The organism is Caballeronia sp. GAFFF1, from assembly GCF_023630705.1.
Lineage (GTDB): Bacteria > Pseudomonadota > Gammaproteobacteria > Burkholderiales > Burkholderiaceae > Caballeronia.
Window position 1 is genome coordinate 1 of sequence record NZ_JALQEM010000041.1, and the last position, 230,686, is coordinate 230,686.

Genomic DNA, 230,686 nt, shown 5'->3' on the forward strand with positions numbered 1-230,686 from the left:
CGGCGGCTCGGGCCGCGCGGCCAGCCCCGAGACGAGCGCCGCCTGCGTGCGGCGCGCGCGCCATGCCGCCCACGCGTGCCTCAGCACCAGCAACAACGCGACGCCGCCGATCGCGATGAAGCGCGCCTCGCGCGATTCCAGCGGATAACTGCCCGCGAACGACAGAAGCGGTCCGGCGATCCAGATCGCGCCGCTCACGAGCAGCAGGCCGACCGCGAGCAGCACCAGCGGATGGAAAATGATCGAAAAGAGCTTTTTCATGTCAGAACCCGGGCTTCGCGAACAACGTCACCTCGACGCGCCGGTTGCGCGCGCGGCCGGCCGGCGAATCGTTGGGCGCGACGGGATCGGCGTCGCCTTTGCCTTCGGCCTTGAGTCGCGCGGCGGGCACGGTGGCCGCGAGCAGGTCGCGGACGTTCGCGGCGCGCTCCTGCGAAAGCTCCCAGTTCGACGGATAGCGCGCCGAGCGGATGGGGCGGTCGTCCGTGTGGCCCGTGACGAGCACGTTGCCCGGCACGGCGTTGAGCGCCGCCGCGATGCGTCCGATGAGCGGCCGCACCTGCGCCGACACTTCCGCGCTGCCGGGCTGGAAGACGTGGTCGCCGCGCAGCGTCACCACCGAACGATCGACGCGGTCATTCACGGAAACGAGTCCGTCGCGAATTTCCGGCGCGAGCAGTTCGGCGAGACGCGGCTTGGCGGCCTGCGTGACCACGAGCGGCCGCTGCACGCCCGCCCGGATCGACGAGATGGTGTCGAACGCGGGATCGGAGAGGCGGCCCAGGCGGAAGCTCATCGCCAGATACGCGGCCGCGAGCACCAGCAGCGCGAACGCGCCGACCACCCACACCGGCAGCACGTCGGTGGCGCGCCGCCGCGCGGTCGGCACGCCTTGCCAGTGCGGCGAGAGCGCGCGCTCCGGCTCCCCGCGCTCCTTGCGAATGAGCTGGTAGAGCCGCGCGCGGATCGCATCGAGCGTCTGCCTGCCTTGCGCCGCCACGCGGTAGCGGCCCTCGAAGCCGAGCGCGAGGACCATGCTCGCCAGTTCCAGCAGATGCAAATGCTGCGCGGGTTTCTGCGCGAGCCGGCCGAGCAGCTGGAAGACTTTCTCGCCGCCCCACGCCTCGTTATGGAATGTCACGAGCAGGCTCTGGCGCGCCCATACGCCGGCGCCCCACGGCGTGCCCGACGCGGCTTCGTCGAGCATCGTGCAGACCATGTAGCGCGCCGCCGTCACTTGTTCGGTCGTGACGCCGTTGGCGCGGGCCTCTGCCTCGAAGCGCCGCACGCCCGCCGCGAGCGAATCGCGCAGCGCGGCCGGATCGGCGCACGCGCTCATCGTGCGGATGCGGGGCGCGAGTTGCAGCAGCGGCGCGCATGCGGCGACCAGCGGATTGACCGCGCCGCCCTGCGTGAACGCGGCATCGAAGGCATGCGTGCCCGCCTCGGGCGCGGCGCTCGCCGCGAACGGCCCTTGCGTGCTCCCGCTCGTTCCCGCGCGACGGCGCGCGCCGGGATTGGGCTTGATCTTCGTCTGGTCGGACTCGAATCCGGCGAAGGGGTCGTCGTCGTTCGTCATGTCGTTCGTCATGTCGCTCGATGGCCTGCGTGATCGCGTTGACTTCGGCTACGTCAGTGGCGGATGGCCCAGCACTCCAGCTCGAGCGCCGGAAACTCGCCGGCGATGTACATCGCCAGATTGCCGGTCTGCTCCAGCTCCTTCCACAGCTCGCCGCCGCGATCCAGTTCGAAGTACGAATAGCCCGCGTGAAACGGAATCTGGCGAGGCGCGACCGGCATCGCGCGCAGTCCGATGCCGGGCAGCGCCAGATTCACGAGATCGCGCAGCTTTTCTGCGGGCGCGACCTTGACCTGCGTCGGGAACCGCGTGCGCAGCGCCTCGCCCGGCATCTGCGCGCTGGCGGCGAGCACGAAGCCCGCCGTGCGCACCAGATCGAGGTCGTTGATGACCGCGACTCGCACCCCCGGCTTGCGGCTCTGCAACTCGATCGCGATGGCGTTCGGCTCGGGCACTTGCGCGAGCAGCTGGCGCAGGTCGCGCATGAGCGGCTCGAAGGAACTGGCGAGATCGTCGTGGCGGTACGGCGGATAGGCGAGCACGCGGCGGCGCTCGTCGAACGCGGCGAGATCGCCCGCCAGCGCGAGCATCGTCTGATACAGCCGTTCGGGATGCAGCAGCGGCACCTGAAGCAGATGCGCGAACTGCGGCTCGAAGCGGTTCAGCGTCTGCAAGAGCAGGAAGTCGGCGATTTCGGAGACGCCGCCGCGCCCCGGATTGGCGATGTGCCGCGCGAGCCGGTCCGCATGCTGATGCAGCAGCCCCGCGATTTCCTGCGCGTAGCCGAGCAGGCGCGCATCGGCGAGCGCGTGCAGCATCGGCGGGATATAGCCCGCGTCGAGCATCACGCGGTTGTCCGCGCGCCGCTCAAGCACGCGCGCAAGGCCGATGTTCACGAAGGCGTCGGTGCGGTCGCGCGCGAGCATGAGCCGCACGTTCGGCGCGCCGACGCGGATCTGCGCCACGCGGTCGGTGCTGGTCGTGACGTCGGCGACGGACGTGTCGGTCGTGCGGTAGCGCAGCGCGTCGGCGTGGCCGTTCACGAGCGAGGCCGTCCCGTCGGGGTCGAACTCCTTCGCGCCGGCGCGCGCCACCGGCAGCGCGAGCAGCACCGTTTCGTCGCGCGCGCCGGCCGGGATGTCGAGCGGCAGAGGCGCGCTCGCATCGTCGGGGAACGAGAACGCCGTGCCGTCGGGCAGCACGCCGAACGCGGAAGCAAGCGCGATCTTGCCGAGCCCGAGCGCCACTTCATCGAGCATCATCGACGCCCAGCCCCACGACCACGCTTCGGTCGCGCGCGCGTGCGAGCGAATGAGATGCTCGACGAAGCGGTCGTGCTGCTGAAAATGCTGAGGTTCGAGGAACAGCCCCTCGGACCAGATCGTGCGTTGATGCCAGGTCATGGTGGCTCGTGTCCGCTTCGCTGGTTTCGGTGCCGGGCCGCCCGCCGCCGTCAGTCCCGAACACGCGGCGGCCGGCGCAGGCGCGACAGCTCTTTTCGGAGAACGATCGAGCGGTGCGGATTTGCAAGTCGGCGCGCGGCCAGAGTCATTTGCCGGGCTTGGGGGCAGGAGCGCTCGCTTGCTGCGCGGCGACCGACACATCGGCGCGGTCCACGCGCACGCTGACCACCGTTGTCTGGTTCGGCGGCACCGGAACCGTCGCCCGCCAGCGCGAGTGCTCGATATCGCGATAGGCCGACATCACCGCCACGAACTTCGTGCCCGGCTGCACCGCCTGTTCGACGCTCTGGCTCTCGCCGGGCTTGAGCAGAAATTCGTTCTTCGCGTTGAGGTCGGCGCCGAGCGTCGCCTGATCCTTGCCGTAGAGCGTGAAGAAGTCGGCGCTGTCGAAGGCGGCCGTCGCCTTGAGTTCGTAGACGCGTACCAGCACCGGCGATGGCCGCCCCGTGTGGTCCGGGTTGACCTGGTCGAGGGCATGCACGTCGACGCGCACGACTGTCGGCGGCGGGGGAGCAGGCGGTGGCGACTTGCACGCCGCGACGCCGAGCGCGCACAGCGCGGCGATGCCAAGTGCGAGCATGCCGCGCGCGCCGACTCGCCGCAGAATTCGCGCGAAGCCGCGCGTGCTCGCGAGGATGGTCAGGCGCGCGTATCGGTCCCGGCCTTCGTCGCGCGAGCTCGGATCGACGTTTCGCATGAGTCGCTCTGTGTGCCTGCAAACACAGCTCAGACGAACCATGTCGCCGCTTTTTTCAAATCGGGCGCGGTGGTTCGTCTAGTCGTGGCATCGCGGCGGCTGCCTGCCGCTTCTCGCCGGTGCCACGTCAGGGTCACGGAGGACGCATTCGTGATAGCGATCGATCGAAACGCGTCGGCCCGTGTCGAGGCCGATGCAGGCGCGCCCGCGCGCGGCGCGCCACAGCGGGCTTGCGTCGCGCTGGCGCTCTTCGCGGCGCTCGCGCTTGCATCGCTCGCCGCCCACGCTCAACGCGCGCCGGGCGCTCGGGAGTCTGGCTGCGCGCCTGATGCAACGGGCATGCAACTCGCCTTCAACGATTTGCGCGAGCCGGGCGTGCAGATCGCACAGAGCATCTCGACGCAAACGGACGCGCCGGGCGCGCCGGCGTCGGTCTTCGCACGCGAAACCGCCGCGAGCCGCGCGGGCGATGCGCTCAGTACAGCGAATCAGGCGCCCGACGCGCCGCTCACGCCCGCCGCCCGCGCGGCCGAGGCCCGCGTGCGCGACGCCGAAACCATCGCGACGCTCTCGCAGGAAGGGCAACTGCTGCTCGCGCGCGATCAGGTGAAACTCGACGGCTATGCGTACTGCAGCATGTCGGTCGCGGCCGCCGAGCGCGGCGACTTCCGCGAGAGCATCGAGGCGGCTTCGCGGGCGCTCGTCGTCGCGCGGCAGACGGACAACGCCGATCTCGCCGCGCTGTCGCGCCGCGATCTGGCTATCGCCTACAGCTACGCGGGCGATCTCGACGATGCCGGGCGCTACGCGAAGGAAGCGATCGCTGCCGGCGCGAACAATCCCGAACAGGTGCTCGCGCCCGCTCACAAGGTGCTCGGCGACATCGCGGCGCGGCGCGGCGATCCGCAAGCCGCGCTCGTGGAGTATCGCGCGGCGCTTGCGACGGCATCGCCCCGTTATCGGCCGATGGTGCTGCTCTCGATCACCAACGGGCAGATCGCCGCGGGCGATCCGAAAGGCGCGCGGGCGACGTTCGAACAGACGGCCGCGGTCAGCGGCACCTTGCTCGGACCGTTGCAGAAGCGCATCGAAGGCAATCTGCTGCTGGCCGAAAACAAGCCCGAGGCGGCGCTCGCCGCATTTGCCGCGAGCGCGACGAAGACCGGCACCGACGCGAACTACGACAACCTGTGGGCGCACGAAGGCATGGGCCGGGCGTATCTCGCGCTCGGCCAGCGAAAAGAGGCGCGCGCCGCGTGGCTTGCCGCGCTCGACGATTCGGAATCGATCCGCGCGCGTTTTCGCAGCGACGAGTTCAAGACCGGACTCTTCTCCGACACGCAGACGGTGTTCGAGGAAACCATCGCGCTCGTGGTCGACGACGGCGACTATCCGCTCGCGTGGACGCTCTCGGAAAGGAGCCGCGGGCGGGCGCTGCTCGATGTCGTTCGCAACCGGCTCGCCAGCCAGGTCGACGAGACGCAGCTGAACGGCCGCACGCTCTCGCTCGACGAGGTGCGCGGCGCGCTGCATCCGGGCGAGGCCATCGTCGAATATCACGGCCTGCCGGACCGGCTGATCGCATGGGTCGTGCGCGCGGACGGCATACAGGGTTTCACGCTGCCGATTCCGCGCAACGACATGACGCTCGCCGTCGGCGACTTCCGCAGCGCGATCATCCGCGGGCGGCCGCAAGCGATCACCTACGGCACGAAGCTCGACGCGCTGCTCATCCGGCCGCTGGGCCTGCGCGCGGGGGAGCGGCTCGTCATCGTGCCCAACGGCGCGCTGCACTACATGCCGTTTCAGGCGCTGAAAAACGACCAGGGCTTTCTGATCCAGCGTCACGCGATGGCGCTCGCGCCGTCGGCGAGCATCGCGGTGCAGCTTGTGCGGCGCCAGCAGCGCGTCGCGAGCAACCTCGTCGCGTTTGGCAATCCGCGCATCTCGCCGCAATTCGACCTGCCGGGCGCCGAGGCCGAAGTCCGCGCGATCGGGCCGCTTTTCGCGCAGCGCGACACCTTCCTGCAAAGCGACGTGACGCGCAAGACGTTCAGCGACAACGCGCCGGCAGGCCGCATCGTCCATGTGGCGACGCACGCCCAGGCCGACACCATTGATCCGCTGCATTCGCGGGTGCTGCTCGCGCCCTCGACGCAGCCCGCCGACGGCCCCGACCCGCTGCTCGCCGCCGACATTTACAACCTCAAGTTCGATTCGGTCGCGCTCGTCACGCTGTCCGCGTGCGAGACGGCGCTCGGGCGCATCGAGCGCGGCGACGAGATCATGGGCTTCACGCGGGCGTTTTTCTATGCGGGCGCGTCTGCGCTGCTGGTCTCGATGTGGCCGGTCGCAGACGAATCGACGGCGCTCACGATGAGCACGTTCTACGGCGCCCTCACGAAAGGCGAGCAGGCCATCGACGCGATGCGCGCCGCGCAACTCGCGGTGCTGGCCGACAGCCGGTTCGCCCATCCGTTCTATTGGGCGCCCTTCGACCTGATGGGCGACTGGCGGCTTTCGGTCGCCCGCTGACCTGCCGTTCGCGGGCAAAAACATGCCGGCGCCGCGCACGGTGCCGGTCCGGAGAGACTGCTGCATTGAACGACGCCATGAAAAACGAACTTCTCGCATCGCGCCATGGCTACCGGCCGCGCCTGCATTCGCCGCATGTACGCGCACTCGCTCGCGCGGCCAGCGTGGGTTTCGCCTGCGCGAGCGCAGTTTCAGCATGGGCGCAGCAAGTGCCGCTGCCGGGCACGGGACAGGTGCCCAGCGCGGGCACGCTGCTCAACGAGCAGCCGCGTCCGCCGGTGGCCGCTCCCGCGCCCGGCGGCGCGAGCGCGTTGCCCGCGCCGATCACGGCGCCGCCCGGCGTGCCCGAGGGCAGAAAGTTCGTGCTCGCGAGCATCCGGCTCGCAGGCAACGAAACGCTGCCCTCGGACCTGCTGCTCCCGCTCGTGTCCGACAAGATCGGCCAGGAAGTGTCGATCAACGACCTGAACGCGATGGCCGCGCGCATCGCGCAGGCCTACCGCGATCGCGGTTATCCGCTCGCGCAGGTGGTGATTCCGCCGCAGGACGTGACCAATGGCGATGTCACCTTCACCGTGCTCGAAGGCAAGATCGGGCGCGTGCGGCTCAACATCGCGCCCGGCGCGCCGATCAAGGAATCGCTCGTGCGCGCCCGGCTCGCCGCGATCGAGCCCGGCAAGCCGCTCCGGCAAGGCGAACTCGAACGCACGATGCTGCTGCTGTCGGACGTGCCCGGCATTCGCGTGAGCTCGGCGCTGGAGTCGGGCAGCGCGCCGGGCACCGTCGATCTGGCTGTGAACGTCGAGGCCGCGCGCCGCTGGGACTTCGCGCTCGCCACGGACAACTACGGCGCCGCGCCCGCCGGACGCTGGCGGCTGGGCGCAGTGGGGCGGCTCGCGTCGCCGTTCGGCATCGGCGACAACCTCGACGTGAACCTGCTCGCCGCCGAGCGCGCCGACACGCTGTACGGGCGCATCGGCTATGACGCGCCGGTCAACGCTTACGGCACGCGGGCGGGGATCGCGTATTCGCATCTGTACTATTACCTCGGGCAGAACTTTTCGTCGCTTCAGGCGCACGGCGATGCCGATGTCGTCACCGCGTCGGTTTCGCATCCGCTCATTCGCTCGCGAGACCAGAACCTGCTGCTGCGCGGCGCGCTGGAGTACCGGTCGCTCACGGACAAGATCGACACGGTGAGCTTCGACAATCCGCAAAAGCTGTATATCGCGAGTCTCGGACTGTCGTACGAGAGCCGCGACAGTTTTCTCGGCGGCGGCTTCAACAGCGCCGATGTCCAGCTTGCATTCGGACACCTGAACATCGACTCGGCGCTCGCCAGGAGCATCGATCAGGGGCCGACGGGCCGCAACACGCAGGGCAACAGCCTGCGCCTGACGTTTCAGGCCAACCGCCTCAACGCGATTACCGAGAAGACGAGCGTGTTCGTCGGCATGTCGGGGCAGTGGGCCAATCAGAACCTCGACAGTTCCTCGCGCATCACGCTCGGGGGACCGCGCGCGGTGCGCGCCTATTCGCCGTCGGAGGCGGTTGTCGACGAAGGGCTGATCGCGACGGCTTCGTTGCGCTACGCGGTCATCCCGAAGCTGACGGTCTCCGCGTTCTTCGATATCGGCGTCGGACGTTACAACGCCCGCTCGATTCCCGGACAGGGCGCGAACACGGTGACGCGCAGCGGCGCGGGGCTCGGCGTGTTCTGGAGCGGGCCGTATGGCATCACGGTGGACGGCAGCATCGCGTGGCGCACGACCGGCCCCGACACCACTGGCGACGACAAGGTGCCGCGCGTGTACGTGCAGGTCTCGAAGTCGTTCTAGCGTGGGCCGCATCCGGGCAGTGAAAAGGAGTTCCAAATGAGCGACATCACCAGCTTTCGCACCCGCAGGCATCGCCGGGCATGGGAGCGTGCGATCAGGCGGCTCGCGAAGCGCGCCGCTCGGCATGCCGGCATTGAGCTTACGCCGGTCGCGCTGCTGCCGCTGCTGGCGCTCGTCGTCGCGCCGGGCGCGCTCGCCCTGCCGGCGGGCGGGCAGGTCGTCAACGGCAACGTGAGCATCAACACGCCCGCGCCGAAGACGATGTCGATCAACCAGGGTTCGCAGAAAGGCATCGTCAACTGGAACTCGTTTTCGATCGGCGCGGGCGAGGCGGTCAACATCTCGCAGCCGTCGGCGCAGGCGGTGCTGCTTAATCGCGTGGTGGGCAGCCAGGCGAGCACCATCGCCGGGCAGATCAATGCCAACGGACAGGTGTTTTTGGTGAACCCGGCGGGCGTGCTGTTCGCGCGCGGCGCGTCGGTGAACGTGGGGTCGCTCGTCGCGTCGACGCTCGGCATCTCCGATGCGGATTTTCTGGCCGGCAAATATCACTTCATGAGCGCTGCGCCGAATGCGGGCGGGCGGGTCGTCAATCAAGGCGCGATCACGGCGGGCGAGCGCGGCACGGTCGCGCTGCTCGGCGCGCAGGTCGACAACAGCGGCACGGTGAGCGCCAAGCTCGGCACGGTGGCGATGGGCGCGGGCAGCGACATCACGCTCGATTTCGCGGGCGACGGCCTCACGATGATCAAGGTCGACGGCGCGGCGGCGCAGGCGCTCGCGAGCAATTCGGGCGCGCTGGCGGCGGACGGCGGGCAGGTGCTGATGTCGGTGCAGACGGCCGACGCGCTCGCCGGCACCGTGCTCAATCAGACCGGCACCGTGCGGGCGCAGAGCGTGGTGGAGCGCAACGGGCGCATCGTGCTGGATGGCGGCGCGGCGGGCGTCACGTCCGTCACCGGAAACGTCGATGTGACCGGCGGCGCGGGTCTCGCGGGCGGGCAGGCGGATGTGACCGGCTATCACATCGCGATGAATGACGGCGCGCGCATCGACGCGAGCGGCGCGACAGGCGGCGGGCGGGTGCGCGTGGGCGGCGGCGCGGCCGGCCGGGAGACCGACATCCATAACGCCGATGCCGTCTGGATGGGCCCGGCCGCCCAGGCGCGCGCGGATGCGCTCGTGAACGGTGACGGCGGCCATGTCGTGATCTATGGCGCCAACGCGGCGCACGTGCACGGCACGCTGACGGCGAAGGGCGGCAAGAACTCGGGCAACGGCGGGCTCATCGAGACGTCGGCGCGCTTCCTGGATGTGGCGGGCGCGAATATCGATGCGTCGGCGCTGCACGGAGTGGGAGGCACGTGGGTGCTGGATCCGTTCAATGTGACGATCACGAACAGCACGAGCGTCGACAGCGTCGGCGGGCCGAACTTCGTCGCCTCGACGGACAATTCGGTCATCTCGGCGGGCACGATCAACGACCGGCTGAACGCGGGCACCTCGGTCCTGGTCGATACCGGCACGGGCGGCACGCAGGACGGCGACATCAGCCTGCAAGGCCAGATCAGCAAGACCGGCGGCGCGGCAACGACGCTTACGCTGCAAGCCGCGCGCTCGATCGTCGCCGACAGGACGCTCGACGGCGGCGGCGCGGCGGCGATCGTCGCGTCGCAGTTGACCGGCGCTCCGGCCAGTCCGCTCTCCGTGGTGCTGATCGCGAACACGGCCGGACATACTGACGGCACCGCCGAAATCCGGCTGCGCGGATCGACGGGAAACGCGCCGATGCCATTCTTCACCAATGGCGGCGACGTCAGGATCGGCGCGCCTGCGAACGGCGTCGCGCCACGCGTGGTCATCGACAGCGTGAACATGGATACGCGCACGCGCACCGGCGCGGCGGGAACGGTCCCGACCTTCGACGCGAGCGCGCCAAGCGGCGCAATCACGATCAACGGCCACGGGCCGGTCGACGTGATCGGCGGCGTCGCAGGCTTGGGCTTTGGCGTCAACATCGAGAACGGCTCTGTCCTGCAAACGACCACCGGCGCGATCTCGATAACCGGCGACGGCGTGACGGGCGGCGTGCGCATCGGCGGCGGAGGTGGCGTGGGCGCGAGCAGCGTTTCCTCGACTTCGGGCGGGATTACGCTCAACGGCACATCGTCGGGGGGAACCGGCCTCGGCATCGCCGGCGCGACGATCAGCACGACCGCCGGCGCGCTGTCGCTGACGGGCGACGGCGGGCAGGGCGGCGTGGCAGCCGTCGGCGCAAGCCTGAGCACCGCGTCCGGCAATATGTCGCTCAGCGGCACGTCTTCAGGCGGAGTCGGCCTCTCGCTCAGCACGAGCGCGCTGCGCTCGGACAGCGGTTCGCTGGCGTTGACCGGCGAAGGCGGAGGCGGCGGCGTGTCGTTGGATTTCGGCAGCATCACGGCGGGCACCGGCAACATCAGCGTCGACGGCACCGCGCGCGCGCCCGGCTCCGGCTCGCGCGCCGACGGCGTCGCGATCACCGCGACGCCTTTCACCACCGCGGGCGGCATCACCATTCGAGGCCAGGCCGCATTGAACGGCGTGCAAGGCGGCGGCGTGACCATCGCGGCAGCGGGCGAGGGCACGGTCACGCTGACTGCGGGCCTGCCCGGCATCCGGGTCTACGGCAGCGGCAACGGCTACGAAGGCGTGCTGACCACGTCGATTGCATCGGATACCGGACGGCGCGTGTCCTTCGTCGCTTCCGACGAAGCCGGGTCCGGCCCGATCGAGATTCTCGGCGTGACCAACGGCGCACCCGTTACCGCATCGGGTTCCGATACGGGCTTCCATTCCGGCCTGAAGCTCGGCAACGCGAGTCTCGACGGCTCGAACCTCACGCTCGCCGGCTCCATTGCGGGCGGCGGCACGGTGGAGCAGCCCGGGTTGCAGATCACCGATTCGACCGTGACGGCGTCCCCGGGCAGCACGCTCACGCTGCGCGCGTCGAACACCAGCGCCAACACATCGTCCATTGCGCTCGACGCGGGATCTACCTCGCTCGACACACGCTCGGCGCTGAACGCGTCGGGCGGGGCGCTCGTGCTTGCGCCGGGCATCGTCACGCCGGGCACTTCATTCACAGTCGCAGCCGATGATCCCGCGCCGATCAGCATCGGCGTGACCGGCGCGACCGGTCCCGGCTTTGTGCTCGACAGCACCTTCGGGCAACGGTTCACGTCGAGCATCGACACGGTCTATATCGGCTCGGAGACGCACGCCGGCCCGATCACCCTCGGTCCGATGACATGCCTCGCCGCGCCCTGCGCGGGCCTGCCTTTCTTCCGCAACCTGAGCGCAGCCAACGGCGGCCCGAATAGCAAAGGCATCGCGCTGACATCCGACATCTCCACGGTCGGCCAGATCACGCTCGATTCCGCCGGACCCGTGACGCAGGGCGCTGCCAGCCTGTTCGCGGGGAACCTGCTTCTGGCTGGTCCCGGCGCCTTCACGCTCACGAACCCGGCGAACGACTTCGGCGCTGTGTCGCTGGCGGGCATCGGCAACAGCGCGCTCACTGCGCAGTCGCTGCCGATCACCTCATTCGGCGGCCGCGTGTTCGATACCGCGAGCAACGCGCTCGTGACGATCGGCGGCGACGGCAACGGCACGCTCGCGGGCAATCTGACGCTGACGACCACGGACGGAAACGTGTCCAGCAGCGTGCCGATCGTCAACACATCGGGCCACGACATCACGCTCGGCATGCACGCGGCGGGCAGCATCCGCATCGGGGCGGACGTGAGCTCTCCGACCGGGGCCATGAACGTCGACGGCGACGCGACGAGCCAGGTCATCGTCGGCGGCGTCGCAAATCAGACCGATAATCCGCGCATCGCGGTCACGACCAACGGCGGCAGCGTGAACTTCAGCGCGGCGGGGCGCGACGTGTTCGGCTCGTCAGAATCGACCGGGGTGACCGGCCCGGCAGTCTCGATCGACGCCGCCGACATCGATACGCGCGGGCGCGCGCCGAACGGCGCGTTGTCGGGCACGGACGGCGCCGTCGCGCTTCAGGGGCTCACGCCCGCCACGACGAGCTTTTCTGAGACGGGCACGGGAAGGCCCGTCGCCATCGAGGTGAACAGCGCGACGATTTCCACCGGAAGCGGCGCCATCACGCTCGTCGGGCAGAGCCTGGATCCAGTGGCGAATCCAGGCAACGGCGTCATCCTGCGCGGCACGCCGGCGAACCCGACGCAACTCACGACCACCACCGGGCCCGTGCGCATCCACGGCACGGGCAGCGGCTTCGGCGCATACGGCGTGGCGCTCGTCGACGGCTCGCACATCACCACTTTCGGCGGCGCGATCGAATTGCTCGGCGCCATCGCCGGCACGGGAACAGGCGCGCCGTCGCCGACATACGGTCTGCTGCTCTTGAGCGGCGCCATCAACGCAAGTGCGCCGGGCGGCGCGGTGTCGCTCGCCGGCTCGACGACTACGGCCGATGCCGGCATCGCCTACGGCGCCGTGCCGCTGCCCGCGAACCCGGAGTTCGCAGCCGGGCCGCTTGCGGTCAGTACCGGCGCGGGCGGCTTCGTCAAGATCAACGCGTCGAACAACGGCGCGGCCACGAGCCTGCTCGGACGCAGCGCGCCGAATTCGATCTCGCCGGGCGGCGGCTCGCTCTACGTCTTCCCCGGATCGGTCGATCCGACGACTTTCGCCGTCACCGCGCAGAACTCCGTGCCGATCACGCTCTTCGGCACGAGCGCGACGCCGGGCCTCTCCATCGACAGCGCGACCTACGCGACGTTCGCGACGAGCCTGCATACGCTCGTGCTCGGGTCATCGACGCAGACGGGCAAGATCACTGTCGACGGGCCGTGCGCGGGCGGTGCGAACTGCGCGTCGCGGCCCAATGCGGCGACCAGTCTCACGCTGGAGAACACCGGCGCGGGCAGTCAGGGCATCGACCTGCCTTCGGGCATTGCGATGCCGGCCAACGCCACGCTCGCGCTCGACTCCGCCGGGACCGTGACCGACCCGGGCGGCATCCAGACGGGCGCGCTGCTGTTGGCCGGCGGCGGCGACTTCGCCCTGACCGATCCCAACAACGACGTGACGACGCTCGCCATCGCCGGGGCGCGCGACGTGAACTTCGCCAACGCGCACGGCTTCACCATCGGCCCGGTCTCCGCGACCGCCTACGATTCGTCGAGCGGAGCAAGCGCCGCCATCGACGGCTCGCAGTCGACCCTGAGCGGCAAGCTCGTCGCCGTCGCGCTGACCGGCGGCGTCACGTTGGGCGCGGCAGGCGCGCCGACCGGCGTGAGCGCGGGCGGCAGCATCGATCTCGCGATGGACAACGGCGTGTTCACCAACGCGGGCGGCGGCAGGCTGAACACGAACGATGTCTGGCGCGTGTGGGCATCGACGTGGCAGGGCGAGAACCGCAATGGCATCGATCCGGGCAACAAGTGGCCGAACTTCTATGGCTGCGCCTTTGGCGGTCTCTGTAGCTGGAACGGCCAGTCGTCGATGCAGACGGTGTCGGACAGCGGCAATCACTTCGTCTACGCGCAGCAGCCGACGCTCAGGGTGACCCTGGGCAGTCACAAGCGTCCCGTCGGCACCGGAAACGGGCCGCTCGACCCCACGGTGACCGGCCTGCAAAACGGCGATCAGCGCGGCAACGTGCTCGCCGGGACGGTGAGCACGCCGGCCGGGCCGGACTCGCCGCCCGGGACCTATCCGCTCACGGGCAGCTTCACGTCGTTGGTGGGCTACCGAGTCGAGGTGGTTCCGGGAACGATCACGGTCACGCCGCCGGACCTCGCGTCGGTGCAAGGCGCCGTCTTCAACCGCAGCGGCCTGCAGCCGCTCTTCACCGCGCAGGAAGAGAGCTTCGTGTACGAAAGCAACCTCGGCGGCATCAACGTCTGCGTGGGCACGAACGAGCCGATCCTCGCGTTGCAACAGTCCGAGGGCCCGGCAGGCCAGCTCGCGTCCGAGTGGAAACGCGTGCGCTCGCGGCCGAACCTGAACAACTGTCTCGTGGTGAACGGCCAGCATGGCTGCGGCGAGTTCTAAGGAGGCGCGATGATCGACGTCGAACCGCTGCTGGAGCCGACGCGTACGATGCCGCCCGCCGGCGTCGATCTCGAATACGACCCGGCGTTCCTCGCATTCGAGGCGCTCTCGCGCGGCAATCCGGAGCGCCAGTTCGATTCGCTCTCGGAGCCGACGGCGTGGCCCGAGGTGCTCGAAGAGGCGCAGGCGCTGCTCGCGACGTCGAAAGACCTGCGCATCGCCGTGGTCTACACGCGCGCGTCGGCGCGGGTGCACGGGCTCGCGGGGTTTCATGCGGGCTTGCGTCTGCTCGCGGGGCTGTTCGAGCGCTATTGGGACACGCTCTACCCGCCGCTCGACGCCGACGATGACAACGATCCCGCGCTGCGCGTCAACGCGCTCGCCCCGCTCGCCGATGCCTATACGCCGTTCGCCGAGGCCGACACGCTGTTGCACGATCTGCGCGAATCCGAAGTGTGCCGCGCGCGCGGCGAACGTCTCACGGTGCGCGACATCCTGATCGCGCAGGGCAGGCTGACGGCGCCCGAGGGCGAGAGCGCCGCGACGCCCGCGCGCGTCGAAGGCATGCTCCGCGATGCGCTCGCCGAGAGCCCCGATGTTCTCGCCGAAGGCCTCGATCTGCCGCACGCCGTGCAGGCGCTCGGCGAAGCGATGATCGCGAGGCTCGGCGCAGAGCGGGCGCCGGTCATCGACAAGATGATGGAAACCGCGCGCTTCGTGGCCGCGCAATTCCGTGCGGCGATGCCGTCCCCGCCGGTGGCGCAGACATCGGCGGAGGCGCCTGCACAGGCGCTCGCGGCCGTGTCCGTCGCGCAGCGCGTGGCCGCGCGCCCCGGCGAGATCGCGACGCGCGAAGACGCCATCGCCTTGCTCGACGCCGTCTGCGCGTTCCTCGAACGCACCGAGCCGGCTCATCCCGCGCCGCTCCTGATACGCCGCGCCCGCGGGCTGCTGGGCAAGGACTTCCTGGCTGTAATGCAGGACCTCGCGCCCGACAGCCTCGCGCAGATTCATCTGATCGCCGGAACGAAGCCGCAGTGAGGCGTTGAAAACGCTGTCGCGTCGTTCGATTCTGGACCTCAGGCTGGCGAGGGCGCGTCGAGCTTCGACCGGCGCGAACGCGTCGCCAGCAAGCGATGGCGCACGTCCGCTCGTCGTCTATCTCCGTCTCACGGCCCGCGTGGCGTCAGCAGCGTCTGCTCGTCGCGATGTCCTGAGCCGCTTTCAATTCCCGCGCGCCTCGATCGTCTTTCAAGCGTGGCTCATGCTCCCGGAAGGAGGCGTCATGGCAACCAGCAGTCAGAAGTTCATCGGCCGCAATCGCGCGCCGCGCGTGCAGATCGAATACGACGTCGAAACCTACGGCAGCGAAAAGAAGATCCAGCTTCCGTTCGTGATGGGCGTCATGGCCGACCTTTCCGGCAAGCCCGCCGAACCGCTCCCGCCCGTCGATCAGCGCAAGTTTCAGGAGATCGACATCGACAATTTCGACAGCCGCATGAAGGCGATGCATCCGCGCGTCGCGTTTCAGGTGCCCAACAAGCTGACGGGCGAAGGCAACTTAAGCGTCGACATCACGTTCGATAACATGAGCGATTTCTCGCCCGCCGCCGTCGCGCGCAAGGTCGACGCCCTCGCCAGGCTGCTCGAAGCGCGCATGCAGCTCGCCAACCTCGTCATCTTCATGGACGGCAAGACGGGCGCCGAGGAACTGATCGCCCGCGTGCTCGACGATCCCGCGCTGCTCAAGACGCTCGCCACCGCCACAACCGAACGGCCCGCGGCCGCCGTCGACGGCGCCGCCGCCGCGCCTGCCGCCGAATGAACGCCGAATAAACGCCGGATGAGCGCCGCGCACGAGCCACAGCGAAAGAGCCCTGAAAGGAAACGACCATGTCCGATATTCAATCGTCCGAAGCGAAACCCGAGATGCAGGGCGCGATCTTCGAAGGCAGCGACCTCGCATCGCTGCTGAACAAGGAGTTCCGCCCGAAAAGCGACGAGGCCAAGACCGCCGTGCAGACGGCAGTGCAGACGCTCGCCCAGCAGGCGCTCTCGCAGACGAAGATCATCTCCGGCGACGCCATCCGCTCGATTCAGGCGATGATCGCCGAGATCGACGCGAAGCTCACCGAGCAGGTGAACGAGATCATGCATCACCCGGATTTTCAGAAGCTGGAGGGCTCGTGGCGCGGGTTGCACTATCTCATCAACAACACCGAAACCGACGAGATGCTCAAGATCCGCGTGGTGAACGTCTCGAAGAAGGAGCTCGGCAAGACGCTCAAGCGCTTCAAGGGCGTCGCGTGGGACCAAAGTCCACTCTTCAAGCAGATTTACGAACACGAGTACGGGCAACTCGGCGGCGAGCCCTTCGGTTGTCTGATCGGCGATTACTATTTCAACCAGACACCGCCCGATGTCGAGTTGCTCGGCGAGATGTCGAAGATCGCCGCGGCTGCGCACGCGCCGTTCATCGCCGCCGCCGACCCGAGCCTTCTGCAGATGGACTCGTGGCAGGAACTCGCCAATCCGCGCGATCTCACCAAGATCTTCGGCACGCCGGAATATGCAAGCTGGCGCTCGCTGCGTGAATCGGAGGATGCGCGCTATCTGGCTCTCGCGATGCCGCGCTTTCTCGCGCGCGTGCCTTACGGCGCCCGCACGGAGCCGGTCGACGAGTTCGACTTCGAGGAAGACACGGGCTCTGCCGATCATTCCAAATACACGTGGGCCAACTCCGCGTACGCGATGGCCGTGAACATCAACCGCTCGTTCAAGCTGTATAGCTGGTGCTCGCGCATTCGCGGCGTGGAGTCGGGCGGCGCGGTCGAAGGCTTGCCCGTGCACAGCTTCCCGACCGACGACGGCGGCGTCGACATGAAGTGCCCGACGGAGATCGCCATCTCGGACCGCCGCGAGGCCGAACTGGCGAAGAACGGCTTCATGCCGCTGATTCATCGCAAGAACTCGGATTTCGCGGCGTTCATCGGCGCGCAGTCTCTGCAAAAGCCCTTCGAATACGAAGACCCCGACGCCACGGCCAATGCGGCGCTCGCCGCGCGCCTGCCTTATCTCTTCGCGTGCAACCGCTTCGCGCATTATCTGAAGTGCATCGTGCGCGACAAGGTAGGCAGCTTCAAGGAACGCACCGACATGGAGACGTGGCTCAACAAGTGGATCACGCAATATGTAGACGGCGACCCGGCCAATTCATCCGAGTACACGAAAGCGCAGAAGCCGCTCGCTGCCGCCGAGGTGAAGGTGCAGGAAGTGCCGGGCGCGCCGGGCTACTACACGTCGACGTTCTATCTGCGTCCGCACTATCAATTGGAAGGCTTGACCGTCTCGCTGCGGCTCGTGTCCAGATTGCCGTCGGCGAAGCAGGCGGCGTGAGCGTTCCCGCGCAATTCGTTCGCGTGACGGATGCCCGCATCAGGGCGCGGGCATCCGGAGCACCGTCGCCTGCGAGGCGTCCCCGATCCATACCGCGCTCGCCGTGAAGTTGTCCTGATTGTCCTGATTGGGCCGCGCCGCCTCCCGCAAGTGCGCCACCATGAGATCGAGCCAGGCGGCGGGCGTCGGCGCGCGGCCAATGGCCTCGATCATCAAGCATTCGTCGAGATGCTCCCAAAAGCCGTCGGTGCAGAGCAGGAACGCATCGCCGTCGGCGATCGGGAACGGCTCGGTGGACGCCGCGATCGCCAGATCCTCTGCCGTGCCGAGCGCCGAGAAGAGAATGTTGCGGCGCGGATAGCTGCGCACATCGCGTGCTTCGAGCAGGTTTGCATCGATCATGCTCTGGACGAGGCTGTGATCCTGCGTCTGCACGACCGTCGCGCCGCGCCGGAAACAGTAAAGGCGCGTGTCGCCGCAATGCGCCCACGCCGCGAGCCCCGTGGCTTCGTCGATGCCCAGCACCACGGCCGTCGAGCGCATTTGCGCAAGTTCGCGGTCGTGCTCCTGCGCATCGATGATGGCGTCGTTGGCGCACAGAAGCACGCGCAGCAGGTTCGGCCCGGTCAGCGCGACACCCGCTTGCGCCACCCGCGACAACTCCGCGAGCACGGTATCGACCGCGATGCGCGATGCGATATCGCCGCCGCCGTGCCCGCCCGCGCCGTCCGCGACCACGCTCGCGAAAAGCGAGGCCTGCCGCCATTCGCCGAGCGAATCCTCGTTGCGCGAGCGGCCGCCGATCTCACTCACGCTTGCGGTTTGCAGTTGCATGTCGTGTCTCCGGCGCGGCTCAGGTGCGGCGGCTGCGCTTCAGTGCGTCGACCTGCGCTTCGTAGGCGGCGACGAACGCGCGGCCGAACAGCATGTGGAAGTCCTCCGCCGCCTCGCTGGATAGCTGGCCGTAGATCTCGTTGAAGAGGTCCCAGCAGCGCGCGCGCCGGTTTCCCGCCATAAGGCCGTCGAGCAAGGAGCGCCCGGACAGGCGCGCCTCGATGCGGCGTGGCTCGAAGCGCTCGAACACGCCATCGAGCGCCGCGCGCATGCCCGCGACCATTCCGACCTGATGCGCGCGCAGGTCGGCATAGGCGTCGGCGAGGGCGGCGGCCGGCGGCATGAAGCCGCGCACCGGCGGACTCAGCAGGTGTGCGAGCGCCGCGTCCACGTTCGGCGAGAACTTCAGCGGATTGTTGTCCGCCGCCGCGATGATCGTCGCATCCGTGCGCATCTCGCGCTTGAATGCGGCGCGCGCCGCGAGCAGATCGAGCGTGCCTTGCGTGGCTTCGCGCAGCAGTTCGCCGAGAAGCTGCATCAGCGCGGGCGTGAGCGCGTCGAGCCGCACGCCGGACGCGGCGAGTCCGCGCAGGAAGGCGTCGATCAGCGCGCGGTCGTCGCTCGCGGGCGCGGCCGGCGCGGGCTCGGCAGCGGACGGAGGCGTTGGCGCGGCGCGCGGCTTCGGCGGCGTGAAGGCGCTGTGCAGTTCCGATCCGGCGTCAGAGAGCGTGGCGGGCGGCGCGGCGGACCGCGCGTTGCCGGTCAGGCTCGCGAACGGATCGGCGTCCTGGGCGGTGTTGGGCTGCGTGAGAGGATCAAAAAGGGGATCAATAAGAGGATCGATGAGCGGATCGATGCGCGGACCCATCGGCGGATTCGCCGAAGGCCCAGCGCCCGGCGCGAGATCGAACAGCTCGTCGATGGAGCGCCTCGCGGCCGGATCGTCGAAGCCGAAGCCGAAGTCGAAGTCGTCGCGCGGCGCGGCGGTCGTCGCGGACGCCGGCGGCCGCGCGCCGAGAAGGTCGTCGAAGCGCGCGTCGGAACCGGACGCATGCGGCGCGGGTGTGTCGAAGAGGCCGGCGAACGGATCGCCGGGGGCCGCCAAGGCCGCGCGGTCCGGCGTCAGGGTGTCGTCTTCGGCGGATAGTTCGCCGGATACTTCGGCGCGCAGCTGATACCCGCCGATCTGCACTTCGTCGCCGTTTCCGAGCGGCACTTCCTGACCCGGATCGAGCGGCGCGCCGTTGACGAGCGCGGGATTGCTGCCGCGGTCGATCAACCAGTACGTGCCGTCGCGCCAGACGATCTGCGCATGCAGCCGCGACACGGTGCGCTCGGCATCGTCGAGCACGAGCCGGTTCGTGACCGCGCGCCCGATGGTGCCGCCCTCGGCGTCGAAGTTCGCCGCGAGCGGCACGCGCGGCGGCTCTCCGTTGTGACATGTCACCGTGAGTTTCAGCATCGGCTGCGGCTCCGCTCTCGCGCGTGCGTTCAGTCGAACGCGTAGATGAAGTCGTCTGCGCTCGCCGACAGACGAATACGCCCGAGCGCGCCGCCTTCGGTGAGCCGCGTCAGATATTCCGTGGAAATGCGCGGCAGCACGGTGTTGGTGAGGAGCGCGTCGATCACGCGCCCGCCCGACTCCGCCTCCGTGCAGCGCGACACGATCAGCCGCACGGCGTCGTCGTCGTAATCGAAGGGAATGCCGTGATTGTCCGCGACGCGCCTCTGAATGCGTTCGAGTTGAAGGCGCACGATGTCGGCCATCATCGCGTCGGAGAGCGGGTAATACGGCACCGTGACGAGCCGTCCGAGCAGCGCGGCGGGAAAGACGTCGAGCAGCGGCCCGCGCAGCGCGGAAGTAAGCGCTTCGGGCGACGGCGCCGCCGCGGGGTCGCGGCACATCGACATGATGACATCCGAGCCGACGTTCGAAGTCAGCAGAATGATCGTGTTCTTGAAGTCGATGTAGCGTCCCTCGCCGTCCTCCATCCAGCCCTTGTCGAAGACCTGGAAGAAGATCTCGTGCACGTCGGGATGCGCCTTCTCCACTTCGTCGAGCAGCACGACGCTGTATGGCCGGCGGCGCACCGCCTCTGTCAGGATGCCGCCCTCGCCGTAGCCCACATAGCCGGGCGGTGCGCCCTTGAGCGTGGAGACGGTATGCGCTTCCTGGAACTCGCTCATGTTGATGGTGATGACGTTCTGCTCGCCGCCATAGAGCGTCTCGGCGAGCGCAAGCGCGGTTTCCGTCTTGCCGACGCCCGAGGTGCCCGCGAGCAGGAACACGCCGATCGGCTTGTCGGGATTGTCGAGGCGCGCGCGTGAAGTCTGGATGCGCTTCGCGATCATGTCGAGCGCATGGCGCTGGCCGATCACGCGGCGCTCGAGCGAGTCGGCGAGACCCAGCACGGCGGCCAGTTCGTTCCGCATCATCTTGCCGACGGGAATGCCGGTCCAGTCCGCGACCACGCCGGCGACCACGCCCGCATCGACGCTCGGCAGAATGAGCGGCGCGTCGCCTTGCAGTTCGGCGAGACGCGCGCTGAGTTGCGAAAGACGCGCGAGGCGATCGTTGCGTGTCGACGGCGGCGTATCGACGGCTTCGCCTTCTTCGCGCAACGACGCCCGCAGCGCGAGCAGTTCATCGACGACGCGCTTTTCTTCGTTCCAGCGCGCTTCCAGCCCGCCTAGCGAATCGCGTTCGCGGGCGAGCGCCGCCGCGACATCCGCCGCGCGCGTGCCGACATCCACGCCGACAGTCGCCTCGCGCGCGATGATCTGCGCCTCCACTTCGAGCGATTCGATGCGGCGGCGGCAATCGTCCACTTGCGGCGGCGTCGCGTGCTGGCTGACCGCGACGCGCGCGCACGCGGTGTCGAGCAGCGACACGGCCTTGTCGGGCAACTGGCGCGCCGGAATATAGCGATGCGACAGCCGCACGGCCGCCTCGATGGCCTCGTCCAGCAACTGCACGCGATGATGTCCTTCCAGCACGGCCGCCACGCCGCGCAGCATGCGCACGGCTTTGCGCTCGTCGGGTTCGAGCACCTGCACGACCTGAAAGCGCCGCGTGAGCGCCGGATCTTTCTCGATGTGCTTCTTGTACTCCGCCCACGTCGTCGCGCCGATGGTGCGCAAGTCGCCGCGCGCGAGCGCCGGCTTGAGCAGATTGGCCGCGTCGCCGGTGCCGGCCGCGCCGCCCGCGCCGACAATGGTATGCACTTCGTCGATGAAGAGAATCACCGGCTTTGCACTGGCCTGCACGTCCTCCACGACCTGGCGCAACCGCTGCTCGAACTCGCCCCTCATGCTCGCGCCCGCCTGCAAGAGACCGAGATCGAGCGACCAGAGCGCGACCTCGCGCAAGGGCGGCGGCACGTCGCCGCGCGCGAGGCGTTGCGCGAAGCCTTCCACCACGGCGGTCTTGCCGACGCCGGCCTCGCCGGTGAGGAGCGGATTGTTCTGCCGCCGCCGCATCAGGATATCGACGAGCTGGCGGATTTCCTCGTCGCGGCCGGTGACCGGATCGAGGTCGCCCTGACGCGCCTTCGCGGTGAGATCGGTGGCGTACTTGCGCAAGGCTTCCTGGCGGCCCATGCTCGCGGGCGCGGCCTCGTCGCCGGCTGCGGGCGCCTGCGCATGCGGCTCGTCTTCCGCTTCCTCGACAGAATCCGCGACGATGCGCGCGAAGTTGTCCGACAGATCTTCCGGCTTGATGCGCTCGAACTGCCGGGAGATGCCGATGAGCACATTGCGCAACCGCTGCGTCTTGAGCATGCCGACGAGCAGATGGCCGGTGCGCACTTTCGTCGCGCCGTAGAGCAGCGTGCCGTACACCCAGCCGCGTTCGATCGCGTCGGTGATGTGCTCGGAGAGATCGGAGATCGCGGTGGCGCCGCGCGGCAGGCGATCGAGCGACGCGGTGAGATCGCGCGCCAGCGTGGCCGCGTCCACGCCGTAGTGGGCGACGATGCGCTCCATGTCCGAGCGCGGCGTTTCCAGTATCTGCATGAGCCAGTGCGAAAGCTCGACGTAGGGATTGCCGCGCATCTTGCAGTAGACCGTCGCGCTTTCGACGGTCTTGTAGCCGAGCCTGTCCAGCTTGCCGAACAGCGCCACACGACTGATTTCCGCCATCGTCCGACTCCCTCTTCAACGGGCGCGCGTGGACCGCAGGCGCGTCTTCATGCTCATTCAGTAAGACGGCGCTCGCGCGAGGTTTTTTCAAAGCGCTTGCTCGAAGAGAGCTCACGCGCAATGCGTGTCCGCGTCGAGCGCGAGGTCGGCGCGATCGGCGCAGTCGGCGCAATCGGCGGCGAGACCCAGCCACGCCGAATAGCCGAGACGTCCGTAGCGGCCGGGTTGCGCGGTCGGCACTTCGCCGGCGAGGAGCACGAGCTGCGCATCCCAGGCAAGCTCGCCGTTCAGATGCTGGCGCACCAGCGCGACGAGCATCGGCAGCGCGGCGCCGCCCGGCAGCAGCGCTTCGTATTGCGCGAGCGTGAGCGGCCCGATCACGAGCCGGAACGCGTGCTGGCGGTCCCACACGCGCGGGCCGAGCAGCGCGCCGCGTCCGAGTTGCGCCGCGCCCGCGGCGCGCGCGGAAAATCGCGCCGACAGCGAACGTAGCGCGGTGCGCTCCTCTGGCGGCAGCGTCATCCAGTGGCCGCGAAACGGTTCGAGCCGCACCGGCACGCGCAAGAGCGCCGACGCAATGCTTTCGAGCACGTCCGCAGGGCGCGTCTGCATGTTCCAGAGGCCCGCGAAATGCAGCTTGGCGTGACCGGAGACGGCATCGCGCGCGCGGCTCGTCCGGTCGGCGAGACCCATCAGCGCGCCGGTATAGAACGCGAAACGGTCGTCGTCCGGCCGGTCGAGCGCGTTGACCGGCCGCCCCTGCGCCCACGCCCGATAGAACAGCAGAACGAAGCGATGCAGCAACGCATCGAGCAAGCGCGCGAAGCACGCGTCGCCATGATGCAGCGCGCGCTGTCGGGCGAAGTCGGTCAGATGCAGCGGCATCGGGCCGTTCGGACCGAGAAAGCCGAAGAAGCGTTGTTCGAGACGCGGCGCATGGCCGCCGGGTTCGCGCGTGAGCGCGGCGAGCGGCGCGGGCGCGAAGGCGAGCGAGATGTCCTGCGCGAGCCGCACGGCTTCGTCCGCGGGGCGCGCGCCTGTGCCGAGACGCGGCAGGTCGGGCGTGAGCGCCTCGATGCGCCGCATCACCTGATAGAAGTCGAAGCGATGCGGCTCGGCGGCGAGGGCGTCGAACAGTTCGATGAGCGCGTGCGTCGGCTCGGCCGGCGCTTGCTCGACGCGAGCGGCCACCGGCGCTCGCCGCGCCGCGCCTAAAAGATCGCTCTCGTGCCGCATCGCGGTTCGAGGCGCAGGATTTCGCCGCGCGCGCTGGTGCGAAGCGTCGTCTGCACGAAAGAATTGATCGACACGTAGCGCGCGAAGAAGCGGTCCAGCACGCAGCCGAAGAGCCACGCGCTGCCGCCCTGAAACGCAAGGTCATCGACGAGGACGTCGATGGCGAGACCGCGTCCGAAAGCGATTGGGCCGGGCATCGGCAGGCGTCGCGCGACGGGTCGCGCATCGACGGAAACGACCCCCGCGACTTGCGCCCGGCCGGCGTGATCCGCGGGCGCGACGTGCAACATCAGCAGCGCGCGCAACGCAGCGGCAGCCTCGCGCGGGCCGTTGCACAGCGACAGATAATGCAGCGATAGCTGGTCGATGAGCCGCCAGCCCTGCGCGGCGTCGAGCGTCGCGGGCGCGGGCCGCGACGGGCCGCTCACGCATCGCGCAGTGGCAACGGGCGCGGCGATGTCGAGCGAGAAGTCGCTGCCCGTCGCGTCTCGCGCCATCATCAGCGGCAAGTCGCGGTTGCTGCACAGCGTGGCGAAGGACAACTGCCGCAGCGAGCCGCGATAGGGCGCGGCACGCGGATCGACGATCGAGACGTAGGTTTCGCTGCCGATGTATTCGGTGCGCGCGCCGCTCTTGCGCCGGGCAGCGGGCACGAGGCGCGGCTCGCGCTCCGTGGTGAAGAACGCGGCGTCGCCGGGGCGGTCGGCAAGGAAGTCGGCGTAGAACGGATGAAACACCTGCTCGCTGTCGTCGTTCGCGCCGTAGCCCGCCACGCCCGTGACCGAATGGACCTCGAAATCGAGTGGACGCGTGCGGTCGGGCACGACATGAAAGCGCGCGGCGGCGTCGGTGACCAGCGCGCGGTCGGCCTGCTTCGGAAAGAGATTGATTGCGGGCACGCAGTCGAGCTGGACGTGTTCCTTCGTGACGATGCGCTCGAGCGATGCATCGCCCGCCGCGAGCAGGAAGGTCAGTTCGATCTCGCGCGCGGCGAATGCGGGCAGCACGCTCGCGAGTCCTTCGACCCGCGCGAAGCGAAAGCGCTCGGGCAACGCGAAATACTCACGCAGCACGCGATAGCCCTGGAACGCGTTGGGCGTGACTGGCAGCAGCGCTTCGTCGTCGTTGAAGCCGGCGGGCGAAACCGCATCGCCGGGCAAGGCGGCGAGCGCGCGGCTCGGGCGATCGGGCGTCGACACGACGATCGCGAGCGTGCCGCCCAGCACGAGTTCGAATAGCCGGTACGCCGTTTCGTCGCCGCCCGCGAAGAAGAGGCTTAGGGCGTCGAGCCGCAATGCGTCGAAGGAAAGGCCTTCCGGCGTCGCGAGCCGGATACGCAGCGCGCCGTTTACGAGATTCGCGAGCGTCCGCGTTTCGGGCAGCGCGGCGAGCGGCAGGTCCGGCGCCTGCGCGAGATAGCGCGCCTCGGTCAGTTCGATGGGCCAGAGCGTGAGCGCCGCGCTTGTGCGGAATTCGCAGGGCGTCGTCTGCGCGGGCGCGCGCGTCGAGAAAAGCGCGGTGTGGCGCGGGACCGTGAAGCCGTCGGCGAGATTCGGATTGGCGAGGTCGGGCGCGAGACGCGCGATCAGCATGGCCGGCGTCGGGCAGGCGGACTGCGGCAGCACGACGTGCGCGAGCTGCTGCGTGAAGCGCGGAAACTCTTCTTCGAGCTTCAGCTGAACACGCGCGGCGAGAAACGCCGTGCCTTCGAGCAGCCGCTCGACGTACGGGTCGGCCACGTCGATGCCGCTCATCCCGAGACGCGCCGCGATCTTCGGGAACTGCTCTGCGAACTCCGCGCCCATCTCGCGAAGATGGCCGAGCTCGGTGTTGTAGTGGCGAAGCAGGCGCGGGTCCATGATTGTCCGTATGCGATGTCAGCGCGGCAGTTCCATGACCGTGATGCCGCCTTCCTCCAGATCGATCTGTGTGCGCAGCGCGAATTCGAGCGGCACCGGCTGCGCCCACAACAGGCCACGGATCACGAGCGCGATCTGGTTGTGCATGTCGAGCACCGCGCGGTCGAGCACGGGCTCGATCTCGAGCGTCGACGGATCGATGCGCGGCTCGAAGCGCTCCACCGCCTGGCGGATCGCCTGTTCCAGCAGCACGGTGTCGATGGTCGATGCGAAGCGCCCCGAGAGGCATGGCAGGCCGTAGTTGAGCACCGACGTGAAGGCGTGGGCGAAGCGTTCCTCGGAGATCGCATCGCCGAGGTTCGTCGTGTTGAAGAGCCACGACAGATCGCGCAGGACCGCGGCGCGCAGGCTGCGATGCGACATGAAGCGCTCGCCGGCAGCTTCGGCGCGCGACGCGGGTTCGTCGTCGATCAGGCGATCGAGCAAGGAAGGCTGCAGACGGTCGCTGGCGCTGGGTTCGTTCATCGCTTCCTTCGAAGGTCAACCGCCGCGCCGCGCGGACACGTCGAGCGCGAAGGTCACTTCCGCGCCGCGGCTGCCCGTCGCGGATTGCGGCGCGCAGGTCATCGTGAATTGCTGCGCCGACAGCTCGAAGATTTCGCACGGCCGCGCGAGACGCGGGCTCGTGTAGATCTGATAGTTGCGGATATAAGCCTGCTCCAGTTTCATGGACAGGAATTCGATCTGCACGCCGTGATCGCTGCCGGCCGACTTGTAGCAGCGAATGTGCGCGAGCGTGAGGAGTTCCGCCTGCGCGCACAGCTTCGCGAGCACGGGCGACGCCGAATCGACCGATTTGATGACGCCGAGCGCCGTCACGCGCATGTCGTTGGCGTTGAGCGCGGCGGCGAGCGGCGCGGCGTCGTAGCCTTGCGCCCAGCGCCAGCCGTAAATCTGCATCGGCGTGTCCCAGTCGCCGCGCTTCGCGGCTTCCCCTTTCACGGGCGCGTTGCTGCGCTTCGGCACCACTTGCAGGAACATGTCGCCGGCATCGGTGAGCGCGAGCGAATCGAACTGGCGCGCGGCGTCGATCGTGAGCGTGTTTTCCGGGCGCGAATCGCGCAAATCGTGAGTGGGCATCGGGCTGATCCGTTCAACGGCCTATCGGATGTAAGACGGCGCGTGCCGCGCGATTTTGAAGTTCAAAAACTCGCGGCCTGGTTCGTTTAACCGGTGGATTGCATTGCGCGGGGCGCGCGCAACGATGCAACGAATGCCGATCACGACGGAGGATCACATGGCTACGACCGACTGCTATCTGAAGATCGACGGAATCGACGGCGAGTCGAAGCACAAAGGGGCGGAAGGACAGATCGAAGTAATGAGCTTCAACTGGGGCGTGACCAACGCCAGCAATCCGACGACGGGAAGCGGCAGCGGCATCGGCAAGGCGTGCCCGGGCGTGTTCCAGTTCGTGCATCAATACGACAAGTCGGCGCCCACGCTGAAGAAGAGTTGCGCGAGCGGCAAGCATATCCCGACCGCGAAGCTCACCGTCAGCAAGGCGGGCGAGGGGCAAAAGGAATTCCTTACCGTGACGATGAAACAGGTGACGGTGACGAAGGTTTCGCTGGTGTGCGAGCCGGGCGGCCATCCCGAGCAGACCGTCGATCTGAGCTACGCGGACATCGAGTTCGAATACAAGCCGCAGGACGACAAAGGCGCGCTTGGCGGCGCGGTGAAATTCGGCTGGGACGTGCGCAGCACCGAAGTTCGCTGATCGACGACACGGTGCGCCCATGTCAAACGTCGCCGCCGCGCAAAGTCCGCTCGTCACCGTCGATACACCGCTCGGCGACGACTTGCGCATACTGGCCGTGCGCGCGAACGCGGAACTCGGGCGCATGCCGCGCGTCGAGTTGACGCTGGTATCGAAGCGCGCGGATATCGACTTCGGGCGCATTCTCGGCAAGCGCGCGAGCGTATCGCTCGCGGTGCCCGGAGCGAAGCCGCGCGTCTTTGGCGGCTATGTCGTCGGCTTCCGGCAGACGGGCATGCGCGGACGTCTGCACGTCTATGAAGCCGCGGTGCGGCCGTGGCTCTGGCTGCTTGCGCGGCGCAGCAACTGCCGCATCTTTCAAAACAAGACGGTCGAAGAGATCGTTAAAACGGTATTTGCCGATCCGCTCTACAAAGGTCTGGAAACCGGCGAGATCAAGTGGAAGGCCAGTGCGCGCGCGCATCCGCCGCGCGTATATTGCGTGCAGTATCGCGAATCGGATTTCAACTTCGTGAGCCGCCTGCTGGAAGACGAAGGCATCTACTACTGGTTCCAGGACAGGGACGGTAAGGAATCGCTGATTCTGACCGATACGCTCGCCGCGCACGAAAGCGTCGCGGGCTGCGAGTCGCTGCCGTATGGCGCGGTCATGGCCGCCGGGGGGAGCATCGAATATGTCAGCGAATGGCGCACGAATCACGCGATTGAAACGCGCAACTGGCTGCTCACCGATTACGACTTCAAGCATCCATCGCGGCCGCTGCAGAAGCAGGCCGTGAAGCACATGCAAGGCTTCGATGCGTTCACTGCGCTCGAAAACTTCGATTATCCCGGCGGCTATGTCGACGGCGATCACGGCGAGAGCCGCGCGAAAGCGCGCGCGGCCGAGTGGCGCGTGGAAGGCAGCGTGCCCGAGGATTTCGACATCAACTGGCACCAGGTCGACGCGCGCACCAACAGCCGCGGCGTGCGCGCGGGGGCGCTCATCAAGCTGACTCGTCATCCGCGCGCCGACCAGAACGCGCAGTATCTCGTCACGCGCACGCGCTATGAAATCGATATTGCGGACTACGAAGCGTTAGATGGCGCGCAGGAGAATCGCTGCGAATGCTGGTTCTCCGCCATCGAGGCGAAACAGGCCTTCGCGCCCGCGCGCAGCGCGCGCAAGCCCTTCGTGCAAGGGCCGCAGACGGCGGTCGTCGTCGGTCCGGGCGGCGACGAGATCTACACGGACCAATACGGCCGCGTCAAAGTGCAGTTTTTCTGGGACCGGCAAGGCAAGCGCGACGAAAACAGCTCGTGCTGGATGCGCGTGTCGCAGCCGTGGGCGGGCAAGGGCTGGGGCGCGATTGCGATACCGCGCGTGGGGCAGGAAGTGATCGTCGACTTTCTGGAAGGCGATCCGGACCGGCCGATCATCACGGGTCGCGTGTACAACGCCGAGCAGATGCCGCCTTACGACCTGCCGGCGAACATGACGCAGACCGGCATCAAGAGCCGCTCGACCAAGGGCGGCAGCGGCGCGAACTGCAACGAACTGCGCTTCGAGGACAAGAAGGGCGCGGAGCAGGTGCTGATTCACGCCGAGCGGAATCAGGATATCGAGGTCGAAAACGACGAGTCGCATTCGGTCGGGCACGATCGCACCAAGACCGTCAGTCACGACGAGACGACGACTGTGAAGCACGATCGCACCGAGCATGTCGGCAACAACGAAAGCATTTCGATCGGCGTCGATCGGAAGGAAACAGTCGGCAACAACGAAACCATTGCGATCGTCGCGAACCGCACGGAGACGGTCGGCAAGAACGAGACGATCACGATCGGCGCGAACCGGACGATCCACGTCGAAGCCAGCGAGACGGCGAGCGTGAAGTTGCAGCGCACGCACGCGGTGGGCATCAACGAGACGATTGCGATCGGCGCGGCGCAGGAGGTCGCGATCGGCGCCTATCAGGCGGTTTCGGTGGGCGGGTATCAGAACATCGACGTGCGTTTGAGCCAGACCGTTTCGGTGGGCGCCAACCGCACGACCAGCATCGGCAAGAATTGCAAGCTCAGCATAGACGGCGACCGCACGGTCGATGTCAAGGGCAACGTACAGGAGACGATCGGCAAGGCGCTCGCCATCAAGATCACGAAGGGGCGCTCGGTCAATGTGGGGGAAAGCGACGAGCTGAAAGTGGCCAAGACGGTCATCGTCGACGCGGGGGAGACGCTCACGCTCACATGCGGCAACGCCTCCGTCAGCCTCAAGAAGGACGGCACCATCGCAATCTGCGGCAAGAGCATTACGGTCGATGGCAGCAGCGAGATCGCCATCAAGGGCGGCAGCGCCATCACCCTGAAGGCGTCTGATATTTCGCTTAACTAATGGTCTAGTCGACTTGTCATCGCCGGGAGAGAACCGTGTCCAATCTGTCCGAGATTCTATTGTCGATCAATCCGCCTGCGTCGATCGGCGCGGCGCGCGTGCTTGGCGCCGAGGACGGCGGCGTCGTCACTGTGCGGGTCGGCGGGACGGACCGCATGGCCGAATGCCACGTGCTCGCGACGGGCGGCGAGCCGGTCGCGCTATGCGCCGGCGACGACGTGCTCGTGTGGCTCGCGGATGCGTCTGCGAGCGGCGGCGTGGTGATCGGCAAGATCGTCGCTTATGCGCAGCCGAACGCAATCTCCGCGGCCGCCGAACTCGCCGCCAGGCCGCCGAAGCTGTTGTTCGAAGCGCAGGGCGACATCGTGCTGCGCAACGGCGGCGCGCGGCTCACGCTCGGCCGCGACGGCGACGTGGACCTCGTCTGCAAGCGGTTCACGGCGCGTGGGCACCGGCTGCTCGAGTTGCTGGCGCCCATGATCAAGCTCAACTGAAGCCGGCCATCATGCGCACGACGCTCGCGCTGACTGACGTTCCCGCCTGCCTCGGGCTCGAGGCGAGCTGGGTCGGGCCGCCGCGCCGACGCCCAGGTGACACGCGCGCGCCGATCAGCGTGCGGCGGCTCACGGGCGACGTGGACGATACCCTTAGCTTCCGGCAGCACGCGGTGCGCGAATGCTTCGATACGGCGGCGGCGTTGCGCGTGCACCGCGAGCCGCTCGCGGGCGAGCCGTGGACACTTCCGGCCCGCGCCGAGAAGCGCCTGCTCGCTCAGGTCAACGCCATCGTCGCGCTCGGGCCCAATGCGCTCGCGCAGGTGATCCGACTCGCGCTCGATCCTGATCTCGATGACCCCGGGCGCGTCTTCGCGGCGCTTCTCACGCTCGGCATGGTCGACGATCAGGCGCTGCACATGGAAGCCCTGCGCATTCTTAGGAGCGCGGTCATGCGCAGCGCCTCGGAGGCGAGGGCGGCGGTGGAGGCGCTCGGACTCAGTCCGCATCCCGGGTTCGACGAGACGCTGGCGCTGCTGCTGCGCGACCCGCAAGCGCGCATTCGGGAGGCATGCGTCCGCGTGCTGGCGTTCAGGGGCACGCTTTCGGAAGACGCATGGCACACCGCCGTGCGCGACGCGGACCTTGGCGTCAGCACGGCCGCCCTCGGCGCGCCGCTGGCGGGCTATGAGCCGGTTGCGTGCGAAGAAGCGCTCGAGCCATGCTTCGACATGCGTAATGCGGAAACGCGCGTGCGCCTGGCGTTGCGCGCGGGGGTGAGCATCGGCTCGGCGCGCGCGCACGATTTCGCGTCGTGGTGCATGCGCGGCGAAGCGCCCGGTTGGGCCGATGCGGCGCATTGCGTCGCGCTCTTCGGACGTGCGTCGGATGCACCCGCGATCGCCCGGCTATTGCAAGGAGCCGATCCGCGGGTGGGTGTCCGAGCGGCGGCGCGGCTCGGCGTCGTCGATCTCGTGCCGCATCTGCTGTCGGTGCTGGCGCGGCACGCAGCCGATTCCGAGGCGGCCGTCGCCGCGCGGCGCGCCTTGCAGGCCATCACGGGCATTGCGTTCGAGACGTCCGATTCACGCGACGCGAAAGCCGGCGCGCGCGATGCCGCGTTGCGCTGGGAGCGGCACGCGTCGTCTTTCTATCCGGGCACGCGCTATCGCGGCGGCCATGCGCTGTCGCTCGCGCTGCTCCTCGAACTGCTGCGCGACGGCCCCGGCTCGCGCGAGGAACGCGACACGCTGTATCTGGAGATGCGCTCGGCGACTGCATCGCGCGTGCCGCGCTTCAGCGTGCACGATTTCGTCGGCGTGCAGCAGCGCGCGCTCCGGCGCATCGGCGCATGGCTGCGCGAACGGGACTAAACGCCATGGACGAGCCCGCGCTCCACAATCACAGCGACCTGCTTGCGAACGTGCTGCCGATCATCGATCGGGAGGGCGCCGACGCGCGCATCGTGATCGTCAAGGCGGCGTACGACATCTGTCCCGGCGAGGAGTTGAAGCCGAGTCAAAGCCCCTGCGAAGTGCGCATGGGCGATGTGATGTGGGGACCACCGGAAATTCCGGATATCCGGCTGCCGGCCGACTATGGCTTGCTCAAGCGCGGGACGGACTTCGTGCTCGCCGGCCACGCGATGCCGCCGTTGCTGCGTGCGCAAGCGAGCGCGGAAGTCGTTCTCATGGTGGCGGGGCGCGTGAAGCGCCTGCGCGTCTGGGGCCCTCGGCTTTGGCACCGTGCGCCGCGCGGCGTCGTGCCGGGCGCGAGCCTCGCGCTGACTGCGACGCCGCTTGCATGGTCGCGCGCATACGGCGGGCTGGATCTGAGCGATCCTGCCCGGCCGCTCGAAGAGGCGCGCAATCCGGTCGGAAGCGGCATAGCGCGGGATCACGCGATGCTGGTCGGCAAGCCCGCGCCGCAGATCGAAGCGCTGGGCGTGCCCATCGGCGTGGCGGGGGGCCGCTACGAGCCCGCCGGATGCGCGCCCATCGGCCGCAGTTACGCGCCGCGCCGCCTGACGATGGGCACCTACGACGCCGGCTGGCTCAAGTCGGTGTATCCCGCGCGACCGGCCGATTATCGTGAAGAGCACGAGAACTGCGCCCCGCCGGACCTTATCTTCGATCCGCCACTGCAGGGCGGCGAGCGTATCACGGCCGCGGGCGTGCATGCCTCGGCCGAACTCGGCTTCCGGTTGCCGAGGTGGCGCATCGCGATCGACGCGCTCATCGACGGCGCGCTGGTGCAGCGGCGTCCCGCGCTCGATACGGTCGTCATGGACAGCGACGCGCTCGTCGTGGAAATGGTGTGGCGCGCGATCTTCCGCTGTCCGCCGAAGATGCGCGACCGCTTCACTGCGATTCGCGTGCAGGCGAAGGAGTATCGGCCATGAGCACGCTGAGCGCTCAGGCGGCGCTGGCACGGTGCGTCGCGTGGGATGCAGTGACGAGCCTCGGCGAGAGCGCCGCCGAAACGCTGCTGCTGCTGCGCGCCGGGCTGTGCAACGTGACAGAGTCACGCTTCGTCGATGCCGCCGGAAAGCGCGTCATGCTGTGTCGCGCGCCTACTGTGCCGCCGGAGATCGCGGGCGTCGAGCGCATTGAAATGCTCGGACACGACGCGCTCGACGGACTCTGCATGCGCCTGCGCGATGCGGGGCGCGACGTCCGCGACGCCATAAAGGGCCGCCGGCCGGCGTTGCTCTGTCTGTGCTTGTCGGCGCACTTTGCGGGCGATGAGGTAATTCGCCGTCTGCGCGAGTGCTTCGGCGCCGTGTTCAGCGGCATCGAGCTCGAAGTCTTTCCGTTCGGGCGCGCGGCCGGAGCTCCAGCGCTCGCGCGCGCGGTGCAACGGCTCGACGAAGGACGACTGGTGATTTGGGGCGGCGTCGATTCGCTGCACGACTGGCGCGTGCTCGATGCGCTCGAACGGTCGCATCGTTTGCTGACGGACGACAACATCGACGGCGTGCGGCCCGGCGAAGCGGCGGCGTTCGTCGCGCTCGAAGCGGCCCGTGGGCGGACGGATGTCGGCGTCTACGGCATCGGCGCGGGACGCGAGCCGTATCCGGTGGGAACCGAGGCGACGTCGAGGGCCGCGGGGTTGAATGGCGCGCTGGATCGCGCGTTGCGGGCGCTGCGGGCGGCGGGCGAGCGCAGCAATGCCTGGCTGCTCGATGCGTCGCACGAGGACTACGCGACGCATGAGCTGCAAAACGTGATTCCGCGTCTCGCGGATGTGCTGGGCCTGCGCGCCGGGTTGAACATGCCTTTGAAGGAACTCGGCGATCCGGGCGCCGCCGCGATGCCGCTCCTCGCCGTGCTGGCGGCGGAAGGTTGGCGTCTGGGCATCGCCGAGGACGACACAGCAGTCCTCACCGGCTGTTCCGATGATGGCGCGCGTGGCGCCGTGCTGCTCGGCGCCACTGAAGCAGGGGAGGGACGCGCGACATGATCACTGCCAACAGCAAGGAGATTGCGGCCGAGACGAGCGGCCATCAGGTCGTCTACATGAATCCGAGCGTGTGCATTACGCCAGCGGCGCCGAGTCCGCTACCCGTGCCGTATCCTATCTTGACGGCCGACGGCACTGCGCGGCTTGACGATGACACGCGCCACGTGAAGATCGGCGGCAAGGCGGTGTTCACCCTCAAGTCCGTTGTGAGCGCCTGCAACGGAAATGAGCCGGGTACCCAAAAGGAGGTGGTAAGCCTCAAGACGGGATCGAGCTGTTACATCCTGACCGGCAGCACGAACGTGAAGGCGGAAGGCGCCTATGTCGCGTTCACGGGCAGCTCCGGCATGGGCAATCAGATGTAAGCGGCCATGGCGGAAACTCAGGCAATGGTCCAGGCGAAGCTGGTGAAGGCTGGCAAGACTGACAGCATGAATTGCGCGCAGATATTCGCGCAGTTCGATCCGCCGATCGAGATGGGGACGCACGAAGAGATGCAGGGCACGCAGAAGGGCTATCAGGCCGAACATATTCTTCCTTGTTCCGCGATGCATGAGTCCGGGCGGTCAGGCCCGAAGTTCGGCGAGTGCGGCGACTACAGAACAAGCGCCGCATTGACCTGGATGGCGAGCGATGGACAGTCTGCGGGTCAGGAGCACAAGCTACTGACCGATCCCATGAGGGAGTTCTCGCAGAAAAACGCACTGGCCGGCCGCAATGCGACGCGTGACGAATGGATGGACGAGTACGAGAAGGCAACGAAGAAGGCCCTCAGAAATGGCGAGAAGAGGCGCAAGCTCAAGGACCCTTCGCTGGACCGTGACAGCCTAATCGACAAGGCGGCCAAGTGCATTCGCATTCTTGCCGAGCAGTCGTTCGACGAAATCGGTATCACGGCGAAGACGAAACTGCGTAATTCCTGGGACCCGACGAAGGAGCAAGCCGCAGCACACAAAGCTGCAGAAGCGGCGAAGCAAGCGGCAGCCAAGGCGGCAAAGAAGGCTGCATCCGGAAAACTCGCTTAGGAGCTGAATCGTGAGTCAAGAGGAAATGAGCTCGGAAGTTCTTGCCGCAGCCGGAGCGGGCGACGAACTGTACTTGCTTTTCATTGATTACGACGAAGGCAACATCGCGAGCGCCACAGGCGACGTGTTCACGTTGCCCGCGCATCAGACCACAGGAACCGCTCCGCGAAGGGTTCTCGAGACGAGCGATTCATTGCGTTGCATGTGGGCCTCGCCGCAAGGATCCGTCTGGACCGGCAGCGCCGATGGCACCGTTGCGACCACTGCGCGCGTCGCGTGGCCGCCGCCCACGGGCGCGGTGCGTTATCGGACCGAAGCCGGTTCGCGGCCATGGTCGGCCACCGATCTTCCCGTGCTTCGGTCCACCCGATTGCCACCGAATATCACGGTCCTGTGGGGACTCTCGGACGACGATGTCTACGCCGGTACTTACGGAGGCCACATCTATCATTGGGACGGCAGCGCGTGGATACAGCAATACGAAGGACCCGGCGACGGCGATCGGACCATTCGAGCGTTCGCCGGCGGTCCTGGCGATGTATATGCGGTTGGCGAGATGCAGACGTTGCTCCATTTCGATGGCACTGGGTGGAGAGCGTTGAGCGTGCCCGCCCCAGTCGACCTGAGCGAAAATCTGACCGGCATCTGCCGCGGCGAAGGGAAGGACATGCTGATCGCGGCATCCGGTGCACTGAGTCGTCTTCTTCAGGGGTCGGCTTCGGCTGGCTTCGTCGAATTCGGCCGATATGAAGTTCCGCTGCTGGGCATGGATAAATTGAACGACCGCATCCTCTTTGCTGCCGACGAGGGCGCGGCGGAATTGATCGGCCGGGATGTGCAGATGATCCGGACGAGCTTTCAGGCTGTGACAATCTGGATAGCGGGAGACCGCGTGTATTTTGTTCCCCCGGATCAGCCTCCCCCGTCCGTCATCGAGTATGCGCCGTATTCGGACGGTTGGCCCTGGACGATACTCGAATTCTGAATCGACGAAGCGCCCCATGGCCGACTCATTTCCATCCATCCAACCGATCAAACGCGCAACCGCCGAGGTCGTGCCGCGCCTTGCGTTCGTCGTGTTCGTTCGCGGGCGGCTGGCGGCGCATGCCGCCGCGTTGCGAACGTTGCTGAACGAGCTGCAGGGAGGATGGCTCGATCAACGCCTGATCCGTTATCGGTCAGGAGCCCAGATCGAATGGAGCGATCTCGCGGATGTGCATACCAAGACATCTCTCGCCGACCTTTGCGAGACGTGGCCGCACGCGAGCGGCACGCACTATCTGCAACTCGCAAGCGGCGTTGAGCAGACGCCACAGGCGAACACCTGGGAATTCGTCGATGTCTCGCCGCTGCCCGATACCGAGCGCGCCAGCCACATCTTCGTGCGCTTCGCCGACGGTACGCCGCCGAAGGTTTTGTCCGAGCTGACCGCATGGCTCATCAATACGCTGCCGCTTTGGTGGGCGACGGGCGGTTATATCTTCGAACACCGAAGCGGTGCCGTCCTTACCGCGCACATGCGCATGGCCACCCTCGCGAAACGGTACTGGGCCGTGCAGATCATCGATCGGGCTTCGTTGCAGTGGGATGCAATACGCGGAATGCCGGGGGGAAACTGGCTGACGCTGATTGGCCGCGACTATGCGCGCAAAATGAAGCTGGACATCGAGAGAGTGGCAAACGAAGACAGAGCGCTTGCGGCGCAAGGCGTCTATCGTCTCGCCGGGCAGCACGCGCTTGCCATCGCAGCCGGGAGCACTCCATTGCTGGGCGATATCAACCTTTACGAAGACTTCGATGCATATGTCCATGTAGCACGGCTGATCGCTCCGCTACTGTTACAGAGTCCGACGCCCTTACTGGGCCCGCTCGCCCGGCCCGAGGTACTCGAGGCGTGGCTGCGGCGCTTCGACAAGCAGGAAGAATGGCTCGCGTGCGACATCGGAATGGGCAGATGATACGGGGGTTGCCCTTATAGGCGGTGTTGGCGAGTGATGCGTGACTTGCTTTCACCGAGGCTGAAGCAGTACGTATTGCGACAGCATGGAGGCAGAACGGAAGATTCGCCGGCCGCTGACGGCACGCACGACAAGTTGGCCGAGCTTCACCTGCTGAGGTCGGTCGTCGAGACGCTGGGGGCACGCGCCACGCTGCATGTGGTGGACGACGCGGATCATTCGTTCCACGTGCGCGCGTCCTCCGGCCTGACCGACGCGGAGGTCGTGCTCGAGTTAGCACGGACGATGTCCGCGTGGTTCTTCGCCGAAGGAGAGTTCGTGCGCGTTACCCGAGCAAGCGCAGGAATGCTTGTAGCGGAGCCAGGAGGGCAGCCGGCGCACTCGCCGTCCTGCGCTCGCCCGCTCAATCCCTTCGCCTATCGGCAGAGGTCTGTTGCATAGCGACGAAAGCAGCCGCAACGACAAACAACCTGTCCGACGGCCGCGACCTTTTTGATCTCCGTTCGGTCGAGGATTTATAGCGCGTCGTCGACCTCTCTGCCGAGGTATCGAACGGTGCTTTTGAGCTTGCTAAGTCCAAGCAGAAGTTGAACCGCTCTGAGGTTCGTCGTCCGTTTGTAGATCAATGTCGCCTTCGTCCGACGCATCGAGTGTGCGCGGTAAGCAGTCGGATCAAGGCCGAGCGCGGCGACCCATCGATGTACCTTCCGTTGAGATATGCGGCGACCGATAAAAGCGGCTTGGGAAGAGGTACAACTCGGACCTCAGCTTAACTTTCTCGACCCATGCAGCGACCGCCGCGAGAGCGGGCTCCGTGACTTCGGATTGCACGGGTCGTTTGGTTTTGCGCTGCATTATCATCGCGCGCGGCAGATCTGATTGTCGTGGGTTACTTCGCGGACATGCAGATTGACGAGATCGCACCTGCGCAGCTTGCTGTCGATCGCACGATTGAGCAGCGCCAGATCACGAACCGCGTGCGCGTTCTGAAGGTAAATCCGGATTTCGCAGACGTCTTTCGGCTTGAGCGGCGGCTTTTATAAATCAACCCGCTTCGTTCCAGACTCACGGCTTAGATTGCTTCCCATCACAGACTCCCATTGAGTTGATGGGAGTTTCATTGTCTTCCTCCATTCTCTTTCGCCGTTACCGTCGGAGCAGGCTCTTGCCCAAGTCGGCCATAGCCGTGGCTCGCACCGGGACCAACGACCGGCTGTGATACGCGCATTGCTGCCTTTCGATGAGATGCGGTCGAACGCTACTGCGTCCTTCTGCGCTCACAAGAGCTGGTAGGGTGCATCGTTACGTACGAAATCGCGAGCGCCCGAGGTGGAGATCGTCTGCGGCTCCGATCTCTCCGTGGAGCGCTTACTCGTGAACGTCCAGTCTCTGGCGGGCTAGCGGTGCAAGTTTGCCAGCCGGTTAAGCCGACCAGCGCTCAGGCAAAGTCGCTGAGTAATACGAAGGCGGTACTGTGGGTATGCAATCTGCTCCTTGCCGCTAACGCTTCTAAGGAACGCCCATGCTGACCTCAGTGGTTTTGAAAGGTATTCGCCTCTACCAGCGCTACGTTTCTCCTCGCAAGGGCTTCGCATGTGCGTATCGCATCCACACCGGTGGACAGAGTTGTTCAAGCTTTGGGTTCCGGGCGATTGAACGCCACGGGCTGACGCGGGGCCTCAAGCTCCTGCGGCGGCGCCTTGATCTCTGTGCGTGGCATCACCACCGAGCGCGCAACGCCGGACTCGCCCGTCCACCGGCCGTTGCACGCCAAGCTGGATTCATCTACATCGGTGGCGATGACGGCTGCGCGCCTGGCTGTTCGCTCGGCGAATGCGGCTTGGCCGAGAATTGTGCATGTGACGTCTGCGAAATTGGTGCGTGCTGGGTCGCGCTTAGTACATGCTCCGGCGGAGCCTGCGGGGGCGGCCGGCAGCGCGAAGCTTGGCGGAGAGACGCACGCGCCCAGCGCCGCAGCCGCTACGGGCCAGGTCGGCACTGGTGATTCAGCAGCCGTTCGACTGACAAAATCGAAACTTCGTAAGGGCGGGTCAGCCGGCCAGGGTGCAGGGCGGCTAGGCAGCGGCGGTTCGAGGGGCGGACATCAAGGCTGGTCCCACATCTGTCACCGCCGATTTGCGAGTCCCAAACTGGTCGCGGGGTTCGCGGCTTTGTTGAGCCGGACACTTTACGAGTTCGCCAGTTCATCCTTCCGGGCGCGAGATACTGCCGATGATGACATATGCCCGTACGACAGCCGCCTTGATTCCTCTTTCTCCTTACCATAAAGTAAGGAAAGGGAGGATCATATGACAGCAGCGACCGTGACGTCGAAGGGGCAGGTCACGATTCCGGTGGATGTACGCAATCGGCTCGGCTTGGAATCCGGAGACCGCATCGAATTCAGCTTCAACGAGACGACCGGAAGGTACGAGGTTTTTCCGGCAACGCGCTCGATTTCTTCCCTCAAGGGCATCGTCAAGAAGCCCGACAGCCCGGTATCCATTGAGGATATGAACCGGGCTATCGCGGAGAAGGGGGCATCCGCGCGATGACCGGACTGGACACGAACGTGCTTGTCCGCTACTTCGCACAAGACGATGCGGCGCAATCCAAAAAGTCGACAGCGCTCATGGAGTCGCTTTCGTCGGATCGACCGGGCTTCGTGTCGCAAGTTGCGCTTATCGAGCTTGTCTGGGTGCTCGCAGGCTGCTACAACGTCGGCCGCGCGGAGATGAGAAACATCGTTGAGTCGATGCTCGACACGAAGGAACTCGTGGTCGAAGCAGCCGATACGATGCGAAAGGCACTTCGCGTTTTCGCGGCATCAAGCAAGGCAAATTTCGCGGACTGCGTGATCGAGCGGTCGGGACACGTGGCGGAGTGCGAGTACACGGCCACCTTCGATGTCGCGGCTTCAAAGCTTGCGGGCATGCATCTGCTGAAGTAAGACGACCGACAATAGGGATGGATGAACACGGGAGTGAAGATGATCGGACGTATCGTGGTTTTGGTGTCGGTGGCAGCGGCGCTACTTGGCCTAGCGGCGTGCAACACGGTGGCAGGTGCCGGACGGGATATCACCGATTCGGCGCAAGCCGTCAAGCGCGCGCTTTGATCGGGAAGCCATCACCCATTCGTCATTCGATGGAGGGAAGCTCCTATGATTCGTTTCGTCTCGGGCGGCGCAATCTTGATCGCTAACTGCTCTTGTCGGGTCCTCGGCATACATTCGTGACGCGCGCCGCAGTACAGTGAAGCGCCGACAGGATGCGAGTAAGGAAACATCATGAACAAGCGACCTGTATGTGCGACTCGTTTAAGACTTGGACAGCTTGTCGTGGACCATATTGAGCAGCGTTGCCGGGAGCCTGTCGGTTCACCGCCATTTAGGCGTTAGGTGCGGCAGCGAAAGCCGCTCGCAATGATTTACGGCCCGTTCATCGGCCGGCTTCGCGGAAAACGTCGATGTGACAGCGCAGCGCCCCGCGAAGGACGAAGGACTGCATGGCGACATCTGACGCAATCCTTGCGTCTGCCAGATAGGAAGCGTTGCCTAGTGCAGGTTGAAAAAAACGGCTTCACGAAAGCCCAGTGGGAGGCGATCGCAGTCTACAACGAGGCTCGTAAGCGCACGATGCGGTTCTACATGAGGGCCGGCGCGGCGGCCGTCCTCGGATGCAGCGCAGCATTGATGCCGCGTTGAATGATGCAAGACGGCACGCTCCACGTTCCTGCGTATCTCCAATGGGTGGAGCTTGGTCTGCTTATCGTGTTGCTCATTGTGCTCACAATCGGAGCCGCCGCCGTCAATGGGGCGGTAGCGGCAAGCCGAACGGACCGTATCCGCAGCGGCGTGCCAAAGAACTTGTTGCAGAATTCGAGAAGTACCCCACGAGCAGGTTGTAGCGATGCCGAGTGGCGCACTCAGCTGCACGTCACCTAACGTTGTCTCGTTTCATTCAGGAACAGCACCGCCTCCGGACGCTGACATGGGTGACGCCATGCCGCCTCCGGCTCTTCCGCTCCATTTTTCCCCGGACCGCATTTAGTAAAGTAACTAGTCCCGACGGCCGATAACTGTAGCGAACGGAAGCGCCCTAAGGCATGCACGAACCGCAAGGAGCGTTAACGGGACTTCATCGACATCCACTAAACAAGGAACATGGGAAATGGCCGCACGACTTCTAACTTTGCTGATCATTGTCTCTGCGCTGGTCGGTCTCTCCGCTTGTAACACGGTCGCTGGTTTCGGGCGGGACATCACTGATTCCGCAAATGCCGTTAAGCGTGTCGTTTTTTGAATCGCTTGGGCATTACGTCCGGCGTCGGCGCTTCGCCGTTACAGGCAGCAGGGGTGCGGGAGTAATATGGTCTGCGTCGGTGAGCCACTGGAGACGACCATGGAAAGAAACTTTCATCGCGCGCAGCTTCGCGCCGCGCTTGTCGCGACAATCTGCGTTGGCGCGGCGTGTTTCGCTACGGCAGCTACTGCGGAGAGTCAGGCGGTCAAGAAGTTCGGCCAGATAACCGTCATCAACCAAACGCTTCAGCCGAAACCGGTGAAGACGGCGCCTCCCCCGACGCCAGCGGCACCTGCAAACAATTATTCGAATCCGTCGAGCCTCGCCACGCCGAACGCGAATGTCAGCTTAAACGGCGGCGCAGCCCCGTCCTACAACTGGAACGCCATTAAGGCGGCGAATGCCGCGAACGCGGCGGCTGCCGCGCGCGTCAACGCGATCCCCGGAGCGCCGCCGCCCGCATCCAAGAGGTAAGGTACCTGGCACCTCTCAATGTGAGCTGCACGCCTACGGACTCATTTCAGTCCCAGGCTAGAGCGCTAGCTCGGTGGAACCCGTCATCGTCCACTGCGGGCGCCGCTACTCAGCGGTATCGGCGCTCGATCTTTTGCGACTGGCCGAACGCCTGGTAGAAGGGGGTCTCACTGGCGCCCCCGCCGCACAACACACCCGGCTGCCGGCCAACTTCTCGCGCACCGACAATGATGCGAACTAGTTCTGTCGTTCCTGTAGCGAGTTTCTGCAGCAGTCGTCTCTCGGCCAGGAACGGTCATTCGCTCGCATTGGCGACCCGGACTTTCGGACGTCAGTTATACGCCACACACCGGCCAGCCGGCGCTCGAAGGTTGCAGGTGCTCTCGCTTTCTGGGAGCCAGGTCGAGTCGCTCGCTAAACGCGCTGCGCTAGATCATTGATTATCTCTGGCGCACGTCATCTGGACCGCCTTGTGACTGAACTAAGAATGCTTGACCACCTCTACAACGATGCTTCGGAAGCCGGCTCGCGTTACCGGCGAATGCCATTCAATAGCTGAAAGCATGATGCCGGTGCTGCACCCTGAAGCTCGCGCATGATAACGCTGGCCTATGGTTAGCCGTTGGAAAGACGGAACCAAGGTTCGAAGTGTGCGAAGCGTCTGGCAGCCGCCGCACGCACCGGAAAATGCGAGCGGCGGCACGCTGCAAGCAAGGGCTGGCGACGGACGGTTAGATCGACGTCGCGTCCTTGTATTCGACAAGCACTTCGCGATACGGCCGATTGCCGTCATTGCGTGCCTTATGAGTCGCGGGTACGCGTGCGCCCTTGCCGATCTCCGACAGCACTTCGAGATAGCCGTCCTCGCATTTGAGCGAATACACCGCGCCCGTCGGTACCTCGAAGATGCCCAGGTCGACGCCGTCCTTGTCGTAGATATGCAGCGGCGCGCCTTCTATCGCGTACCACATGTACGAATGCTCGTGCGTATGAACGGGCGTCTCTTCGCCCGGTTCGAGCACGAAGTTCCATACGATCACCTTGTCGTTCTCGAATACCTTTTCGCTTCCTACGCCAGCCATGGTTGTCTCCTGATATATGCACCTGTTATGTGCACCTGTTTGGACGACGCATGTCAGGCCTGCATGACCGTGCTAGGCCAGCAGGCCCTCCATCGGAATCGCCGGCGATTTCCCGGCGACAAGATCGGCTGTGATGCGGGCCGATCCGTGAGACATGGTCCAGCCGATATGACCATGCCCGGTATTCAGGTAGAGGTTGCGGTACTTCTTGCGTCCGAAGAACGGCAGGTTGGTCGGCGTCATCGGACGCAAGCCCGCCCACATCTGCGCGTGCTCGTAGTCCCCGCCATCCGGATAAAGCTCCTCTGTGACACGTTTCATGAAAGCGAAGTCGGACGGTTTGTGCGAAGTGTCGTACCCGGCGAATTCAGCGGTCGCCGTCACGCGAATGCGATCTCCGAAGCGTGAGATGGCGACGAGGTTGTGCTCGTCCACGGCCGCGACTTCCGGCGGCGCCTTGTGATCGCCGATGGGTATCGTCAACGAATATCCTTTGATCGGATAGATCGGCAAGTGGATGCCGATCTGTCCCGCCACCTTTGGGCTCCATGTCCCGAGCGCGAGCACATAGGCGTCGCCGCTGACCGTTCCGCGGCTCGTCGCGACACCAGTAATGTCGCTGCCCGCGGTCTGAAAGCCGTCCACCAGCGTGTCGGTCATGAACGTGCCGCCGCGCGCCGCGACCCTCTCGGCGAGCGAGCGCGTGAACTTCGCCGGATCGCCCGTCTCATCCGTCGGGCAGTGAATCGCGCCTGCGATCTTCTCCTTCACACTGGCAAGCGACGGATCGACGGCCACCACTTCGTCGCGGTTCAGCACGCGTATGGTTTGCCCGTCAGATTCCAGCAGCTTCATTTGTGCGATGCCGCGATCGAGCGATTCCTGGCTGCGATGAAAGTAGAGAATGCCCCGATCGTTGCGGTCATAGTCGATGCTTTCCTCGCCGAGCATCTGATGCAGCACGCTTTGCGAGTACGCAGCGAGCCGATGCTTGAGCAGTGTATTGCGCCGCGCTTTCTCCACGGTGCACTCGAGCAGAAAGCGCCACGACCATGCATAAAGCCGTGGGTCGGACGAGAACTTGAAACGCAGTGCCTGATCCTTCATGACGATGGACTTGAGGAGTGTCATCGGTGCCTTGGGGGACGACCACACGAACGAATGACCGGGCGCGACCATGCCCGCGTTGCCCCAGCTCGTCTCCGCGGCCACCACCGGCTGCCGCTCGATCACGACCACATCATGGCCGTCTTTCTGCAACTGGTACGCAGTGGTGACCCCGACCACGCCCGCCCCGAGCACGATTACCTTCACGATGTTTCCCCATGTGCCGACGTTTCCCGCTTCGAACTGTCGACACTAATGTAGAAAGAAAAAAAGACGGCAGCAAGCCTGTTGCAGACTATAGCCCTTGAATACAGCGAAAATCAGCAAATTTCAGCGTTTTGCAGGTCCGAGCAAACGAGTACTTGCTTCCGCGAATTTTATTCTGATAGTGTCGACACTGTTGTCGAGACTAAAACTGGTTCCGAACCTTCGCGAGGCGCGTCGCGCTTCGTCGCTACAGGAGAAGTCATGCAGATGCAGCGTTTCGAAAGCGGCAAGCGGATGAGCCAGGCGGTCGTGCACAACGGTTTCGGCTTTCTCGCCGGACAGGTGGCCGACGATACGAGCGCCGACGTCAAAGGTCAGACCACACAGATTCTCGCGAAGATCGACCGGTTGCTCGAACAGATCGGCTCCGACAAGACGCGCATTCTGTCCGCGAACATCTGGCTCGCCGACTACAACACGTTCGCGCAGATGAACGAAATCTGGGACGCGTGGGTGCCCGAAGGCAATGCGCCGGCGCGCGCGTGCGTCGAGTCGAAGCTCGCGTTTCCGCAGTACACCGTGGAAATCGCGGTCATCGTCGCGATCTAGTGCGGGCAATCGACATGAACGCTCCAGATGCGCTGTCCCAGTACCAGCGGCTCGGCTTCTCGCTCGATGACGGCATCGCGCGGCGCGCCGCGATCGGCCTCGTCGTGCTCGCGACCGACCACACGATCGAATATGAGTGGCGCAAGCTGCTCGCAGCTGATGGCGTCGCCTTTTATGAAAGCCGCATCGCCAATTCGGCCGACATTTCGCCGGAAACGCTCGCGCAGATGGACTGTCTCATTGCGCCGGGCGTCGCGCTGATTCGGCCCGGCCAGCGCCTCGACGTGGTCGCGTTCGGCTGCACGTCGGCCTCGATGGTGCTCGGCGAGGAACGCGTGTTCGAACGCATCCGCGAAGCCCGGCCGGGCGTTGCCTCCACGACGCCGATCACCGCTGCACGCGTCGGCATACACGCGCTCGGCGCCCAGCGTGTCGCGCTGCTCACGCCCTATGTGCGCCGCATCAACGAGTCGATGCGTGCGTATCTCGGTGCGCGCGGCGTCGATGTCGTGAGAATGGGCTCGTTCGAGCATGCTGACGACAACGAGGTCGCGCGCATCGATGCGGCTTCGGTGCGCAACGCGGTGCTCGAACTCGGCCGCCACGACGACGTGGACGCAGTGTTCGTGTCCTGCACGTCGTTGCGTCTCGTCGATGATGTCGTCGCCATCGAAGCGAAACTCGGCAAGCCCGTGCTGTCGAGTAATCACGCGATGGCGTGGCACGCGTTGCGTCTCGCAGGCGTCGCTGACGTGATGCCGCAATTCGGCCGCCTCTACACGGTTCAGCCTACCCGCTCGCATTGATCGCGCAGTCCCACGTCTGGAGATGCCACTATGAAAAGAGCAAAAGTCCTCGGTGCCGGCCTCGCGGTGAGCGTGTTGCTGACGGCGGCGGGCGCGGCCTTCGCGCAAACGGTGTCCATCGGCGCCATCCTGCCGTTGACGGGCGCGAGCGCGTCAGTGGGTGAGGATCAGCGGCGCGGCGCCGAACTCGCCGTCGAACAGGTGAACGCGCACGGCGGCGTGCTCGGCGGCAAACTGAAGGTGATCGTCGAAGATTCCGGCGGCAGCGCGCCGACGGCGTTGAGCGCCGCGCGCAAGCTTGTGTCGGTCAACAAGGTGCCTGTCGTGCTCGGCGAATTCTCTTCGGGCATCACGATTCCGATTGCGCAATACGTCGTGCAGCAAGGCGATGTGCATCTGAACATCGGTTCGTCGAGTCCGCAGATTCGCAAGATCGGCGATGGATCGTTCAGCGTGATCGGCCTCGACGATCTCTCCGCGCGCTTCGCCGCCGACGATCTCTACGCACAGAATCTGCGCAATGTCGCGTTCATCGCGCCGAACAATTCGTATGGACAGGGCGTTGCGCCGGAGTTCAAGAAGCGCTTCGAATCGCTCGGCGGCAAGGTGACGTCTATTGTTATGTACACCGAAGGACAATCAACCTATCGTCGGGAATTGCAGCAGATGTCGAAGACGCAGCCGCAGGCGTACGTCTACAGCGCATACGGTCAGGAAGCCGCGACCATCAATCGGGAAGCCTACGAGCTCGGGCTCAACAAGGCGAAGTGGTACGGCATCTATCTGACCATGTGCACGAGCGATACCGTCGCGCAAGCCGCACACGGGCAGGAAGGGCTGGAAGTCGCGTCCATTGGTGACGCGGGCAAGTCGTATCAGCAGGCGTATCAGCAGAAATACAAGGAAGCGCCGAAGTCCGCGTTCGGCGCCTACGTGTATGACGGCGTGATGGTGGCGGCTTCGGCCATCAACAAGGCGGGCGCGGCGGACCCCGCGAAGATTCGCGCCGCGCTGCATCAGATGGGCAATTATCAGGGCGCAACAGGCACCATCGCGTTCGACGCCGAGGGGCAGCGCAAAGAGCAGCCCTACGACAAGGTGAAATTCGAAACGACGGTCGTCGCACGCTGACGCGCGCCATTGCCGGGAGACCTTGATGCTGCAGTTCGTCATCGATCTTCTCATTCGCGCGTCGGACATCGTGCTCGTCGCGGTCGGCCTGTCCGTCGTGTATTCGCTCGTGCGCTTCCCGAATGTGGCGCACGTGCAGTATGCGATGACAGGGGCGTTCGTCACGCTCGGCATGACGAGGGCGGGCGTGACGTTCGCGGCTGCACTGGCGGTGTCGTGCGTCGCGACGGGATGTCTCGCCGTCGCGCTCAACGTGTTCGTCTTCCGGCGGCTGTTGCGCTCGGGCAGTTCCATTGCAATGGTCGGCTCCCTTGCCGTATCGATGATTCTTATCGCCGTGGTGCTCGGCACCGCGGGCTCGAGGCCGCTGCGTTACAGGACCGCGCTCTCGACGCCGCTGCAAGTAGGCTCAACGATGATCTCCGTCGATCAAATCACGTCGATTGCGTGCGGCTTCGGGTGCGTCGCCTTGCTCGCGCTTCTGCTGTTCAAAACCGGCGTGGGCCGTTCGATGCGCGCGATGGCGAGCAACCCGGCGCTCGCGGCGGCAACGGGCGTGGACGGCGCGCGCGTGCTGAACGGCATCTCGTTCCTGAGCGGCGCGCTAGCGGCGCTCGGCGGCACCATGCTCGGGCTGACCGAAAACGTGCACGTGGACCTGGGCACGAACCTGCTGCTGCCCGTGTTCGCAGCAGCCATTGTCGGCGGGCTCGGCAATCCGCTGGGCGCGGCAGCGGGGGCGGTCCTCATCGCACTTGCGGAAACGCTTGCAACGAATATCGACTTCGGCTGGATGGTCGGACGCTCGGGCGTGTATCTTCCGGTCAGCTACGTGGGCGCGGCGTCGTTCGTGATCCTGCTCGCCGCGCTGCTTCTGCGGCCCTATGGACTCTTCGACCGGGAGGTGCGCCGTGTCTAGTTTCCTGCTGCACGTCGCGACACTCGCTTGCATCTACGCGTTGATGGCGCTCGGCCTCAACCTTCAGGCGGGCATCGCGGGCTTGCTCAATTTCGGCTTCGTCGCGTTCGTCGGGATCGGTGCTTATGCGACCGGCATCGCCTCTTCCGCAGGATGGCCGTGTATCGTCGGCATCGTCGGGGGCATGGCGGGCGCGATGCTCGTCGGCTTCGTGATGGCGCGACTGGGGCGCAATCTCGCATCCGATTACTGGGCCATCGCGACGCTCGCCATTGCCGAACTGATTCGCACAGTTGCGCTGAATGAAGGCTGGCTCACGGGCGGCGCGCAAGGCATTAGCGGCATTGCGCCGCTTGTTTCGCGGCTCACCGGCGCGCGAAGCGACATTGCATTCTTTCTTCTCGCGGTGGCGCTGCTTGCAGCCGCGTTCGTGGTCTGCGCGCGTCTCGCGTGCGGACGCTACGGGCGCGCGCTGCGTTTGATGCGCGAAGAGCCCGGGTTGGCGCAAAGTCTCGGCTACCGGCTCGTGCCGATGAAAACCACGGCGACGATGACGGCCGCCGCCATTGCCGCCACAGGCGGTTCGCTGCTCGCGCTATACATGAGCTTCGTCGGGCCGGACTTCATGTCCGCGTCGGAGACGTTCGCCATCTGGACTATGGTGATGATCGGCGGCCTCGGCAACAACGCGGGTGTAATGTTCGGCGCGCTGCTCGTCGAAGCGATTTATAGCGCGGTGCCCTTCGCCAAGGACTACATCGACATCGGCACCGATGTGGCGGGTGCCGTGCGGCTCGGCGCAATTGGCTGCATCCTGCTTGCCTGTCTGCTACTGCGGCCGGGCGGCCTGCTGCCCGAGCGGATCCGGAGAACCGTATGAGCGTCGTGTTGAAGCTGCGGGACGTGTACAAGTCATTCGGCGGCAATCACGTGCTCACGGGATTATCGTTCGACATCTCAAGCGGTGATTTCGTCGGCTTGCTGGGACCCAACGGATGCGGCAAGAGCACGGTGCTCAACGCCATTACCGGCTATTGTCCGATCGAGCGCGGCAGCATCGAAGTGAACGGCCAGCGCGTGGAAAGTCTTCCGCCGCACGAAGTCGCCGCGCGCGCGGTCCGGCGCACGTTCCAGCTTCCGTCGATGCCTGCGCGCATGACCGTCGGCGAAGTACTGATGGCCGCTTCCACGCAACGTCATGGACTCTTCGCGACGCTCTTGCCGTCCGCGCGCACGAAGCGCATCGAAGCGCAAACGCGTGAACGCGCGCGGCAGTTGCTCGATGAACTGCTGCTCGCGAAAGTCGCGCATCTTCCCGCTGCATCCTTATCGGGCGGACAGAAGAAGCTGCTCGGTATTGCGTGTGCGCTGATGGGGGAACCGTCGCTGCTGTTGCTCGATGAACCGATGGCGGGCGTGCATCCGAATCTGCGCGCGGAACTGAGGCGCGTGCTGCGAAGCATCAACGAGCGGGGCGTCACGCTGGTCGTGGTGGAACACGACATGCATTTTATCGCCGAGACGTGCGTGCGCTGCATCGTGCTCGATCGCGGGCGTACCGTCGCGGACTGCAGGCCGTCGGAACTGGAGCATCACGAAGGTGTGGTCGAAGCGTATCTCGGGCGCACGACGAAGACCGCCGCGCCGCTGAGCACGATCGGAGCAACGGCATGATCACGGTCAGCAACGTCGTCGCAGGCTACTCGCGCGATGTCGACATTCTGCGCGGCGTGTCGCTCGCGGCGAAGGAACTGGAGATCGTGACGATTCTCGGGCCGAACGGCTGCGGCAAGTCGACCTTACTCAAGACCGTCGCGGGCTTTCTGATGCCGAGGAAGGGCGCGGTGCATCTGGACGGCATCGACGTGGGGCAGGTGAGTGTGCACCGCAAGATCCGCGCGCATCGCATCGGCTTCGTGCCGCAGACCGACAACGTGTTCGGCGCGCTCACCGTGTGGGAAAACCTCGCGCTCGGCGGACAGTTCATGCCCGAGCGTGAGCGCAACGCGCGGCTCGATGAACTGTACGCGAGCTATCCGATATTGAAGACCAAACGCAGGGCGCGCGCCGCGAGTCTCTCCGGCGGCGAGCGGCAGATTCTGTCGCTTGCGCGCGCTTTGATGCCGCGCCCGCGCTTTCTCTTGCTCGACGAGCCGTCGGCGGGACTTTCGCCCCGGATGCTGGCCGAAGTCTTCGATGCCATCGTGCGCCTGCGCGATACGGAGCACGTCGGCGTGCTGATGGTCGAGCAGAACGCGGCGCAGGCGTTGCGCATTTCCAATCGCGCGTATGTGCTGTCGATGGGTCAGGTCGCGCTGGAAGGTCATGCCGCCGACTTGCTCGCCAGCGACGAGATGCGGCGGCTCTATCTCGGCGGCAGCGTGCAATGACGACGAACCAAAAGAACGAGGAACGCGACGTGGCTTTGCGCAAGGTGACACTGGAGGACAAGTACACGCTCGACCAGGGGCGCGTGTTCATGACGGGCGTGCAGGCACTCGTGCGGCTGCCGCTGATGCAGCGCCGTCGCGACGATGCCGCAGGTCTTCGTACCGCCGGCTATATATCGGGTTACCGCGGCTCCCCGCTCGGCACATACGACGCCGAGCTGCAAAAGGCGAAGACGCATCTGGATGCCGCGCATGTCGTGTTCGTGCCGGGCGTCAACGAGGATCTCGCTGCAACCGCCGTATGGGGTTCGCAGCAAGCGGAGGCGGGCGGCGAAGGCAAGTACGACGGCGTGTTCTCGATCTGGTACGGCAAAGGCCCTGGCGTCGATCGAAGCGGCGACGCGTTTCGTCACGCGAATCTGGCGGGATCGTCGAAGCATGGCGGCGTGCTCTTGCTGATGGGCGACGACCACACATGCGAGTCGTCGACCACGTGCCATCAATCGGAGTTCGCGCTCATCGACGCATCCATTCCGGTACTGAGTCCGAGCGGCGTGCAGGAGATACTCGATTTCGGCTTATATGGCTGGGCGATGTCGCGCTATTCGGGCTGCTGGGTCGGACTCAAGTGCGTGAAGGATACCGCGGATGCATCGGCCGTGATCGACGTCGATGCATCGCGCGTCGATGTGGTTCTGCCCTGCGACGTCGCCATGCCGCCCGATGGCCTCAATCTGCGGCAACCCGATACGCCGCATGCACAGGAATATCGCCTGCATAACTACAAACTGGACGCCGTGCGCGCGTTCGTGCGCGCAAACCGGCTGGACCATACGGTGCTCGGACGCGAGGGCGCGCGCGTCGGCATCGTCACGCATGGCAAGAGCTATCTCGACCTTCTTCAAGCCATCGACGACCTGGGCCTCGATGAAACGCGGCTTGAGACGATGGGCGTCGCGATCTACAAGGTCGGTTGCGTGTGGCCGCTCGAACCAGAGGGCGTGCAGGCGTTCGCGCAAGGCAAGGAAGTCCTGATGGTGGTCGAGGAGAAGCGCAGCCTGCTGGAAGCGCAGATCAAGGAGATTCTCTATGGCAAGCCGCGCGCGCCGGCCATCATCGGAAAGAAAGACGAAAGCGGCGGCAAGCTCTTTCAGGCGGAACTCGCGCTCGACTCCGTGCAGATCGCCATTGCGCTCGGCGAACGGCTTGCGTGTCTCACGAACGATATCGGGCTGGGCGAACGCGTCGCGTTCCTGCGCGCATTGCGGCGCATGACATTCGCGCCGGAGCCGCTGTCGCGCAGCTTTTACTTTTGCAGTGGCTGCCCGCATAGCTCATCGACGGTCGTGCCCGAGGGCAGCAAGGCCTACGCGGGCATCGGTTGCAGCTGGATGGCGCAGACCATGGACCGCAGCACGCTCGGCTATACGCAAATGGGCGGCGAAGGCATGACATGGGTGGGCGAGGCGCCGTTCTCGAAGCGCGCGCACATGTTTCAGAACATGGGCGATGGCACGTACTTCCACTCGGGCCTGCTCTCGGTGCGTGCCGCGATTGCAGCGCGCACGCGCATCACTTTTAAGATTCTTTTCAACGATGCCGTCGCTATGACGGGCGGTCAGCGTCACGACGGACCACTCAATCCGCTCACGATCGCGCAGCAGGTTCGCGCGGAAGGCGTGACGCGCATCGCCGTGGTGTCCGACGATTCGTCGAAATATCCGCATGATCTGGCATGGCCGCAAGGCGTCACGATTCATCATCGCTCGGCGTTGCAAGATGTCCAGAGCGAGTTGCGTAATGTCGATGGCGTGAGCGTGCTGATCTACGACCAGACGTGCGCGGCCGAGAAGCGACGCCGTCGCAAGCGCGGACAACTGGCGGACCCGCCGAAGCGCCTCTTCATCCACGACCTCGTCTGTGAAGGCTGCGGCGATTGCGGCGTCAAGTCGAACTGCGTGTCGCTCACGCCGCTCGAAACCGAGTTCGGCCGCAAGCGCGCCATCGACCAAAGTGCCTGCAATAAGGACTATTCGTGCAACGAGGGCTTCTGCCCAAGTTTCGTGACCGTGCATGGCGGCACGTTGCGACGCGTGCAGCGCAAGCCCGATACGAGCTTGTTTCCCGCGTTGCCGGAACCCGCGTTGCCGTCGCTGGATGCGCGCGTGTTCTCCATCGTCGTGACGGGCGTGGGCGGCACGGGCGTCGTGACGATCGGCGCGATCCTCGGCATGGCGGCGCATCTGGAAGGCAAGGGCTGCGGCATTCTCGACATGGCCGGGCTCGCGCAGAAGGGCGGCTCCGTGTGGTCGCATGTGCGCTTTGGCGCGAGTCCGTCCGCGATCAAGGCGATTCGTATTGCGACTGGCGGCGCGGACGTGGTGATTGGTTGCGATATGGTCGTCGCGGCAAGCCACAAGACGCTTGCGATGACACGCCGCGCCGCCACGCGAATGCTCGTCAATTCGCATGAAGCGATGACCGGGGATTTCACACGCCAGCCCGATCTTGCTTTCCCGTCGGCCGAACTGCGCGCGACGCTGACCGAAGCAGTGGGCGAGCGTCATGTCGAATTCGTCGATGCCACAGCGACTAGCCGCCGTCTCTTCGGCGACACCTTAGCGAGCAACATGTTCATGCTCGGCTTCGCGTATCAGCGTGGATGCATACCACTCCGCGCCGATGCAATCGCGGCGGCCATCGAACTGAACGGGGCATCCGTCGCGCTCAATCTCGACGCTTTCACATGGGGACGGCGCTTTGCTGCAGAGCCCACGCTTGCCGCGCGTCTGTCCGAAACCGCCGATGCAGCGCCGTCGTCGCGACGCTCGACGACGCTGGATGAAATGATCGAACGCCGCGTGCTATATCTGACCGCTTACCAGGATGCGGCGTATGCGGCGCATTATCGTGAACTTGTGGGCCGCGTGCGACGCTGGGAAGGCGCGGTGTCGGCGCGCAGCGAAGGCGTTTCGCGCGCGGTCGCGCAGAACCTGTTTCGCTTGCTCGCGTACAAGGACGAATATGAAGTTGCCCGATTATTGACCGCACCAGAATTCATCGATGGCTTGCACGCGCAGTTCGACGGACCGGTGCGCGTTGCGTTCAATCTCGCGCCGCCCGGCATCGCGCGACGTAATCCACGCACGGGCGAGCCCGCGAAGCGCGAATTCGGTTCGTGGATGTTGCCGGTCTTGCGCATGCTCGCGCGAGGCAAGGCGCTGCGCGGCACGCCTTTCGATCCTTTCGGGTACACCGCCGAACGGCGCATGGAACGCGAACTGGTGCAGCGTTATCAGGAGACCATTGCGACGATCATCGAACACGGCACCGCGCGCAATCTTGCGGCGGCATTGCGCGCGGCGTCCATCGTCGAGACGATTCGCGGCTATGGCCATGTGAAGGCGCGCAATGTCAATGCGATAGACGCGCAGTGGCGCGAGGCCGTGAAGCAATTGAGCGCGCCCGTGGTGATTCCGTTGCAACGCGTGGCGTGAGACGTCGGCGAACGTGCAGCGAAGCAACGCGGGCGTTCAGCGCGAGAAGAGCCGCACGACGCCTGCATCCACCACCCGCGCGATTTCTTCCATGCGCCAGGTGATGTGCGATTCCGTCAGCGCACGGCATCGCTCGATATCGCGTGCTTCGATGGCATCGAGAATTTCGAGGTGCTCCGCGAAGGCATCGTGGCCGCGCTGTTCCAGATCCATCCAGCGCACGAAATGAATGCGCGCGTTGATGCCGTATAGCGCGCGAACCATTTCGTTATTGCCCGCGAGCGCGACGAGCCGAACGTGGAACTCTTCGTCCTTGATGGTGAGTTCGGCGGCGCTGGTCTGAGCCTTAGTCTTCAAGACTTCCTTCCAGAACTTGCGCAGCGCGCGCAAATCCTTGATGCTGGCACGCTCGGCCGCCAGCAGCACGGCGGACGATTCGATGCTGCGCCGTAGCTCGAAGAGATCGAAGATATCTTGCCGATGCAGTTCGCGCGCGAAAAAGCCGCGATTCGGCACGAAGTGCAGCAGACTTTCGGCGACGAGGCGGTTGAGGGCTTCGCGCAGTGGCGTGCGGCTCACGTCGAAACGCTGCGCGAGTTCCAGTTCGTTCACGCGCTCGCCGGGGCGGATAGTGTAGACCACCGCCATTTCCTTCAATTGCTCGTAGAGCTCGTTGACGGTCAGGCCCGGGCGCTTCGGCGGCGTCGTCTCGCGAACGTTCGGACGCGTCTCCCGCAAGAGAGATGAATACCTGGGCATGTCTCGTCAGTTCCTTTGCTTGCTTAGGCGGCTTGACGGCAGCGCGGCTTCATGCGCTGACGGGAGGTTCCGACACAGATAATACAACAGTGCCCACAGCTTCACCCACAATGTACAGAGGCGCCCCATCGATCGGCGGGAGCAGAAATCCGGAAGTGCGCTCGCTGTCGCACTCTGTTGGTCACGCAATGCGGGATCAAGGGTTGCGTGAAACCGCACGACCGCCGCATACGTGTCAACGCGCGAAAGCTTGCAGTTGCGGTTTAGGATTGGCTGGAGTTCGGCGAGCGTCCGTGAACGAGCTTCGCGATGCCATCCGCACTGCGTAGTGGATTTCTCCGTAGACATCGCGGGAACGGTGGAGAGTCATCGAGCACGCATCCAGCAGCTCCTGTCAGACCTTCTGACCAATGCGCTTAGCCACGGTGCCAAGGCGGATCCGTCACTTTGATGAACAGCTGGCTGACGGATGACTCCAACTCACAGTTCGAAACAGCGACGCAGAGATTGCCGAAGACGTACAAAGCGAAGTGTCCAAGCCTTACTATCGGCCCGCGAATAGCGCTGCTGGTGCCGGTCTGGGGCTTGGTCTCGCCATTTGCAAGCAGATTGTGTCCGTTCATGACGGCACCCTTCACGTCGTCTCAACGGATGCGGAGGGCACGAGCTTTACGATCCGCAATCGTCAGAGCCCCTCAGTCAGCGACGCGGCATGACGGTTGCGAATACAGGTAAAGCATCTTTTATTGGTGACCATGAAGCGTGTCCTGCTAGTAGACGACAGATAGGGATCTGTTGCAAGCCCTAGACACTCTGTTCCAGCTTCATGGCTTTGAGGTTGTCTGTGCGACTGACGGCGTAACGGCGCTCGCGCAGGCGCAAAGGACGTCGCCTGACCTCATCATCACCGACTGGAAGATGCCACGGCTCGACGGTATCAGGCTTTGCCGATCTCTGCGGGCGCTAGGCCGATTCGCGAACGTACCAGTCGTGCTTACTTCCAGAAGGAGGCTCCTGACGGGGCCCGAGTTTGGGACCTGTTTCTTCGCAAGCCCATCGATTTCCTACTGCTTAGGCCCGTCATCCGGCGCGCCATCGGGAGTGCCTAACGCTTGGCATAGCTCGTCGACGTCAACCGGCTTGGTAAAGTGCACGTCGAACCCGGCGTCGAACGCCTTTGTCTTGTCTTCCTGCTGACCCCAGCCGGTCAGAGCGATAAGGGTCAGCCGAGCCCCGCCCATCTTGCTCCGTATTCGCCGCGCGAGTTCATAGCCCGACATATCTGGTAAGCCGATGTCGAGCACTGCGGCGTCGAAGTAGCCATTGTCGAGTACCGTCAACGCCGCAGCGGCGTCAGACGCGACGGAGACCGTATTACCCTGCACTTCGAGCACTGCGGCCAAGCTCTCCGCCGCATCCCGGTTGTCGTCCACGACCAGGATTCGGCGCGGCATCGGTGCCGCTCCCGGCTCGACTGTTGCTTGCTCTGAAGTCTCCGACTCGCACATGGGCAGGCTGACGGTGAAGCGGCTACCCTTGCCAGGACCCTCGCTATGCGCCTCAACCTTGCCGCCGTGCAGATCGACAAGCATCTTGACGAGCGCGAGCCCGACGCCGAGCCCATCGTCCGAGTATCCCTTCGGGCGCCCCAGCTGAACGAACATACCGAACACCGACCCAATGTTCTCGGGCGAAATGCCGATACCAGAGTCGCGCACGGTGAAGACGGCCTCATCACCGTCTCTGTAACCCGCGATCATCACGTCGCCACCGGGCGGCGTATATTTGACTGCGTTGTTGAGCAGATTCTGCATGATCTGCAGCAGACGGGTCGGATCGGCATCGACGGTCAAGCTTGACGGGAGTTCGACGGTCAAACGATGCGAAGCGGCTTCGATCCGTGGACCGGATGCTTCGACGGCTGCACGCATCATGTCGGCGAGATCCAGCGGACGCTTGCGAAGTTCGATCTTTCCCTCGTTGAAGCGGGCGACGTCCAGCAAGTCATCCACCAAGTGGGAAAGCTGAGCCAATTGCCGTTGTAGGACTTCTCTAGCCCAGCGCAGGCGCTCAGTATCGACGACGTCGTCTTGCAGTAACGCAAGTACGTTAGACATTGGTGCGAGCGGATTGCGAAGCTCGTGCGCCAACGTCGCCAGAAACTGATCTTTCAAGTCGCTTGCCTTCTTCAGCTCGGACTCCGCCTGGCGCTTGGCCTCGAGCGCACGCTCCGCATTTGTTTTGGCCTGAAGGAGCTCAATTTCAAACTTGTGGCGGTCGTTCACCACCATGAAGGCGAATCGGTCAATGTCGCCGCCTGCGCTTTCGCTGCGGGATGCATTGACCAGCATTGGCAACCTCGCTCCATCGCAGCGGACCAACTCAAGCTTTAGCTCGGCCACCGATCGTTGCAGCTGCAACAGCGGTCCCCAGTGCGTCTGCTGAAAGAGCCGCGCACCGATGGTTAGAAGGTCTGCTACCTTTCGCCGTCCGACAAGCTGGTCGCGCTCGTAGCCCAACCACCGGCAGAATGTGTCATTCGCGTAGAGAATCGATCCGTCGGCCGACGCTGTCAGAAGCCCACAGGGGGCCTGCATGAAAGCATCGTTGTTTGACGGACCGCTCATCGGCTAAAGATTCCGCTCGCGCAGGAAGCCCACCATGGCATCGATGCTCGCGTCCGGTGAACTGAGATGCGGGCAGTGCCCGATGTTGCGCACGATCGACAGAGCACTCCCCGGTATCATTTCGCTCATGTATCTGCCGACACCAACGGGGGCTAGAAAATCGTCATCCGACTGGACGATTAGCGTAGGGGTGGTTACTCGGGAAAGATCCGCGCGATGGTCCGCTAGGAACGTGACCCGCGCAAAATGCTTGGCGATCTCCGGATCGGTTCTGCAGAAACTGTTCGTTAGCTCGTCGCGCAGTTCGGGCTTATCAGGCACACCCATGATCGCGGGCGCCATTGTGCTAGCCCAGCCAAGATAATTATGCTCGAGCGTTTCTAGCAGTCCTTCGATATCTTCGCGGGTGAACCCACCGACGTAGTCGCCGTCGTTGATGAATGACGGCGACGGACCGATCATCACGTTCGCCGAGAAGCGGTCCGGCCGCTCAATGGCGGCAAGCATGCCGATCGTAGCACTGACCGAGTGTCCGACAAAGATGGCCTCGGGGCAGTTGAGTTCGTCAAGTATCTCGATGACATCGGCGGCATGCCCCCTCAGGGACGCATACCTATCACGGTCGTAGGCGCTTAGCTCCGACTTTCCGCTACCGACGAGATCAAACAGGATGGTCGTATAGCGTTGCGCGAGGGTAGGGGCGAGGAATCGCCACATAGTTTGGTCGCAGCCGAACCCATGAGCGAAGATCATTGCAGGACCTCGACCTTCAATTCGGACGTTATTACGTGTCAGGGGGTTCATTGAGCTGCTGGCTTCGTGAAATTAACGCCGTTTTGTGATGGCATCGTTCGGGCGGTAGGCGGCAGGGTACCAGTTTTGTCCAAAGACTGTACAAGTACATCGGCGTGACGTCGACGCATTTGCTTTCTCGTTGGCCCCGCTTAGAACCGACCATTACGCGAACTTCACGGTTGAAACGCCACGACGCGACGTGGCGATGTGGCGTCTGAGACCAGATGAAGTCGTCGATTCAGCTCAAGGCGGCGGTCCTGCGCAACGTCGCCCTCGCTGACCGGTTTCGAGCCTAGGCGCTCGGCGTTAGCCTACCTATTTTCATTGTATCGCCTGCGTTCCCCGCTGAGACCGACGGCGGATCCACGCGCTCGCTCGGCTCATGCGTGGGTCGCCCCGGTGAGATTTTCGCATTGCTGCTAGCAGATGCGCGAAGCCTCGAAGGCCAGGGTGCGTCGTTTGTTCCGATCCAACTTCGGTAATCTTTCCTCGAGCATGCACAGCGACTGATTATATGCGCCCGCTCTTGGACTCCATTGGAGGAGAAATGAAATCGATGCATCCGTGCCGTGCACCGGACCGCTTCCGCGCCCAGACGATGGTTTGATGAAGATTGGCCTGCCATGACGAGACAACCGGCTCCACGCCGTGTCGCTGCAGCGGTCCTGGACCGCGGCTTGAATCCCCATCCGAGAAGAGGTTGGTAGCAGGCCGCTGATGCCATAAGTGGGGCCACAGAGGCGGGCTCGCCGCTTGCGTAGGTGTTGCTCGGTCTTGCGGTTGCTAGATGCGGCCCGCCAATGAGACGCATGAGATGAGCAAGGCGCAGGACTTAGAACAGAGCAAAAAAACGGCGACGAACGCGCCAAGGCGCTTTGATCCCTTCTTTTTAGCCTTTTGCTGCTTTCTTGTCCTGGTGGACGGGGCTTCGATCGCCCGTCTTTTGCGCTCCGGCGTGGCCGTTTGCTTCGTCTCCAACCTGCGCATCATGTTGGATGCGCACTCGATACGCGTAGGGAGACGTCAATGAATTTCTTCGCCCCGCTTTTTCTGGCGCATAACACTTTCTGGTCGTATGCAATGCCGGGCGCTTCCATATCCGGAGATTTCGTTTCCTGTCGCGACAATGCGGCCCTCGACCGCGTAGCGCAGGATTCGTCGCTGGCGCAGGGCGGCAATGCGCACGAACAGGTGAGCGAACGCGGTGTGCAGGGCAGTGACCATTTGACTTTGGCGGTACCCGCACAAACGCCCGCCGCTTCTCCTGTCTCATCGGCTGAAGACCGCGCGCTGCCGGCGACCAGGGGGGCGCAATGGTTGACTCACACGGTTGAGCGCAGCGGGGACACTCACCGCGCGAAGGTCTACATTCCAAGTGGCTACGACGGTCGGCCCTTACCGATGATGCTGATGCTTCACGGCGCCCAGCAGCATCCCGATGACTTCGCGGCGGGAACACAGATGAACGTGGCCGCAGAAGACGCCGGGTTCATTGTTGTGTATCCGGAGCAACCGGAAAGCGCCAATCTGCTGCGTTGCTGGAACTGGTTCATACCGTTGAATCAGGCGCGCGATACCGGTGAAACCGCGGCGCTTGCCGCCTTGACGAATGACCTTATCGCCCGGTTCAACGTCGATCGGGCTCGGGTATACGTGGCGGGCCTGTCCGCGGGTGGCGCCATGGCGATCAATCTGGCCGTAACTCACCCGGACCTTTACGCGGCTGCCGCTATCCATTCAGGCTTGGCATTCGGGGTCGCCAACGAGCACCTCTCCGCACTATGCGCGATGAACGACGGGCGAGGCACGATCTGCTTGCCGAAACGAAAAGAGGGCGGAGCTTCGATGGGCCCTGTGCCGCTGATTGTTTTCCACGGTGACGCGGATGACACCGTCCACCCGTTTAACAGCGAGCAGGTCATGGAGATGAGCCAGTTGTTGGACAGCCAAGCGGCCGACGCAAGGGTGTGCACAACGACGCAGGTCGAGCATGAACCGGGGCGCCATGGCTACACTCGGGACGTTTGGCGCGACCAAGGCGGATCGCTGCTTGCCGAGCGATGGGTGGTGCACGGTCTTGGTCATGCTTGGTCGGGCGGCCATGCTGACGGCAGTTATACCGACCATCGTGGGCCTGATGCCACCGCGGAGATCGTTCGATTTGTAAGCGAATTTTCGCTTGAGAATACGAGAAATGGCTCGTTGATGTAATTCAACACGAGCGGTTTCGAACCTAAGCCTAGCCGCTACTGTATCAAGTCACGTCGCTCGCTCTCGAGCGCCGGGCTCTCGTTGAGAAAGAATAACGTGACGCAGATTCCAAACGCCATCCCGGTAATGATCACTTCGGGCCATGCTAACCAGTAGCGATTTGCCGCCGGCGGAAGGTAAGCCTGGCGGCGATCTGGCGATTGACGTAATGCTATCTTAGCCGTTGTCGCTGGTGGTTCGGTGTACTGCACATCGCGACGCCTGCATCGACCATTGATGCTAGTACTCCTAGTGCGAATCATCAGGATTACGCGGGAGCAAGGATTCAAACCCAAGCCTGATCATACGGATTACAGGCATGAAAGTTCCGGAAAGGATGTTCGCCGCTCGGGACGAGCGGCGCGTAGCATGAACCGAGTGCAGTGAGCGACGGCATCCATCGGAAATTGGCGTAACAGGGAAGGAGTGCACTTCCATAAACACCGACCTTTCGACGCTCCCCGAAAGTGGAGGCGCCGCCCCACGCTAATGTAAGCGTTTCCGGGAGGGACGAAAGGCATTAAACGTTGCGAAATTCAAAAAGGACGGCCGGCCGTTCATCGGCATGTGGCTCTCGCTTGTCTGTACGACGATGCTCGCGCAACCAGCTGTGCAGTTCCCGACGAAGAGGGCGATGAGCCCATTATCGTTTAGGTTTGTTCGACGCTTGCCCTCGACCAAAGGCGTACGAGCCGACGACCACGCGTGTGGGCAGGCGTTGAGTAAACCTAAACGGAGAACAAGCCGAAACGGGAACGGCCTCCCTAGTGAGGCGGCCCGTCCCATCCGTCGCTGACTGCCGCCTGCCCGATGCGGCGTGGCGTTCATAGGGCGCGAAACGCACGGAAAAGCAGCCAGGGCAGGAATGCCTTGACAGTGAGAGCACATGCTCCTATCTTTAGAAAAGAGAGCATATGCTCTTAAACTTCGAACGGAGCGAAGCGATGAGCCAGGCTGAGATTCTTGTGAGCGGTGCAACGGGACGGACGGGAGGTACCGCTATCGACGAACTGCTCAAGATGGGCAGACGAGTGCGGGCGTATGTGCGCACAGATGATGATCGGGCAGCCGCGTTAAGGCAGCGCGGAGTCGAAATTGCCGTCGGAGACTTCACCGACATCGATGACATCCGGGCAGCGATGGAAGGAATTCGATCGGCCTATTTTCTTCATCCAATCGCGCCGGGAATCATCGGGGCCGCGGCCTACTTCGCGCAGGCGGCAAAGGAAGCGGGCGTCAAGGCGATCGTCAACATGTCGCAGATTTCGGCACGCCGCGAGTCGACGAGCCATGCGGCACAGGATCACTGGGTTTCCGAGCGGGTCTTTGATTGGTCAGGTGTGGCAACCACCCACTTGCGTCCTACCTTCTTTGCCGATTGGCTCGTCTATCCGCATTTTGCGAAGGAAATCTGGGCCAAGAAGGCGATCGAATTTCCCTTTGGCAACGGTCGGCACGCGCCCATCGCCACCGATGATCAAGGACGGGTCATCGCCCATCTCCTCGCCAACCCCGAAGGCCACGAGGGCAAGACGTACGCGCTCCATGGCCCCGTCGAGATGAACCATACCGAGATCGCCGACGCGATGAGCGAGGCTCTCGGCGCCCGGATCGAATACGCCCCGACCTCCATCGAGGAATTCCGGATCAAGATGGAGACCCTTTACAAGTTTCCGCCGTTCCTCACGCAGCATCTGGTCGAAGTCGCGCAGAACTACCGCGACGGTATCTTTTCTGGCACAAACGATGCCATCGAGCGGATCACCGGAAAGCCACCGCTTTCGGTCCAGGAGTTCATTGCCAAGAATCGGACGGCATTCGCGTGATCACATCCTTAAGCCTATCGAGGTTTAAATATCGCACACTCAATGAGCGTCACCCGTTTCTGGAGGGCAGTGTTGCGCGAACCCTTATCGGGCGCGATGAAATCTGACTCACCGTAAGCTGGCCCCGTCGCCACCGGCTTTCAACGAGAGGTGCCGCCGTACGTTCGCGCGGCGCGCGCGTAATATTCGGGCGATTAATGGAAATCAGGAGTGGAACAGATGTTGCCGGTGAACCAGCCGCTCGGAATCGATCAATGCAACTGCTTCGCCGCGAGGAAGGCGAGCAGGCAGATCTCCCGCCTCTACGATAGCCATCTTGAGCCCGCTGGTTTGCGTATCACGCAGTTCCTCACTTTGGCCGCCTTAAACGAGGTGGGAAGTACGCCGGTCAATGCGCTTGCCGAACGGCTCGATATTGAGCGAACTGCGATGGGGAAAATGGTTGGCTTCCTGGAACGCGACGGCTACGTCACGATCAAGCCGTCGCCCACGGACGGCCGAAGCCGTCTTATCGAGCTCACCGAGGAAGGACGAAGCCTGCACGAAAGGGCGGCCCCTCTCTGGCAGGAAGCGCAACGGAAGTTCGAGCAACTGAACGGCGTAGACAATGTCACGGCGTTACGGGAGGGATTGAGAGGGGTGGTCGTGGGCGACGTGTCGACGCGTTCGTCGGAAGACTAAGCCCTCCAGACGCATTTGCAACCCACAACGCGATTCATGAAGCCAGTAACCATTCGAGGGAGGGCATGAATCCCTCTGTCACTATTCCCAACGTGTGTGACCTTCTCCTTGGGGCGAGTTTCGAAAGCTGAGCCCACTTGGCGATGCTGGTATCTATGGCCGTCGATGAAGGCGAGAGTCCGACCCGATTATGACGGTTTCGAGGTGCGTTTGAGTCAGTCAGCTTGACTGCCGCAAACGGCTCTTGATAGTCGGGTATCGCAATCGCCGTCGGCCAAGGCCGGCCATCGAGCATGAACAACTGAGCGCAGTTGCTCAACGTCTCTTGGCCACAGTCAACCCGCAACAGTGCAGACGAACTGCTTGACCTCGTCGAGAACGGGTTGCTGATTGCCCGCGAAGGGCCAGTGATCCGCGCCGTCGAGCTCGACGAACCGCGCATGCGGGATGTGGCTGGCGAGATGCCGGCCAGCGCCGACGCGTACGGCCCGGTCGCCGGTTCGATGCAGCACCAGGGTCGGCACCGAGATCTGGTCGAGCAGATGCCGCACATCCACGTCGCGCAACGCCGCGAGCACTCCCTTGATGGCTCCCGGGCTCGACGCTGCGCGAAGCAGGCCTGCCCACCACGCTCTCGCCTGAGCATCGCCTGACAAACTCGGCGCGAATGTTTCAATGCCAGCGGGCCCGCCCCAGCCTGCGACGAGCTGCTGTAGCCACACGTCGTACTGACTCGCCTGAAGTGTGTGGGGATAGTCGTGCGTCGCGCTCCCCTTCGCCAAAGACGCGAACAGGATGAGACCCGCAAGGCGGTCGGGTTGATCGACGGCGAACTTGATGCATGCCGGTCCGCCTTCCGAGGCGCCAAACAGCACGGCGCGTCGGCTCCCGGCGGCGTCCAGCACAGTTCCGATGTCCTGCGCGGTCGCGTCGACGTCGGGTTCGTAACCGACTCTGTCCGAGAGCCCGACACCGCGACGATCGAGCAGGATGAGACGACCCATGCCGGCGATAGAAGACAGGAACGCCCGGCAGTGGGGCTGTTCCCACACCCGTTCGACGTGAGACACGAAACCGGGCAGCACCAGAATGTCGATGCCGCCGACGCCGTAAGTCTGAAAAGCGAGATGGACGCCGTCACTGCTGGCGTAGCGTGTCAATGGCGGGTCCTCGACAGGCGACGTTGCGCCGTGATCAAGTAGCGCGCAGGTCTCAGAGCCGGGAGCCACATTCAACTCGTCACGAAGGCGCTTCGTCAGAGCCTCGAGGTGCCGCTGGGCCGTGACTCGCTCTCCCGCGAGCAGAAGGTTACGGACGAGATGCCGGCCGTACACTTCGCTCAACGGATCGAACTCGATCAGGCGGCCGGCGTACTGAGCCGCGGCGGCGTAGTCGCCCGCCGCGTGCCTGCGGTGCACCACCCGCTCGAGTGCTTGCATGGCCCGGCCGCGCAGGGCCTCCCGGCGAAAGAAAGCCCACTCGTCGAATTGTGGGCAGTCGCCGGGCGAAAACCCGTCGAGAAAATCGCCGGAATACTGGCGGCACGCTCGTTCAAATTCCCCGCGGTCGCAGGCTTGCTCGAACAGCTGCGAATCCACCTGCAAAGTGATCGCTGCGGACCATCTGACCGCAGACCGGTCAATAGAAAGCGTCTCGTCGCCTAGCTCATGCTGAAGGCGATGCAACAGACGCCGCAGCCGCGCTCGTACAACCTCTTCAGACACTTCTGGCCACAACATGGTCGCAAGGACGTCGCGCCCGACGGGGCCCCCCGCTTCAGCCAGAAAGACCAGCAGAGCCAGGCCCTTGCGCAAGGGCAGCCGGCATACCCGATCATCCCGGCGGATTTCCGGGAATCCAAGCATTCGCACGCTGACAAGAGCCATAGCGAGGCGACCCTCGATGACGGCGTCCAAGGGACGCTCAGGGGACGAGCCGATCCTACCATCCCCTGCAATCGAGTCGCTGCGCTAATTGCGACCGATCTACTGGAGGATTGCCATGAACAAACTCGGTGAACATGCGGTCGTTATCGGCGCGAGCATGAGCGGGTTGCTTGCTACCCGCGTACTGTCGGATTTCTATACGAAAGTCACTGTGCTCGAACGCGACGCGTTCCCGAGCGCAGACGTGCCACGCAAGGGCGTGCCGCAAGGCCGTCATGCCCATGGGCTCCTCGCGCGCGGCAGCGCGGTACTCGAGGATCTGTTTCCCGGCTATAGCGGCGAGGTCGTCGCGCAAAGCGGCGGTCTAATCGGCGATGTCGCCAACGATGTCATCTGGATAGGCCACAACGCCAGGCTTGCTAACAGCGCCAGCGATCTGACCGGCCTGCTTGCAAGCCGTCCCGTGCTCGAAGGCCATTTGCGCCGGCGCCTCACGAGCTTGCCGAACATACGCGCGATCGGACATTGCGCGGTCCGTGGTCTCGCGACTGATTCCCTTTGCCGGCGCGTGACCGGTGTCCGCACGAATGCCGAGGGCAAGGCAGGCGAGATCATCGACGCCGACCTTGTCGTCGATGCGACCGGCCGTGGCTCCGCCAGTGCTGCGTGGCTTCAAGCGTTGAACTATCCATCTCCCGCCGAAGAGAGGGTCGAGATCGGCATCAGCTATACGACCCGTACGTATCGACGTCGCCCCAGCGATCTCGATGGCAAGCACGGTATCGTCATCGCCGGTAGTGGGCCGAACTGGCGCAACGGCGTCATGCTCGCGCAGGAATGCGACAGCTGGATCGTCAGTACCGGTGGTTATCTGGGCGACGATGCGCCCGACAACGACGAGGGCTTTCTCCGGTACCTTGCGACGTTGCCGGCCATGGAGATTCACGACGTTGTCGCCAGAGCGGAGCCTCTGTCGGATTTCAGGCGCTATCGCTACGTCGCCAACCTGCGTCGGCGGTACGAGAAGCTCGCCCGTTTCCCGGAACGTTACCTGGTTTTCGGTGATGCCATCTGCAGCTTCAATCCTGTCTACGGGCAGGGCATCACGGTAGCGGCAGAGGAAGCGCTAGCGCTTCAGCGGTGCTTGCAGGCGGGCCCCGACGCGCTTGCACGTCGATTCTATGGGGCGGCTGCCAGGATTGTCGATATTCCGTGGGACATCGCAGTTGGCAACGACCTCCGCCATCCGCGAGTCAAAGGCGCCCGCCCGCTGATGCGGCGTTTCGTCAACTGGTACATCGGCAAGCTGCACTGTGCCGCGACGCGCGATAGTGCGCTGGCGACAGCTTTTCTTCAGGTCGTGAACCTCATGATGCCGCCGTCGTCGCTGCTCGCGCCGGAAATCGCGAGGCGGGTCTGGCAGGGCAACTGGCGGTCCATGCTATCGGTCCCATCGCCTGCAAACGAGGCAGCGCGACGTAGCAGCGTATCGCCATGACCGGGCATCGGCTGCTCAGATACCCGCGCGAGCCTCCACCTTGCCCTTACACCAACACGTTATGGCATCCGCTTCGAACCGGACGTATGTGCCAGTGCGGCGAAGCAAAGCTCAGAAAACGGCTTCTTGTCGCCTTGACCCGGTACTTCTCGACCGCTCGCCGACGTGACGAAACGGCCGTTGGCCATCGAGAACGGGCTGCCAGCTGGCAGGGGACGCAACTGCAAACCTGTCGCAGGAAAGCCGGAGAAATGCGGTCTTTCTCATTTCGACGTCGCGATCGACGAACGTGGCCCAGAAAGTGCGCCTTTCTGCCACCGGCGGAAAGTCTTCGCCAAGCGCGGCTGGACGGCGTGAGAGCAGGCAAGAATGTGCCAACTCGTCGGGAAGTCGTGCATCAATCACGGGGCACGTAGAAACCTTTCGCCCACAGCCGGCACCGAATCCATGGTGTCGGGCATCCTCAAACGCTTCCGGAGAATGATCTATGACCAAGGTGACCTGCTCAGCCGCGGAAATTCAAAAAGCAATTAACATGAAACTCGAAGAGGCTGGCTTGGGCCCGACTTACCGTGTCGGCCTGCCCGTGCGTTTGACACCGCCAACCCATGACGGGCAAAACTGGCACTTCCTCGATGTCCTGACCGGCACGGTGGAAGAAATCACCATAGTGACTGCGGTGCTCAGCGACGCACGCCGCAGATACGTCTTGGCCGACGAGTGAAATGGTCCCTTAGTTCAGCACCGCTAGCCACGGGCCGTCCCTCTTTTCGGCTTTCCGCGGTGCGACGAGGGGCGACAGTCAGCCATGAAGGGACATTCGTTTTGCACGTCGCCATGACGCCCGCATGGCTGGTATTCGGCATCAAGCCGCCCTTCAAGCCGCTTTACTAAGTGACCGTCTGAGCCAATAAGCGGAACTGCCCCGTCAACCAAGTGAGCGACGAAGCGGCTGGCGGCGCCTGAGTCGTCAAGCGGCTTGGTGGTGCCAGCCATCAAGCGTGCGCCACGGAAAGGCGGTCAGTGGGCGAATGGAATGAGGGCTACCGTATAGAATGACGGGCCTTCTCGCGCCCTTCGTCGAGCGGGCTCTCAAATGCCACGACGACAGACACTACAGGGTTCCCAAGAAGAGACCGACCTAATCGCCAGGTCTCATTTTCGCCTCACGCGCAAGGTGTTGATGTCTGCACTCGCGTTGACTGTCATTGGTCCATGGTTTTTCCTCGCTGTTGTTGGGTGGGAAGACTGGCAGGATCGCTTGCTCGCTGCGCGCGATACGACTGAGCGTTCCACGTACATTGCCGAGGAACACGCGCAAAAGGTATTCGACATAGACAGTGCCCTGGCCGCGCGAGTCCTCGACACGCTGCAGGAGGACAGCCGCGACGCCTTCGTTCGTGACGAGCGTAACCGAGGTCTCTACGATTACCTCAGGCGCCTAGTGAACGGCTATTCGCAGGTCGACGCATTGTCGGTCTGGACGGCCGAAGGACGACTAGCTGCGACGAGTATTGCCTATCCGACGCCCGATCTAAGCATTGTCGATCGCGCTGACTTCCGTGACGCAAGCGCGAACCCGACCAAGCTGTATGTATCCGGCCCGTTGAAGGGGCGAGTGACCGGCAATGCAACGTTCAACGTCATGAAAGGTGACGTCCGGGCCGACGGAACGTTCGCCGGAGTTGTGTCGATCTCCATGTCAGCGGCGTACTTCGAGAATTTCTATAGTCAGCTAGCGGATGACAACCCAATCACCTTTGGCTTGATCCGTGGCGACGGTGCGGTGCTTGGCTGGGCGCCCCGTGCGGCTGCCCGACCAGAACGGATTTCGAGGGATACTCCCTTCTACCGGCTGCTTGCCAGTGGTCGCGATGCTGGCATGGTAAGGATGGTGTCGAGCGTTGACGGCGAGGAAAAGGTTTTGGCGTTCAGGCGCGTGGGGAATTACGACGCCTTCGTCACCGCGGGTATCGCGATCAGTTCGCTTCGATCAGCGTGGTTCGCACAGTTTTTGAGGGTGGCCCTAGCCACGGCCGTGCCGTCAGCGGCGCTGCTCTTGTTGTTGATCTTCTCACTCAGACGACTCGGACGTGAGGAACGACTGTGGCGGCTGGCGGAAGAACAATCGGCCATGCGTTCGTCGGTTGAATCGGCCGCAAGGGAAAGTCAACGACTTGAGACGCTTGGCAACATGGTTGCCCTCGTGGCGCACGACTTCAATAACCTCCTTATGGCGATCCTGGGGTACGCCCATGCTGAGGCCCGGACTAATCCCAAAGGCGGCAGCAGCGCAACGAAGGGAATCGTCGATACGGTGCAACGAGGACAACGCCTTACCAGACGGTTACTGTCGGTCTCGCGCAAGCAACCGGTACGGCCTGAGACGGTCGACCTCGCTGACTCATCTAGCACTATTGCGCTACTGCGCTCGGCACTTGGAGAAGGAGTCGTGGTCGTACTCCAAGTCGAACAGGGACTTTGGAACATCCACGTTGACCGGGCAGAGTTCGAGCTAGCGCTTCTTAATATCGCAATTAACGCCCGCGATGCCATGGCAGGACGGGGTCGGCTGCTTCTCGAAATGGCGAATGTCGGCCAATCGGAGAACGAGCTCGGCTCGCCGTCAGGAACAGGGTTCGTGAGAATTGCGTTGACCGACAACGGCAAGGGCATTGATCCCTCAACGGCGAAACGGGCGTTCGAGCCTTTCTTTTCGACCAAGCCGCCAGGGCAAGGTACCGGGCTAGGGCTGTCTCAGGTACAGGCATTCTGTGAGTTGTCGGGGGGACATTGCAGTATCGCTGCCGCTGCTGGAGGCGGCACAGTCGTTAGCTTGTTTCTGCCTCGTGCCCGATGTCGCAGCACCCAAGAAGAAAGTCGTTCCGCCGACAGTCCGATGCCCGACAAGCCGTTCGAAAGCATCAACCTGCTCGTTGTTGAAGACGACGAAATGGTCGCCGACGCGCAGGCAGCGATGTTTTCTGCGCTCGGATACGAAGTATCGCTTGCATCGACTGCGGATGAAGCGTACGGGCTGCTGCAGCCTCCGCACGCCTTCGACGCAGTGATCTCGGACGTACAAATGCCTGGCCATATGACCGGGATCGATCTCGCCGAATATCTTCAGCAGAGCCAGCCCGAGTTGCCGCTGTTGATGCTGACCGGCTTTGTTGACCAGGCTGAACGTCTGCGCGAACTGGGCGTGACTGCGTTCCTTAAGCCAGTCGTAGACATAGGCGCTCTCGACGAGTGGCTTCGACGAAGAGTCAACGCAGCATTGCGAGGGACGAGTGCAGGACCCGGAGTCGCCGCGTCGAGCGGACGCTTGGTTCATGCCGACGCAGACGCCGCTCGCCGTCGATAGCGGGAGCGGCCCCGGCGCAACGAAGGCGACGACGAAACGGCTGCCGGACCAGCAGGAACGCACCGGGGAATTCATCGTTCTGACGCGTATCGCCCACGCGCCGGAGGGCGTCGTTATCGCGGAGTTCCCGTGTACCGACGCCGCGCGTACGTGGTATGAAAGCCCGGCCTAACAAGAGGTTGCACAGCACCGGTTCCGGTGCGCTAGATCGCGCCGTTCTTGTCGAAGGCGTGTGACGCAAGCCGTCAACGTCAAGAGTCGACTGGTCGTTGGATGAGGCGATATCGGCCAATAGCAGTCTCTGCGCAAGTTGGGTGACGGAGCACTCAACCGTCCGCTCGACCTTAAGCTTCGGTCAACGGTCGGCAGATGTGCCAGGCGAGGTCCAAACGTCTCTTCCAAGTCACTTTTGAATCGAATCGATCCGCGAAAGAAATAGCTCGACGATCGGCGAACGATTGGTCCTGTTGTAGCCGACGACGAGATCGATCGTCGGCGCTTCGCCCTTCAACGGCCGGCTCGTGACCGACCAGGGAAGGAAATTCTCCGCGTAGGACGGCAACAACGCGACGCCGCGCGTCGATGCGATCAGCGACAACGCCATCGTCAGGTTGTGAACGCGATGCGCCGGTTCGATATCGAGGCCGTTATCGGCGAGATATTGCTCGATGGCCCTACGCATGGGACCGGCGACTTCCGATCCGCCGATGAAAAGCTCGCCAGCAAGTTCACGAACGTCTACCTTCTTGTGCGCCGTAAGACGATGGTCGCTCGGCATCACGACGATGAACGGCTCGCGCGCGACGGTCACATACTCCAGCGCCGGCTGGCCGGGCTCGGCACGCATGAAGGCAATATCCAGCCGTCCCATCGACAATCCCTCCGCGAGATCGGGCGAGTGCTCGCTCGATACCGTCAAGTCAATGTTCTGCAGATCGCCCGCCAGCGCGCGAGTCGCTTCCGCGAGCCAGACGACTTCCTGCCCGCTCAGGAACCCGACCGCGAAGACCGGTTTGGTGGGCCGCGCCGCGCGGCGCGCGGCCTCGCGTGCTGCGTTCACTTGCGCCAGCGCGAGCCTCGCGTGGTCGAGGAATGCCCGGCCGGCATCGGTCAGTTCGACGCCACGCGCGCTGCGCACCAGCAGTTGAACGCCGACCTCATATTCGAGGTCGCGAATCTGTCTGCTCAGTGAAGGCTGCGATGTATGGAGCCGTTTTTCGGCCGCCACCGTCAGGCTGCCCTCTTCTGCTACGCCGATGAAGTACCGCAAGTGGCGAAGTTCCATGTGCGTGTCCATGCCCGTGAGGTATGGGGGCCAGCTTATAAAGTCTTTCTCGCGGCGGCAAGCCCCGATTATCTTTCGTTTCCATCAGGGGCGCGATCCTGTGCGTCTCCATCGGAAAGGCAGGCCGAAAAGGAAACGACATGAATGCCCTCGCAGGAAAGACCGCCGTCGTCACGGGCGCTTCGCGCGGCAGCGGCCGGGCTGCCGCGCTGGCGTTGGCGCGAGCCGGGGCGCAGGTCATCGTTCACGACGGTCGCGGCGCAAGCGAAACCGAGAGCGTCGTGCGCGAGATCCGCGGCATCGGGAGCCGATGCGGCGCGATCGCCGCCGACCTGTCAACGCGCGAAGGCCCATACCGGCTCGCACGGCAGATCCGCGCGATTGTGGGCGAGCGGCTCGACATCCTTGTCGCGAACGCCGGCATGTCGGTGAGCGACGTCGCCGACGAACTGTCCGTCGAGGAATTCGATCAGCGGCTCGCGCTCGACATCCGCGCTACGTTATTTCTCATTCAGCAGTTGCTTCCCATCATGTGCATGAGGAGCAACGTCACGTTTCTTTTGCTGCCGGCGCATGAGGCTGGGAGCGGACTTCACGCAGTCGACGCGGCGATCCGCGGCGCGATGGAAACCCTGGTCAGGCACTTCGCCTTCGCTCTCGGCGGACGCGGCATTCGCGTCAACGGCGTGGCGGAAGGTTACGCTCACGCGAGGACGACGACGCCAGCGTTGGCGGACCACGCGCGTGAGAGCAGGGGCGATGACGTCGGCAGCATCATCAGCTTTTTGGCATCGGACGCGGCGCGCTGGATCACGGGCGAGATCGTGCGCGTAAGCGAACGTGAACGCGCCGGGCGCTGAGAGGAACCGTCAATATCCGTCCCACCCAAAAGGATAAGAATCATGAATCGAAACGAAAACAGTCGATCCACGCAGGCACCAGCGTGGCTCGCCGTCCTTTCGGTTGCGTTGAGCGCGACCGTCTTCTGCACGACTGAATTTCTTCCGGTCGGGCTCCTGCGATATATCAGCCACGGACTTGCCGTCAATGAAGGCGCGGCGGGCATGATGGTCAGCGCGCCCGGCCTGCTGGCGGCCATTGCCGCGCCGGCGGTGACGGTCGCGGTGCGGCGCGTCGATCGCCGCCGCGTGCTGCAGGGTTTGGGAATGATTCTCGTGGCATCGAACCTGGTCGCCATGCTTGCGCCGAATTTCCTCGTGCTTGTTCTTGCGCGAGCATTGTTCGGTATCGGTATCGGCGGATTCTGGGCCATCGGCGCGGGCCTCGGCGCGCGGCTCGTGGCCGAGCGGCATGTCGGGCGCGCAACCTCGTTGATTTTCGCAGGCGTGTCGCTCGGCATGCTGATCGGAGGTCCTGCGGGCGCGCTGATCGGCGAACTGGCCGGCTGGCGAGCCGCATTCGGAGCCGCGCTGGCGATGTCCGTCGTCGCGCTGCTTATCCAGTTCGCGGCGCTTCCCGAGCTTCGCGTGGTACAGCGCATCAGAGGTCGCGACTTGCTGGGCATTCTGGCGACGCGCTTTGGACGCGCCGGCCTCGCGGCGATGACGCTCGCCCTCTGCGGCCAGTTCGCCACGTACACGTATGTGACGCCGTTCCTCGCAACGGTCTCGGGCTTCGACGGCAAGACAATCTCTTCGCTGCTGCTCGGCTACACGCTGATCGGCCTGTTCGGCAACTTCTTCGGCGGCGCGGGCGCACAGCGCGACGTGCGCACGACGCTGCTCGCCACGATCCTCTTCATCGCGCTCCCGGTCGCGGCGCTGCCCGCGATTGGCATCCATCGGATATCGGCCATCGCGGCGCTCGCGCTGTGGGGCGTGTCCTATGGTGCAATGCCGGTCGCGTTGCAGATGTGGATGGCGCGAGCCACGCCCGACATGCGTGAGGGCGGCATGGCGCTGTTCGTCGCGGTCTTTCAGATATCGATCGCGCTCGGCTCCCTCGCGGGCGGCCTGATCGTCGATCACTATGGCCTGTTCGATGCGATGTACTCCGGCTCTGCATTAGGCGTGCTCGCGATGCTGAGCATCATGTTGTTCGGCCGGCCCGCGCGCGCCGCTACTGAAGCCGCTGCTGGCAGTTGAATGCGCGTGCCCCCCGGAACCAAACCGACTACCCGAAGGCTCACTTGTAAAAGGAGTACCGTCATGTCCAGAACCATCAAAGTCCCGGATGCCAGCCATCCCATCACCATCGAACGTAACGCCTCGCAAGTGGTGATCACGGCAGGCGGCGCGGTCATCGCCGATACGAGCGACGCCTTGACGTTGCGCGAAGCTCGCTATCCCGCCGTGCTGTACATCCCAAGGAAGGACGTCGACATGACGCGGCTCGAACGCACCAGCCACGCGACGTATTGCCCGTACAAAGGCGACTGCGCCTACTACTCGATCCCCTCCGCAGGCGAGCAAGCGACGAACGCCGCCTGGACGTACGAGGACCCGTATGAAGCTGTGGAAGCGATACGGGATCATCTCGCGTTCTATCCGGAACGCGTGGACTCGATTGCGGAAGTACCCGCTGCCGCTCCTATTCAATCAGGACACTGAAAAGAATAACGTTCGCGCGGTTCTCGTAACCGGCGCGCTGTCCGGTATCGGTCGCGCGACGGCCATTGCATTTTGCGAGGGAAAAAGCCCGCGTAATGGTTTCCGGCCGCCGTACCGATGCCGGGGTGCAACTCGCCGGTGACCTCCGTTCGCTCGGCGCCGAAGCCGAATTGCAGGACGAGGCCGCCGCGTCACAGTCCGTCAGCTGACTGCCGATTTTCGGCGACAAGTTTTCGAATCGACGGCGCGCGCCGCGGCGTTCGCGCGGGCCATGCCTGTAGTGCATGGCGTACTGCCCAGAAAGTCGTTCTCAAGCGAGGCAGAGGCGCATACCTTGATCGTCAGCAGGCAATGCATCGACGAATGGCCCTACGTCACAGATATGAGCCCCGCACTTTCCCTCCGAACTTCAAGGATCACAGCCATGACTCGCCATACTCACCAGAGCGCACCAACGCAATACGTGGAAGCGAACGGCATCCGTTTTGCGTACCGTCGTTTCGGCGATCCGCAAGGCGTGCCGCTTGTCATGAACATTCACTTCAACGGCACAATGGATCACTGGGACCCGGCCGTCACCGATGGTCTCGCCCAGAGCCGGGAAGTGATCCTGTTCAATAACGCGGGCGTTTCCAGCACTTCCGGCGCGGTGCCTGAATCGATCGAGGAAATGGCGGCGAATGCGGCGGCCTTCATAGATGCGCTCGAACTGAAACAAGTCGATGTGCTCGGTTTTTCGATGGGCGGTCTCATCGCGCAGCAACTCGCGATTACAAGACCGCGACTCGTGCGCCGGCTGATTCTCGTCGGCACCGGTCCGCGCAGCGGCGAAGGCATGGCGTCGCTCACGCCGGAGGCACAGGAAATTTTCAGCTTGAGCTACGACGAGCCCGACCATCTCTGGCTGCGCGTGCACTTCGCGCCGTCCGCCGCGAGTCAGGCTGCGGGGCGAGCGTTCCTTGAACGGTTTCGTCTGCGCCGGGAAAATCGCGATCCGGAATCGAACGACAAGGTCGCGCCCGCGCAACTCGCCGCGCTCGCCAAATGGGGTGCCGCGCGCGAGAACCCGTATGCGTATCTGAAGGACATTGCGCAACCGACGCTCGTCGTAAACGGCGACAACGACGTGATCATCTATTCCATCAATTCGTGGATTCTTCAGCAGCACATCCCCGATGCCCAACTGATTATCTATCCCGATGCCAATCACGGCTCGCTGTATCAGTATCCCGAGCGTTTCGTCGCACACGTCGCGCAATTTCTCTCGGAACCGGCGCACGCCTGAACCCACTCGCTGGCGCCTTTCCTCGCATAGTCTCAGGAGAATGACATGACCACTCTCACCGGAAAAACCGCGCTCGTCACAGGCGCTTCTCGCGGTATCGGCCGGGCGATCGCGCTGGCGTTGGCAAAGGCCGGCGCGCGCGTGCTCGTTCATTTCGGCCGTGCCGAAGACGCCGCCGACGCGGTCGTCGAAGCTATTCGCGCCACGGGCGGCCGGGCCGACAAGGTGTCGGCCGATCTGCGCGCCGCGGATGGCCCGCACGCGCTTGCGAAACGGGTTCGCGCGCTGGCCGGCGACCGGCTGGACGTGCTCGTCGTGAACGCGGGCATCTCGAAAGCGGCGAGCATCGAAGAGACGAGCGTCGAAGATTTCGATGACCTTTTCGCGGTCAACGTACGCGCGCCGTACTTCCTCGTGCAGCAACTGCTGCCGATGTTCGGCGAAGGCAGCAGCGTCGTCTTGCTGTCGTCGCTCGCGGCACGCAGCGCCGTCGACAACCTCTCGGCCTACGCGGCGACCAAGGGCGCGATCGATACGCTCGTGCGGCACTTCGCGTCCACGCTCGGTGAGCGCGGCATTCGCGTCAACGCCATCGCGCCGGGCGTCGTCGAAACCGATATGTCGAATTTCGCGAAGACCGCTACGGGCCGCGACTTCACGCTCGGCATTCAGGCGCTCAAGCGGGTCGCCCAGCCCGACGACATCGCCGGAGCTGCGGTTTTCCTCGCATCCGATGCAGCCCGCTGGGTGACGGGCGATACACTGCGCGTCGATGGCGGATCGAAACTGTGAGGGTTGCGGCGTGCGGTCTTCCACGCGCTGAAACTAGCTTAAACGTGCTGACGCAAGCCGATGCCCGCCGCGCTAATAGTAGCCGGCAAATGCCGGTGGCATCGCGCGCGGCTGGACTACTAGCCACGGTGTGGTGCTTGTACGGAGGTAGCAGGCGCCATCGTTCCGTCGCGGGCCGGCGCTACAATCGGATGCGCGCTGAGCCGGTCACCCCGCTCGCTCTTTTCTGCCGCTAAATGCCATCGCAGGCGTACCGGTTTCAAGGTCGACCCCGGTTGTTTTGCCTTGTCACGAGGAGGCCCGAATGGACGGGTTCACGCAGCATCACGATGACTCCGCCTTCGGGTCGACCTTGGTCGCGCCACGCCGCCGGGAGGTGGTGCGCCGAGGAATCAGAGTCGCGATCGGCGACCGCGCGTTCGACCTGCTCCTGCTTTTGGTGGAATCGCGCGGCTCCGTTCTGAGCAAGGGCGATTTCTCGCAAGCGCGTGGCACGACCGAGTCGTCGAAGACAAGACCGTCGAAGCTCAGGTTTCCGCGCTTCGCCGGGCGCGGAGACGATGGGGCGGCCATACGCACGGTGACGAAGCGCGGCTACCAGTTCACCGCGGAACTGCTCCCCGAGGCGGCGAAACCGGATGAGCCGTCTGCTACGAGAGCGGCCCGGCCGGCTCTTCCTGGCTCGCAGCTGCCTGCATCGATTACCCCTGTCACTGGCCGGGAAGCGGCCGTGCGCGGAATTTGCCGCGAAAGCCGCGCTAGAAGCCATCTTTCCCGCGACGCGGCAGTGCGGAGAAGGCGGTCGCATTGTGGACGTGGACGCGGCGCTCACCTGCACCGGGGCAATCACCGAAGCCGCGCGCGCGGACAATGAGCGCGCGGCATCTATCGTATTGCTACGACGGCCTCTTGCTCATGCCTTGGACGATGGGCGGGCCGAGACCTTGTCATACCACGCCTGTAGCGCATCGAATCCCGCGGGAATGCCGAGCTTCATGCCGCCAGCGGCGAAGTCGATCGTTACGAGCGTCGTGACGTCCGCAACCGAGAATGCATCGCCCGCGACGAACGGCACTGTCTTGAGGCGGTCGTTGAAATCCGCAAAGAAGTTCGCGACGCGCAACTTGCTGCGCTCCACGATCTCAGGAATCTGCTCATATGCATGCGGACCGGACAGCGCCCGGCCTTTCAGCCCGGCAACGGCATTGCGGACGCCCTCCATGACGGCGGAAAAGCCATCCAGTTCGGCACGGCGTTCCCACATCGTGACGAGCGCCTTCGTCGTTGGCGTCGTGCCTAGCAACGTGGGCGTTTCGGGGCAGGCTTCTTCGATGTAGCGCCAGATTGCAGGAACTTCGCCGATCGCGGTACCGTCTCGCAGCACGAGCGTGGGGACCTGCCGGCGAGGATTGATCGCGACGTAGGCCTCAGAGAACTGCTCCTTCGCGCCGAGGTCCACCGCTTTCGTTGGAAATTCGATGCCTTTCTCGGCAAGAAAGATACGCACCCTGCGAGAGTTGGGAGAGGCCTTGGATTCAAAAAGCGTGAGATCGGTGTTCATTGGTGGTGTGTCCATAACATGCATTTCGCCGGCAAAGCCGGAGTGCGAATATGTGCCGAGCGTTCAACCCGCTGTCTTCCCACCATCGACGGTGAGAATCTGCCCGGTGACGAACGCCGCACTGTCATTTGCCAGGTAGAGCACTGCTGCTGCGATGTCGCCAGGCTTGCCGATTCGCGCGAGCGGAACCGTTGCGGCAAGCGCGGCCTTGTTCTCCGGCGTGCGCGTGAAGCGGTCCAGCATGCCCGTGTCGGTGGGGCCGGGCGCGACGGCATTGACTCGCACGCCCGCCGATGCAGCCTCGAGCGCGGCGGATTTCGTAATGCCTTCCACGGCGTGCTTGCTGCCCGCATACACGGAAGCGAACGCCGCGCCTTCGTGACCATAGGTCGAAGAGATATTGATGATGCTGCCGCGTTGCTGCGCGCTCATCACGCGCAATTCGTGCTTGAGACTCAGCAGGGTTCCAAGAACGTTGGTATCGAAAGTATCGGCGTAGCTCTCGGCGGTCTGCTCGACCACCGGCCCAGGCCGGCCTTCCGTGCCCGCGTTGTTGACCGCGACGTCGAGCCGGCCGAAGCGGGCAACGGTTTCATCGACCAGGCGACGCACGTCTTCGTCGCGGCGTACGTCAGCCTGTACGAAGAATGCTTCCGCGCCGAGTTCGCGCAGTTCGGCCTCGAGTGCCTCACCTTGTGCAGAGCGACGGCCCGACACGACAAGGCGAGCGCCCGCACGGGCGAACGCAAAAGCGGTTGCGCGTCCAATACCCGTGAGGGCGCCAGTGATAAGGACTACGGATTGGTTCATTTGCAGCTCCGATAAAGTTGATTGATGCGAGATACACCGTCCCCAGAGTTTCGCTTCCCGTTGTGCGTGAGCTTCATCGCTCAATGCGCAGCGAATAGGAAAGTGCGTGGAAGACCTGAGCGTCTTCCAGTAGGCAAGACGCTCTATCTCCTGCAGTCAGGTTAGCGGTTTAGCATATCGACGAGAACGACTTTCTGGGCTTGGCTTCATGCTTGCCAAGCATGGCTGCACGACGTTAGACGCTGGACGAATACGGGATTTTGGGGAGGTTCGTATACGTAGCTGTCACATGGTCGAGACATACGCTCGCATTCGTGGTGGGATACACGGTGGACTTTGGCAGTACATCGGTCGACATGCGTGCGACCGTTTCAATCGACGCCTGACTGCGTATTGCGACGCGTATGCAGTTTGTGGAGCACTCGGATCAGCAATTCGCCGTCCAGTGCATTTCGATAGTCGAAATCGACATGCGCGAACACGACCACGCCGGCTTCGTTGATAAGATAGGTCGCTGGAACCGGCACTAGAAAGCGGTCTGACTCTCCGAGCTTTGGAGGCGTATACCCAAGGTCAAGATAGCGGCTTCGCAGTGCCTCGGGCAGATCGAACGTCAGACCAAAAGCGCGGGTCGTTCGCAAATTCCGGTCGACAAGCTCCGTGACAGGCAGTCGGCTGGCCTCGCGCGGCGAAGCATCCGGCGGGGCGATCGCGACGGCCTTCGCTCCCGTCAAAGCAATATGCGCGTGCATCGCGGCAAAATGCGCAAGGCTCTCCTCGCCAAATGTGCACCATGATCCGCGCAAGAAGTGGATCACAACGGGCGCCGAACTCAGCAAGTGATCGAGTGCGACCTTGTTGCCTTGCTTGTCGGGCAACACGAACGACGGCGCCTGGGCGCCCGCATGCAACGCTCGAGTCACGGCGTTCGAAGCGGCGGTCATCGCGAGCTCCGCCGCCGCGTCAGCGTCAGCGTCAGCGTCAGCTTGCAGTATTTCGAGGTCGTGTCCCATCGTCGATATTCCTCCTGTCCAGCAACCCTGCGGCGATGACGGCGCTTGCGTTCGCCAGACGGCCCCGGCGGCGCTTGCGCGACATCGGGGGCCTGAGATGGCGCGACCGGCTCGTCTCGAGCCGTGGCGCCTCGATCGCGTCACGCTGGCCTCCAAGGTCTGGTGGTCAAACAGCCTCGGCGCTTTCTTCATCTTCAGCGTTGCGAAGCGCCGCTTGTTGCGCGTCATACGTCAGGAAGTCCGAGTACTGGGCTTCGCCGCCACCCCAGAAAGCGGCGCGGACATATGGCGTCAGTGGCAGATCGTGTGCGAGGCGTTGCGGCAAGTCCGGGTTCGACGAGAAGTGGCGTCCAAAGGCGACGAGGTCGGCGACGCCCGAGTTCACAGCGTCAACGGCACTCGCGCGATCAAAGCCCCCTGCAGCGATGATCGGACCCGAGAAGTGCGGGCGCAGATACGCAGCCGCCACCACCGGTTGGCCGTGATGCAAAGTGTCATCGCCCTTGATACGTGGTTCGATCACATGAAGGTATGCGATCTTGTACGCGTCGAGCACCTTCGCCACATGGCTGAAGGTCGCGACCGGGTCGCTGTCCGAGATGCCGCCCCATTCGCCCGACGGCGAGATCCGCACCCCGACGCGGTCTGCGCCATAGACCGAGATCAGTGCTTCGAGCGCTTCGCGCAAGAAGCGCACGCGGTTCTCGACCGGACCGCCGTATTCGTCGGTGCGTTGATTCGTGCCGTCCTGGATGAACTGGTCGACGAGATAGCCGTTTGCGCCGTGCAGCTCGACGCCGCCAAAGCCGGCTCGCTTTGCGCGCCGCGCAGCCTGACGGAAGTCTTCTACGATGCCCGCAATTTCTTCCACTTCGAGGGCGCGATGCGGCGACACCGGCACAAAGCCGTCCCGGGTCAATGCGACGCCTTCGAACGGCACGGCTGAAGGCGCGACTGGGGCGCTGCCGCCGTTGACTTCTACGTGGCTCTGACGACCGCCGTGAATCAGCTGCAGGAATGCGAGACCGCCCTTGGCGTGGACCGCATCTGCAATGGCCTTCCAACCGGCATCCTGACCGTCATGGAAAATGCTCGCAGCGCCAAGATAGGAACGTGCGTGTTCAGAGATGCTTGCGGCTTCGATGATTACAAGTCCGCCTTCGGAAGCACGCTGGCCATAGAAGTCGGCCATCATCGGGCTTGGAATGTCGCCCGGCTGGATGGTGCGCAGGCGGGTCATTGGAGCGAGAACGACGCGATGGTTGAGGTCATAGGCACCGACCTTTGTGGATGTGAACAGCTTAGCCATGACGATTCCTTTGAGAGTGGGTTGCGCACCGAAGGGACCGGTGCGTCACGCGTTGCGTTGAGATCGAATGTAGAGATTCCGGCCCGCACGAAATAGGCCCCTATGGGAATAGGGCCTATGCCCGATCTGGATAAGTCAGCTCGAATCCGAGAAGAGGCGAGCATCGCGCCCGTCGATCCGGCCGCTGACCCAGGTCAAACACAAGGCGCACAGTACGGCGAGCGATGCGATCCAGCGCGCATGCATGAGCCCAGATGGCTGACGATCGCGCCGCCTGTCCATGCACCACCGGCCACGCCGAGATTGAACGCGGCGATGTTCATTCCCGATGCGACGTTGACAGAATGGGGTGCGAAACGCCTGGCTTGCTTGACGACATAGACTTGCAAGGCGGGTACATTGCCGAAGGCGACGGCACCCAGCCGAGCACGACGATAAACAGCGTCTTGCTGGTCGCAGTCACGTCGGGCAGCAGCAGGACGCCGGCCACCAATGCAAGAATCACCGTTCGCCGGTTTCAATCAGTGGCTTTCGCAAGGGCGGAGCAGGGCCGTCCATGCATAGGCATACTCTCAGATTGGGATAAATGGCGCCTTCGGGATGCTTCGCGTCGGAGCCGAATCGAAGTTCGAATCGAATGAGCGCAAGCGCGATGCTTGCGGTTCGTGGAATCCCGCCGTTGACCGTTGTGTCGTTGCTGCAGTCCAGCGCGCCCCAGGTGCCGCTTCGTCAAACGGCTGTACGTGAACTGATCTGACCTGATCGAAGCCTCGATTTTCCTGCGCAGGGGTGCTTTGAGGCGAAGGGTCAGTCCAGACGCGCGCCGACGTGTAAGGTACGCTGTCAGCACTTAATCTGCTGTCAGACTCAGGAGCATCCCCATGGACCGCCTTGCGGCGTTTGAAATCTATGTCCGCGTCGTCGACACCGGCTCTTTTTCCGCGGCGGCAAGACATTTCAATATCGGCCAGCCCGCCGTGTCCAAGGCCGTTGCGCAACTCGAAGAGTGGCTCGGCGTCAAATTGCTGCTGCGTTCCACGCGCGCACTGACACCGACGGAGGCCGGGCAAAACTTCTACGCGCGCGCGAAACGTGCAGTCGAAGAATCAGGTGAGGCCGTGCTGGCTGCTCGCGGAACGGCCGCAGGGCTCACGGGCCGGCTTCGCGTTTCGGCGGCCGTTTGTTTTGCACGCCTGCACGTCGTGCCGAGGTTGCCTGAGTTTCTGACTCAGCATCCCGATCTCGAGATCGACCTCGTACTCGATGACCGCAATATCGATCTGATCGAAGAAGGCATTGATCTCGCGCTCCGGATGGGTGACCTCGCCGATTCGAATATGACTGCGCGGCGCATCGGTGTAGCGCGACGCCGTGTGCTTGCAACTGCGGCGTACTTCGCGAAGCACGGCACGCCGTCGACGCCCGCGGACCTAATCGGGCATCGCGCCGTCGTCTATACGCGCGATCTTGAGGGTGGCGAAGACTGGACCTTCCGAAAGGAGACGGTCGAGCAATCGATCAAACTGCAAAGCCGCGTCAAGATCTCCGCGACGGAAGGGCTGCGCGCCGCGGTGTTTTCGGACCTTGGATTGGCAGTCGCGTCAGAATGGGCGTTCTCGCCGGAACTGAAGTCGGGTGCGGTCGTGGCCGTCATGGACGACTGGAAACTGCCCACGATCGCTTTGTCCGCGCTCTACCCGACCGGGCGCATGGCAAGCAGCAAGGCACGTCAGTTTGCCGCGTTCGTCGAGGGATGCCTTGCGACCGAGTTCGCGCCCGCCTTGCTATCCGCCTGAGTGGAAGAGGATATAAATGGCGAGCGCCTGACGCTGGTGCGCAAGTGGCCGGAATTATCCCAATACCAACCCTCCCGCTTGCGGGGTACCGAACGACTGCGGCGGGTCGATGAGACTCAGTCACGGTTCAGCCAAACTGACGCTCATCGTAGCTCATCGCGACCGGCCCAAACGGACGTTCTGCCGCCGCGGGATGGGCGAGCAGCGAGCGTCGAAGGTTGCGGACGATGGATCTACGATAACAGCGCATGAATGACCGGTTGCGTTGCGTGACCAAGAGATGCTTGACGCATGGTACCCACCATTTAGATGTCGAACCATAGGGGAGGAGCACAGCAGCCGAATGACTCACGTAAATCAGGCGGTGGTGGGCGCAGGCGGTGATCAGGATCGGTGCCAGGTCGAGGCGCTGGCCGGCCAGCGGGCGCAACGGGCGATGAACTCGGCCACTCGCAGTATGGCGGCTCCACGTACGGCTCGCCTTCAGGCAGGACGCGGTCGAATTTCGCGCCGCAACTGGCGTTCAACGTGATCACGCGCCCACCCAGGTCAAGGCCCACCTGTGCACCGCGCGATAAGCGTCGCCTCTGGAGAGGTGTGCCGCGCGTCCAATGACCCTCGCGGCGCGCCGTTCAATGATGCACAAGGTGATGCTCGCGCGCCGGCATGAAAGCCCGGATCAACGAATACACCGCTGCAAGTCCACGAGTATGTAAACGATGCGTGCGCCCGGAGATTCCGCGCCGAAAATGGCCGCGACGAGGTCCAGTTTCATGAGCCCGACGAGGCCCCAATTCAGCGCGCCGATGATCACGAGTGCGCCCGCCAGCCAGTCTACTGGGCGGCGACGAACACTGACGGTTCCTTCTGAGATGACAGTTGGCATGACTAAACTCCATGTTGAGAAAAGTGCTTCAGTGAATGCGCCGTCCTCGAACGGCGTTCACCTCTCGCCAGCGCTGCCACTCTATTGGCCGCGCAGGCGGCCCGCAAAACGCCTGGGCAATACGAGCCATGCGCCTGGTAGTTAATCTGCTTGACCGTCAGGTAAAGGCTGCTTCCCCACGAGAGTTTTCGATCACTCGCCTGCAAATTGATTGGTATCGCGAAGAGTCATGATTGTGAATTCGGCCGTGCGCTTGCAATTCATTCGTCTCTCCGGATCCCCGTTCCGCGATAGGCGATCTCGCCGTTCTGAACCGTGTTATGTCTCCGACACCCGGCAATCGAAACGACTGTCTCAACGCACTGCGCAGGAGCGTAAGCGCATGACCATCTTTCTGGTCAACGGCAGCAAGCTGCCCGGGCATAAGCAATCGTTCGACGCGTACGTCGTGTACATCGCATTGAGCACCGGTTCGCAGGCCGTCTTCATGCATGCGATCGCGACTATTGGCGAGGATCGAGGTTGGGTCGGCGGTTCTTTTGGGAATGCGGCTCCATCTTGTAGTCCCCGATGCTCTTATCGTTGCAACACAAGGCCGTTCCGGCCCCTCGCTTGCATCGAAGGAGCCGGCGAGAATCCTTGCCTTCTTAGCCGACCGCCCGATGGCCGTCGCCTGCGCACCGAGCGCCACCGCCTTCTTGATATTGAGTCGACGCCGAATGCTCCAGTCGATGGTCGACTGCGTGCCAAGACTCATCGCCTCGCAGCGAACTCAGGCTTGAGTGCGCGCCGCCAAGCTAGGGCCCGCCCGACTGGTAGTGCGATCACGTCGCGTGCCGAGGCCGTAGAGTCACGCTGCGTCCGCCGGATGCGATTGGTCTGGCACGCGCGCGAGCAAGTCAGAGGTAACGGCGGGTTCGAGCATCTTGCCCGCCTTGCGTCAATCGTCACTTCCAACCTTCGCCGGATCAATCTCTCGCACGTTGTCGAGGTTTGGCGCCGCTTCTTGCGAGCGGCTTCGTCTTCAAGCGCATCATTCTCATTTCCGAGCCCCTTCAGCCCATACCGCAACGGCCGGAATGCAGCCCTTGCGGTCGTTCCTTTTTCGCTTGCCGTTTGACCCCGAGAACCGGGCTCGCGTCTCGACGGTTAAAGCTTCATGGGCACATGCGGGGGAGCGGGCTCGGGCTCGTCCTCCAAAGAAGTCATTGAGTGAATGACACCCCATAGCTCGACAAGTGCCTTTTCCTTCTCCACGTCATGCCCTCCGATTACCCGTGCCATCTCGGTCGCGGAAAGCTCCTCCTCGTGGCGGAGGTCGACAATGTTCAGAGCGCTCATTTTGATCACCTATTTCAGTAAGGCCCGAAGGCCGGGAGAATTGAGCGCGTACCGCGACGCTCGCCCCCTTCATCACAGGTTCCGTGCCACGCAGTCCGCGACACAGCGGTCCGGAGCCTAACTCACTGAAGTTAAAAGAAACGTCCCCGCCGGCACTCGCTGTCCACATGGCTCGTCGGGGCGAACTGTCGGTTTGCCCACGACACATTGGGGCACTATTGTTGGTCGTCGCAGACTGGCGAGTTGCCGCGTAACACGTGGGCGCCAGCGCGCGTCAAGACACGGCGCGTCTATCCGTTGCCGTCAGCCATTGCGGCCTGCTCGCGTATGCAAGCGTAAGTCTTTCAGACGGACCGGACACGATAGGTTCAAGGCGAGGAAGCCGGGAGATGCTGCTAGCATCCGATCTTCCGTTCGCGCGCTCATATCACCCATGTTTCGCGGCGCTGGACCTTTCTGCCGAACCTGCCCGTCTGCCTGGCCGTCCCGGCCGCGGTGCTTGCGTGAGTGCCGAACCCGCGCCGCGACGAGCGGCGACCCGTTCGATCTCGGCGGGCTTATTTTCAGCGGAATAGCGCTGAAACGCCGGTGCGGCTCGGGACGAGCAGACCAGCTACGGACGTCGCTGACGCCTGGTCGACTTCGGGTAGCCCGGCACACACCGGCAACGGCATTGCACCTGCCTATTCCGGCCACTCTTTTCGGCCGCGACAGACGGTCGGTTTGCTATTCGACACCTCCCACCGGCGAAGCCGATGGCTTGCCCAGCGCCGATGGTCCTGGGCTTTCTTGCGCCCACGGTATCAGAGAGCCTGAACCAGCGAGCCAACGAAGTGCCCGACTCCACGGCGGGTTGCGGAGACTTGGATATGATCTACTATCCTCCTCGACAAGAGGCGCAGTCGGGAAGTTAAAGCGACGTGCTGGAAAGGGTAGCCGCGGGAATAGGCCGCAGCGATGCTGCAAGTCACGGCTCAACGCGCTCGGCTGCGGCTGGGCACCCGACGAGGCCATTGAGCCGGATGCGAACGGAAAGTGAGCGCTCTGGAGGCGATCGTGCACGCGAGCGAATATTGGTTCATTACCGTCTGGAAGATCGGGGCGCCGATTCAGGCGGTATGGGACGCCGTTCACGATCCGGCTGCGTGGCCGCAATGGTGGACCTGCGTCGAGCGTGTGAGCGAAGTGGAAAGCGGCGCGGCCGATGGCGTGGGCGCATTGCATCGTTACGTGTGGAGGGGTCGCCTGCCGTATCGCGTGCGCTTCGATATGCGCGTCACGCGGGTTAAGCCGCTGGTGTTGCTCGAGGGCGTGGCGAGCGGCGATGTGGAGGGGATCGGGCGCTGGACGTTCTCATCGAGCGATGAGCTCACCGCCGTCCGATACGACTGGCGCGTGCGCACCGGCCGTGGCTGGATGAATCTGCTCGCTCCCGTGGCGCGCCCGCTCTTCGAATGGAATCACGATTACGTCATGGAGCAAGGCGGCGAAGCGCTCGCAAGGCGACTCGGCGCGAAGCTGGTGAGCATTGGTCATCGTGAGCGGAGTAGCTAAGACCCGTTCCGGCCGGCGTGACCGACACTTGCAATGGCTCGGCGCGTCATCCTCGCGTTCGCATTGTCGCCTTAATCATTAGCTTGTTAATGGCATGCGCGTGGCGCGGAACCGGCGAAGCGCTTCAGGCGCCCCATCGCCCAGCGCCGGTGCGCAAGAGCCCTGGATGCGCAAGGCAATCTGCCGGACTCTGTTGCTTCTCAACTTTTCGTTTGCTCATCTGATCGGGCAGGCTTGGAGCGAGGGAAGTTGGTAAGCCATCATGCACTTTATTAGGCCTCCGAAGTGTCCTTTGATTGAACTGAGACAGTCGCGCTTCCCATCGAACCGCAGGTCGGTGTGTTAAGCAAAAATCGCAAGAACTGGGGCGCGGTGGGAGGCTTCCCGCATGGCATGCTCATTACGCATGCAAAGACGATGATTCCGGATCTTCTGGCGTTGGGTCGGTCATCCTGATGTGCCGGGTCGAGCAACGACTGTTCTAGGCTGAATCTTCCCGCATGCTTCCGTCGTGCGGGTCGAACAGCCTCCAGCTTAGAGATCGACGACGATGTCCCGAACCGGCCGCGCGCAGCAGATCAACAGATTGCCTTCGGCGGGTCGGTCGAGCGGCTCCGGCTCATAGGCTACCGTGCCCGACACCAGGCCGCTCTCGCAGTTGTGACAGACACCCGAGCGGCACGACCACCGCACCGGAACGTCGCAGGCTTCCGCAAGTTCGAGAACGCTCTGGTAGACCGACCGATCCCAGTGCGCGGCGATGCCGCTCTTCGCGAACGACACCAGCGGCCCGGTGTCAGCGTCGTCTTTGGGCACATGTGGACTGCCTTTCGCCGCTGCGACGATGCCCGGATTCAGCGGTTCTCCGCCGTTGAATGTTTCGGCATGAATCCGTTCCGGCGGGATGCCTATGCCGGCGAGCGCCGCTTTCGTATCGTCCATGAAGCGCGACGGTCCGCAGAGATAGATGTCCGCGTCGCGCGTGATACCGGCCACGCTCAGAACCGCTTGCGACAGGCGCCCCGTCGCATCGAAATCCACGCCATCGCGGTCGCCCGCGGCAGGCTTGCTGTAACAGACGTGACTGCGTCCGTGGGGGAGCCTGGACACCAGAGCGCGAACTTCGGCGGCGAACGGATGATGCTGGCCATCGCGCGCGGCGTGCATCCACAACACCGGACGCGTCGAGCGCGCCGCCGACAGCGCATGCAGCATCGAAAGAACCGGCGTCGCGCCGATGCCCGCGCTGAGCAGCACGACGGGTCCGTCGCCCGGCTTCAGAACGAAGCTGCCGCGCGGCGCGCTGACGTCGATCGTATCGCCCACGCTCACGTGTTGCTGGAGATAAGACCCGGCTGCGCCATCCGGCTCGATCTTCACGCTGATCCGGTAGCTCTCCGGCGAAGGCCCGCCTGAAATCGAATAACTGCGGTAAAGCGGCGGTCCGCCGGCCGTTCGCTGCAGACGCAACACCAGATATTGGCCAGGCAGAGCGGGGGGCAGCGGCTGACCATCCGCGCTTGTGAAGCTGAACGAGAGCACGTCGGCGGATTCCGGTTTGACTGCGGAGACCCTGAGTGGCCGGAAACCCGGTGATGCGGCATTCGCCGTCGATGCCGCCGCGAGCCCGGGATTTCCGCCCTTCGCGCCGTCTTTCAGAAGCGCCTCGAAAGACCGCCGCCACCCCGGCGACAGCGCTTCGATCCGCAATGCTCGCTCCAGTAGATCACGCGGATGATGGGCCGAGTAAAGCAGCGCATTGACTTGCGTGACGCTCATGCGCTCTTCGGCTTCGCCCATCTTCACGATCTCGTCGCCCGCGCCCACGTCGCCTTCTTGAAGGACGCGCAAGTAAAAGCCGGGTCGTCCGCTCGATGTGAGCAGGGCGGGCATCCGCGGTTCGTTCATGCGGATGCCGACGCGATAGCAGGTCACGCGGGGCTGCGTCACCTCGAACAGCGCGCTGCCGATGCGATAGCGGTCGCCAATGCACACATCGGAATCGGGCAGTCCTTCGATCGTAAAATTTTCGCCGAACTGTCCGAAGGCAAGGTCGTTGCGTTTCAGCTCCGTCTGCCAGTAGCGCGACGATTCGATCTGGTAGACGAAGACGGCGCGCTGCTCGCCGCCGTGGCCCGCGAGATCGCCCTGGCCGTCGCCATCGAGGTTCAGCCGTCCGACGCGGCATCGGCCGCGCACGGGTTGTTTCCAGATGCCGGTATGCACCGTGCGGCCTTTCCACTCGATGTCGCGCGGAAGCCCGACATTCACCGATAATAGTCGCGCCATGGTCGTCACCGCTCGATGTGTTCGCACGGCACTTGCCCGCGCGCACTGGACCTCATTCGCTGAGCCACGATCTCGGCTCGGTCTTTCAGCGTGAATGATAGTACTGACCTGTGCGGAAAGCGCTTCTCTGGTCACTGACCCGCTTTTCGCCAACGCTGCGGCACCGCTCGCGCTCCCTCGTGCGTCGAAGCCGCTTCGCGCCGGCAGCGTATTCACCCCGGCATTCACTAGAAGAAGTGAGCAAGTGGCCAGAATCGGCGGAAACCACGCTTCGCCGCCGATCAAGAAAATACTGGAGCTGAAGATTTTTGCGTCGCACAATTTGCTGTCGAGACGCAAGGACCCTCCATGCGTGCAAAATAGTACATAAAAAGAGGCGAAAAGTTGGTAGAAGCGCGACACTGACCGATCTAAATTGGCGTCAATAGCCGGCGCCCCGAAAGTGGCAAAAAGCAGCCGGCATAAAAGAGAATGGAGACGGCTTCATGAGGCACCCCGATCTAGAGGTGGTCGACGTTCGACACGGCGAGTCCTTCAAGGCCTGGTCGCACGGCTATCCGTACAAGACGGTGCGCTGGCACTTCCATCCGGAATTCGAGCTGCAGTTGATCGTCGCCACGCACGGCAAGTTCTTCGTCGGAGATCATGTCGGCTCCTTCGGCCCGGGCAACCTCGTTCTGATGGGAGAGAATCTTCCGCACAACTGGGTCAGCGAAGTGCCGGATGGCGAATACGTGGAGCGGCGCAATCTCGTGATCCAGTTCGGCACGGACTTCGTCAAGCGCTGCATGGAAGCATTCCCCGAGTGCCGCGATGCCCAACCGTTGCTCGACAACGCACGTCGCGGTATTTTGTTCGACTCGCAGACGAGCGCGGTGGTCGCGCCGCTGTTCGAAGAACTGTTGACGGCGCGCGGCATCCGGCGCATTTCGCTGTTCCTTCGTATTCTCGAATGCCTTTGCGATGCGAAGGAACAGACGCTCCTCGCGAGCATCGCTTACGAGCAAAATGTCGCTTCGTCCAAGCGGTTTGGTCATGTGCTTGCGCACATCGGCAAGAATCTGGCGTCGGATCTGCGCGAGTCCGATCTCGCCGGGCTCGCCGGACAGAGCGTCAGCGCATTCTCGCGCGCGTTTCATCGCCATACGGGCGCGACGTTCGTTCAGTACGTGAACCGCCTGCGTATCGAAGCGGCGTGTCACATGCTGCTCGCCGACGAAATCAACATCACGCAGATCTGTTTTCAGGCCGGCTTCAATAACGTGTCCAACTTCAATCGGCAGTTCCGGGCGGCTAAAGGAATGACGCCGTCCGAGTTCCGCGCGCTGCAGCGGATCAATGCGCGCAGCCGGGAAGTCAACCTGAACGCGCCGTCGGAAGGCAGCCCGGAGCATGTGTCGCCGGGACACACGGCCGCCGGCTACGCGTCGTCCGTCGAACGACGAATGCGATCCTCGCCCACGTAACGCGTAACTCGCGCGCACGCTCGCGCTCTTTTCGCCGTACAGCAGCCGTCTTGTCGAGATTCGCCCATCGCTCGCGCGAGGGCTTCATTCACCCTGAAGAAGTGCAAACTAGTTAGGAGACACAACTATGAACCGCCTGTCCGTTTCGTCGCTGCGCCGGGGCGCGTTGATCGGCACGCTTGCCTTTTCGGGCGCGCTTTGCGGTGTCGCACACGCGGCAGCACCGCTCACGATCGGCATGACCTTTCAGGAAATGAACAACCCGTATTTCGTCACGATGCAAAAGGCGCTGAACGAAGCGGCGAATTCGATCGGCGCGAAGGTCGTCGTCACCGACGCACACCATGACGTCAGCAAGCAGGTCAGCGACGTCGAAGACATGCTGCAGAAGAAGATCGACATTCTGCTCGTCAATCCCACCGATTCGACCGGCATTCAATCGGCCGTCACGGCGGCGAAGAAAGCGGGCGCGGTCGTCGTTGCGGTCGATGCGAACGCCAACGGTCCCGTCGACTCCTTCGTCGGCTCGAAGAACTACGACGCTGGCGTGATGTCGTGCGAATACCTGGCGAAAGCGATCGGTGGCAGCGGCGAAGTGGCCATCCTCGACGGCATTCCCGTCGTGCCGATTCTCGAACGCGTGCGCGGCTGCAAGGCGGGGCTCGCGAAGTTCCCGAACGTAAAGCTCGTCGATACGCAGAACGGCAAGCAGGAGCGCGCGACCGCTCTGTCGGTGACGGAGAACATGATCTCCGCGCATCCGAACCTGAAGGGCATCTTCAGCGTCAACGACGGCGGCGCGATGGGTTCGCTCTCGGCCATTACGTCGTCGGGCAAGGACATCAAGCTGACGAGCGTCGATGGCGCGCCCGAAGCGGTCGATGCGATCCAGAAGCCGAACTCGAAGTTCATCGAAACGACGGCGCAGTTCCCGGCCGATCAGGTTCGCATCGCGCTCGGCGTCGCATTGGCCAAGAAGTGGGGCGCGACCGTGCCGAAGGCCGTGCCGGTCGACGTGAAGGTGGTCGACAAGGACAACGCCAAGGGCTTCACCTGGTAAAACGCGATGTGTGCGGACGGCCCGCCGTCCGCCCGAAAGAGGCGCAGATGGACACCATTCTCAGGCTCAAGCACATCACGAAGAGCTTTCCCGGCGTGAAGGCGCTGCAGGACATTCACATCGAGATCGCGCGTGGCGAAATTCACGCCCTGCTCGGCGAGAACGGCGCGGGGAAATCGACGTTGATGAAGATCCTTTGCGGGATCTATCAGCCGGACTCGGGCGAGATCGAGATCGACGGGCAGACGCGTCAGTTCGACAACTATCACGATGCGGTGTCGGCGGGCGTGGGTATCGTGTTTCAGGAATTCAGCCTGATTCCGTACCTTAACGCGATCGACAACATCTTTCTGGGCCGCGAGCGCCGCACGGTCTGGCGCACGCGCGACCGCGCCGCCATGCGCCGTGAAGCCGCGCATATCTTTGCGCGCCTCGGCGTTGGCATCGATCTGGATGTGCCTATCCGTACGCTGTCGGTGGCGCAGCAGCAGTTCGTCGAGATCGGCAAGGCGTTGTCGCTCAACGCGCGCATTCTGATTCTCGACGAGCCGACCGCCACGCTGACGCCCGCCGAGGCCGATCATCTGTTCACGATCATGCGGCAGTTGAAGCAGCAGGGCGTGGCGATGATCTTCATCTCGCATCATCTGGAAGAGATTTTCGATGTCTGCGACCGCATCACCGTGCTGCGCGACGGCCAGTATGTCGGCATGACAGACGTGGCAAAGACCGATGTCGAACGGCTCGTGGAGATGATGGTCGGACGGCGCATCGAGAGCAGCTTTCCGCCGAAGCCCGAGTTACGCGACGATGCCAGGACCGTGCTCGACGTGAGCTCGCTGCAGATCACGAAGGACGGTCCGGTCAATGCGTTCACGTTGCGCGAGGGCGAGATTCTCGGCTTCGCGGGGCTCGTGGGTTCGGGCCGCACGGAGACTGCGCTTGCCGTGATCGGCGCGGAGCCGGTTCATGCGAAGGAGATTCGCGTGCACGGCGCGATGGCGAAACTATCGGACCCCGCCGATGCGCTCCGTTCAGGCATCGGCATTCTGCCCGAGAGCCGCAAGACGGAAGGGCTCGTCACTTCGTTCTCGATCCGCGACAACATCTCGCTGAACAACCTCGGCAAGTATCGCTCGCTGCGCTGGTTCTTGAATCACCGCATCGAGGCTCGCACGACGGCGGAGATCATGAAACGCGTCGGCGTGAAGGCGCCGTCGATGCACACCGAAGTCGCGACGCTGTCGGGCGGAAACCAGCAGAAAGTTGTGATCGCGCGCTGGCTGAATCATCACACGCGCATCCTCGTCTTCGACGAACCGACGCGCGGCATCGACGTCGGCGCGAAAGCGGAAATCTACGGGCTGATGCGCGAACTCACCGCGCGCGGCTACTCGATCATCATGATCTCGTCGGAGTTGCCGGAGATCGTCGGCATGTGCGACCGCGTCTGTGTGTTCCGGCAGGGACGCATCGAGGCGATCCTGAGCGGCGACGCGATCGATTCGAACACGGTCATGACCTATGCAACAGCCGGGGCACGCGGAGCGACACATGAACACGCCTGACACATCTTCTCCGAACTCACGTAACGTCGCCGCCGCCAGCACGCACGGCAGCGCAGGCTCGCGCTTCGCGAGCTTCAGACGTTCGACGCTCTTCTATCCGCTCATCGGCCTGATCGTCGTCTGTATCGTGATGATGGTAGCGAGTTCCAGTTTCCTGTCCGCCGCGAACCTCGAAAACGTGCTGCGGCAAGTGTCGATCAACGCGATCATCGCGGTCGGCATGACCTGCGTGATTCTCACGGGCGGTATCGATCTGTCGGTCGGTTCGGTCATGGCGCTGTCGGGCACGATCGCGGCCGGATTGATGGTCTCGGGCCTGAACGCGGTCGCGGCCTTGCTAACGGGCGTCGCGGTCGGACTCGGCTTCGGCGTCGCCAACGGCTTCTTCGTGGCGTTCGCGCGCATGCCGCCGATCATCGTCACGCTCGCGACGATGGGCATCGCGCGCGGCCTCGGTCTCATCTATACCGGCGGCTATCCGATCGACGGTTTGCCCGACTGGGTCAGCTTCTTCGGCAGCGGCAAAGTGCTCGGCATTCAGGCGCCGGTTCTCATCATGCTCGCCGTCTATCTGATCGCCTGGCTGCTGCTCGACCGCATGCCGTTCGGCCGTTACGTCTATGCGATCGGCGGCAACGAACAGGCCACGCGCTTGTCGGGCGTGCGCGTGGCCCGTGTGAAGCTGATCGTCTACACGCTGTCCGGGCTTACGTCCGCGTTCGCCGCAATCGTGCTGACCGGGCGTCTGATGAGCGGCCAGCCGAACGCGGGCGTCGGCTTCGAACTCGACGCGATCGCGGCGGTGGTGCTCGGCGGCACGTCGATATCCGGCGGACGCGGATCGATCCTCGGCACGCTCGTCGGCGCGCTGTTGCTAGGGGTGCTGAACAACGGCCTGAACATGATCGGCGTGAATCCGTACGTACAGAACGTGATCAAGGGCGGAATCATCCTGCTCGCGATCTATATCAGCCGCGAACGCTCGCGCTGATCTCCTCAAGCTGCGAACTTCAACGAGAGACATATGACGACACAGAACACCGAGTCCCGGATGACCGCCATCGTGTGCCACGCGCCCGAGGATTACCGCGTCGAACAGGTGACGAAGCCGCGCGCCGGCCGCAACGAACTCGTACTCCGGATCGCCGCCTGCGGCATCTGCGCAAGCGACTGCAAGTGCTACACCGGCGCGAAAATGTTCTGGGGCGGCCCGAGCCCGTGGGTGAAGGCGCCGGTGATTCCGGGCCACGAATTCTTCGGCTATGTCGAGGAAGCGGGCGAGGGCGCGGCCGAGCATTTCGGCGTGCAGGTCGGCGATCGCGTGATCGCGGAACAGATCGTGCCTTGCGGGAAATGCCGCTATTGCAAGTCGGGCCAGTACTGGATGTGCGAAGTCCACAACATCTTCGGCTTTCAGCGCGAAGTCGCCGATGGCGGCATGGCCGAGTACATGCGTATTCCGCCGACGGCGCTCGTCCACAAGATCCCGCTTGGGGTATCGCTCGAAGATGCGGCGATCATCGAGCCGCTGTCGTGCGCAATCCACACGGTCAATCGCGGCGACGTTCAACTGGATGATGTCGTGGTCATCGCGGGGGCGGGTCCGCTCGGTCTGATGATGACGCAGGTCGCGCATCTGAAGACGCCGAAGAAACTCGTCGTGATCGATCTCATCGACGAGCGCCTCGAACTCGCGAAACAGTACGGCGCGGACGTGGTCATCAATCCGACGAAGGAGAACGCGCTCGACGTGATCAAGTCGCTGACCGATGGCTACGGCTGCGACGTATATATCGAAACGACCGGCGCGCCGATCGGCGTGACGCAAGGTCTCGATCTCATCCGCAAGCTCGGGCGCTTCGTCGAGTTCAGCGTGTTCGGCGCGGATGCCACGGTGGACTGGTCGATTATCGGCGACCGCAAGGAACTGGACGTGCGCGGCGCGCATCTGGGACCGTACTGCTATCCGATCGCGATCGATCTCCTCGCGCGCGGGCTCGTCACGTCGAAAGGCATCGTCACGCATGGGTTCTCGCTCGAGGAATGGGACGAGGCGATCAAGGTCGCGAATTCGACCGATTCCATCAAGGTGTTGCTCAAGCCGGCCGGTGCGCAGTGATCACGCACACAGAAGCGATGGAATACGTGATTGGCGTGGACATAGGCACGCAGAGCACCAAGGCGCTGCTCGTCGGGCGCGATGGCGCCATCGTCGCGAAGCATTCGAGCAGCTATCAGCCCGATACGCCGAAGCCGCTTTGGGCCGAGCAATGGCCGTCGGTGTGGTTCGATGCCGTCGACGAATGCATCGCACATTGCGTGGCGGAGGCTGTGGCGCAGGGCATCGATGCGGCATCGATTCGCGGCGTGTGCGTGAGCAGTCTTTACGGCGGCTCGGGCATCCCGGTGGATGAAGCGATCGAACCGCTGCATCCCTGTCTCATCTGGATGGACCGGCGCGCGACCGGAGAAGCCGATCGCGTGCGCGAGCAAGTCGATCTCGATCGATTGCAGGCGATCACCGGCAATGGCGTCGACAGCTATTACGGTTTCACGAAAATGCTGTGGCTGCGCGAGCATCGTCCGGACGTGTGGGCGAAGACGCGTTATTTCCTGCCGCCGAACGCGTACGTCATTCATCGTCTCACCGGGGAGATCGCGGTCGATCACAGTTCGGCGGGAAACATCGGCGGCTTGTATGACGTCGCGCGGCGCGGCTGGTCCGCCGAGATGCTCGACGCGCTCGGCATCCCCGCGCGCATGATGCCGCAGCGGCTCGTCGAATCGACCGATATCGTCGGCGGGCTGCTGCCGCAATGGGCCGCGCGATGGGGCCTGGCGGCGGGCACGCCGGTGGTCGCGGGCGGCGTCGATGCGGCCGTGGCGACCTTCGCGGCCGGCGTGGCGCGCGCGGGTCAGCATGTCGCGATGATCGGCACGAGCATGTGCTGGGGCTACATCAACCAGCACGTCGATGCGCGTCATGGGCTCGTGTCGATGCCGCACGTATTCAACGGCACGCGCGATCTGTACGTGTTCGGCGGCGCGATCACGGCGGGCGCGTCAGTGACGTGGTTTCGCGAGCAGTTCTGTCAGGCAGAAATCGCGGCGGCGCGCGCGTTGCCGCACGGCGATCCGCACGTGCTGCTGGAGGAAGCCGCCGCCGCCGTGCCGGCCGGTGCGCAGGGCGCGATGTTCCTGCCGTATCTGATGGGCGAGCGCAGTCCGGTCTGGGATGCGAAGGCGAGCGGCGCGTTCGTCGGCCTGAGTCTCGCGCACACGCGCGCGCATCTCTACCGGGCCGTGCTCGAGGGCGTTTCCTTCGCGCTCAAGCACAACATTGAGGCGGGACGAAAGGGCTCGAAACTGCTCGACGACAAGCTGATCGTCGTGGGCGGCGCCGCGCATTCGCCTCTGTGGATGCAGATCATCGCGGACGTCACCGGCTTTCCTGTCTGGACGATCGGCGAGGAAGTGGAAGCCGCGTTGGGCGCGGCGCTGCTCGCGGCAGTCGGCACCGGACTGGTGACGCCCGATACCGCGCAAACCGGCTGGTCGACGCTCATCGAGCGGGCGCGGCCGGACGCTGCACGCGTGGCCCGTTATGCCGATTATTTCGATGTCTACACGGCGCTTTATCCGGCGCTCATGCCATCCATGCACAGGTTGCAATCGATATGAAAACCGAGTTCGACTTTAGCGGCAAGCGCGTTCTGGTGACGGGTGCATCGAGCGGGATCGGGCGTGCCTGCGCGCAGACGCTGGCGCGTTGCGGCGCACGTGTCGTCGCGGCGGGACGCGATACCGCCGCGCTCGATACGCTCGCGAACGAAACGGGCTGCGCGACGCTGCGGCTCGACGTGGGCGCGCATCGTTCGGTCATCGATGCGGCGCTGGAGCCGTTCGATGCGTTCGATGGTCTCGTGAACTGCGCGGGCATTGCATCGCTCGAACCGGCGCTCGAATTCGACGCGGACGCATTCGACCGCGTGATGGCCGTCAATGCCCGAGGCGCCGCGCTGGTCGCCCGAGCCATCGCGCTAAAGATGGTCGGCCGTGGCGGCAGCATTGTGAACGTGTCGAGTCAGGCGTCGCTCGTCGGCTTGCCGGACCATCTCAGCTATTGCGCATCGAAAGCGGCACTGGATTCGATTACTCGCGTGCTTTGCATCGAACTCGGACGGCATGGCATCCGCGTCAACAGTGTCAATCCGACGGTCACGCTCACGCCGATGGCACGCTTTGCCTGGAGCGATCCGGTCAAGAGCCAGCCGATGCTTCAGGCAATTCCGCTCGGACGGTTCGCGGAGCCAGAGGAAGTCGTGGCGCCTGTTCTGTTCTTGCTGAGCGATGCGGCGTCGATGATCAGCGGGGTTTCGCTGGCGGTCGATGGGGGGTATACGGCGCGGTGAAGGATGGTTGCGTTGACATCACTATTCCCCTTTCTATCAACTTTTCGCAATGTCCTTAACAGTCGCGAATCACGCAACGAAGATCGCGCTACCACGTGGTAACGGCCTTCAGTCAAAACCTCGCGTACTCTGCGATCAAACTGAGGATGGTCTGCCGATGGTTGCGCGGGACGCGAGCATCCGGTCGCGATAGCGGTCTGCGGCGATCGCTGGGCCGACCCTATGACGCCATGCCGCGTTTGGCGGAGTGGTTGGCAACTTCCGGCCGGATTAAACAGACTTCCGGGAAGCGCAACTCTAGAGCCTCGTGGACCGCGCATGGTGGCCCACTCGTTCGCGTGTCTGGCAGATGTCCTCTGCCACCTGATATCGAAGTCTTAGGGCGAACGTCGGCGACCATGTGTGCGCAGAACGTCGCCAACCGGGGTACTGGACGCGCTCGGAACCTCGCCGCTTGGGGGACGCGCCCATTCGGCCGGCCAGGAACGGCTGCCCGTGCCGGCATGCCCGGCCCTGCCAGGAACCGTCTCGGCCGTCACGACCAGATCGTGATAATACGACTTATCACGCTTGCGGCCCGGCGTTCGTGCGCTGTTTAGAGCGAGCGCCTCCGTCGGGGACGGCCCGTAGCGGCGCGATTCAGCGTAACCCCGCTAAAGGAGTTGTCCAGCTTCGAAAGCGCGCGAAGCCCCAGATGGGAAGCGATCGGCGCGAGTCCGATGCCCTCATCGGCCGACGGCAATTAGGTGTAACCGCTGTTAGAGCGTCGATACCGGGTGCGTGATCGTCCTCGCTGCCACACTGGCTTGGACGGGCGGACGAAGCGCGGCGGGGGCAGCGCGGACGCAATCCTGTGTGTACTCGCGGGCTGGGGACTAGCAGACGGCTAGATCGGCAACCTCACCGCACGGGCTGCGAGGTTCACAGTAGCCCGCAGGCACCCTAAGTTCGCCGTGCCACCGGCGTCTCCGTGCTTCGCCACCTTTACAGCGGCGCGCTTCCGTTGGAAACGTTACCAGTGAGCTGCTGAAACGGTATATTTTTGCCGTCACTCATCCGTGGTGCTCTCAACGTCTTTGCGTGAAGCGCGGCTTCGAGAAGTCGATTTGCGCAAGCGCTTCGCCGGCTGTTTCTCGGCGATCGCTCCCTGTACTGACTGCTTATCGCCCTGACTGTCGGCCGTCTCCAGCGCGGATGCGGTTGCTGCGGTCATCTTAGCGCGGCGCTGCCCGGACGCTTTCTCTTTCTTCGGTTCCTTCGGGGGTTCAGACGTCCTGCTCAGAGCGACCGCATCCGCTTCTGGGCGATTCACCGGCGGCGCTTTCTGCGTATCCTCGGACCTTCCCGTATCGGCCTTGTTGTGTTCTCTCGTAACGGCCGGTGCAGCCGTTTGTCCCGCGTCTTTCGCAGTCGTGGCGTACGAACGAGCAACGAAGGCGCCGTTTTTGTCGTCACGTCCCACGGCGAAGACGCCACGCACTTGGGCCTCCTCGAGCAGGTTACCGAACGCCCTAAACCCGTACTGAGTCTCGCTGAAGCCAGGCTTGCGTCGCTTGATCGCGCTCTTAAGCACCGACGCCCAGATCTTGCCGCTTTCGCCACGTTCGAGGGAAAGCGCCTCGAAGGTTTCTGCCGCGATGGCGATCGCCTGCGACCTACGCGCCTCGACTTCCTCTTTCGGCTGGCGATCCTCTTCTGACATACGCTTTGCTTCACGCGCTTCTTGCTTAGCGCTTGCGCGTTGCTGCTCCCGGACCAGATCGTCGTAGAAGATGAATTCGTCGCAGTTTGCGACAAGCAAGTCGGAAGTGGACTGCTTAACGCCGATGCCGATCACCTTCCTCGCGTTTTCTCGTAGCTTGGAAACCAGTGGTGAGAAGTCGGAGTCCCCGCTGATAATCACGAAAGTATCGACATGTGACTTGGTGTAGCAAAGGTCGAGGGCATCGACGACAAGACGGATATCGGCCGAATTCTTGCCGGATTGGCGCACATGCGGAATTTCGATTAATTCGAAACTGGCTTCATGCATCGACGCCTTGAAGCCCTTGTAACGGTCCCAGTCGCAATAGGCTTTCTTGACGACGATGCTTCCCTTTAGTAGTAGACGCTCAAGAACCGGCCTGATGTCGAACCTCTCGTACTTGGCATCGCGTACACCTATCGCGACGTTCTCGAAGTCGCAGAACAACGCCATGTTGACGCTTTCGTGAGGTCCGGCCATACGATTCTCCTGTTGATGCCGTGCATTGCTCAATGCATGCATGATAGCGTGCCGAATATGTGAACTCGACTCAGCAGACTATCCGCCAAAGATGCTGCGACTGTTAGGGCTGACTGCGGCAACCGCGACGCAGATTGCCGACGAGATGGAACAATGGCTCGCCGAGGAAGCCAGCGACGGCTTCGACGCGATGTTCCCGTTCCTGCGCGAAGGCCTCGACGATTTCGTCATCAAGGTGGTGCCGGAGTTGCAGCGGCGCGGCCTCTTCCGGCGGTCTTACGAGGGCGCCACACTGCGTGAGCATCTAGGCTTGCCTAGGCCGGTCAACCGCTTCTTCCAGCGCGGCTGATGCGCGCGGCGTCGCTAGCACGGCGTACGAACTCGCGCGGCGGGGCGTGTCGGTGACGCTCATCGAGAAGGGGATTATCGGCGGGGAACAGTCGGGACGGAACTGGGGCTGGGTGCGCCAGCAGAACCGCGACCTGCACCGGCATCGAGAAGTACTTCAGTTACATGGCGCGCTGCCCGACTTGACCGCGCCCGTGAGACCCGCGAGCGATTCGGGCGTCGGCTTCGACGGAATTTTCGTGAAGTCGGAACGCACCAGTACGCCGTTCACGGTCTTGCTCGTCGGCACCACATAGGAAATGCGCTTCGCGCGTTCCGCCGTCACGTTGAGCGCGGAACCTTCGAGATCGAACGAATGCGAGAGCAGGCCGGGAATAATGCCGCTGAACGCCATGCGCTGATACTCGATCTTCACGCCCAGATGCTTGGCGACGGCATCGAGAATAGCCGGATCGTAGCCGACGATGTTGTTCTTCGCGTCGGTGTATTCGTAGGGCGCGAAGGTCGGGTCGATGCCGACGATCATCTTGCCGCGGTTCTTGATATCGTCGAGCGTGTCGGCGTTGACCGTGGCGACATGACACAGCATCGCGGCCGGCAAGAGGGTGGTCAGTGCCAGGCGGGAAAAGAGCGAGAAGCACGGCATGGACATCGAGTGGAACTCCGTTATGAGGTTGGGTTCGGTCATCGGCATCTACATAAGGCATGATCCGTACCAACTTGCACGGTGAAACAGCCGTTTCGACATCTAACTTGCGGAAACGGGTGATTCTCAAAGCAAAAGCTGGAAACATACGTTCCAGAAAATTCTTCTGCTATGCCAGAATGGAGGCAGCCGCGATTGCCCCACTTGCACGGCAGGCGTGCAAGGCCGGTGACATGCACCGTCGCGGTGCCGGTGCTGCACCGCATCCCGACGCAACGTCAATCACACACTCATGGCTTCATCACAGACGAAGAAGAACAAGCGGCCGGCGTCCATCGAAAGCCGGATTGCGGCGTGCTATGACCAGCTGTCGGAAATCGATCAGCGGCTGGCGGACGTGATCCTCGGCGCGCCCGGACAACTCGCCATGCAGACGGCGACCGAACTCGCGGCGAGCGCGCAGGTGTCGAAGGCCACGGCTACTCGCTTCTTTCAGAAGCTCGGCTACGCGTCATATGACGACGCGCGCGAAACCGCGAAGAACGCCTTGATGGGCGGCTCGCCGCTCTATTTGCAGGAGCGTGGCAGGAAGGAATCGGGTGGCGGTCTCGATGAAATCATCGAAGCGCACATGAATCATGAAGTCACCAACCTTGCCAACACATACCGCTCGCTCGACCGGCAGGTGCTGACCGAAGTGGTGAGCAGCATGGCGAGTGCGCGGCGCGTGGTGATCATCGGCTACCGGCACAGCCACACGATTGCAACGATGATCCGCCGCGAACTCGTGCAGGTGCGTGGCGATGTGACCGTGCTGCCGGCGCCGGGCGACACGCTTGCGGAATACATCGGCGACCTCGGAGCGAAGGATCTCGCCATCGTGATTGGATTGCGGCGGCGCGTACCAGCCGTCGAACTCGCGATGGCGGCGCTGGCCGAGGCAGGCGTCAGCACGCTCTATGTCTCCGACGTCATCTCGGGCAAGCCCGCGCGCCTCGCGCGCTGGGTGATCCGCTGCCACACCGATGGCATGATGATGTTTGACAGTGTGGCAGGCGTGACCTCGATGGTGAATCTCATCTGCTCGCTGGCTGCCGAACGTTTGCGAGAGCGGGGAACAGCGCACTTGCAACGAGTGGAGGCGCTGCATCAGCAATTGCAGGAACTCGAGTAAGACCCGCTCGCCGCGCGAATGCGCTGAACTGAATTTTGGCGCAGCGCGGCATGCCGTATGATGGTCACGTCTCTATGCAGCCACTATGGCCCCCACGTGCGATGAAGTCGCTCACGCTCAGGATATTCCGTGCCCCAAGCGGACAATGGTCCGGACATCTGGTCGTCGATGGCAAGGTGATCGGCGGTATCAGCGGCTGCGCCAGCCCCGAGGTTGTCAGGCGGGCGGTAAGTGAGCAAGGCTTCGATCCCGAGGCCGTCGAGATCGAAGCATCCCCGGATTAGTCAGGCGCGGAGTTGCACTGCGTCGCGTCTCGGGATGCACGGCTGTGCATGCATGATGCGTGGTTGAGCATGCAACTTGCCGCCAGTCGTGAAGCGAGCACGCCGGTGCGCGCCCTCCAGGTTTCCCCGATGGTATGAACTCCATTCGCACCCGGCGTCGCGATGACATGCCGCGCGCCGCCACGATGCAGCGCCAGCGCGGGCATTCTCCGCGCTCGATGCAATCTCCGCGAGAATCGACGCTTCCCTTTCGTTGGCACGAGATGGATCGATGAGCGGCATTCAGTGCGAGAGGAGAGGAACCCGCTGCACGGCCACTAACACGATACCTACGCCGCCACTCCGGTGTATTCGCTGACCTTGTCGAGGTCCATCAGATGGTCGGGGGGAATCTCCCCGCCGAGCTGACCTCGCCGGATCACCAACACGCGCTGCGACACAGCGGCGATGAAGTCAAGATTCTGTTCGACGAGCACGATGGTCAGGCCACGGCGCTCGCGCAATGCGACGAGCGTCTCGCCAATCTCCTCGATAATCGAAGGCTGGATGCCTTCTGTCGGCTCATCTAGCAGCAACAGCGATGGCTCGCCCGCCAACGCACGAGCAAGTGCCAGCAGTTGTTGTTCGCCGCCCGACAGCGATCCGCCCTGGCGGTCGAGCAAGGGCTTCAGACGCGGGAAGTCGTCGAGCAGCGCGCCCAGCGCCTCGTCTGGTTTGCGCCCGGTCTTTACCAGACCGAGCCGCAGGTTGTCATACGCTGTGAGCGTCGGAAAGATCTCGCGCCCTTGCGGCACGTATGCCATGCCACGTCGGGCGCGCGCATGCGGCGGCAGGGTGGTGATGTCATGACCGTCGAAGTGCAACGCGCCCGCCGTCGCCGGCAAAGCGCCGATGAGCGTGCGCAGCAGGGTCGTCTTGCCCATGCCGTTGTGCCCGAGTATGCCGATCGATTCGCCATCGCGCACGCTCAGCGCCACTTCGAATAACACCGGGATCTCGCCGTATCCCGCGCACAGCCCTGTTGCTTTCAGCATCGCGCCTCCGGTTCAGTGCGGCTTCTTGCCGAGGTAGATCTGCTGGATGAACGGATCGCTCATAATGCGCTCGGGCGTATCCTCCCGAACGATCGCACCCTGATGCAGCACCGTCACCGTTTTGGCGATGCGCCGGATGAAGCTCATGTCGTGCTCCACCACGACGAGCGCGTGCCGCCTGTTGATCTCCAGAATGAGTTCCGCCGTTCGCGCTACTTCGAGATCGCTCATGCCCGCAGCGGGTTCGTCCAGCAGGATCAGCGGCGGGTCCGCGGCAATCACGACGGCCAGTTCCACCCACTGACGTTCGCCATGAGCCAGCAGCCCGGTGATCGCATCGCGATGAGACAGCATGCCCACACGCTCCAGCACCTCGCGCGCGACGCGTTCCGTCTGCCGCGGTGTATTCACGCGGCGCGCGGCAAGCCATACGTTCTCCCATACCGAAAGCCCGTTAAAGAGACTCGGCACCTGCGTTTTGATGCCGATGCCGAGACGCGCCGGCTCGTGCGGCTGCATCGCCGTGATGTCCATGCCGCGGAAACGGATCTCGCCCGATGTCGGCTTGACCTGCCCCGTCAGCAGCTTGAAGAACGTGCTCTTACCCGCGCCGTTCGGACCGATCACACAGCGCAGTTCTGCTTCCGCCAGCGTGAAGTCGACGTCGCGCGTTGCATGGACGCCGCCGAAGCGGACGTTGAGCTTGCGCGTTTCGAGCAAGGGCATCGTCATGCGGCCTCCTTGCGTGTCTCATGCCGCTCGTTGGTCTCCTGCAGTTCGTGCGCTTGATGTGTGTCGTTCGATAAGGGCCTTCTGCGCCGAGCCGCGCCAAACAGCCTCATGCCGAGATCGCCCATGCTCGGCACAATGCCCTTCGGCACCATCAGCACGAACACGACGAGGATCGCGCCGAGAACGAGATTCGAGTTGATGGTCTGCTGCGTGCCGATCTGCGTGGTGAGCCATTGAATGGCCACACACCCGACGACCGGCCCCACGAGCGTGCCGAGCCCGCCGACGATCACCCAGATGATGATCTGCGCCGACTGCGCCAGTCCGAAGATGCCGGGGCTCGTGAATGCACCCCAGTTTGCGAAGAGACATCCCGCCAGCCCGGCGATGGCCGCGCCCAGCACGAACGTAAAGAGCTTGTAGACGCGCGAATCGTAACCGAGCAGCAAGAGGCGCTGTTCGTTCTCCTTGCTCGCCACGATGACGCGTCCGATCTTGAACGCAAGCAGCACTCGCAGCAGCAGGTACACCCCGAGCAGTGCGCCGAGCGACAGTTCGAAAAGGCCGCGCGGACTGATAACGTCGTCTATGTTGCCCGGCGTGTTGAGCGGCGGGATGTTCGGGATGCCGTTGAAGCCGCCGAGCGGCGCATTGCCTATCTTCCATTCGGGACCGGCGGTGGAATTGACCACGTTGAAGAGAATCAGCGTGACCGTGAGCGTAATGACGCCCATGTACACATCGGAGAGGCGTCCGTAGAAGATCAGATAGCCGAGAACCGTGGCGAACGCCGCGGGCAGCACGATAGCGAGCATGAACGGCACGGTGCTGTCGCCCATGTTCGTCACGGCAATGGCATAGGTATAGGCGCCGAGCCCGAAGAAGGCGGACTGCCCGAAGCAGAGAATGCCGCCGAAGCCCCATACGAATCCGAGACTCAACGCGAGTATTGCCATGACGGCGTAGACGGTAGCCTGCACGAGCGCGAAGTCGTCGAGCACGTGTGGCAGCACGATCAGCATGACAAGGCCAATCGCGAGCGAAACCGCCGCGCTTTTCCACGACCTGGAGAAGCGCGATAGCGTGTCGGGCACCGGCATCGCGCGGCTGGCTTTGACGGGCGTCATCACAATGCTCCTTTGAAAAAGCGCCCGGTGATGCCGCGTGGCAGCAGCCGCAGCATGACAATGGCGCCTACGAGCAACGCCACTTCGCCGAACACGGGCGTCGAAGCAAAAGTCGCAATCTGATTGATCGCGCCGAAAAGCGCCGACGAGCTGATGAGTCCCGCCACGATGGCAGGGCCGCCGCCGATCACTGTGATGAACGCCTTCGCGACGAACGCGCCGCCCATGGTCGGGACGACTCCGGTCATCGGCGCGAGCAGGCCGCCCGCGAGTCCCGACAGCGCCGCGCCGACCGCGAACGTGATCGAGTACACGCGTCCCGGCGCGATGCCGAGCGCGTCGGCCATTTGCGGGTTCTGCATCGTGCCGCGCGCAATGAGCCCGAGCGGCGTGTGCAGCAGCACCCAGCGCAGCGCCACGCCAATGACGACCGCCACCGCAATGATGACGAGCGTATAGCTGCTCACCGAGTAGCCGCCGATGGGAAAGTTGCCCAGCGGCGCGGAGATGCCTGCGGTCGTATTGCCCGCAATCGACGTCACGATTCCGATGAGCAAGAGCGACAGGCCCCAGGTCGCGAGCATGGTATCGATCATGCGGCCATACAGCCGCCGGATGACCACGCGCTCCAGAGCAACGCCGATGATCGCGACGACGAGCGGCGCCACAACGAGGATCGCAATCCATAGATTCACGCCGAGCCGTATCGCTTCGATCGCGGCATACGCGCCCAGCATCATGAATTCGCCGTGCGCGAGATTGATCACCTTCATCATGCCGAAGATGACCGCGAGACCCGACGAGATCACCACCAGACTCGCTATCGCGTACAGCACTTGTATCAGGATGATCGCAGCAAGATCCATCGTTGCTCCTCTGAATGTCGGCGCACCACGCGCCTCACAGCTTGATGACGTACTGCTGGTTGTCGCGCGGATTCTTGATCAGATTGCACACTGCGCTCGTATCGACCGGAGGCTGGTTCTGGAACGTTTGCACGATGTCGAGCTTGTGATTCTTTACTTGCGCGATGCTCACATTGAGCACGCAATGATGGGTGGCCGGATCGATAGAGACCTTACCGCTCGGCGCATCGATGCTGATGCCCGACTCGAGTGCCTCGATCACTTTCATGCGGTCGATGCTGCCTGCCTTCTTAACCGCCTGCGCCCACAGATTAAAGCCCTGATACGTACCCATCGCGAGTTCGGTGATGTTCGGATAGTTCGCACCGAAGCGCTTGTGGAAGCGCTCCTTGAATGCCTTGTTGACAGGGTTGTCGAGATTTTCGAAGTAGTTGTAGGAGACGAGAAAGCCGTCGCATTCCTCCGGCGAGAGGATGATCTGCTCGTTGCCGCCCGCGAAGGTCGTCGAGGCGAGGGGAATCTTCTTGTGAAGCCCGGCCGCCGCCCATTGCCGGTAAAACGAAACATGCGATCCCCCGACGAGCGCGGACACGAGCATGTCCGGCTTGGCGGATTCGATCTTGGAGATGGTCGAGCCGAAGTTGGTCACGTCCAGCGGAAAGAAGTCGATCGACGTTACGGAGCCGCCGTTGTCCTGCACGAACTTCTTCACCCATTGCGAAGTGATTTGTCCGTAGTTGTAATCCGCCGCGACGACATAGACTTTCTTGCCCCATTGTTTCATCGCATAAGGGATCAGCTTGGCGACCGTCTGCCCCGGCGTCACGCCGGTGCAGAACGTGTTGCGGTCGCATACGCCGCCTTCGTATTGCGTGTTGTAGAAATAGAGCGTGCGATAACGGTCCAGCACCGGCCGCATGACTTCTCGAGATGCCGAAGTGATTCCGCCGTGCACGACGGCCACTTTGTCTTTCAACGCCGATTGTTGCGCGAACTGCGTATACAGCTGCATGCTCGATTGCGGATCGTAGTTGAGCAGCTTGATCTGCTTGCCGAGCAGACCGCCCTGCGCATTCCATTCCTCGACGGCGATGGTCAGGCAATCCGCCATCGGCTTGCCGTATATGTCGAGACCGCCCGACTGATCCGTGATACCGCCCACGAGGATTTCGTCGGCGGCTTCGGCGATGAACGGGAACGATCCAGCCATGCCCGCGGCCACCGACGCCGCGGACGACTTCAGAAACGAACGTCGATCCATATACAGTTCCGAAAAGGGAGGGCGAGAAATGCGCAAGGCGTTGCGGGCGCTTCGATGCTTCAGAGTTTCATCCAGTCGACGGATTGTTCGAACGCATAGGCCCCGCGGTAGATGGTGGCTTCGTCCCAGTGCTTGCCCACCAGCATCATGCCGACCGGTAGGCCATCGACCGTTCCACAGGGCACGCTCATCGCGGGGTGCCCTGTGCAATCGAAGGGACATGTATTGGGCAACATCTCGAACGCACGCGTGATCACTTCCTCGACGCTCGCGCCCGGCTTGGGCAGCGGCGTGGCGACCAGCGGGAGGGTGGGCATCAGCAGAAGGTCGTAGTCGGCGAATGCCGCGTCGTAGGCTGCGGTGAGCTGGCGCGACAAGTTCTGCGACTTCGCATAGAAGTGACCGCGATAGTGCCGGATGAAATACTCCCCGAGCACCATCGTGATCTTCAGGGTTTCGGACAGTTCATCCGCGCGCTCATGCCATCCGGCGTGATAGTCCACCATGCCGGTTACATACAGACCCTTCCAGTTGTAGCCATGGCCGTTGTCCTTCATCATCTGCTGCGTCGCGCCTTCGGCGGCAATGGGCAACCAGATCGCGGGACCGATGCGATGCATGGGAATGGATACTTCGCTGACCTGCGCGCCGAGTTCGGCAAGATGATCGGCAGCCGCGCGCACTTTCGCATCCGATGCTTCCAGCGACTGTGGCCAGCCAAAGCCTTCCTTCACCACGCCAATGCGCAAGCCGCGCACGCCTTCCTTCATGATCTCCGAGTAGGGCTTCGCGACTTGTCCTGCATGCTGCCGCGGATCGAGGCCATCGGGACCGGCTAGCACTTCGAGCATCAGCGCGTTGTCGGTCACATTGGCGGTCATCGGCCCGGTATGGTCGATCGTCAGTTCAATGGGCATGACGCCCGTGTAAGGTACGAGGCCGTGCGTAGCCTTCATGCCGTAGATGCCGCAATACGATGCCGGCATCCGGATTGAGCCGCCCTGGTCGCCGCCAATGGCGAGATCCACCTCGCCTGCGGCCACCAGCGCCGCGCTGCCCGATGACGATCCGCCTGCGGAATAACCCATCTTGCGCGGGTTATGGACCGGAGCGGGCGAACTCGTGTGCGAGCCGCCCGAGAAGCAAAAGTATTCGCACGTCGCTTTGCCAACGATCGTTGCGCCCGCGTCGAGCAGACGCGTGACAATGGTGGCATCGACATCGGGCACGTAGCCTTCGAGTGTGGACGCGCCGTTCATCATCGGCACGCCTGCGAGGCATACGTTGTCTTTGAGCGCGACGGTTTTTCCGGCGAGCTTGCCAGTGGGCGCACCCTTCACTTCGGTCTTCACATACCAGGCGCCGTAGCGGTTTTCGTCGGCAGATGGGCGATAACCAGGCGTGCGTGGATAGGTGACGCGCGGGACGTAATCCGGCAGCGAATCGATCACGTCATACGCATCGAAATTCGCTTGCAGCATAGCGTGATAGGTAGAAAGCTGCTCCTCGGACAGATGCATCCCGAGACTGGTGGCGACTTCGTCAAGCTGGGCGGGCGTGGGACGTTTCACTGCCATGACTCTTCCTCACTCGAACTGATTCATGACGGACTGCCGCCTGCGTTGAGGGTCCATGCAGACGCGGCGAGAGTGAACAGGAGACTTCGTGCAGCGGGTCCCTGATCTGCGAGTCATGGTAGAAACACATATTTTCCAAGTCAACAAAATATTTTCCTTGGAAACTAAATGGTAATGGTGCGTGCTCTTTCTGGCAGCACTGCCTCAGATTCGCGAGATCACTTCAAAATGATGGCCTTCCGCACGCGCGAGATAGATCGGCACATGATTCACACGGCCGCCTGCGTAGGCCGCACCGCGCGCGCTGCGATAGCTCAGCGGCGTCAGGCCGAGTTGCGCGAGACCGGCGTCGCGGGATAGCCGGCGGCGCTGTGCATCGTCGGCGAGTGCGGCGAGGAAATGGACGCCTTCGTATGTCGACTGGCCGAAGGTGTCGAGCGTTGGCGCACGCGCGCCATAGCGTCCGCGATAACGTTCTTTGAAGGCGAGATTCGCATCGGTTTGCAGCGACGCGAAATAGCCTGAGGCGACATACAACAATGCCGTGTTGCGCGCCCCGATACCGAGCAATTCGTTCTCGCCGAGCGCGCACGAGAGGCGCACGACGCGGTCTGCGAGACCGGCTTCGCCGAACGCACGGTTGAAGTCGATGGTGTCCTGACCGATCAGGGAAAGCAGCAGCGCATCCGCGCTTTGCTTACGAATGGCGTCGAGGACTTCGCTGTAGTCACCTGTGCCGAACGGCACGACACATTCGCCGACGACTTGTCCGCCTGCTTCGTTGACCAAGCGGTGCGCAAGCCGATGCGTCGCATGCGGCCACACATAATCGTTGCCAACGAAGAACCAGCGCTTCGGCCGATGCTCGGAATGAAGCCAGTGAATTGCAGGCTGAAGCTGCCGCGCTGTGGTTTCGCCGATGGCGAACACGCCCGGCGTGCGCTCTCCGCCTTCGTAAAGCGGCGTATAGATGAAGGGGAGCTGCCCGGCGACCGCCTTGACGAGATCCAGCCGCACCGCGCTCGTATGCATGCCGACCAACGCGTCTATCGCGTCATCTTCGATCAGCGCTTCCAGCGCGGATTCGAGCTCGCGCGCGTCGTCGCCTGCGTTGATCGTGAGCAGCCTGCAAGGGCGTCCCGCCATGCCCGATGCGTCGTTGACTTCTTCGACTGCAAGTTTCGCCGATGCGAGCGCGCAAGGGCCCCACAAGCCGGCCGAACCGCCCAGGGGCACACACAATGCGATCGTCATCTCCTGCCTTGAACGGCGGGAACGTTTACGATGCTCCATCAATGGTCCGCTCGGGGATTCCAGATATAGGTAATGCACAACAGAATGGCACGCGCGCACCATCACTTACCGGGCCGATGCTCCGTGCACCGATATTTTCCCGAACAGTATTTGTTTGCGTAATACTCGTGTTGTCCGCTTCTCTTCAAGCATCTACCATGCCGGAATCCGATCTCTCTTCGTACCTCGCCTGGCTCATTGCGTCCGCGCATCGGCAGATGAAGTCCCAGCTTGCGCAGCTCACCGCTGAGGAAGGCGTCAACGAGGAACATTGGCGCATCCTGCATGCGGTGTCGGATGAAGTCGGTTACTCGATGAGCGAGCTTGCAGAACAAGTTCTGATGAACCTGCCCGCGCTCACCAAGAACGTCGACAAGCTGGTGAGCCGCGGGCTCGTGCTGCGCGCCGCCGACGACGCGGACAGCCGAAAGGTGCTGGTCTACATCACGGAACGAGGCGTCGAGTTGTTGGGCCGCCTGCGGCCCTCTGTGGATGCGCACCATGCGGCCATCGAAGATGCGCTCGGCTCGCGCAACGCGAAGCAATTGAAGCGATTGCTCGAGCGATTCATCGAAGAGACGCGGCCACGCTGACTGCGCGCATCGACTGTCCCCATGAACGCGTTGCTCGAGCCCTCGTCAGAGCTCGGCGTCCACAACGAGCCGCGACTTTACCTCGCGAATGCGCCGATCCACAAAGTAGCCACCGCCTTCCGTGTACCGGAGATAAAGCCGTCCGCAATGTTTGCACGCCCAAACATCGCAGCGGTTGTAGGGAAAATAGTGTGGCGCGATAGGTGCATTCGCCGACCAATACGGTGACGCACCGGGCGGATACTCGGCGTAAGTCGGCTCGGGATCATCCTCGCGCATGAGCGTGCCGACTCTGACGAGATAGGTTTCGTCGAGCGACAGTGGCTGCGATTGCCAGCCGTCGAGCGGGGTCTTCGTGCAGTCGCAAATCACGCCGGCCGACTGTATTTCGGCGGATCGAGCGCGCTCAGAAAGTGCTTCGGCGGTGAGGAAATCGGTCATGGCTGTTCATTCAAGTTGCGTTGTGCGCCCCAGTCTAGCCGGGATGCGGCGGCCAGGGGAGCGGCGCGCCGGCGTCCGGTCGAACTCCGAATTGCCGACTGGGCGACACAATCACCAATCCGGGCGCCCTAGAATGAACACTCGGCCGTGCGCACGAGCTTTACGAACGGCCCTTCCAACGTCCGATTGTGGCGGTCGATGATATCTCGCGCAGACAGAACGGACGTGTCCATCGAGGTGTGCGCGTCGGCCACCAGTACGGGATGAAAGCCCAAATCCGCAGCTGCCCGGCAGGTCGTGTCGATGCAGTATTCGGTCTTCATTCCGACGATCACCAGTTCCTCCACGGACGCTGCGCGTAGGGATTTCTGCAAGCCCGGTTCCCAGGAAGCAATTGGGCCGGCCTTTGTCGAACACTACGTCCGCCGCCGCATCGATGGCCAAGTCCGGCAACAGTTGCGTAAGCGGGCTGCCGGGCGCAATGGGTGAGTCTTCAGCGCCAGTATGTCGGGCAGCGAAAATCGACGCACCGACACTGCGGGCCCTTCGGATCAATTCGTTGATGTTCGCAAGAACTTGCGCCCCGTCGTACGGTGCTTTAGAGCCGCTGAACAAGCCGATTTGCATGTCGACGACCAACAGCGCACGGTGCCTGGCATGAGGATTCTGCATTGTGTTTCTCCACTAATGTCGCAAGTGACGCACGGAGAAACATCAACGCCCCGTCCATCACTGGCGGGGCCTTGGGGCGATACGGTATTTGAACTCACGCACCGACCTCACGGCCCGCCAAAAGCGGTCGTGATAGTAGTGATCGTAGTGAGCGTGAGGAAGTTCATGCAAAGATGATGCAGTAACCGTTTCGCGAGGTCAACGACTGAAACGTGACCGTGAAGTGGCTTCCGGCGCGCCCCGTCCTATCGACGAGATGTGCCCCGAAGCGCGTGCCCGGCATCGCGGGCGAGCCTCACGTAGCCGTAGATCGAAGCGAGCGTAAGCGCGCCGGCGCACATGAATGCGAACCGGAATTCGCTCAGCGTGAACATATGCGCTTGCGCGACTCCCGTATTGTGATACGACGATGCGGCACGCAAAGCGAGCGCGCCGAACGCGATGCCAAGGCCGATGCTCATCTGCTGCGCCGCGTTCCACATGGTGTTCGCGCCGCTCATTTGCTGCGGCGGGACATCCGCGTAGGCGAGCGTCGCGAGCGAAGAGAATTGCATCGAGCGCGTCAGGCCATACACGAAGACCACGAATAGCGTGAGCGCAAGCGGCGACGCGGGCGTGAGGAGCCCACACGCCATCGTGACCACGCCGCACACCGCGGAGTTGATGATCGCCACATTTCTGAAGCCGTGCCGCTTGAGAATCACCGTTGTCAGCGCCTTCATGCCGAGATTGCCGAGCGCGCTCACGAGCAACAGCAACCCCGACCGGAATGCCGACAGGCCGAAGCCAATCTGAAACAGCAGCGGCAACAGATAAGGCACCGCGCCAATGCCGATGCGCGTGATCGTGCCCGTCACCACTGTCACGGAAAAAGTCGGGATCCGCAGCGTCGTCACGTCGATAAGCGGATGCGGCCGTCTCAGCGCGTGACGGTAAGCGACGGCGCCGAAGACGAGGCCAACGCCGATGATGGCAATTCCCAGCCACGGATCGGTGTCGGACTGGCTCGCCATGTCGGCGCCGTACAAAATGGCCGTCAGCGCTATTCCGCTGAGAATGAGCCCGCCGACATCGAACGGTCGGCGTTCGTCGCTGCGCAGGTTCGGCACCCACTTGAGGACCGCGGCCAGCACGGCCAGGCAGACGGGGAGGTTCAGCAGGAAAATCCAGCGCCACGAGGCATAGGTGGTGATGAAACCGCCTAACGGCGGCCCGACCACCGGGGCCACGATACCGGGCCATGTGATCGTCGATATCGCCTGCATCAAATGCTTCTTGTCGATGCTGCGCACCACGGTCAACCGGCCTACCGGCACCATCAGCGCGCCGCCGATGCCCTGCAGTACTCGCGCCGCCGTGAATTGCGCGACATCCTGGGAAAGTCCGCACAGCAGTGACGCGATGGTAAAGGTCACGATGGCGGAGAAAAACACACTGCGCGACCCGAAGCGGTCCGCGACCCAACCGCTTGCCGGAATGAAGATGGCGAGCGCGATCATGTAGGCGCTCATCCCGAGGCTTAACGCATTGGGACTCGTGTGGAAGGACGAAGCCATCTGCGGCAACGCCGTCGCGATGATGGTCGTGTCGAGGTATTCCATGAAAAACGTCGCGGCCACGACGTACGGCAGTGGGCCAAGCGAGATGCCGCGGGCGGTCGAATTGTTCATTGTTCAGAGATAAGCGTGCTAAACGGCAGAGGCGATGCTAGCAGTGTTTCCCGGTTTCCTCGCCTTATACGTGTGTTGTTCGATTTTTCTGGAAGATATGACGCCCGCGTGCGCGCCTCAAGTCGCGACGGCTGACAGCAACGGATAGACGCGCTGTCGGCTGATTAGCGGGCCGATGCTCGAATCGAGGTTCGGCTCGCGATACGACGGGCCAATGTCTCGGCTGCTGGACCAGCAGGGCAGCGAAAGACGGTCGATTGATGTGCGACAAGCGCGGGCAACTCGTCGGTGCGGCGAGGGCGCAGACGCGCGCGTGCACGCGGCGGCGAGCCGTCCGGTGCGGGGCCGCTTCGCGGTCGGGCTATAGAAGGGGAAACGGAGCCGCGCCGTCACTCCGCAACGCCGCCGCCTGTCGCGGATGCGGGACGGGCGCGTGGGGCCGGCGCGTCGTGTGTCGCGCGGTACATGAGGGGTCCGAGCCACGCGGCGCCGATTGCCGCGACGAGCAGCACGCCCGCCATCAGCGTAAGCATCGCGGATGCGCTCCAGTGCAGGCCGAGCAGGAAGCCGCCCGCCATCGATCCGACCACGGAGCCGATCCGCCCGATGCCGAGCGCCCAGCTCATGCCGGTGGCGCGGCTCGATGTCGGATAAAAGGACGACGTGACCACATGTGCGCCGGTCTGCGCGCCGCCGGTGCCCACGCCGATTGCAAACATCAGCGGCAGCAGCACGACGGCCGATGGACCCGCGTGCGCGGCCAGCACAAGCGCCAGCACGCCGACGAGAAACGACGCCGCCAGCACGCGGCACGGGCTCACGCGATCCATCACATAACCGATGGCGATCGAGCCGAGCGCGCCGCCGAGCTGGAACGTCGAGGCGAAGGCCGATGCGCGCATGATCGACAGGCCGTGACCGACCAGCAGCGTCGGCAGCCAGCTGTTGAGAAACAGCAGCACGAGAAGGTTGGCGAAATAGACGACCCAGATAAGCGCCGTTCCTGCTCGCACGCCCGGCGCGACCAGTTCGGCGATGGGAAACCGCCTGCGGGTGTCCGCATGCGTGGCGAGATCGACGGCGGCGATATCGGACGAAGGAAAGAGCCGGGCGGCGATGCGCGCGATACGCGTGCCGGCATCGCGGCGCAGCGACAGAAATCGCAGCGACTCGGGCAGGCCGATCGCGAGCGCCGGCGCGAACAGCAATGGCAACAGGCCGCCTATGACGAACACCGCGCGCCAGCCGAAGTGCGAAACAATCCAGGCGGCGAGCAGGCCGCTCGCGGCGGCGCCGGCCGTGAATCCGCAGAACATCGTCGTGACCATGAGCGAGCGATGCCGGCGCGGGCAGAACTCGGACGTGAGCGTGATCGCGCAGGGCATCGTCGCGCCGAGACCCAGACCGGCACACAAGCGCAAGGCGACCATCACCGGGAGCGATGTCGCGAGTGAAGCGGCGAACGTCAACAGGCCGAACGAGGCGACGCTCGCTACGAGAACCGATTTGCGGCCGAAGCGGTCAGCGAGTGGCCCAATCAGCATGGCTCCGATCATCAGCCCGATGACGCCCGAGCCGAACAACGGCGCAAGCTGCGCCGGCGAAAGCCTCCAGTCGGCGCGAATGGCGGGCGCGATATAGCCGACCATGATCGAATCGAAACCGTCGAGCAGCACCGCGACGAAGCAGAGCACGCCGATCAGCACCTGCGTGCGCGAGAGCGGCTGCGAATCGACGAATTCTTCCAGAGTCAGGCGGGCTTGCGCCATGATGTGTCTCCTGGTCGGATCTTTTAGTTGAGGTGGCGTGACCGCGTACCGGGCGATTCAGGTCGTCGATGTCATCGCGCGTCGTCCGCGTAGCGTCGCCATAAAGCCCAGGGCTTGGCGACCGCGCCCATGTTGGTTTCGTCGGCGAGCTGCGCCTCGGTTTCGTCCAGATAAGTCACTGGCCCGCCCATCGCGATGGCCTGCTGCTGGATCGCGGCGTTGCGCTCGGTGTAGATCGCCCGATAGACGGCGCCGGGAAGCGATTCGCTGGTCGCGACATAGCCGTGTCCGCGCATGAGTGCCACGGACGCATCGCCGAGCGTCCGGGCGAGCGCTTCGCCGTGTGCGGGCGCACGCACGAGCATGTCGGTGCAGCCGAAGCAGGCGTGAATGTCGAACACGGGCGCGCCCTTGCCGAGAAAACCGGCCATGTGATAGACGGGCCGCAAAGGGTGCGTTACCACACCGAACGGAATCACAGAAGGCGCATGGCTGTGCACGATGGCCCGCACGTCCGCCCGCGCCCGATAAATCTCGGCGTGGATCGGTACTTCGAGGTACGGCTTCGCGCCGTCGCCTTCCGATATCGAGCCGTCGAGACGCATCGTGATGATGTCGTCGAGGATGACGAGTTCGGGCGCGCACGAGCGCGAGATGAGAAACTCGCCGGGACGATTCGGATGCCGCACGCTCACATGGCCGAAAGCATCGAGCACGCCGAGATGCGCGAGCACGCGGTTCGCCGCCACGAGCTCGCGTTTGAGCGCGAGCAGTTCTGTGCAAGAATTGACCGCTTGAGAACTGGCTGGTTGCGTTGTTTCCATGACGAATCCGTTTTTCTGAGGCACCCAGTCTATCGGCGCGGTCCCGCGATGTCACACGAGGATTTCTTGTGCTGTTCGCGAATTTTTCTAGTGTCCCTCCGCCACGCGCCATCTACCTCGACGAGTACGATGCCCACGCCGTTACCGCCGCTGAACGCGTTGAGAGCGTTCGAATCCGCCGCCCGTCATCTGAGCTTTCGCAAGGCTGCCGAAGAGCTTCACGTGACGCCGGCCGCCATCGGCCATCAGGTCAATTCGCTTGAGACTTACCTCGGCGTCGTCCTGTTCGAACGCACTAAAAAAGGCATCGTGCTCACGCAGGCGGGCCGGCTCTGGTTGCCGAAGCTGAGCGAGAGCTTCCGCACGCTGCGCGAATCGATCGATCTGCTCGCGCGCTTCAAAGACAAGCAAACGCTCACGGTGAGCTGCCCGCCGTCGTTCTCCAACCGGTGGCTGATGCCGCGTCTGCATCGCTTTCTCATGCAGCACGAGGACGTGGATGTGCATGTCGTCTCGTGGATGCTCGGCTTCGGACATTCGTGGACGGCGGCGGAACTGGAGGCGGATTCCGTGCGCCAACAACTGGAAGGAGTGGATGTCGTGATCGTGCTCGGCGACGGGCGCTATGACCCGCTGCACGTGGATGCGCTGCTGCCGCTCACGCTCACGCCGCTCCTGCCGCCCGCGCTGGCGGCCACTGTGAGCGCCGAGCGCCCCGAATCGCTCATGACATTGCCGCTCTTGCATGATGATCGCGGCATCGTTCACGGCGGCCTGTCTTACTGGCGGATGTGGGCTGAGTTCATGGGCATCGAGGTGACGAACGAATTGCAGGGTCATCATTTCTCACACGCGATGACGGCGCTCGAAGCCGCCGCGGACGGTATGGGTGTAGTCGTGAGTTCGCCGGCGCTCGCGCTCGTGGAATTGCAAAGCGGACGGCTCGTCGCACCCTTTCCCGTGCTCGAAGAATGTGGCGCGTCGTACTACGCGGTTGTCTCGAACGTGCGGCGCGATACGGACGTGTTCATCGACTGGCTGCGCGCCGAAGCCGAGGCGACAGGCGAGGCTCTGCGGACGTTGCGGGAGGCTTCGCTGCGAGCGGGGCATTGAATTGGCAGGCGCGTCCGACGGGGCGGCGCATACACGCCGCCACGAACGGGCCGGCACGCGAGGCGGCAGTTCGTGGCGTGGCCGGTCTGCCGGACTATACGATGCGAGCTCGCTGGTTCGACCCGCCAGCGACATTTGATCCTTCCTTCGTTTCTCGCTGACATCATCGACTCGGTTAGCGATCCCTTGTGTGCAGCGATTCACTGCGATCCGAAGCCCGAGCTGTTCCGGGTTTCTACTGACAGGCGGTGTCCCGCTGCGTCAAAGCGGTTGTCCTCCTCGCGATAACGGCGAAGCGTAGCCGGCGCTTACGCTAGCTTGTCTTTCACTGCCCGACGGGACATCGACATGAAGCTCAATGAAGCGAACGAATTCTGGCGCGACCTGAAACCAATCTCGAAAGTCTTTCAGCCCGACGCACCGCCCGAGCAGTACATTGCCGATGCCGCCACCGCCGATGAGCGCTACTACGTCCCCTTCACGGAGACGGTATCGTCGCGGCCACTGTGGATCTCACCGACACAGAACAAGTGGTGCGACATCCTGTATGCAAAGCAGGCCGGTCTGGTCAACCGTCACTACCATCCGCACGAGGTATTCGCCTATACGCTGTCCGGCAAGTGGGGCTACCTCGAGCACGACTGGATTGCGCACGCCGGCGACTTTGTCTACGAGACGCCCGGTGAAGGCCACACGCTTGTCGCTTACGACTATCCAGAGCCCATGAAGGCAATTTTCATCGTAAAAGGTCCGCTGATCTGGCTCGACGAAAACGGCGATAGCACCGGCTATTTCGACGTCCATCAATACATTGCCATGTGCCGGGAGCATTACGAAAAGGTCGGCCTTGGGGCGCAGTTGATCGACAGCCTCTTTCGCTGAGTCGAACGAGGTTCGCAACACGCGTCACGCCACGGAGGAGACATGCACAAGACTCGCATTGCGACTTATGAGAACGGCCTGCTGGCCATGCTGTTTCTGGCATTCGGCTTCGTTTTTTTTGACCGGCTGGCGCTCTCTTTCCTGTTCCCTTTTATCGCGCGGGATCTAGGACTTACACACGGGCAGTTGGGATTGCTTTCGTCGGTCGTCGCGTTGATGTGGGCGATCTCGGGCGCATCCGTCGGTGCGTATTCGGATCGCACTGGCCGGAGAAAGCCGGTTCTCATACTGACCGTCGTGCTCTTTTCCTTGCTGTCCGCGCTGTCCGGGGCGGTTGGCGGCTTCATGACCTTGCTGCTGTTCCGCGCAATGATGGGCTTCGCGGAGGGGCCGGTCTGTCCCATCGCGCAGTCGCTGATGGTTGAAGCGTCGACGCCTTCGCGCCGGGGCCTGAACATGGGGCTCGTGCAGGGCTCGTCAGCGGGCTTGCTCGGCGCGGTTGTAGGCCCTCCGGTCATCGTTGGAATCGCGCTCCACTACGGTTGGCGCGATGCCTTCTACGTGTCGTGTATTCCCGGACTCGTGCTGGCGCTCGCGCTTGGCCGCTTCGTGCGCCCCGATACAGGCAGTCGCGCTGCGCGGGATGGAAGCGCGACGCATAGCGCCACTGCTCTTTCGGTCGTCCTGGGTCAGCGCAATATCTTGCTATGCGTGCTGATAAGCTGTATGTTCCTCAGTTGGTTCGTCATCCTTATTTCATTCGCGCCGACGTTTCTGATCGAGGTGAAGCACTTCTCGCTCGCGACGATGAGCGGCGTGATGTCTGCGCTCGGGATTGGCTGGGTTATTTGGGGATTCGCCGTTCCGGCGCTGTCTGACCGGATCGGCCGACGCCGGGCGATGATCATTTTCAGCTTTGTATCTGCACTGTGCCCGGTCGCTTTTCTGTTGTGCTCCAACGCCGTCATCCTGTCGGTCGCAGTGGTGCTGACCTACGCGGGCCTCGGCTGCTTCTCGCTCTTCATGGCGACCATTCCGGCAGAGACGGTGCCACCGCACTACGTTGCAACGGCGCTCGGCACTATCATGGGCGTCGGCGAACTGGTGGGCGGTTTCGTTGCGCCCACGGTGGCCGGGTTTGCGGCCGACCGGTTCGGTTTATCGGTCGTAATGACGATATCGACTGCGGGCGCGGTCACTGCGGGACTTCTTTCCCTGTGGTTGCGAGAGACAGCGCCGCTGGTTGCGCGAAAGGTAGATTGCCCGGTGGACGGTGTGCTGGCGTCGACGCCGGAGGAACTCCCGGCGCAGCTAGGCAACTAGGCATCACACGCAACGCACGAGCGGTGGTGTTAGGTCGCCACCGCACCGTCGCGGACCTGGCTCGGGGTTAGATGGTAGCGGGCGCGGAATACGCGCGTGAAGTGCGCGTGGCTGCCAAATCCGTAGCGGAACGCAATGTCGCCAATTCCTCCGCGTGCGGCGCCGGCCAGCACATCTTCGAGCGCCCGCTCCAGACGACGCGCCTGGATGTGCTGCGCGACAGACTCGCCTGTTTCCCCGAACACGCGTTCGAGATGCCGCGTCGACACGCCGACATGCTCGCTCACCTGATCGCGATTGAGTGCTTCGTTGCAGAGATTGGCGTCGATATAGGCCTTCGCCAACATCAACAGTTGCGCCGCGCGTGACGATGTGGCTTTTGTCGGCGGGTCGAGCAGCCATTCCAGCGCGCTCAGTATGCCGCCTTCGGAGCGATTGTCCACGGCATGCGTGGCAAGCGGTCCGGCCAGCGCATAACCAGCCAGATGTCGGGCAGCGGTATCGCCAGCGGCGCTGCGCGTCTCCCGATGAAGCAGCCGCGCTTGGTCTGGCCGCGCGAAGCGGCTGGCGAACAATGCAGTTGGAATATCGAAGATAAGCAGCTGTTTGCGAGCCGGAAACGCATGCAAGTACGGGTGCGACGTGTCGTGAATCAACATGTCTCTTGCCTGCAGGGCAGTTGCGCTGCCGCCACGGTAATGAAACGAGGAGCCCGACAACAACAGATTGACGAATACAGAAGCACGCGCGTCACATCGGATGTGCGAATGGGAGCGCTCGATCACGTGTTCGTCCGCTTCGATCAGGTGGACGCCGATTGCGCCGCACTGGTAGCCGCTGTAACGTGCGTCGAGACCTATGTCGGGCGCCGAGATGCAAGCGTGCTTGCCCATGCGCTCAGATGCCAGAGTATTCCAATAGGTGAGCCGCCGACAGGGATCGCCCGCTTGTCGTGCGCTGAACTTCACATGCATCGAATTTTCGGATTTCATCTGTCGTCGCACTTCCTGCTGAAGACGCGCCAGCCGCGCCTACCGAAAAACGGGGCTTCTTCGTCGTGTCCTCGACGAGTCTAGCGGCTGGGGCGCAGGAAACCATTGGGAACTGCCCGAGGAGATGAATAAGGGCGGAATACAATGCACCAATCACGCCGTCGTTGTATCCGGCCGCCCGGGGCCGTCCACTTCTCGATTGCGTCGCGTGACAATCGCATTCTCGCGCAACAGTCCTACGAACCGTCGTCCTGGTTCGCGACTTGACGCACGGGCGGAAAGCACTTGAGCGCCGCTCGCGTGGCCGCCATGACGACGACTCGGAATCGGCAAGCTGTCGTCGCGGCAACGCCTTTGGAAGCGATGCCGCTACGTTGGTTCTAGTTTTTTGTCTTTGCTGACGACACCAGTCTGCGCGAAGGCGGAAGCAACGGGCAATGACCTTTGTGCGACGGTGGTTTGTGCCGTCGCGGACTCGCCTCGCGGTCAGGCCAACGGCAGAGAGATTGTCGTTTCAAGCTGCAGCACCTGCATTTGGAGCGGAGAAGCTGTGGAAGGCACCCTAACTCAAAAGCGCTCGCACGCGGATGAACCGGATCGACCGGATCGAACGCACCTAGGCATTTTGCGTCGCCAGGCTTTGGTCCCGGCTGTAACTTAACGCGCCGACGCTTCACAAAGGATTCTGACTTCGTCGTCGGCAGCGGCGGCACGCTCGTGCGATTGCGAAATCCTCGCGAGTCACATCTAATTTAGTTATTGCCTCTCCTTATCGCGTCCTGAACGACGATCTGTCGAACGGCTTGAGAGATGGACACGCAGCGATGCCGCGCAAGGAGCCTGGCCGCATTGGCGGCCGCGTAGCTCTGAGTAAAGCGTGCATCGCAAACCTGGCGATCTGGTTAACCCCGTCTTCCAGTTGCACCGACCACTTTCTAAAGTTCAAGCGCAAATAGAGCGCGGCGGCAACCCGTACAGGAGACGCAGATGGGCACCCATGTCAAGGCAACGATAAACACCTCTGACCATTCGCAAGTCGGAACGAAAACGTCCCGCCGTCGATTCCATGCCATCGTTCGCGCAGGCGTGGCGGGCGGGCTGGCAGGCGGGATCGTTATTTGGACATACGAGGCGTTGGTCTGGGTTGGCGTCCAGCACCTAATGCCGCTTGCGGGCATTCCGCGCAATGCCACCGGATTGGTTTTTGGGAAGTCTTTTCAAGAGTCCATTGGTATCTGGGCCTATGTCATCGGTACGGGGATTCACTTTGTCTTCGCCATTGCCTGGGGCGTTCTGTTCGCGCTGATCTGGCCGTACTTCAGACGACGCGGCTACGAGGCTACTTTCGTTGCACTGTTCTACGCGATTCTCGCGTGGATAGTGATGCATGTCGCGATCGCGATTGCCTCGGACAATCACCCTAACTACCTCGACCCCGGTGTCATCATTGGCGGTTTCATGTCCCATTTCTGTTTTACGTTACCTCTTGCGCTCATCGTAAAGCGAATGCTTTCTTCGAATACTGCAGAGACGGGCGCCTAAAGATGAGTCGCGAATCGGGCTTGGCAACCGTTTGGGTGAGTCTGCCGAAACGCTCGCTCGCCGCGAGCCTGATTCCCGAGGCTGGACGTTATGCGCACGCCATGTCGATTCCGATGTCGCCAGCGGTCGCCGTCGAATTGGCGCTTTCGTATCATCTGATCCTGGAAGCCCTTCGCACGGGATTTGGTAACAGTGATCACCTCGCGCGCATGCTGCAGTTGACTCTCAAAACCATGCTGGTAGGCGCATCCACCGGAATGACGCTCGAGCCGACAATCTTCCGGGAGGCCCAAGAGGGGATTGAACGATGCCGGCGATCCCGCCGGGACGCAGGTAGCTGGCACTTGGACCATGCTACGTATAAATGCTTGTGCGAGGTCGTCGCCATGTTCGAGCGCCAGCTTGCTCAAGCGCCGTTTTACGAGTTCATGCTTGCAGACGAACAATTGCAGACGCTCGCCGCTCGGTGGGTTGTCGAGCCAGCGAAGCACCGGCCATGCGAGCGAGCTTATCCTTTATTGTAAGCGGCCGTAACACTGAAAGCGGCATCGGTAACAAAAGGGACAAGCGGGCGGCGCTCTCGGGCGCGCGCCCCATAACGAAGAGGGAGTCGAGCATGACGAAGCGAGCAGCGTATGCAACGCGCGGGATGGGCGGCATCGGCATCGCGTGTGCCAACGGCTCCACAAGGACGGCTTCACGGTCGTCGCGGGCTGCGGGCCGAACTCTCCGCGACGGCTCAAACGGATCGAAGACCAGAAGGCGCTCGGCTTCGACTTCATTGCCTCCGAGGGCAACGTCGGCGACTGGGAATCAACGAAAAACGCGTTCGAGATAGTCAAGGCCGAAGCCGGCGAAGTCGACGTGCTTGTCAATAACGCGGGCATTACGCGCGATGTCGTGTTTCCAAAACGACGCACGAGGACTGGACGGCGGTCAACGACACGAACCTGACGAGCCTCTTCAACGTCACGAAGCAGGTGATCGACGGCGTCGCGGCCGAAGTCTCGAGCCGCGTGACGCGCGTGCTGGTCCGTGACAACCAGGAGGTCAACGCGGGCGACGTCCTGTTCGAGATCGACAGCGAGCAATATCGCATCGCCGCCGACCGGGCGCGCTCGGATCTCGAAACCATGCGCCGCCAGATCGGCGCGGGCACGGCGGGAATCGATTCGGCGCGCGCATCGTTGCGTGCGGCGATCGCGAACAAGGTCAAGGCGCGGCAGGACAGCAAGCGGCTCGAAAGGCTCTATCGCGAGGACGCGAGGGCACGATCCCGCTGCGGCGGCTGGAAGTCGCGTGTGCCACCTACGAGCAGGCGCAAAGTCAGGTCGCGGCGGCGGGTGCCGAAGTCGAGCGCGCACGGAAGCAGCAAGGCGGCGTCGAAGCGGAGAATGCGCAGTTGCGCAGCGCCGCGGCCGCGGTCGAGAAGGCGGAGCTCGATTTGACCAACACGCGCATCACGGCGCGCACGGGCGGCGTCATCACTGATCTCGGCACTGAAGTGGGCCAGTTCGCGGCGGCGGGCAAGCCCGTCATGACGCTGATCGCGATCCGCGACGTCTGGATCAGCGCGGACATGACCAAAAACAATCTGGGCCATCTGAGACCAGGCGCCCGCGTCGCCATTGCGCTGGATGCGCTTCCCGGTGATGTCTTCGAAGGACGAGTGCGCAGCATCGGCTATGGCGTGAGCGTCGGACAGGAGGCGCCGCCCGGCAGGCTGCCGACGGTGCAGAACAGCCGCGACTGGCTGCGGCCCGCACAACGCTTCTCGGCGATTGTCGAGTTCGATCCGGGCGAGCGCGCGATGACGCGTCCCGAGCGAATCCATCCAGTTATATACGTCGGAGACAACGTTTCATGCTCAAAGCTGCGATTTTAGATGTCGATGGAACACTGGTCGACTCGGTCGATCTCCATGCGCGCGCCTGGCAGGAGCTTTTGCGCACTTTGGCCATCAGGTGACATTCGAGCAGGCCCGCAGTCAGATCGGCAAGGGAGGCGACAAGCTCATTCCGGTGTTTCTCTCGGACGCCGAGCAGCAGGATTATGGCGAAGCGCTCGAAAATGGCGCGCCGATCACTTCCGGTCGCACTATCTGCCGATGGTTCGGCCGTTCTCATGCGTGCCTGACCTGATCGCGCGGGTCCGTAGAGCGGGACTGAAGGTAGCCGTGGCGTCATCGGCCAAGAAGCGGAAGCTCGACGTGAATCTCGATCTCGCACGCATCACCGACCTTCTCGATGCGTCTACATCATCCGACGACGGCGAGGCCTCGAAACCCGCGCCCGATCTTTTCGAAGCCGTGCTGGAGAAGCTCCGCGTCGAGGGTTGGGAGGCCGTTGCAATTGGCGACAGTCCATACGATGCGCAGGCTGCGCGCGCGGCGGGCATGAGTTGCATCGGCTTCCTGTCGGGCGAGTTCACCGAGTCCAGTCTGCGCGAAGCGGGCTGCAGCGTCATTTATCCCGGCCCGGGCGCGATGCTTGCCTGTTTCGATCTAGCCGGTCCTTCGACAGCCGGCGAGTCGGTGCATAACGCCGCTGGCTAGGCGTCTTCACGGGTAGAGGCGGGCAGCATTGTGCAGTTCTAGATGCCCGGCGGCTCCTCAATCAATATTCCGCGTTCGTATCAATCGGATAGACAGGCCGCTTCAGGTTATCGAACGGAAACAACCCGTAGTCCGAACTCGTCACGCCGCGGCTATCGCATTCGACGAGTCCGCCCGCAATCGGGACGAATACCGGCCTGCAATACATGCGCGATTTCAAAATCAAGAAGCGGGCGCCGCGTGGATCGATACCGACGCTTTCGAACACGCCCAGATCCCACGGCTCGTGCGTGCGCTCGGTGACGAGGATGCGTGCCGCCCGCGTTTCGATGACGGCCGCGCGCCCCATGTATGCACGCTGTCCCGTGTAGGTCGGGCCGCTGATGATGTACTCGCCGTCGCTTAACTCACGCACGATGCCGGTCACTTCGAGCGGCGGCTTGCCACGCGACGCGACACTCGCGAGCTTGTTGCCGATGCGAACGGTGACCGTCGCGCCAACCCCCGCTTCGAAAAGGTGCGCAACGCTTTCCGGATCACACAACGGTCCGACGACGATGCCTTCTAGTCCCTGCCGCAACGCTTCTTCGAACACATCGGTCGTATCGCACGTTCCGCCCGACATGCAGTTATCGCCGTGATCGAGCAGAAGCACAGGCCCGTGCGCTTCGCGCGCAAGCGCCGCGCCCTCCGACACGGACTCTGCAAGCGGCGCGCTGCGATAGACGAAGTCCTCGCGCGCGTCCCATATCTGCCTGGCGATACGATTCGCCACCTCTTGCGCCTTCGCTTGCTCGCCGTTCGCGACCACCACGACACTCATGCACGGCGCAGCGATATCCGCGAGCGAGAAGCCCGATAACACCGACACGGCCAGCACGCCGTCTTCACGTTCGGCCGCGCGCGCGCCATCGACGGCGCGCTTCATCGCGCCATCGGCGGTCGCGCTCTTGAGCGTATGCGTGAGCAACGGCGGCTGCGCCCATGCAATAACCGGCTTCGCCCTGCCATGCACAAGATCGAGCAACAAGCGCGCTGCATGCTCGCCGCTTTCATACATATCGACGTGCGGATAGGTCTTGAAGCTCACGATCACATCTGCGTTGTCGATCATCTTCTGCGTCACGTTCGCGTGCAGATCGAGCGATACCGCAATCGGCGCATGCGGTAATGCGCGTCGCACGCGTTCGAGCAGATCGCCTTCGCCGTCCGGCGAATTCTCGGCAACCATCGCGCCATGCAGATCGAGCATGACCGCATCGCACCCCGGAGCCGCCTCGACGATCGACTGACATATCGCGTCATACGCCTCGGCAGCCACGCGCCCGCTGGGATTCGCGGATGCCGATACCGGCGTGACGATCTGCTCATGTTCACGTTGTGCCGCATCGATGAATGCCGACATCGCTGTCCGCATGCCTGCGTTCTCGTTGAAGGCATCCTCGCCATAGCAGGGACCGTCGCGACCGAAGGCCTCGAGCCGCGTCGCGACCGGCGAAAACGTGTTGGTCTCGTGATTCATCCGTGCGATGAGAATCTTCATGCGCGCGCTCCTTCGACAGACGCGTTCGCCGCGCGCAACATCACTTGCAGAAGGACGTTGCATCCGGCTTCGAGATGATCGGCGCGCGCATCCTCGATTTCGTTATGACTGATGCCGTCCTTGCATGGCACGAAGATCATGGCGGCAGGGGCCACGCGCGCGAGATACACGGCGTCATGGCCCGCGCCGCTCACGATGTCCATCGACGTCAGACCGAGGGCATCGGCGCTCTCGCGCACCGATGCTACCAACGATGCATCGAACGGTTGCGGCGCGAAGTAGACAACCTCGTCTATCGTCACCGGCAGGCTCGCCTGTGAGCATGCGTCACGCAGTGCGCGGTCCATCGCGAGAAGCGTCGCATCGTCGGCGGCGCGCAGATCGACGGTCAACTTCACGCGGCCCGGAATGACGTTGCGCGAGTTCGGATGCACGTCGACCCAGCCAACGGTGCCGCGCGCATGTGGTGCATGGTCGAGCGCGATGCGATTGACTGCGCGAATCAGGTCAGCCGCGACGAGCAGCGCATCTCGGCGTAGCTCCATCGGCGTCGGGCCAGCATGCGCTTCCATGCCGTCGATCGTCACGTCGAACCAGCGTTGACCGAGCGCTCCTTGCACGACGCCGATCACCTTGTCGTTCGCTTCCAGCATCGGACCCTGTTCGATATGCGCTTCGAAATACGCGCCCACGTCGTGCGCCGCGACGCGCTCGCCCGCGTAGCCGATGGCGGCGAGCGCATCGCGCACGGACACGCCTGCGCGGTCCACCTGCGCGAGTGCATGCTCGAGCGTGAACGCGCCCGCAAAAACGCCGGAACCCATCATCACAGGGACAAAGCGCGAGCCTTCCTCGTTGGTCCATACTGCGACTTCGATCGGCGCGGCCGTGCGCACGTTGTTGTGGTTGAGCGTGCGCAGCACTTCCAGCCCTGCCAGCACGCCATAGTTACCGTCGAACTTTCCGCCGGTCGGCTGCGTATCGATATGGCTTCCCGTGACGACGGGCGGGAGATCGTCGCGTGTACCCGCACGGCGCGCGAAGATATTGCCGATCGCATCGACGCGCACCGTACAGCCGATTTCCTTCGCCCACGCGACGAAGAGATCCCGACCCTGCTTGTCGAGCTCGGTCAATGCGAGCCGGCACACGCCGCCCTTTTGCGTCGCGCCGATGCGGGCGAGCACCATCAGACTGTCCCAGAGACGCGCACCGTCGACGCGCAAAGCGGCGCGTGCCGGTAAATCGTGAGCTTGCATTCGAGGTTCCTTCGCTTGAGTGTTGCGAGTGTGTTTCGAGCGCGACGTTCAGACGACGCCCACACCGAGGTAACGATCCTTGATCGATTCATCGGCGATGAACGCATCGTTCGTCCCTTCGTACACGATGCGTCCCTGCTCGATGATGTAATGCCGGTCCGCCAGTTGCATGCACACTTCGAGGTTCTGTTCGACGAGCAGAATCGCCACGCCCGCCTGGCGGATCAACTTGAGTTGCGCGACGATCTCTTCGACGATGACAGGGGCGAGGCCTTCCACCGGTTCATCGAGCATCAGCAAACGGGGATGATTCATCAACGCGCGGCCGATGGCGAGCATCTGTTGCTCGCCGCCGGAAAGCTGTCCGCCGCCGTTCGCGCGGCGCTCTTTCAGGCGCGGAAAGATTCGATAGATATCCACGAGTTGCCACGGAGAATCCTTGCGCGCGCCGAGGCGCAGATTCTCTTCGACCGACAACAGCCTGAAGATGCCGCGATGTTCCGGCACAAAGCACACGCCGCGCGCCGCGATCTTGTGAGGCGGGAGTCTGGCGAGATCGACGCCCTTGAATCTCACGCTGCCTTGCGGAGTCACGACGCCCGCAATGCTCTTGAGCGTCGTCGACTTGCCCGCGCCATTGCGTCCGAGCAGCGTGACGGTTTCCCCTTCGCGGATCGTAAGCGAGACGCCCTGAAGAATATGGCTCTTGCCGTAATAACCGTGAATGTTATCGACATCGAGCATCATGCGCGGCCTCCGGTGATCATGTTGCCGAGATAGGCGCTGCGCACGCGATCGTCGCCGCGTATGTCGGCGGGCTTGCCTTCGACGAGCACGCGGCCCTGTTGCATCACCGTGATCGTGTCGGAGATATCCATCACGATATCCATGTTGTGTTCGATCAGTACCACCGTGTAGTCGTCGCGCAGGCTGCGGATCAACTGCTTCATGTCGCCGAGATCGTCGATGCCCATGCCCGACGTCGGCTCGTCGAGAAAGATCGCCTTGGGCCGTGCCGCGAGCGCCATGCCGACTTCGAGCCGACGCTGCTGACCGTGCGACAGCGCGCTGCCCTGCGTCGCTGCGAAGCGTTGCAATGCAAGGCGTTCGAGAATGCCATCGACGGTATCGCGATGTTCGAGCGCGCCACGCGGCGGGGTCCACGCGTTTAGCGCGCGTTTGGCGTCCACGCCTTGCGCGGCGAGGCGCAAGTTCTCGCGCACGGAAAGATTCGCGAACAGACTCGTCACCTGAAACGAACGAGCGATGCCGCGTTTCACCCGGCGATGATCAGGCTCGTGCGTCACGTCATGGCCATCGAACACGATATTGCCCGCCGTGATCGGCAGCGTGCCGGTCAGCACATGAAAGAGCGTCGTCTTGCCTGCGCCGTTCGGCCCGATCACCGAGTGCACCGTGTTCTTCGCGATGCGCAGATTCACATCGGTGAGCGCCGCGAACTTGCCATAGCGTTTAGCGACGCCCTTCGCTTCGAGTATCGACGCACTCATGCCGGCTCTCCTCGATGCCGCTTCATCGCGCGAAAGATGCGTTCCCCCAGGCCCCACAGGCCGCGCTGCATGAACAGGCTCACCGCGATCAAGACGAGCCCGAGCAGCAACAGCCAGCGCGGCCAGAGCGTCGAAAGCCAGTCGGCGAAAAGCACATAAAATGCAGCGCCGAGCACGGAAGAGAAGAGATTGCTCGTGCCGCCGATCACCGTCATCACGAGAATCATCTCGCTTGTGTGGTAGTCGATGTTCGAGAGCGGCGCGATGCCCGTCATCATCGCGTGAAGCGCGCCGGCCAGTCCCGTGACGGCACCCGAGACGACGAAGGCTGCGAGCTTGAAGCGCCTGATGTCATAGCCGACGGCCGCGGCACGCGCCTCGTTGTCGCGAATCGCGAGCAGCGTGCGGCCGAAAATCGAGTGCGATACGCGCAACATCAGCCAGAACGCGATGAGGAACAGGACGGCGACGAACGCATAGTACTTCCACGGCGACGCTATGGAGACGAGCGGCTGCCCGAGAAGCGATAGCGCAGGACGCGGGATGTCGAGCAGGCCGTTGTCTCCACCGGTGAGATCGGGCGTCGTATAAGCAAGAAAGTAGAACATCTGCCCGAATGCGAGCGTGAGCATCACGAAGTACGCGCCGCGCTGACGTATCGAAAACCATCCGACGACGGCGGCGGCAAGCGCGCCCGTGACGATCGCGCCGAACAACGCGGCCGGCACCTGAAGTCCCGCTTTCGAAAGGATCAGGCCCGCGCTATAACTTCCCAGCCCGAAGAAAATGCCCTGCCCGAAGGACAGCAAGCCCGTATGTCCGAGCAAGAGATTGCAGCCGAGCGCGGCGAGCGCATAGACCAGCACTTCGGTTGCGAGCGATCCCGAGCGCATCGTCATCGGCAGGATGCAGACGACGATCCACGCGAGCAGCAAGAACCGATACCGATGCAGCGAGTCCCTGAACGATCGTCGCGGCACGCGCACGTCAAGCGTATTCGAATTCAGCTTGGAATTCATGCGGTCCTCCCGAGCAGGCCATTCGGACGCAGCAACAACACCGCCGCCATCGCGACATAGATCATGAGACGCGCGCCTTCGGGCCATAGCGTGCTCATCACGCTTTGCACGATGCCCACCAGTAAGCCACCGACGAGCGCGCCGAGAAAGTTGCCCATGCCGCCTACGACAACGACGACGAACGCGACGCCGAGCGCCTCGATGCCCATGAACGGATCGACGCCGCGTATCGGCGCCGCGAGCACGCCTGCGAGCGCCGCCGTGCCCGCGCCGAGCGCGAACACGAGACTGAAAATGCGTGTCACGTTGAGGCCGAGCAGCGACACCATCTCGCTCGACTCGCTGCCTGCGCGCACTGCGCTACCGAGTCGCGTGCCTTCGAGCACCCACCAGAGGATGCCCGCGAGCACGGCCGTGAATGCGATCACAAAGAGACGATACTTCGGGTAAATAAAGCCGCCCCACATCACGACGCCATTGAGCAAGTCGGGCACGGCGACGTTATCGCCGAGCGGCCCCCACGCGATGATCGCGCATTCCTGTATCACGAGTGCGAGCCCGACCGTCGCGAGAATATGAAACTCGTGCTGCTGCGCATAGACATGCCGCAGCACCACTTTCTCGACGATCCACGCGAGCGCTCCGACGACCACGGGCACGATGACGAGTGCGGTCCAGAAGTTCATCGACCACTGCATCGCCTGATAACAGAAATACGCGCCGAGGAGATAGAACGCGCCATGCGCGAAGTTCACGAAGCGCAGCAGCCCGAACACGATCGACAAGCCGACCGCGAGCAGAAAGTACAGCATGCCTACGCCAATGCCGTTCACGACCTGCAACAGATAAACGTTCATGGTCTTGCGTCAGAAGAGTGACGGCGCGAGTGCGGGCGATGCCTGCACTCGCATGAGCACAACGCGATTCAGGGCCTCAGGCGAGCTTGCATTGCGTCTTGTCGAGCGGCAGGAAAGACTGGCCGGAACTCACGATGTCCGCGTAATCGTCCTTGTCCTTCATCTTGCTCTTGGCCTTGCCCTTCAGCAGGTAGTAGTTCTTGAGCACTTGATGATCGCCCGCACGTATCTCTTCGGGACCGGTCAGGCCCGCGTACTTCATGCCTTGCAGCGCGGCGACGACTTTCTTCGGATCGGCCGTGCCGGCCTTGACGATGCCGTCAAGCAGAATCTTCGTGCAGATGTACGAGCCCGCGAGGCTGTAGTTGGGATTCGACTTGTAGGTTGCATTCACGCGCTTGACCAGTTCGTGATTGAGCGGCGTGTCGATTGCATGCCAGTACTGCGCGCCGAAATAGACACCTTCGCAGATATCGGGGCCCAGTGTTTCAAATTGCTCGAGACCCGATGCCCAGGCCATGAGGATCGTGCAATTGTTCTTCAAGCCGAAGCTCACGGCCTGCCGCAACGTATCCGACGATTGCGAACCGAAGTTCAGAATGAGCAGGACATCGGGTTTGGCCGCGACCGCATTCGTCAGATAACCACTGAATTCCTTTTCGTTGAGCGAGTGATAGCTATTGCCCACATGCTCGATGCCCTTCTCCTTGAAGATCGCTTTTGCAGCCGACAACAGGCCGTCGCCGAATACGTATTGCGGCGTGATCGTGTACCAGCGCTTCGCCTTGGGCATGGTCTGAATCAGCGGGCGAACCGTCTGTTCAATTGCGCCGAAAGTCGGCACCGACCAGCGGAAGGTCGCGCTGTTGCAGTCCTTGCCGGTGAGTTCGTCCGCGCCCGCGGTCGTGATGAAAATGCCATCGGCTTTCTCGGCTTCCTTGCCCATTGCAAGCGCTTCGGAAGAAAGAATGCCGCCCGCGAAATAGCGCGCGTTCTTTTGCTGCGCGATTTCCTGCACGCGCCGCACGGCTGTTGCGGGTTTTCCCTCGGTGTCGAGCGTCGTATAGGCCAGCGGCTGACCGAGCACCGTGCCGTATTGGTCGATGGCGAGCTTCATGCCGAGATCGGCGTATTTGCCGTTGGCGGCGAAGGGGCCGGACATCGGCACGGGACACGCGAACTGGATGGGCGAGCCTTGCGCGAAGGCGCTTCTTGCGACGAGCGCTTCGAACGATCCCGGAATGGCCGACAGCGCGGCCAGCTTCAACATGTTTCGGCGATTCAAGATTGACGCTCCCTGAGAAGATGACCCGCGCAGCAGTCCCGCGTTTTGTCGTGATACGTTGAAAGCCTCGGCTCGCGTTCATCCCATTTATCATGATAAATAGAATGAACCCGATGCTAGGAACAATAAATTCGCGTGTCAATACGGCAAAATTCCGGTTTGCGGAGCCACCGTGCGCCCGCGTATGAGTCGTCAGAAAGAAAGGGAGCATCGACATGGTGATGGAGCGTGCCAAACGCACCGGCGCGGCAATCGAGATCGCGCAGCAGACGATCAAGCAGCCGAAGCGCGCTGATCTCGTCGCTGAAGAAATCAAGCGGCTGATCACGGAAAAGAACCTGAAGCCCGGCGACAAGCTGCCGCGTGAAGTCGAATTGCAGCAGCTCTTTTCCGTGAGCAAGAGCACGATCCGCGAGGCGCTCAAATCGCTGGAGGTGCAAGGTCTCATCAAGGTGACGACCGGACCATCAGGCGGCGGCACGATCGTCGAAGTGCCGCTGGATCGCACCTTGCAACTCTTGCAGAACTATCTGTTCTTCAAGGATGTGACCATCGACGATATCTACAAGGTGCGTCAACTGCTCGAGCCGGAACTGGCGGCTGGCGCCGTACCGCATTTGACCGACGAGGACTTTGATGCGCTGGAAGCGAGCATCGCGTGTTGCGATGAACCGGCATCGGCGCATATGGATCGCGACATCGTGAGACAACGACAGGAAGACGTGAATTTTCACGATATTCTGGCTGCCGCGAATCCCAATCCGTTCCTGCGCTTTGCGTGCGAACTCATCAACGAGATGATCCGGCAACTCATCGAGTTCAGAAACGATACGCCGCAAGCGGAACACGAGAAGTTCGGCCGCGCGAATGTGAAGATCCACAAGGCGATTACTGAGGCGGCGCGCGCCCGCGATGCGGACAAGGTGCGCGAGCTGATGGTGATTCACATGACAGAAGCGCCGCGCTATGTGAAGCGTATGAAGGGTAAGTTGCGCGGGCGGCTTATTCTCGATTCGGAGATCCGCAAACGCATCAGCGCACGCGGCGCTTGATTCATGCACGACCGTGCGGATGCTTTGCTCCGACCAGTCGCAACCTATAGGCGACGACGCGGGCTCCTGTCACCGAATGAGAGATCGCGACGCGTTTCGGGGTCCTCCTATTTTTGACCGCCGTTGACAAGCAAAAATTCTACGCATTAGACTTGCCTCATACCTCGCGGCCTGACAAAGATGTCCGCCCGAGGACCCGGCACAGAAGCCCCCTGACGAACCGACGGTTCGTCAGGGGGCTTTTTTTTGTTCGATTTTTCCCTTGTTTTTGCGCCCACTTCTGGAGAATCCGCATGTTGCTGAAGCCGTCGGGCTGGTTGCGTCTCGCCCTTACCGCAGGACTTGCACTGACATCGCTTGCATCGAGTGCCGCCGATCCCGTGAAGATCGGCCTGCTGGAAGATGCCTCGGGAAACTTCGCACTGGCGACGATCCCGAAGATTCACGCCACGCAACTCGCCGTCGATGAGATCAACGCCAAGGGCGGCATCCTCGGACGTCCGGTTTCGTTGATCGCATACGACACTCAGTCAGACAACACCAAGTTCCAGGAACTCGCACGGCGTCTCGTGCAGACCGACAAGCCGGATGTGATTTTCGGCGCGTTCTCCAGCGCATCGCGCGAGGCCATCAGGCCCATCATGGATCGCGCGCATCAGCTTTACTGGTACGACAATCAGTACGAAGGCGGCGTGTGCGATACCAACACCTTCGTCACGGGCGCGGTCCCCGAACAGCAATTCTCGACACTGATTCCGTGGATGATGCAGAAGTACGGCAAGAAGGTCTACACCATCGCCGCCGACTACAACTTCGGGCAGATTTCCGCCGAATGGGTGCGCAATATTGTCAAGGAGAACGGCGGCACGATGGTCGGCGAGGAATTCATTCCGCTGTCCGTATCGCAGTTCGGCCAGACGATTCAGAACATCCAGAAGGCCAAGCCCGACTTCGTCGTGACGTTGCTGGTCGGCGCGAATCAGGCCTCGTACTACGAACAGCAGGCTTCGGCCCATCTGAACTTGCCGATGGCGAGCTCGGTGAACGTCGGTCAGGCGTATGAGCACAAGCGCTTCAAACCGCCCGCGCTCAAGGACATGTACGTGACCGCGAACTACGTGGAAGAAGTCGATTCGCCCGCCAGCAACGACTTCAAGAAGCGCTTCCACGCGAAGTTCCCGAACGAGCCGTACATCAATCAGGAAGCGGCGAACGCGTACGACGCCATCTATCTCTACAAGGCGGCCGTCGAAAAGGCCAAGACGACGAATCAGGATGCGGTGCGTAAGGCGCTCGAAACCGGAATCTGCACGGAAGGCGCGCAAGGCAAGGTCTGTATGGACCCGAAGAGCCATCACGCGAGTCATACCATTTACCTCGTGCATGTGAAGGACGATCACTCGGTCGATATCCCGAAGGTCTGGAACGACGTCCAGCCGTACTGGCTCGGCAAAGTGGGCTGCGATCTGCCCAACAAGCCGGATCACCGCCAGTACACGCCGTCGAACCTGCCCAAGAAGTCCTGATCCGGGCCGGCGCGCGCTTGCAGAACATAGCGAACGCGCGTCCGCCTTCTGAACGTGGAGCATGCATGGCCACCTTTTCGGTTCTCTACTCGCTCATCTATCAGTTCGGCGACAGCTTCGCCTATCTGGTCCTCGCGGCGCTCGGTCTCGCGGTGATCTTCGGGATGATGGGCGTGATCAATCTCGCGCACGGCGAGTTCATCATGTGCGGCGCGTATGTGACGATCATCGCGGCCAAGCGCGGGTTGCCGCTGCCTCTCGCCATGCTGCTCGGCGCGCTCGCGGCGGCGCTCGCGGGCGTGGTGATCGAACGGCTCGTCATTCGTCACCTGTACGACCGCTTGTTCGATTCCGTGGTCGCGACGTGGGCGATCAGCCTCATCGTGCAACAGACCATGCTGCTCGTCGCCGGACCTTCGATAGAAGGCATCGGCACGCCGTTCGGCTCGTTCTCGCTCGGCGACTATTCGTTTTCGACGTATCGCGCCCGGTTGCCGGGCATTGCGCTCGCCATCCTGTTCGGGCTGTATGTCCTGTTCTTCAAGACGAACTACGGCGTCTGCGCGCGCGCCACGATTCAGAACGCCAACATCGCGCAATGTCTCGGCCTGCGCACGGACCGGCTCTACACGCTGACTTTCGCGCTCGGCGCCGGGCTCGCCGGACTGACCGGCGCGCTGTATGCGCCGACCATGACCGCGGTGCCGACGATGGGCAGCAACTTCATCGTGCAGGCCTTCGTGTCGGTGGTCGTCGGCGGTGCGAACGTGATTGCCGGGACGACGCCCGCGGCCGCCGTGCTCGCCGTGATCCAGACCGCGCTCACGGCCTCGTATGGTCAGTTGTTCGGACAGATCGGCTTGCTGGTGACGGTCATCGTGGTGATCCGGCTGATGCCGCAGGGTCTCGGCAATCTCTTTTCCCGCGCGCGCTAGGAGGCAAACGTGAAGCAAACGAAAGAGCCTTCGCGGCTGTTTCCGGCCCGCGCCACGCGCGCGGTCCAGTACGTGCCATGGCTCGTGGGGCTCGCGCTGCCGCTCGTCGTGGACGCCACCACGAGCGGCAATCTCGCGTACTGCCTGTTGTGGGCCTTCGGCGCGGTCGGCCTCGCCGCGATGTGGGGCTATGGCGGCATCCTGTCGTTCGGGCAGACGGCCTTCTTCGGCTTGGCGGGCTACAGCTACGGCATCTTCACGCTGAACTACGGCGATGCCTGGTTCGATTCGTGGCTGGGTCTCGTCGCGGGACTGGCGGTGAGCGTCGTCGTGGCGGCGCTGATCGGCTACATGATCTTTTACGGCCGTATCAAGGGCGTGTTCATCGGTATCGTCACGTTGTCGGTGACGCTCGTGCTCGAAACCTTCATGTCGCAGACGGCTGGCCCGCAGTGGGCGATCGGCGAGGCGCGTCTGAACGGCTACAACGGCATGGGCGGCATGCCGCCGCTCACCATTCCGTGGCCTGGCGGCCCGCTGACGCTGGAGAACGCGAGCTTCTACTACCTCGTGCTGATCCTGTTGATCGTGGTCTATGCCGCGATGCGCAGGCTGCTCGACGGCACGTTCGGGCTCACGCTCATTGCCATTCGCGAGAACCCGCAGCGCGCCGAGATGCTGGGCGTGGATATCCGCCGGCATCAGCTTTTGGTATTCGTGCTCGGGTGTACGCTGGGCGGCTTGTCGGGCGCGCTCTACACGGTCTGGGGCTCGTACATCACGCCTTCGACGATGGGCCTCACCTCCGCCGCCATGCCCGTCATCTGGGTGGCGACGTCGGGCAGGAAGAGTATCGGCGGAACCGTTCTGGGCACCGCGCTGCTGGTGTGGCTTTCGCAGAACCTCGCGGTGTACGGCAGCCAGTACGCGCTCATCCTGCTCGGCGCCATTCTCTTGATCGTCGTGCTGGCCGCGCCTGAGGGTCTGCTCCCGTTCGTGACGCGGCATCTGCGGCGTCTGCGGCGCCGGCCGGGTCAGGATGCGCGTCTCGGCGGCGCATGTCTCAAACGCGAGGAGGGCAAGTCATGACCACGCTCCTGGAAACGCGCGGACTCAAGAAGCACTTCGGCGGCGCGCATGTCATCAACGGCATCGACTTCAGCATCGATGCAGGCGAGATCCGCTGCGTGATCGGCCCCAACGGCGCGGGCAAGAGCACGTTCTTCAAGCTCATCACCGGAGAGCACCGGCCGTCCGAGGGCAGCGTGATGTTTCTCGGCCAGGACATGAGTCACGTGCTGCCGCACGAACGTATTCGCATGGGCATGAGCATCAAGTTCCAGATTCCCGGCGTGTTTCCGGATCTGAGCGTGCGCCAGCATCTGCAGTTGTCGCTGCATCGCGCAAAGGACGACCGCCCCGAAAGCCTCGATGAGCTGTTGCAGCGCTTCATGCTGGAAGACGAGGAGCAAGTGCTCGCCCGCAATCTGTCGCACGGCAAGAAGCAATGGCTCGAAATCGCCATGGCGGTCTCGCTGCGTCCGAAGCTGCTCTTTCTCGATGAACCCGTGGCGGGCATGTCCGTCGAGGAAACGCATGCGACCGGCGAGCTCATCAAGCGTCTTTCGGCGGCCGGTCTCACGATGATGGTCGTCGAACACGACATGACCTTCGTCAAGCAGATCGCGTCGCGCGTGACGGTGCTCCACGGAGGAAGTCTTCTCGCCGATGGTCCGCTCGACGAGATCCTCGCCCGCGACGATGTCGCGGAAGTCTATCTGGGAAAGAAGAAATGAGTGCGTTGCTCCAGGTGTCGGGTGTGGAAGCGGGATATGGCGGCGGCCGCGTGCTCAACGGCGTGTCATTCGGCGTCGGGCGGGGCGAAGTGCTCGCGCTGATCGGCCGCAACGGCGTCGGCAAGACGACGCTGATGCGCGCGTTGATCGGTCTGATCGGTCTCGACGGAGGAACGATCGAACTGGATGGCGATGACATCGGCCACGAGAAGCCCTACGTTCGCGCGCAGCGGGGCATGGGCTATGTGCCGCAGGGCCGCGAGATCTTCGGCGCGTTGACGGTTGCGGAGAACCTGCAGGTCGGCGCGCAGGCGAATCGTGCGCAGGCGGCGCACATGAAGGACAAGGTCGTCGGCTACTTTCCGATTCTGAAGAAGCGGTATCAGCAGAAAGCGGGAACCATGAGCGGCGGCGAACAGCAGCAGCTTGCCATCGCGCGTGCGCTGATCAGTTCGCCGAAGGTCGTGTTGCTCGATGAGCCGTCCGAGGGCATCCAGCCGTCCATTGTCGATCTGATCGGCGAAACGCTTCAGCAAATCGCGCATGAAACAGGGATCGGCGTCGTGTTGGTCGAGCAGGACATGGGAATGGTCGAACGCATCGCGACGCGCTGCTGCGTGATGGACAAGGGCCGTATCGTCGAGACGCTGAGCCCGGCGCAACTCGCGGACGAACAACTGATTCGCCAGTATCTGGCACTGTGACGGAGACGAAACATGAAATGGCTTGAAGACTCGATCATGATGAAGCGTGGCGTCGGCGCGGATCGCGAACCGGTGGAGCACCATCTGACCGAGGAGATGCAGAAGACGTATCACTACACCATCGGGCCATACTCGCAGCCGGTGTTGCATGTGAAGCCCGGCGATCGCGTCGTGGTGGAAACGCGCGATGCGTTCGAAGGCAAGATCAGGGAGGAGACCGACAAGCCGTCCGAAGTGTTGAAGGTGCCGTTCCTCAATCCGCAGAACGGCCCGATCATGATCGAAGGCGCGGAGAAGGGCGATGTGGTCGCCGTGTACATCGAAAAGATGGCGCCGCGCGGTGACGATCCGCATGGCTTTTGCTGCATGATCCCCAACTTCGGCGGACTGACGGGCACGGACTACACCGCGCTTCTGAACGAGCCGCTGCCGGAGGTGGTGCGCAAGATCAAGATCGACGAAGAGAACGTGTACTGGAGCAAGCGCAATACGCTGCCGTACAAGCCGCATATCGGCACGCTGAGTCTTTCGCCGGAGATCGACTCCATCAATTCGCTCACGCCCGACAACCACGGCGGCAACATGGACGTGCCCGACATGGGACCGGGCAGCATCACGTACCTGCCGGTGCGCTCGCCGGGCGGGCGGCTCTTCATCGGCGATGCGCATGCCTGTCAGGGCGACGGCGAAGTCTGCGGCACGGCCGTCGAATATCAGAGCACGACGACCGTGCGAGTCGATCTCATCAAGAAGTGGCAGATCGACTGGCCGCGGCTCGAAAACGAAGACGCGCTCATGAGCATCGGCAGCGCGCGGCCGCTGGAAGACGCGACCCGCATTGCCTATCGCGAACTGGTGCTGTGGATGGCCGCGGAATACGGCTTCGACAAGTGGGACGCGTACATGATGCTGAGTCAGGTCGGCAAGGTTCGACTGGGCAATTTTGTCGATCCAAAATACACGGTTGGCGCGATGGTCGCCAAGCACTACCTCAAGTAACGCTTCGGTCAGACGAAACCAAGGCAGTCGGCATCACGCGCGGGGCGTCCGTTCCGCGCGCATTCTAGAGTGCGTCACGAAATGGCTTTGTCCGATCCCATCCGAGTGGGCCTGCTGTGCTCGACGAGCGGTTCGACCGCCCTGCTCGAACAGTCTCAATGGCGCGGTGCGCGCCTCGCCGTCGAGGAGATCAATGCGCGCGGCGGCATTGGCGGGCGCGAGCTTGTCGCGATTCACTACGACCCCGCGTCCGATCCGGCCGCGTTCCGCGAGCTTGCCGAGCGGCTGATCGTGAAGGACGGCGTCAATACGATCTTCGGCGGATACACGTCGACGAGCCGCAAGGCGATGCTGCCCGTCGTCGAGAAGCACAACCGGCTTCTCATCTACGCGCAGATGTACGAGGGCTTCGAGTATTCGGACAACATCATCTACAGCGGCGCGTCGCCCAATCAGAACGGCGTGCAACTGGCGGACTTCATGACCGAGACCTTCGGCGCGCGCGTGTACTTCGTCGGGTCGAGCTACGTCTATCCGTATGAATGCAACCGCACCATGCAGGAACTGCTGCTTCAGCATCCCGAAGGCGCGATCCTCGGCGAACGGTATCTTTCGCTCGACGCCACGCGCGAGCAGTTCGAGCAAGTGGTCGCGGACATCCGGCGCAAGTCTCCGGACTGGATTTTCAGCACGGTCATCGGCGCGACGGTGCCGTATCTCTACGATGCCTACGCGCACGCCGACTTCGATCCGTCGCGCATGCCCATCGGCAGCCTGAATACGTCGGAGACCGAGATCCACGCGATGCAGCGCGGCATCGCGGCAGGGCACATCACGGCAGCGCCTTATTTTCAGAGCGTCGATACCGAAGAGAATCACCGCGCCGTCGCGCATCACCAGTCGCGCTACGGTTCGGACACCCCGACGGACATGAACTGGGAGGCCGCGTACTATCAAATGCACATGTTTGCCGAAGCCTATGCGCGTTCGGGGTCCGACGAGATCGGCGTCATCATGCCGCATCTTCTCGGATCGGAATACGCGGCGCCGCAGGGCCGGGTGCGCATCGATCCCGTCAATCATCACATGGCGCTTTATCCGCGCATCGGCCGCGCGAACGCCGATGGCCAGTTCACCATTTTGCGCGAGTCGAAGTTCGCCGTCGGCCCCGACCCGTACATGACGCGCCAGAAGCTCGGGGACTGGGTCACGAAGCTGAGCACGCGAGAGTACTGACGTGAGCGCGCGAACAGACAGAGGTCAGCGAAGCCTCACGGGTTCGATTCTCGAGCGCAATGCACGGGTTGTCGTTTTCCATCCGGACGACGATGACGGGCTGACGCTGACGAATCATCTCCGGCGCATGGGCTTTCAGGTCGAGCGATGCTGGCCGCCCACCGACACGCTGCCGGAAAAGACCGATCTCGTGTTTCGGGCGTTGCTGCCTGAAGAGCGCGCGCCGAAGGGCGAGTGGTGCGGGCCGGATGCGCCGCCCGTCATTTGCGTGGTGGCATACGAGAACCCGACGTTCATCGATCAGGCGATCAAGATGGGATCGGACGGCATCGTCACCACGCCGATTCGCGCCTCCGGCCTGCTGTCTACCGTGGTGATGGCGCTCTATCACGCGAAGCGCGCGCGTCAACATACGCAACGCATTGCGAGGCTCGAACAGAAGCTGCTCGACAGCCGGCACTTGCAGGAAGCCAAGAGCATCTTGATGACCATGCATCGCGTGAGCGAGCGCGAGGCTTACGACATGCTGCGCGCGCAGGCAATGGAAAAGCGCGTGACCATCGACGATATCTGTCATTCGGTCATTCAGGCGGGTGAAGTCTTGCAGATCGCCCGCGGGCTGGATTCGGAGGACGGGCGCGACAGGGATTGAACGCGTCGCGCCGCCCATTCATCGACACTTAAGGAGCGGCGAACATGGACCTGCAACTGAAGGGCTTGAAAGCGATCGTGACCGGCGGGACCAAGGGAATCGGTCTCGCGATTGCGCGAACGCTGGCTACCGAGGGCGCCGATGTGGCCATCTGCGCGCGCGACGAAGCCAGCGTCGCAGCGACGGCGAGCGCGCTATCGGAACTGAGCGGCGCGCGGGCGTCGGGTGCCGCCGTCGATGTCTCCGATGGCGCCGCGCTCAAGGCGTGGGTCGAACGTGTCGGCGCGGAGTGGGGCGGGCTGGATATTGTCGTGGCGAATGTGAGCGCGCTTGCCATCGGCAACGACCTCGAGTCGTGGCGCAAGGAGTTCGAAACCGATCTGCTCGGCACGGTCAATCTCGTCGATGCCGCCATGCCTTATCTCACCGCGAGCAAGGCCGCGTCGATCGTCGCCATATCGAGCGTGTCGGCACGCGAGATCGACTTCGCGGCCGGACCTTATGGCGTCTTCAAGGCCGCAATCGTGCACTACATGCAGGGGCTCGCAAATCAACTCGCGCCGAAGGGCATTCGCGCAAACACGGTCTCGCCGGGCAACGTGTACTTCGAAGGCGGCGTGTGGGACTGGATTGAGCACAACGATCCGGCGCTGTTCGAGCGAGCGCTGGCGTTGAATCCGACCGGCCGCATGGCGAGGCCGCAGGAGATCGCCAATGCGGTCGCGTTCGTCGCCAGTCCGGCAGCGAGCTTCGTGAGCGGCGCGAACATCGTCGTCGACGGCGCGCTCACACGCGGCGTACAACTCTGACGAACGGATCAATTCAACGGGAGCATCGAATGGAACAACGCAGCGCAATCGACGTCGATCTCGCGACCCTCACGGTCGATGCCGTGCAGGACGGATTCAGGACCGGCCGGTTCACGGCGGAAGAACTGGCGCGTGCCTGCTTCGACTGGATTGAACGTCATAACGATAGGTATAACGCGCTGATCTTCCTGAATCCCGCCGCGATCGACGACGCGCGCAGAATCGATGAGCGGCGCGCCGCCGGCGAAGCATTGGGACCGCTCGCGGGCGTGCCGGTCGTCATCAAGGACCCGATGGACATGGTCGGCTTTCCGACCACGGCGGGATGGTCGAAGCTGTACAGCAAGACGGGCGGAATCGACCTGATGCCCGAGCGCGACGCGCCGGTTATCGCGCGCATGCGCCGCGCGGGCGCGGTTCTGCTCGGCAAGACCAACGTCCCAATTCTGAGTCACACCGGATCGCATGCCAACGACAGCTGGGCGGGTCCGACGATCAATGTCGCGATGCCCGACCGCGTGCCGGGCGGCAGCAGCGCGGGAACGGCGGCGGCGGTGGCGTCGGGCATGGCGGTGCTCGGACTCGCCGAGGAGACCGGCGGGTCCATCCAGAACCCCGCATCGGCGCAGGACCTCGTCGGCATCAAGCCGACCATCGGGCTGGTGCCGAACGCGGGCGTGATGCCGCTGTCGGGCAATCGCGACGTCGTCGGGCCGATCGCGCGCAACGTGAGGGATGCGGCGCTGTGTCTCGACGTGATCGCCGGTTACACGAGCGAAGACCCGAAGACGCTCGCCGGCGTCGGCCGGCAACCGGAAGGCGGCTATGCGTCGGCGCTAAACCGGGAAGCGCTGCAGGGCAAGCGCATCGGTCTGTACGGTCCCGGCTGGCGCAACCAGCCGCTTTCTGACGAGGCGGCGGCGCTGTACGAGCGCGTGAAGGGCGAGCTCGTATCGCTCGGCGCGACGCTGATCGACGATCCTTTTCGCGGCTCCGGCTTTGCCGAACTGCGCAGGCCAACTCCGCCGCTGCGCAATTTCGACGCGCGCGGTCTCGAATCCATCCCCTACGACGTCGAGAAGTACCTGGAGCGCCTGGGCAAGCATGCTTCCATCAAGAGCTTCGCGGAATTCGCGGAGATTACGAAGGACGAGGACGCTTTCGCACCCAACGGCGTGTTGAACTTCATGCACAGCCTGGCGGACTTCAACGCCGCGCTGGCGAACCCGTCGCGGCCGCCGGAGATGCCTGAATTTATCGCACTGAAGGCGCGTTATCTGCGCATCTTCGAGCGCGTGTTCGACGAGCAGCGGCTCGATGCCCTCGTCTTTCCGCAGATGCGGTGCGAGCTTCCGCCGTTGCACGGAAAGGACACCATTCAGGAGACAACCGTGGGGGAGATCAACATCGCGGGTGTGCCGGGTATCGCGGTTCCCGCCGGTTACTACGAGTCGGGCTCGCCGTTCGGGCTGATCTTTGTAGGTCGACAGTGGGACGAAGCAGCGCTATTAGGGCTCGCCTACGCCTATGAGCACGGCGCGGGCAAGCGGAAGCCGCCAGTGCTTGGCTGAAGTCCCGGCTCGCCGTCCGACGCGTCAACGCGCCGAAACAAACGGAACGTGTGACGCGCGAGGTAGTGGAACGCGTCGGCATGCTGTCGCATCGTGACGCGATCACCGCGCTGATGGCGCGTAGTCGGTGCGACTGACGCGGCGCCGCATCGATTCGTCGGCAGTGTCGATGAGCGGCGAAGGGTGCGACGACAGCACGCCTCGTTGCGATGGCGCAGTATGTGTTCGAAGTCCCGCGATGCGGGGCTCGCTTATCGACAGCAGCGCGGTCGTCTATTGAGCGGCAAAGATACGTGCGCGACTTAAGAGGCTCCCGCCCGTATTTGCCATGCTCCTAGTGCGTTCATTTGACATAATCTATATTAACGTCGATTCGTTTTTTAGCGGCTATATCCTAATGTCGTGTTCTGGCTATTTACAGATGTCGGGTTTGAACCGGTGGCAGGCTTGCAGCTGATCGTTTCGCGGAGCTCGCCATGTCACCGAACCCACCTGTGAGCTTGACCATGCGCGAATGGGACAGACTGAAGGTTATCGAGGCGGTCGTCGAGGCGGGTTTGAAGCCTGGACGCGCGACGCATGCGCTCGTCTTGCCACCGCATGCTAAAGGCGTTTGTAAGCAAGTGAAACAAATCCGCGCCGACACCGTCCCGTCATGTCCACCTCCTATATTCGTCAGTCGCCGCATACGGCAATTGCAACACCGCCGATTGCGCGTGTAGAACAACACGTCCTTTGAACTTCCACGAGCGGGGTCTCGGCAGGCTGTCTTTTCTGTCGGCGGCATTGAGCATGGCGTGCGTCCGGTGCGTGCGCATCGGACGTGACAAGCCAGGCCGTGTCGTCGCGAGGATCGGCTGCGGGAGGCGATCGAAGGTTTCGAGGATCAGTAGAAAAGAAGGAGCACTTGCCCCGTGAACTCCCGTCGCAAATTTCTTCAGAGCACGGCCACTGCCGGCCTCTCGGCCGCTGCCCTGAGCGTCTTTCCCCCGAGCATCCGCCGCGCGCTCGCGATACCCGCGCATCACGAAACCGGCACGATCAAGGACGTCAAGCACGTCGTCATTCTGATGATGGAGAACCGCGCGTTCGACCATTATTTCGGCACCTATAAGGGCGTGCGCGGCTACGGCGATCGCTTCACGATCCCGCTGCCGGACGGCCGCAACGTGTGGCAGCAGATCGACGCGAACGGCAGCATCGACCTCCCCTATCATCTCGATGAAACCAAGGGCAACGCGCAGCGCGTCGCCGGCACGCCGCATAGCTGGGTCGACACGCAGAACGCGTGGGATGGCGGCCGCATGGCGGCGTGGCCGGTATCGAAGAAGAACCAGACGATGGGTTACTTCGACACCGCTGAGATCCCGTTCCAGCGCGCGCTGGCCGAAGCCTTCACGCTCTGCGACGACTATCACTGCGCGTTTCTCGGCGGCACGCATCCGAACCGCATCATTCACGCGACGGGCACGCACGGTCCCGCATACGGCAAGACCTTCGTGAACAACTTCAACGGCGACTTCGACGTGACCACGTCCGCCTCCGCGTACTTCGACTGGAAAACGACAGCCGAGCGTCTCGAAGAAGCGGGCGTCACGTGGAAGGTCTATCAGAACATCAAGAACACGTACGGCTGCAATCCCCTGCTCGGCTTCAAGCAGTTTCGCAAGGCCAACGAGGCGCTGCCCGTGGCGCGTCAGGTCAACACGTCGCTGACGCAGGCCGCCGAGCCGGCCTTCGATCCCGCCGATGCCCTCGCCCAGCCGCTCATCAAGGGCTATGCGAACACGCTGCCGACCACGGACACCGATCCGAACACCAACGGCACGTTCGTCGAGGCTTTCGCAGCCGATGTGAAAAACGGCCGCCTGCCGGAAGTCTCGTGGGTGATTCCGACCGACGTCTACTCCGAGCACCCGGGGCCGTCGAGCCCGGTGCAGGGCGCGTGGTTCGTGCAGCAATTCCTCGATGCGCTGACCGCCGTGCCCGATGTTTGGAGCAAGACCGTGCTGCTCGTCAACTTCGACGAGAACGATGGCTTCTTCGATCACGTGCCTCCGGCCGCGGCGCCGTCGCCGAACGGCGATGGCACTTACGCGGGCAAGACCACGCTGAACGGCGCGGACCTGAGCGCCGAATATTTCACGCATCCGTATGTGACTCGTGCCGACACCGGCGCGCAGCCGAACAGCCAGCCGCCCGGCCCCGACGGCAAGCCTTACGGACCCGGCCCGCGCGTGCCGCTGTGGGTAATCTCGCCGTGGAGCCGCGGCGGTTGGGTCAACTCGCAGACCTTCGACCACACATCGGTGCTGCGCTTTCTCGAAGCGCGCTTCGGCATCAAGGAGAGCAACATCTCGCCGTATCGACGGATGATCAATGGCGATCTGACGACGGCCTTCAACTTCGCCTCGCCGAACAACGAGCCGCTGCCGAGCATCGCGGGCGAAAGAAGCAAGGCCGACGCCGATGCGCTGCGCGCCACGCAGCAGGCACTCGGACAGATCGTGCCCGATGCGAACCGTGGCATGCCGAAGCAGGCTAGCGGCTTTCGTCCGTCGCGTGCGTTGCCGTATGAACTGCACGCCAGTGCTCATGTCGATGCAAACTCCGGCGCCATCTGCTTGTTGTTCGCCAACACCGGCCGCCAGGGCGCCGTCTTCCACGTGTACGACAAGCTGCACCTCGACCGCTTGCCGAAGCGTTATGCGGTCGAGCCGGGCAAGACGCTCGACGATGTATGGACTCCGACCTCGACGGATCAGGGACGGTACGACCTATGGGTGCTCGGCCCGAACGGTTTTCACCGTGAGTTCAAGGGCGAGTTGGCCACGCAGCACGGTCATAGAGGCGTCAATCTGGAAGTACGAGTCGGCTACGGCTTACTGTCCGGGACGCTGCATCTGCAACTGCGCAACGATGGCGCAGGTCCGGCGCAATTCACCGTGAAGTCGAACAAGGTCTACGGCGCATTGCAGGCGTTTCCGGGTCTGCCGCTTCCGGGCTTCGGGCGCAATCCGATCGGCTTTGGCGGCTTCCCTGCGCCGGGCTTTGGCGCATGGCCTGTGCCCGCGCCTTTCGGCCGTGACGACGCGCTCGTCGCGGGCAATACGTGGACCATCAGCACGAACGGGGCACTGCCTGCCGCCCTGTTCTGGAACGTCGCCCAGACTGGCTACTGGTATGACTTCGAGATCACCAGCGCCACGGACCGCAGCTTCTTCCGGCGCATCGCGGGACGGATGGAGACCGGCCGTCATTCGGTGACTGACCCGGCGATGGGCATGGTCGATACCTTCTGAAGCAGAGGACGATGCGCCGGTTGTGAGGCCGGCGCATCGCGTTTGTCGATAGCCGCTGAAGCGCGGCTTGCCAGCGGCCCTGTGCAGAAGACCGCCGAGCACCGCAAATCACTAACGCACCTTGCCCGCCTTCCAGGCTGACAGCAGTTGCTCATACTTCACTGTTTCGCCCTTCGGTTTCTCATTGTCAAGCCGCTTCCAGGGCGCGTGCTGGTCTGACAGCCACTTGGACGGATCGCTCTGCGGATTCAGTTCCGGCGCGCAAACCTTCATTCCGGCTCGCTGCAAACGGGCCAACACCTGATCCATTTCTTTCGCGAGGTTGTCCATTGCAGCCTGCGGAGTCTTTTCACCCGCGACCGCGGTGCCCACGTTCTTCCACCAGAGCTGCGCCATCTTCGGATAATCAGGCACGTTGTTGCCGGTCGGCGTCCACGCGACGCGCGCCGGACTGCGATAGAACTCGATCAGACCGCCGTACTTGTCCGCGTTTTTCGTGAAGTAGTCGCTATGAATATCGGAGTCGCGAATGAACGTGAGACCGACAATCGACTTCTTGAGCGACACGCTCTTCGACGTGACGAACTGCGCGTACAGCCATGCGGCGGCTCGCTGCTTTGGCGGCGTCGACTTGAAGAACGTCCACGAACCGACATCCTGATAGCCGTTCTGCATGCCGTCCTTCCAGTAAGCGCCGTGCGGCGACGGCGCCATGCGCCACTTCGGCGTGCCGTCCGCATTCGTGACGTTGCCCGGCTTGAGCATGGACGCCGTGAACGCGGTGTACCAGAACACCTGTTGCGCAATACGGCCTTGCGCGGGCACCGGGCCAGCCTCGCTGAAGGTCATGCCCGACGCTTCCGGCGGCGCATATTTCTTGAGCCAGTCGATGTATTTGGTCGTCGCGTAGACTGCTGCCGGACTGTTGGTGCCGCCGCCGCGCGACACCGACGCACCCACCGGATGACAGCCGTCGGGCGTCACGCGAATGCCCCATTCGTCGACGGGCATGCCGTTCGGAATGCCCTTGTCGGCTGCGCCGGCCATGGAAAGCCATGCGTCCGTGAAGCGCCAGCCGAGCGATGGGTCTTTCTTGCCGTAATCCATATGGCCGTAAACTTTCTCTCCGTCGATGTTTTTCACATCGTTCGTGAAGAACTCGGCGATGTCTTCGTACGCGGACCAGTTGACCGGCACGCCGAGATCGTAGCCATACTTGGCCTTGAACTTGTCCTGCAGATCCTTGCGTGCGAACCAGTCCGCGCGGAACCAGTAGAGATTCGCGAATTGTTGGTCGGGAAGCTGATAGAGCTTCTTGTCAGGCGCAGTCGTAAAGCTTGTGCCGATGAAGTCTTTCAGGTCGAGACCGGGGTTCGTGTATTCCTTGCCCTCCCCTGCCATGTAATCCGACAGCGGAACGATGACGCCATAGCGATAGTGCGTTCCGATCAGGTCGGAGTCGGAAATCCAGCCGTCGTAGATGCTTTGCCCGGATTGCATGGAGGTCTGCAATTTCTCGACGACGTCGCCTTCCTGAATGATGTCGTGCTTCACCTGAATGCCGGTGATCTCACTGAACGCGGCAGCAAGCGTCTTGGATTCGTAGGTATGCGTGTCGATGGTTTCCGACACGACATGAATCTCCTTGACGCCCTGCGATTTGAGTTTCGCAGCGGTGTCGATGAACCATTTCATCTCGTCCATCTGCTGCTGTTTCGAAAGCGTGCTCGGTTGAAACTCGCTGTCCACCCATTTCTGCGCCTCGGGCGTGCCCGCGAGCGCCTGATTCGCGAAGGCACCTGACACGATGCTCGCCAATGCCAGCGTGACGATCCGTCTCCTCTGATGCATGGTGTTCTCCTGTTTCTTCCGTGCCCCTTCGACCGTGTCGGCGCCCGCTGGGGGCATCAGCGGAGCCGGCAGTTGTCCGTCTTCATCGCATGCGTCCGTTTCCTAGCCCTTCCACATGATCGCGAGCAGTATCAGCACGGAGGCCGCGAAGCCCGGCCAGGAACTGGCGCCCTCGTCGCTGATTGCGAGCCACGCGAGATTGATATACGCGGCAGTCAACAGGCCGATGAACAGGCGATCACCGCGAGTCGTCGGGATAGGCAGAAAGCCCTTGCGTTCATGAGTTGGCGAGCGCAGTTCCCATACGGTCATGCCGCCCAGCATCACGACGATGCAGGCGAAGAAGATCGCCACCTCGGGGGTCCAGTACATCCACGTGAACATCACACTCTCCCCATCGCGAAGCCTTTCGCGATGTAGTTGCGCACGAAGTAGATCACCAGCGCGCCGGGAACGATGGTCAGCACGCCCGCCGCGGACAATACGCCCCAATCCATGCCGGCCGCCGACACGGTCCGCGTCATCACGGCAGCGATAGGTTTCGCGTTGACCGAAGTCAGCGTGCGCGCGAGCAGCAGTTCGACCCAGCTGAACATGAAGCAGAAAAAAGCGGTGACGCCGACGCCCGACTTGATGAGCGGCAGAAAGATCTTCACGAAGAAGGCGGGAAACGTATAACCGTCTATGTACGCGGTTTCGTCTATCTCTCGGGAGACGCCCGACATGAAACCTTCGAGAATCCACACAGCAAGGGGCACATTGAACAGCATGTGCGCGAGTGCGACGGCAATGTACGTGTCGGTCAGGCCGACGCTTGAATACAACTGGAAGAATGGCAGCAAGAACACGGCGGGCGGCGTCATGCGGTTGGTCAGCAGCCAGAAGAACATGTGCTTGTCGCCGAGAAAGCGATATCGCGAGAACGCGTACGCGGCAGGCAATGCGACCAACACCGACATCACCGTGTTCATTAGCACGTAGATGATCGAATTGATGTAGCCCCAGTACCACGAAGGATCGGTGAAGATCACCTTGTAGTTCGCTAGCGTCGCGTGCTGCGGCAGCGTGGCGAACGTCGACATGGTTTCCTCGTTCGTGCGCAGCGAGATGGAAACCATCCAGTAAAGCGGAATGAGCGCGAAAAGCACATAGACGACGAGCATCGATGTCCGCATCCAGCGGCGCTTATCCTGCATGGTCGGCTCCTTGCGCGGCGGATTCGCCTTTGCCTACGCGGCTCATCCAGCTATAGAGAATGAAGCAAAGCAGCAGAATGATCAGGAAATAGATCAGCGAGAAAGCCGCCGCCGGTCCGAGGTCGAACTGACCGACCGCTTTCTGAGTCAGATACTGACTGAGGAATGTCGTGGAATTGCCGGGACCGCCGCCTGTCAGCACGAACGGCTCGGTGTAGATCATGAAGCTGTCCATGAAGCGCAACAGCACGGCGATCATCAGCACGCCGCGCATCTTCGGCAGTTCGATGTAGCGGAATACCGCGAAGCGGCTCGCCCCATCTATTTCCGCGGCCTGATAGAAGGCGTCCGGAATCGCGCGCAAGCCCGCATAGCACAGCAGCGCGACGAGCGGCGTCCAGTGCCAGATGTCCATCACAAAGACGGTGATCCATGCGGCTGTGGGACTCGCCGTGTAGTTATAGTCGAAGCCGAGACTATTCAGCCAGTAGCCGAGCAGTCCGATATCCGGGCGCCCGAAGATCTGCCAGATCGTGCCCACCACGTTCCATGGAATCAGCAACGGCATGGCAAGCACGATGAGCGTGGCCGATGCCCGCCATCCGGTAGCCGGCATCGACAATGCGAGACCCACCCCCAATGGAATCTCGAACAGCAGAACGCATGCGGAGAATATGACCTGTCTACCGAGCGCCTCGCGCAAATCCGGATCGGTCATGATGTTGCGAAACCATTCCGTACCGACGAACACATGCTGGGTCGGCCCGATGATGTCCTGCACCGAATAATTGACCACCGTCATCAGCGGCAGAATCGCGGAGAACGCGACGCAGATGAACACCGGAATGACCAGCAACCATGCCTTTTGATTGACGGGCTTGTTCATCGCGCGGCCCCTTCAGGAATGCGTGTTTCGATTCTCTCGTCGTTGCAGAAGAACACAGTTTCAGGCGCGATGAGATGCAGCCAGGCGGGGCCGTCGACAACCTTCAGATGCGGCTCGAGCTTCGCATTGAATACATGGCCGTCGCATTGCAAGGTGACCAGTTGATAGTTGCCGAGCTGTTGCGCGCGCAGCACGTGCGCGGCGACTGCGCCGGCTTCTCCTTCCTGCGAGAGGCGGACGAACTCCGGGCGAATCCCCAGCTTGAGCGCGCCGCTTGACTGCTGATGCGCGGCCTGTAGCGTCGCAAGCGTGCCGGCGTCGAGCGGCAAACGCTGCGAGCCGATTCTTGCGCCGTCGGAGTCGATCTCGATCGGACACAGGTTCATGCCCGGACTGCCGATGAAATAGCCTACAAAAGCGTGATCCGGCCGCAGAAAGAGCGCATCGGCTCCTCCCTTCTGAACGATGCGGCCATTCGTCATGACCACGACTTCGTCGGCGAAGGTCAGCGCTTCTACCTGATCGTGCGTCACGTAGATCAGTGTGAGCTTGAGTTGCTGATGAATTTTCTTCAGCTGACGGCGCAGCATCCACTTCATCGCGGGGTCGATCACGGTCAACGGTTCGTCGAAGAGAATCGCCGCGACGTCCTTGCGCACGAGGCCGCGCCCGAGCGAGATTTTCTGTTTGGCATCGGCGGCAAGATTGCTCGCCTTGAGCGGCAGGTCGCGCGTCATATCGAGGATGTCCGCGACTTCGTGCACGCGCTTCCTGACCTCGGCGTCCGGCAGCTTGCGATTACGCAGCGGAAACGCGAGGTTCTCGTAGACGGTCATCGTGTCGTAGACCACGGGGAACTGGAACACCTGGGCGATGTTGCGCTGACGTGCGCCGAGCGCCGTCACGTCGCGTCCGTCGAATAACACCTTGCCCTCGGACGGCCTGACGAGCCCCGACACGATATTCAGTAGCGTGGTCTTGCCGCACCCCGATGGACCGAGCAACGCATAAGCGCCGCCGTCATCCCAGACCATGCTCATGGGTTGTAGCGCGTAGTCGTCACGCGTCGCGGGACCTGGTCCATAAGCGTGCGCGAGATTCGTGAACTCAATGCGCGCCATGAGCTGCCTCCGGGCTGGACACCAGTCGGGTATCCGCACCGAACACGAACAGTTCTCGCGGGTCGATGAAAACGTCGAGTTGCGTGCCGAGTTCGATCTGATGCACGCCCTGTAACTGCGCAACCAGATTGACCGCGCCGGTCAGCGTGCGCAAATGCAGGTACGTTTCCGAGCCGCTCAGTTCAGCGAGTTCGAGCCGGCAGGGAACGGCGATCGCATGAGAGGCCTTTGCCTGAAGACGCAGATGCCCCGGCCGGATGCCGATGCGGCACGCGCCGTTCACAGCGTCCGCGTGCTGGACCGGCACCTCCACGCCGATCGGCAGACGCGCGCGGCCGTTGCCGCAGTCGCTCGTCAGCATGTTCATCGGCGGGTCGTTGAACACAGCCGCAGCCGCCACGTTGATCGGGGCGTTATAGACATCGAGCGTGGCGCCGAACTGCAGTATTCGGCCCTTATCGACGATCGCCGTATAGCCGCCCAGCAATAACGCTTCGAGAGGTTCGGTGGTCGCGTACACGACGGTGGTATTGCCGTCGGCGAAGAGCGTAGTCAGTTCCATGCGCAATTCCTCGCGCAGCTTGTAATCGAGATTGACGAGCGGCTCGTCGAGCAGCACCAGCGACGTACGCTTCACGAGTGCACGCGCGAGCGCGCAGCGCTGCTGTTGTCCGCCTGACAGTTCGCCGGGCCGCCGCTCCAACAAATGATCGATATGCAATTTGCCCGCGACTTCCTGCACGCGCCGGCGGATTTCGGCAGCGTCGGTTTTTTGCAGGCGCAAAGGCGAGGCGATGTTCTCGAATACCGTCATCGCCGGGTAATTGATGAACTGCTGATAGACCATCGCGAGATTGCGCTGGCGCACGCTGACGCCTGTCACATCGTGACCGTCGACGAGCACTCGGCCGTCGCTCGGCCTGTCGAGACCCGCCATGACGCGCATCAGCGTGGTTTTACCGGCCTGCGTGGGTCCGAGAAGCACATTGATGGCGCCTGGGACGAGGCGCAAATCCACGCCGTACAGATGCGGTTGCCCGCCAGAAACGACACTGACTCGCTCCAGTTCCAGGACCAAATCGCTCTCCTTTGCGGCGTGCGCGACGCCAGTCGCAGAGGCGGGGCTTCAAGGCGTCGATTGGATTTCGCTTGGATTACGTGTAGCAGCCAGAATGTCCCTTTTGTTGGATTTCGTTTAAATCGGGGTAAACCTTACGACAGGAAGAAAGGGAGAGTACGGTCGGCGGGCAGAGGAACGGTTTGGCGTGTCAAACGCACGATCATTCGTGGATGTCGTTGACACGCGGCATTCCGCAGACGTGGCCGGACGGGCGAGTTTCGGATGCCCGCTGGCCGCGCGGCCGAACGTGAAGACGGCGTGCTGGCCGTGTTGGTGTTATCGGCCTTCTCGCTCGCGGATATCGCTGAGCCTTGCATCGGCGTCGTGGTGGTGGCGAACGGCGTGCGAGCGAAGGCGCAAGGGGTGGCGAACCGCATCGCCCGGCAATACGGGACGCGCGCGAGAACTCCGTCTATCGCAGCGCGCCGCTTGCGCAGTCGGTGTCGGAGGGCGCCGCGCTTTTGCGGGAACCGCATGGGCCTGTGCTTCTGCTCGATTACGGCGATAACTGCATGTTGGACAGAACGTCGCGTGTGCCTGGGCTACAAACCCGACGGGCAGAGTGTCGGGAAAATACTTAAAGGCGAGGTGCGCCTCGATGAGCAAACCGTTGAACTGCTCGTCCCACATGTTGCTTGCTTCCCAAAAGTCTTTCGATTCCATATTCCGCCACAGCGGTTGATATTTAGGATATTGAAGTATTTGGTACGGGGCATCGCGAACTGCACAATGCTGCCCGCCTCTACTCGTGAAGACGCTTAGCCAGCGGCGTTATGCACCGACTCGCCGGATGTCGAAGGACCGGCTAGATCGAAACAGGCAAGCATCGCGCCCGGGCCGGGATAGATGACGCTGCAGCCCGCTTCGCGCAGACTCGACTCGGTGAACCCGCCCGACAGGAAGCCGATGCAACTCATGCCCGCCGCGCGCGCCGCCTGCGCATCGTATGGACTGTCGCCAATCGCAACGGCCTCCGAACCCTCGACGCCAAGCTTCTCCAGCACGGCTTCGAAAATATCGGGCGCGGGCTTGGAGGCTTCCGCGTCGTCGGATGATGTCGATGCATCGAGAAGGTCGGTAATCCCCGCTAGATCAAGATACACGTCGAGCTCCCGCTTCTTGGCAGATGACGCCACGGCTACCTTCAGCCCCGCTTTACGAACCCGCGCGATCAGGTCAGGTACGCATGAGAATGGCCGAACCATTGGCAGATAGTGCGATCGGAAGTGGTCGGCGCGCCATTTCTCGAGCGCTTCGCCATGATCCTGCTGCTCGGCGTCTGAAAGAAACACTGGAATGAGCTTGTCGCCTCCCTTGCCGATCTGACTGCGGGCCTGTTCGAACGTCACCTGATGGCCAAAGTGTGCAAAAGCCTCCTGCCAGGCGCGCGCATGGAGATCGACCGAGTCGACCAGAGTGCCATCGATATCGAAAATCGCAGCTTTGAGCATGAAACGTTGTCTCCGACGTAAGTACGTTGGGTTTCCGGGCGTCGCCAGCGCCCCGCATCCGGTACAGGATGCCGACGCCGCGAGTTTGCTCGCATCTATGCGGATGCTGTCATTGCCAGCATCATGTCAGCCGCCGCGTGATTGCTGCGCGCGCTTCGTGAAACTCGGCCGTGCCGTGGCTCGCCTCGCCGGGCAGCACGACCCGCTTGTCTGCGAAGCGATCGAAGGTTTGCGCGAAATCGGGCGCATCTAGCGCGGGCAGCCGCTCCGCCGATGCGCCGATGCGCTCGGGCGACTCGCGCCGCGCCGGTTGCCCATGCGCCGCGTTCATGTTCCCGGCTTGCGCGAACGCATCCATAGTCGTTTCCAAGAAAAGGGCGGACGACCGTCGGGCGAGCAAGCGCCACGCCCGGCGTCGGGTGTTGCTCTAGTACTGAGCGGCTGCAAGAGGCTTCGGCATGCGGCACCCCGGTGGCACGCTCGTCGAGCGATGGTCTCGCATTTACGGGCAGCATGACGACATCGCCGGACCGTTGAGGGCGTCATGAGCATTCCGAGCTCAGTGACTCGAAAAGCGCATCGCTGTCGGGCTCCCTACCTCGTTTTGAGTGGCTCGCGAAACGAGGACGACCAGCAAGGCGATGGACATAGGCAGACACTGCGGGAACGTCGGGATGCTGGAACGGCGTGCTCAACCAGCGATTGGCCAACAAGGCGATAGGAATATCAGCGAGGCCATAGTGCCCGCCGGCGACGAACGAGGCGGTGCGGTCGGCGCCTCGGCCAATCCACGTTGTACATCACATCCAGGCCTTCGCCGACCTCACCCGAGTCGGCTTCTTGACTAGCCGCGCTGATTTCGATTGTCGAATACCGTGAATGCAAAAAAGCCCGGGACGATCGGTGCCGGGCAAGCCATCGGCTTTGCCGGTGGCGGAGGTGTCGAAAAGCGAACCGGCCGTCTGTCGCGTCCGACAGCGGCCGATGTTATTAGCGCGTCAGTCGCGCGCTTTTGCTGTCGCGGCCGCGATTAGTGGCCAAAATAGACGGGTGCAACGCTGTTGCCGGTGTGTGCCGGGCTGCCCGAAGCCGACGAGCCGTCAGCGACACCGCCGTAGCTGGTCTGCCCGTTCTGAGCCGCAACCTTTGCTTCAGCAGCCTGGATTTGCGCCGGATACGTCGCGCGATCCATGGCAGGATTGTAGCCAGCACGTTCGAGTTGGATCAGTTCGGCTTTCACTTGGGCGCGCGTCACCGGTTGGCTTTGAGCGAACGACGAAGCTGCCGGAATAGCCAGCGCAGCGGCGATGATGATAGTGGCGATTTTCATGATGCTTACCTCCAGTCTTTGTTTCCGCAAGCAACCTTGCTTGCGTTTCAGTGACTTGAGTATAGGTAAGCGTCTACTTAAGATTAACGACCGTTTCAACAAGTCATTCTTGCTAAATTACGGATAACCCTAGGATCGAGTCCACCGGCATCCGAGTGTCGGTTGCGCTCATGTTCAGTGAAAGCGCAGCGTCTCGGCGCGACGCGTAGCTTTTCGCGCCTCCTCTCTTCTTCGCGGTGGTGGCGACTCGGTATCGCGACAGAAAGGCTGTCGATTCCCTTTGATGCGCCGCACTTCTCGCTTCGCGATTCACGTCGTGGCATTAATGGGTGCGCTCGGAGAACCGCCTCCGTGGAAAGCGCACGGGAAGCACACGCGGGAACGGCTGCGCGCGCGTCCATGCTTCACTGCAAACGGGAACCCTGCGGCAGCGATTTCTTGGAAGCACCGCCCTAACCGACAGCGACAAACACCGCCCCGCTCCCTACCCCTGCCGCTTGGTCCGCCCGTACAGCAGCAGCATCGCCGCGATCACCACGCCGTAGATGATCTGGCGCCCCGCCTCCGGCATCTGCGCGACCGAAAGGATGGACTGTAGAAGCGTGATGAGAATCGCGCCGGCCACGGTTCCGAGGTACGATCCCCGGCCGCCAAGAATCGACGTGCCGCCGAGCACGACCGCCGCGATGGCCGGCAGCAGATAGGCATCGCCCATCGACTGCGCGGCCTTCGATGCGTAACCCGCCAGCAGCACGCCGCCGAAGGCCGCGAACCCGCTGCACACGGCGAACGCGGCCACCGTGACCATTCGCGTGTTGATGCCGGAAAGATAAGCCGCGCGTTCCGTGTTGCCGATGGCGTACAGCGTCCGGCCGAAGGTCGTGCGCGACAGCAGGAACATCGTGGCAGCGCCGATGACGACCCACAGCGCCACCGCGTTCGGCACGCCCGGCACGAGCCATCCCGCCGCGAGCCATCGCATCACGTCCGGCGCGGAATCCTGCGGCGACGATCCGCCCGTGTAGACGATCATGATGCCCTGCGCGACGGCATTGGTCGCGAGCGTCGCGATCATCGACGGAATGCGCAGCAGCGCCACGAGCACGCCGTTGACCATGCCGATCAGCACGCCGCAACCTATTCCAGCCGGAATCGCGAGCACGCGTCCGAGTTCGCCATGTCCCGCGACGGCGCACGCCATCATTGCGCCTACGGTGATCGTCCACGGGAGCGACAAGTCGATATGGCCGAGCAGGATCACCATCATCAGGCCGGTCGCGATGATGCCGAGAAACGCGCCGACCTTCAGTTGCAGCAGGATGTACTCCGGCGACGTGAAGTTGCGCGAGAACATGCCGCCGACAAGCAGCAGCGCGACGATGCACCCGAACGCGATCAAGATCGGCTTGTCGATTCTGCGTGCGAGCCTCGACACGAACGTCGTCCGGCCGTTTGCGGAAACGTCGCTCATTGGAACCACTCCAGGCGGTTGCGGACCCTGAACAGCCCGCACGCGCCGATCGAAACGGCGAGCAACAGGATGATGCCCTGAAAGAGCGGCTGCCACAGTGCATCGACGTTGAACACGAACAGCAAGTCACCTATCGAGCGGAACGCGAATGCGCCGAAGATCGCGCCGATCGCGCTGCCCCGGCCGCCCAGCAGCGACACGCCGCCGATCACCACGGCCGCGATCGAAAATAAGGTGTACGAATTAGCGCTACCGAGGCTCGCTTCGCCGGTGTCCGTGAAGAACGTCAGAAACAGGCCTCCGATGGCGGCAAGCAGTCCGGCGAGCGTGTAGCTCACCAGTTTCGCACGGCGGATCGGCATGCCCGACAAAAAGGCCGCAGGCTCGGAGGACCCGGTCGCGTAAGCCGCGCGTCCGACCGCCGAACGCTTGAAAGGAAGCCAGACGATCACCACGGCGGCGAGCAGGATCAGCAGGCTCGCCGGCAGCACGCCCGCGACTTTGCCGGTGAGTACGTCGGCGAGATCCTCGTTGATCGATCCGCCGGGAACCGGGCGCAGCAGCAGCGCCAATCCGTAATAGACGGCGCCCGTGGCGATGGTCGTGACGATCGGCTGCAGACGGCCGAAGATGATGATGACGCCGTTGAGCGCGCCGCACAGCGCGCCCGCCGCGAGCACGCCGGCGATGCCGAGCGCGCTGTGCGGCGCGTCGCCCGTCACCATCCACGATGCAAGGCAGTTCGTGAGCACGAGCATCATGCCGATCGAGAGGTCGATCCCCGCCGTCAGCACGACGAGCGTCTGGCCCATCGAAACCAGCGCGAGCAACACCGCCTTGTTCGCCGCCGTCTGAATGACGTTAGCCGACAGGTTCGACGGATAGTTGAAGAGGTAGATTGCAAACATCAGCACGAACAGGCCGAACGCGAACGCCGACCCGCGATTCTCCGCATACCAGTAACGCAAGCCGCTCATGGCGCGACTCCTTCTGAAGCCGAAGTTTGACCGACCGGCAAGTCCAGCGCGCTCGCAATGAGGCTCTGCTCGGTGATGGCAGAACCGGCGAGTTCCTTCTTGATCTTGCCTTCGTAGAGCACGAGCACGCGGTCGCAGCAACCGATCAGCTCGTCGTAGTCGGTCGAGTAGAAGACGATCGCCGCGCCTTCGTCGGCGAGGCGCCGGAGCAACTGATAGATCTCCTGTTTCGTGCCGACGTCGATGCCGCGCGTCGGATCGCAGAGAAGCAGGATTCTAGGCTGCCGGATCAGCCATTTCGCGATGACCACCTTCTGCTGGTTGCCGCCCGATAGCGAGTCCACGGCCGCATCGAGGCTGAACGACTTGATCGCGAGCAAGCTCATCATCCGGTCGACGAACGACTGCTGGCGGCCGCGATCGATCACGCCCGCCATGGACATGCGATCGAGCGCGGCAAACGACAGGTTTTCGCGCAAGGACATCGGCAACATCAGCCCTTCGGTCTTGCGATCCTCGGGAATCAGCGCCATGCCGATCCGGTCGGCGCGGGCCGCGCGGGGGCTCGCAACAGACACCGCCCGGCCATCGATCTCGATCTCGCCCGCGCAACCGCGCAGCACGCCGAACAACGCGAGCAACAGTTCGCGCTGGCCTTGTCCGTCGAGGCCGCCCAGCCCCAGAATCTCACCGCGCCTCAACGAAAAGCTGACGCCCCGAAGCGTGTCGTTCCACGCGAGATCGCGGCAGGCGAGCACGGGTTTCGGGGCGCTGCTTTGCGTAGCTTCGTCGGGTTCGCGTTCGGGTTTGTCGGGGAAAACGTGCTGATACTTCCGCCCGATCATCATCTCGACGACCTCGTTGTCGGAGCGCGTGCCCGCCTCGAAGCTCATCACATGACGGCCGTTACGGTAGACGGTGCATTCGTCCGCGAGCGCTTTTACCTCGTGCATCCGGTGCGAGATGAAAAGCAGCGCGAGCCCTTCCTCGCGCAGGCGCTTGAGCACCTCGATAACGCGCGCCACGTCTGCTGCGGTCAGCGCCGAGGTGGCCTCGTCGAGAATCAGGATGCGCGGCTCGTGCGCGAGCCCCTTCGCGAGTTCGACCATTTGCTGGCGCGACAGCGGCAGGTCGCGGACTTTCGCAAGCGGATTGATGTCGGGCGCGCCCGCGCGAGCGAGCGCGGCCTCGGCTTGCCGGCGCTGCGCCCGGCGATCGATCATGCCGAAGCGGCGCGGCGGATTCGACGCGAAGATGTTGTCCGCCACGCTGAGATCGGGGACCAGCGAGAGCTCCTGATACACGCAGACGATGCCGGCCGCGTTGGCGGCGGCCGGCGACGCGAACGAGACTTCGCGGCCATCGAGATGCATCGTGCCCTTGTCCGGCTGCACGACGCCTGACATCACCTTCAGAAGCGTGGACTTGCCCGCGCCGTTTTCGCCGAGGACCGCGTGGATGCGTCCCCTGCGCACCGCGAGCTCCGCGTGATCCAGCGCGACGGCGCCGCCATAGCTCTTCGAAATCCCGGACATCTGAAAGAACGGCCGCTCCGCATCCCGCCGCATGCTTCGTCCTCCATCTTCTCGTCGCCCGCGATCTGGTTACTGGTTACCCTGACTCTGTCTCATGATTTCCTGCGCCGAGAAGTTGATGCCGCACGTCGGAAACGCGTTGCCGACGAAGAAGTTGTCGGACTCGTTCGGGAAGTAGTTGACGCCCGCCTTCAGCTTCGAGTCGTCCGTGATGTCGAGCGGCAGCTTGATCGCGACGGGTATCGTCTGGCCGTCGAGCGCGGCGAGCGCTGTCTTGATCGCGACGGCCACCTGCGCCGGACCGCTTCCCGCCGACGTGCATTTGAGGCCCTGGCTGCCATACTGCGCGCAGAACTTGCGAAAGCCGTTTTCCGTTTCGCCGCCGAACGGCACGAAGGGATGCTTCGCGTCGAGCATCGCGCGCACGACACCCGTGTCGCCGCCCTGCGCCGAGATACCATCGAAATGGCCCTGTACAGCGATTGCGTCGGCGGCGGCCTTTTGCGCGACGCCGTCGTCCCACTTGCCATAGACCTGGACGATGTTCCACTTCTTGCCTGTCTGATCCAGCGTCTTCTGGAAGCCGTTGTGCCGGTCGGTATCGACCGACGTGCCTGCCACGCCGCGAACCTCGAGCACCTTGCCGCCGTTCGGCACATGATCCGCGAGCCACTTGGCCCATAGCACGCCGAGCCCGTACTGATCGACGTCGACGTTGATCGCGTCCTCGCTGTCGAGCGTGTTGTCGAATGCGATCAGCACGACACCGGCCTTCTTCGCGCGACGAATCGCCGGGCCGAACGAGGATGGGTTCTGCGCATCCACGATGATCGCGTCATAGCCCGCATCGATGAAGTTGTTGACGGCCGAGATCTGCGCCGGCACGTCCTCGCCTGTCGAGACGACCTTGAATTCCTTCAGCTTCGCGGCGACTGCCGGTTGCGCGGTATAGGCCTTGGCCGTCTTGATCATCTGAATGCGCCAGGTGTTCGCAATATAGCCATTCACGAGCGCGATGCGGTACGGCGCGTTCTTCTTCGCATACTTGATGAACTTCGTGTCGCTCTTCCACGGGACCATGCACGTGGGGTCGCTGGCTGGGCCCGAAACGATCGACGCCTGCGCGAAGGCGGCGCTTGCGCCTAGCGCGAGCGCCGCCGTGACTGCCACTCGAAGCACCTGGATTCCTGCAAGCATGGCGTCTCCTCTTTGTTGAATTGAATTCACCGGCTGCTGGCGCACATCGCGTCGCGGATGCGCGGCACGATGTGCGAGAAGCACGACTCCTGCGGACTTGCTATACCGCCACTGAATCGGACTAGCAGAAGAATCTGTTCGAAGGTGCCCGTACAAGACGCCAGAAAGGGCACGCGCGTACGCGTTCGCTTTTGACAGTACTGACATACCTAGCCACGCGCGATAGTGGTTTACGAGCGGGCGTGAGGCTTGCCGAAACCGTGATCTGTTCGCACTTGATATAAGCCGGACGATGCTGCGTTGCACAGCAAGCGGCGTATTGATTCGCTGAGGCTTCGGGGCGCTTTCGAGGACGTGTGCTCAAGTGCTCAACAAGGAGCATGCGCTGAGCGAGCGATGGCCTGTCTCGTGTTGGTACTGAGCGTCCTTCTGCGGAGCGCCGATGAACTTCCGAGGCGCTCGTTTCACGCAGAAATCTTTGTGTTCGATCAAGCGCGAGACATGGCGAACCGCTGCAGCATCGGCCTGAGAAGACGTCGCACCGTCGGCGCGCGACAGCTTATCTGCGCCCCCTACCTTCCTATACTTCCACTTGGGTGTAGAAGTCGACGCGTGTCAACATTGGCCCAGTGCTTGCTTCTTTTGGCACCACAACATCCGGCGATTCGACCGGCACTTGCCTAAGGAGGAGGACGCGACCAAGCCCCGCGTTCCGAACACGGGGCTTCCTCATCGCACCCGATTCAAGCCGTTTCGGCGCGCTCCACAGGATGCGGTTCTTTCAACTTGTTCGCCACGCGTGCGGCTTCGAAATACGATGCGTTCGGCGGACGCTTCAGATATTGCCCCGCGCCGCGCACCGCGCGCAGATCGCCATCGGTCCAGGCAAGCGCGCCGCGCGTGAGCGTGTGCGTGGCCACGCCCTGCACCGTCATGCCCTCGAACACATTGAAGTCCACCTGCTGATGATGCGTCTTCACCGAGATCGTGCGCGACGCCTGCGGGTCCCAGACGACGAGGTCCGCATCGGCGCCGACCTGAACCGCGCCCTTGCGCGGATATAGATTGAATATCTGCGCCGCGTTCGTCGATGTGACGCGCACGAACTCGTTCGGCGTGAGACGCCCCATGTTTACACCGTGATGCCACAGCACGGCCATGCGATCTTCCACGCCGCCGCAACCGTTCGGAATCTTGGTGAAGTCTTCGCGTCCCATCGCTTTCTGCGACGCGCAGAAGACGCAGTGATCCGTCGCCGTCGTATGCAACTGGCCCGATTGCAGCCCGCGCCACAACGCCTCGCGATGCTCGCTCGTGCGGAACGGCGGGCTCATGACGTGCGCGGCGGCGCGCGTCCAGTCGGGATCGCGGTACACGGATTCATCGATCACGAGATGGCCCGGCAGCACTTCGCCGAACACGCGCAGTCCGTCGTTGCGCGCCTTCGCAATGACATCGACCGCATCTTTCGCCGACACATGCACGATGTAAAGCGGCACGCCCAGCACCTGTGCAATGCGGATCGCGCGATTGGCCGCCTCGCCCTCCACTTCGGGCGGACGCGAGAGCGGATGCGCCTCCGGTCCCTTGAAGCCCTTCGCGAGCAACTGCTTCTGCAACTGGAATACGAGCTCGCCGTTCTCCGCATGCACGGTCGGCAGCGCGCCGAGTTCGAGCGAGCGCGTGAAGCTGTTCACGAGCACTTCGTCGTCGGCCATGATCGCGTTCTTGTAGGCCATGAAGTGCTTGAAGCTCGACACGCCGTGCTCGTGCACGAGCAGGCCCATGTCGCGATGCACGGACTCGTCCCACCATGTCACGGCAACATGGAAACCATAATCCGCCGATGCCTTCTCCGCCCAGCCGCGCCATTCCCTGAAGGCGTCCATGAGCGGCTGCTTTGGGCTCGGAATCACGAAGTCGATGATGCTCGTCGTGCCGCCCGACAATCCCGCCGCGGTGCCGCTGTAGAAGTCGTCGCTCGCGGTCGTGCCCATGAACGGCAGTTCCATGTGCGTATGCGGATCGATGCCGCCGGGCATCACGTACTGGCCGCCTGCATCGACGATTTGCGTGTCGGCGGCGACATCGAGGTCCTGGCCGATGGCGAGTATCGTGCCTCCCGCCTGCGGATCGGCGCACAGCACATCGGCGCGATAGCTGCGGTCCGCGTCGATGACGGTGCCGCCGCGAATGAGAATAGGCATGGGTCGTCCTCCGTTGATGTTCAAGCGCTCAGCATGTCGGCACGCGGGCTGCCGCGCAGTTTCATCCATGATCCATACACGAGCGCGGCCAGCACGAGGCCGACGAACCACGCATACGTGTAGACCGTGTTGAAAAACGCGGGCACGTTGGGAAAGGAAGCGGGAAATGCGGTATGCAGGAACCCGGGCAAATTCGGCAATACGCCGATCAGGAGCGCGACGACCGCGGCGATGTTCCAGCCGCCGTGATACGCGTACTCGCCGTCTTCCTCGAAGAGTTCGCGATGATCGAGCCGGGTGCCGCGAATGAAGAAGTAATCGACCATCATGATGCCCGCCACCGGCCCGAGCAACGCCGAGTAGCCGACGAGCCACGTGAAGATATAGCCTTGCGTGGTGGCGAGAATCTTCCACGGCATCATGACGATGGCGATGGTCGCCGTGATCATGCCGCCCGCGCGATACGAGATGCCCTTCGGCCACAGGCTCGAAAAGTCGTAAGCGGGTCCGACGAGGTTGGCCGCGAGATTGCAGCACATCGTATCGAGCGTGAGAATAATGAGCGCGACGCCCACGCCGATGCCCGTCATGCGGCTCGTGAGATCGATCGGGTCCCAGATGGCCTTGCCGTAGATCACCACCGTCGCGGAAGTCACGACGACGGAGATGACGGAGAGCAGCGCCATCGGCAGCGGCAGGCCGATCGACTGTCCGACCATCTGATCGCGCTGCGTGCGTGCGAAGCGCGTGAAGTCGGGAATGTTGAGGGCGAGTGTTGCCCAGAAGCCGACCATGGCGGTGAGGCCCGGCCAGAACGTCGCCCAGAACATGCCCTCCTTCTTGCCGCCGGCGACGAACTGCGACGGCGCTGAGAGCATCGAACCGATGCCGCCCGCCTTGGACGTTGCCCACCACACGAGCGCCACGCACATCACCACCTTGATCGGCGCGGACCAGCTTTCGAGCCAGCGGATCGAATCGGTGCCATGCCAGATGAAGTAGAGTTGCAAAGCCCAGAACAGCAAGAAGCAGCCGAGTTGCCCGACGGAAATGTCGAGCAGCGGCAATGCCGCGCCGTGCAGCGCATTACCCGTGAGGATGTTCAGTAGCGTATAGATCGCGCTGCCGCCTAGCCACGTCTGAATGCCGTACCAGCCGCACGCGACGATCGCGCGCAAGAGCGCCGGCAGCTTCGCGCCCTGCGTGCCGAAAGACGAACGCACGAGCACCGCGTAGGGAATGCCGTGCTTCGCGCCGGCATGGCCGATCAGAAGCATCGGTACCAGCACGATCACGTTGCCGAGCAGCACGGTCATCACGGCCTGCCACGGCGACATGCCCTGATCGGTGAGTCCCGCCGCCAGCATGTACGACGCGATGTTCATCACCATGCCGACCCACAACGCTGCGAAGTGATACCACTTCCACGTGCGTTGCGCCGGGCCGGTCGGCGCCAGATCGTCGTTGTAAAGGCTGCTCGATTCGACGTTACGCGCTGTCTGATTCATCGGATGCACTCCGCTTCAAGGTATTCGCCGCGCCATCGCATCTGCGCGCGATGTGCGCCGCGGGGGTCAATGACGAGCGCTGCGTGTGATTCAGGCCGCTTTCGCGGGCTCTTCGACGTTCTCGCGAGCCGGATTGTTCGGGTGCGTGGTCCAGTTCGCGTATTCGCCGGCATCGACGCGTTCCATCGTGATGCACTGCTCGACGGGACAGACGTGCATGCACAGGTTGCAGCCGACGCATTGCGCATCCACCACTTCGAAGTGACGCTTGCCGTCCTTCTCCTTCAGGATCGCCTGATGCGACGTGTCCTCGCACGCGATATGACACAGTCCGCACTTGATGCACTTGTCCTGATCGATGCGGGCCTTGATGTCGTACTTGAGATTGAGGTACTTCCAGTCGGTGACGTTCTGCACGGCGCGGCCGCGAATGTCGTCGAGGCTCGCGTAGCCCTTCTCGTCCATCCAGTTCGAGAGGCCATCGGCCAGATCGGTGACGATGCGAAAGCCATAGTGCATCGCCGCCGTACACACCTGCACGCTGCCTGCGCCGAGCACCATGAACTCGGCCGCATCGCGCCACGACGAAATGCCGCCGATGCCCGAGATCGGCAGATCGGGCGTCTCGGGATCGCGCGCGATTTCCGCGACCATGTTGAGCGCGATCGGCTTGACCGCCGGTCCGCAATAGCCGCCGTGCGTGCCCTTGCCGTCGACGGTCGGCATGGGCGCCATCTGGTCGAGGTCGACGGCGACGATCGAGTTGATCGTGTTGATGAGCGACACACCGTCCGCGCCGCCCTTGAACGCGGCGCGCGAGCCCATGCGAATGTCGCTGATATTGGGCGTGAGCTTGACGAGGCACGGCAGCCTGGTGCCTTCCTTGACCCAGCGTGTCACCATCTCCACGTACTCGGGAACCTGCCCCACGGCTGCGCCCATTCCGCGTTCGCTCATGCCGTGGGGGCAGCCGAAGTTGAGTTCGACTGCATCCGCGCCCGTGTCCTCCACTTGCGTCAGAATCCACTTCCAGTCTTTCTCGTTGCACGGAACCATCAATGAAACGATCAATGCGCGATCGGGCCAGTCACGCTTCACTTGCTCGATCTCGCGCAGGTTCACGTCGAGCGGCCGATCAGTGATCAGCTCGATGTTGTTGAGCCCCGCGATGCGCTGCCCGTTCCATTGCACCGCGCCGTATCGCGAACTCACGTTCACCACATGCGGATCGAGCCCGAGCGTTTTCCACACGACGCCGCCCCAGCCCGCCTCGAACGCGCGGTTGACGTTGTAGGCTTTGTCGGTAGGCGGCGCCGAAGCGAGCCAGAAAGGATTCGGCGACGAGATGCCGGCGATGTTGCAGCGAAGATCGGCCATGTTCGTGTCTCCTCTTCGAATCAGGCGGCTTTGATTGCAGTCAGTTCGAACGACGCGTCGATCGACGCGGCCGCGAGCTTGCCGTCCTGCACGGCCTGCACGGTGAGATCGAGCCCTTCGTGGGTGGCGCAGTCGCCGCCGGCCCACACTTTTGCGAGCGTCGTCTGCCGATTCTCGTCGGTCACGATGCGCCCGCCGTCGAGCGTCAGCAGTTCGCGCCCGATGCCGACGGGCACGAGCGTCTGACCGATCGCCTTCAGGACCATGTCGGCTTCGATCACGAAGCGCTCGGCGTCGCGTTGGAATTCGACGCCTGTCACCTGACCGTTCTCGCCGATGAGACGCACGGGCTGCGCATGCGTGACGATGTGCACGCCATTGGTCTGCGCAAACTCGCGCTCGGCCCATGTCGCGCTCATGTTTTCGACGCCGCGCCGGTAGGCCATCGTCACATTCGTCGCGCCTAGCTTGCGGCTTTGCACGCACGCATCGACGGCCGTGTTGCCGCCGCCGATCACGACCACCCGACGGCCGACCGGCACGCTCGCGAGGTCATCGGCCTGACGCACCTGCTCGATGAAATCGACCGCGTTCATCACGCCGTTCAGGGACTCGCCTTCGAGCGCGAGTTCGCGCACGCCTGCGAGCCCCATCGCGATAAACACCGCATCATATTGCTTGCGCAAGTCGTCGAGCGTGAAATCGCGTCCGAGCGCCTGACCGGTCCGGATCTCGATGCCGCCTATCGAATGAAGCCACTCGATCTCGCGCTGCGCGTAGTCGTCGACCGTCTTGTAGGCCGCGATGCCGAACTCGTTGAGACCGCCCGGCTTGTTGCGCGCATCGAAGATCACGGCGCGATGTCCCGCCAGCGCCAGTCGATAAGCGCACGCGAGACCCGCCGGTCCCGCGCCGACGATCGCAATGCGCCTTCCGGTTTCCGGCGCGCGGCTGAACAACGCAACGTCTTTCGACATGGCCCAGTCGGTCGCGTGACGTTGCAATGCGCCGATTTGCACGGGCTCGTCGCCCGGGTGATTGCGCACGCAACTTCCTTCGCAGAGGATCTCGGTCGGACACACGCGCGCGCACATGCCGCCGAGCGGATTGGCCGAGAGAATGTCGGACGCCGCGCCCTTCAAGTTGCCGTTGCCGATCTTGCGGATAAAGCCCGGTATGTCGATGCGCGTCGGACAGGCTTGCACGCATGGCGCGTCATAGCAGTAGTGGCAGCGGCTCGCGGCGGCGGCCGCAGCGGCCGCGTCGAGCAGCGGCGCGACGTCCGAGAATTCGCACGTGAGACGTTCGTGTGTCTGTCGATGGCTCGCAATATCGCCGAGGGTCTTCATGGTCATGCGCGTTCCTTGTCGAAGGCGTGACGGTGCCTTCCGTCCGCAGGGGAGCGGACGGCCGGAAGTGATGATTGGAAAACGGCGCGGCTCAGGGAGCCGGTTCGGATGCGCGTTCGAGCATGGCGTGCAGCAACACGTTCGCGCCCGCTTCGATCCACTCTTGCGTGGCGTCTTCTATTTCGTTATGACTGATGCCGTCGACGCACGGCACGAACACCATCGATGTGGGCGCGACCTGCGCGAGATAGCACGCATCATGGCCCGCGCCCGAGACGATATCGCGGTGCGAGTAGCCGAAGCGTTGCGCTGCCGCGCGCACCGATGCCACGCAGGCCGTATCGAACTTGACAGGTTCGTAGTAGAAGATCTGTTCGAGCTCGGTTTGCAAGCCGATCTCGCCCGCAATGCGCGCGACGCCTTCGCGCAAGGCGGCATCCATCCGCGCGAGCACGGCATCGTCCGGATGACGGAAATCGACGGTGAAGAACACGCGGCCGGGAATGACGTTGCGCGAGTTCGGATGCACCTGCATCATGCCGACCGTCGCGCACGCGAGCGGCGCATGGTCAAGGCCGATGCGGTTGACGAGATCGACCACGCGCGAGGCGCCGAGCAGCGCGTCCTTGCGGCGCGGCATCGGCGTGGGGCCGGCATGCGCTTCCTGTCCCGTCAGCGTGATTTCATACCAGCGCTGGCCCTGCGCATCGGTGACGACACCAATTGTCTTGTCTTCGGCTTCGAGGATCGGCCCTTGTTCGATATGCAGTTCGAACGCCGCATGCAGCTTGCGACCGCCGCACGGAACATCGCCCGCATAGCCGATACGCTGGAGTTCCTCGCCGATGGTCTTGCCGTCGACGTCCTTGCGCGAAAGACCGTAATCCAGCGAGAAAACGCCCGCGAACACGCCGGATGCGACCATCGCGGGCGCGAAACGCGAGCCTTCCTCGTTGGTCCAGATGACGACTTCGATCGGATGCTCGGTCTCGATGCCGCGATCGTTCAGCGTGCGAATCACTTCGAGGCCGCCGAGCACGCCGTAGATGCCGTCGAAACGGCCGCCCGTAGGCTGGGAGTCGGCATGCGAGCCGGTCACGACCGGCAATGCATCGAGATTGCGGCCCGCCCGTCGCATGAACACGTTGCCCATTTGATCGACGTGCACGGTGCAGCCCTCGGCCTTCGCCCAACTGACGATGAGATCGCGGCCTTCGCGATCGAGATCGGTGAGCGCGAGGCGGCATACGCCGCCCTTCGGCGTCGCGCCGATTTTGGCCATCGTCATCAGGCTTTCCCACAACCGCGCGCCGTTGACGCGGATCGACGTATCGAGACCGGCCTCTGTGACTGCATCCGTTAGGACGTTCATGCGCCTCGCTCCTGACGATGTGACTTCGTGTGTGAGTGACCTCGGTTCGTGCGTGCCGGTGCGCTTGCAGTGCGTTCCAGCACCCGTGCAGTGCACGTCTCTTCGTTCTGCGATGGGTGATGCAAAGAGCGGGTTTCCGGTGACCGGCGCGCTCTTCAAATCCTGTCCGGTTGGACAGGTTTTAGCCGATTAAAATAAGCAAATCAACGTATTTCGTGTGCGGGCAAACACGGAGCGGAAAAAGCGATAACCATGCCATTGCACCGCAGCATCCATGCATGCGGTGTTTGCCGACGCTTTCGTCGCGATGCAGCGCGGCGTGCGCCAGCGGCTCGATTCAGGCACGATGCAGTACAGACGGCAAGAGCGCGACGATGAGACACGACGAAGCCACGAACAGCATCACCGCAAACGAAGAGGCGCCGCCACCCTTGCGGCGACGCCGCGCGCAGATTCGCGAAACCAACGAGGTGCACCTGCTTGCCTGTGCGGAGGCGGTGTTTGCCGAGAAGGGATTAGAAGGCGCGAGCACGGCGATGATCGCCGAGCGCGCCGGCTTGCCGAAGGCCAATCTGCATTACTACTTCCCGACGAAGCTCGCGCTCTATCGCCGCGTGCTGGAAGACATATTCGAGGACTGGCATCGCGCGGCGGATACGTTCGAGTGCAGCGACGACCCGGTGCAAGCGATCGGCGGTTATGTGCGCGCGAAAATGGAGTTGTCGAGAAGACGGCCGCTCGGCTCGAAAGTGTGGGCGAGCGAAATCATTCACGGCGCGCACCACATGCAGGACATCCTGAGCGAGCGCGTGAAGCCGTGGCTGAATACGCGCGTGACGGTTATCGAGAGCTGGATCGCGCGCGGCCTGCTTGCGCCGGTCGAACCGGATACGTTCATGTTCATGATCTGGGCGATCACGCAGCATTACGCCGACTTCGATGCGCAGATTCGCGCGCTCAAAGGCAAGCGCGCGCTCACGCAAAAAGCCTTCGACGAACAGACGGAAGAAGTCGTGCGACTCGTCATTCGCGCGTGCGGGGCAGTGTCGCCGCGCGCCGTGGGAGCGTCGCATGCAGCGCATGCTTGATCATCGCACGCTAGTCGCTGCATAACAGCCTTCACTTCCGTGGACTAGGGTCGTCCGGTCACGCGTCGCACCATCGCGTATAGCACGGACAACTGCGCGCCACTCTTGAGCGCGTAGTTGGGATCGTACTGATTGGAGTAGCCCCACCAGTCGAAGCATCCGTTAGGGTTCGTCGGCCCCGGCGCGGACGACGCGACTGTGTCGGGATAGACGACGACCAGTTTGTTCGTGTCGGCCCACTCGTTGATGCCTGCTTCGGTGACCCAACGGTTTCCGATCAGCGACGCCTGTTGCAAGCAGCCATGAAGCGCCAGCACCAATCCGCATTGCTGGCCTTGCGCGCAGGCTTTCGGAACAAAGACGCTGCCCGTCGAACTCATCGAGAGGTTCGGCGACGCCCCGAACTCGGTCTGATCGAAGGTAAGCAGCGAGCCGGAGAGCTTGCCGCCGTTGCGCGGCTTCAGCGGACCGATGAACATGGTCAGCCAGGTTTTGACCGAGTCGTAGGTCGCTCCGTTGGCCGAGCAACGCACCATGTACGGGCTCCCGAGCGTGCCGCACGCAAGCTCGCCGTCGGGCGATTCCCAGCCATGCGCAGCGGGAAACGCGTTGTCGAAGTGAATCTTCGCGCCGTAATGCTGGTACTCGGATTTCAGGTCGGCCATTTCGAGTGGATTGACCACCTCGTCTTGCGTTCCAGACCAGAGATAGACAGGTTGTCCGCGCAGATTCGTCGATGGGTCGATCGTGCCGAGTGCCGATTGCGCGTCGAGATAAGTTTCCGAAGCGAAGAGCGTACTGTTATACGACGCCTGATTCGTCGGAAGCGTCAAGCCACCGCAGTTCGCTAGCGCTGTCGCAGCGCCGCCGACGCCCGCGCACCAATACACGCCGCCGGCATAGACGGCCGCCCCTTTGAACGTCGCGGAGTGCGCGACGTGCATTTGCACCGCAACGAAGCCGCCCGACGAAATGCCCGCGACGAAGACCTTCGACGGGTCGATCGTGTAGCGTTGCAGCCTGACGGTCGCGGCGTGTTGCGATCGGCCGTTCGGCGCGGCGTTATCGTTGGCGGATGAAGCGCTGACGTGCGCCGACTCTTTCGCCACAGCAGTATCGGTAACAGCCGATTCACCGCCCCCGCACCCGGCGATGCACAGAGCCAGGCCTATTGCCGACGCAAACCGAACGCCTGAGGAGATAGCACGCATCGTCGTCCCCTGCTGATTGGAAGAAACATCGAACGCTGATCGATACTGGTATGCGAGACCGCTCACGCGCTGCGAGCGATCTCAACGGTACCGTGCGCAAGGCCCGGCGAGCAACAATTACGCCCAAAGGCGCGGAAGCGGTTACCCGGTTTCTTTCCTGCCCAACGCAACGGCCTTACCGCGACCGCAATCGGCCTCATTCAACAAGGTGATCTAGAAAACGCGGGACTGTCCTCCCTCCGGCTTTGCATCATTTTTGCTCTCTCTCATCGGAGGGATACTTCGGGCTGCATTCGTATGACGCAATTGCAGGGCGGAGCCGCAGCCCTTAACGACGACACGGATACGCAAGTGCTCAAGCCGAACATCTACCCGATGATGCGAAAGACAATATCTACCCTCCTTCTTGCACTGCTTACGTCGTGCGGCGGCGGCGACAATTCGACGAGCGCCACCTCCACCAGTACGGCAGGCGGCATCAAATTACAGGTTGTGGCATTCGGCGATAGTCTGTCAGACGTCGGCACCTATGCGCCGATAGCGAGCGCGGTGGGCGGCGGACGGTTCACGACGAACCCGGGCCAGGTCTGGTCGCAGGATGTCGCGCAGTACTATGGCGACACGCTGACTGCGGCCTATGTCGTCGATCCCGGCCATGAACTGAAGGCGCAAAGCGGTCTCGGCTACGCGCAGGGCGGATCGACCGTCGCAACGCCCGCCAATCAGGAGCGGTTCCTCACCGACTTAATCGGCGACATCGAGATGCCGGTCAGTCAGCAGATTTCGAGCTATCTGTCGGCGCATACGAGCTTCAATTCGAATCAGCTGGTGCTTGTCTGGGCGGGCTCGAATGACGTGCTTCGGGCAGGCTCGCCGCCCGCCGCCGACCAGACCGTGCAGACGGCGGCGACGACGCTCGCCGGGCTGGTCGGGCAGATAGTCGGGGCCGGCGCGACGCATGTCGTCGTGGTCAACGTCCCTAATGTCGGGTTGGCGCCGGACGGTATTCGGCAAGCTGATGGCGGCGGCAACCTCTCAAGACTCTCGCAACTGTTCAATTCGACGCTGCTGACTGCCTTGCAGGCCAACAACCTGCAAAGCAAGGTCATTTTCGTCGACGCCTATACATGGACCACGCAGACCATCCAGAACTATCAGGCGAACGGGTTCACGGTAGCCAACACGGCGCAGGCCTGTGACCCGTCCAAAACGCCGGACAACACTTCGCTCTTGTGCTCGCCGTCCACGTACGTCGCCGCGAACGCCGACCAAACTTACATGTTTGCTGACTACCTGCACCCGACGACGGCCATGCACGCGCTTTTTGCGAAATACGTCGAGAAGCAGATTGCTGCGAGCGGAGTTGGGCGCTGAATTGTTTTGTAGACGGGCGTTTGGTGATCGCCTAGCGCCTCGAACTGCTCGCCGCTTTGACTCGGCTTAGTAACCCGTGCAGAAGCGCGGTTGAAGGTGGCGGGCGCTGACGTCGCTTCTCTGGCCCTGCGTTCTATTGCTGCCGGGGTTCGACGACGATCGATACTTTCGGGAAGCCGGGCTCTGGATGCCGCTTCCGCCGCGAGTTCGACGGCATCAATAAGCGGCGACCCAGTAGCCTTTCTCTACTTCAAAACCTTCTTCGTGCATTCGCAGGCTGATCATTCTCAGCAGTCTTTCCGAGCGCACGACTGCCTCGAAGAAGACCGCCGGCAGCGAGCGCTTCAGCCACTAGCTCCGGACGGGCCGCGGAACGCTTCGCAGCGTGATGTGCGTCGGCCAGTCAGGGACAGGCGGTTCCCTGCGGTCCACGTCCGCCATTCCATACGCAATGGCGAACTGCCTGGCCGACAAGGCGCACGGGAACTCGCCGAGCGCGCCGCTTGCGCGCACTTCGCCGCTGGGCGAATTCACCACGACCATCGCGGTATAAAACTCGCCATCGTCGATAACGATGGGCGACAGCGTGCACCCCTTGTACAGAATTTCGTATTCGGCTTCCATGACCGCCTTCTCTCAGTTATCTAGTGTTTTCCCAGATATTAGAGCAAGGTCGGCAATTCGTACACAGTTCTTAACCTAGTCAGCAATTTTTTCGGACGAATTGGCGAGCCGTTGACCCATCCTGACGGACGTCATCGCGCTCGCCCGTCACGGGTCTTTTCGCGCCAATGGCGCGGCAGCTAGCGCGAAGCCTTTTTCGCCAATAGTCCGCGCCGGGCGGCTCGCATGCGCCGCCGGCTTATGCCTGCGTCAGGCGGGCGCGCCCGCGCTCTCGATCGCTTCACGAAGCTGGACGACATCGACAGGCTTCGTGAAATGGAAGTCGAATCCTGCATCGCCAGTCCGCTCCCGGTCCTGCGGCTGTCCCCAGCCGGTAATGGCGATGATCGTCACATCCTTCGTTGCCGACGTCGCGCGAATTCGCCGAGCGACGTCGCAGCCGCTCATGCCCGGCAAGCCGAGGTCCAGCAGAATCACTTCCGGGCTGTAATGGCTCAGGATGTCGATGGCCTCTTCGCCTGAGTACACTGTTCGCACCTGGTGCCCTTCGAGCTCAAGGAGCGCGCTCAGCGCGTCCGCCGCATCGATATTGTCGTCAACGACCAGTATGCGATGCTTCGCACCCGCCCACATGACGGCTCCCGCGTCGCGCGCCGGTCCCGGCGCGGCCACCACGCGGGATTCGGCCGGAAGATGAATGGAGAAACAACTGCCTCGATTCTTTCCCCCGCTCGACACGGTGAGTCGGCCGCCATGCAGCTCGACCAGCGACTTCGACAGCGCAAGCCCGATCCCAAGCCCTCCCTGACGGTGGTGATCGGGGTTCACCTGCGAGAACATCGAGAAGATGGCTGACAGCTTGTCGGGCTCGATTCCGATTCCATTGTCGGCGACTGACAGCACGATCGCCTTGTCATCGGCAGTCCCTGTCAGTTCGATGCGCCCACCCGGTGGCGTGTATTTGGCGGCGTTCGTCAGCAGGTTTCCGAGTACCTGCGCGAGTCGCAGGCGGTCAGCCTCGACATGCAAGGGCCGGGCGGGCGGTTCGATCACAAGCTCGTGCGCCTTGGCTTCGAGAACCGGCCTCGCGATTTCGACTGCTTCGTCGATGACTTCCCTGAGCGCCACCGTCTCTTTGCGAAGCCTGAGCGCCCCACGCGTGATGCGTGACACATCGAGCAAGTCGTCCAGCAGCAGCGCCATCGCAGCGGACTGCCGATGCAGCACCGCGACGCACCACTTCCTGCGCTCGTCCGTCAGATCGGCTTGCTCCAGGATCTCCGCGACCTGTCTGATCGGCGCGAGCGGGTTGCGCAATTCATGGGCGAGCGTGGCGAGAAACTCGTCTTTGCGTCGGTCCGCGTCCGAGAGCGCCCGTTCCGCCCGCACGCGCGGGGTGACGTCCCCGAACCATGCCACGACGGAACCGCCCAGTGACGCGGCGACGACGTGAAACCATTGTTCGCCGTCCGCTCCATCGACGCGCACATCGAAAGCATCGCGCCCGTCGCGTTCGGCCAACGGCGCGAGACGGTCGAGCAGCAGGTCCGCATCCCACCCGGCAGGCCGCACATACAAGGTGGAGCTTCCGACCACCACCCCCGCGGCAGGGTTGAAGAGCCGCGCGGCCGCCTCGTTGAGATAGTCCCAACGAAGCTCCGCGATGTGCCCCTCGCGCACGACCGGTGTGACGATGAAAAACGGAATGCCCGCGCTATTGAGCGCGACGTCGAACCGGTGCCGCGCATCCCGCTCGACCTGTAGGAGGCGATCTGCCGCGTCGTGCGTCGCGGCTTCGGCCCGCCCCGCTCGCCGGGCCAACTGAGATAGTTGTTGCCCGGCCATCACCAGCAATGCGCCGACGATCGCGTAGGCGAGCAACACCACGCGGTCTTCGGACTGCGGCACGGCCAGACTGCCGACAGGCTGCATCCATAAGGCACCGAACGCGATGCCGCTCGCCCACAGCAATGCGCCCGAGAAAGCGCCGAATAGCACAGTGACAATCGGCAACGCCGCGCTGATGAGAAGGAACGGCAACCGTCCGTGCGCGATCATGGTAAGCCCTTGCTGGGCTACGAGTATGGCCGCGGTAGACGCAAGACCGAGCAGAAGTCGCTTCTTGAGCGGATATTGGGCGATTCGAACGATCATGTTTGCGGCCGGCTTGTCGAATATTTGTCCGCAGCATTATCCATTCCTCGCATGCGAAAAGACACAGCGACGTCCGGCCGCCGAAAAAAGAGCTCCGGCACGACCCGGAGCTTGAGGATAGCAACGATGCGGCTCAACCGCTTATGCACAAAGAGTCGAGCGCGTCGGAGTCAAACGTGGCAGAACTTTCTGCGCTCGCGCAATCCTTCAACCCGATGGCGGCGACGCTGATGCACGTCTGATAGGGAACGCATTGCCACCGGCAAGAACGGCCAATGCGAATGCAATGAGAAGCGGCGCGTTCGTTGTATCTTGCGACTCGGCGGCCCTTCTCGTTCGCCGAGCAAATCGACGATAACGCAGCATCGAGCTCTGTATGCTCTTTGCCATCGCGCGCCTCGAACCATCGCAGAGCCTGTCGCGATGTCGATGCATCGGGTCGGTCATGCGCTGGAGCAGCGCGGTCGCGGGCGAAACGACGGCCACGTTCGCCATCATCCGCTGGTCTTCGTGATCCAGGATGTGGCAGTGCATGACGAACTCGCCGGTGAAATGCTGACAGGGCGTGCGCATCACGCGTTTATAGCCCGGCTTGACGAAGAACGTGTCGCGGATCACGTCCTTCATGCCGCAGTATTCGGTGTCGCCGGTTGCCCGTTCCGCCGCCGTGCATCCGCCCGATGGATCGAAGATCGAATTGCCTGCGGGGTTCCGGATGCCCACCACACGGAACGGATTGACGTGAATGTGGAACACATGGCCACCGGCGGCCGTCGCGTTGATGGTCCATTGATCGACGTTCCCGAGCACGCCCTCGAAGGCGACCAGCGAAGGGTCATACGTCTGGCCGTTGATGACGAAGCGGAACGCGCCGGGACTCGCGGCATTCTGCGTCATCTCTAATGTTACGGATACCTGATTATTCGACGTTACATCTACGGGGAATCCGCGGTGCGAACGCGCGCAGATCGAGCGATGCCAGATCGGTCTTAGCCGGTTCCGGCAAGGCGGGGTTCGCTCCGACAAGCTGATTGCAAATGTAATGCCAGTACTTCGAGTGATTGCCGAGCGTGTTCGACGGGATCGTCACGCACTGACCGACGCGCGCGATGCCCAGCAGGCGACGGTCCTTTATCGTCCCCGACTTCGGGCGGAAGCTGATGGTCGCGGCCACGCCGCAGCGAGTTCGCTGCTGATAATCCTCGTTCGGACGCGTCCGGAAAATGGTGGCTTCTGCGCTCTTTTGCGCCGGAAAACGCGGCAAAGCCGTCGGCTTTCAGAGCCGGCTGACGAAAAGCCGTTGGACTGATTGCAGCCTTTCGCCGCGAGCGTGTCTCTGCGTCTCGGTTTCAACGTTCCGGCAATCGTCTTGTGCAAGGCACGACGGCGCGCGTTGATCATGCGCGCGCTCTCGTTCGACATGAGAGATTTGAGCGTCGCGCGGGAGACACGAGTGGACAGTCTTTTACCAAGACTCGCGATGGCTCGACACCCGTAATTGCCGCACGCATCTTCGATTGTCGAACGCATCGGTCCAACGAAACATCGCGATGTCGCGCCTGCACTGCGGATTGCGCACGGTTCGGCCGCATTGCAGATCGACGCCGAACCACGCTGCGGTTCGGCGTCCAGCCCGCGACGGTGGTATGGGCTCAACCTTGGCGCGGCGTCCCCGTTTCGATCCTAAGCCTAGAAACGGTGTCGTACGCCCACGGTGGCCTCGACCTGATTGGATGTCGATGCGGGCGCGCTGATACCGTTGATCCAGGCGACCCCCAGAGGGTTGCCCGACCTCGCGCTCACGCTTTGATAGGTGCTTTGAATGTACACGTCCGTGCGCTTGGAGAAGGCATAGTTGGCTAGCGCGCTCACCTGATTCCAGTGCGGCGCTCCGCCACCCGCGTTACCTCCCGCGCGTGAGTAAGTGTAGGCAGCCGCCAGCATGACGGCAGGTGTTAGAGCAAAGCGGATATTTCCTTCATAGTTCTGGAAGTGCGTGTTGAAGCCAGTCAGAAACAGTTCGGTCAGGTTCGTTTGCGTATAGACCAAGCCCGCAACCAACGGCCCGATCGCGTAATTCACGCCTCCGCCCCACGTCTGTTGCCGACGAGCGAGTGCCCCTAATGGCACGGAGGTCGGGGTCAACAGGCCTGACAACGAGGTTCCGAGGGTATCCGTGACCGCCCCATTCGTGTTGAGTTGTGCCGGAGTAGCGGCCGAATTGTTCAGGTGCAGATATCCGGCGCCGACGTTCAACGGGCCCCACATGTACGACATGCCGACACTGTACGCGCGATTATTCGCGAAGCCGCCGGCCTGGTTCGAGAACCCGTAAAGCGCGCCGAGTTTGAAGCCCGCGAAATCGGGACTTTGATACTTCACCGAATTGTTGATCTGAAACGAGTCGTTCAGGTTGTCGATGTCGAACGGGTGTGCGAAGTGCGTGCCGCCATACTGCGTTCCGGTAAGCGAAAGAGGTCCGAGGAAGTCAACCATGCCGTCCGTTTGACGCCCCAGGGTCAGCGAGCCGAAGTCGCGGCTGGAAACGCCCACGTAGGCCAAACGGTTGAAGATGCGATTGGCAGACGACAACTGCCCGTTGTTGATGTTGAAGCCGTTTTCCAGGTTGAAGATCGCCTGCAGTCCGCCGCCGAGGTCTTCCGCACCGCGCAGCCCCCAACGACTGTACTGAACGCCGCCGCTCGTCATCTGCCAGTTGCTGTGACCACCTGCTCCTGTGCCGGTGATCTGACTGTTCGTGTAAGTCAGGCCTGCGTCGATCAGGCCATAGAGCGTCACGCTGCTTTGCGCCTGCGCCGTGCCGGCCAGGGTAGCCAGCGCCGCTCCGGCAATCAGAGTTCTCTTCATTTGCAACTCCACGGTTGAAGTGTTTTCATTAAACGCTTCACGCCACCCCGTGCCGCAACGCCCTCTCTACGGAGAAGCTTCCGTCGTCTCAAAAGGATAGCGTCAATTTGGTCTGCGAATCTATCTGGACGTCGGGTTCGTCGTTGAATCGCAACACGTGCCGTTGCGCGTTCTGGCTGATCACCGCCCGAATAAAGCGGTTAATTAGTCATTGATTGGTTGTCCTACCGAGACGACAGACCGCATGCATAATTTATGGCTATCGTACGGACGGTGGCTGGATGCAACGTTGTTCGGAGCCAGGCGATCGCCTCTTTCGAAATAAGAATCATCGAGTGTACGGGCATCGCCTGTCCTGTGCAGGAGACGATCGTCGATAGCGTGCCGTTCTGCGTCTTGCGCCGCTTTGCGATAAAGAAACACGCGACGCACGTTTCGCGTTCCAGCACGCGGACCGCGAATATGCTGTGCGCGCCGCTCGCGGGCCATCACGCGGTGATGCTGCGGGAAGCCGTCGAAACGCTGCTACACGACGGCGACGTCACGTCACCGACTGGCATGATGGCTGCGACATTCTTTTCGATGCGCATGCGACGCGTGCAACACGTGCATGCCACCGTCCCTATGTTCGCAATCTGTCAGGCTGCGCCCCGCTGTCCTCGCTGCCGCCGCGCTTTTGGCGGATGCGGGCAAGTGTCGGCTTGCAAGCATCACGCGGATGGGCGGCCCGGTGGACGCGCGGCTCAATCCCACGGCAATCGAACGGTTCGCGAGCAGTCACGATATCGCCTGATTTTGCGACTGCACCATCGACACCGTGCCGCAGCCATATGCAGGCGCGACGAGTCGGGTTTATCGCGGCCATCTCCAGCACGCTGCGCTGTTTGCCGCACATCCCGAGCGGCAAAGCGCAATAGGCGTGCGCTGCAGGCTAAGCGCAATGAATCTTTCCGCGGAACCGTTTGCAACCACACGGCCGGAGCTCGACGAATACGCAGCCGTGCTGGAGATGCCAGAGGCGAATTTTCTCGACATCATTCGCGTCGTCTTTCAGGACGCGTTGCTTGTACGCGGACTCTGGCACGTCGACTCGAGGAAAGTACGGCCCGAGACGTTGAGAGAAACGCCGCTCTGCACCATCGAAGGAGATTGCGACGACATCACCGGCGAGGGCCGAACTCACGCGGCGCAGCCGTCTTTCGCCGCGGACCATACACCGCGGTGGCAACTGACCATCGACGGATCTGTTCACGGGGCCGCGCTGGCGCAACGCTATCCATCCGGCGCTCGCGAGATTCTCGCAACGCGTCAACGCGGACAGTAAAGATGATCGGCGGCACCGGCACCGCCATCAATGGCCACCCGCGCGCGTTCCCCGCGCGAGGCGCATGTCGTGAGGCTCGTCGGCTATCGGTCCTTGCCCGCCCCGTCTTCGCAACGCTGCATGCCAACGATCTTCGCCCCTTTTTACGGCGCAATAGAAGAAGGCGCGCCCAAAACCCGTGCATCGTGATGCGTTCCAGTGCAAGCCCTCACCCGGACTGCGCATCCCTCGCCCGACATAACCCGCACAGGCCTTGATTCGCCGCCCTTGGCACGCTTCCCGCTTTAATCGTTGCGCAAGGAGCCGGCGCGTCATCCGGTTCACCAAACAATCTGAAATGGACGGCTAGGGTTCCGGTCTGCTCGCAGATGCTGGTCCGAGAGCTGTCGACCTCGCACGAGGTTACACGGCGGGACAAAAGCCCGGGAGAGAACGCGATGTTTGCGCTGCTCCCTGCCGTCGCCAACCGTCTCCTCCGAGGTCAACCTCATGCGCAAGCTCGCCCGCTGTCTCGGCATCGCCGCCGTTTCCCTCGTCACGCTCGCCTCGAGCGCCGCGTTCGCCGCGCCCCGCAACGACTTCAAGGTGTGCTGGACCATCTATGCGGGCTGGATGCCCTGGGGTCAGGCCAAGACTCAGGGCATCGTGTCGAAGTGGGCGAAGAAGTACGGCATCAACGTCGATGTCGTGCAGCTGAACGACTACGTCGAGTCCATCAATCAGTACACGGCCGGCAAGTTCGATGGCTGCGCCATGACCAACATGGATGCGCTCACCATTCCGGCGGCGGGCGGCGTCGATTCGACCGCGCTCATCGTGAGCGACTACTCCAACGGCAACGACGGCGTGCTCATGAAGGGCAAGGGCAAGCAGATCGCCGATCTGAAGGGCCAGCAAGTCAACCTCGTGCAGTTCTCCGTGTCGCACTATCTGCTCGCGCGGGCGCTCGACAGCGCCCACATGAGCGAGCGCGATCTCAAGGTCGTCAATACATCCGATGCCGATATCTCAGGCGCATTCGCGACGCCGGCCGTTCACAACGCGGTGACATGGAACCCGATGCTCGCCGATCTCAAGGCACAGCCGAACGTCACCGAAGTCTTCGATTCCAGCAAGATCCCCGGCGAAATCATGGACATGATGGTCGTCAACACGAAGACGCTGCAGGACAATCCCGCCCTCGGCAAGGCGCTGACCGGCGCATGGTTCGAGATGGTCGCGCTCATGCACGGCAACTCCGCCGAGACCACGAACGCGCTCACCGCAATGGCGAAGTCTTCCGGCACCGATCTCGCCAACTTCAAAGGCCAGTTGTCCACCACTGCCCTCTTCTACACGCCGAAAGCGGCGCTGGATTTCGTCACGAGCCCCGACATGCCGAAGATCATGACGCGCGTCGCGAAGTTCTCGTTCGATCACGGCCTGCTCGGTCAGGACGCGAAGAGCGCGGACGCGGTGGGCATGGCGTTCGACAAGGGCGTCGTAATCGGAAACAAGAGCAATGTCAAGCTGCGCTTCGATCCGACCTATGTCGAGATGGCGGCAGCGGGCAAGCTCTGATCATCTTCGAGTCTTCAACGAGGCGGTCACCATGCGACTCATCAATCGACATCCCAGCAGGACCGGCGGCCTGATGCTGCTGCTGTTGCCGTTCGTCGTGCTGTTTGCGGTTTATTTCACCGGATCGTCGATGCGGCTTTCGGTCAATCCCGACGACAAGCTGTTGCCGAGCGCGACGCAAATGAGCGATGCCGTGAAGTCGGTCGCCTTCACCGAGGACAAGCGTACGGGCGAGTATCTGTTGTGGGCCGACACGCTGTCGAGCTTGCGGCGGCTTTGCATCGGCCTCGTCGTGAGCGCGGCGATCGCGCTCGTCATCGCCATCGCGACGGGCTCCTTCCCGCTCGTCAGCGCGACGCTCTCGCCGTTCGTCACGGTCATTTCGATGGTCCCGCCGCTTGCCGTGCTGCCGATTCTCTTCATCGTGTTCGGACTCGACGAGTTGTCGAAGGTCGTGCTGATCGTCGTCGGCATCACGCCGATGATCATTCGCGACCTGCATGCGCGCACAAGCGACATTCCCGCCGAGTTGTGGGTCAAGGCGCAGACGCTCGGCGCAAGCAGCTGGACGCTGATTCTGCGGCTCGTGCTGCCTCAACTCCTGCCGCGCTTGCTGGTGGCGCTGCGTCTTTCGCTCGGCGCCGCGTGGCTCTTTCTGATCGCGGCGGAAGCGATCGCGTCCACCGACGGCCTCGGCTACCGCATCTTCCTCGTGCGCCGCTATCTGTCGATGGATCTCATTCTGCCGTACGTCGCATGGATCACGCTGCTCGCGTGGCTCACCGACGAGCTGCTTCGACGCATCACGCAATGGTGCTTTCCGTGGTTCGGCGGGAGCGCGCGATGATCGAAGTCCGCAACGTTTGGAAAGAGTACGGAGATCAGGTCGTGCTGGAACGCCTGAATCTAACCATCAAGGAAGGCGAATTCTGCTCGATGGTCGGCGCCTCGGGCTGCGGCAAGTCGACGTTTCTGCGGCTTCTGCTCGGCCAGGAGCGCCCGACGCGCGGCGAGATTCTGCTGGATGGCGCGCCGCTTCCGGGTGAGCCGGACGCGCATCGCGGCGTCGTGTTTCAACGCTATTCCGTCTTCGATCACCTGGACGCGCTGCATAACGTGATGCTCGGCCTCGAACTGCCGCGCGCGAAGTTCACGGGCCGGCTGTTTGGCGCGAAGCGCCGCGCCGCGCGTGACGAAGCGGCAGCGATGCTCGAACGCGTGGGTCTGGGCGCGGCGCTCAACAAATACCCGCAGCAGCTTTCGGGCGGCATGCAGCAACGGCTTGCCATCGCGCAGGCGCTGATGATGAAGCCGCGCGTGCTGTTGCTCGACGAGCCCTTCGGCGCGCTCGATCCGGGCATACGCAAGGACATGCACGCGCTCTTGTCCGAACTATGGCGTGAGTCGAAGCTCACCATCTTCATGGTCACGCACGACCTGAAAGAAGGCTTTACGCTAGGCAGCCGCGTGCTCGTGTTCGACAAGGTTCGCGTGGACCCGCAAGCGCCCGGCGCGTACGGCGCGCGCATCACGTACAACATTCCGCTCGATCGCACCCGCGACTCCGCCTCGGCCGTTCATATCGCGCAGGCGGCGATGCAAGGTGCTTCGGACGTCCAACTTGTTTCACTGGAGGGAATCCGCCCATGACCTTGCTGCTCGAAGAAACCGTCCCCGGTGGCGGGCATACGTCGCTCATCGTAAAACGCGGACAGTCGTTGCGCGTGACGGACCTGCGCGGCGGCGCGAACGTCAGCGTGATGATGGTGAACGCGTCCGAGAAGAGCGAACGGCTGAACTTGCCCGATTCGCTGAAGTGCCAGCATACCGCGAAGCTCACGGCCGGCCATTGCCTCTACTCCGACATGGGGCGCGTGCTGGCCGCGATCGTCGCGGACACGTGCGGCTGGCACGACAGCATCGGCGGCGTATCGAACGCAGAGGAAGTGACCGAGCGATACGGCGCGGGCCGCTATCAGGAATTGCGTAACGCGTTCTATCGCAACGGCACGGACAACCTGCTCGTCGAGATGGGCAAGTGGGGCCTCGGCATTTCCGATCTGATGATGACGCTCAATCTGTTCAGCCGCGTCAATGTCACCGATGAAGGCGCGCTGCGGTTCGTACCCGGCAACTCGAAACCGGGCGACTACGTGGAGCTCTATGCGCCGATGAACACGCTCGTCGTGCTCACGGCGATTCAGCATCCGCTCGACCCGAACCCCGAGTATTCGCCGAAGCCCGTCAAGCTCGAACTTAGCACGGCGCAAGCGGATGTCGCCGAACTCTGCCGCACCGCGTGCGACGAGAACGTACGCGGCTTCATCAACACCGAACGCTTCTTTCTGTGAGCACGGACCCACTCATGACCAGCATGCTTACCGTCAGCGAAAAACATCCCGAAAGCGCGGTGTATCGCGAAACGCTCGCCGCGGGCGAGCCCTGGCTGCACGAGGTGAAGGCCGGGCAGACATTGCGCATCGTCGATCTGGAAGGCAATCAGGCCGTCGATACGCTCTTCTACAGTCTCGCCGATCCGCGCGAGCGGTTCGATCCGCAACGCACGCTGCGCCGCCAACAGAGCCTTTATCTGACGTCCGGCTCGGTGCTTTACTCGAACCTCGGCAATCCGATGCTCACCATCGTCGCCGATACGTGCGGCCGTCACGACACGCTCGGCGGCGCCTGCGCGCAGGAAAGCAATACGGTGCGCTACGCGCTCGAAAAGCGCTACATGCATAGCTGCCGCGACAACTTCCTGCGTGCCTGCGCGCACGACGGGCGGCTTTCGAAGCGCGACATCGGCGCGAACGTCAACTTCTTCATGAACGTGCCGGTGACTTCGCAAGGCGGCCTGACGTTCGAAGACGGCATTTCCGCGCCGGGCAAGTACGTGGAATTGCGCGCGGAAATGGACGTGATCGTGCTGATCTCCAACTGCCCGCAATTGAACAACCCGTGCAATGCCTATAACCCGACGCCCGCGGAGCTCCTGATATGGAACTGAAGCGCATTCGCAGCTGGCTTTATCAGCTCATGCTCGTTCGCTCGGGACGATGCTTCGCGCGCACGCGCGAGGAACTGACGGGCGAGGAATTGACGCAAGCGCATCGCTGATTGCGCGCGGGCCGTGGACGACCACGGCTCGCCATTCTCACGGCGGGACGGCCCGCCTCCGAATCAAGACTGCTCCCATGTTCGAGAAGATACTCATTGCCAACCGTGGCGCTATCGCGTGTCGCATTCTTCGAACGTTGCGCGACCTGAATGTCACCGGCGTCGCCGTCTATGCCGAAGCCGACCGCGCGAGCCGTCACGTCAGCGAAGCGCCCATCGCTCATGCGCTCGGCGACGGTCCCGCCGCCGTGACGTATCTCGACACGGCGAAGATTCTGGAGATCGCGCGTCGCGAAGGCGCGCAGGCGATTCATCCGGGCTATGGCTTTCTGTCGGAGAACGCGGCGTTCGGCGAAGCATGCGAAGCGGCGGGCATCGCGTTTATCGGACCGACGCCCGCGCAATTGCGCGCCTTCGGCCTCAAGCACACGGCGCGTGAAATCGCCGCAAGTCAGGGCGTGCCGATGCTCGAGGGCACGGGACTGCTCGAAGGCGTGGCGGCAGCGCTGGAAGCGGCGCAGGCCATCGGATATCCGGTGATGCTGAAGAGCACGGCGGGCGGCGGCGGAATCGGCATGCGCGTGTGCTGGAATGCAGACGAACTCGCCACGCATTTCGATGCGGTCAAGCGCCTCGGCGAGAACAACTTCAGCGATGCGGGCGTGTTTCTGGAGAAGTACATCGAGCGGGCGCGGCATCTCGAAGTGCAGGTATTCGGCGACGGCCTTGGCGACGCCATCGCGCTCGGCGTGCGCGACTGCTCGGTGCAGCGGCGCAATCAGAAAGTGCTCGAAGAAACGCCCGCGCCGTGCCTGCCCGAAGGCATATCCGAAGCGCTCTGCGACGCCGCCGTGAAGCTCGCGAAGGCCGTCGATTACCGCTCGGCGGGCACGGTCGAATTCGTGTACGACAGCGCGGCCCGCCAGTTCTATTTCCTCGAAGTCAATACGCGCCTTCAGGTGGAACATGGCGTGACCGAGCAGGTCTGGGGCGTCGATCTCGTGCGCTGGATGATCGAGCTCGCGGCCGGAACGCTCACGCCGCTGAAGGAACTCGCCGCCGGTCTGGCGCCGCGCGGTCACGCGATACAGGCGCGGCTCTACGCCGAAGACCCGGGACGCGATTTCAAGCCGAGTCCGGGGCTGCTCACGGATGTGGCGTTTCCGTCAGCGGATGGCCGCGCGCTGCGCATCGATACGTGGATCGAAGCGGGATGCGAGGTGCCGCCCTACTTCGACCCGATGCTCGCGAAAATCATCGCGTGGTCGCCAACGCGCGACCAAGCCCGCCACGCGCTCGACGCGGCGCTCGACGAGACGCGCATCTACGGCGTCGAAACGAACCGCGACTATCTGCGCCAGATCGTGCAGGACACGCCGTTCGCGTCGGGCGAACCGTGGACGCGCTGCCTGGAGGCGCTCGCCTATCGCGCGACGACCGTGGAAGTCGTGAGCGGCGGCACGCAGACGACCGTGCAGGACCATCCCGGACGGCTCGGCTATTGGGCGGTCGGCATTCCGCCGTCGGGACCGATGGACGACCGCGCGATGCGGCTCGGCAACCAGCTGCTCGGCAATGCGGCGGACGCCGCCGCGCTCGAAATCACCATGAGCGGCCCGACGCTGCGCTTCAATACGGACGCGGTGGTCGCCATCACGGGCGCGCAGATTCCCGTGCATCTCAACGATGTCGAACAGCCGCTGAACACGAGCATTCACGTTCCGGCCGGCGCCACGCTCGCGTTGGGCACGATACGCGGCGCGGGCGCGCGCGCGTATCTATGCGTGCGCGGCGGGCTCGATGTCGCGTCGTATCTCGGCAGCCGCAGCACGTTCACGCTCGGCCAGTTCGGCGGGCACGGCGGCCGCGCCCTGCGCGCGGGCGACGTGCTGCATCTTTATCCGCTCGCGGATAACCGCGCGGGCGCGGCGCTTTCCAACGTGCCGGCGCTCGACAGCGTGCGCACCATTCGCGTGATCTACGGACCGCATGGCGCGCCCGAGTACTTCACCGCGCCGTATATCGAGCGGTTCTTCGACACCGAGTGGGAGATTCACTTCAACTCCAGCCGGACCGGCGTGCGCCTGATCGGGCCGAAACCCGAATGGGCGCGCGAGGACGGCGGCGAAGCGGGCCTGCATCCGTCGAACATTCACGACAATCCGTATGCGGTCGGCGCGATCGACTTCACCGGCGACATGCCGGTGATTCTCGGCCCCGATGGCCCGAGCCTCGGCGGTTTCGTGTGTCCGGTGACGATTATCGAAGCCGACCTGTGGCACATCGGCCAGTTGAAGGCGGGCGACAAGGTGCGCTTCGTGCCGGTCGATATCGACGCAGCACGCGAGGCCGCGCGCCAGCGCCGCTACGAGATCGAAACGCTGACGCTCGCGCCGGGCGCGCTGCCTCTGCGAACCGCGCCGCTGACCTCGCCTATCGTTCTGGACACGGGCTCGGGCCGTGAAAGGCTCGTTGCGCGCGTTTCCGGCGACACGCATCTGCTGCTCGAAATCGGTCCGGCGGAACTCGATCTCGTCTCGCGCTTCCGCGGGCATGCGCTGATGCAGGCGCTCGAAGCGAAGGCGCTCGCCGGCGTCATCGACCTCACGCCGGGCATTCGCTCGCTGCAAGTTCATTACCGGCCCGACCATCTGCCGCTCGACCGCCTGCTTGCGATCGTCGCCGAGGCGTGGGAGCAGGTGCTGTTGCAACGGGATTTGCGCGTGCCGTCGCGCGTGGTTCATCTGCCGCTTTCGTGGGACGATCCGGCGTGCCGGCTCGCCATCGAGAAGTACATGACCACCGTGCGCAAGGATGCGCCGTGGTGCCCGAGCAATCTGGAGTTCATCCGCCGCATCAACGATCTCGATTCCATCGATGCTGTAAAGCGCATCGTTTTCGACGCGAGCTATCTCGTGATGGGCCTGGGCGACGTGTATCTCGGCGCGCCCGTCGCGACGCCGCTCGATCCGCGTCACCGGCTCGTGACGACGAAGTACAACCCGGCGCGTACGTGGACGGCGGAGAATTCCGTCGGTATCGGCGGCGCGTATCTGTGCGTGTACGGCATGGAAGGGCCGGGCGGCTATCAGTTCGTCGGCCGCACGCTCCAAATGTGGAACCGCTATCGCAAGGTCGCGGATTTCGCGGGGCAGCACTTCCTGCTGCGCTTCTTCGATCAGATCCGCTTTTACGAAGTCCCGGCAGACGAACTGCTTGGCATCCGCGCGGATTTTCCGCTCGGCCGCTATCCGTTGCGCATCGAGCAAACGGAGTTGTCGTTGTCGGATTATCAGGCGTTCCTCGATAAGGAATCGACAAGCATCGACGCATTCCGCTCGCGGCAACAGGCGGCGTTCAACGCGGAACGGGAACGCTGGCGCGAAGCGGGCGCGACCGAGGACACGCTGGATGCGCCGGCGGTCGAAGAAGCGCAGTTCGCCGCGCTCGAAGACGGCGAAGTCGCCGTGGACAGCGAGATTGCGGGCAGCCTCTGGCAAGTGAAGGTGGCAACCGGCGACGCAGTATCCGCGGGCGACGTGCTGCTCGTCATCGAGTCGATGAAGATGGAGATCGCCGTTTGCGCGCCATGCGCGGGCAAGGTCGGCCCGATTCATGTAGCGCCGGGCTCGCCCGTGCGCGCCGGCCAGCGCGTCGCCGTCATCCAACGTCACTGAACACGGGACACACCACCATGCCGTCATTCGATCTGCGCCTATCCACGCTTCGGTCCGCGTATCGCGCGAGGACACTCACGCCGCGCGCGTTGATTGCGCAATTGCGCGACAAAGCTGCGGCGCTGAATCCCGAGTTCAATCTCTTCATTCACCTGTTGAGCGAAGCGGAACTCGCCCCGTACCTCGAACGACTCGACGCGCAGGACTCCGAAACGATGCCGCTCTACGGCATTCCGTTTGCAATCAAGGACAACATCGACCTCGCGGGCATACAGACGACAGCCGCCTGCCCCGCGTTCGCCTACACGCCATCGGAGTCGGCGACCGTCGTCGCGCGCCTCATCGAACTCGGCGCGATACCGCTCGGCAAGACCAACCTCGATCAGTTCGCGACCGGTCTCAACGGCACGCGCTCGCCGTACGGCAAGTGCCGCAACAGCGTGCATTCTGGATACCCGTCCGGCGGATCGAGCGCGGGATCGTCGCTCGCTGTCGCGCTCGGCGTAGCGAGCTTTGCGCTCGGCACGGACACGGCAGGTTCCGGCCGCGTGCCGGCCGCGCTGAACAATCTCGTCGGACTCAAGCCGACGAAGGGCCTGCTCTCGATGGCCGGCGTCGTGCCTGCCTGCCGCACGCTGGACTGCGTGACCTACTTCACGGCGAGGCCGCAAGAGGCGAGCGAACTGCTCTCGCTCACCGCGCAAGCGGACGCCCGCGATGCCTATAGCCGCAAGAATCCGCAGTGGAACACGGCGCGCGCGTTCGGCACGCCCGCCGCGTTTCGCTTCGGCGTGCCGGCGCAACTGGAGTTCGCAGGATGCGCCGAGAGTCCCGCATTGTTCGATGCGGCTCGCGCGATGCTCGAAGCAGCCGGTGGCGAGGCCGTCGAAATCGACTTCGAGCCGTTCGTCGAAGCGGCGCAGCTGCTTTATCAAGGTCCGTGGGTCGCGGAGCGTTACAGCGTGGTGCGTGACCTGATGCACTCGCAGCCGGATGCGGTGCTGCCCGTCATCCGCGATGTGCTGGCGAAGGCGCCCGGCGCAACTGCTGTCGAGCTGTTCCGCGCGCAGTACCGCTTGCAGGCGTTGAAGGCAACCTGCGACGCGTCGCTCGATTCGCTCGACTTCGTTCTGACGCCGACGTATCCGCGTCCGGTCACGCTCGCCGAGCTGGAAGCTGATCCTATTGGACCGAACTCGCTGCTCGGTCATTACACCAACTTCATGAACCTGCTCGACTACGCCGCCGTCGCGACGCCGACAGCCTTCATGCAGAACGGTCTGCCGTGGGGCGTGACCGTCTTCGGCCGCGCTTTCACGGACCAGTATCTGCTGGGCGTCGCCGACTTGCTGCAACGCGCGAGCGGCATCGCATGCGTAGGCGGCAACGTAGTGTCAACGCGCGAGCAAAGCATCGCCACGAACGATCGCGTTCGCATCGCGGTGTGCGGCGCGCATATGCAGGGCTTGCCGCTCAACCGGGACCTGCTTGCGCGAAGCGCGCATCTTGTGCAGGCGACACGCACCGCTGCGTCGTATCGGCTCGCCGCGCTGCCGGCGTCGGCCGATGGAACGCGTCGGCCGGGCATGTGGCGCGTGGCAGAAAACGGCGTCGAAATCGCGGTGGAAGTATGGGAGATGCCGTTCGCGGAACTCGGCTCGTTCATCGCGACCGTTCCGCCGCCGCTCGCCTTGGGCAAGGTCGAACTCACGGACGGCTCGTGGGTGATCGGCTTTCTCTGCGAACCGTACGGCGTGCAATCAGGCACGGACATCTCCGCGTTCGGGGGATGGCGAGCGTGGCTTGCCGAACAGCGAGCTGCGGTCTGAAAAGACGGCGATGACCGCAGCGGTTCCGCCGATCGTAGCCATTCACCTTGGCGCAATCGACATCGAGCCGCTGCGTCACAGCAAAGGCGTGCGCCGCGAATGCTTCGTTAGGCTCGAGAGCGGTCGATAGCGTTCAGGGCCGGACTTACGCAGCGTCGTTCATCCGATGTTCGCGATGCGTTCCCGCACCCGTTGGCACGGCGAATGGCGCGCACGCGTCCTCGTCCGCTTCGCCACCGACCAGGCTCGACGAGGCTTCGTTGACCGCGCGCCCCTGACTGCGCCGCCAGCTCGCGGGCGGCATCCCGAACTGGCGCTTGAACGCCCGATTGAACGCCGCCTCCGATTCGTAGCCCACCCGTTCCGCCACTGCCGCGATCGGACGCGGCCCCGCGAGCAGGTCCTGCGCGGCCACTTGCAAGCGCCAGCACGCGAGGTATTGCATCGGCGCCTGACCGAGCAATTGCGTGAACCGCTGAGCAAGCGCGGAGCGGGAGAGACCGACGCGGCGCGCAAGTTCATCGACGGTCCAGTCATGACCCGGTTGCGCGTGCAGCAACGCGAGGGCCTTGCCCACGAACCGGTCCTCGACGCCCGCGAGCCAGCCACGGCGATCCTCGGGCATCGAGGCGATGCAGCGTCGCACCGCTTCCACGAAGAGCAGTTCGGAGAGCCGGGCAAGCACGGTCGCGCTGCCGGGACGCCACTCGGCCGCCTCCGTCACCGCGAATCTCAGCGACGATTCGAGCCACGCGGATTGCGGATCGTTGCGCATGTCGATCTTGAAGAGACGGGGCAACGACGAAAGCACTGGATTGACCAGCATATCGTCGCAAGCGAGAAAGCCGCAGACGATCCGCGTGCGGGCCGCTTCCTTTCCATCTTCCTTGACCGCGCCCTCTCCGCCGACGCATAGGCGCATTACGTCGCCGGGCGAGGTCGCGAGATATCTCGCCACGAGTTGCTCCGCGGGCGTCGGCTCTAGATCGAGCGAACTGCCCATCAGATGCGCCTCCCCTCGCGGCACGACGAGCAGTTCCCCCGCATCGACGCGAATGGCCGAGGCGGGGTCGTCGGTCAACGCCGCCCTGCAACTGCCTTCCAGAATGAGGTGATACGACACGACGCGCTCGGCGCGCGGCAGGAACGTCGCGCACATGGCGGGCGCGACCTGCCCGACCACGCACCACGGCGCCGTGAAATCGCCGTTCAGATACACGGCTCCGCTGAGACGCAAAAGACGAAGAACGTCGGAAAGCGCATCCATGGTCAGTCCCAAAGTTTCGGCGTCCCGCGCAAAACATCTGGACGCTCAGTCATTCAACGAAGCGGTCCGCGCGCCGATACTGGCATCCACGCGAAACACCACTGACGCAAGGTTAAGCCCAGTCGTAGCGTTCGCCAACCCACACTAACGAGGGGTCTTCCGATGAATGACACAGCTACTTACCACGGCAGTTGTTTCTGCGGCGCGGTGCGGTTCACGGTGAACGGGAAGCCTGAAGGCATGGGCTATTGCCATTGCCAATCGTGCCGACGCTGGTCCGCGGGCCCCGTCAACGCGTTCACGCTCTGGAAGCCGGATGCGCTGCGCATCATTCGTGGAGCGGACCATATCGCCACTTACAACAATACTGAGCAGAGCTATCGAAAATGGTGCAGGAACTGCGGCGGGCATCTCTTCACCGAGCATCCGCATTGGGGGCTGACCGACGTCTATGCCGCCGTGATCGATGACTTCCCGTACGAACCAGGCCTGCATGTGCATTACATGGAATCGAAGCTGCCGATGAAGGACGGTCTGCCGAAGATGCAGGACTTGCCGAAGGAAATGGGCGGCTCAGGCTTGAGCGTCGCCGAGTAGTTCGCGTTGTTCCGTAGCAATCCGCAAACAGGCACGCGCAAGCGATCTTGCAACGCTGCCATCTGATCTATCAGGAGCCATGTCATGTCCGCAGTCGCTACCGCATTCTCGCCCGCCGCCGATCTCTCCGCCGTCAAGGTCCGTCAGCACGCTGCCTGGTCGACGGGGAACTACGCAGTCATCGGCACTACGTTGCAGATCGTCGGAGAGCATCTTTGCGAGGCGCTCGACTTGCGCTCCGGCAGTCGCGTGCTGGATGTCGCAGCGGGCAACGGCAATGCGACGCTCGCCGCCGCGCGCCGTTATTGCGACGTCGTCTCCACCGACTATGTCGCTTCGCTGCTCGATGCGGGTCGCGCACGCGCCGAAGCCGAAGCGCTCGCCGTGCACTTTCAGGAAGCAGACGCCGAAGCCTTGCCTTTCCCGGATGCATCGTTCGACGTCGTGCTATCGACCTTCGGCGTGATGTTCACGCCGAACCAGCAACAGGCGGCGAGCGAACTGATGCGCGTCTGTCGGCCGGGCGGAAAGATCGGCCTCGCGAACTGGACGCCGGAGAGTTTCATCGGACAGGTGTTCAAGACGATGGGCCAATACATCACGCCGCCCACTGGCGTGAAGTCGCCTGCGCTGTGGGGCACGGAGACGCGCATCGCCGAATTGCTGGGAAGCGGCGCCGCGCGCATCAGTGCGGCGAAGCGTGAATTCGTATTCCGGTATCGGTCGGCGGAGCATTTCGTCGACGTATTCCGCAGCTACTACGGCCCGATGAACAAGGCGTTCGCCGCGCTCGAAGGCGAGCGGCAAGCCGCGTTCCTCGCTGATCTGATGGCGCTCATCGAGAGTCGCAATCGGTCCGGTGACGAGACGCTCGTCTTGCCCAGTGAATACCTCGAAGTCGTGGTGGAAAGGAAATGATCCTGCTCAAACATATGTTCGACGAAGCGCTGGACTTCGGGTTGCGCCTGCACGTGCTCGTCTCCTCTACAGAGTTGCGGCGCGAGTCCCTCTGCATGGGCATGCCGTTGTTGTCGTCGGTGTGCTTCTTCACTCTTCGGCTTGCGCTGTCGCGGCTCGGAGTCGTGGTTTGAGCGCGGCTCGATTCGGTCCTTCGCCTCACGGGTTCGATGCGAAGGACCGCCGAAGTCTGCGTCGCTGGAGGCAGTCGTGTTTATCTATCTTTTCCTGTGGCTGAAGCGGGCGCTCGATCGAGCGGAGAACAGCCGTCGCGATGCTTATCTCGCATCGGCTTCGGATATCGTCGAACTGGAGCGTCGCATGCGTGCGCTCGATATGGAGGGATAGATGAACGATATGCGCAACGCATTCCCGATCGAGCCGGGCTCGCCGGCATCGACGGTCATCGCGCTGCATTGCTCGGGCGCAGGCGCAGCACAGTGGCGCAAGTTGAGCGAGGCGCTCGGCTCGCGCGTATCGTTCATCGCGCCCGAGCACTACGGCTGCGACAGCACGGGACCGTGGAGCGGCGAGCACGCGTTCACGCTCGCCGATGAAGCCGAAAGAACCGTCGATATCATCGATGCGACATGCGGGAAGGTGCATCTCATCGGGCATTCGTACGGAGGCGGCGTGGCGCTACGCGCCGCAATGGAGCGGCCGCAGCGTATCGCGACCTTGTCGCTATACGAGCCATCGGCGTTTCATCTGCTAAAGACGATGGGCCAGCATGGAGCGCGCGCGCTGGCTGAAATCAACGCGATATCGAAGCGCACCGCCGATGGCGTGAGTTGCGGCGACTATCGGGGAGCGGCGGCATCGTTCGTCGACTATTGGGGCGGTGCGGGCGCGTGGGAGGCGCTGCGGCCCTCCGTGCAAGCCGCGCTCACGCGCTGGGTGCCGAAAGCGCCGCTCGACTTTCGCGCGCTGCTCGATGAACCCGCGTCCGATGCGCCCTATGCTGACTTGCGCATGCCCGTCCTCGTCATGCGCGGCGAGCACGCGCCGCTACCCACGCTTGCATTGGCCGAGCGCTTGCCGCACATGTTTCCGCGCGCGCGGCTTGCCATCGTCGGGGGCGCGGGTCATATGGGCCCGCTCACGCACGCGGACGAAGTCAACGACGCGATCATGCGGCATATCTTCGAAGCGGATTCGAAGCGCTGGCGGCAAGCGCGGGAACATCTGCACATGATGTGATCGCGTCGCTCGAAGACCTGTGCGAAGGCACCGTTCGCCGCGGTGCCTGTCACGCCTCCTCGGCGATCTTCTTCGCGTCCTCGATACTCAGCGTGCGTCGCATGGCTTCGGCGAGCGCGCCCATCTGCCGGTTCCGATCGCAACCCACCGCCGCGACGAGCTTGCCCTTCTCGCCGAAGAGCGCGATGAACTCGAACTTCTCGGGCTCGCCGATAAACACCGTCTGATCCCACTGACGCGCGTGACCGAGATACTCGATGGTCTTGTCGTAGTGAAACGTCCAGAAGAACGGCACGAACGGTTCGTCGCGCGGTGAGCCGAGCATCGCATGCGCCGCGATGCGCGCGTGCTGCTGCGCGACCCGCCAATGCTCCACGCGGATGCTTCCATACGGTTCGATCGGCAACTCGAAGCGGGCGATATCGCCGGCCGCGAAGAGGCCGTCGGCTACGCGCATCGACGCATCGACATCGAGGCTTCCGTCTTCGTTGTGCTCGACGCCTGTGACGAAGTCCGTCGGCAGCTCGATGCCAAGCCCTGCCACGATGAAATCGCACATCACCGTCGCGCCGTCATCGAGCGTGACGCATAGACGCTCGCCACTGCCTTCGTCATTACGCTTCACAGCGACTGCATGCCTTCCCATGCGGAACTGCACGCCGTGCGCTTCATGCAGTCCTGCGACGAGCCGCGCGATCTCCGGCCCGAACTGTTTCTCGAAAGGCACCTTGCCGGGCGACACGACCGTCACCGCAACATCGCGATTGCGCAGTCCCGCGGCCACTTCGAGCCCGATGAAACTCGCGCCCAATACGAGCGCATGACTCTTCGGTGTCGCTGTGTCGACAAGACCCCGCGCATCGTCGCGGCCACGCAGCAGACGGACGAACTCGGCCACGCCTTCGTCTTCGCCGCCTTGCAGGGACGGCCGCTTCGGAATGCCGCCACACGAGACCAATGCGGCGTCGTAATGGATCGACGGCGCGCTGCCGATATCGATGCGTTTCGCGCCGGCATCGAGCGTCGCGACTTCGGCCTGAATCACGTCGATGGATTCGCGCTCGAAGAAGTCGTCGGGCAGGAGCATCGGCACTTCGTCAGGCGACATCTCGCCGGCCGGTACGAATTTGCTGAGCGAAGTCCGGTCATAGGGCGTGCGCGGCTCGCGCTCGATGAGCACGATGCGGCCCGTGAACCCGGCTTGACGCAAGGTCGAGCAGGCAGTCGCACCGGCAGCGCCGGCGCCGACGATCGCAAAGGTGCGCGTATCGGGCGTCGCGGAAGCATCGCGCGCCGCGGATTCGTCGAGCGGCGTCGGGCTCGCGAGCACGTTGTCGCCCTCGATCTTCACCGGATAGCGCTTGAGCGGCATCAGCGGGGGCGGCTCGACAATCGCGCCGCTGTCGATCTCGAACGTGCCCTTGTGCCACGGACACACGAGCCGTCCATTGCAGAGCGCGCCTTCTTCGAGCGGCGCCCCTGCATGCGGACATTTCGCCTGATAGCCGCGAATCTGCTCGCCGCTGCGGATCAGAAGAATGGGCGTATCGCCGATCTCGACGCATTTCATCGGCTGCGTGTCGAAGTCGGAGAGCGCGGCGACTTTCTGCATGGAAGGATTGTTGTTCATTTGGCTACCGTGACGACGCGATGACGAAGTGTTCATGTATGCGCAGTCGCCGCAATGAGCATGCCAAATCTAACGGAGTAACGATTTGGGCACGGCCCTTGCCTTCGTTGTCGAAAAGGATGTACGTCACCAGCGCGGCGCAAGGCGCCAGCCACGGAGGAATGCATGAACGATATGACCAGCAGCCCACGAATGCGGGCCGCGCCTTCAGCGTGGCGGCTCTGCGATGAGCCAGAATCCGCGGATGCACGAAACATCGACAGTGCCGTCGCATCGGCTTCTGCGCTCGAGCTTCTTCTCGCGGCCGTCCACTTCGACGATGAAAGCTGCGCGAGCCGCGTTTCCGTGCTCGACCAGCTCCGCGCGAACGAACTGGATAGGCTGCCTTTACCGGGCAGCGGAAAAACTGCAACACGATGGCGCGCGCTGACCGCGGTCGCCGCGTGCGACTTGTCGCTTGCCAAGCTTTATGAGAGCCACACGGACGCGCTCGCGATTCTCGCGGAGCTACGTCGGGCGGACCTGTCAGACGACGGCACGTGGGCCGTCTGGGCAGCCGAGCCGCCGAATGCACGCGTGGTCGCGCGCGCGTCGCGTGGAGACCACTTGATCCTCGATGGCGTGAAGGCGTGGTGCTCGGGCGCGAGCCATGTCACGCACGCGCTCGTGACGGCCTGGCTCGACGACCAGCCCGTGCTTGCCGCTGTCGAGTTGTCCCAGCCAAACATCACGGTCGATGCAAGCGGCTGGCAGGCGGTTGGCATGCGCGCGACCGGGACGGCCAACGTGCGCTTCGACGGCGCGCGCGCAACGCAAATCGGCGATGTCGGCGCGTACGTCGAACGCCCGGGGTTCTGGCACGGCGGCGCGGGCATCGCCGCTTGCTGGCTCGGAGGGCTGGCGGCCATCGCGACGACGCTCGTCGAAGCCGTCGCGCGTCGCGCCGAACCGCACGCAAGCGCGCATCTCGGCGCGGTCGATGCCGAGCTCAGCAGCGCCGCTGCGCTGCTGAGCGAAACGGCGTCATGGATCGACGCGCATCCGCGCGCCGATGCGCGACGCCCAGCGCTGCGCGCGCGTGTCGCCGTGGATCGCGCGGCGGCACGCGTCATCGAACATGTGTCGCGCGCGCTCGGCCCCGCGCCCTTCTGCACCGATGCGAAATTCGCGCGCGCGCTCGCGGATCTGCCCGTGTTCCTTCGGCAAAGCCATGCCGAACGCGACGAAGCACTGCTGGCGCAGGCGCTGTTGCAAGAGCATGCGTCCCACCTTTGATAGCCCGCGGCGTCGACAGGACGTCGCAACCGAAAGACAGCCGACAACCCACAACAAGGACGTGCATGTCGACACCGCGAGCGTATTTCGACGACTTATATCGCAACAACGATGATCCCTGGCGCTATCGCACGAGCGAATACGAGCGCCGCAAACGCGAGCTTCTGCTCGCATCGCTGCCGCGCGAGCACTACGCTTCCGGCTTCGAACCCGCGTGCTCCAACGGCGAGCTGTCCGCGCTGCTTGCCCGCCGATGCGCCCGCTTGCGCATCTGCGACATCAGCCAGCAGGCCGTGGCGCAAGCACGTGAACGCCTGGCGAATGCGCGCGGCGTCACGATAGACGCCCGCGCCGTTCCCGATGAATGGCCGGCCGGGGAATTCGATCTCATCGTCCTTAGTGAGCTTGCTTACTATCTATCGCCGGCAGCCACGATGACGCTCGCCGAGCGCGCGTGGGCATCGCTCGCCGATGATGGCGCGATCGTCGCGTGCCATTGGCGTCATCCGTTCGACGGCAAGCTGCAAAGCGCCGAGGATGTCCACGCCATCTTCCATTCGGCCTTCGACGCGATGCGCGTCGTGCGCCACGAGGAAGCCGACTTCCTCCTCGATGTGTGGTCGAAGGACGGCCGCTCGGTGGCGCAGCGCGAGGGCATCGCATGATCGGCATCGTGATTCCCGCGCATAACGAAGAGGCGTTTCTCGCCGATTGTCTGCGCGCGGCGCGGCTCGCCGCGACGCATCCCGGGCTTCACGGCGAGCCAGTAGAGATCGTCGTCGTGCTGGACAGTTGCAGCGACGATTCCGCGAGCGTCGTCGAGTGTTTCGACGTCCATGCGCTGACGCTGGATGCGCGCAACGTCGGCAAGGGACGCGCGGCGGGCGCGTCGTTCATGCTGGAGCGCGGCGCGCGCTGGCTCGCCTTCACCGATGCCGACAGTCGCGTCGCGCCCGACTGGATCGTCGTGCAACTCGCGCTGAAGGCGGATGCGGTGTGCGGCTGCGTGACCGTGGACGACTGGGGCGAACATACGCCGGCGACGCGCGAGGCGTTCCATCGCGGGTACACGCATGCGGACCGGCATCGGCACATACACGGCGCGAACCTCGGCGTGTCGGCGGACGCTTATCGGCTGGCGGGCGGATTTCCGCCGCTTGCATGCAGCGAGGATGTCGCCTTCACCGAACAGCTTGCGGGGATCGGCGCGCGTATTGCATGGAGCGCGGCGCCGTGCGTGGTGACGAGTGCGCGCGTCGCATCGAAAGCGCGCGGCGGCTTCGGCGATACGCTCGCCGCGCTCGCGGAGCGCGAAGCAAGGGAGGCGCTGGCGGAGTGCGCCGCTATCAGCAACGCGCTTGCCGATACAGAAGGGCCGCAGGCGTGACGAGCCCGAATTTTGGAGCAGGTCATCGCGCTTGTCTTCGCCTGTGACCGTTAGCGTTTAATGAGCGTCTGTAGCGGGTACAAGTAAAAGGGCGGCGCGGAACTACCCGCGCGCGCCCTTTCGTTGCACTCTCTATGTCTGGCCGTCTTTCACGCAAACAGCGTGTCGAGCGTGATCGGCAGATTCCGCACGCGCTTGCCCGTCGCGTGCCAGATCGCGTTGGCGACAGCCGCCGCCACGCCCACCACGCCGATCTCACCCACGCCCTTCGCGCCCAGCGGATTCACGACGTCGTCGTGCTCGTCGACGAAGATCACGTCGATGTCGTGTATGTCCGCGTTCACCGGAACGTGATACTCCGACAGGTTGTGATTCATCTGCCGGCCGAGTTCGTGATCGAATTGCCCGTGCTCGTGCAGCGCCATGCTGATGCCCCAGACCACGCCGCCGGACACCTGACTCGCCGCCGTCTTCGGATTCACGATGCGGCCCGCCGCCACCGCGTTGACCACGCGCGTCACGCGCACGGTGCCGAGCGCGGCATCGACGCGCGCTTCGACGAACACCGCCGAATGCGTGCCGATCGAGTACGACTGCTGCTTGTCGTGCGGTGTCACGGTCACCTGCGCATTCAGCGAATCCAGCCCCGCTCGCGTCAGCAGTTCCCGCAGCGATAGGCGTTGTTCGATGCCCTCGCCGCACACGACGTATTCGTCATCGAGCCGCACCGTGTCCGGCTGCGCGCGTGCGAACGCATCGCCGCCGTGTTCTTTTGCGATCGACGCGAGCTTGCCGCGCAGGCGCGTGCACGCCGCATGGACCGCGCTGCCAACCGACGACACCGTCCACGATCCGCCTTCGAGCGGCGCCTTCGGCAGACGGCTGTCGCCCAGACGGAAATCGACGTGTTCGAGCGGCACGCCGAGCGCATCGGCGGCGAGTTGCGTCATCACCGTATAGGTGCCCGTGCCGATATCCGCCGTGGCGCTCGCCACGACGACACGCCCGTCCGCGCCGATCTCCGCGAGCGCGGACGCCTCGTTCTGCATCGCGTCCCAGATGCCGGTCGCCATGCCCCAGCCGACGAGTTCGTTCCCTTCGCGCATCGAGCGCGACGCGAGCGGACGCTTGTCCCAGCCAAAGCGTGCCGCGCCCTCTTCGAAGCACTCGCGCAGCGCCTTGCTGGAGAACGGCAGGTTCTTGTTCCCGTCGCGCTCCGCATAGTTGATGAGCCGCAGCTTCAGCGGGTCCATGCCGAGCGCCTCGGCGAGCTCGTCCATCGCCATTTCCAGCGGAAAAAGCGCCTGCGCCGCGCCGGGCGCGCGCATGTCAGCGGGCGTCGGCACGTCGAGCTTGCTCACCTTGTAGTCCAGCCGCACGTTGTCACAGGCGTAGAGCTGTCCGGCCCAGTTGACGATGACGTCGCAGTAGTCCTCGTATTGCGAGGTCTCGGACACCGCCTCGTGGATAACCGCCTCCAGCCTGCCGTCACGATTCGCGGCCAGCGCGACGCGTTGCAGACTCATCGGCCGATGCGCGAACGTGAACATCTGCTGCCGCGTCAACACCACGCGCACGGGGCGGTTCAGATCGCGCGCGGCCATGACGGCGAGCGGCAGATGATATTGCGGACGCAAGCCCGAGCCGAAGGCGCCGCCGACGAACGGCGAGACGACTTCGAGCATGTCGTCGTCGAAGCCGAATATCTTCGTCAGATACTGCTTGGTGTTGAGCACGCCCTGCGTCTTTTCATAGACGGTGAACTTGCCGGACGGCTCGGGAATGACCGTGCAGCCGTGCAGTTCGATCGGGTTGTGGTACTCGGCCGGCGTCGAATAGCGGCTGTCGATCTTGAACGCGGCCGCAGCCAGCGCGCCGTCCGCATCGCCGCGCGGCGGTGGCGGCGGCTCGAAGCCGCCCTTTTCGGTCGATGGCGGATAGCTGTCGGCTTCCACTTCGCGCAAATCCGTGCAGTGGCTCGTGCGCTCGTAGGTCACTTCGATCAGCGACGCCGCATGACGCGCGAGCTCATAGCTCTCCGCGACGACGAGCGCGACCGGCTGGCCGCTGTACCAGATGCGATCGTCCCAGAGCGGCCGAAACGGCATGCCGCCCGGCGCGGACTGGTCCTTCCACGCGGCGTCGTCGAGCGGCAACTCGGGCCGGTTCTCGTGCGTGAGCACCATCAGCACGCCGCGCAATTCGAGCGCGCGCCGCGATTCGATCGACACGATGCGCCCGCTCGCGATGCGGCTCGGAAGAACGAAGCCATAGCTCATGTCATCCGCGAAGAATTCGCCTGCGTATCGGGCCTCGCCCGTCACCTTCTTTCTGCCGTCGACCCGGTTAACGGGCTTGCCGCTGAAGTGCGCGCCCTGCCGCGCGATGCGTTCCAGTTCGTTCGGAGAATTCATGATGCGTCGTCCTCTCTGCTGGCGAGGCTGATACCCGATGCCTGTTCGAAAGCGCGCTCGATGGCGCGCGCGGTCAGTTCGATCTTGAATGCGTTGCCGGGACGGCCGCGCGCTTCGCGCACCATTGCGCTCGCGAAGTCGCGCACCGTGGCGGCGTCGAGCGTCTTGCCGCGCAGCGCGGCTTCGGCGTCGCGGTTGCGCCACGGCCTATGCGCCACGCCGCCGAGCGCGCAACGCACTTCTTCGATGCGACGGCCGTCGAGCTTAAGCGCGAGCGCGACCGACACGAGCGCAAACGCATAGGACGCCCGGTCCCGCACCTTCACGTAGGCGTTATGTTGCGCGAAGCCATCGGCGGGCAAGGTGATTCCGACGATGATCTCGTCGTCGCGCAGGTTCGTGTCGATGTGCGGCGTATCGCCGGGAAGGCGGTGAAAAGCGTCGAACGGGATGACGCGCTCGCCGTTGTCGCCCGTCACGCGCACCGACGCGTCGAGCGCGGCGAGCGCCACGCACATGTCAGACGGATGAACGGCGATGCAATGCTCGCTCGCGCCGAAAATGGCGTGGATGCGGTTGACGCCCTCCATCGCGCCGCAGCCGCTGCCCGGCTGGCGCTTGTTGCATGGCGTGGCGGTGTCGTAGAAATAATGGCAGCGCGTGCGTTGCAGCATATTGCCGCCGACGGTCGCGACATTGCGAATCTGCGCCGAAGCGCCGGCGAGAATCGCCTTCGACAGCAGCGGATAGCGCGACTCGATGCGTTCGTCGTAGGCCACGGCGCTGTTCGTGGCGAGCGCGCCGATTTCCATGCCACCGTCCGCGTTCGGCTCGATGCCGGTCATCGGCAGCCGGCGGATATCGACGAGCCGTTCGGGGCGCGCGACGCCTTCCTTGATGAGATCGACGAGGTTCGTGCCGCCCGCGAGAAACGCCGCCGACGGCGCGTGGTGCGCTTCGAGCGCCGCGGATACGTCGTTCGCGCGCGTGTAGGAGAAGCGGTTCATGGGCGCGCCTCCTCGTTCTGAATGGCGGTCCCTTCGACGCCTTGCCCGCCCGACGCCTGCAGAATAGCTTGCACAATGTTCGGATATGCGCCGCAGCGACAGAGGTTGCCGCTCATCGCCTCGCGCACCTCGGCGGCGTCGTGGGCGTGTCCTTCCGCGAGCATGCCGACGGCCGAGCAGATCTGCCCCGGCGTGCAGTAGCCGCACTGAAAGGCGTCGCAGTCGATGAACGCCTGCTGCATCGGGTGCAGCGTGTCCCCGTTCGCCAGCCCTTCGATGGTGGTGATGGCCGCGCCGTCGTACGAAACGGCGAGCGCGAGACACGTATTGATGCGCTGGCCATCGACGAGCGCGGTGCAGGCGCCGCATTGTCCGTGGTCGCAGCCCTTCTTCGTGCCGGTAAGCTGGCAGTGTTCGCGCAGAAGGTCGAGCAGTGTGGTCCACGGCTCGATGTCGAAAGTGCGCGCTTCGCCGTTAATCTTCAGCGTGCAGGCGACGCGCTGCGCCTGCGGCGCGTCCGCGTCCAACGCGGTCGCGGTCGATGAGGTGTTCATGGGATCTCCTTGCGGGAATCCCGGTGCGCAGCACGCGCCGTGCCTTGTGGCGGTTGCGGCGACAAGAAGTCGGAGGGGAACGCCGAACGACCGGATTCAGAATGTAAGAACCGCGAGAACCCGAGTACGATCAGGCAAGCGCCGCAGAAAGCCCGCGCCCCGCCAACGAAAAAAACGCCCAGACAGGAGCCAAAGCGACATGTCAAAGAGTCAATACCGCATAGCCGTGATTCCTGGCGATGGAATCGGCAAGGAAGTGATGCCCGAAGCCCTGCGCACGCTAGATGCAGTAAGCCAACGCTTCTGCATTGCGCTGGAGTACCAGCACATCGAATGGGCAAGCTGCGACTACTACGCCGCCCACGGCCAGATGATGCCCGACGACTGGAAGGCCCAACTCGAAACCGCCGACGCCATTCTGTTCGGCGCGGTCGGCTGGCCGCAAAGCGTTCCCGATCACGTCTCGCTTTGGGGGTCGCTCCTCAAGTTCCGCCGCGAGTTCGATCAATACATCAACCTGCGGCCGGCGCGTCTCTTCGACGGCGTGCCGTCGCCGCTCGCGAACCGCAAGGCCGGCGACATCGACTTCATGATCGTGCGCGAAAACACCGAAGGCGAATACTCGTCCGTCGGCGGCGTCAGTTTCGAAGGCACCGAGCGCGAGTTCGTGTCGCAAACCTCTATCTTCACGCGTCACGGTGCCGAGCGCGTGCTCAAGTTCGCGTTCGATCTCGCGCAGCAACGCGCGAAGAAGATCACGGTGGCGACCAAGAGCAACGGCATCTCCATCAGCATGCCGTGGTGGGACGCCCGCGCCGCCGAAATCGCCGCGCAGTATCCGGACGTCGCATGGGACAAGCAGCATATCGACATCTTGTGCGCGCGCTTCGTGCTGAACCCGGATCGCTTCGATGTCGTCGTCGCCACGAATCTCTTCGGCGACATTCTCTCGGACCTCGGCCCTGCCTGCACCGGCACGATCGGCATTGCGCCGTCCGTCAACATGAACCCTGAGCGCGCGTTTCCGTCGCTCTTCGAGCCGGTGCACGGCTCCGCGCCGGATATCGCGGGCAAAGGCATCGCCAATCCTATCGCGATGATCTGGTCCGCCGCGATGATGCTCGACTTCCTCGGCCAGCGCGCCGCGCACGACGCGATTCTGTCCGCCATCCAGGCCGTGCTCAAGGAAGGGCCGCACACGGGCGATCTCGGCGGCAAGGCCAGCACGAAGGAAGTCGGCGAAGCCATCGCGCAACGGCTCGGCTGATTCGTTATCGCTTTTCGGTACGGTTTGCTAACTATTTCAAAACGCATCGTAGGGAACCGTTCGTTGCTCCTCAGAACGGTTCCCTACGTCGCTCGATCTACTAGCTTAGCCAACCTTGGGATTCACGACCGACACCCTCGGGCCGTTGCTGTCCCACTGACCGAGATACCAATTGCGCTTCCACACCGGGTTCGTACTGGTGATTGCGCCCGTCACGACGGAGCCATTGAGCTTCAGACCGCCGACTGCAAACGAATCGCTCGCGCAGGTGTCGGTATGGTTCGTGATCTGGATGTCGACGTTCCTCGCGACCGATCCCGGGAACGCGCCGAGATAGACCAGAATGCCGCCGCCGGAGCAACCCCGAGTCGTCGGGCTGACGATCTTGATGCCCTGAAGCACTGCATTGTTGTCGTTCGGCTCGATGTCGAGACCATACGCCGGCGCCGTGCCGGAGATGTTTTCCCACAGCGGATTGTTGAACGTGATGCCGCTGCCGGACGTGATGGTCGCGCCTTGACGGCGGCAGCCGTTCGCGTGATGGCCGCTGATCGACACGTTGGAAGTCGGCTTGTTCGAGCCGCTCTGGCTATTGCCGATATAGATGCCGTCGCCCCAGCAGTTGATCGTCGTCGGGTTCGTGATCGTGACGCCGGTGGAGCCGTTGATCGAGATGCCCATGCCCCATTCGCCGGAACCGGCAGAATTCAGTTCCTTGCTGCCATCGAGGTACGGTGCTTCGATGTTCACGTTGCTCACGTCCCACACGCGCATCATCTGATACGTGCTGCTGTTGTGCGACAGCATCTTGATCGAGGCGCCCGGCGCGAAGCGGATATGCGTGTTCGAGCGCAGCGTGAGGCCGGTTGCGTCGATGCGGCTCTTGCCTGTGATGAGGAGAATCTGGCCGACCGAGCCGTCGATGGCAGCCTGAAGCGCCGCGCGGTCGTTGGTCGTGCCATCGCCCTTCACGCCGAACGACTTGTCTTGCAGCACGCCGGCCGTGCTGGTGTTGCTCGTGCCTTGCGAGCCGGTGCTTGCAGTAGCGCCACGGGGGTCTGCGGTGCCGAGGTTCTGCCACGGCGTCGTGCCGCTCTTGAACCAGTTGCCCGCCGTGTTGCGGCCGTAGATGGCGCCATTGAGGTACACGAGGGTCGTATAGGCGACCGGGGAGCCGGTTCCCATCGCCGTGCCGTTACGCACCGCATGGCCGCCGACGAGCGTCCAAACGGCACCCGAGCTATCGGTGATGGATGCTGCCGGCGGAATAGCCGTTCCGTTCGACGACGCGGCCTTTGCCACTGCTGCGGTATCGCCGAGTCCGTCGGCATTTGTTTCACTACCGCCGCCGCAGGCGGCCAAGGCGGCGCTGCCTGCGCCTGCCATGACGAACGACAGGAACTTTCTACGCGTAAGAGAGGCGTGGAGATTGTTAGAGACGCTGACTAGGGAATTTTCGGTCTGTGCTTTGAGTAGACGATTAGACGACACGGGAAATAATTCATGTTTGCTCAAGGAGACCGGAGTGTACTGTCCACAAACTACCGATCGAGTTTCCGTATGTAACAGTAGGAAAGAGCAAAACTCGTTCTTTTATTCATACCGTAAGTAGAGAAAACTATTTCATTCGTCTGCATTACGGCAAATATCAGACCGTTTTCCCGAAACAATTCCCTTCATTTAATAGGTTTATTAAGACTTGTTGTAACAGCCGGCTCACAACAAGTAGTAATTTCCGAAGAAAATACGAGCGGTCGTTCTAACCCAGCGACGGACTTCGTTCACGCCATTTCCAGTCCCTCTGCCGCGCGATGTGCGCCGCGCTTGTTTCTACCGTTTTGCAGGACGAAGTAAGCGTTCGCCACAACGTTTGTCGGCAGTCTGTCCCCTGTTAAGGCGTCGAGGCGGCGAACCACGCCTGAGCTTCGTGCGTGAGGGAGTGAGCGCGTCATCCTGCATGTGCCTCGTCTGACTTGTTTGCTGTCCTAACTACATCCATGCGATGCGGTTCCTTCTTAGCGATGCCGACCACCGTGTCATGTGAAACGACGCGTTTCCGACGCTCGGTCAGCGACACAAGTACAAGTCGATGGTTCTCATCGAGCATCGCGTAGCGCGGAGAAGTTCGATAGGCGTCTACAACGCATCGGTATGCGAAGGTTTGACGCGCAGGAAGGCACGGTTGGCTGCCAGGGAAAGGCAGAGCTTAAGCGAAGATGATCCGAGACGTCGCTTTGGCACCAACGCGACGATAGGGTGAATGCCGCTGCGAGCGCATCGGCACCATGACAGACGTGGAGACTGCCGGCTGCGTTGTCAGCGCCGGCGGAGGTTATCGCGAGTGCGCTGTAACCGATCGACCTGCTGGACCGAGTCGATCGGGCACTGCGGATGTGCGCTATACGCCTTCGACAAGAACGGCGCGATACCGCGCGCCTCGGAAACGGTGCTGCGCAACCTCTTGATATGCTGGACTGTCGTACCACGCACGCGCCGCGTCCGTCGACGGAAACTCCACGATCACGACACCTTCGGGCGCATCGCCTTCGAGGGCTTGCTGAGGTTCATAAGCGGCTAGAACCTTGACAGGGTGACCTTGCAAGGTCTCGCCGACCTTGCTTTGATATACGTCGAGTTCCTGCTGATCTTGCGTGCTCTCTCTTGTAAAAACAATGTAAGTGGCCATGGCAATCGCTTTCGAAGTGGTGTGAAGGTGTGCACGATGATGCCATGAAACGGGCAAGCACCTCGCTGCGCAAAGCTCTGTCGAGAAAGCTCGGCATGGCTTGCCTTTACTCTTCGCACACTGCCCTTATAAAGGATATAGACGCAGTGCAGCCGATTGCGCGTGCGTTACGAAAGACACGCGCTGCGCGGCCCCCTACGAAGCCGCTCTTTCGCAATCAATGCTTACGCACTGACTTCTTTCGACCAGCCGGCATACCACTTCCGGAACAATTCGAACTGCGTTTCCGCGTAGCGGCGTTGCGCTTCGCTGAGTACATCGGTTTCGTTGAAATGAAACGTGTATTCCTTGTCGCCGTTGAGCACCATCAGGTATTTGTAGTACAGCACCAGATCCGTGCCTTCGTCGAACGATGAAAGCACTGCAAGCGCGCTTTCGAGTTCACGTGCCTGGCGACGCGCCGTCACGTCTCCATCGCTGGCTTTGCGGCACAGATCGACAAGATGCAGAACTTCGCGCGGCAACGCATTGCCGATGCCGGTAATCGCGCCTCGCGCGCCGCAGTTGACGAAGCCGTGAAACACCTGCGTGTCGACGCCCACCATTAGTGTGACGTTCTCGTCCTGGCTGGTGATGTTCTCCGCTGCATAACGCATGTCAGCCGCACCGCCGAACTCCTTGAACCCGATCAGGTTCGGGTACTTCGTCCGCAACTCGAAAAACAGATCGGCGCGCGTCGCGAAGCCGTAGTAAGGGCTGTTGTAGATCACTGCGGGAAGCGCAGGCGCCGCTTCCAGAATGGCGGCGAAATGCGCCTTTTGCGCGGCGGCCGAGGCGCCCCGCGACAGCACGCGCGGGATGACCATCAGGCCGCTAGCGCCGACCTTCGCCGCGTGCGCCGCATGCGATACGGCTTCCCGCGAATTCACCGCACCGGTGCCGACGATAGTCGGAACGCCGGCATCGACGAGACGCGCCACGCCTTCCTGACGCTGCGCTTCGCTGAGAAGCGGCCAGTCACCCATCGATCCGCAGTACACCACTGCGTTCATGCCGAGGCCGACGAGCTCGCGCGCTTTGGAGACGAGCGCGTCGTAGTCCGGCGTGCGCTCAGCCGTGCACGGCGTCATGAGCGCCGGAATGGTGCCCGTGAAAATGTTGTTGCCCATGTTGTTGCCCTCGACATTCGGTGACTATGATTCGTTGATTGAACTCGCCGATACAGCTGGCGATATGCCGCAGTATCACAAGCCAGAAGGATTCAGGCTTGCGTCGATTACTGAGAACCAGTGACGAAATTGGCACAGCGACGCATAATGTGCCGATTCGACTCGCTAAAGCGCGCGGTGAAGACCGGCTCGGCGATAGTTGCAGGCAGCATTGCGTTGTCTTTCATGTCGGAGCGCTCATTGCGCGTGATCGACAACCAGAGGCGACTCGGCCTCCAGTAGCGTTGCTATGCGCGCCGGCACGAAGGGCGGACGCTGCGCATCCGGCTTCCAGCCGAAGCAGAACGCAGCCGCTTCGCCGCAGATTTTTCCTTGACAAGGCCCCATGCCGCAGCGCGTGTGCAACTTCCCGTCGCGCCACGAGCGATACTTCGACGCATCGCCGAAAGCGACGTCTTCGCATCGGCACAAGATGGTGTCCGGCTGCGCTAACGTGCGAAGCCCAGGATTCAGCGCGAACGCCTCGTGCATGCGTCGCGCGAATTGCCGATAAGCGTCGCGCGCCGCGAAAAGCGCCCGCGCTCGCTCGCGGTCCCCCACCGCCGCGAGCGCGGCTATGCGGCCTTCCAGCGCGGAAAGCTCCACGCCGCCCACGCCCGTGCATTCACCCGCAGCGTAGACATCGGGCACGGAAGTGGCCTGCCATTCATCCACACGTAACGCGGTTTCGAATCGTCTCTCGACAACCTCACAGCCAAGCGCGATGCCGACCTGAACATTCGGCACGAGTCCATATGCGCAAGCGAGGCGATCGCAGTCGATGCCCATGTCTTTCTCGCGATGACGCACGCGCACGCCCGTAACGTGCGTCTCGCCGCGCGCTTCCGCGACGTAAGCGCCGCGATAATACGGTGTCGCGCGCAGATCCAAGCGCATGCGCGCCGCCTGCAAAAGCTTGGCGGGCGTCTTCAACAGGCCGGCGGCGAAGCGCCGAACATGGCTCGACGAAGCCTGCTCGACGATAGCCGCGACCGTCGCGCCGTGTTGACGCGCCGTGATGGCCGCGGCCCAAAGAAGCGGCCCGGTGCCCGCAATCACGATACGCTGCCCCTCGACCGGCATGCCGCCCTTGATCAACGCCTGCAAGCCGCCCGCGCCCGTCACGCCCGGCAAGGTCCAGCCGGGATACGGCAGAAAGCGCTCGCGCGCGCCTGTCGCCACGATCAGCTTCTCATAGCCGACGCGATAGCCGCGCGCAGCATCTTCGACGAGCAATGTCTTACCGGGCAACGACTGCACCACGCGCTTACCGCAAAGACGTGCGATGTTCTTATGCCGAGAAAGCGCGTCGATGGCGGCGCGCGCCGGGCCTTTCGGCGCGTGTTGCGGCCCTTGCCGCCAGATCTGACCGCCGGGCAGCGCGTTATCGTCGATGATGGCGACCTGCACGCCCGCTTCTGCCGCGACGCGCGCCGCATGAAGTCCCGCTGGACCCGCGCCGATGATAAGGACATCGAACTTCATTTCATTACGCCTTCCGTTTCCACCGACATGCCCTGTGCGCACAACGTCTGACAAGCAAGCCGATGCCGCACGCCATCGATGGTCACTCTGCATTCCTGGCAGAGGCCCATGCCGCACAACGGGCCACGGGCGTCACCGCTCACCGAGCGTCGCGTGACGAAACCCGCGCTACCCGCGGCGAGCGCCACGGCCGCCAGCACCGAGCTGCCGCTCGCTACGCTCAAGGCGCGTCCATCGATATGAACCGTCAACGATCGTTCAGACATGCACGGCTCCGTTGTTGATGCCACCTGTCGCGCGGCTCGTCTGAAAACGCGACGGCAGGTACGGCGTCGCGTCGATCGGCAACTGAAACGACGCGCCCGTCATTTGCGCCGCGATCAGCTTTGCGGTGGCGAGCGCCGTCGTCACGCCGAGTCCTTCGTGTCCCGTCGCAATCCACACCGGAACGCGCGCCGCATCGCCGCTAACGAAGTGCGCAGCCGGGCCGATGAGCGGCAAGCCGTCGAGCGTCGCGGGTCGGAATCCGGTCCACGCGCGGATTGCGTTGAGCGTCGGCAGCCGGGGAAGATACTCGCTCGCGCGACGAAGCATGCGCGCCATGATCTCGGGCTCGACGGTCGAATCTACGCTGTCGAACTGCCGCGACGAGCCGATCAACAATTGCCCGGTCGGGCGCGGCTGCACGTTGAACGCCACCGACGTACCGCTCGCGTTGTGCGCGCTCTTGATATAGCCGAGCTCGAGAATCTGATGCCGGATGGTGCCCGGATAGCGATCCGTGATGAGCAGATGCCCCTTCTTCGCCTGCATCGGCAAATCGGGCATCAACTCGATGGCCTGCAAGCCATTCGCGACGAGCACCGCGCCCGCCGCGATGACTTCGCCGCTCGCAAGCACGACGCCTTCGCGCGTCAATCGCGCGACCGATGCGTCTAGCCTGCAACTCACGCGGCCTGCGCCCAACTCGACGGCCGACGCGTCCGCGATCAGCCACGAAGCCGCGGCCGGCGCGTAAACAACGGCGTCGTCGGGGACGATCATGCCGCCCCTGAAACCCTCGCGCAGTTCGGGCTCCGCTTCGCGCAACTGCTGCGCATCCAACATGTCGCATGCGATATTTTCGCTTGCGAGCGAATCACGGCGCTTATGCGCGAGATCGTATTCTTCGTCGTCGGCGGCAACCCACAGCGTTCCGCAGCGCACGAAAGCCTGACGCTTGTCGAGACGCGGGGCGAGGTCGAGCCACAACTGACGCGACCACGACGACAGCGCAAATTCAGCGGGCGTATCGTCCATCACGACGACGTGGCCCATGCCCGCCGCCGTCACGCCCCCGCCGATTCCCGCGCGATCCAGCACGAGCACATTCATGCCCTTGCTCGTGAGCTCGCGCGCGCACGCCGCGCCGACGATGCCCGCGCCAATCACGATCACATCCGGGCAAGCATGTCCCGAGACGGCACTCGCGTTCACGTGCGAATGCCCCACGCGAACGGATCGTCGCTCGAAAAGACGAGCTTCGCTTCGGCGTTCACGTGCGCGGTTCCGCGAATGCTCGGCCGCACGCGTCCCGCCGCGTGATCGCCCATGCTTTCATAACGCGCCTCGAACACGCTGCCGACGATGCTTTCCTGCCGCCAGAGCGCGCCCGGCGCAAGCACGCCATCGGCCGCGAGGCAGGCGATCTTCGCGCTCGTGCCCGTTCCGCACGGCGAGCGGTCGTACGCCTTGCCGGGGCACAGCACGAAGTTGCGGCTATCGACACCGGGCGTTGTCGAATCGGCGAACAGTTCGATGTGGTCGATGACCGCGCCGCCTTCGCCCGTGATGCCGTTTGCTTCCAGCGCCTCGCGGATCGCCCATGCAGCGTCTGTCAGCGGTTCGACGCGCGCGAAATCCAGCGCCTGGCCATGATCGGACACGAGGAAGAACCAGTTGCCGCCCCACGCGATATCGCCGTGCACGCGCCCGAGACTCGGCACGTCGAGCGGCACTTGCGTACGGTAACGGTACGCAGGAACGTTGTGCACGGTGACGCTGAGATCGCTATGCAATTCGGCTTCGACGATACCGACAGGCGTTTCTATGCGATGCACGCCGGGCTGGATGCGCCCAAGATGCGCGAGCGACACGACGAGCCCGATGGTGCCGTGACCGCACATGCCGAGAAAGCCGACGTTATTGAAGAAGATCGCGCCCGCCGAGCAGGATGGATCGTGCGGTTCGCACAACAGCGCGCCGACGATCACGTCCGAGCCGCGCGGCTCATTGACGACACCCGCGCGCACGCGATCGTAGTCCCGGCGAAAAATCTCGAGGCGTTCGGACAGCGGACCGCGACCGAGATCGGGGCCGCCCGCAATGACGAGTCGAGTCGGCTCTCCGCCGGTGTGGGAGTCGACGACTTCGATGTGAGTGAGTGTTTTCATGAGGCAATGGTAAGCGCGCGCACTGCCAGCGTCTTGGCCGAACGCGGCTGCGCGAATGATGAAATCGGCATAGCTCCATGTGCCCGAAACCCGGCTAGTCATAGGCGCATAGCGCCGCTGCCGCTCGAACGCCGCGCAACTATGCGGATTTCTGCATCGCCACTGCTTATTTCCCGCAAGACGCGGTGATCTTAGGCTTCGTATATTTGTGCGCGCCGCCTGGACGGCGCCGATGAAGCCAACAAAGAACACGACGCTTCGACTTACACACTACGACACACGATCAAACCAAAGAGGATGCCTGAGACAATGAAAGTCGCCACTTCGTACGTATCGGCCGCGCTGGTTGCGTGCTCCACCTTCGCCAGCGCGCCGTACGCGCTCGCTGCGTCGGCATCGCCGCAGAACGTCCAGATCGGCTTTGCGGCGCCGCTCACTGGCGGCCAGGCGCACTACGGCGCAGATTTTCGAAGCGGCGTCGAGCTTGCGATTGCAGACATGAATGCGACCAAACCGGTCATCGGCGGTCAGGCCGTGCAGTTCGTGCTCAACGCGCAGGACGACCAGGCCGATCCGCGTACCGGCACCACGGTCGCTCAGAAGCTCGTGGACGACGGCGTGGTCGCCGTCATCGGCCACTACAACTCGGGCACCAGCATTCCGGCCGCGCCCATCTATGCGAAAGCGGGCATCCCCGAAGTCGCGATGGCGACCGCGCCCTCCTACACGCGGCTCGGCTTTCCGACGACGTTTCGCCTGCTGACATCCGATACGCAACTCGGCAGCGTGCTCGGCGAATACGTCGCGAAGGGCCTCAAGTACAAGCGGCTCGCCATCGTCGATGACCGCACCGCGTACGGCCAGGGCGTCGCCGAAGAGTTCGCGAAGGCAGCGAAGGCGGCGGGGGCTACCATCGTCGATCAGGAGTACACAACAGATAAGGCGGTGGATTTTCGCGCGATTCTCACGAAGATCAAGTCCGCTGACGTGGATGCGGTCTTCTACGGCGGCGCCGATACGCAAGCCGCGCCGATGCTGAAGCAAATGCGCTCGCTCGCGATCAAGGCGGTGCTGATCGGCCCGGACATGCTTCAGTCCGATAACCTGATCAAGATCGCAGGCGGCGCGGCTGAGGGCACGCTGGCCGCATCGGAAGGAAGCCCGCTTGCGCAGATGCCGGGCGGCAACGCGTTCGCCGAGCACTACAAGGCGCACTTCAGCAAGCCGGTGGAGTTGTACGCGCCCTATGCGTACGACGGCACCATGGCCGTTTTCAACGCGATGAAGAAAGCGGATTCCACCGATCCGCGTGTGTTCCTTACTGCGCTCAAGAGCACGAACATGAAGGGCGTGACCACGAGCGAACTGTCGTACGACAATTACGGCGACCTGAAATACGGCGGCGTGACGGTCTATAAGGTCGCCAACGGCAAGTGGGTGCCGTTGCAAACGGTCGGCACGAAGTAACGCAAAGGCAGTGGCCGCGCGCTCGGGTAAGCGGCCACCGTTGGGTGAATGTCAGTGGCGCGATCAGTCAATCGCGCGTTGACCAGCACCGATATGCGGCAACAGCGCCGCGAGCCAGAGCGAGACCGCGACTGCGCCTGCGTCCGGCGAACCGACGGCGCGCGTGCCCAAGTAACTCGCGCGCCCCGCCCTCGGCGTCATCTGCGCGGTGTTCTGCGCGCCCTGCTGCGCCGCCGACACCGCCGCTTCCCACGCGCTATGCACGGGGCTGCCGGAAGTCAGCGCCTCTTCATAGGCGGACACGGCGGGAAAGAGCGCATCCAGCATCGTTCGATCGCCTGCTTTCGCGCCACCCAAATCGCTGATCGCCTCGACTGCCGCTCTGAACGCGTGCGCCCAGTCCAGCGCCGATGCCTCGCCGATCTCTGCCAAGTACCGCGACGCGCGCATCAACGCGGTCGCATAGAACGGCCCCGAACTGCCCGCGATGGCGCGGCGCAGAGCCACGCTCAGCGCTGCGAGCGCGCCCGCAGGCGTGCGAAGATCGCTTTCGCTCACTTCGAGCAGGGCATGCGCGGCGCGCGTCATGCTCGCGCCGAGGTCCCCGTCTCCGGCGACGGAATCCAGTTCGGTAAGCCTCGGTTCGTTTTCAATCAACGCATCCGCGACGGATTGAAGCGCTGCTTTCATGGCGCGCGTCCATTGACTCGGCTCGTCGTGCGCGGCCGCTGCGGTCGGGGACGGCTGCGCAGGACCGTCGATGCGAATGTCGCGGTTGACCATGCCATCACGGGGCCATGCACGCGCTTCAGTCGGCGCATCCAAGAGGTTCAGCGTTGCGTCGTCCACCCGCAGCAGCGAGACGGAGCAGCCCGGCATGTCGAGCGCCGAGAGGAAGGTTCCGGCCCACGCGCGCTCGATTTGAATACCTCGTGCAGCAAGATTCTCGTGAGCGGCTCGCAAGACGATGTCGAGCTCCATCTGCGGCGTGCCGCCGAGCCCGTTGACCAGCAACGCGACTCGCTCGCCGCTCGTGAGCGCCAGTTCATCGACGATGCTTGAAATGAGCACGTCGCACAGCGCATCGGCGGGCAGCATCGCGGTACGCTCGACGCCTTTCTCACCGTGGATGCCGAGTCCCAATTCGATCTCATCATCGCCGAGCGTGAAGCCCGATTTGTCGGCACCGGGAATGGTGCAGCCATCGAGCGCGACGCCCATCGTGCCGAGATTGGCCGCCGCGAGGCGCGCAACGGACGCGACTTCATCGAGTGTCATTCCACGCGCAGCCGCCGCGCCCGTGACCTTGTGCACCAACACGGTCCCTGCGATGCCGCGCCGACGATCGCGCGCCGTCTCATCGCGCAATGCAACGTCGTCGGCCACGACGACGACCTCGACCGGGATGCCCTCTGCGCGCGCCAGTTCCGCGGCGAGACCGAAGTTGAGGCGATCGCCCGTGTAGTTCTTGACGATGAGTACCGCGCCGCGCGAACCGGCGGTGGCGCGGATCGCGGCGAGCACGGCGTCTGTGGACGGTGACGTGAACACTTCGCCGCACACCGCGGCGCTCAGCATGCCCGCGCCGACGTAGCCGCCATGTGCGGGTTCGTGGCCGCTGCCGCCGCCCGATATCACCGACACGGGACGGTCCGTGGCTTCTGTCTGCTCCCGTCGCACGAGCACATTTTCAGCGCCGAGAATCGCGACGTGGGGCGCTTGCCGCGCGACGCCTTCGAGCATTTCGCGCACGACGTCATGCGGGCTGTTGATGAGTTTCTTCATGGCACTCTCTTGTGGCAGTCAACGGTGGCCCACAGTTTGCCGCATCGGGCAATCCGTTGCTGCGACGGCGAAGCGCTTGCGTTCGATTAGCCGGCGGCGTGTCTCGAAGAGGCGACCACGCGCTGAACGTTGCAGCGCCCTCCTTCAAGGCTGCCGAGGAATAGAGGTTCGATGACTTTCGCGGCCCCGCGCACATGCGACGCGAAGGCGGTCTATGCCTGGTGCTTCGAACGACTCCGCGTCCACTGCAATGGCGCCGCTTCCTTTCACCCGCTCGATAAGCGCCTCACTCCGACCTCGGTTCGCGCCGCCGCCGCATACGCCGGTTCATCGAAAAGCGCTGGCCGCGAGATGAAGTCCTCGGCCCACTCGAGTGCATCGCTTCCCCAGAACAGCCGATCTCGCAACATCAAGGTCGGCACGCCGAACACGCCGAGATCGATCGCGCGCTGCGTGTTGTCCCTGAGTTGCCGTTTGACATCGGCCGAGCCGACGCGCTGTTCCGCATCGTCGACGCCGAGTCGGTTAGCGAACGCCTGGAATTCGACTTCAGGATCGCGCCCGTCCGCGAAAACGAAGCCGAGCGCTTTGCCGACATCGACGGTGCGCGCGCCCAGCGATACGAGCAGGCGTTGTGCGGCAAGCGGATTGAACGGATGACGCGGCGGCATCGCGAACGGGACGCCCTGGCGTCCCGCGAGCCACACGCAGAACTGATAGGTGTGAATGCGCTTCGACGGAAGCTCGGCCGGGCCCAGCGTGCCCCAATGCTTGAGAAGCGCGGCGAAAAGAATGGGCACGGGCTGAATGTCCAGGCGATCCCGCAACGCCTCCAGACGTTGAAAAGCCAGATAAGAAAACGGAGATACGACGTCGAAAAACCACTCGGCCTTTTCCATCTTCACGCTTCCGGATTCGTCGAATGATGGTCATTATCGCCGGATCAGGACGAGGCTGCCATCCGCAGATTCCCGGCGCTCCGGCTACGCGTTGGCCGTGCGAGCCGGCGCACGTTGGCCGTGTCTCCCTGCTTCCCGGCTCTTTTCAGCGTGATGCCGTCGACAGCCTCTGCCGTATGCTACTCAGCATCCGGTTGGCTATAGCGGCGGAATCGAGTCTGTAGGCACCGGCTTTCAATAGCATTTTGATGAATCCGACTTTGGCTGTATTGACGTCCGATGGCGCGCAGTGACTAAGGTTCGTTGCACGCGGGACATTCATTCGACCGGGCTTGTCTGCGCTGTCGTTCTTACGAGTCATTATGGTTTGGTCTCTCGCTGGCTTGTGCTTCGCTTAACGGTGCCTGCGTCGAAACCTTTACCCGTGGATGCGTGGGCATAGTGACGAATCGGCCATCGCCGGATCAATTCTCAGTGCCTGGAGGGTGCGAGGTCTCGTCGTCGGCCAGGCCCAATGCCCAGCGCAAATCGCGCACGAATTCGAGCGAGACACGAGTCCACTCGTCGGTACCCGGGCGGCAGTCGCGCGGGTTCCTTCGTCCACGAGCTCGACGAATGATCTCGATGCTAAGACTCAACGCGCGTGCCTCGTCTCTGAGCGAGTCGTCGTCGAAAGCGGAATGGTTGTCTACCGTATCCATAACTTGGTTGTCGCGCGAGCGTTTCGATGAATTCCGGCGCTCGCAAGCCGTCGAGCGAACTGCTATTCGATCGCGTGAATTCATCTGGTTCGAAGCAATACGCGAAAGCCGCCTCTTACGCGAAGGCGCCATCGATGTCCTTCAGTCGACGGCGTGCTCGCTTTACCCGTACACCGCGTAACCTCAGAACGTCGACCAGTCTCCGTCAGTCGCGGAACTCGACACTGCCGCAGCAGCGACCGATGGCTTCACCGCGCGCGCGACGACCGGCGCTTTCTTGACCGGCGCAGGTCGCGTCGTCGGCCTTCGTTCGCGGTCGATGGATGCCGTCGTTGCCCCGGCGAGCGCGTGCGCCGTGCGGAACACAGCAACCGCTGCGCTCAATTGCTTCGCCTGATCTTCCATCGAACCCGCCGCTGCCGCCGCTTCCTCTACGAGCGCAGCGTTCTGCTGCGTGACCTCGTCCATCTGTGAGATGGCTTGATTCACTTGCTCGATGCCGCGGCTCTGCTCATGCGACGCGGATGCAATGTCGCCCATGATGTCGGTGACGCGCTGAATGGCGGTGCCGACGCGCTGCATCGTGTCTCCCGCCCTCGCCACGAGCTCCGTTCCCGCCTGAACACGGCTGCCGGACGTCTCGATCAGCTCCTTGATCTCCTTAGCGGCAGCCGACGAGCGCTGCGCGAGGCTGCGCACTTCACTCGCCACCACCGCGAAGCCCCGGCCTTGTTCTCCCGCCCGCGCGGCTTCGACGGCCGCATTCAGCGCGAGAATATTGGTCTGAAACGCGATGCCCTCGATCATGCCGATGATCTCGGCGATCTTCGCCGAACTCTCTTCGATGCCCGCCATGGTCTCGACGACCCGACCGACAATGGCGCTGCCCTCGTTGGCGACGGCGTTGGCGTCATCGGCGAGGCTGCTCGCCTGCGTGGCGTTTTCTGAATTCTGCTTGACCGTCGTGGTCAGTTCTTCCATGCTCGCGGCGGTTTCCTGAAGCGAGGCCGCTTGCTCCTCGGTACGCGACGACAAGTCCGTATTGCCGGTCGCAATCTGCTTGCTGGCGCTCGCGATTGCTTCGCTGCTCGACCGAACCGTTCCGACCGTGGCGGCCAACTTGTCCTTCATCGTGGCGACGCCCGCGAGCAACTGCCCCATCTCGTCGTGCGTCTTGATGGACACGTCATGCGTGAGATCGCCAGTGGAAATGTGTTCGAAGTGCTTCAGCGCTTCTGCAAGCGGCGTCATGATGGCCCGGCGCAGCAGGAACCAGCCGAACGCTGCGGCAGCGATGCCAGCGAGCAGCGCCAGCACCCCGAGCGTGCGCAACGTCGATGCGTGCGCGTCGTTTTCCGCTTCCTGGCGGACGGCGTCGGCAAGCTGGAAAGACTTCAGCTTGTCGAACGCTTCGACACACCGGTTATAGGCGGCGGGCAAATCTTTGAGCGCGAGGCGAGAGACATTCTCCTTATCGCCCGCTTCGATTGCTGCGCCGAACTTCTCGATGACTTCGCGCATCTGGGCGCGAGTGGAGACGACGTCCTTTGCCAGTGCGTCCTCGTCGGCTCCGCGAGGAATGGCGTTGTACTTGTTGTACCACTCGTCGGCCTGGCGCATGAATCCATCCGCGCGTGCCCGCAGTCCGCTGGCGTCGGGCGCGGTGGGGTCCAACGCGTAACGGTCGAGCGACAGCCTTGCCCGCGCGGTGAAATTGCTCGATATGCCGAGTGCGTTGACGGCTGGAAGCGAATTTTCGGCGACGTCTCTCGCCGATGCGTGAATCGCGCTGATACCGTACAGCCCGAAGCCCACTGAAAGAGTCAGCATCAAACCGAGGAAAGCCATGGTGAGCGCAAGCCGCGCCCGAATTGAGAGGTTGTTCATCGTGCTTTGGTTGTGGCGCGTGAGGAATGCGATACGGCAGTCGCGCGTGCTGCCGCTAATCGAATAAGAGCGTCAATGCTTATCGGCAGCGCGGTCGGACAATTCAGTCATTTTGCTCACGCCACTCTCTATTGCCGTGCTCAGAAGGGATAAGTGACCGATCGGACGTTTTTGTCGGCACTGTGCTCAATAGAGGCGTGAGAGCGGCACGGGCGATTAGTTAGTCGGGGCTTGAGCCGTCGGCTCGCCAACAGTCTTCGTCTCGTACGTCGACGTTCAAGGACGCGCTGACGTTAATCTCACCTTTGCCGTGCTGCGTGTCCTGACGACCTATGCAGCGAATCCTGCAAATCTCGACTCAAGTTCTCCCGCAGCTCACCGTTAACGCGTTCGACTGCGGCGATTGCCCAGGCCACGAACAGCGACAATTCCAACAATAAGGAGACTCAGTCATGAGCCGCAGTGCGCAGACGGGCGATACCAGCCTTGCAATGACATGCGTCGCGCGGCAACCCATCGTCGACCGGGCGGGCCGCCTGGCGGCCTATGAACTCCTGTTCAGGGATGGCGATAGCGGCGTGGCGAATATCAGCGATGGCTTTAGATGCACGGCCGAGGTCGTGGAGCGGACCGTTGGCGCGCTAGGGCTTACCACCGTGCTGGATGGTCTCGACGGCTATCTCAACTGCACGGCCGACTTTCTGCATTCCGCGCTGCCGCAAATGCTTCCGAGCCAGCACTTCGTCCTCGAAGTGCTCGAGACATGCGAACTGGACGACGCGTTGAAGAAGCGTTGCATCGCGCTGCGCCGTGCCGGGTTCCGCGTTGCGATCGACGACGTGGTGGCGATCACCCCGCAGATCGAAGCGTTTCTGCCTGCCGTGGATATCGTGAAGCTGGAGTGGCCCGCCATCGACGCCGCTGCAGCGAAAGCGATGGTCCGCGATCTGAAGCGCGCGGGCAAGATAGTCGTGGCAGAGAAAGTGGATGATCATCAGCAGTTGCAGGCCGCCCTGGACGCGGGTTGCGATCTGGTTCAGGGTTTCTATTTCAGCCGGCCGCAGCTTCTGCGGGCCCGCCGGATCGTCCCCGATGTCTCACAGCTACTCGCAGTGCTGAACCTTCTGATCAACGATGCACCGGATCAGCGCATCGTCAATGCGCTGTCGGGCATGCCCGTGCTCGTCGCGCAACTGATGCGGCTCGCGAACTGCTCGGCGAGCGCCAATCTCAAGCAAGCCGCGATCACGTCTTTGCATCATGCGCTGGCTGTCACCGGCACGACGCGACTATTCGAATGGTGCAGCCTGTTGCTCTACAACCATCCGGATTCCGGCGACCTCGGTCGCGACCCGGTGATCGCACTTGCCAGTCAGCGCGCGTCTTTCATGATGCAGGCCGCTTTGCGACAACGCCCTTCGGACACCGCATTCGCTCAGACCGCTTCGCTGACGGGCATGCTTTCTCTGCTGCACGTGATCTATGGCCGCGAGCAAGCCCAGTTCGCGCAGGAACTACCGCTTGCGCAGACCATTAGAGATGCGCTGGCCGATCGCTGCGGTGAACTGGGACACTTGCTCGGCGCCGCAGAATTATTCGAAAGCCGGCCGCAGAGAAACAGCGCATTGATAGACGTCTGAGATCATGCAGAAGCGGTCGCGCGACAGCGCTCGCGTGTGAGTTCGCGCGATGACACGCGCCGCTTTGCATGCGGCGCGATCAACGCCTCGCGAAGTCGTGTGCTCGATTCGACGCACTTCGGCGAAGCGATGAAAGAGTCTTCATGCGTGGCCCGTGCATGAAAACGCGCTATCGCTTGAAGCCGATAGCGCCGCGGAGCAAGAACGCTTACGGCCTACGCAGCAAGCCCCCTGCGTCGACCAATAGACGGCTGACGAACCGCGCTCGATCCTTACTGCGGAGACCTCGCGGCTTGCGCGTTGGATTGATCCTGCGCCGCGGCCTGCGCCTGCGTCCGGGAAGCCGCGTCCTCCTTGGCCTTCTTGTTAGCCATGTGTCGACCGACAAGACAACCGCCGGCCGCGCCCAGCGCCGCATGGCCCTTTCCTACGAAATGTCCGCCGACACCACCCACTGCTGCGCCCTTCAGGCATCCTGCGGCTTGCGCCTGGCCCACGGTTGCCGCCGCAAGAACGGTGGCGACCAACATCGATGCTTTCATTTTCATATCGTCTTTTTCGTACCCGGTAGTGAGAGATCGAGCGTATGCGACGCGAGGCTTTGCGTTGCATAGCGTTCAACGCTCGATGCATGTTCCTGAGTGACTCGCCGCTACCGCCATCAAAGAGGCGTGGCTTGAGCAAGCGACGCAACGTGCCGAAGCAAGACACGGACCTGCATACAGCCTTGATCCACCGAGCCGCTTCTAATTCGAAAGGTAATCGGCAAGGCGCAGCAGCAGGGCATCGCAGTCGCGCAACTGCTCAACCGTGACGAACTCATCGGGCTTATGCCCCTGATCCATGCTGCCGGGGCCGCAAACGACGGTCGGAATACCGGCCTGCTCGAAAAGGCCGCCTTCAGTGCCGAACGCGACCGTGCCGAATTCCGTCGATCCGGCGATCAGCGCAAGAAGCCGCGCGGCTTCGCTGTCAGGCGGCGTGGCGAGGCCCGGATAAGCCGACAACGGCTGCAAACTGATACCGGTATCGGGTTTCACGGCGCGCATCTTCGGCAGCAGCGTGGACTCGGCATAGCTTTGCAGGCGTTGCGCGACCTCGTTGGCATCGAAGCCGGGCAACGCGCGCACTTCGAAGTCGAAATCGCATTCGGCCGGCACGATGTTGAGCGCGCGGCCGCCCTTGATGACGCCGGTCTGCACTGTCGAGTAAGGCGGATCGAACCGTTCGTCGCGATGCTCGGGCTGCGCGAGTTCTTCACCGATCTCGTCGAGATGATTGATCAGGCGCGCCGCGTACTGAATGGCGTTGACGCCGTACGGCGCGTACGCGGAATGACACGGCGCGCCCTTCACGCAGCAGCGCATGGCGAGCTTGCCCTTGTGTCCGAGTACCGGCTTGAGTTCCGTCGGCTCGCCGATGAGACACAGCACCGGCTTGTGTTCCCGATGAGCGAGTTGCGCGAGCATCGGACGCACGCCCAGGCATCCGATCTCTTCGTCATATGAAAATGCCAGATGCACGGGCATCTTCAGATCGCGTTCAATAAACGTCGGCACCGCTGCGAGCACCGACGCGAGATAGCCCTTCATGTCCGCCGTGCCGCGTCCATAGAGACGCCCTTCTTTCTCGACGAGTGCGAACGGATCGACGGTCCAGGCTTGACCATCGACGGGCACGACATCGGTATGTCCCGACAACGCAATGCCGCCGCGATCGCGCGGGCCGATCGTGGCAAAGAGACTCGCCTTGGTGCGCTCGTCGTTATGAAAGAGCTCGCACTCGACGCCATGTTGCGCAAGATAATCGCGAACGAACTCGATCAGCGCGAGATTCGAATCGCGGCTGACGGTCGCGAAGCCGATCAGCTTTTTGAGCAGCGCACGGCTTCGCATCTCATTCATCGCCCGGCACTCCATAACTCGGCGCAGCGGTCGGATTCAGTGCGCGCGTCACGTAATCGTTCATCTGCGGCGCGTAGGCGGTCCACAAGTCCCGGAGCTTGCCGATGGGGTCGTCGTCGGCCCAGTCCACGCGCAGATCGATGAGCGGCCAGCTCAGATCGCTCACGATTTTCAGCGCGGCCGAATGCACAGGCCCCGCCTCGCCGCCTGCAGCCATGGCCGCTTGCATGGCCGCCAGCAAGCGATCCGCGAGCAGCCCGTCGGCTTGCGTGAATGCGGGCGGCATCGCGTCAATGACATGCGTGCCCGCCAGCATGTTGCCCGCCGCGACGCATTGATCGCCCGCCACTGCGTGATGCGTGCCGAGCGCTTCCTTGCCGCTGAAAAGCGCAGTGCGCCCTTGCGCGTCGATGACCGTGACCTGCCGGTACTCGCGCCATTCGTTCGCATGGAGCGCCTGTTGCAGGGCCTCCGCTGGCGCGAGCCGCTTGTCCGCCAGAAGCTCAAGAATTTGCGGACCGAGCGCGGGCAGCGTGACGTTTTGCGTCGCGACGGCGCCGACGCCCGCGCGCAGCCACGGACAACGCGCGCCGACTGCGATGCTCGACGAACTGATCGCAATGCCGAGCTGTCCCGTCTTGTCACACCGACCGACGATAGAGAAAGTCATTAGGTTTCCTTTACGCTTCGGGTGTCCATCCATCGGGGATCACGGCGATCACGTCGATCTCCATAAGCCATTGCGGCTGCCCCAACGCAACCACGGTCAGCCCCGTCGAAATGGGAAAGACGCCCTTGAGCCACTTGCCGACTTCCCTGTACACCGGCTCGCGATAACGCACGTCGGTCAGGTACGTCGTCGTCTTCACGATGTGCGAAAGGTCGCTGCCCGCTTCTTCGAGCAACTGCTTCACGTTCTTCATCGCCTGTTCGGCCTGCGCGCGTGCATCGCCGAGACCGACGAGATTGCCTTCGAAATCCGTGCCCACTTGCCCGCGAACATAAACAGTATTGCCCGCGCGCACGGCCTGGCAAAGATCGTTGTCGAGTGTCTGATTCGGATACGTATCCTTCGTGTTGAACATGCGGATACGGGTATGCGTCGGTTGACTCATCGGTTCACCTGATTCGGTTCAGTGGGCTTGCGTGCTTTCTTCGCTGCGAGGCTCGCGCGCGTGGCTATGCGGCGAGTCGTAATACGCCTGATATTTGCGTTGCGTGAGGATGTGATCCGCGACGTGTTTCGCGTCGTGCCACACGCCCCAGATGAACGCCGAGCCGCGTCGCGAGAGCCACGGCAAGCCGAGAAAATAGACACCCGGTTCTTTCGATACCCCGCGCTGGTGCTTCGGCTTGCCGTTCTCGTCGAAGGCATCGACCTGCAGCCAGCTGAAATCGGTCGCATAGCCCGTCGCCCAGATGATCGAGCTTACGCCTGCTTGCGCCAGATTGAGTTCGAGCAGCGGATTGGTGACGCAGTCCGGATCGGGCGGGATCATGCGCGCTTCCGGTTCAGCGGGAAGATCGAGGCCATTGCGGGCGGCGTACATGTCGGCGGCATCGAGCAGCGAGAGATAGTTTTGATCGCCGCGTGCGATGTTCTCTGCGAGATCGTCGTTGAAGCGAGCCACGCCGCTCTCGAACGCTTTCGTCAGACCGACGAGCGTGATGCCCTGATGCGCAAGCCGGCGAAAGTCGACGGTTTGCCCGCCGCGCGCGCCGCTTACCGCAATCGTCACATGTTCGCGGCCCGGCTTCATGACTTCGGCGTCCCACTCGCCGAGCACGCCGAGCCACCAGCAGAAGTCGCGGCCGCGATAAGCGCGCGGCGGACGATCGTGCGCGCCCACCGACAGATAGACGCGGCGCCCCGCACGCTGCAATTCATCGGCGATCTGCACGCCCGACGATCCCGCGCCCACGACCAGCACGCCGCCTGCGGGCAATTGCTGCGGATTGCGGTAGTCGGCGGAATGAATCTGCGTGAGCGAAGCGTCCTGCGGGGCGATCGGCGGAATCACGGGCTTCTGAAACGGCCCGGTCGCGACGACCACGCGCTTTGCTTCGATCACGCCATTAGACGTCTCGACGGTAAAGCCCGGACGCCCCGTGTTGCGCACGACCTTCTTCACTTCGACGCCGGTGCGAATGGGCGCATCGAATTTTTCCGCATAGGCGACGAAATAGTCCGCGATTTCCTCTTTCGGCGCAAAGTCGTCGGGTGCCGTCTGCGCAAACTCGAGATTGGGAAAGCGATCATGCCACGCAGGCCCGTTTGCCACGAGCGAGTCCCATCGGCCCGTGCGCCAGCGCTCCGCGATGCGCGCGCGTTCCAGCACGAGATGCGGCACGCCGTGCCGGCTCAGATGTTCGCTCATCGCGACGCCGGCCTGGCCTGCGCCGACCACGAGCGTGTCGATCGAAGTAGTTTCCGCTGTCATGGCTGTGTCCTTCCGAGAGGCTCGTATGGCCGTTCCGATGCCGACTGAATCTACGCGTCGCGACGGGATCAATAAAATATTTTCAAAAAATGCATAGCATGGGATTTACCTATGCAGCCATTTTTGTCCACTGCACACTTCAATGCAGTTCGGCTCGAAACAGGTCAGATCGTCGCAATGGAAAGTCATCCGTTACGGTATTCGCTGCGGCAGTTGCGCTACTTCGTGGTGGCGGCGGAGGCCCTGTCCTTCACTGCTGCGGCCAGAAAGCTGCATATCTCGCAGCCTTCCATTTCCACCGCGCTGGCGGACCTCGAAGTGTCCTTCGGGGTTCAGCTTTTCATCCGGCATCACGCTAGCGGTTTGTCGCTGACGCAGGCCGGACGCGATCTGCTCGGGCAAGCCCGCAATCTGCTGAAGATCGCGGAAGAACTGCAGATGGCCGCCAAGGAACTCGATGGCGGCATGACGGGTTCCATCGCGCTCGGCTGCCTCGTTTCGCTCGCGCCGCCGCTGATGCCGGGCCTCATCAGCCGCTTCACGGCCGATCACGCGGGCATCGCATTTCGCACGGTCGAAGGTCACCAGGACGCCCTGCTGCGCGGACTGCACGACGGCTCGATCGATCTTGCGCTCACCTATAGCCTCGATCTCACCGAAGACATTGCCTTCACGCCGCTCTTGTCGTTGCCGCCTTATGCAATCCTGCCGCGCACGCATCGCCTTGCGCGCGCCCGGAAGATCTCGCTGGCCGATCTGCTGCCCGAGCCTTATGTCATGCTGGACCTGCCGCATAGCCGGGAATATTTCGCCGCGCTCTTCGATGCAGTCGGCAACCGGCCGGTGCCGGCGTTTCGCTCGTCGCAGCCGGAAGTGGTGCGAGGGATGGTGGCGAACGGCCTCGGCTATAGCCTCCTCAACTTCCCGCTCAAATCGAACCGTACCGTGGACGGCGAGGAGTTCGTCATTAAGCGTTTCAAAGACAACGTGAACGCGACAATGCTCGGCGTCGCGCAATCTCGCACCATGAAGCCGCGCCAGGTGGTGCACCGCTTCACGGCGTTCTGCGAGAACTACATACGGCGACTGCGTATCGACACTTGATGCCTGTTGTATAGGAAAAAGCTTTGCGCTGTATCCGAAAACAATATTTTGACTGGCATATTGGCTTGATAGATTGAGTCCATGCCGAGTGCCTGATAAAAGAAGAGGCGCTCCCGCTCACTGCACGAGGAGGTAATCGTCATGGCCCACCTGAACGAGCTGATGAACGCATTGCGCGATGGATGCGACCGCCCGTTCAGCGACGCCCATGCGATGCCGCCCGGCGTCTATACGTCGGCCGACTTTCTCGCGCTCGAAGAAGAGCGCATCTTCTCGCGCGAGTGGCAGTGCGTCGGGCGCGCGAGCGCATTGAAAGCGCCGGGCGACTACCTCACCGCGCGCATCGCCGCGCAGCCGGTAGTTGTCTTGCGCGACGAGCAGATGAAGCTCAAGGCGATGTCCAACGTGTGCCTGCATCGCATGTCGATATTGCTCGAAGGACGCGGCAATGTGCGACGCATCGTGTGTCCTTATCACGCGTGGAACTATTCGCTCGATGGCGCGTTGAAAGGCGCGCCGCTGATGGACCGACAGGAAGGCTTCTGCAAGGAAAGCTATAAGCTGCCCGCCGTGCGATGCGAAGAATGGCAAGGCTGGATCTATGTGACGCTCGATGCGAACGCGCCACCCGTCGGCAAGCAACTCGCCGAGCTGGACACGTTGATCCAGTCGTACGGCATGACCGACTACATCGAAACGTTCTATGAAGAGCACGTGTGGGACACCAACTGGAAGATTCTCGCTGAGAACTTCATGGAGAGCTATCACTTGCCGATGCTGCATCGCGCGACGGTAGGTCCGCACTCGCGGCTCGAAGAGATGGAATGTCCGCCGGGTCATGCGGCGTTCAATTATCACTGGATTACGAAAGAAGCTTCGTTGCCCATTGGTAATGCGCACCCGGACAACACGCGCTTGTCGGGGCACTGGCGCAAGACCACCGCGCTGCTCGCCATTTATCCGACGCATCTCGTGACGTTGACTCCCGGCTACTTCTGGTATCTCGTGCTGCAACCGGAGGGCGTCGGCCGCGTGCATATCCGCTTCGGCGGCGGACTCGCGCCGGAATTCATCGCCGATCCCGAAGCCAACGCGCACATGGCAACGCTCAAGAAATTGCTCGACGAAGTGAACGCCGAAGACAAGCGCGGCGTGCAAGCCGTGTTTCGCGGCGTGCATGCGCCGTTGGCGAAGCCGGGACATCTGAGCCATCTCGAACGGCCCAACCATGACTTCGCGCGATATCTCGCGGGCAAGCTGAAAACGCAGTAAGAACGACAGGACGCGATCACGATGTCGAACCCTTCCTTCATCTCATTCTCGGGCGTGAGCAAATCGTACGACGGCGCGAATTACGTTGTCGACGGCTTGAACCTCGACGTACGCAAGGGGGAATTCGTGTCGCTGCTCGGGCCGTCCGGTTCGGGCAAGACCACCACGCTGATGATGCTCGCCGGTTTCGAGTCGCCCACGCAGGGCGAGATCCGGCTCGATGGCAAGCGCCTCGACGACAAGCCGCCGCATCGGCGCGATATCGGCATGGTGTTTCAGAATTACGCGCTCTTTCCGCATCTGACGATTGCCGAGAACGTCGCGTTCCCGCTCTCGGTGCGGCGCGTGAGCCGTGCGGAGCAGAAGACACGCGTGAAGCGCGCGCTCGAGATGGTGGAATTGCCGCATCTGGCCAACAGGCGGCCGGCACAGCTTTCGGGCGGGCAACAGCAGCGCGTTGCGCTGGCGCGCGCGCTCGTATTCGAGCCGAGCGTCGTGCTGATGGACGAACCGCTCGGCGCGCTCGACAAGCGCCTTCGCGAGACCATGCAGTACGAAATCATGCGGCTGCATCGCGAGTTATCGCTGACCATCGTCTATGTGACGCACGATCAGGCCGAGGCGCTGACCATGTCCGACCGCGTCGCCGTGTTCTCAGACGGACGCATTCAGCAAGTGGCCACGCCGAGCGAGCTCTATGAGAACGCGCAGAACGCGTTCGTCGCGAACTTCGTCGGCGAGAACAATGGCCTGACGGGACGCGTCACGACTTGCGACGGCTCATGGGCGACATTCGCGCTTTCCGACGGCAGCATCATTCGCGGCCGATGCGAGTCCGGCCTGCGCGTCGGCGACGAAGCCATGCTCGCGCTGCGCCCTGAGCGCGCGCATATTCCGAGCGCGGAAGGCATGCATCTCGACCAGCACGACAATGTCGTTCGCGCCCGCGTGAACGAACTCGTGTATTGCGGCGATCATCATCGCGTGCATCTGACGCTCGGCTCGCACGACGCGATCGTCGTCAAGCTGCCGAATACTCAGCGTCACGCCTTGCCGTCATCCGGGGACATGATCGATGTCGCATGGCGTCACGACGACTGCAAGATTCTCGCGATGAGCGCCCCGCCTCGCGCGAGCGCGACCACTTCCCCCACCTCGCCAACCCCTTCCCTCATCACGACCGCACCCGCAGGAGCCAACTGACATGCGCACTCAATTCAAAGCACAATGCGCCGCACTCGCCCTACTCGCCTTCGGCACCATGACATCGCAGGCGGCGGAAACGCTGCATGTGGTCACGTTCGGCGGCGCTTTCGAAGCCGCGGCCAAGAAGGCGTGGATGGACCCGTTCACGCAGGCAACCGGCACGCAGTTCTCGCTCGAATCGTATGACGGCGGCCTCGCCAAACTCTCCGCGATGGAGCAGGCCAAGAACACGACATGGGACCTGATCGACCTCGAAACCAACGATGCGATCACCGGATGCGACGAAGGGCTGCTCCAGAAGTTCGACAAGAAGTCACTCGGCAATACCAGCGACTTCATTCCCGGATCGCTCAGCGATTGCGCGGTCGCGAGCATGGTCTGGTCGACGGTCTATGCGTATGACACGAGCAAGCTGAAGAGCGCGCCTTCCACCGTCAACGACTTCTTCGACACGCAGAAATTTCCCGGCAAGCGCGGCCTGCGCAAGTCGCCCAAGGTGACGCTGGAGTGGGCGCTGATAGCCGATGGCGTCGATGCCAAGGATGTGTACAAGGTGCTCGGCACGCCCGCGGGCGTCGATCGCGCGTTCAAGAAGCTCGACACCATCAAAAAGGACATCGTGTGGTGGGAGTCGGGCGCTCAGGCGCCGCAGCTGCTCGCCGACGGCGCCGTCGTGATGGTGCAAGCCTATAACGGCCGCATCGACGATGCCGTGAGGAAGGATCACAAGCCGTTCAAGTCCGTGTGGGACGCGCAGGTCTACGACTTCGAATGGTGGGCCATTCCGACCGGCGCGAAGAACGCCGACATGGCCGCGAAGTTCATCGTGTCCCAGGCGCAGCCGAAGGCATCGGCGGATCTCTCGAAGTACATCGCCTATGCGCCGCCGCGCAAGGAAGCCGTCGCGCTTGTCGACAAGCAGCGTCTCGCCGACATGCCGACCGCGCCCGCGAACTTCAAGCGCGCCGTGCAGATCAACGCGAACTTCTGGGCCGACAACGCCGACGCCATCAACAAGCGCTTTCAGGTCTGGCTGACGCAATAAGCGGCCAAGGCATACGAGAGGACGAACATGCCCGCATCGATTCACGCGACGACCGCCGGCTCGCACGCAAGCGCCGAAGGCCGCGCGTCGTACAACAAGGCGCAACGACGCGCCTCGGTGCGGGCGCTTCTGCTCGCGTTGCCGCTGATCGTATTTCTGTTGTCTACCTTCATCGCGCCCATTGCGCTGTTGCTCGCGCGCAGCGCGCAGAACCACGAAGTGCCGGACGGCATGCCTGCGCTCGCGCGCGCATTGAACGCATGGGACGGTCAGCGCGTACCAGATGAACATACCTTCGCCCTCCTCGCATCCGGATTAAAGGAAGCCCAGGAAAGCGGCCAGCTCGGCACCATCGCGCGGCGTCTCAACTTCGCGCAGCCCGAGTTTCGCAGCTTGTTGATGCGCACCGCCCGCAAGCTCCATGACGACACGTCGAAAGCATGGAAGCCCGCGTTGATCGATATCGACGAGCGCTGGGATTCACCGGAAGTCTGGCGTTTGCTCAAGCGTGCCGCGCAATCGCCGACGCCCGACTATCTGCTCGCCGCCGTCGATGCGCAGGTCACGCCGCAAGGAACAATCGCGTCGATGCCGGCGAATGCGTCCGTCTATCGCGAAGCCTTCGCCCGCACGGTATCCATCAGCGCGACGGTCACCCTGCTGTGCCTCGTGCTCGGCTATCCGGTTGCCTGGCTGCTCGCGAATGTGCCCGCGAAAACCAGCAACCGGCTGATGCTCTTCGTGATCGTGCCGTTCTGGACTTCTCTGCTCGTGCGCACCACCGCGTGGTACGTGCTGCTTCAACCGGGCGGCGTCATCAACAGCGTGCTGTCCGGACTTGGACTCGCGACGCATCCGGTCCCGCTCATCTTCAATCGCACGGGCGTGCTGATCGGCATGACGCATGTCCTCTTGCCCTACATGATCCTCGCGATCTACTCGGTGATGAAGAGCGTGTCGCCCGTTTATATGCGCGCCGCCAAGTCGCTCGGCGCGCATCCGTTCACGGCGTTCGTTCGCGTGTATGTGCCGCAGACATTGCCCGGCGTCGGCGCGGGATGCTTTCTCGTCTTCGTGCTCGCGCTCGGTTACTACATTACCCCCGCGCTGCTCGGCGGCGCCGGCGACGAGATGATCAGCCAGCTCATCGCTATTCAAACGAACACGCAACTGAATTGGGGTCTCGCGGGCGCGCTGTCGGCCTACCTCGTGATATTCACGGCGGTGTTCTATTTCCTGTTCAACCGCATCGTCGGCATCGACCGGCTGCGCTTCGGTTGATTCGACCCATCCGGAGGAAATCTCATGCAAGACAAACGCAACACGGTGCTGACGGAACGCATCGCTGCGGGCTGGGTGCGCCTGCACACCGCGCTTGTCCTGTTCTTTCTGATCGCGCCGATCCTCGCCATCATCCCGTTGTCGTTTAATTCGGGATCCTACTTTTCCTATCCGATGGAGGGCTTCTCGTTCCGCTGGTACGAAAAGGCGCTGACGAGCGGCGACTGGCAGCGCGCGCTGTTGAACAGCATCGGCATCGGCGCGGCGTCGACTTTCATCGCCACATGTCTCGGCACGCTCGCGGCGCTCGGCTTGTCGCGCTCGCAGTTCCCGCTGCGCTCGGTCATCATGCCCATCCTGATCTCGCCGATGATCGTGCCTATCGTGGTGGTCGCGGCAGGCTTCTATCTGATCTTCGCGCCGCTGGGGCTCGTGAATTCGTATCCCGGCGTCGTGCTCGCGCATGCCGCGCTCGGCACGCCGTTCGTCGTCATCACGGTGACGGCGTCGTTGCTGTCCTTCGATCAAAGCCTGTTGCGGGCCGCATCGGGCCTCGGCGCCCCGCCCTGGATCGCGTTTCGTCGCGTCACGTTGCCGCTCATCACGCCAGCCGTCGCGACAGGAAGCGTGTTCGCGTTCGCGACGTCGTTCGACGAGGTCATCGTGATCCTCTTTATCGGCGGGCCGGATCAGAAGACAGTCCCGCGTCAGATGTGGAGCGGGATTCGCGACGCCATCGATCCCTCTATCCTCGCCGTCGCGACGATGCTGATCGTCTTCGCCGTGTTGCTTTTCGCAAGCATCAACCGCTTGAGGGCGCGGGCGTTGGCGGCGAATCAGGCGCTGACTTAATTCTGCGTTGAAGTGAGGAGCCGGCCCTTGGTGCGGCGATTGCTGTGCAAACGCCAAGCACTTCACATTCAGGGCCAGGCATGAAACGCTATAAAGCACTTGTGGCGGGCGGCGTCGGCGTGATCGGACGTCAACTCGTCGATCATCTCGCGTCGCTGCCGGATTGGGACGTCATCGGTCTGTCAAGACGCACGCCCGATCGAGCGCAACCGGGCGAGCACATTGCCGTCGATCTGCTCGATCCCGAGGACGTGCGCGCGAAGCTCGGCGGGCTCGGCGACGTCACGCACATTTTTCACGCCGCCTATCAGGAAAAGCCCACGCCGCAAGCGCTCATCGACGTGAACCTCGGCATGTTGCGCAATCTGGTGAGCGTCGTAGCCGCCAGTTCGCCGGCGCTCCAGCGCGTCGTGTTATACGAGGGCGCGAAGTATTACGGCGCGCACCTCGGCCGCTTCAAGACGCCCGCGCGCGAAGACGATCCACGACACATGCCGCCGAACTTTTACTACGACATGGAAGACTGGCTCGTCGAGGAAGCGGCGGGCAAGGCCTGGGATGCGGTCGTGCTTCGCCCGGACGTGGTGTGCGGCTTCGCGCTCGGCAATCCGATGAATCTGTCCATGGTCATCGCCGTGTATGCCGCGATCAGCAAGGAGCTCGGACTGCCGCTGCGCTTTCCCGGCACCGCGACGTGCTACGGCAAGCTCGCGCAAGTCACCGATGCCGCGCAGCTCGCACGCGGGTCCGTGTGGGCGGCGACCGACGCGCCCGGCGGCGAGAGCTATAACCTCACGAACGGCGACGTATTCCGCTGGGACCAGCTATGGCCCGCCATTGCCGATCATCTCGACATGCCGCTCGCCGAACCGCAGACCATCAGCCTGCGCGACTACATGGCCGACAAGGGGCCACTGTGGGAGCGCATGGTGAAGAAATACGATCTCGTCGATATTCCCTACGAGCATGTTGCCGCATGGGGCTTCGGCGACTTCATCTTTCGCTGCGACTGGGACGTGATCTCCAGCACGACCAAGATCCGGCAGGCTGGCTTTCATGATGTCGTCGATAGCACCGACATGTTCCTGCGTCTCTTCGATGAGTTCCGCGAGCGCAAGGCGATTCCTTGAGCGCAATCGGCCTTACCGCGACCCGATCTCCTCCAGCAGCCATTCCCTGAAGGCGATGACCGGCGCGCTCTTCGCGCTCTCTTTCCGGTGCACGAGGTAGTACGCCAGTTCGCAGCCCTGCACGATATCGAACGGTCTCGCGAGACGGCCTTCCGCAAGGTCGCGCTCCACCAACGTCGTGCGGCCGAGCGCGACGCCATTGCCCGATATCGCGGTCTGAATGGCCATCGCGGAATCGTTCAACTGGAGTCCACGATCGGTGTCCGCCGCATTGCGAATGCCTGCATGCAGGAGCCACGAACGCCATGTCGGAAAGACCACGGAGCCGCGCATCGAGGTGTCGTGGATCAACTGGTGATGCTTCAGATCGAGCGGCGTCTTCAACGCGCGTCGCCCCTTGAGTAGCTTCGGGCTGCACACAGGGAAGAATTCGTCGCGCAGGAGGAATGTCGAGACGAGGTTCGGCCAGGTGCCGCCGCCGTATCGGATTCCTACGTCGATACGCTCGGCGGCGAAGTCGACGAGGTGTCCGCTCGTGTCGATGCGGAGGTCGTAATAAGGATGCTTGCGTTGAAAGCGCTCGACGCGCCACAGCAGCCATTTATCGGCGAAGGCGGGAGGCACCGTGACGGTGAATCTGATGCGCGACCTGCTGGCTTTCAGTCGTTCGACGGCGCTCGACAGCAGATCGAATCCGCCTTGCAGATCGGCGAGCGCGTTACGCGCGGCGTCGGTGAGCGTCAATCGCGACGCGCCGGACGTCGAGCGATGGAACAGCTCCACGTCCAGATAGTCTTCCAGCCCGCGAACCAGTTGGCCGACCGCGGCTGGCGTGACGTTGAGTTCCGATGCCGCCGCCGTGTAGCTGAGATGACGCGCCACGGCCTCGAAAGCGCGCAGTGCATTGAGATTGGTGGGAGCTCGCATGAAAATCGTGAGTCGTGTCGAAGAAGCGACTGTACCTTGCGTAGCGCTCTC

At 63.3% G+C, this 230,686-nt stretch carries 194 protein-coding genes, 10 pseudogenes and 1 riboswitch; of the genes and pseudogenes, 109 read left to right on the forward strand and 95 right to left on the reverse strand.

All coding sequences use genetic code 11. The features are described 5' to 3' along the window. From NCR37_RS25390 to tssJ, 4 genes are all read right to left on the reverse strand, one after another. Nucleotides 1-261, reverse strand: a 261-nt coding sequence (locus NCR37_RS25390; protein WP_250475576.1) for a hypothetical protein, incomplete at its 3' end; no start/stop codon positions are given. Between the two features lies 1 nt (nucleotide 262). Further along, nucleotides 263-1,591, reverse strand: coding sequence for a DotU family type VI secretion system protein (locus NCR37_RS25395; protein WP_250475577.1), 1,329 nt, complete (start codon nucleotides 1,589-1,591; stop codon nucleotides 263-265). Between the two features lie 41 nt (nucleotides 1,592-1,632). Continuing rightward, complete coding sequence (gene tssK / locus NCR37_RS25400; protein ID WP_250475578.1) at nucleotides 1,633-2,982, reverse strand: type VI secretion system baseplate subunit TssK; 1,350 nt, start codon at nucleotides 2,980-2,982, stop codon at nucleotides 1,633-1,635. A gap of 145 nt (nucleotides 2,983-3,127) precedes the next feature. Beyond that, nucleotides 3,128-3,739, reverse strand: a complete 612-nt coding sequence (tssJ, locus tag NCR37_RS25405) for a type VI secretion system lipoprotein TssJ (protein WP_250475579.1) — start codon at nucleotides 3,737-3,739, stop codon at nucleotides 3,128-3,130. Between the two features lie 150 nt (nucleotides 3,740-3,889). Here tssJ and NCR37_RS25410 point away from each other — a divergent pair, with 150 nt between their 5' ends. The 6 genes from NCR37_RS25410 (at nucleotide 3,890) to tssC (ending at nucleotide 17,583) form a co-directional block, all read left to right on the forward strand. After that, entirely contained in the window at nucleotides 3,890-6,274 is a 2,385-nt protein-coding gene (locus tag NCR37_RS25410; protein WP_250475580.1) for a CHAT domain-containing protein, read from the forward strand. Between the two features lie 77 nt (nucleotides 6,275-6,351). Beyond that, complete coding sequence (locus NCR37_RS25415) at nucleotides 6,352-8,112, forward strand: ShlB/FhaC/HecB family hemolysin secretion/activation protein (RefSeq protein ID WP_250475581.1); 1,761 nt, start codon at nucleotides 6,352-6,354, stop codon at nucleotides 8,110-8,112. Nucleotides 8,113-8,148: 36 nt separating this feature from the next. Further along, nucleotides 8,149-14,187, forward strand: a complete 6,039-nt coding sequence (locus tag NCR37_RS25420; RefSeq protein WP_250475582.1) for a two-partner secretion domain-containing protein — start codon at nucleotides 8,149-8,151, stop codon at nucleotides 14,185-14,187. A gap of 9 nt (nucleotides 14,188-14,196) precedes the next feature. Continuing rightward, nucleotides 14,197-15,228 carry a type VI secretion system protein TssA gene (gene tssA, locus NCR37_RS25425; protein ID WP_250475583.1) on the forward strand — a complete coding sequence of 344 codons (1,032 nt, stop codon included), beginning with the start codon at nucleotides 14,197-14,199 and terminating at the stop codon, nucleotides 15,226-15,228. A gap of 244 nt (nucleotides 15,229-15,472) precedes the next feature. Beyond that, on the forward strand, nucleotides 15,473-16,012 hold the full coding sequence (tssB, locus tag NCR37_RS25430) for a type VI secretion system contractile sheath small subunit (protein WP_250475584.1): 540 nt from the start codon (nucleotides 15,473-15,475) through the stop codon (nucleotides 16,010-16,012). 68 nt (nucleotides 16,013-16,080) lie between these two features. Further along, entirely contained in the window at nucleotides 16,081-17,583 is a 1,503-nt protein-coding gene (gene tssC / locus NCR37_RS25435; RefSeq protein ID WP_250475585.1) for a type VI secretion system contractile sheath large subunit, read from the forward strand. 39 nt (nucleotides 17,584-17,622) lie between these two features. Here tssC and NCR37_RS25440 read toward each other — a convergent pair whose 3' ends face one another. The 7 genes from NCR37_RS25440 to NCR37_RS25470 form a co-directional block, all read right to left on the reverse strand. Beyond that, entirely contained in the window at nucleotides 17,623-18,417 is a 795-nt protein-coding gene (locus tag NCR37_RS25440; protein WP_250475586.1) for a PP2C family protein-serine/threonine phosphatase, read from the reverse strand. A 19-nt stretch (nucleotides 18,418-18,436) separates the two neighbouring features. Beyond that, entirely contained in the window at nucleotides 18,437-19,879 is a 1,443-nt protein-coding gene (gene tagH / locus NCR37_RS25445) for a type VI secretion system-associated FHA domain protein TagH (protein WP_250475587.1), read from the reverse strand. Nucleotides 19,880-19,908: 29 nt separating this feature from the next. Then, nucleotides 19,909-22,557 carry a type VI secretion system ATPase TssH gene (gene tssH / locus NCR37_RS25450; protein ID WP_250475588.1) on the reverse strand — a complete coding sequence of 883 codons (2,649 nt, stop codon included), beginning with the start codon at nucleotides 22,555-22,557 and terminating at the stop codon, nucleotides 19,909-19,911. Nucleotides 22,558-22,668: 111 nt separating this feature from the next. Continuing rightward, nucleotides 22,669-23,748: a type VI secretion system baseplate subunit TssG gene (gene tssG / locus NCR37_RS25455; RefSeq protein WP_250475589.1), complete on the reverse strand. Its 1,080-nt coding sequence runs from the start codon at nucleotides 23,746-23,748 to the stop codon at nucleotides 22,669-22,671. Between the two features lie 20 nt (nucleotides 23,749-23,768). Next, nucleotides 23,769-25,652, reverse strand: coding sequence for a type VI secretion system baseplate subunit TssF (gene tssF, locus NCR37_RS25460; protein WP_250475590.1), 1,884 nt, complete (start codon nucleotides 25,650-25,652; stop codon nucleotides 23,769-23,771). An 18-nt stretch (nucleotides 25,653-25,670) separates the two neighbouring features. Next, a complete protein-coding gene (tssE, locus tag NCR37_RS25465) occupies nucleotides 25,671-26,177 on the reverse strand; it encodes a type VI secretion system baseplate subunit TssE (protein WP_250475591.1) in 507 nt (168 codons plus the stop codon). A gap of 15 nt (nucleotides 26,178-26,192) precedes the next feature. Beyond that, complete coding sequence (locus NCR37_RS25470) at nucleotides 26,193-26,792, reverse strand: type VI secretion system tube protein Hcp (protein ID WP_250475592.1); 600 nt, start codon at nucleotides 26,790-26,792, stop codon at nucleotides 26,193-26,195. Between the two features lie 157 nt (nucleotides 26,793-26,949). On the opposite strand from NCR37_RS25470, the gene NCR37_RS25475 reads away from it, so the two are divergent. From NCR37_RS25475 to NCR37_RS25525, 11 genes are read left to right on the forward strand one after another with little or no spacing between them, the layout of a single operon-like run. Beyond that, nucleotides 26,950-27,432, forward strand: coding sequence for an Hcp family type VI secretion system effector (locus NCR37_RS25475; RefSeq protein WP_250475593.1), 483 nt, complete (start codon nucleotides 26,950-26,952; stop codon nucleotides 27,430-27,432). A 19-nt stretch (nucleotides 27,433-27,451) separates the two neighbouring features. Next, on the forward strand, nucleotides 27,452-29,806 hold the full coding sequence (locus NCR37_RS25480) for a type VI secretion system Vgr family protein (protein WP_250475594.1): 2,355 nt from the start codon (nucleotides 27,452-27,454) through the stop codon (nucleotides 29,804-29,806). Between the two features lie 35 nt (nucleotides 29,807-29,841). Further along, nucleotides 29,842-30,300: a hypothetical protein gene (locus tag NCR37_RS25485; RefSeq protein WP_250475595.1), complete on the forward strand. Its 459-nt coding sequence runs from the start codon at nucleotides 29,842-29,844 to the stop codon at nucleotides 30,298-30,300. An 11-nt stretch (nucleotides 30,301-30,311) separates the two neighbouring features. Then, complete coding sequence (locus NCR37_RS25490) at nucleotides 30,312-31,673, forward strand: hypothetical protein (protein ID WP_250475596.1); 1,362 nt, start codon at nucleotides 30,312-30,314, stop codon at nucleotides 31,671-31,673. A 5-nt stretch (nucleotides 31,674-31,678) separates the two neighbouring features. Continuing rightward, nucleotides 31,679-32,701 (forward strand): DUF2169 family type VI secretion system accessory protein, encoded by a 1,023-nt coding sequence (locus NCR37_RS25495; RefSeq protein WP_250475597.1) that lies wholly within the window; start codon nucleotides 31,679-31,681, stop codon nucleotides 32,699-32,701. After that, nucleotides 32,698-33,762, forward strand: coding sequence for a hypothetical protein (locus NCR37_RS25500; protein ID WP_250475598.1), 1,065 nt, complete (start codon nucleotides 32,698-32,700; stop codon nucleotides 33,760-33,762). The genes NCR37_RS25495 and NCR37_RS25500 overlap by 4 nt, the downstream gene beginning before the upstream one ends. After that, a complete protein-coding gene (locus NCR37_RS25505) occupies nucleotides 33,759-34,127 on the forward strand; it encodes a DUF4150 domain-containing protein (protein WP_250475599.1) in 369 nt (122 codons plus the stop codon). Before NCR37_RS25500 ends, NCR37_RS25505 begins: the two co-directional genes overlap by 4 nt. A gap of 6 nt (nucleotides 34,128-34,133) precedes the next feature. After that, nucleotides 34,134-34,787, forward strand: a complete 654-nt coding sequence (locus NCR37_RS25510) for a hypothetical protein (protein ID WP_250475600.1) — start codon at nucleotides 34,134-34,136, stop codon at nucleotides 34,785-34,787. A 10-nt stretch (nucleotides 34,788-34,797) separates the two neighbouring features. After that, the gene (locus NCR37_RS25515) at nucleotides 34,798-35,772 is read left to right on the forward strand and encodes a hypothetical protein (RefSeq protein WP_250475601.1); all 975 of its coding nucleotides are present in this window, start codon (nucleotides 34,798-34,800) and stop codon (nucleotides 35,770-35,772) included. After that, nucleotides 35,726-36,745, forward strand: a complete 1,020-nt coding sequence (locus tag NCR37_RS25520) for a type VI immunity family protein (RefSeq protein WP_250475602.1) — start codon at nucleotides 35,726-35,728, stop codon at nucleotides 36,743-36,745. Before NCR37_RS25515 ends, NCR37_RS25520 begins: the two co-directional genes overlap by 47 nt. A gap of 36 nt (nucleotides 36,746-36,781) precedes the next feature. Beyond that, nucleotides 36,782-37,186: an alpha/beta family hydrolase gene (locus NCR37_RS25525; RefSeq protein ID WP_350029095.1), complete on the forward strand. Its 405-nt coding sequence runs from the start codon at nucleotides 36,782-36,784 to the stop codon at nucleotides 37,184-37,186. 74 nt (nucleotides 37,187-37,260) lie between these two features. Here the strand turns inward: NCR37_RS25525 and NCR37_RS28760 are convergent. Beyond that, a pseudogene (locus NCR37_RS28760) lies at nucleotides 37,261-37,749 on the reverse strand (tyrosine-type recombinase/integrase). Nucleotides 37,750-38,267: 518 nt separating this feature from the next. Here NCR37_RS28760 and yidD point away from each other — a divergent pair. The 4 genes from yidD (at nucleotide 38,268) to NCR37_RS25545 (ending at nucleotide 41,523) form a co-directional block, all read left to right on the forward strand. Further along, complete coding sequence (gene yidD, locus NCR37_RS28615) at nucleotides 38,268-38,750, forward strand: membrane protein insertion efficiency factor YidD (protein ID WP_350029096.1); 483 nt, start codon at nucleotides 38,268-38,270, stop codon at nucleotides 38,748-38,750. Nucleotides 38,751-39,054: 304 nt separating this feature from the next. Beyond that, a complete protein-coding gene (locus NCR37_RS25535; RefSeq protein ID WP_250475603.1) occupies nucleotides 39,055-39,300 on the forward strand; it encodes an AbrB/MazE/SpoVT family DNA-binding domain-containing protein in 246 nt (81 codons plus the stop codon). Further along, nucleotides 39,297-39,695, forward strand: a complete 399-nt coding sequence (locus tag NCR37_RS25540) for a type II toxin-antitoxin system VapC family toxin (protein ID WP_250475604.1) — start codon at nucleotides 39,297-39,299, stop codon at nucleotides 39,693-39,695. The genes NCR37_RS25535 and NCR37_RS25540 overlap by 4 nt, the downstream gene beginning before the upstream one ends. Nucleotides 39,696-41,148: 1,453 nt before the next feature. After that, a complete protein-coding gene (locus tag NCR37_RS25545) occupies nucleotides 41,149-41,523 on the forward strand; it encodes a hypothetical protein (protein ID WP_250475605.1) in 375 nt (124 codons plus the stop codon). A gap of 731 nt (nucleotides 41,524-42,254) precedes the next feature. On the opposite strand, the gene NCR37_RS25550 is transcribed toward NCR37_RS25545, so the two are convergent. Together NCR37_RS25550 and NCR37_RS25555 are read right to left on the reverse strand one after the other, a co-directional pair. Further along, a complete protein-coding gene (locus NCR37_RS25550) occupies nucleotides 42,255-42,605 on the reverse strand; it encodes a cupin domain-containing protein (RefSeq protein WP_250475606.1) in 351 nt (116 codons plus the stop codon). A gap of 72 nt (nucleotides 42,606-42,677) precedes the next feature. Further along, a complete protein-coding gene (locus tag NCR37_RS25555) occupies nucleotides 42,678-43,919 on the reverse strand; it encodes a D-amino acid dehydrogenase (protein ID WP_250475607.1) in 1,242 nt (413 codons plus the stop codon). A gap of 261 nt (nucleotides 43,920-44,180) precedes the next feature. Between NCR37_RS25555 and NCR37_RS25560 the strand changes: the two genes are divergently transcribed. From NCR37_RS25560 to NCR37_RS25595, 8 genes are read left to right on the forward strand one after another with little or no spacing between them, the layout of a single operon-like run. After that, nucleotides 44,181-44,528, forward strand: coding sequence for a RidA family protein (locus NCR37_RS25560; RefSeq protein ID WP_250475608.1), 348 nt, complete (start codon nucleotides 44,181-44,183; stop codon nucleotides 44,526-44,528). A gap of 14 nt (nucleotides 44,529-44,542) precedes the next feature. Further along, nucleotides 44,543-45,334, forward strand: coding sequence for a maleate cis-trans isomerase family protein (locus tag NCR37_RS25565; RefSeq protein ID WP_250475609.1), 792 nt, complete (start codon nucleotides 44,543-44,545; stop codon nucleotides 45,332-45,334). Nucleotides 45,335-45,364: 30 nt separating this feature from the next. Then, nucleotides 45,365-46,465, forward strand: a complete 1,101-nt coding sequence (locus NCR37_RS25570) for an ABC transporter substrate-binding protein (RefSeq protein ID WP_250475610.1) — start codon at nucleotides 45,365-45,367, stop codon at nucleotides 46,463-46,465. A gap of 25 nt (nucleotides 46,466-46,490) precedes the next feature. Further along, nucleotides 46,491-47,384: a branched-chain amino acid ABC transporter permease gene (locus tag NCR37_RS25575; protein ID WP_250475611.1), complete on the forward strand. Its 894-nt coding sequence runs from the start codon at nucleotides 46,491-46,493 to the stop codon at nucleotides 47,382-47,384. Next, a complete protein-coding gene (locus NCR37_RS25580; RefSeq protein WP_250475612.1) occupies nucleotides 47,377-48,264 on the forward strand; it encodes a branched-chain amino acid ABC transporter permease in 888 nt (295 codons plus the stop codon). The genes NCR37_RS25575 and NCR37_RS25580 overlap by 8 nt, the downstream gene beginning before the upstream one ends. Next, nucleotides 48,261-49,058 (forward strand): ABC transporter ATP-binding protein, encoded by a 798-nt coding sequence (locus NCR37_RS25585; RefSeq protein ID WP_250475613.1) that lies wholly within the window; start codon nucleotides 48,261-48,263, stop codon nucleotides 49,056-49,058. The genes NCR37_RS25580 and NCR37_RS25585 overlap by 4 nt, the downstream gene beginning before the upstream one ends. Continuing rightward, nucleotides 49,055-49,774, forward strand: coding sequence for an ABC transporter ATP-binding protein (locus NCR37_RS25590; protein ID WP_250475614.1), 720 nt, complete (start codon nucleotides 49,055-49,057; stop codon nucleotides 49,772-49,774). The genes NCR37_RS25585 and NCR37_RS25590 overlap by 4 nt, the downstream gene beginning before the upstream one ends. Beyond that, nucleotides 49,771-53,271 carry an indolepyruvate ferredoxin oxidoreductase family protein gene (locus NCR37_RS25595; protein ID WP_250475615.1) on the forward strand — a complete coding sequence of 1,167 codons (3,501 nt, stop codon included), beginning with the start codon at nucleotides 49,771-49,773 and terminating at the stop codon, nucleotides 53,269-53,271. Before NCR37_RS25590 ends, NCR37_RS25595 begins: the two co-directional genes overlap by 4 nt. 36 nt (nucleotides 53,272-53,307) lie before the next feature. On the opposite strand, the gene NCR37_RS25600 is transcribed toward NCR37_RS25595, so the two are convergent. Continuing rightward, nucleotides 53,308-54,030, reverse strand: coding sequence for a GntR family transcriptional regulator (locus NCR37_RS25600; RefSeq protein WP_250475616.1), 723 nt, complete (start codon nucleotides 54,028-54,030; stop codon nucleotides 53,308-53,310). Nucleotides 54,031-54,518: 488 nt separating this feature from the next. On the opposite strand from NCR37_RS25600, the pseudogene NCR37_RS28620 reads away from it, so the two are divergent. Next, a pseudogene (locus tag NCR37_RS28620) lies at nucleotides 54,519-54,746 on the forward strand (ATP-binding protein); the annotation flags it as partial. 79 nt (nucleotides 54,747-54,825) lie between these two features. Continuing rightward, nucleotides 54,826-55,023, forward strand: a pseudogene (locus NCR37_RS28625) (response regulator); the annotation flags it as partial. 71 nt (nucleotides 55,024-55,094) lie between these two features. Here NCR37_RS28625 and NCR37_RS25605 read toward each other — a convergent pair. After that, a complete protein-coding gene (locus tag NCR37_RS25605; RefSeq protein WP_250475617.1) occupies nucleotides 55,095-56,627 on the reverse strand; it encodes a hybrid sensor histidine kinase/response regulator in 1,533 nt (510 codons plus the stop codon). Nucleotides 56,628-56,660: 33 nt separating this feature from the next. Next, nucleotides 56,661-57,461 carry an alpha/beta fold hydrolase gene (locus tag NCR37_RS25610; RefSeq protein ID WP_250475618.1) on the reverse strand — a complete coding sequence of 267 codons (801 nt, stop codon included), beginning with the start codon at nucleotides 57,459-57,461 and terminating at the stop codon, nucleotides 56,661-56,663. Between the two features lie 805 nt (nucleotides 57,462-58,266). Between NCR37_RS25610 and NCR37_RS25615 the strand changes: the two genes are divergently transcribed. The 4 genes from NCR37_RS25615 (at nucleotide 58,267) to NCR37_RS25630 (ending at nucleotide 62,209) form a co-directional block, all read left to right on the forward strand. Continuing rightward, entirely contained in the window at nucleotides 58,267-58,482 is a 216-nt protein-coding gene (locus NCR37_RS25615; protein ID WP_250475619.1) for a hypothetical protein, read from the forward strand. Next, a complete protein-coding gene (locus tag NCR37_RS25620) occupies nucleotides 58,479-59,663 on the forward strand; it encodes an extracellular catalytic domain type 1 short-chain-length polyhydroxyalkanoate depolymerase (RefSeq protein ID WP_250475620.1) in 1,185 nt (394 codons plus the stop codon). Before NCR37_RS25615 ends, NCR37_RS25620 begins: the two co-directional genes overlap by 4 nt. 983 nt (nucleotides 59,664-60,646) lie before the next feature. Then, nucleotides 60,647-61,528 carry an NmrA family NAD(P)-binding protein gene (locus NCR37_RS25625; protein WP_250475621.1) on the forward strand — a complete coding sequence of 294 codons (882 nt, stop codon included), beginning with the start codon at nucleotides 60,647-60,649 and terminating at the stop codon, nucleotides 61,526-61,528. A gap of 219 nt (nucleotides 61,529-61,747) precedes the next feature. Continuing rightward, on the forward strand, nucleotides 61,748-62,209 hold the full coding sequence (locus tag NCR37_RS25630; RefSeq protein ID WP_250475973.1) for a MarR family winged helix-turn-helix transcriptional regulator: 462 nt from the start codon (nucleotides 61,748-61,750) through the stop codon (nucleotides 62,207-62,209). 335 nt (nucleotides 62,210-62,544) lie between these two features. Here the strand turns inward: NCR37_RS25630 and NCR37_RS25635 are convergent, their stop codons facing one another. Further along, a complete protein-coding gene (locus tag NCR37_RS25635) occupies nucleotides 62,545-64,125 on the reverse strand; it encodes a bifunctional AfsR/SARP family transcriptional regulator/alpha/beta hydrolase (protein ID WP_250475622.1) in 1,581 nt (526 codons plus the stop codon). A gap of 85 nt (nucleotides 64,126-64,210) precedes the next feature. On the opposite strand from NCR37_RS25635, the gene NCR37_RS25640 reads away from it, so the two are divergent. From NCR37_RS25640 to NCR37_RS25655, 4 genes are all read left to right on the forward strand, one after another. Next, on the forward strand, nucleotides 64,211-65,593 hold the full coding sequence (locus NCR37_RS25640) for an FAD-dependent oxidoreductase (RefSeq protein WP_250475623.1): 1,383 nt from the start codon (nucleotides 64,211-64,213) through the stop codon (nucleotides 65,591-65,593). Between the two features lie 487 nt (nucleotides 65,594-66,080). Further along, nucleotides 66,081-66,317: a hypothetical protein gene (locus NCR37_RS25645; RefSeq protein WP_250475624.1), complete on the forward strand. Its 237-nt coding sequence runs from the start codon at nucleotides 66,081-66,083 to the stop codon at nucleotides 66,315-66,317. A gap of 459 nt (nucleotides 66,318-66,776) precedes the next feature. After that, a complete protein-coding gene (locus NCR37_RS25650; RefSeq protein ID WP_250475625.1) occupies nucleotides 66,777-68,960 on the forward strand; it encodes a hybrid sensor histidine kinase/response regulator family protein in 2,184 nt (727 codons plus the stop codon). Continuing rightward, complete coding sequence (locus tag NCR37_RS25655; RefSeq protein WP_250475626.1) at nucleotides 68,929-69,132, forward strand: DUF1330 domain-containing protein; 204 nt, start codon at nucleotides 68,929-68,931, stop codon at nucleotides 69,130-69,132. Before NCR37_RS25650 ends, NCR37_RS25655 begins: the two co-directional genes overlap by 32 nt. Nucleotides 69,133-69,363: 231 nt before the next feature. On the opposite strand, the gene NCR37_RS25660 is transcribed toward NCR37_RS25655, so the two are convergent. Beyond that, nucleotides 69,364-70,245 carry a LysR family transcriptional regulator gene (locus NCR37_RS25660; protein WP_250475627.1) on the reverse strand — a complete coding sequence of 294 codons (882 nt, stop codon included), beginning with the start codon at nucleotides 70,243-70,245 and terminating at the stop codon, nucleotides 69,364-69,366. A gap of 140 nt (nucleotides 70,246-70,385) precedes the next feature. Here NCR37_RS25660 and NCR37_RS25665 point away from each other — a divergent pair, with 140 nt between their 5' ends. The 5 genes from NCR37_RS25665 to NCR37_RS25685 all read left to right on the forward strand — a co-directional run bounded on the left by NCR37_RS25665 (nucleotide 70,386) and on the right by NCR37_RS25685 (nucleotide 74,892). After that, complete coding sequence (locus NCR37_RS25665) at nucleotides 70,386-71,105, forward strand: SDR family NAD(P)-dependent oxidoreductase (RefSeq protein ID WP_250475628.1); 720 nt, start codon at nucleotides 70,386-70,388, stop codon at nucleotides 71,103-71,105. 42 nt (nucleotides 71,106-71,147) lie between these two features. Continuing rightward, entirely contained in the window at nucleotides 71,148-72,350 is a 1,203-nt protein-coding gene (locus NCR37_RS25670) for an MFS transporter (RefSeq protein ID WP_250475629.1), read from the forward strand. 63 nt (nucleotides 72,351-72,413) lie between these two features. Then, nucleotides 72,414-72,815, forward strand: a complete 402-nt coding sequence (locus NCR37_RS25675; RefSeq protein ID WP_250475630.1) for a DUF427 domain-containing protein — start codon at nucleotides 72,414-72,416, stop codon at nucleotides 72,813-72,815. A 424-nt stretch (nucleotides 72,816-73,239) separates the two neighbouring features. Next, nucleotides 73,240-74,100 (forward strand): alpha/beta fold hydrolase, encoded by an 861-nt coding sequence (locus NCR37_RS25680; protein WP_250475631.1) that lies wholly within the window; start codon nucleotides 73,240-73,242, stop codon nucleotides 74,098-74,100. Nucleotides 74,101-74,145: 45 nt separating this feature from the next. Then, complete coding sequence (locus NCR37_RS25685) at nucleotides 74,146-74,892, forward strand: SDR family NAD(P)-dependent oxidoreductase (RefSeq protein WP_250475632.1); 747 nt, start codon at nucleotides 74,146-74,148, stop codon at nucleotides 74,890-74,892. 913 nt (nucleotides 74,893-75,805) lie between these two features. Here the strand turns inward: NCR37_RS25685 and NCR37_RS25690 are convergent. From NCR37_RS25690 to NCR37_RS25705, 4 genes are all read right to left on the reverse strand, one after another. After that, complete coding sequence (locus NCR37_RS25690) at nucleotides 75,806-76,453, reverse strand: glutathione S-transferase (protein WP_250475633.1); 648 nt, start codon at nucleotides 76,451-76,453, stop codon at nucleotides 75,806-75,808. Nucleotides 76,454-76,516: 63 nt separating this feature from the next. Continuing rightward, nucleotides 76,517-77,263, reverse strand: a complete 747-nt coding sequence (locus tag NCR37_RS25695) for an SDR family NAD(P)-dependent oxidoreductase (protein WP_250475634.1) — start codon at nucleotides 77,261-77,263, stop codon at nucleotides 76,517-76,519. Between the two features lie 371 nt (nucleotides 77,264-77,634). Continuing rightward, nucleotides 77,635-78,276 carry a redoxin domain-containing protein gene (locus tag NCR37_RS25700; protein ID WP_250475635.1) on the reverse strand — a complete coding sequence of 214 codons (642 nt, stop codon included), beginning with the start codon at nucleotides 78,274-78,276 and terminating at the stop codon, nucleotides 77,635-77,637. A 166-nt stretch (nucleotides 78,277-78,442) separates the two neighbouring features. After that, on the reverse strand, nucleotides 78,443-79,585 hold the full coding sequence (locus NCR37_RS25705; RefSeq protein ID WP_250475636.1) for an alkene reductase: 1,143 nt from the start codon (nucleotides 79,583-79,585) through the stop codon (nucleotides 78,443-78,445). A gap of 881 nt (nucleotides 79,586-80,466) precedes the next feature. Here NCR37_RS25705 and NCR37_RS25710 point away from each other — a divergent pair. Continuing rightward, entirely contained in the window at nucleotides 80,467-81,381 is a 915-nt protein-coding gene (locus NCR37_RS25710; protein WP_250475637.1) for a LysR family transcriptional regulator, read from the forward strand. A gap of 679 nt (nucleotides 81,382-82,060) precedes the next feature. Here the strand turns inward: NCR37_RS25710 and NCR37_RS25715 are convergent. Beyond that, complete coding sequence (locus NCR37_RS25715) at nucleotides 82,061-82,267, reverse strand: DUF378 domain-containing protein (RefSeq protein WP_250475638.1); 207 nt, start codon at nucleotides 82,265-82,267, stop codon at nucleotides 82,061-82,063. Between the two features lie 229 nt (nucleotides 82,268-82,496). Between NCR37_RS25715 and NCR37_RS28635 the strand changes: the two genes are divergently transcribed. After that, the gene (locus NCR37_RS28635) at nucleotides 82,497-83,387 is read left to right on the forward strand and encodes an RNA chaperone Hfq (protein ID WP_350029097.1); all 891 of its coding nucleotides are present in this window, start codon (nucleotides 82,497-82,499) and stop codon (nucleotides 83,385-83,387) included. A gap of 29 nt (nucleotides 83,388-83,416) precedes the next feature. Here the strand turns inward: NCR37_RS28635 and NCR37_RS25720 are convergent, their stop codons facing one another. Then, nucleotides 83,417-83,608, reverse strand: coding sequence for a hypothetical protein (locus tag NCR37_RS25720; protein WP_250475639.1), 192 nt, complete (start codon nucleotides 83,606-83,608; stop codon nucleotides 83,417-83,419). A 1,056-nt stretch (nucleotides 83,609-84,664) separates the two neighbouring features. On the opposite strand from NCR37_RS25720, the gene NCR37_RS25725 reads away from it, so the two are divergent. Next, nucleotides 84,665-85,162 carry an SRPBCC family protein gene (locus NCR37_RS25725; RefSeq protein ID WP_250475974.1) on the forward strand — a complete coding sequence of 166 codons (498 nt, stop codon included), beginning with the start codon at nucleotides 84,665-84,667 and terminating at the stop codon, nucleotides 85,160-85,162. Between the two features lie 534 nt (nucleotides 85,163-85,696). Here NCR37_RS25725 and NCR37_RS25730 read toward each other — a convergent pair. Next, on the reverse strand, nucleotides 85,697-87,451 hold the full coding sequence (locus NCR37_RS25730; RefSeq protein ID WP_250475640.1) for an MOSC and FAD-binding oxidoreductase domain-containing protein: 1,755 nt from the start codon (nucleotides 87,449-87,451) through the stop codon (nucleotides 85,697-85,699). A 485-nt stretch (nucleotides 87,452-87,936) separates the two neighbouring features. On the opposite strand from NCR37_RS25730, the gene NCR37_RS25735 reads away from it, so the two are divergent. From NCR37_RS25735 to NCR37_RS25765, 7 genes are all read left to right on the forward strand, one after another. Further along, on the forward strand, nucleotides 87,937-88,917 hold the full coding sequence (locus tag NCR37_RS25735; RefSeq protein ID WP_250475641.1) for an AraC family transcriptional regulator: 981 nt from the start codon (nucleotides 87,937-87,939) through the stop codon (nucleotides 88,915-88,917). Between the two features lie 127 nt (nucleotides 88,918-89,044). After that, nucleotides 89,045-89,977 (forward strand): substrate-binding domain-containing protein, encoded by a 933-nt coding sequence (locus NCR37_RS25740; protein WP_502800593.1) that lies wholly within the window; start codon nucleotides 89,045-89,047, stop codon nucleotides 89,975-89,977. Between the two features lie 47 nt (nucleotides 89,978-90,024). Beyond that, nucleotides 90,025-91,545: a sugar ABC transporter ATP-binding protein gene (locus tag NCR37_RS25745; RefSeq protein ID WP_250475642.1), complete on the forward strand. Its 1,521-nt coding sequence runs from the start codon at nucleotides 90,025-90,027 to the stop codon at nucleotides 91,543-91,545. Next, a complete protein-coding gene (locus NCR37_RS25750; protein ID WP_250475643.1) occupies nucleotides 91,532-92,536 on the forward strand; it encodes an ABC transporter permease in 1,005 nt (334 codons plus the stop codon). Before NCR37_RS25745 ends, NCR37_RS25750 begins: the two co-directional genes overlap by 14 nt. Nucleotides 92,537-92,569: 33 nt before the next feature. Further along, nucleotides 92,570-93,664 carry an alcohol dehydrogenase catalytic domain-containing protein gene (locus NCR37_RS25755; protein ID WP_250475644.1) on the forward strand — a complete coding sequence of 365 codons (1,095 nt, stop codon included), beginning with the start codon at nucleotides 92,570-92,572 and terminating at the stop codon, nucleotides 93,662-93,664. A 17-nt stretch (nucleotides 93,665-93,681) separates the two neighbouring features. Beyond that, on the forward strand, nucleotides 93,682-95,226 hold the full coding sequence (locus NCR37_RS25760; RefSeq protein ID WP_250475975.1) for an FGGY-family carbohydrate kinase: 1,545 nt from the start codon (nucleotides 93,682-93,684) through the stop codon (nucleotides 95,224-95,226). After that, a complete protein-coding gene (locus tag NCR37_RS25765) occupies nucleotides 95,223-95,957 on the forward strand; it encodes an SDR family oxidoreductase (RefSeq protein ID WP_250475645.1) in 735 nt (244 codons plus the stop codon). The genes NCR37_RS25760 and NCR37_RS25765 overlap by 4 nt, the downstream gene beginning before the upstream one ends. A 1,048-nt stretch (nucleotides 95,958-97,005) precedes the next feature. On the opposite strand, the gene NCR37_RS25770 is transcribed toward NCR37_RS25765, so the two are convergent. After that, on the reverse strand, nucleotides 97,006-98,181 hold the full coding sequence (locus tag NCR37_RS25770; protein ID WP_250475646.1) for an NYN domain-containing protein: 1,176 nt from the start codon (nucleotides 98,179-98,181) through the stop codon (nucleotides 97,006-97,008). Nucleotides 98,182-98,302: 121 nt separating this feature from the next. Here NCR37_RS25770 and NCR37_RS25775 point away from each other — a divergent pair. Next, nucleotides 98,303-98,530 (forward strand): annotated as a pseudogene (locus NCR37_RS25775) (LLM class flavin-dependent oxidoreductase); the annotation flags it as partial. Nucleotides 98,531-98,576: 46 nt separating this feature from the next. Next, a pseudogene (locus NCR37_RS25780) lies at nucleotides 98,577-98,669 on the forward strand (hypothetical protein); the annotation flags it as partial. A gap of 17 nt (nucleotides 98,670-98,686) precedes the next feature. Here NCR37_RS25780 and NCR37_RS25785 read toward each other — a convergent pair. Continuing rightward, the gene (locus tag NCR37_RS25785; protein ID WP_250475647.1) at nucleotides 98,687-99,217 is read right to left on the reverse strand and encodes a transporter substrate-binding domain-containing protein; all 531 of its coding nucleotides are present in this window, start codon (nucleotides 99,215-99,217) and stop codon (nucleotides 98,687-98,689) included. Nucleotides 99,218-99,467: 250 nt separating this feature from the next. Here NCR37_RS25785 and NCR37_RS25790 point away from each other — a divergent pair, with 250 nt between their 5' ends. Further along, a complete protein-coding gene (locus NCR37_RS25790; protein WP_250475648.1) occupies nucleotides 99,468-100,349 on the forward strand; it encodes a MurR/RpiR family transcriptional regulator in 882 nt (293 codons plus the stop codon). 101 nt (nucleotides 100,350-100,450) lie between these two features. After that, nucleotides 100,451-100,633 (forward strand): hypothetical protein, encoded by a 183-nt coding sequence (locus NCR37_RS25795; RefSeq protein WP_250475649.1) that lies wholly within the window; start codon nucleotides 100,451-100,453, stop codon nucleotides 100,631-100,633. Between the two features lie 329 nt (nucleotides 100,634-100,962). Here NCR37_RS25795 and NCR37_RS25800 read toward each other — a convergent pair whose 3' ends face one another. The 7 genes from NCR37_RS25800 to NCR37_RS25830 all read right to left on the reverse strand — a co-directional run bounded on the left by NCR37_RS25800 (nucleotide 100,963) and on the right by NCR37_RS25830 (nucleotide 108,484). Then, on the reverse strand, nucleotides 100,963-101,610 hold the full coding sequence (locus NCR37_RS25800; RefSeq protein WP_250475650.1) for an ATP-binding cassette domain-containing protein: 648 nt from the start codon (nucleotides 101,608-101,610) through the stop codon (nucleotides 100,963-100,965). Between the two features lie 69 nt (nucleotides 101,611-101,679). After that, a complete protein-coding gene (locus tag NCR37_RS25805) occupies nucleotides 101,680-102,399 on the reverse strand; it encodes an ABC transporter ATP-binding protein (RefSeq protein ID WP_250475651.1) in 720 nt (239 codons plus the stop codon). Next, nucleotides 102,396-103,526 carry a branched-chain amino acid ABC transporter permease gene (locus tag NCR37_RS25810; protein WP_250475652.1) on the reverse strand — a complete coding sequence of 377 codons (1,131 nt, stop codon included), beginning with the start codon at nucleotides 103,524-103,526 and terminating at the stop codon, nucleotides 102,396-102,398. The genes NCR37_RS25805 and NCR37_RS25810 overlap by 4 nt, the downstream gene beginning before the upstream one ends. After that, nucleotides 103,526-104,392 carry a branched-chain amino acid ABC transporter permease gene (locus NCR37_RS25815; protein ID WP_250475653.1) on the reverse strand — a complete coding sequence of 289 codons (867 nt, stop codon included), beginning with the start codon at nucleotides 104,390-104,392 and terminating at the stop codon, nucleotides 103,526-103,528. The genes NCR37_RS25810 and NCR37_RS25815 overlap by 1 nt, the downstream gene beginning before the upstream one ends. 34 nt (nucleotides 104,393-104,426) lie before the next feature. After that, nucleotides 104,427-105,653, reverse strand: coding sequence for a transporter substrate-binding protein (locus tag NCR37_RS25820; protein WP_250475654.1), 1,227 nt, complete (start codon nucleotides 105,651-105,653; stop codon nucleotides 104,427-104,429). A gap of 59 nt (nucleotides 105,654-105,712) precedes the next feature. After that, nucleotides 105,713-107,230, reverse strand: a complete 1,518-nt coding sequence (locus NCR37_RS25825) for an amidase (protein ID WP_250475655.1) — start codon at nucleotides 107,228-107,230, stop codon at nucleotides 105,713-105,715. Nucleotides 107,231-107,434: 204 nt separating this feature from the next. Beyond that, complete coding sequence (locus NCR37_RS25830; protein ID WP_250475656.1) at nucleotides 107,435-108,484, reverse strand: substrate-binding domain-containing protein; 1,050 nt, start codon at nucleotides 108,482-108,484, stop codon at nucleotides 107,435-107,437. 197 nt (nucleotides 108,485-108,681) lie between these two features. Between NCR37_RS25830 and NCR37_RS25835 the strand changes: the two genes are divergently transcribed. After that, complete coding sequence (locus NCR37_RS25835; RefSeq protein ID WP_250475657.1) at nucleotides 108,682-109,116, forward strand: MarR family winged helix-turn-helix transcriptional regulator; 435 nt, start codon at nucleotides 108,682-108,684, stop codon at nucleotides 109,114-109,116. A 45-nt stretch (nucleotides 109,117-109,161) separates the two neighbouring features. Here the strand turns inward: NCR37_RS25835 and NCR37_RS25840 are convergent, their stop codons facing one another. The 6 genes and pseudogenes from NCR37_RS25840 to NCR37_RS25860 form a co-directional block, all read right to left on the reverse strand. Beyond that, nucleotides 109,162-109,557, reverse strand: coding sequence for a hypothetical protein (locus NCR37_RS25840; RefSeq protein WP_250475658.1), 396 nt, complete (start codon nucleotides 109,555-109,557; stop codon nucleotides 109,162-109,164). 128 nt (nucleotides 109,558-109,685) lie between these two features. After that, a complete protein-coding gene (locus NCR37_RS28765; RefSeq protein ID WP_502800594.1) occupies nucleotides 109,686-109,904 on the reverse strand; it encodes an isochorismatase family protein in 219 nt (72 codons plus the stop codon). Nucleotides 109,905-109,980: 76 nt separating this feature from the next. Next, nucleotides 109,981-110,229 (reverse strand): annotated as a pseudogene (locus tag NCR37_RS28770) (isochorismatase family protein); the annotation flags it as partial. A 245-nt stretch (nucleotides 110,230-110,474) separates the two neighbouring features. Then, nucleotides 110,475-111,899, reverse strand: coding sequence for a DHA2 family efflux MFS transporter permease subunit (locus tag NCR37_RS25850; protein WP_250475659.1), 1,425 nt, complete (start codon nucleotides 111,897-111,899; stop codon nucleotides 110,475-110,477). 389 nt (nucleotides 111,900-112,288) lie between these two features. Then, nucleotides 112,289-113,668 (reverse strand): MFS transporter, encoded by a 1,380-nt coding sequence (locus NCR37_RS25855; RefSeq protein WP_250475660.1) that lies wholly within the window; start codon nucleotides 113,666-113,668, stop codon nucleotides 112,289-112,291. 71 nt (nucleotides 113,669-113,739) lie between these two features. Further along, a complete protein-coding gene (locus NCR37_RS25860) occupies nucleotides 113,740-114,492 on the reverse strand; it encodes a class II aldolase/adducin family protein (RefSeq protein WP_250475661.1) in 753 nt (250 codons plus the stop codon). A 129-nt stretch (nucleotides 114,493-114,621) separates the two neighbouring features. Here NCR37_RS25860 and NCR37_RS25865 point away from each other — a divergent pair, with 129 nt between their 5' ends. From NCR37_RS25865 to NCR37_RS25875, 3 genes are all read left to right on the forward strand, one after another. Then, entirely contained in the window at nucleotides 114,622-115,605 is a 984-nt protein-coding gene (locus NCR37_RS25865; RefSeq protein ID WP_250475662.1) for a LysR family transcriptional regulator, read from the forward strand. 348 nt (nucleotides 115,606-115,953) lie between these two features. Next, a complete protein-coding gene (locus NCR37_RS25870) occupies nucleotides 115,954-116,487 on the forward strand; it encodes a 2,4'-dihydroxyacetophenone dioxygenase family protein (protein ID WP_250475663.1) in 534 nt (177 codons plus the stop codon). 42 nt (nucleotides 116,488-116,529) lie between these two features. After that, the gene (locus NCR37_RS25875; protein ID WP_250475664.1) at nucleotides 116,530-117,810 is read left to right on the forward strand and encodes an MFS transporter; all 1,281 of its coding nucleotides are present in this window, start codon (nucleotides 116,530-116,532) and stop codon (nucleotides 117,808-117,810) included. 29 nt (nucleotides 117,811-117,839) lie between these two features. On the opposite strand, the gene NCR37_RS25880 is transcribed toward NCR37_RS25875, so the two are convergent. Then, complete coding sequence (locus NCR37_RS25880) at nucleotides 117,840-118,802, reverse strand: helix-turn-helix domain-containing protein (protein ID WP_250475665.1); 963 nt, start codon at nucleotides 118,800-118,802, stop codon at nucleotides 117,840-117,842. 987 nt (nucleotides 118,803-119,789) lie between these two features. On the opposite strand from NCR37_RS25880, the gene NCR37_RS25885 reads away from it, so the two are divergent. The 6 genes and pseudogenes from NCR37_RS25885 to NCR37_RS25910 all read left to right on the forward strand — a co-directional run bounded on the left by NCR37_RS25885 (nucleotide 119,790) and on the right by NCR37_RS25910 (nucleotide 122,898). Further along, nucleotides 119,790-120,344: a hypothetical protein gene (locus NCR37_RS25885; RefSeq protein WP_250475666.1), complete on the forward strand. Its 555-nt coding sequence runs from the start codon at nucleotides 119,790-119,792 to the stop codon at nucleotides 120,342-120,344. A gap of 2 nt (nucleotides 120,345-120,346) precedes the next feature. Then, a complete protein-coding gene (locus tag NCR37_RS25890; protein ID WP_250475667.1) occupies nucleotides 120,347-120,868 on the forward strand; it encodes a hypothetical protein in 522 nt (173 codons plus the stop codon). 92 nt (nucleotides 120,869-120,960) lie between these two features. Further along, nucleotides 120,961-121,340: pseudogene (locus tag NCR37_RS25895) on the forward strand (SDR family NAD(P)-dependent oxidoreductase); the annotation flags it as partial. Next, a pseudogene (locus tag NCR37_RS25900) lies at nucleotides 121,337-122,175 on the forward strand (HlyD family secretion protein); the annotation flags it as partial. The pseudogenes NCR37_RS25895 and NCR37_RS25900, both read left to right, overlap by 4 nt. A 133-nt stretch (nucleotides 122,176-122,308) precedes the next feature. Then, on the forward strand, nucleotides 122,309-122,485 hold the full coding sequence (locus NCR37_RS25905; RefSeq protein ID WP_250475992.1) for a hypothetical protein: 177 nt from the start codon (nucleotides 122,309-122,311) through the stop codon (nucleotides 122,483-122,485). After that, complete coding sequence (locus NCR37_RS25910) at nucleotides 122,452-122,898, forward strand: HAD family hydrolase (protein WP_250475668.1); 447 nt, start codon at nucleotides 122,452-122,454, stop codon at nucleotides 122,896-122,898. The genes NCR37_RS25905 and NCR37_RS25910 overlap by 34 nt, the downstream gene beginning before the upstream one ends. 61 nt (nucleotides 122,899-122,959) lie before the next feature. Here the strand turns inward: NCR37_RS25910 and NCR37_RS25915 are convergent, their stop codons facing one another. The 7 genes from NCR37_RS25915 to NCR37_RS25945 form a co-directional block, all read right to left on the reverse strand. Beyond that, on the reverse strand, nucleotides 122,960-124,441 hold the full coding sequence (locus NCR37_RS25915; RefSeq protein ID WP_250475669.1) for a M81 family metallopeptidase: 1,482 nt from the start codon (nucleotides 124,439-124,441) through the stop codon (nucleotides 122,960-122,962). Further along, nucleotides 124,438-125,700: a Zn-dependent hydrolase gene (locus tag NCR37_RS25920; protein WP_250475670.1), complete on the reverse strand. Its 1,263-nt coding sequence runs from the start codon at nucleotides 125,698-125,700 to the stop codon at nucleotides 124,438-124,440. Before NCR37_RS25920 ends, NCR37_RS25915 begins: the two co-directional genes overlap by 4 nt. Nucleotides 125,701-125,748: 48 nt before the next feature. Continuing rightward, on the reverse strand, nucleotides 125,749-126,447 hold the full coding sequence (locus tag NCR37_RS25925) for an ABC transporter ATP-binding protein (RefSeq protein WP_250475671.1): 699 nt from the start codon (nucleotides 126,445-126,447) through the stop codon (nucleotides 125,749-125,751). Further along, nucleotides 126,444-127,211 (reverse strand): ABC transporter ATP-binding protein, encoded by a 768-nt coding sequence (locus NCR37_RS25930; RefSeq protein WP_250475672.1) that lies wholly within the window; start codon nucleotides 127,209-127,211, stop codon nucleotides 126,444-126,446. Before NCR37_RS25930 ends, NCR37_RS25925 begins: the two co-directional genes overlap by 4 nt. Further along, a complete protein-coding gene (locus tag NCR37_RS25935) occupies nucleotides 127,208-128,230 on the reverse strand; it encodes a branched-chain amino acid ABC transporter permease (RefSeq protein ID WP_250475673.1) in 1,023 nt (340 codons plus the stop codon). The genes NCR37_RS25930 and NCR37_RS25935 overlap by 4 nt, the downstream gene beginning before the upstream one ends. Next, nucleotides 128,227-129,087 carry a branched-chain amino acid ABC transporter permease gene (locus NCR37_RS25940; protein ID WP_250475674.1) on the reverse strand — a complete coding sequence of 287 codons (861 nt, stop codon included), beginning with the start codon at nucleotides 129,085-129,087 and terminating at the stop codon, nucleotides 128,227-128,229. Before NCR37_RS25940 ends, NCR37_RS25935 begins: the two co-directional genes overlap by 4 nt. Nucleotides 129,088-129,163: 76 nt before the next feature. Continuing rightward, nucleotides 129,164-130,372, reverse strand: a complete 1,209-nt coding sequence (locus NCR37_RS25945) for an ABC transporter substrate-binding protein (RefSeq protein ID WP_250475675.1) — start codon at nucleotides 130,370-130,372, stop codon at nucleotides 129,164-129,166. 215 nt (nucleotides 130,373-130,587) lie between these two features. On the opposite strand from NCR37_RS25945, the gene NCR37_RS25950 reads away from it, so the two are divergent. The 12 genes from NCR37_RS25950 (at nucleotide 130,588) to NCR37_RS26005 (ending at nucleotide 144,954) form a co-directional block, all read left to right on the forward strand. Further along, nucleotides 130,588-131,424 carry a FadR/GntR family transcriptional regulator gene (locus NCR37_RS25950; protein ID WP_250475676.1) on the forward strand — a complete coding sequence of 279 codons (837 nt, stop codon included), beginning with the start codon at nucleotides 130,588-130,590 and terminating at the stop codon, nucleotides 131,422-131,424. 293 nt (nucleotides 131,425-131,717) lie between these two features. Further along, entirely contained in the window at nucleotides 131,718-132,950 is a 1,233-nt protein-coding gene (locus NCR37_RS25955) for an urea ABC transporter substrate-binding protein (protein WP_250475677.1), read from the forward strand. Nucleotides 132,951-133,015: 65 nt separating this feature from the next. Next, nucleotides 133,016-133,885 carry an ABC transporter permease subunit gene (locus NCR37_RS25960; RefSeq protein WP_250475678.1) on the forward strand — a complete coding sequence of 290 codons (870 nt, stop codon included), beginning with the start codon at nucleotides 133,016-133,018 and terminating at the stop codon, nucleotides 133,883-133,885. A gap of 9 nt (nucleotides 133,886-133,894) precedes the next feature. Further along, nucleotides 133,895-134,974 carry an ABC transporter permease subunit gene (locus NCR37_RS25965; protein WP_250475679.1) on the forward strand — a complete coding sequence of 360 codons (1,080 nt, stop codon included), beginning with the start codon at nucleotides 133,895-133,897 and terminating at the stop codon, nucleotides 134,972-134,974. After that, a complete protein-coding gene (locus NCR37_RS25970; protein ID WP_250475680.1) occupies nucleotides 134,971-135,681 on the forward strand; it encodes an ABC transporter ATP-binding protein in 711 nt (236 codons plus the stop codon). The genes NCR37_RS25965 and NCR37_RS25970 overlap by 4 nt, the downstream gene beginning before the upstream one ends. Beyond that, nucleotides 135,678-136,385 carry an ABC transporter ATP-binding protein gene (locus NCR37_RS25975; protein WP_250475681.1) on the forward strand — a complete coding sequence of 236 codons (708 nt, stop codon included), beginning with the start codon at nucleotides 135,678-135,680 and terminating at the stop codon, nucleotides 136,383-136,385. Before NCR37_RS25970 ends, NCR37_RS25975 begins: the two co-directional genes overlap by 4 nt. Before the next feature lie 12 nt (nucleotides 136,386-136,397). Next, nucleotides 136,398-137,384 carry an acetamidase/formamidase family protein gene (locus tag NCR37_RS25980; RefSeq protein WP_250475682.1) on the forward strand — a complete coding sequence of 329 codons (987 nt, stop codon included), beginning with the start codon at nucleotides 136,398-136,400 and terminating at the stop codon, nucleotides 137,382-137,384. Nucleotides 137,385-137,465: 81 nt separating this feature from the next. Further along, the gene (locus NCR37_RS25985) at nucleotides 137,466-138,620 is read left to right on the forward strand and encodes a transporter substrate-binding domain-containing protein (RefSeq protein WP_250475683.1); all 1,155 of its coding nucleotides are present in this window, start codon (nucleotides 137,466-137,468) and stop codon (nucleotides 138,618-138,620) included. Between the two features lies 1 nt (nucleotide 138,621). Beyond that, the gene (locus NCR37_RS25990; RefSeq protein ID WP_244851578.1) at nucleotides 138,622-139,272 is read left to right on the forward strand and encodes an ANTAR domain-containing response regulator; all 651 of its coding nucleotides are present in this window, start codon (nucleotides 138,622-138,624) and stop codon (nucleotides 139,270-139,272) included. 44 nt (nucleotides 139,273-139,316) lie between these two features. Further along, a complete protein-coding gene (locus NCR37_RS25995) occupies nucleotides 139,317-140,081 on the forward strand; it encodes an SDR family NAD(P)-dependent oxidoreductase (RefSeq protein ID WP_250475684.1) in 765 nt (254 codons plus the stop codon). Between the two features lie 29 nt (nucleotides 140,082-140,110). After that, nucleotides 140,111-141,652, forward strand: a complete 1,542-nt coding sequence (locus NCR37_RS26000; RefSeq protein ID WP_250475685.1) for an amidase — start codon at nucleotides 140,111-140,113, stop codon at nucleotides 141,650-141,652. Between the two features lie 914 nt (nucleotides 141,653-142,566). After that, the gene (locus tag NCR37_RS26005) at nucleotides 142,567-144,954 is read left to right on the forward strand and encodes a phosphocholine-specific phospholipase C (RefSeq protein WP_250475686.1); all 2,388 of its coding nucleotides are present in this window, start codon (nucleotides 142,567-142,569) and stop codon (nucleotides 144,952-144,954) included. A 111-nt stretch (nucleotides 144,955-145,065) separates the two neighbouring features. On the opposite strand, the gene NCR37_RS26010 is transcribed toward NCR37_RS26005, so the two are convergent. From NCR37_RS26010 to NCR37_RS26035, 6 genes are all read right to left on the reverse strand, one after another. Then, complete coding sequence (locus NCR37_RS26010; protein ID WP_248324015.1) at nucleotides 145,066-146,805, reverse strand: ABC transporter substrate-binding protein; 1,740 nt, start codon at nucleotides 146,803-146,805, stop codon at nucleotides 145,066-145,068. Nucleotides 146,806-146,907: 102 nt separating this feature from the next. Beyond that, the gene (locus NCR37_RS26015) at nucleotides 146,908-147,189 is read right to left on the reverse strand and encodes a DUF2160 domain-containing protein (RefSeq protein WP_175942871.1); all 282 of its coding nucleotides are present in this window, start codon (nucleotides 147,187-147,189) and stop codon (nucleotides 146,908-146,910) included. Further along, a complete protein-coding gene (locus NCR37_RS26020; RefSeq protein ID WP_250475687.1) occupies nucleotides 147,189-148,001 on the reverse strand; it encodes a carbohydrate ABC transporter permease in 813 nt (270 codons plus the stop codon). Before NCR37_RS26020 ends, NCR37_RS26015 begins: the two co-directional genes overlap by 1 nt. Then, entirely contained in the window at nucleotides 147,991-148,887 is an 897-nt protein-coding gene (locus NCR37_RS26025) for a carbohydrate ABC transporter permease (protein WP_250475688.1), read from the reverse strand. Before NCR37_RS26025 ends, NCR37_RS26020 begins: the two co-directional genes overlap by 11 nt. Continuing rightward, nucleotides 148,884-150,008, reverse strand: a complete 1,125-nt coding sequence (locus NCR37_RS26030) for an ABC transporter ATP-binding protein (RefSeq protein ID WP_250475689.1) — start codon at nucleotides 150,006-150,008, stop codon at nucleotides 148,884-148,886. Before NCR37_RS26030 ends, NCR37_RS26025 begins: the two co-directional genes overlap by 4 nt. Then, the gene (locus tag NCR37_RS26035; protein WP_250475690.1) at nucleotides 149,995-151,086 is read right to left on the reverse strand and encodes an ABC transporter ATP-binding protein; all 1,092 of its coding nucleotides are present in this window, start codon (nucleotides 151,084-151,086) and stop codon (nucleotides 149,995-149,997) included. The genes NCR37_RS26030 and NCR37_RS26035 overlap by 14 nt, the downstream gene beginning before the upstream one ends. Nucleotides 151,087-151,356: 270 nt before the next feature. On the opposite strand from NCR37_RS26035, the pseudogene NCR37_RS26040 reads away from it, so the two are divergent. Next, nucleotides 151,357-151,643: pseudogene (locus NCR37_RS26040) on the forward strand (M81 family metallopeptidase); the annotation flags it as partial. 243 nt (nucleotides 151,644-151,886) lie between these two features. Here the strand turns inward: NCR37_RS26040 and NCR37_RS26045 are convergent. From NCR37_RS26045 to NCR37_RS26100, 12 genes are all read right to left on the reverse strand, one after another. Then, on the reverse strand, nucleotides 151,887-152,579 hold the full coding sequence (locus tag NCR37_RS26045; protein WP_250475691.1) for an HAD family hydrolase: 693 nt from the start codon (nucleotides 152,577-152,579) through the stop codon (nucleotides 151,887-151,889). A gap of 121 nt (nucleotides 152,580-152,700) precedes the next feature. Continuing rightward, a complete protein-coding gene (locus NCR37_RS26050) occupies nucleotides 152,701-152,949 on the reverse strand; it encodes a hypothetical protein (protein WP_250475993.1) in 249 nt (82 codons plus the stop codon). A gap of 660 nt (nucleotides 152,950-153,609) precedes the next feature. Continuing rightward, complete coding sequence (locus tag NCR37_RS26055) at nucleotides 153,610-153,909, reverse strand: DUF4148 domain-containing protein (RefSeq protein ID WP_250475692.1); 300 nt, start codon at nucleotides 153,907-153,909, stop codon at nucleotides 153,610-153,612. A 484-nt stretch (nucleotides 153,910-154,393) separates the two neighbouring features. After that, nucleotides 154,394-155,380 (reverse strand): ABC transporter permease, encoded by a 987-nt coding sequence (locus tag NCR37_RS26060; protein ID WP_250475693.1) that lies wholly within the window; start codon nucleotides 155,378-155,380, stop codon nucleotides 154,394-154,396. Beyond that, the gene (locus NCR37_RS26065; RefSeq protein WP_250475694.1) at nucleotides 155,377-156,357 is read right to left on the reverse strand and encodes an ABC transporter permease; all 981 of its coding nucleotides are present in this window, start codon (nucleotides 156,355-156,357) and stop codon (nucleotides 155,377-155,379) included. The genes NCR37_RS26060 and NCR37_RS26065 overlap by 4 nt, the downstream gene beginning before the upstream one ends. Continuing rightward, nucleotides 156,354-157,925, reverse strand: a complete 1,572-nt coding sequence (locus NCR37_RS26070) for a sugar ABC transporter ATP-binding protein (RefSeq protein ID WP_250475695.1) — start codon at nucleotides 157,923-157,925, stop codon at nucleotides 156,354-156,356. Before NCR37_RS26070 ends, NCR37_RS26065 begins: the two co-directional genes overlap by 4 nt. A 36-nt stretch (nucleotides 157,926-157,961) precedes the next feature. After that, nucleotides 157,962-159,089 carry a sugar ABC transporter substrate-binding protein gene (locus tag NCR37_RS26075; RefSeq protein ID WP_250475696.1) on the reverse strand — a complete coding sequence of 376 codons (1,128 nt, stop codon included), beginning with the start codon at nucleotides 159,087-159,089 and terminating at the stop codon, nucleotides 157,962-157,964. Nucleotides 159,090-159,832: 743 nt separating this feature from the next. Next, complete coding sequence (gene hydA, locus NCR37_RS26080; RefSeq protein WP_250475697.1) at nucleotides 159,833-161,296, reverse strand: dihydropyrimidinase; 1,464 nt, start codon at nucleotides 161,294-161,296, stop codon at nucleotides 159,833-159,835. 20 nt (nucleotides 161,297-161,316) lie between these two features. Further along, nucleotides 161,317-162,804 (reverse strand): NCS1 family nucleobase:cation symporter-1, encoded by a 1,488-nt coding sequence (locus NCR37_RS26085; protein ID WP_250475698.1) that lies wholly within the window; start codon nucleotides 162,802-162,804, stop codon nucleotides 161,317-161,319. Between the two features lie 90 nt (nucleotides 162,805-162,894). Beyond that, nucleotides 162,895-164,181 carry an NAD-dependent dihydropyrimidine dehydrogenase subunit PreA gene (preA, locus tag NCR37_RS26090; protein ID WP_250475699.1) on the reverse strand — a complete coding sequence of 429 codons (1,287 nt, stop codon included), beginning with the start codon at nucleotides 164,179-164,181 and terminating at the stop codon, nucleotides 162,895-162,897. A 20-nt stretch (nucleotides 164,182-164,201) separates the two neighbouring features. Then, nucleotides 164,202-165,536: an NAD(P)-dependent oxidoreductase gene (locus NCR37_RS26095; protein ID WP_250475700.1), complete on the reverse strand. Its 1,335-nt coding sequence runs from the start codon at nucleotides 165,534-165,536 to the stop codon at nucleotides 164,202-164,204. An 85-nt stretch (nucleotides 165,537-165,621) separates the two neighbouring features. Then, complete coding sequence (locus tag NCR37_RS26100) at nucleotides 165,622-166,902, reverse strand: Zn-dependent hydrolase (protein WP_250475701.1); 1,281 nt, start codon at nucleotides 166,900-166,902, stop codon at nucleotides 165,622-165,624. 374 nt (nucleotides 166,903-167,276) lie between these two features. Here NCR37_RS26100 and NCR37_RS26105 point away from each other — a divergent pair, with 374 nt between their 5' ends. Continuing rightward, the gene (locus NCR37_RS26105; protein ID WP_250475702.1) at nucleotides 167,277-167,990 is read left to right on the forward strand and encodes a TetR/AcrR family transcriptional regulator; all 714 of its coding nucleotides are present in this window, start codon (nucleotides 167,277-167,279) and stop codon (nucleotides 167,988-167,990) included. A gap of 44 nt (nucleotides 167,991-168,034) precedes the next feature. Here NCR37_RS26105 and NCR37_RS26110 read toward each other — a convergent pair whose 3' ends face one another. Next, entirely contained in the window at nucleotides 168,035-169,099 is a 1,065-nt protein-coding gene (locus NCR37_RS26110) for an extracellular catalytic domain type 2 short-chain-length polyhydroxyalkanoate depolymerase (RefSeq protein ID WP_250475703.1), read from the reverse strand. A 477-nt stretch (nucleotides 169,100-169,576) separates the two neighbouring features. Here NCR37_RS26110 and NCR37_RS26115 point away from each other — a divergent pair, with 477 nt between their 5' ends. Next, nucleotides 169,577-170,575, forward strand: coding sequence for an SGNH/GDSL hydrolase family protein (locus tag NCR37_RS26115; RefSeq protein WP_250475976.1), 999 nt, complete (start codon nucleotides 169,577-169,579; stop codon nucleotides 170,573-170,575). A 351-nt stretch (nucleotides 170,576-170,926) separates the two neighbouring features. Here the strand turns inward: NCR37_RS26115 and NCR37_RS26120 are convergent, their stop codons facing one another. The 5 genes from NCR37_RS26120 to NCR37_RS26140 form a co-directional block, all read right to left on the reverse strand. Continuing rightward, nucleotides 170,927-171,199 carry a hypothetical protein gene (locus NCR37_RS26120; RefSeq protein WP_250475704.1) on the reverse strand — a complete coding sequence of 91 codons (273 nt, stop codon included), beginning with the start codon at nucleotides 171,197-171,199 and terminating at the stop codon, nucleotides 170,927-170,929. A gap of 249 nt (nucleotides 171,200-171,448) precedes the next feature. After that, nucleotides 171,449-173,086: a hybrid sensor histidine kinase/response regulator gene (locus NCR37_RS26125; protein WP_250475705.1), complete on the reverse strand. Its 1,638-nt coding sequence runs from the start codon at nucleotides 173,084-173,086 to the stop codon at nucleotides 171,449-171,451. A 474-nt stretch (nucleotides 173,087-173,560) separates the two neighbouring features. Further along, nucleotides 173,561-174,379, reverse strand: a complete 819-nt coding sequence (locus tag NCR37_RS26130; RefSeq protein ID WP_350029098.1) for a multicopper oxidase domain-containing protein — start codon at nucleotides 174,377-174,379, stop codon at nucleotides 173,561-173,563. After that, on the reverse strand, nucleotides 174,273-174,527 hold the full coding sequence (locus tag NCR37_RS26135) for a hypothetical protein (RefSeq protein WP_250475707.1): 255 nt from the start codon (nucleotides 174,525-174,527) through the stop codon (nucleotides 174,273-174,275). The genes NCR37_RS26130 and NCR37_RS26135 overlap by 107 nt, the downstream gene beginning before the upstream one ends. 515 nt (nucleotides 174,528-175,042) lie before the next feature. Next, on the reverse strand, nucleotides 175,043-176,221 hold the full coding sequence (locus NCR37_RS26140; RefSeq protein ID WP_250475708.1) for a porin: 1,179 nt from the start codon (nucleotides 176,219-176,221) through the stop codon (nucleotides 175,043-175,045). A gap of 805 nt (nucleotides 176,222-177,026) precedes the next feature. Here NCR37_RS26140 and NCR37_RS26145 point away from each other — a divergent pair. The 8 genes and pseudogenes from NCR37_RS26145 to atzF all read left to right on the forward strand — a co-directional run. Beyond that, nucleotides 177,027-177,545: pseudogene (locus tag NCR37_RS26145) on the forward strand (hypothetical protein); the annotation flags it as partial. Between the two features lie 334 nt (nucleotides 177,546-177,879). Further along, a riboswitch (guanidine-I (ykkC/yxkD leader) is annotated at nucleotides 177,880-177,976 on the forward strand. Nucleotides 177,977-178,034: 58 nt separating this feature from the next. After that, nucleotides 178,035-179,105: a putative urea ABC transporter substrate-binding protein gene (locus NCR37_RS26150; RefSeq protein ID WP_250475710.1), complete on the forward strand. Its 1,071-nt coding sequence runs from the start codon at nucleotides 178,035-178,037 to the stop codon at nucleotides 179,103-179,105. Nucleotides 179,106-179,136: 31 nt separating this feature from the next. Next, complete coding sequence (locus NCR37_RS26155) at nucleotides 179,137-179,952, forward strand: ABC transporter permease (protein WP_250475711.1); 816 nt, start codon at nucleotides 179,137-179,139, stop codon at nucleotides 179,950-179,952. After that, nucleotides 179,949-180,755: an ABC transporter ATP-binding protein gene (locus NCR37_RS26160; protein ID WP_250475712.1), complete on the forward strand. Its 807-nt coding sequence runs from the start codon at nucleotides 179,949-179,951 to the stop codon at nucleotides 180,753-180,755. The genes NCR37_RS26155 and NCR37_RS26160 overlap by 4 nt, the downstream gene beginning before the upstream one ends. Further along, nucleotides 180,752-181,456, forward strand: coding sequence for an urea amidolyase associated protein UAAP1 (locus NCR37_RS26165; protein ID WP_250475713.1), 705 nt, complete (start codon nucleotides 180,752-180,754; stop codon nucleotides 181,454-181,456). The genes NCR37_RS26160 and NCR37_RS26165 overlap by 4 nt, the downstream gene beginning before the upstream one ends. 14 nt (nucleotides 181,457-181,470) lie before the next feature. Continuing rightward, on the forward strand, nucleotides 181,471-182,112 hold the full coding sequence (locus NCR37_RS26170; RefSeq protein ID WP_250475714.1) for an urea amidolyase associated protein UAAP2: 642 nt from the start codon (nucleotides 181,471-181,473) through the stop codon (nucleotides 182,110-182,112). A 187-nt stretch (nucleotides 182,113-182,299) separates the two neighbouring features. Then, nucleotides 182,300-185,899 carry an urea carboxylase gene (gene uca / locus NCR37_RS26175; RefSeq protein WP_250475715.1) on the forward strand — a complete coding sequence of 1,200 codons (3,600 nt, stop codon included), beginning with the start codon at nucleotides 182,300-182,302 and terminating at the stop codon, nucleotides 185,897-185,899. 17 nt (nucleotides 185,900-185,916) lie between these two features. After that, the gene (atzF, locus tag NCR37_RS26180; RefSeq protein WP_250475716.1) at nucleotides 185,917-187,728 is read left to right on the forward strand and encodes an allophanate hydrolase; all 1,812 of its coding nucleotides are present in this window, start codon (nucleotides 185,917-185,919) and stop codon (nucleotides 187,726-187,728) included. A 145-nt stretch (nucleotides 187,729-187,873) separates the two neighbouring features. Here the strand turns inward: atzF and NCR37_RS26185 are convergent, their stop codons facing one another. Then, nucleotides 187,874-188,995 carry an AraC family transcriptional regulator gene (locus NCR37_RS26185; RefSeq protein ID WP_250475717.1) on the reverse strand — a complete coding sequence of 374 codons (1,122 nt, stop codon included), beginning with the start codon at nucleotides 188,993-188,995 and terminating at the stop codon, nucleotides 187,874-187,876. A gap of 162 nt (nucleotides 188,996-189,157) precedes the next feature. Here NCR37_RS26185 and NCR37_RS26190 point away from each other — a divergent pair, with 162 nt between their 5' ends. The 5 genes from NCR37_RS26190 (at nucleotide 189,158) to NCR37_RS26210 (ending at nucleotide 191,749) form a co-directional block, all read left to right on the forward strand. Continuing rightward, complete coding sequence (locus NCR37_RS26190; protein WP_250475718.1) at nucleotides 189,158-189,592, forward strand: GFA family protein; 435 nt, start codon at nucleotides 189,158-189,160, stop codon at nucleotides 189,590-189,592. A gap of 84 nt (nucleotides 189,593-189,676) precedes the next feature. Next, nucleotides 189,677-190,510: a class I SAM-dependent methyltransferase gene (locus NCR37_RS26195; RefSeq protein WP_250475719.1), complete on the forward strand. Its 834-nt coding sequence runs from the start codon at nucleotides 189,677-189,679 to the stop codon at nucleotides 190,508-190,510. Beyond that, nucleotides 190,507-190,683 carry a hypothetical protein gene (locus NCR37_RS26200; RefSeq protein ID WP_250475720.1) on the forward strand — a complete coding sequence of 59 codons (177 nt, stop codon included), beginning with the start codon at nucleotides 190,507-190,509 and terminating at the stop codon, nucleotides 190,681-190,683. The genes NCR37_RS26195 and NCR37_RS26200 overlap by 4 nt, the downstream gene beginning before the upstream one ends. Before the next feature lie 76 nt (nucleotides 190,684-190,759). Next, on the forward strand, nucleotides 190,760-190,897 hold the full coding sequence (locus NCR37_RS26205) for a DUF3563 family protein (protein ID WP_250475721.1): 138 nt from the start codon (nucleotides 190,760-190,762) through the stop codon (nucleotides 190,895-190,897). Then, a complete protein-coding gene (locus NCR37_RS26210; protein WP_250475722.1) occupies nucleotides 190,898-191,749 on the forward strand; it encodes an alpha/beta fold hydrolase in 852 nt (283 codons plus the stop codon). A 49-nt stretch (nucleotides 191,750-191,798) separates the two neighbouring features. Here the strand turns inward: NCR37_RS26210 and NCR37_RS26215 are convergent, their stop codons facing one another. Beyond that, a complete protein-coding gene (locus NCR37_RS26215; RefSeq protein ID WP_250475723.1) occupies nucleotides 191,799-193,379 on the reverse strand; it encodes an FAD-dependent oxidoreductase in 1,581 nt (526 codons plus the stop codon). 450 nt (nucleotides 193,380-193,829) lie between these two features. Here NCR37_RS26215 and NCR37_RS26220 point away from each other — a divergent pair, with 450 nt between their 5' ends. The 3 genes from NCR37_RS26220 (at nucleotide 193,830) to NCR37_RS26230 (ending at nucleotide 196,041) form a co-directional block, all read left to right on the forward strand. Continuing rightward, on the forward strand, nucleotides 193,830-194,654 hold the full coding sequence (locus NCR37_RS26220; protein WP_502800595.1) for an acyl-CoA dehydrogenase family protein: 825 nt from the start codon (nucleotides 193,830-193,832) through the stop codon (nucleotides 194,652-194,654). Nucleotides 194,655-194,719: 65 nt separating this feature from the next. Then, entirely contained in the window at nucleotides 194,720-195,319 is a 600-nt protein-coding gene (locus NCR37_RS26225; protein ID WP_250475725.1) for an SAM-dependent methyltransferase, read from the forward strand. Continuing rightward, nucleotides 195,316-196,041 (forward strand): glycosyltransferase family 2 protein, encoded by a 726-nt coding sequence (locus NCR37_RS26230; RefSeq protein WP_250475726.1) that lies wholly within the window; start codon nucleotides 195,316-195,318, stop codon nucleotides 196,039-196,041. The genes NCR37_RS26225 and NCR37_RS26230 overlap by 4 nt, the downstream gene beginning before the upstream one ends. Before the next feature lie 149 nt (nucleotides 196,042-196,190). On the opposite strand, the gene NCR37_RS26235 is transcribed toward NCR37_RS26230, so the two are convergent. Genes NCR37_RS26235 through NCR37_RS26245 form a run of 3 tightly spaced genes read right to left on the reverse strand, consistent with a single transcriptional unit; the run spans nucleotide 196,191 to nucleotide 200,016 of the window. Next, nucleotides 196,191-198,455: a xanthine dehydrogenase family protein molybdopterin-binding subunit gene (locus NCR37_RS26235; RefSeq protein WP_250475727.1), complete on the reverse strand. Its 2,265-nt coding sequence runs from the start codon at nucleotides 198,453-198,455 to the stop codon at nucleotides 196,191-196,193. Next, nucleotides 198,452-199,462 carry an FAD binding domain-containing protein gene (locus NCR37_RS26240; RefSeq protein ID WP_250475728.1) on the reverse strand — a complete coding sequence of 337 codons (1,011 nt, stop codon included), beginning with the start codon at nucleotides 199,460-199,462 and terminating at the stop codon, nucleotides 198,452-198,454. The genes NCR37_RS26235 and NCR37_RS26240 overlap by 4 nt, the downstream gene beginning before the upstream one ends. Further along, nucleotides 199,459-200,016, reverse strand: a complete 558-nt coding sequence (locus NCR37_RS26245) for a (2Fe-2S)-binding protein (RefSeq protein WP_250475729.1) — start codon at nucleotides 200,014-200,016, stop codon at nucleotides 199,459-199,461. Before NCR37_RS26245 ends, NCR37_RS26240 begins: the two co-directional genes overlap by 4 nt. Nucleotides 200,017-200,215: 199 nt before the next feature. Between NCR37_RS26245 and NCR37_RS26250 the strand changes: the two genes are divergently transcribed. Then, the gene (locus NCR37_RS26250) at nucleotides 200,216-201,283 is read left to right on the forward strand and encodes a tartrate dehydrogenase (RefSeq protein WP_250475730.1); all 1,068 of its coding nucleotides are present in this window, start codon (nucleotides 200,216-200,218) and stop codon (nucleotides 201,281-201,283) included. A gap of 105 nt (nucleotides 201,284-201,388) precedes the next feature. Here NCR37_RS26250 and NCR37_RS26255 read toward each other — a convergent pair whose 3' ends face one another. From NCR37_RS26255 to NCR37_RS26285, 7 genes are all read right to left on the reverse strand, one after another. Further along, entirely contained in the window at nucleotides 201,389-202,669 is a 1,281-nt protein-coding gene (locus NCR37_RS26255) for a right-handed parallel beta-helix repeat-containing protein (protein ID WP_250475731.1), read from the reverse strand. Between the two features lie 1,012 nt (nucleotides 202,670-203,681). Next, nucleotides 203,682-203,969: a DUF1330 domain-containing protein gene (locus tag NCR37_RS26260; RefSeq protein ID WP_250475732.1), complete on the reverse strand. Its 288-nt coding sequence runs from the start codon at nucleotides 203,967-203,969 to the stop codon at nucleotides 203,682-203,684. Between the two features lie 224 nt (nucleotides 203,970-204,193). Further along, nucleotides 204,194-205,138 carry a dihydrodipicolinate synthase family protein gene (locus NCR37_RS26265; RefSeq protein WP_250475733.1) on the reverse strand — a complete coding sequence of 315 codons (945 nt, stop codon included), beginning with the start codon at nucleotides 205,136-205,138 and terminating at the stop codon, nucleotides 204,194-204,196. A 237-nt stretch (nucleotides 205,139-205,375) separates the two neighbouring features. Beyond that, nucleotides 205,376-206,662: an FAD-dependent oxidoreductase gene (locus NCR37_RS26270; protein ID WP_250475734.1), complete on the reverse strand. Its 1,287-nt coding sequence runs from the start codon at nucleotides 206,660-206,662 to the stop codon at nucleotides 205,376-205,378. Then, the gene (locus NCR37_RS26275; RefSeq protein WP_502800596.1) at nucleotides 206,659-206,928 is read right to left on the reverse strand and encodes a 2Fe-2S iron-sulfur cluster-binding protein; all 270 of its coding nucleotides are present in this window, start codon (nucleotides 206,926-206,928) and stop codon (nucleotides 206,659-206,661) included. The genes NCR37_RS26270 and NCR37_RS26275 overlap by 4 nt, the downstream gene beginning before the upstream one ends. Next, entirely contained in the window at nucleotides 206,921-208,153 is a 1,233-nt protein-coding gene (locus tag NCR37_RS26280; protein WP_250475735.1) for an NAD(P)/FAD-dependent oxidoreductase, read from the reverse strand. Before NCR37_RS26280 ends, NCR37_RS26275 begins: the two co-directional genes overlap by 8 nt. After that, complete coding sequence (locus tag NCR37_RS26285; RefSeq protein WP_284507035.1) at nucleotides 208,135-209,094, reverse strand: 4-hydroxyproline epimerase; 960 nt, start codon at nucleotides 209,092-209,094, stop codon at nucleotides 208,135-208,137. The genes NCR37_RS26280 and NCR37_RS26285 overlap by 19 nt, the downstream gene beginning before the upstream one ends. Before the next feature lie 297 nt (nucleotides 209,095-209,391). On the opposite strand from NCR37_RS26285, the gene NCR37_RS26290 reads away from it, so the two are divergent. Continuing rightward, nucleotides 209,392-210,561, forward strand: coding sequence for a branched-chain amino acid ABC transporter substrate-binding protein (locus tag NCR37_RS26290; RefSeq protein ID WP_502800597.1), 1,170 nt, complete (start codon nucleotides 209,392-209,394; stop codon nucleotides 210,559-210,561). Between the two features lie 63 nt (nucleotides 210,562-210,624). Here NCR37_RS26290 and NCR37_RS26295 read toward each other — a convergent pair whose 3' ends face one another. The 4 genes from NCR37_RS26295 to NCR37_RS26305 all read right to left on the reverse strand — a co-directional run bounded on the left by NCR37_RS26295 (nucleotide 210,625) and on the right by NCR37_RS26305 (nucleotide 215,833). Next, nucleotides 210,625-212,346, reverse strand: a complete 1,722-nt coding sequence (locus NCR37_RS26295) for a dihydroxyacetone kinase family protein (RefSeq protein WP_250475737.1) — start codon at nucleotides 212,344-212,346, stop codon at nucleotides 210,625-210,627. A 266-nt stretch (nucleotides 212,347-212,612) separates the two neighbouring features. Beyond that, nucleotides 212,613-213,245 carry a 2-hydroxychromene-2-carboxylate isomerase gene (locus NCR37_RS26300; RefSeq protein ID WP_250475738.1) on the reverse strand — a complete coding sequence of 211 codons (633 nt, stop codon included), beginning with the start codon at nucleotides 213,243-213,245 and terminating at the stop codon, nucleotides 212,613-212,615. A 145-nt stretch (nucleotides 213,246-213,390) separates the two neighbouring features. Next, nucleotides 213,391-213,606: a flagellar biosynthesis anti-sigma factor FlgM gene (locus NCR37_RS28645; RefSeq protein WP_350029099.1), complete on the reverse strand. Its 216-nt coding sequence runs from the start codon at nucleotides 213,604-213,606 to the stop codon at nucleotides 213,391-213,393. Nucleotides 213,607-214,129: 523 nt separating this feature from the next. Next, nucleotides 214,130-215,833, reverse strand: coding sequence for a methyl-accepting chemotaxis protein (locus tag NCR37_RS26305; protein ID WP_250475739.1), 1,704 nt, complete (start codon nucleotides 215,831-215,833; stop codon nucleotides 214,130-214,132). Nucleotides 215,834-216,285: 452 nt separating this feature from the next. Between NCR37_RS26305 and NCR37_RS26310 the strand changes: the two genes are divergently transcribed. Next, a complete protein-coding gene (locus tag NCR37_RS26310) occupies nucleotides 216,286-217,473 on the forward strand; it encodes an EAL and HDOD domain-containing protein (protein WP_250475740.1) in 1,188 nt (395 codons plus the stop codon). A gap of 272 nt (nucleotides 217,474-217,745) precedes the next feature. On the opposite strand, the gene NCR37_RS26315 is transcribed toward NCR37_RS26310, so the two are convergent. The 5 genes from NCR37_RS26315 to NCR37_RS26335 form a co-directional block, all read right to left on the reverse strand. Further along, nucleotides 217,746-218,021: a hypothetical protein gene (locus tag NCR37_RS26315; RefSeq protein ID WP_502800598.1), complete on the reverse strand. Its 276-nt coding sequence runs from the start codon at nucleotides 218,019-218,021 to the stop codon at nucleotides 217,746-217,748. 198 nt (nucleotides 218,022-218,219) lie between these two features. Next, a complete protein-coding gene (gene argE / locus NCR37_RS26320; RefSeq protein WP_250475741.1) occupies nucleotides 218,220-219,377 on the reverse strand; it encodes an acetylornithine deacetylase in 1,158 nt (385 codons plus the stop codon). Next, nucleotides 219,370-220,047, reverse strand: coding sequence for a DUF1028 domain-containing protein (locus NCR37_RS26325; RefSeq protein ID WP_250475742.1), 678 nt, complete (start codon nucleotides 220,045-220,047; stop codon nucleotides 219,370-219,372). Before NCR37_RS26325 ends, argE begins: the two co-directional genes overlap by 8 nt. Before the next feature lie 10 nt (nucleotides 220,048-220,057). Beyond that, nucleotides 220,058-220,492, reverse strand: a complete 435-nt coding sequence (locus tag NCR37_RS26330) for a RidA family protein (protein WP_175943322.1) — start codon at nucleotides 220,490-220,492, stop codon at nucleotides 220,058-220,060. 18 nt (nucleotides 220,493-220,510) lie between these two features. Then, nucleotides 220,511-221,818, reverse strand: coding sequence for a flavin-containing monooxygenase (locus NCR37_RS26335; protein WP_250475743.1), 1,308 nt, complete (start codon nucleotides 221,816-221,818; stop codon nucleotides 220,511-220,513). Nucleotides 221,819-221,995: 177 nt separating this feature from the next. Here NCR37_RS26335 and NCR37_RS26340 point away from each other — a divergent pair, with 177 nt between their 5' ends. From NCR37_RS26340 to NCR37_RS26370, 7 genes are all read left to right on the forward strand, one after another. Then, nucleotides 221,996-222,922: a LysR family transcriptional regulator gene (locus NCR37_RS26340; RefSeq protein ID WP_250475744.1), complete on the forward strand. Its 927-nt coding sequence runs from the start codon at nucleotides 221,996-221,998 to the stop codon at nucleotides 222,920-222,922. 141 nt (nucleotides 222,923-223,063) lie between these two features. After that, nucleotides 223,064-224,194 (forward strand): SRPBCC family protein, encoded by a 1,131-nt coding sequence (locus NCR37_RS26345; protein WP_250475745.1) that lies wholly within the window; start codon nucleotides 223,064-223,066, stop codon nucleotides 224,192-224,194. A 21-nt stretch (nucleotides 224,195-224,215) separates the two neighbouring features. After that, entirely contained in the window at nucleotides 224,216-225,397 is a 1,182-nt protein-coding gene (locus tag NCR37_RS26350) for an ABC transporter ATP-binding protein (protein WP_250475746.1), read from the forward strand. Nucleotide 225,398: 1 nt separating this feature from the next. Beyond that, on the forward strand, nucleotides 225,399-226,445 hold the full coding sequence (locus NCR37_RS26355; RefSeq protein ID WP_250475747.1) for an ABC transporter substrate-binding protein: 1,047 nt from the start codon (nucleotides 225,399-225,401) through the stop codon (nucleotides 226,443-226,445). Between the two features lie 27 nt (nucleotides 226,446-226,472). Then, the gene (locus tag NCR37_RS26360; RefSeq protein WP_250475748.1) at nucleotides 226,473-227,726 is read left to right on the forward strand and encodes an ABC transporter permease; all 1,254 of its coding nucleotides are present in this window, start codon (nucleotides 226,473-226,475) and stop codon (nucleotides 227,724-227,726) included. Nucleotides 227,727-227,750: 24 nt separating this feature from the next. Beyond that, nucleotides 227,751-228,578, forward strand: coding sequence for an ABC transporter permease (locus NCR37_RS26365; RefSeq protein WP_250475749.1), 828 nt, complete (start codon nucleotides 227,751-227,753; stop codon nucleotides 228,576-228,578). Nucleotides 228,579-228,658: 80 nt separating this feature from the next. Next, on the forward strand, nucleotides 228,659-229,708 hold the full coding sequence (locus NCR37_RS26370; RefSeq protein ID WP_250475750.1) for an SDR family oxidoreductase: 1,050 nt from the start codon (nucleotides 228,659-228,661) through the stop codon (nucleotides 229,706-229,708). A gap of 12 nt (nucleotides 229,709-229,720) precedes the next feature. Here the strand turns inward: NCR37_RS26370 and gcvA are convergent, their stop codons facing one another. Then, nucleotides 229,721-230,635, reverse strand: a complete 915-nt coding sequence (gcvA, locus tag NCR37_RS26375) for a transcriptional regulator GcvA (protein ID WP_250475751.1) — start codon at nucleotides 230,633-230,635, stop codon at nucleotides 229,721-229,723. Between the last annotated feature and the right edge of the window lie 51 nt (nucleotides 230,636-230,686).

Excerpts from the sequence above, each read along its gene's own strand:
- NCR37_RS25395 (WP_250475577.1), bottom strand. The coding sequence starts at position 1,591 with ATGACGAACGACATGACGAACGACGACGACCCCTTCGCCGGATTCGAG.
- tssK (WP_250475578.1), bottom strand. The coding sequence starts at position 2,982 with ATGACCTGGCATCAACGCACGATCTGGTCCGAGGGGCTGTTCCTCGAA.
- tssJ (WP_250475579.1), bottom strand. The coding sequence starts at position 3,739 with ATGCGAAACGTCGATCCGAGCTCGCGCGACGAAGGCCGGGACCGATAC.
- NCR37_RS25415 (WP_250475581.1), top strand. The coding sequence starts at position 6,352 with ATGAAAAACGAACTTCTCGCATCGCGCCATGGCTACCGGCCGCGCCTG.
- NCR37_RS25420 (WP_250475582.1), top strand. The coding sequence starts at position 8,149 with ATGAGCGACATCACCAGCTTTCGCACCCGCAGGCATCGCCGGGCATGG.
- tssA (WP_250475583.1), top strand. The coding sequence starts at position 14,197 with ATGATCGACGTCGAACCGCTGCTGGAGCCGACGCGTACGATGCCGCCC.
- tssB (WP_250475584.1), top strand. The coding sequence starts at position 15,473 with ATGGCAACCAGCAGTCAGAAGTTCATCGGCCGCAATCGCGCGCCGCGC.
- tssC (WP_250475585.1), top strand. The coding sequence starts at position 16,081 with ATGTCCGATATTCAATCGTCCGAAGCGAAACCCGAGATGCAGGGCGCG.
- NCR37_RS25440 (WP_250475586.1), bottom strand. The coding sequence starts at position 18,417 with ATGCAACTGCAAACCGCAAGCGTGAGTGAGATCGGCGGCCGCTCGCGC.
- tagH (WP_250475587.1), bottom strand. The coding sequence starts at position 19,879 with ATGCTGAAACTCACGGTGACATGTCACAACGGAGAGCCGCCGCGCGTG.
- tssH (WP_250475588.1), bottom strand. The coding sequence starts at position 22,557 with ATGGCGGAAATCAGTCGTGTGGCGCTGTTCGGCAAGCTGGACAGGCTC.
- tssF (WP_250475590.1), bottom strand. The coding sequence starts at position 25,652 with ATGGACCCGCGCCTGCTTCGCCACTACAACACCGAGCTCGGCCATCTT.
- tssE (WP_250475591.1), bottom strand. The coding sequence starts at position 26,177 with ATGAACGAACCCAGCGCCAGCGACCGTCTGCAGCCTTCCTTGCTCGAT.
- NCR37_RS25470 (WP_250475592.1), bottom strand. The coding sequence starts at position 26,792 with ATGCCCACTCACGATTTGCGCGATTCGCGCCCGGAAAACACGCTCACG.
- NCR37_RS25475 (WP_250475593.1), top strand. The coding sequence starts at position 26,950 with ATGGCTACGACCGACTGCTATCTGAAGATCGACGGAATCGACGGCGAG.
- NCR37_RS25480 (WP_250475594.1), top strand. The coding sequence starts at position 27,452 with ATGTCAAACGTCGCCGCCGCGCAAAGTCCGCTCGTCACCGTCGATACA.
- NCR37_RS25490 (WP_250475596.1), top strand. The coding sequence starts at position 30,312 with ATGCGCACGACGCTCGCGCTGACTGACGTTCCCGCCTGCCTCGGGCTC.
- NCR37_RS25495 (WP_250475597.1), top strand. The coding sequence starts at position 31,679 with ATGGACGAGCCCGCGCTCCACAATCACAGCGACCTGCTTGCGAACGTG.
- NCR37_RS25500 (WP_250475598.1), top strand. The coding sequence starts at position 32,698 with ATGAGCACGCTGAGCGCTCAGGCGGCGCTGGCACGGTGCGTCGCGTGG.
- NCR37_RS25505 (WP_250475599.1), top strand. The coding sequence starts at position 33,759 with ATGATCACTGCCAACAGCAAGGAGATTGCGGCCGAGACGAGCGGCCAT.
- NCR37_RS25510 (WP_250475600.1), top strand. The coding sequence starts at position 34,134 with ATGGCGGAAACTCAGGCAATGGTCCAGGCGAAGCTGGTGAAGGCTGGC.
- NCR37_RS25520 (WP_250475602.1), top strand. The coding sequence starts at position 35,726 with ATGCGCCGTATTCGGACGGTTGGCCCTGGACGATACTCGAATTCTGAA.
- NCR37_RS25525 (WP_350029095.1), top strand. The coding sequence starts at position 36,782 with ATGCGTGACTTGCTTTCACCGAGGCTGAAGCAGTACGTATTGCGACAG.
- yidD (WP_350029096.1), top strand. The coding sequence starts at position 38,268 with ATGCTGACCTCAGTGGTTTTGAAAGGTATTCGCCTCTACCAGCGCTAC.
- NCR37_RS25535 (WP_250475603.1), top strand. The coding sequence starts at position 39,055 with ATGACAGCAGCGACCGTGACGTCGAAGGGGCAGGTCACGATTCCGGTG.
- NCR37_RS25540 (WP_250475604.1), top strand. The coding sequence starts at position 39,297 with ATGACCGGACTGGACACGAACGTGCTTGTCCGCTACTTCGCACAAGAC.
- NCR37_RS25545 (WP_250475605.1), top strand. The coding sequence starts at position 41,149 with ATGGAAAGAAACTTTCATCGCGCGCAGCTTCGCGCCGCGCTTGTCGCG.
- NCR37_RS25550 (WP_250475606.1), bottom strand. The coding sequence starts at position 42,605 with ATGGCTGGCGTAGGAAGCGAAAAGGTATTCGAGAACGACAAGGTGATC.
- NCR37_RS25560 (WP_250475608.1), top strand. The coding sequence starts at position 44,181 with ATGCAGATGCAGCGTTTCGAAAGCGGCAAGCGGATGAGCCAGGCGGTC.
- NCR37_RS25565 (WP_250475609.1), top strand. The coding sequence starts at position 44,543 with ATGAACGCTCCAGATGCGCTGTCCCAGTACCAGCGGCTCGGCTTCTCG.
- NCR37_RS25570 (WP_250475610.1), top strand. The coding sequence starts at position 45,365 with ATGAAAAGAGCAAAAGTCCTCGGTGCCGGCCTCGCGGTGAGCGTGTTG.
- NCR37_RS25575 (WP_250475611.1), top strand. The coding sequence starts at position 46,491 with ATGCTGCAGTTCGTCATCGATCTTCTCATTCGCGCGTCGGACATCGTG.
- NCR37_RS25585 (WP_250475613.1), top strand. The coding sequence starts at position 48,261 with ATGAGCGTCGTGTTGAAGCTGCGGGACGTGTACAAGTCATTCGGCGGC.
- NCR37_RS25590 (WP_250475614.1), top strand. The coding sequence starts at position 49,055 with ATGATCACGGTCAGCAACGTCGTCGCAGGCTACTCGCGCGATGTCGAC.
- NCR37_RS25595 (WP_250475615.1), top strand. The coding sequence starts at position 49,771 with ATGACGACGAACCAAAAGAACGAGGAACGCGACGTGGCTTTGCGCAAG.
- NCR37_RS25600 (WP_250475616.1), bottom strand. The coding sequence starts at position 54,030 with ATGCCCAGGTATTCATCTCTCTTGCGGGAGACGCGTCCGAACGTTCGC.
- NCR37_RS25605 (WP_250475617.1), bottom strand. The coding sequence starts at position 56,627 with ATGCAGGCCCCCTGTGGGCTTCTGACAGCGTCGGCCGACGGATCGATT.
- NCR37_RS25610 (WP_250475618.1), bottom strand. The coding sequence starts at position 57,461 with ATGAACCCCCTGACACGTAATAACGTCCGAATTGAAGGTCGAGGTCCT.
- NCR37_RS25615 (WP_250475619.1), top strand. The coding sequence starts at position 58,267 with ATGAGCAAGGCGCAGGACTTAGAACAGAGCAAAAAAACGGCGACGAAC.
- NCR37_RS25620 (WP_250475620.1), top strand. The coding sequence starts at position 58,479 with ATGAATTTCTTCGCCCCGCTTTTTCTGGCGCATAACACTTTCTGGTCG.
- NCR37_RS25625 (WP_250475621.1), top strand. The coding sequence starts at position 60,647 with ATGAGCCAGGCTGAGATTCTTGTGAGCGGTGCAACGGGACGGACGGGA.
- NCR37_RS25630 (WP_250475973.1), top strand. The coding sequence starts at position 61,748 with ATGTTGCCGGTGAACCAGCCGCTCGGAATCGATCAATGCAACTGCTTC.
- NCR37_RS25640 (WP_250475623.1), top strand. The coding sequence starts at position 64,211 with ATGAACAAACTCGGTGAACATGCGGTCGTTATCGGCGCGAGCATGAGC.
- NCR37_RS25645 (WP_250475624.1), top strand. The coding sequence starts at position 66,081 with ATGACCAAGGTGACCTGCTCAGCCGCGGAAATTCAAAAAGCAATTAAC.
- NCR37_RS25650 (WP_250475625.1), top strand. The coding sequence starts at position 66,777 with ATGTCTGCACTCGCGTTGACTGTCATTGGTCCATGGTTTTTCCTCGCT.
- NCR37_RS25655 (WP_250475626.1), top strand. The coding sequence starts at position 68,929 with ATGCCGACGCAGACGCCGCTCGCCGTCGATAGCGGGAGCGGCCCCGGC.
- NCR37_RS25660 (WP_250475627.1), bottom strand. The coding sequence starts at position 70,245 with ATGGAACTTCGCCACTTGCGGTACTTCATCGGCGTAGCAGAAGAGGGC.
- NCR37_RS25665 (WP_250475628.1), top strand. The coding sequence starts at position 70,386 with ATGAATGCCCTCGCAGGAAAGACCGCCGTCGTCACGGGCGCTTCGCGC.
- NCR37_RS25670 (WP_250475629.1), top strand. The coding sequence starts at position 71,148 with ATGAATCGAAACGAAAACAGTCGATCCACGCAGGCACCAGCGTGGCTC.
- NCR37_RS25675 (WP_250475630.1), top strand. The coding sequence starts at position 72,414 with ATGTCCAGAACCATCAAAGTCCCGGATGCCAGCCATCCCATCACCATC.
- NCR37_RS25680 (WP_250475631.1), top strand. The coding sequence starts at position 73,240 with ATGACTCGCCATACTCACCAGAGCGCACCAACGCAATACGTGGAAGCG.
- NCR37_RS25685 (WP_250475632.1), top strand. The coding sequence starts at position 74,146 with ATGACCACTCTCACCGGAAAAACCGCGCTCGTCACAGGCGCTTCTCGC.
- NCR37_RS25690 (WP_250475633.1), bottom strand. The coding sequence starts at position 76,453 with ATGAACACCGATCTCACGCTTTTTGAATCCAAGGCCTCTCCCAACTCT.
- NCR37_RS25695 (WP_250475634.1), bottom strand. The coding sequence starts at position 77,263 with ATGAACCAATCCGTAGTCCTTATCACTGGCGCCCTCACGGGTATTGGA.
- NCR37_RS25700 (WP_250475635.1), bottom strand. The coding sequence starts at position 78,276 with ATGGGACACGACCTCGAAATACTGCAAGCTGACGCTGACGCTGACGCT.
- NCR37_RS25705 (WP_250475636.1), bottom strand. The coding sequence starts at position 79,585 with ATGGCTAAGCTGTTCACATCCACAAAGGTCGGTGCCTATGACCTCAAC.
- NCR37_RS25710 (WP_250475637.1), top strand. The coding sequence starts at position 80,467 with ATGGACCGCCTTGCGGCGTTTGAAATCTATGTCCGCGTCGTCGACACC.
- NCR37_RS25715 (WP_250475638.1), bottom strand. The coding sequence starts at position 82,267 with ATGCCAACTGTCATCTCAGAAGGAACCGTCAGTGTTCGTCGCCGCCCA.
- NCR37_RS28635 (WP_350029097.1), top strand. The coding sequence starts at position 82,497 with ATGATTGTGAATTCGGCCGTGCGCTTGCAATTCATTCGTCTCTCCGGA.
- NCR37_RS25720 (WP_250475639.1), bottom strand. The coding sequence starts at position 83,608 with ATGAGCGCTCTGAACATTGTCGACCTCCGCCACGAGGAGGAGCTTTCC.
- NCR37_RS25730 (WP_250475640.1), bottom strand. The coding sequence starts at position 87,451 with ATGGCGCGACTATTATCGGTGAATGTCGGGCTTCCGCGCGACATCGAG.
- NCR37_RS25735 (WP_250475641.1), top strand. The coding sequence starts at position 87,937 with ATGAGGCACCCCGATCTAGAGGTGGTCGACGTTCGACACGGCGAGTCC.
- NCR37_RS25740 (WP_502800593.1), top strand. The coding sequence starts at position 89,045 with ATGAACCGCCTGTCCGTTTCGTCGCTGCGCCGGGGCGCGTTGATCGGC.
- NCR37_RS25745 (WP_250475642.1), top strand. The coding sequence starts at position 90,025 with ATGGACACCATTCTCAGGCTCAAGCACATCACGAAGAGCTTTCCCGGC.
- NCR37_RS25750 (WP_250475643.1), top strand. The coding sequence starts at position 91,532 with ATGAACACGCCTGACACATCTTCTCCGAACTCACGTAACGTCGCCGCC.
- NCR37_RS25755 (WP_250475644.1), top strand. The coding sequence starts at position 92,570 with ATGACGACACAGAACACCGAGTCCCGGATGACCGCCATCGTGTGCCAC.
- NCR37_RS25760 (WP_250475975.1), top strand. The coding sequence starts at position 93,682 with ATGGAATACGTGATTGGCGTGGACATAGGCACGCAGAGCACCAAGGCG.
- NCR37_RS25765 (WP_250475645.1), top strand. The coding sequence starts at position 95,223 with ATGAAAACCGAGTTCGACTTTAGCGGCAAGCGCGTTCTGGTGACGGGT.
- NCR37_RS25770 (WP_250475646.1), bottom strand. The coding sequence starts at position 98,181 with ATGGCCGGACCTCACGAAAGCGTCAACATGGCGTTGTTCTGCGACTTC.
- NCR37_RS25785 (WP_250475647.1), bottom strand. The coding sequence starts at position 99,217 with ATGACCGAACCCAACCTCATAACGGAGTTCCACTCGATGTCCATGCCG.
- NCR37_RS25790 (WP_250475648.1), top strand. The coding sequence starts at position 99,468 with ATGGCTTCATCACAGACGAAGAAGAACAAGCGGCCGGCGTCCATCGAA.
- NCR37_RS25795 (WP_250475649.1), top strand. The coding sequence starts at position 100,451 with ATGAAGTCGCTCACGCTCAGGATATTCCGTGCCCCAAGCGGACAATGG.
- NCR37_RS25805 (WP_250475651.1), bottom strand. The coding sequence starts at position 102,399 with ATGACGATGCCCTTGCTCGAAACGCGCAAGCTCAACGTCCGCTTCGGC.
- NCR37_RS25810 (WP_250475652.1), bottom strand. The coding sequence starts at position 103,526 with ATGACGCCCGTCAAAGCCAGCCGCGCGATGCCGGTGCCCGACACGCTA.
- NCR37_RS25815 (WP_250475653.1), bottom strand. The coding sequence starts at position 104,392 with ATGGATCTTGCTGCGATCATCCTGATACAAGTGCTGTACGCGATAGCG.
- NCR37_RS25820 (WP_250475654.1), bottom strand. The coding sequence starts at position 105,653 with ATGGATCGACGTTCGTTTCTGAAGTCGTCCGCGGCGTCGGTGGCCGCG.
- NCR37_RS25825 (WP_250475655.1), bottom strand. The coding sequence starts at position 107,230 with ATGGCAGTGAAACGTCCCACGCCCGCCCAGCTTGACGAAGTCGCCACC.
- NCR37_RS25830 (WP_250475656.1), bottom strand. The coding sequence starts at position 108,484 with ATGACGATCGCATTGTGTGTGCCCCTGGGCGGTTCGGCCGGCTTGTGG.
- NCR37_RS25835 (WP_250475657.1), top strand. The coding sequence starts at position 108,682 with ATGCCGGAATCCGATCTCTCTTCGTACCTCGCCTGGCTCATTGCGTCC.
- NCR37_RS25840 (WP_250475658.1), bottom strand. The coding sequence starts at position 109,557 with ATGACCGATTTCCTCACCGCCGAAGCACTTTCTGAGCGCGCTCGATCC.
- NCR37_RS25850 (WP_250475659.1), bottom strand. The coding sequence starts at position 111,899 with ATGAACAATTCGACCGCCCGCGGCATCTCGCTTGGCCCACTGCCGTAC.
- NCR37_RS25855 (WP_250475660.1), bottom strand. The coding sequence starts at position 113,668 with ATGGCGCAAGCCCGCCTGACTCTGGAAGAATTCGTCGATTCGCAGCCG.
- NCR37_RS25860 (WP_250475661.1), bottom strand. The coding sequence starts at position 114,492 with ATGGAAACAACGCAACCAGCCAGTTCTCAAGCGGTCAATTCTTGCACA.
- NCR37_RS25865 (WP_250475662.1), top strand. The coding sequence starts at position 114,622 with ATGCCCACGCCGTTACCGCCGCTGAACGCGTTGAGAGCGTTCGAATCC.
- NCR37_RS25870 (WP_250475663.1), top strand. The coding sequence starts at position 115,954 with ATGAAGCTCAATGAAGCGAACGAATTCTGGCGCGACCTGAAACCAATC.
- NCR37_RS25875 (WP_250475664.1), top strand. The coding sequence starts at position 116,530 with ATGCACAAGACTCGCATTGCGACTTATGAGAACGGCCTGCTGGCCATG.
- NCR37_RS25880 (WP_250475665.1), bottom strand. The coding sequence starts at position 118,802 with ATGAAATCCGAAAATTCGATGCATGTGAAGTTCAGCGCACGACAAGCG.
- NCR37_RS25885 (WP_250475666.1), top strand. The coding sequence starts at position 119,790 with ATGGGCACCCATGTCAAGGCAACGATAAACACCTCTGACCATTCGCAA.
- NCR37_RS25890 (WP_250475667.1), top strand. The coding sequence starts at position 120,347 with ATGAGTCGCGAATCGGGCTTGGCAACCGTTTGGGTGAGTCTGCCGAAA.
- NCR37_RS25910 (WP_250475668.1), top strand. The coding sequence starts at position 122,452 with ATGGTTCGGCCGTTCTCATGCGTGCCTGACCTGATCGCGCGGGTCCGT.
- NCR37_RS25915 (WP_250475669.1), bottom strand. The coding sequence starts at position 124,441 with ATGAAGATTCTCATCGCACGGATGAATCACGAGACCAACACGTTTTCG.
- NCR37_RS25920 (WP_250475670.1), bottom strand. The coding sequence starts at position 125,700 with ATGCAAGCTCACGATTTACCGGCACGCGCCGCTTTGCGCGTCGACGGT.
- NCR37_RS25925 (WP_250475671.1), bottom strand. The coding sequence starts at position 126,447 with ATGATGCTCGATGTCGATAACATTCACGGTTATTACGGCAAGAGCCAT.
- NCR37_RS25930 (WP_250475672.1), bottom strand. The coding sequence starts at position 127,211 with ATGAGTGCGTCGATACTCGAAGCGAAGGGCGTCGCTAAACGCTATGGC.
- NCR37_RS25935 (WP_250475673.1), bottom strand. The coding sequence starts at position 128,230 with ATGAATTCCAAGCTGAATTCGAATACGCTTGACGTGCGCGTGCCGCGA.
- NCR37_RS25940 (WP_250475674.1), bottom strand. The coding sequence starts at position 129,087 with ATGAACGTTTATCTGTTGCAGGTCGTGAACGGCATTGGCGTAGGCATG.
- NCR37_RS25950 (WP_250475676.1), top strand. The coding sequence starts at position 130,588 with ATGGTGATGGAGCGTGCCAAACGCACCGGCGCGGCAATCGAGATCGCG.
- NCR37_RS25955 (WP_250475677.1), top strand. The coding sequence starts at position 131,718 with ATGTTGCTGAAGCCGTCGGGCTGGTTGCGTCTCGCCCTTACCGCAGGA.
- NCR37_RS25960 (WP_250475678.1), top strand. The coding sequence starts at position 133,016 with ATGGCCACCTTTTCGGTTCTCTACTCGCTCATCTATCAGTTCGGCGAC.
- NCR37_RS25970 (WP_250475680.1), top strand. The coding sequence starts at position 134,971 with ATGACCACGCTCCTGGAAACGCGCGGACTCAAGAAGCACTTCGGCGGC.
- NCR37_RS25975 (WP_250475681.1), top strand. The coding sequence starts at position 135,678 with ATGAGTGCGTTGCTCCAGGTGTCGGGTGTGGAAGCGGGATATGGCGGC.
- NCR37_RS25980 (WP_250475682.1), top strand. The coding sequence starts at position 136,398 with ATGAAATGGCTTGAAGACTCGATCATGATGAAGCGTGGCGTCGGCGCG.
- NCR37_RS25985 (WP_250475683.1), top strand. The coding sequence starts at position 137,466 with ATGGCTTTGTCCGATCCCATCCGAGTGGGCCTGCTGTGCTCGACGAGC.
- NCR37_RS25995 (WP_250475684.1), top strand. The coding sequence starts at position 139,317 with ATGGACCTGCAACTGAAGGGCTTGAAAGCGATCGTGACCGGCGGGACC.
- NCR37_RS26000 (WP_250475685.1), top strand. The coding sequence starts at position 140,111 with ATGGAACAACGCAGCGCAATCGACGTCGATCTCGCGACCCTCACGGTC.
- NCR37_RS26010 (WP_248324015.1), bottom strand. The coding sequence starts at position 146,805 with ATGCATCAGAGGAGACGGATCGTCACGCTGGCATTGGCGAGCATCGTG.
- NCR37_RS26015 (WP_175942871.1), bottom strand. The coding sequence starts at position 147,189 with ATGTTCACGTGGATGTACTGGACCCCCGAGGTGGCGATCTTCTTCGCC.
- NCR37_RS26020 (WP_250475687.1), bottom strand. The coding sequence starts at position 148,001 with ATGCAGGATAAGCGCCGCTGGATGCGGACATCGATGCTCGTCGTCTAT.
- NCR37_RS26025 (WP_250475688.1), bottom strand. The coding sequence starts at position 148,887 with ATGAACAAGCCCGTCAATCAAAAGGCATGGTTGCTGGTCATTCCGGTG.
- NCR37_RS26030 (WP_250475689.1), bottom strand. The coding sequence starts at position 150,008 with ATGGCGCGCATTGAGTTCACGAATCTCGCGCACGCTTATGGACCAGGT.
- NCR37_RS26045 (WP_250475691.1), bottom strand. The coding sequence starts at position 152,579 with ATGCTCAAAGCTGCGATTTTCGATATCGATGGCACTCTGGTCGACTCG.
- NCR37_RS26055 (WP_250475692.1), bottom strand. The coding sequence starts at position 153,909 with ATGAAAATCGCCACTATCATCATCGCCGCTGCGCTGGCTATTCCGGCA.
- NCR37_RS26060 (WP_250475693.1), bottom strand. The coding sequence starts at position 155,380 with ATGAGCGACGTTTCCGCAAACGGCCGGACGACGTTCGTGTCGAGGCTC.
- NCR37_RS26065 (WP_250475694.1), bottom strand. The coding sequence starts at position 156,357 with ATGAGCGGCTTGCGTTACTGGTATGCGGAGAATCGCGGGTCGGCGTTC.
- NCR37_RS26070 (WP_250475695.1), bottom strand. The coding sequence starts at position 157,925 with ATGCGGCGGGATGCGGAGCGGCCGTTCTTTCAGATGTCCGGGATTTCG.
- NCR37_RS26075 (WP_250475696.1), bottom strand. The coding sequence starts at position 159,089 with ATGCTTGCAGGAATCCAGGTGCTTCGAGTGGCAGTCACGGCGGCGCTC.
- hydA (WP_250475697.1), bottom strand. The coding sequence starts at position 161,296 with ATGCCTATTCTCATTCGCGGCGGCACCGTCATCGACGCGGACCGCAGC.
- NCR37_RS26085 (WP_250475698.1), bottom strand. The coding sequence starts at position 162,804 with ATGAATCAGACAGCGCGTAACGTCGAATCGAGCAGCCTTTACAACGAC.
- preA (WP_250475699.1), bottom strand. The coding sequence starts at position 164,181 with ATGGCCGATCTTCGCTGCAACATCGCCGGCATCTCGTCGCCGAATCCT.
- NCR37_RS26095 (WP_250475700.1), bottom strand. The coding sequence starts at position 165,536 with ATGACCATGAAGACCCTCGGCGATATTGCGAGCCATCGACAGACACAC.
- NCR37_RS26100 (WP_250475701.1), bottom strand. The coding sequence starts at position 166,902 with ATGAACGTCCTAACGGATGCAGTCACAGAGGCCGGTCTCGATACGTCG.
- NCR37_RS26105 (WP_250475702.1), top strand. The coding sequence starts at position 167,277 with ATGAGACACGACGAAGCCACGAACAGCATCACCGCAAACGAAGAGGCG.
- NCR37_RS26115 (WP_250475976.1), top strand. The coding sequence starts at position 169,577 with ATGATGCGAAAGACAATATCTACCCTCCTTCTTGCACTGCTTACGTCG.
- NCR37_RS26120 (WP_250475704.1), bottom strand. The coding sequence starts at position 171,199 with ATGGAAGCCGAATACGAAATTCTGTACAAGGGGTGCACGCTGTCGCCC.
- NCR37_RS26140 (WP_250475708.1), bottom strand. The coding sequence starts at position 176,221 with ATGAAGAGAACTCTGATTGCCGGAGCGGCGCTGGCTACCCTGGCCGGC.
- NCR37_RS26150 (WP_250475710.1), top strand. The coding sequence starts at position 178,035 with ATGCGCAAGCTCGCCCGCTGTCTCGGCATCGCCGCCGTTTCCCTCGTC.
- NCR37_RS26155 (WP_250475711.1), top strand. The coding sequence starts at position 179,137 with ATGCGACTCATCAATCGACATCCCAGCAGGACCGGCGGCCTGATGCTG.
- NCR37_RS26160 (WP_250475712.1), top strand. The coding sequence starts at position 179,949 with ATGATCGAAGTCCGCAACGTTTGGAAAGAGTACGGAGATCAGGTCGTG.
- NCR37_RS26165 (WP_250475713.1), top strand. The coding sequence starts at position 180,752 with ATGACCTTGCTGCTCGAAGAAACCGTCCCCGGTGGCGGGCATACGTCG.
- NCR37_RS26170 (WP_250475714.1), top strand. The coding sequence starts at position 181,471 with ATGACCAGCATGCTTACCGTCAGCGAAAAACATCCCGAAAGCGCGGTG.
- uca (WP_250475715.1), top strand. The coding sequence starts at position 182,300 with ATGTTCGAGAAGATACTCATTGCCAACCGTGGCGCTATCGCGTGTCGC.
- atzF (WP_250475716.1), top strand. The coding sequence starts at position 185,917 with ATGCCGTCATTCGATCTGCGCCTATCCACGCTTCGGTCCGCGTATCGC.
- NCR37_RS26185 (WP_250475717.1), bottom strand. The coding sequence starts at position 188,995 with ATGGATGCGCTTTCCGACGTTCTTCGTCTTTTGCGTCTCAGCGGAGCC.
- NCR37_RS26190 (WP_250475718.1), top strand. The coding sequence starts at position 189,158 with ATGAATGACACAGCTACTTACCACGGCAGTTGTTTCTGCGGCGCGGTG.
- NCR37_RS26195 (WP_250475719.1), top strand. The coding sequence starts at position 189,677 with ATGTCCGCAGTCGCTACCGCATTCTCGCCCGCCGCCGATCTCTCCGCC.
- NCR37_RS26200 (WP_250475720.1), top strand. The coding sequence starts at position 190,507 with ATGATCCTGCTCAAACATATGTTCGACGAAGCGCTGGACTTCGGGTTG.
- NCR37_RS26210 (WP_250475722.1), top strand. The coding sequence starts at position 190,898 with ATGAACGATATGCGCAACGCATTCCCGATCGAGCCGGGCTCGCCGGCA.
- NCR37_RS26215 (WP_250475723.1), bottom strand. The coding sequence starts at position 193,379 with ATGAACAACAATCCTTCCATGCAGAAAGTCGCCGCGCTCTCCGACTTC.
- NCR37_RS26225 (WP_250475725.1), top strand. The coding sequence starts at position 194,720 with ATGTCGACACCGCGAGCGTATTTCGACGACTTATATCGCAACAACGAT.
- NCR37_RS26230 (WP_250475726.1), top strand. The coding sequence starts at position 195,316 with ATGATCGGCATCGTGATTCCCGCGCATAACGAAGAGGCGTTTCTCGCC.
- NCR37_RS26235 (WP_250475727.1), bottom strand. The coding sequence starts at position 198,455 with ATGAATTCTCCGAACGAACTGGAACGCATCGCGCGGCAGGGCGCGCAC.
- NCR37_RS26240 (WP_250475728.1), bottom strand. The coding sequence starts at position 199,462 with ATGAACCGCTTCTCCTACACGCGCGCGAACGACGTATCCGCGGCGCTC.
- NCR37_RS26245 (WP_250475729.1), bottom strand. The coding sequence starts at position 200,016 with ATGAACACCTCATCGACCGCGACCGCGTTGGACGCGGACGCGCCGCAG.
- NCR37_RS26250 (WP_250475730.1), top strand. The coding sequence starts at position 200,216 with ATGTCAAAGAGTCAATACCGCATAGCCGTGATTCCTGGCGATGGAATC.
- NCR37_RS26255 (WP_250475731.1), bottom strand. The coding sequence starts at position 202,669 with ATGGCAGGCGCAGGCAGCGCCGCCTTGGCCGCCTGCGGCGGCGGTAGT.
- NCR37_RS26260 (WP_250475732.1), bottom strand. The coding sequence starts at position 203,969 with ATGGCCACTTACATTGTTTTTACAAGAGAGAGCACGCAAGATCAGCAG.
- NCR37_RS26265 (WP_250475733.1), bottom strand. The coding sequence starts at position 205,138 with ATGGGCAACAACATTTTCACGGGCACCATTCCGGCGCTCATGACGCCG.
- NCR37_RS26270 (WP_250475734.1), bottom strand. The coding sequence starts at position 206,662 with ATGAAGTTCGATGTCCTTATCATCGGCGCGGGTCCAGCGGGACTTCAT.
- NCR37_RS26275 (WP_502800596.1), bottom strand. The coding sequence starts at position 206,928 with ATGTCTGAACGATCGTTGACGGTTCATATCGATGGACGCGCCTTGAGC.
- NCR37_RS26285 (WP_284507035.1), bottom strand. The coding sequence starts at position 209,094 with ATGAAAACACTCACTCACATCGAAGTCGTCGACTCCCACACCGGCGGA.
- NCR37_RS26290 (WP_502800597.1), top strand. The coding sequence starts at position 209,392 with ATGCCTGAGACAATGAAAGTCGCCACTTCGTACGTATCGGCCGCGCTG.
- NCR37_RS26295 (WP_250475737.1), bottom strand. The coding sequence starts at position 212,346 with ATGAAGAAACTCATCAACAGCCCGCATGACGTCGTGCGCGAAATGCTC.
- NCR37_RS26300 (WP_250475738.1), bottom strand. The coding sequence starts at position 213,245 with ATGGAAAAGGCCGAGTGGTTTTTCGACGTCGTATCTCCGTTTTCTTAT.
- NCR37_RS28645 (WP_350029099.1), bottom strand. The coding sequence starts at position 213,606 with ATGACTCGTAAGAACGACAGCGCAGACAAGCCCGGTCGAATGAATGTC.
- NCR37_RS26305 (WP_250475739.1), bottom strand. The coding sequence starts at position 215,833 with ATGAACAACCTCTCAATTCGGGCGCGGCTTGCGCTCACCATGGCTTTC.
- NCR37_RS26310 (WP_250475740.1), top strand. The coding sequence starts at position 216,286 with ATGAGCCGCAGTGCGCAGACGGGCGATACCAGCCTTGCAATGACATGC.
- NCR37_RS26315 (WP_502800598.1), bottom strand. The coding sequence starts at position 218,021 with ATGAAAATGAAAGCATCGATGTTGGTCGCCACCGTTCTTGCGGCGGCA.
- argE (WP_250475741.1), bottom strand. The coding sequence starts at position 219,377 with ATGAATGAGATGCGAAGCCGTGCGCTGCTCAAAAAGCTGATCGGCTTC.
- NCR37_RS26325 (WP_250475742.1), bottom strand. The coding sequence starts at position 220,047 with ATGACTTTCTCTATCGTCGGTCGGTGTGACAAGACGGGACAGCTCGGC.
- NCR37_RS26330 (WP_175943322.1), bottom strand. The coding sequence starts at position 220,492 with ATGAGTCAACCGACGCATACCCGTATCCGCATGTTCAACACGAAGGAT.
- NCR37_RS26335 (WP_250475743.1), bottom strand. The coding sequence starts at position 221,818 with ATGACAGCGGAAACTACTTCGATCGACACGCTCGTGGTCGGCGCAGGC.
- NCR37_RS26340 (WP_250475744.1), top strand. The coding sequence starts at position 221,996 with ATGGAAAGTCATCCGTTACGGTATTCGCTGCGGCAGTTGCGCTACTTC.
- NCR37_RS26345 (WP_250475745.1), top strand. The coding sequence starts at position 223,064 with ATGGCCCACCTGAACGAGCTGATGAACGCATTGCGCGATGGATGCGAC.
- NCR37_RS26350 (WP_250475746.1), top strand. The coding sequence starts at position 224,216 with ATGTCGAACCCTTCCTTCATCTCATTCTCGGGCGTGAGCAAATCGTAC.
- NCR37_RS26355 (WP_250475747.1), top strand. The coding sequence starts at position 225,399 with ATGCGCACTCAATTCAAAGCACAATGCGCCGCACTCGCCCTACTCGCC.
- NCR37_RS26360 (WP_250475748.1), top strand. The coding sequence starts at position 226,473 with ATGCCCGCATCGATTCACGCGACGACCGCCGGCTCGCACGCAAGCGCC.
- NCR37_RS26365 (WP_250475749.1), top strand. The coding sequence starts at position 227,751 with ATGCAAGACAAACGCAACACGGTGCTGACGGAACGCATCGCTGCGGGC.
- NCR37_RS26370 (WP_250475750.1), top strand. The coding sequence starts at position 228,659 with ATGAAACGCTATAAAGCACTTGTGGCGGGCGGCGTCGGCGTGATCGGA.
- gcvA (WP_250475751.1), bottom strand. The coding sequence starts at position 230,635 with ATGCGAGCTCCCACCAATCTCAATGCACTGCGCGCTTTCGAGGCCGTG.